Below are 228,261 nucleotides of genomic sequence, written 5' to 3' on the forward strand. Positions count from 1 at the left end.
AAATAGCCGGCCGGTAGCCTCAAAGGTCGCCGCTGGCGTCCTTCGATGCGCGCGCGTTGATCCGCGCCCAGACCGCCTTGTGTTCGGCCTTCGCGTAGAGCGCAGCCCGTTGGCGGGGCGGTGCGGCTGCGAGAGTAGTCGGCAGGTCGGGGAAAGTCGCCAGGACGAGCCGCAACCGCGCCTCGCGCTCACGTCGCATCGTCGGCGTGATCGACGGGGGCGAAATGTTCGTGCGCGGCGTCCAGCCGGGATTTCCGGGAAACGGCGCGCTGGTACCTATTAAGCCGCTGGGGCCAGGAACGCCAAGTTGCGCAGAAGCGGCCGCAGAACAGCCAATCAGTCCGACAGCGAGCAGGATAGTCTTCATGGAACACCTCCGATGAAGACTAAACTGACACCATCAGGCAAGGTTGCAAGCCTAAACCTGTGGAGCGAAGCGGCGCGACCTTGGCCTTTGGGTCGCGCAGCCGAGCAGATCAGGCGACTTGCGCTTCGACCATCTCGTCGGGTTCGCGCAGGACATAGCCGCGGCCCCAGACGGTCTCGATGTAATTCTCGCCGTCGCACGCCAGGCTGAGCTTCTTGCGCAGCTTGCAGATGAAGACGTCGATGATCTTGAGTTCAGGCTCGTCCATCCCGCCATAGAGGTGGTTGAGGAACATTTCCTTGGTCAGCGTGGTGCCCTTGCGCAGCGAGAGCAGCTCGAGCATCGCATATTCCTTGCCGGTCAGGTGGACGCGGCTGCCATCGACTTCGACCGTCTTGGCATCGAGGTTCACGGCGAGCTTGCCGGTGCGGATGACCGACTGCGAATGGCCCTTCGAACGGCGCACGACGGCGTGAATCCGCGCGACGAGTTCCTCACGGTGGAACGGCTTGGTGACGTAATCGTCGGCGCCGAACCCGAAGCTGCGAACCTTGGAGTCCATTTCGTTGACGCCCGACAGGATCAACACCGGCGTCGCAACACGCGCAACACGAAGACGCTTCAGGACATCATAGCCGTGCATGTCAGGCAAGTTCAGATCGAGCAGGATGATGTCGTAATCATACAGCTTGCCAAGATCGAGGCCCTCTTCGCCCAGATCGGTGATGTACACGTTGAAGCCCTCGGTCGTGAGCATAAGCTCAATGGCCTTGGCGGTGGTAGGCTCATCCTCGATCAGCAGCACGCGCATGGGTTGTCCCCCGTTTAGCGAAAACGCCAGCCCCTGCTAAGCGATCCGCCGTTGATTCATTAACCAAAGAACATCTGAAAGCAAAAGGTTAATTCCGTCTTAAATGAGAGCGTTATACGAACTCTTGGTACGGAACCGACCAAAACTCCGTGATCAGAGCCCGGCAACCGAGTCGCGGCGCGAGCTCACGTCTTTGCCGGGTCGAGCGTGTGCCAGGCAAACCCGTCGCGCGCGAGCAGTTCGTCTGCCGCCGCCGGTCCGGTCGTACCCGCAGCGTAAGTGTCGGGTGCGCCTTCGCTTGCCCATGCGTCGAGAAACGGCTGGACCGCGGCCCATCCCGCCTCGATCGCGTCGGCGCGCTGGAACAGCGTCTGGTCGCCAGCGAACAGATCGTGGATCAGCGACTCATACCCGGTCATCGCGCCGATATCGAACGAATCGGCGTAGCGGAAATCCAGCGCGATCGGCGCGGTGTCGACCTCGAGCCCGGGGCGCTTGATATTGATATCCATGCTGAGCCCCTCGTCGGGCTGAATCTGGATGATCAGGCGGTTCGGCGGCAGCTTCTCGGCGGCGGTCGCGTGAAACTGGGCGAACGGCACGGGCTTGAAGGTGATCACGACCTCGGTATCGCGAATCTCCATCGCCTTGCCGGTGCGAAGGTAGAAGGGCACGCCCGCCCAGCGCCACGTGTCGACCATCAGCTTCAATGCGACATAGGTCTCGGTGGTGCTGTCGGGGGCAATGTCGGGCGATGCCGTGAAGGCGGGGACGGCGCGCTCGCCGATCGCCCCCGCACCATAGGCGCCGCGGACGCCGTTGCGGCGTGCCTTGGCGGGCGAATAAGCCCGAACGGCTTTCAGCACCTTGCCCTTTTCGTTGCGGATGGCCTCCGCGTCGAAACTCGCAGGGGGCTCCATCGCGACCATCGCCAGCAACTGGAACAGATGGTTCGGGACCATGTCGCGCAACGCACCCGTCGCGTCGTAGAACGCACCGCGCGTGCCGACGTCGACGGTCTCGGCGGCGGTGATCTGGACATGCGCGATACAGTCGGCATTCCAGACCCGCTCGATCATCATGTTCGCAAAGCGCGCAGTCATGATGTTCTGGACGGTTTCCTTGCCGAGGAAATGGTCGATCCGGTAGATCTGCGTCTCGGCGACGTGCGACAGGATGCGCGCGTTCAGCGCCTGCGCGGAAGCGAGGTCGTGGCCGAACGGCTTCTCGATCGCGATCCGGCGAAACGCGGATTTGCTTTCATGCGTCAGCCCGTTGGCCGCGAGCCGATCGACGATGTCGCCGAAGAATCGCGCGGGTACGGCAAGATAGAAGGCGGCGTTGCCCGATAGCCGGTCGCTCAGCCGTGCATAGACGTCGTCCTGCGTGAAATCGCCCTGCAGATACTGGACGCGCGCCTGCAACCGGTCCCAGGCGGCCTCCTGCTCGGGCGAGGCATGCGCCGTGGAAGCGCTGGCGCGAAAGGTGGCGAGCGCGGTGCGCAGCGTGTCGTCGTCGCCGGGTTCGATACCGATCCCGAGAACCGAGAAATCGTCACCGATCATGCCGAGCCGGGTCATGTTGGTCAGCGCCGGCATCAGCAACCGGCGGGTCAGGTCGCCCATCGCACCGAAGATGACGAGCGTAGTGGGCGGGGCGGGATGGATCGCGCCGGTCATGCGCGGCGGGTCCGGGGCGCGGTCTGGTAGGGGGGCATCGACATCCTTCCGTGGTGACGCACAGCAATAGCCTGGCGACGGGCATTGTTCCGTGGGGGTTCCGTAGGGGGTTCCGTAGGGGGTTCCGTCGGGGTCCAGCCGGCGCGGTTCAGCCGGGGTCGCGAAGCCGCGCGCCGAGGAACGCGATGAGCGCCTCGACCCGGGCCGGGCGGAGCGGGCTGGGCGGGGTCAGCAGGTGGAGGCCGATCGGTGCGGGCGCCCAGTCATCGAGCAGCGTCACCAGCGCACCCGACGCGAGCTGCGCCTCGATGATGAAGTGCGGCAGCCGCGCGATGCCGAGACCGGCGACGAGCGCCGGGACGACCGCCTCGCCGCTATTGGCGGTGAGCTGACCCTGCAGCCGTACCGAAACGTCGCTTTCGCCGGGGCGCTGAAACCGCCAGGGACCGACGACGTTCGAATAGCCGATCAGGCGGTGCTCGCCGAGCTGCGCGGGATGAGTCGGCGTCCCGTGCGCCGCCAGATAGGCAGGCGCGGCAACGGTGTGCGCCTGGATGCTGCACAGCCGTCGCGCGCGCAGCGAGCTGTCGGGCAGCTCGGCGATCCGCAACGCCACGTCGAATCCTTCCGCGACGATGTCGACCCGCGCGTCGGACAGATGCAGGTCGATCTCGATGCCGGGATGCGCGGCCAGGAACTCGGCCAGCAGCGGCGCGACATTGGTGATGCCGAAGCTCATCGGCGCCGCCAGCCGTACGCGCCCCGTCGGTGCGCTTGCGGCATCATTCGCCGACTCCTCTGCGAGGCGCGCTTCGCCCAGGATCCGCGCGGCGTGCTCGGCGAGCGGTTTGCCCGCCTCGGTCAGCGCGAGCCGGCGCGAGGTGCGATGAAACAGCGACTGGCCGAGATGCGCCTCGAGCCGCGTGATCGCCTTCGATACGGTCGCCTTGCTCAGTCCGATCGCGTCGGCGGCGGCGCTGAACGAGCGATGTTCGACGACGCTGGCAAAGATCGCCCAGGCTTCGAGGTCGGGAAGGCGCATCATTCACTCTCCGCAGCGGTCACGTTTGCTAGCAATCGAAACGATCGGTTTCCAGCGTTTCTATTTACGGTGCGATGCCAGTGTCTATCTTGGTGGCAACAAGTGGAGACCTCTCATGACGACCACGACTCTCAACACCGTAGACCGCCGCCCCTTCGACAGCCTGGGCCATGCCGATCATGGCTGGCTGAATGCGCGGCATCATTTTTCGTTCGCGAGCTATTATGACCCTGCGCGGATGGGCTGGGGCGCGATCCGCGTTTGGAACGACGACCAGATCGCCGCCAATTCGGGTTTCCCGCCGCATCCCCACCAGGACATGGAGATCATCACCTATGTCCGCAGCGGCGCGATCACGCATCAGGACTCGCTCGGCAACAAGGGCCGCACCGAGGCTGGCGACGTTCAGGTGATGAGCGCCGGTTCGGGCGTCCGCCATGCCGAGTATAATCTGGAGCCCGAGACGACGACGATCTTCCAGATCTGGATCGAGCCCAGCCGCAAGGGTGGTTCGCCGAGCTGGGGTGCAAAGCCGTTCCCCAAGGGCGAGCGCTCGGGGCAGTTCGTGACGCTGGCAAGCGGCTTTGCCGATGACGGCGACGCGCTGCCGATTCGGGCGAACGCCCGGGTGCTGGCCGCGACGTTGAAGGCGGGCGACAGCGTCGACTATGCGGTGGGCGAGGGGCGTCACGCCTATCTCGTCCCGGCAACCGGCGCGATCACGATCGACGACGAGACCATCAACACACGCGACGGTGCGGCACTTTCGGGCGGCCGGACGGTGCGGATCACGGCACTCGACGAGGCCGAGATCGTTCTGGTGGACTCCGAGTAATTTTACCGATCATCCTGTGACCATTCCGGCCTGTGCCGGGATGGTCTGCCTTTGAGGAGACTGACATGACCAAGGTTCTGGTTCTCTATTATTCGTCCTACGGCCATATCGAGCAGATGGCGGACGCCGTTGCCGAAGGCGCGCGCGCGGGCGGCGCGGAAGTCGACATCCGCCGGGTCGCCGAGACCGCACCGCAGTCGGTCGTCGAGTCGGCGCATTTCAAGACCGACAGCGCGCATGCCGAGATCGAGGGCCCCGATGCACTGAAGGACTATGACGCGATCATCGTCGGTGCGCCGACCCGGTTCGGGCGGATGCCTGCGCAGATGGCGTCCTTCTGGGACACGACCGGCGGCCTGTGGTTCTCCGGCGCGCTGGTCGGCAAGGTCGGCGGTGCGTTCACCTCGACCGCGAGCCAGCATGGCGGGCAGGAGACGACGCTGTTCTCGATCCTGACCAACCTGCTCCATCACGGCATGACGATCGTCGGTCTGGACTATGGCTTCCAGGGGCAGATGGGCGTCGACGCGGTCAAGGGCGGCTCGCCCTACGGCGCGACGACGATCTCCGATGGCGATGGCAGCCGGATGCCGAGCAGCGTCGAACTCGACGGTGCGCGCTACCAGGGTAAGCGGATCGCCGAGACGGCCGCGAAGCTGAAGTAAGCGCGAACGATCCCTCCGGGCGACCGGGGGGATCAGCGCTTGCGGCGTTTGCCCTTTTCGGACGGAAGCGCCGGGACGGGTGCGGCCGGCACCGCGGGTGCGACGGCGGGCGGGGGCGCGGGCGGCAGGATCGCCGGGTCGGCGGGATAGAGCCGCCGCGCCTTGGCGAACACGAACCGCGCCTTTGCCGCGCCAGGCGCATCGGCGGTCACGCCGACCCAGCGCCAGTGCCAGGGCTCCCATTTGACGTTCTGCTTGTTCCCGCCGGGGAAGGATTGTTCGAATCCGAACCGCGTCGCGTTCGCACGCAGCCAGCGCGCGGCGGGGGTCGCTGCCATGCACGCCTCGGCATCGCGACAGCCATTGGCGGGACGAATGGCGAAGTCGACGACATAGCCGGTCGAATGTTCGCTATAGCCTGGCGGCGCGACCGAGATTGCGCGTTCGGCCGCCGATGTTTCCGACTCGCGGCAGAACACGCTGCGCTGCTGCGCGATCGAACGCTGGCACGACAGGCCGCGCAACTCGCCCATCACCGCCGGGTCCGATTTGGCCGCAGCGAGCAGGCGGAGAAGGTCGGGCAGCATGTCGCGGCGGACCACGCAGGTCTGGCGGACGCCGAAGTCCGACGGGGCGGCGACCAGCTCGGACGGGGCGGCGTCGCCGTAAGGCAGATGCCCGAACGCGCGACCATCGGCGGCGATCGCCGCGCTCTGTCCGGCACAGAGTTGCGCATTGGCGGCGGCCGGGATCAGCAGCAACGAAAGAACTAGGGGGCTACGCAACATCGTGCGGGCTCTGGCATGCGGGCGCAGATGCTGGCAAGGGCGGCAAATGCATGGTGAACGCGTACTTTTCCTCGACGGCGAGGCCCTGATCATCGACAAGCCCGCTGGGTTGCCGGTCGATCCCCCTCGTGACGGCTCGCTGAGCCTCGAGAATCATCTCGAAAGTCTCAAATTCGGATTCCAGCGCTGGCCGATGCCGGTGCACCGTCTCGATCGCGACACGAGCGGCTGCCTGCTGCTGTCGCGCAATCCCAAGGCGCATGCGCGGTTGCAGCAGGCGTTCGAGCAGGGCCTGGTCTCGAAGCGCTACCTCGCGGTGCTCGACGGTGTCCCGGCCGAGGAAACTGGAACGATCGACATGCCGCTCGGCAAGATCAGCAGCGCCGAAGAGGGCTGGCGGATGGTCGAGGACGCCAAGGGCAAGGCGGCGCGCACCGGGTGGCGCGTGCTTGCGACGCGCGACGGACGCTCGCTGGTCGAATTCATCCCCCAGACCGGGCGGACGCATCAGATCCGTGTCCATGCCGCGCTGGGCCTCGGCGCAGCGGTCGTCGGTGATCCGGTTTATGGCCAGAAGGATCGCCTGGGGATGATGCTCCACGCGCAGCGGCTGGTCGTGCCGCGGCCGGGCAAGGCCGATGTCGTCGGTATCGCGCCGCTGCCCGAACGGTTCGCGACCGCGGGCTTCGGCGAGGAACCGGGCGTCGAGGCGACGCCGTCCCCGCATGAGGCACCCGCGCCGGATCCGCGTCCCGAACCCGATAATGGCTGACGTGATCGACGCCTCCCTGCTTGAGGGGGCGATCGAGGAGAAGTTCCTCGCGGCCTCCGGGCCGGGCGGGCAGAACGTCAACAAGGTGGCGACCGCGTGTCAGTTGCGCGTCGACATATTCGCGCTGGGCCTGCACCCCGAAACCTATCGCCGGCTGAAGCTGGTCGCGGGCAGCCGGATGACCGCGGCGGGGGTGCTGGTCATCACCGCGCGCCGGTTTCGCACGCAGGAGGCCAACCGTGCCGATGCGCGCGACCGCGTGCTCGAACTGATCGCGCAGGCGCAGCACCGCGACGCTCACCGGGTCAAGACCAAGCCCTCCCGCGCCGCCAAGGCACGGCGGGTGGATACGAAGAAGGTCCGCAGTTCGGTCAAGGCCGGGCGCGGGCGGGTTCGCGAAGACTAACCGCAGACACGAGGCGATGATGTACCAGTTCGATATTTCCGGCGGTTCGAAGGCCGATCTGTACCGCGACCTACTCGCGGCGCTCGACGCGCTGACCGTGGACGAGCGCGATCCGATCGCGAACATGGCGAATGCGGCTGCGCTGGTCTGGGAATATCTGCCCGATCTCAACTGGGCGGGCTTCTACCGTGCGGTCGAGGGCGAGCTTGTCCTGGGGCCGTTCCAGGGCAAGGTCGCCTGTATCCGGATCGCGATGGGCAAGGGCGTGTGCGGCACCGCGGCGGCGGAGCGGACGACCCAGCTGGTCGAGGACGTCCATGCGTTTCCCGGACATATCGCCTGCGACGCGGCGAGCCGGTCCGAACTCGTCGTGCCGGTCGTCAGCGACGGGCGGTTGATCGGCGTGCTCGATCTCGACAGCCCCGAGCCGGCACGGTTCGATGCCGAGGATGCAGCCGGGTGCGAAGCGCTGGTCGCGTTGCTGGCGTCGCGGATCAGCTGACGCCCGGACCTGACGCCTGCTCCGAATCGGGACCGGGTTGCGGCTGGCCGTGCCAGAGCGGCTTTGGTACGCACTGCGTCAGCATAGGACGCGGCCCTGAAGCGTACGGTGCGTCAGGGGAGAAGATGTCATGCGCATGAAGGTGATCGTCGGTCTCGCACTGATCATGGCGGTGGCGGGCACGACGGCCGAGGCGCAGCGGCGTCCGGACGGGGCATTGCGGCCCGGTGCGACTTATCCCGTTCCTGCCCGCAGCGCGGTCAGCGTAAGCCCGGAGCCCGCCGCGTCCAGCGACGCGCGCCGGGGCAGCAGCGTCGATGGTGGCTGGTCGGCTGGGGCGAACGCGCCGGGCGGCTGGAGCGGCTATCGTCGGCCGTACCGCGGCTGGGCGCTGCCGGCCTATTGGGTCGCGCCGCGGTTCGGGATTGTCGACTGGCGCGGCTATGGGTTAGCACCGCCGCCGGCGGGCTATCGCTGGACGCGCTATTATGACGATGCCGTTCTGATCGATGCGCGGGGATCGATCTTCGATACGCGTGCCGGGGTCGAATGGGACGGCGCCAATGGAGGCGATGCCGCCCCGCGCTATGACGTGCAAAGCTTCGACGGGCGGGCGGACGACCGGGTCTATGCCCGCCGCCAGCCGCGGCCGGTAACGCGGCGGACCTATGTGACGACCCGCGTTGAAGCGGCGCCGGACTTTGCGGGGGCCGCCTATCGCGACCAGCCATTGCCGCCCGTCCAGCAGCGTGGCGGGACATGGGTGTCACCCGACGGGATGACCACCGTGACGACGACCGGCGGCGGCTATCCCGGCGGCACAGCCTATGCCGGCGACGGGACGACGACGGTCACCGTCCAGTCGGTGCCGGTCACGACGACCACGACGACGACCGAATATATCACCGAACCCGTGACCTACCGGCGGACGACCCCGCGTCGCGGACCGGGCCGGACGCGGGGCCGGACGCGGGGCGGCACCCTAGGGTCGGCGCGATAGCGCTCAGCGGCGGCGTTCGCGACCCGCGAAACTGACGACACTCTCGCTGCCATCCGCGCCGAGTGCGGACACGCCGACGAAATGGTCGTCGACGGGGGTCTGGGTGAGCAGCGTCTCGGTGCCGGTGACGTCGCGCACGTCCTTCCAGTCCTGCGTGTCGTTGCGCCGCCAGCGGACGCGGTAGCCCGCAGCACCCGGAACCGCAGCCCATTTGACCTGAGTGTCGCGCGACAGGGCACCGGCGATCGACACGTCGCCCGGTGCCGCGGGCGCGGCGGCGAGGCGGGCGAGCGTGGCGATGTTGATCGCGGTCACCTTGGCCAGATAGGGGAAGTCCATCCCGGCGATCGTGTCGCCATAGTCGACGCCGTTTTCGGTGCGCAGGTCCTGGTGCTGGCGATCCCAGTTCTCCGCCGCGACCGAGAAGCGGACCGCGGGATAGCCGAGCTTCAGAAAGGGTTCGTGATCGCCGCCGCGGCCGAACCGGTCAGGGCGACGGTCGAGCATCACGTCGAGCCCGCCGGGGATCGTGCCCGCGACGCCGTCGATCGTCTTGGCGAGCGCGCGGCTGGGGCCATCGTCCTCGCCACCCTCCGCGCGACGACCGATCTGCGCGGCAAGGTCTTCGGATGCGCGAATGCCTTCGGAAAAGACGCGGACGCTCGACGCCATGCGGACGCCGCCCTGGCCGATCGTGTTGCCGACAATGTCGTTGTTGAGCATCGCGGTGACGGTCCAGCCGCGCGCCTTGGCGGTGTCGGCGAGCAGCTCCGCGCCCCACAGGCCCTGTTCCTCACCCGAAAACACCGCATAGACGATGGTCGCGTCGAACTGCCGCTTAGACAGCGCGCGGGCGGCTTCGAGCACCAGCGCAACGCCCGATGCATTGTCGTTCGCGCCCGGCGCGTCGCTCGTCACGTTCATGACGTCGGTCACACGGCTGTCGATATGCGCGCCGACGATCACGACGCGATTCGGGTCGCGCCCCTTCTGGATGCCCAGCACGTCCTCGACATAGACGCCGGTCGGTGCGCGCGGACCCGACACGGTGCGGCCGATCCGCTCGACGGTGACGCAGCCACCACAGGCGCGGCCGATCTCGGTGAAGCGCGCCGCGGCCCAGCTGCGTGCGGCACCGATGCCGCGCTTCGGATCGGTGGTGGTCGATGCGGTGTGGCGCGTGCCGAACCCGACCATCGCGGTCACATCGGCCTTGAGGCGGGTGGCGGAGGGCGCGGGAAGCGCGGCGGCGGCTGCGGCGAGCAGCGGAAGGGCGAGGATCGGCATCGGCGTCACCGTGGCGGCTTCGGCCGGGGAGCTCAAGCGGGGAGTGTTGGATTCGCTCGGTTTAGCCCGTCATCCCCGTCATTCCCAGCCGACGTCATCACCCACCTCCGTCATCCTGACGAAAGTCAGGATCCAGGGTTCCGAGGGCGGCGCCTGTGGCTCTGGATCCTGACTTTCGTCAGGATGACGGGGGGCGGCAAGACGGCCGCCGTCAGCTCAGCCGGTCGATCGCCTCGCTGGTCAGCGACCCCGGGATGATCATGACCGGCACGGGCAGCGCTCCGGCGTCGGTGCCCGAGAAATGGGTGATGAGATCGCCCGGCGCACCGCTCGCCGCGGCGCCGAGCACCAGCGCTGCAATATCGGGGTTGGCGGCGATCATTTCGCGGATGATCTTGGGGCCTTCGCCTTCGCGCACGGTGATCGACGGGCGCAGATCCGATTCCTCGATCAGCGTGCCGGCCGCAGCCGCGACGAGGCCCTCGGCATGCAGCCGCGCCTCCTCCTCGATCGTCGCCTGGACACCGCCGAACGCGATGAATTCCTGCGGCGGGATCAGCGTGAGGATCTCGACGCCGCCGCCGGTCTTCACCGCGCGCCGCGCCGCAAAGCGCAACGCGATACCCGCCTCGGGCGACTCGTCGATGACCACCAGATAGACACGCATCATATTCCCCTGTTTATCGGGCTTAGGTGCCGTGCAGATGCGGTTCGCGCAAGGGGAAGGCGGCTTCGCGGGGTTGACCCGGGCGGGCGAGGGCGCGAGTAGGCATGCCGTTACGTAACGCCCTGGGGACCTCCATGTCGATCGAGATCAAAATGCCTGCCCTGTCGCCGACCATGGAGGAGGGCACCCTCGCCAAATGGTTGGTGAAGGAAGGCGATACGGTGAAGTCCGGTGACATCATGGCCGAGATCGAGACCGACAAGGCGACGATGGAATTCGAAGCGGTCGACGAAGGCGTGATCGCCAAGATCCTGGTGGCCGAGGCGACCGACAATGTGAAGGTCGGCACCGTCATCGCGATCCTGGCCGAGGAAGGCGAGGATGCCTCCTCGGTGTCCGCGCCGACCAAGAGCGAGACGCCCGTCCCCGCGGCCAAGGAATCGGAGGCCAAGCCCGATCCCAAGGATCCCAACGACACCGGCAGCGAGGCCAAGCCCGTCGCCCGGACCGAGACGTCGGCCGAGGATCATGGTCGTCCCGCCGATGCGGGCGCCGCATCCGAGTCCAAGCCCGAGTCGAAGCCCGCCAGCGGTGACCGTGTGAAGGCGAGCCCGCTCGCCCGCCGCCTCGCCGCCGACAAGGGGATCGACCTTGGTTCGGTGTCGGGTTCGGGGCCTAAGGGTCGCATCGTCAAGGCCGATGTCGACAGCGCGAAGCCCGGGGCAGCACCTGCCGCCGCGCCCGAAGCCGCTGCACCGGCCGCCTCCGCTGCCGCGCCAGCACCCGCCGCCAAGCCCGCGGTCGTGCCGGATATCCCGCACGAGTCGACCAAGCTCAGCAACGTGCGCAAGACGATCGCGCGCCGCCTGACCGAATCGAAGCAGACCGTTCCGCACATCTACCTGACCGTGGACGTGCGTCTCGACGCACTGCTCAAGCTGCGCGGCGAGCTGAACAAGAGCCTCGAAGCGCGCGGCGTGAAGCTGTCGGTCAACGATCTGCTGATCAAGGCGCAGGCCGTCGCGCTGATGCAGGTCCCGACCTGCAACGTGATGTTCACGCCCGACCAGCTGATCAGCTTCCAGCGCGCCGACATCTCGGTTGCGGTCAGCACGCCGTCGGGTCTGATCACGCCGATCATCGTCGGTGCGGACACCGCCTCGCTGTCGTCGATCTCGACGCAGATGAAGGACCTTGCCGCCCGCGCACGCGACGGCAAGCTGAAGCCCGAGGAATATCAGGGCGGCACCGCCTCGATCAGCAACATGGGCATGTTCGGCATCACGCAGTTCGACGCGGTCATCAACCCTCCCCAGGCGATGATCCTCGCGATCGGTGCGGGCGAGAAGCGTCCCTATGTGATCGGCGACGAGCTCACCGTGGCGACCGTGATGTCGGCGACCGGCAGCTTCGATCACCGCGCGATCGACGGCGCGGACGGTGCGCAGTTCATGAAGGCGTTCAAGCAGCTCGTCGAAAACCCGCTGGGCATGCTGGCGTAAGACCGTGACCGCTATGGTCCCTCTCCCGTTCGCCCTGAGCGAAGTCGAAGGGCATGAGTCCCATGTGCCTCGACTTCGCTCGGCACGAACGGGGTCGGGCCGGCGCGCGTCATGACCAAGACGACGATCGAGATCCTGCATATCCTCGTCGGGCTCGGCGTCGCGGTCGCGATCACCTGGGCGGCGGCCTGGTCCTATCCGCTCGGGCAGGACGTGATCTGGTGGTGCGGGGCGGCGGCGATGGTCGTGACCGTGATCATGGGAATCGGACCGCTGCGGCAGGCCCGGATCCTCGACCGACAGACCAGCAGGAGCCACGCGTGACCGACCTGCCCCCCGACAAGGCGCCGACGATCCGCGTCACCGCGATGCCTGCCGATGCCAACCCTTACGGCGACATCTTCGGCGGATGGCTGATGGGGCAGATGGATCTGGCCGCCGGTTCGGTCGCCTCGCGTCGCAGCGGCGGGCGTGCGGTGACCATTGCGGCGGACGCCATGAAATTCCACATGCCCGTCGTCGTCGGCGACGAGGTGTCGGTCTATGCCGAGCTGATCGCGGTCGGTCGCACCTCAATGACGATCGAGGTCGAGGCATGGCGCCGAGCGCGGCACAGCAACGACAGCTGCAAGGTGACACAGGCGCGCTTCATCTTCGTCGCGGTCGGCGACGATCGCAAACCGCGGCCCGTGCCGCCCGCTTCCAACTGATTCACTTGAAGGACTCTCCACGTGGCTGACACCTATGATCTGGTCATCCTTGGTTCGGGCCCCGGCGGCTATGTCGCGGCAATCCGCGCGAGCCAGCTCGGCCTCAAGGTCGCGATCGTCGAGCGCGAGCGCCTGGGCGGCATCTGCCTCAACTGGGGCTGCATCCCGACCAAGGCGCTGCTGCGCACGTCGGAAATCTATCACTACATGCAGAACGCCGAGAGCTATGGTCTGAAGGCGGACAATGTCGGCTTCGACCTCGCCAAGGTCGTCGACCGCAGCCGCAAGGTCGCGGGCCAGCTGAACGCGGGCGTGAAGGGCCTGATGAAAAAGAATAAGGTAACCGTCGTCGAAGGCGTCGGCACCGTGACCGCAAAGGGCAAGCTGAGCGTCAAGCAGGCCGACAAGACCGTCGAGTTCGAAGCCAAGAACATCATCGTCGCCACCGGCGCGCGCGCACGCGACCTGCCGTTCGCCAAGGCCGACGGGAAGACGATCTGGACCTATCGTCACGCGATGGTGCCGACCGAGATGCCGACCAAGCTGCTGGTCATCGGATCGGGCGCAATCGGCGTCGAGTTCGCCAGCTTCTACAACGACATGGGCGCCGACGTGACGATCGTCGAGATGCTCCCGCGGATCCTGCCGGTCGAGGATGAGGAAGTCTCCGCGTTCATGGACAAGGCGCTGACCAAGCAGGGCATCAAGCTCCTGACCGGCACCGGCCTCGAAGGCCTGGCGCCATCGGGCAGCGGCGTCACCGCGAAGATCAAGCACAAGGACGGCAAGGTCGTCGAGGAGACGTTCAGCCACGCGATCGTCGCGATCGGCATCGTCCCCAACACCGAGAATATTGGGCTGGAAGCGCTCGGCGTCGAAACCGACCGCGGGCACATCAAGACCGATGGCTATGGCCGCACCAATGTCGACGGCATCTGGGCGATCGGCGACGTCACCGGCGCGCCGTGGCTCGCGCACAAGGCCAGCCATGAGGGCATCATCGCGGTCGAGAAGATCGCGGGCGGGTCGCCGCACCAGATGGACAAGGCCAACATCCCAGGCTGCACCTATTCGCGCCCGCAGGTCGCGAGCGTCGGCATGACCGAGGCGAAGGCCAAGGAAGCCGGGTACGAGCTGAAGGTCGGCAAATTCCCGTTCATCGGCAACGGCAAGGCGATCGCGCTCGGCGAGGCCGAGGGCTTCGTGAAGACGGTGTTCGACGCGAAGACCGGGGAGCTGCTCGGTGCGCACATGGTCGGCGCGGAAGTCACCGAGCTGATCCAGGGCTATGTCGTCGCACGCCAGCTCGAGACGACCGAGGCCGAGCTGATGGAGACGGTGTTCGCGCATCCGACGCTCAGCGAGATGATGCACGAGAGCGTGCTGGGCGCCTACGGCCGCTCGATCCACTACTGAGCCCGACCGCGTGACGTCACCCGCGCTTCGGCGCGGCGGGTGGCGGCACCGTTTACGATGCGGCGCGCGATCAGACCGATCGTGCGCCGTTTTGCCGTCGCCAACGCGGCGATGAGCGTCCCGACCAAAATGGACCAATGAATCGACTTGCCGTTTATCGATAGGGCCCATATCGTTTTGCAATATGCAGGCGGGGGCGGCGATGAACAGGGATCGGGTTCTTTGGGGGGCGACGGGGCTGCTTCGGCTGATGCTCGTCCTCAATATCGTCTGCGCCGCGGTGTTTGCGCTGGCGTTGCTGCTGTCCTGGCCGATGCAGGGCATGCTGAGCGCGCGGCTGACGCATAAATACGGTGCGCTGCTCGATCTGGACCAGGCGGTGCTGGCGATCCGCATGATGCTGTTCGTCGGCATCGCCGGCGGCGTCGCGCTGCATCCGATCTTCTCGAACCTGCTCCGCATCGTCGCGACGGTCGAGGCGGGGGATCCGTTCGTCGACGACAATGCCACGCGGCTCGCGCGGATTGGCTGGGCGCTGCTGGCGCTGCAATGCCTCGATCTCGCCTTTGGCGGGGTCGTCCGCTGGATCTCGCTGCTCAAGCTCGACGTGACCGGATGGACGCCGTCGCTGGGCGGGTGGATCGCGGTCGTGATGATCTTCGTGCTCGCGCGCGTCTTCCGGATCGGCGCGCGGATGCGCGACGACCTGGCGATGACGGTCTGATGCCGGTCGCGGTCAGCCTGGACGCCATGCTGCATGCGCGGCGGATGACGCTGACCGAGTTGTCGGAGGCGGTCGGCATCACGCTCGCCAATCTGTCGATCCTGAAGACGGGCAAGGCCAAGGCGATCCGCTTCACGACGCTGGAGGCGATCTGCCGCGTGCTCGACTGCCAGCCGGGCGATCTGCTGCGGGTCGTCGACGAGCATGAACGGGGCGAAGACGGAATTTAAACGGGGGGATGGTCCGATGGACGCACTGGTTCTGGACGGGGTGACGAAACGGTTCGGGGAGCGGACCGCGGTCGACGCGCTGAGTTTTGCGGTACGGCCGGGGGAGATATTCGGCTTTCTCGGCGGGAATGGCGCGGGCAAGACGACGTCGCTGCGCATGGTGCTCGACATCGTGCGTCCGACGGCGGGGCGGATCTCGGTACTCGGCTGTCCGCCGGGCCGTGAAAATGCCGCCGATCTGGGCTTCATGCCCGAGGAGCGCGGACTGTACCGCGGGATGACCGCGATCGACACCGTCACCTATTTCGGGCGGCTGAAGGGCATGTCGGCGGCCGCGGCGCGCGCGAAGGGCCATGCGCTGCTCGACCGGTTCGGCCTTGCGGCATCGGCCAAGATGCAGATCGACAAGCTGTCCAAGGGTATGGCGCAGAAGGTCCAGCTTGCCGCGACGCTGGTCAACGGCCCGAAACTGCTGCTGCTCGACGAACCCTTTTCGGGTCTCGACCCGGTGAACCAGGGGCTGCTCGAACATGAGATCCTGGAGGCCGCACGGGGCGGGGCGACCGTGGTGTTCTCGACGCATGTGATGCAGCATGCCGAGCGGCTGTGCGACCGGCTGTTGCTGCTCTCGCAAGGGCGCAAGGTGTTCGAGGGCACGCAGGCGGAGGCCCGCGGGCGATTGCCGGCACGGCTGACGATCGTCGCGCGCGATACGCCGATGCGGTGTCCCGGCGTCGAGCGCGCGGAGCCCGGCGCGGCCGACGCGCAGGGCTGGCGCGACTATGACGTGACGCTGGCCGAGGGGATCGATCCTGCCGACGTGCTGCAATGCCTGACCGAGCAAGGCGTGACGCTGCGGCGGTTCGACCAGCACCGCGTCAGCCTGCACGACGTCTTTCTCCATCTTGTCGGCACCCCTCCAGCCGGGCCTGCCGACCCGGCTATGGGGGAGCATGCAGCATGACCCACAATATCCTTCTCGTCGCGATGCGCGAGTTCCGGCAGATCACGGGCATGCGCAGCTTCTGGCTGACGCTGCTGATCCTGCCGCTGGCACTGGCGGTCGGGCCGATCGCGAGCCGCCTGACACAGTCCGAAAAGACCCAGCGCGTCATGCTGATCGATGCCGATGGCCGTGCCGCGGCGGCGATCCGCGCGCGGCTCGATACCGATCACCAGCGGCGGGTGCTGACCGCGCTGTCGCGTTACGCGCAGCGCTACGGGCTCGATCGCGCCGATCCGGGCGCGCTGTGGGCGCAGCATGACCGGCTGTTCGGTGATGCCGACGTCGCGACGTTCGCCAAGGCCGGCGGCCTGCCTGCCGCGCTGGCGGGGATGCGGCCGGCGACGACCTCGGAAACGCCGAAGTTCGACGCGCCCGACGCCGATTTCGTGGTCCTGCCGACGCCGCCCGCCATCGCGCGCGCGGCGCCCGGCGCGCTCGACGCGCAGCTCAAGCCGCTGCTCCAGCCGGGCGAGTTCGGCGACAAGACGGTCAAGCCGCTCGACTATGCAGTCTATATCCCGCGCGGCTTCGGCGTGCAGACCGCGGATGTGCGACTGTGGTCGAGCGAGCAGCCCGGCGCGAATTTCGTCCAGCCCTTGCAGACCGTGCTCACGCAAGACCTGCGCACCGCCTATCTCGAGTCGACCGGGCTCGCGCGCGATCAGGCGCGCACCGCGACCAGTCTGGTCCCGGCGATCGCGGTCTCGACCCCGGCGCCGGGGGGCGGGCGCGAACGGATGCTGGTGCGATCGGTGGTGCCGTTGCTCAGCGCCTATATCTTGCTGATGTCGCTGCTGTTGTCGGGCAACTGGATCCTGCAGGGGCTGGTCGAGGAGCGGTCGAACAAGCTGATCGAGACGGTGCTCGCCTGCATCAGCCCCGACGAGCTGCTCTATGGCAAGCTCGCGGGGACGGTCGCGGTCGGGCTGACGATGGTCCTGGTCTGGGGGCTTTGCGCGACCGGTGCCGCGGTGGCGACGCAAGGGGCGGTGGGCGCGTTCCTGCACGTCGCACTCGCGCCGCTCGCCTCGCCCTGGATCATCCTGGTGATGCTGTATTTCTTCCTCGCAGGCTATCTGATGGTGTCGATGATCCTGCTGGCGATCGGCGCGATGAGCGATTCGATGCGTGATGCGCAGAGCTATCTGACGCCCGTGCTGCTGGTCATCGCGATGCCGTTCACGGTCGTCGCGCAAGGCGTCCTGTCGAACAGCGGCGCGACCGCGATCAAGGTGCTGACCTGGATCCCGATCTACACGCCGTTCACGATGCTCGCGCGGCTCGGCAGCGGGGTTTCGACCATGGAGATCGTCGGCAGCGGCGCGCTGCTGGCGGTGTTCATCGGCATCGAGTTCGTCTTGCTCGCGCGTGTGTTTCGCGCCAGCCTGCTCAATGCGGGGCAGAAGCCCAACCTCGCCGCACTGGCCCGGTTGATGCAGCGTACGCCCGCCTGACGCATGCGTACCGTTCATATCATTTCGGGGATCCAACCCCGGTTTTCTGGAGGAGCTATGATGTCGTTCAATCGTATTTCGCGTCTGTCGCTGGGGGTGGCGCTGCTTGCCCTGTCCGCACCTGGGCTGGCCCAGACGGGCGCGCCGGGCGGCGCGCGCTATGGCAGCTTCGGGATTGACCTGACCGCTGCCGACAAGGCGGTGAAGCCGGGTGACGATTTCTGGACGCACGCCAATGGCGCCTGGGACAAGCGTACGGCGATCGCACCGGATCGCACGTCCGCGGGCGGCAGCGTGATCCTGGCGGATCAGGCCGAGCAGCAGGTCCGCACGATCCTCGACGATGCTGCGCGCGATCCCGCCGCGGTCGGCGCCGGGGCCAAGCAGTTCGGCGATCTCTATGCGAGCTTCATGGACGAGGCCGCGATCGAACGCGCCGGCGCCGCACCGCTCAAGCCCTATTTCGCGAAGATCGACGCCGCGACCGACAAGCAGAAGCTCCAGACCTTGTTCTCGACGGTCGGCTATGCGTCGCCGGTCGAGGTCGGTCAGCTGCCCGATCCCGCCGATCCGAAGCGCTACGCGGTGGCGGCGGGGCAGGGGTCGCTCGGCATGGGCGGCCGCGACTATTATCTCGAGCAGGGCGCCAAATACGACACCTTCCGCACGGCGTATCGCGCCTATGTCGAGAAGATGCTGACGCTGTCCGGGGTGACGGATGCGTCGGCCAGGGCGGACCGGATCGTCGCGCTCGAAACCGCGATGGCCAAGGTGCAGTGGTCGCCGGTCCAGTCGCGCGACCTGCAGGCGATGCTGAAGCCGATGGATGCGGCGGGCCGCAAGGCGCTGGCGCCCGATTTCGACTGGCCGCTGTTGCTGTCGACTGCGGGCTACGCGCAATTCCCGGTCGTCTACATGACCAACTCGACCGCGCTGACCGAGCTTGGCAAGATCTTTGCCGCGACGCCCGTGTCGACGTGGCAGGACTGGATGAAGTTTCGCCTCGCCTCCGCAAGCGCCGGTGCGCTGCCCAAGGCGTTCGATCAGGCGACGTTCGATTTCTACGGCAAGACGCTGGCCGACCAGCCGGAACAGCGTGCGCGGTGGAAGCGCGGCATCGCGCTGGTTAACGGCACGATGGGTGAGGCCGTCGGCGAAGTCTATGTGAAGCGGCATTACCCGCCCGAGAGCGAAGCGAAGATGGGCGAGCTGATCGCCAACCTGCGCGCGGCGTACAAGGAGCGCATCACCGCGAACAGCTGGATGGATGGCGCGACCAAGACCCAGGCGCTGGCCAAGCTCGCCGCGTTCGATCCGCGGATCGGTCATCCGGTCAAATATATCGACTATTCATCGCTCAACGTCGTCCGGGGCGATCCGGTCGGCAATGCGATGCGCGCGGGCGAATTTCAGCATCAGCTCGACCTCTCGCGGCTCGGCAAGCCCGTTGATCGTACGCTCTGGGGCATGACGCCGCAGACGGTGAACGCCTATTACGACCCGCTCAACAACCAGATCACCTTCCCCGCGGCGATCCTGCAGCCACCCTATTTCGATCCCAAGGCGGATGCGGCGGTCAATTACGGCGCGATCGGCGCGATCATCGGGCATGAGATGGGGCATGGTTTCGACGACCAGGGCAGCCAGTTCAGCGCGACGGGCAAGTTCGAGAACTGGTGGACGCCGGCGGCTCGCACCGCCTTCACGCAGCGCACCGCTGCGCTGTCGAAGCAGTTTGACGCCTATGAACCGATCCCGGGTGTCCGCGTGAAGGGTGCGTTGACGCTGGGCGAAAATATCGGCGATCTGGGCGGCGTCGAGACCGCTTATGCCGCGTATCAGAAGTACCAGGCGGAGCATGGCAAGGCGCCTGTGACCGGCGGGCTGACCGGCGACCAGCGCTTCTTCCTCGCTTACGCGCAGGCATGGCAGGCAAAGTTGCGTGAGGGCGCAGCGCGCGCGCGGCTGCTCACCGATCCGCACTCGCCACCCTTCTACCGCGTCAACGGGATCGTCCGTAACGTCGATGCCTGGTATACGGCGTTCGGGGTCAAGCCCGGTGATGCGCTGTATCTGGCGCCTGGCGACCGCGTCCATATCTGGTAACATCTCGCGGGGCGTGTGGCCGTTCACACGCCCCGATTTTCTTGTGCGCACCACGCGCGACCCGGCTGTGATATCGCTATCCGAGATGGCGGCCGACTGAGACCCGAAGGCCGTTGCGCCCGACGAGGCCAGTGGATACGGGACCGGGACAGCCTGACGGGCCGGCGGGCGCTCAGCAACAAAGGTAAGCAGTCGTGCCACAAAACTCGGCTCGCAGCTGCCGGTTTGCTTCGTTTTAACAAAATCAATTTATGATTTGATTGCTTTCGTTTAAGTCTCACATCCTCGCTTTGTCTCTATTGTCTTCTAAATCAGATCAGCCTAACGGCGGTAGCGGTAGCATTCGTTTACAGATGCGCCGTTGCTGATGTGGTGCGTCTGATGCGCTGCGGCATGGGGAGGGGTTATGAAGGCGTTCGTTCTGAATTCGGGGCCACGTGGGCGTGTGGCGATCGCGATGCGGGTCGGTGTGTCGCTTGCGGCGCTGCTGGCAGCAGGCGCGGGCAGCGCTGCATGGGCGCAGGCGGAAACGCAGACCGTGTCGCCCGACACGACCCAGGCCGCGACGCCGGGACAGGAGGTCGGTCAACCCGCCGCCGATGCGACCGGGGACGGTGATATTGTCATCACCGGCCGTCGCGCCGCGCTCGAGGCAGCGGACGAGCGCAAGCGTCGCAGCGAGACGATCGTCGACTCGGTCGTCGCCGATGATGCCGGCAAGTTGCCCGACAACTCGATCACCGAAGTCCTGCAGCGCGTCTCGGGCGTCTCGATCGTCCGCTTTGCCGCGCTCGGCGATCCCGACCATTATTCGGTGCAGGGCTCGGGTGTTCAGGTCCGTGGCCTGACGGGCGTCGCGTCGCGGCTGAACGGCCGCGAGATCTTCAGCGCGAACAACGGCCGCGCAATCCTGTGGAGCGATGTCACGCCCGAACTGATGGCGGCGGTCGACGTCTACAAGGCATCGACGGCCGACCTGATCGAGGGCGGCACCGGCGGCCAGATCGATCTGCGCACCAAGATGCCGTTCGACTTCAACGGCAAGTTCCACATTGCGGGCACCGGCGAACTCGCGCTCGGCGACATGGCGAACAAGGCGGATCCGTCTGGGTCGGTGCTGATCACCGATTCGTTCGATACGCCGATCGGCCGGATCGGCCTGCTCGGCGACGTCGCGTTCAGCCAGTTCAGCTCGCTGTCGCAGTTCATCCGCGTCAGCCCGTATTTCAAGACTAAGCTCAGCGATGGCAACGAGCGGTACGTCCCCAGCGGCTTCGCCTATGGCGACGAGGCGTTCCAGTACAAGCGCTACGGCATCTATGGCGCGGCGCAGTGGCAGCCGGCTGAATCGCTGACCTTCACCGGCAGCTTCTTCCAGTCGCGCTACAAGAGCCAGTCGAGCGATTACGGCACGCAGCTGGATTCGCAGACTCTGGCGGTCGATCCGGCGAGCAGCTCGTTCGACAGCAACGGCCTGCTCACCAAGACGAGCGCGCTCTTCAACCGCGACACGGCGACGTTTGCCCCGACGGGTGGGTCGGTCAACAGCAGCGGCAACAAGGGGTTCGTCGAGAGCAACACGCGGACGCGCGATTATTCGCTGTCGTTCGTCTGGGCGCCCACAGACAGCCATGTGTCGCTGAAGGGATCGCTGCAGCGCGTCGATTCGCGGCAGGTCTATGATCGTCTCGACATCTTCCGCGACGTCGGCTTTGGCCAGAGCTTCGGCATGGACCTGACGGGCGACCTGCCGCAGATCACCGTCAGTCCTGCGACGCAGGCGTCGTTCGCCGATCCGGCCAATTATTTCTGGACGGCGTCGATGCCGCACAACGAACGGAACAAGGGGCGGCTCGATTCAGGGCAGCTCGATGCCGAATATACGTTCGACAACAGCTTCTTCCGGTCGGTCAAGGTCGGCGGCCGCTATGCCAAGCGGACCGAGCGCGATCTGTCGAACGGCTATAACTGGACCGCGCTGGGTCGCGGCTGGAACGGCGATCCGCAGCTGACCTATGCCAATGCAGCGTCGGGCGACGTCGCCAGCCACGCATTCAAGGACTTCTTCCGCGGCAACACGACGCTGCCGGGCAATCTGATGTTCGAATCGGAGGATCTGGCGTCGCGCTTCAATGAAAACCGTACCGGTTTGGTGACGGCACCGCCTGCCGGCTTCTGCACCGGCAATGAATTCAACTGCTCGGTTGCGGGGCAGCTCCCGGTCACCGGCTATGGCGGCCAGTTTAACCCCGACGGCACGCTGGCGATCCGCCCTGTCGGGTTCGTCCTGCCGGGCGATCAGGTGAATAACCGGACCGAGAATATCGCGGGCTATGCATTGCTCCGCTTTGGACCCGAGGAAGGCGCACGCGGCATTTCCGGTAACGTCGGCGTGCGTGTCGTGCATATCGAGAATGAAGGCAGCGGGTTCATCCAGCAGAATGGCGGGACCGTCTTTATCCGCAACGGCGCGCAGGTGACGCTGGCAAACACGTTCCTCGCCCGCGGCGGCAAGGCGGACTTCACGCGCGTGCTGCCGTCGATCAATCTCGAATATTCGCCCACCGACCGGATCAAGGTTCGCGGCGGGTACAACATTACGATGGATCTGCCGAGCTTCAACGCGCTGCGTGCGTCGGGTTCGATCGGCGTGGCGACGACCCCCAGCCAGACACCCGGCGGGATCGGCACGTTCAACAACTTCACCGCGGACACGGGCAATCCGTTGCTCAAGCCGACGCTGTCGAACAATGTCGACCTCTCGCTCGAATATTACGGGCGAGCGGGCACGTCGTTCCATCTGGCCCCGTTCTACAAGCGGCTGACCAACCTGCCGATCTATGCGCTGACCAGCCGGCAGGTCACGATCCAGTTCACTGACGGGACGACCGAGAATGTGGCGGCGTCGGCCACCGACTATGTCAACTCGACCAAGGCCGCGACCGTCAAGGGCGTCGAGGCCGGTGGCCGCTTCTTCCTCGACATGCTGCCCGGTGCGCTTGCCGGGATCGGGTTCGAGGGCAATTACACCTTCATCAAGAGCAGCAATCCGGGCGATGTCTATCGCGACATCACCGGCGCCGCTCGCAACGACGCGCCGCTGGTCGGGTTGTCGAAGCATAATCTGAACGCGACGCTGCTGTACGAGCGCAACCCGATCTCGCTGCGCGTCGCCTATTCCTGGCGCTCGCGCTATCTGTTGTCGACGAACAGCAACGGCACGAACGGCACCTATACCTATTACAGCGCGCCGGGCGTCGTGACCAACCAGGATGGGGGCCAAGATGCGTCGACACAGATCGCGTTGCCGATCTATGGCGGCAATTATGGCTCGGTCGATGCGGGTGTGCGGTTCAAGGTGAACGACCAGTTCTCGTTCGGCGTGCAGGGGACCAACCTGACCGCCGCGACGCAGCGGACGCTGATGGGTGGGTATCCCGGCGGCAAGCTGGTCGGGCGCAGCTGGTTCCAGGCCGATCGCCGTATCAGCACTGGCATAAACCTCGCCTTCTGACGATGATGCGTCCCCTGCCGACGCGCTGTCGGCAGGGGACGGAGCGGAGCGCGTGATGCGGAAGAGGATCCTGATCGTTGGCGGCGGGACCGCCGGCTGGCTGACCGCGGGCTATCTCGCGAAACGGCTCGGCGCCGATCTGGCGGGCGGGGTCTCGATCACGCTGGTCGAATCCAAGGACATCGGCATCCTCGGCGTGGGGGAAGGGACCTTCCCGACGATCCGGCGGACCCTGGCGACGATCGGCATCGACGAGGCCGAGCTGATCCGGCGATGCGGCGCGACGTTCAAGCAGGGGGCGAAGTTCGTCCACTGGCGCCACGCCCCCGGGCAGGGCCGCACCGATCATTATTCGCACCCGTTCCAGGTCGCCGATGCGAGCGACGGCCTGGACCTGCTGCCCTATTGGCTGCTGGGGCATGGCGGCGCGGAGAATTGGGACGAGGTTTCCAATCCGCAGAAAAAGGCGGCGGATGCGATGCGCGCGCCCAAGCTGGCGACCAACCCCGATTATGTCGGCCCGCTCAACTATGCGTTTCACTTCGATGCGGTGGCGCTCGCCGGGCTGTTGCGCGAACATGCTGTCAGGAACGGTGTCCGGCATCTGACCGACACCGTGTCCGAGGTGCTGCTTGCGGAAGATGGCGCGATCGGCGGGGTGCGCACCGAGCGGAACGGGATGCTCGATGCCGATCTCTATATCGACTGCACGGGCTTTCGTGCCGAACTGATCGGCAAGGCGATGCAGGTGCCGTTCCGGTCGTGCCGTGACGTGCTGTTCTGCAACCGCGCGATCGCTGCGCAGCGGCCCTATGCAAAGCCCGGCGATCCGATCGCGTCCTATACGATTTCGACTGCGCAGGAGTCCGGTTGGATCTGGGACATCGGGCTCGATCGCAGGCGTGGCATCGGGCACGTCTACTCGTCAGACCATAGCGACGACGAGACCGCTGAACGCGTGCTCCGCGGCTATCTGGGCGCGGGCGGCGACGAGGCCGAGGTGCGCCATTTCAAGTTCGATGCGGGGTACCGCGAGGTCAACTGGGTCAAGAATTGCGTCGCGGTCGGGCTATCGAGCGGGTTTTTCGAGCCGCTCGAGGCGACGGGGATCGCGTTTGCCGAAGTCTCGGCGGGGATGATCGCGAACCTGTTCCCCTGGGGCGGCGACTACGAGACGTCGGCGCGCCAGTTCAACGCCAACATGCTGCGCCGCTACGAGCGCGCGCTCGATTTCATCAAGCTGCACTACTGCATTTCGGAACGGCGCGACACGGCGTTCTGGCGCGACAACGTGGCCGACGCCTCGATCCCCGACAGCCTGCTCGAGCTGCTCGACCGGTGGCGGTTCCGGCCACCCAACGAGCTCGACATCGACGGGCAGGTCGACATCTTCACCGACGCCAGCTGGCAATATGTCCTGTACGGCATGGGCTGGAAAACCGACCTGAGCGCAAAGGCCGGCGCGCTGCGCTATGCCGAGGATGCGCGGCGTGCGTTTGCCGAGGTCCGGCGTCAAGCCGACTATGCGGTCCGCAACCTGCCGTCGAACCGCGATCTGGTCGCCTATGCGCAGCACCATCATTTCGGTGCGCGAGCGGCGGCGTGACGGATCCCGGCCCGGCCCGCATCACCCGGATCGTCATCGTCGGCGGGGGAACGGCGGGATGGATGACCGCCGCCGCGATGGCGCGGCTGGTCGAGAGCGGCGTCGCGGTGACGCTGGTTGAATCCGAGGAGATCGGCACGGTCGGGGTGGGCGAGGCGACGATCCCCTCGCTGCTCGACTATAACCGGATGCTCGGCATCGACGAGGACGAGTTCGTCCGCGCGACGGGGGCGACGTTCAAGCTGGGGATCGAGTTTCGGGACTGGGGGCGGCTGGGCGACGCGTATTTCCATCCGTTCGGGACGCACGGCCGCGACGTCGAGGGGGTGGCCTTCCACCAGCTCTGGCTGCGTCAGGCGGGCCTCGCACAACCCAGGATGCCGGGGGCTATCGGCGACTATTGCCTGTCCACGGTCGCGGCGCGCAACGGGCGTTTCACGCGACCTTCGGCCAATCCGCAATCGGTCCTGTCGACGCTGTCCTATGCCTTCCACTTCGATGCCGCGCTCTATGCCCAATATCTGCGCAACCTTGCCGAGGCGGCGGGGGTGGTGCGGATCGAGGGGCGCGTGGTCGCGGTCGATCGGCATGCCGGGACCGGCTTCATCGAGGCGGTCCGGCTTGCGGACGGGCGTGCGATTAACGGGGACCTGTTCATCGATTGCAGCGGGTTCCGATCGCTGCTGCTCGGCGACGCGATGGACGTCGGGTTTACGAGCTGGCAGCACTGGCTACCTTGCGATCGCGCTTGGGCGGTGCCGAGTGCACCCCGCGATGCGCCGGCCCCGCATACACGCGCGACCGCCGAAGCCGCCGGCTGGCGCTGGCGGATCCCGCTTCAGCACCGCGTCGGCAACGGCCATGTCTATGCCAGCGACCATGTCGACGACGAGACCGCGCTGCGCGTGCTGCTGGGCGGGCTGGATGGCCCGCCGCTCGCCGATCCGCGCCAGTTGCGGATCGTCGCGGGGCGGCGCGACCGGCTGTGGGACCGGAATTGCGTCGCGATCGGGCTGGCCGGCGGCTTTCTCGAACCGCTCGAATCGACGAGCATTCATCTGATCCAGTCGGGCATCGCGCGGCTGATGAGCCTGTTCCCCGATACGGGTTTCAGCGCGGTCGAGATCGCCGAATATAACCGGCAGATGCTCAGGGAGTATGATCAGGTCCGCGACTTCATCGTCCTTCACTACCATGCGACGACGCGGACGGATTCGGCGTTCTGGCGGTATTGCCAGAGCATGACGCTGCCGCCGTCGCTGCAGGCCAAGCTCGATCTCTGGGCGGGCCGGGCGCGGATCTTTCGCGAACAGGGCGAATTGTTCACGCCCGACAGCTGGATCGCGGTCCTGCTCGGGCAGGGTATCTGGCCGGCCTCGGTCGATCCGCTGACCGCGGGGCTGCCGGTGGCGGAGAGCGTCCTGTTCCTCGACCATGTGCGGGATATGGTCGCCAAGACCGCCGAGGCGATGCCGCGCCACGCCGACTTCATCGCCCGACATTGTGCGGCACCGCTGCGGACCGCGGCATGACGCGATCCGCACGCATCGGCGCCGGCTAAAAAGCTTATTTGTCGGACAAAGCTTGCCCTTCCGCCTGATCGCGCTACCATCAAGGCAATTCGTATAAGAACGGGAGCGGGTATGCGGTGGGCGTCGAGCGCGGGAATGGCTGCGTCAATAGTCGTAGCGTTGGTCACTCTCCCGGCCGCAGCGGCCCCCGCTGCCCGTGGGGGCGAACGCCGCGTCGTCATCGATGCCGCCAAGGCCGCAGGCCCGGTCGATCGATCTTTCGACCTGTCGATCGGATCGGATTTCCCGGGCACGCTGATCCGCAGCGACAGCCAGGCGCAGCTCAAGACCGCGGTCGACGAACTCGGCTTCCGCTACATCCGCTTCCACGACATCTTCCACGACGTCCTCGGCACGGTGCGCAAGACCGATGCGGGGATCGTCTATGACTGGACGAAGATCGACCAGCTCTATGATGCGCTGCTGGCGAAGAAGATCCGGCCCTTCGTCGAGCTCGGTTTCACGCCCAATGCGATGCGGACGTCGGAGCAGACGATCTTCTACTGGAAGGGCAATACCTCGCATCCCGATCCGGCGCTGTGGCGCGGGCTGATCGATGCCTATGTCCGCCATGTGCGGCAGCGTTATGGCGCCGACGAGGTGCGTCGCTGGTATTTCGAGGTCTGGAACGAGCCCAATCTCGACGGCTTCTGGGAAAAGGCCGATCAGAAGGCCTATTTCGATCTCTATGCGGACACCGCGCGGACGATCAAGGCGATCGATCCGGCGTTGCGGGTCGGTGGGCCATCGACCGCGGGCGCGGCCTGGGTGCCCGAGCTCCTTGCCTTTACGAAGCGGAACGCCGTGCCGATCGATTTCGTGACGACACACACCTATGGCGTCGAGGGCGGATTCCTCGACGAGGAGGGCAAGCAGGACACCAAGCTGTCGGCGTCGCCCGACGCGGTGGTCGGCGACGTGCGCCGCGTTCGCGAGCAGATCGAGGCGTCGGCCTATCCGGGGCTGCCGCTCTACTTCACCGAATGGAGCACGAGCTACACGCCGCGCGACTTCGTCCACGACAGCTATATCAGCGCGCCGTACATCCTGACCAAGCTGAAGCAGTCGCGGGCCTATGCGCAGGGCATGAGCTACTGGACCTATACCGACCTGTTCGAGGAGCCGGGGCCGCCCCCGACGCCCTTTCATGGCGGGTTCGGGTTGATGAACCGCGAAGGTATCCGCAAGCCGGCCTGGTTCGCGTATAAATATCTGAACGCGTTGAAGGGCCGCGCGATACCCGTGGCGGACGACACGGTGCTTGCCGCCGCCGATGGCGCGCGGATCGCGGCCGTGGTCTGGGACTGGCAACAGCCGGTCCAGACGCTGAGCAACAAGCCCTTCTACACCCGGCAGGTGCCCGCGGTCGCGGCCCGACCGATCGCCCTGACCTTCGATCACGTGCCCGCGGGGACGTACCGGCTGACCATCCGCCGGACCGGCTATCGCCGGAACGACCCGCTCTCGCTCTATATCGACATGGGCATGCCCGCGTCGCTCGATGCCGCGCAGCGCAAGGGGCTCGAGCAGGCCACGCAGGACCTGCCCGAACAGGCGCGGACCGTCCGCGTCGGTCGCAACGGATCGACGCGCGTCACGGTGCCGATGCGCAGCAATGACATCGCGCTCGTCACGCTGGAACCGGCAGGCAGCGCCGGCATCGAACAATAATCGGGCAAAAGGGGAGAAGACATGGCGGGATTTAGCAAGCGCGACGTGCTGACCGCACCGCTGCTCGGCGCCCTCGGGGTCGGCGCGGCGCGGCTGGGGGCTGCGGCGGCTCCGGCAGGCGCAGCACGCGGCAGCCCGGCAATCCCCGCGGGACGGTTCGATGCGTCGGTCGCCTCGCTGAAGACCTATCAGACGCCCGACTGGTTTCGCGACGCGAAGTTCGGGATCTGGGCGCATTGGGGCCCGCAGGCGTTGCCCCGTCAGGGCGACTGGTACGCGCGCTTCATGTATGTCCCCGGCCACCCGCATTACGAGCATCATCTCAAGACCTACGGCCATCCGTCGGAGCACGGCTACAAGGACCTGCTGCCGTTATGGACCGCGGACCGGTTCGATCCGGACGCGCTGATGGACAAATATGCCGCCGCGGGCGCCAAATACTTCGTCTCGATGGCGGTGCATCACGACAATTTCGACCTCTGGCGTTCCAAGCATCAGCGCTGGAATGCGGTGGCGATGGGGCCGAAGCGCGACGTGGTGGGGGAATGGAAGGCCGCGGCCACGCGGCGCGGGCTCCGCTTCGGCGTGTCCGAACATCTCGCCGCGAGCTATACCTGGTGGTATCCGAACCAGATGTACGATCAGTTCTGGCCGAAGCTGGGGCTGGACTATGACGGTGCCGATCCCGCCAACGCCGATCTCTATCACGGCAATCGCGACGAGCCCTACCGCAACACGCCGGCCTCCTGGTACACCACGAACGCCGCCTATCAGCGGCACTGGTTCGACCGGATCGTCGATCTGGTCGACAGCTATCAGCCCGACCTGCTCTATTCGGATGGTGGGCTGCCGTTCGGGCCCGTAGGCCGCGCCCTCGTCGCGCATCTCTACAATGGCAGCATCGCGCGGCGCGGCCGGCTCGAGGCGGTCTATACCTGCAAGAATTCGGGGTCGGGGGAGTTCCACCGCGAGGCGTCGGTCGAGGATGTCGAGCGCGGGGTGCTCAAGGGCATCAATGCGCTGCCGTGGCAGACCGATACGTCGAATGGCGACTGGTTCTTCAACGACCGCCACCCCTACAAGACGACCAGCCAGATCGTCACGATGCTCGCCGATATCGTGAGCAAGAACGGCAACATGCTGCTCAACGTCGTGATGTACCCCGATGGCAGCCTGCCGCCGGAGTCGGAGACGTTGCTCGCCGAACTGGCGCCGTGGATGGCGGTCAACGCGCCGGCGATCCATGGCACGCGGCCCTGGAAGATCTTCGGCGAGGGGCCGACCGAAACCGCCGCGGGCATGTTCTCGGAAAAAGCGGATTACACGCCGCGCGATATCCGGTTCACGACCAAGAAGGATCAGCTGTTCGCGATCACGCTCGGCGAGCCTGCCGGGACCGTGGCGATCGCCGCGTTGGCGCTTGGCAACCCGCACGAGCCGCGCGCGGTGCGGGCGGTCCGCCTGCTCGGCCATCGCGGGCCGATCCGCTTTCGTCAGACCGGGCAGGCGCTGGTGATCGACGTGCCCGCGACACTCCCGTCCCGCCACGCCAGCGCGTTCCGGATCGACTTTGCCTGAGCGTCAGGTCCCCGCGTCACCGATCCCCCCATTCGCCAGCTTGGCGCAGTACCAGCGCCCCCCGACGGGGGCCACCGTTTCGATAAGGACGACCATCTCCATGTTACGCCGCCGCGCGCAATCCATTGCCCTGATGTTGACCCTTGCAACGGCGGCGCCGGCGCTGCTCGCGACCCCTGCCGGCGCGCAGAGCGCCGCCGGCCATCCCGGCTGGCCCGGCAAGGGGCAGCTGTTTGTCGGCACCTGTTATCAGCCCGTCGACCGCAGCCCGGCGCAGATCACCAGCGATATCGCGGTCATGAAGGCGGCCGGGTTCAACATGGTCCGGATGGGGGATCTGGCCTGGGACTATTTCGAACCCGAAGAGGGGCGGTTCACCTTCGAGCGCTTCGACGATGTGCTGCGTCAGATGCAGGCGGCGGGCATCCGGGTCATCGTCGACATTCCGGGCCAGCCGGCACCGATCTGGCTGCACAAGCGCTATCCCGGTGTCGACATCGTTACGCAGGACGGGGTGCGGGTCAATGCCGCCTCGCGCTACTGGGACAATATCAGCGACCCCGATTATCGCCGCCTCGCCGGTCGGCTCGCCGAGCGGATGATGCAGCGTTATGCCAAGCATCCCGCGGTGATCGCGCTGGGCTATGACAATGAGATCGGCAATGGCCAGATGTCCTATTCGGCGGCGGACCGGGATCGGTTCGTCGTTTGGCTGAAGCAGAAATACGGGACGGTCGATGCGCTCAACACCGCATGGGCGACGCAGCGCTGGTCGCGCCGGATCGGCGACTGGGATCAGGTCGACCTGCCCTATGGCCGGGGTCCGGGACCCAATGAGCGCTATCTCGACCTGCGCCGCTTCTGGTCGGACGACACGATCGGCGCGCTGAAGGACCTCGAATCGATCCGCAAGCGCTTTGCCCCGAACCTGCCAGTCGCGTCGAACTTCTGGCCGACCGCAGGGACCAAGGGGTTTGATTATCTCCGCTCCTGGGAAGATGTCTCGACCTATGGTGCGCAGGGATTCTACCCCGGCGACCCGCTCGGTGCGGGGTTCGAGGTCATGATGAACCGGGCCGGGCATCAGACGCCGGTCTGGTTCAACGAGTTCACTGCCGGAGGCGGGGGCTATTACGGCACGCCCGGGCGGTCGCGGATGTGGGCGTATTTCGGGCTGCTGCATTATGCGCAGACGGTGCTCGCCTGGACCTTCAATTCGCATCTCGGCGGAGAGGAGCAGGCCTTGTTCGGACTGGTCGACCATGACGACCGGCCGTCGTGGAAGGTGGGCGAATTCGCGCAGATCGCGCGCGAGTTCCGCCAGCTCCAGACGATGGGTTTCCCCCGCTACGACCCGCCACAGGTCGCGGTGCATTATTCGTTCGACACGATGTGGCTGACCAGCCCGCCGCCGGGGCCGAACACCACACCCGAATATTTCAAGACCGACTACACGACGGCAGTGAAGGCGGCGTTTGCGCCGCTCTACCGCGATAATATCGATGCGGCGGTGATCGACATCGGCCACGACCCGATCGACAGCTACAAGCTCGTCATCGTGTCGAGCGCGTATCTGATCGATGCGAAGATCGCGGCGGCGCTACGGGGTTACGTCGAGCGGGGCGGCACGGTCGTCATGACGGGCTATTCGGCGAAGGTGGACGCGACCGGGAAATGGTTCGGCACGCCCCTGCCGGGCGGCATGACCGACGTGTTCGGGTTGCGGACCAACGCCTTCTACCGATCCGAACAGCCGCTGCGCGTCCGCTTCGAGGGCCGCGAACTCAGCGGCACGGACCCCTATTACGAGGTGCTCGAGCCGAGCACGGCAAAGGTCCTCGCGCGGTTCGAGAACACGCCCGACAAGAGCCCGGCGATCACCGTCAACACATTCGGCAAGGGGCAGGCGATCTATCTGGCGACCGCGGCGCAACCGGGGTTGATCGATCCGCTGATCCGGTCGCTCTACGCCCGGCTGAAGATCCGGACGGGGCCGGCAACTCCCGAAGGGGTGGTCGCGCGGACGGTCGAAGGGCGGACGCTCTACGTCAATACCACGCCCGGTGCGCTGAGCGTGGCAATCCCCGGTGCAAAGTCTGGTACGGCTCGCGACGTTCTGACGGGACGCAAGCTGCCCGGCGCCCTCGACCTCGCGGGCTATGGCGTCGCCTTGATCGAGTGAGAATCGTGGTGGCCTGGGAACTCAAGGCTGACGCTTCGAAATACCAGGCCATCACGATGACCGTCAGGCGGGCTGGCCATTGCCGCCGGTCGACCCGAAGATCTGCCCGGTCGAATAGCTGAGCGACGGATCGGCCGCTGCGACATAGAGCGCGGCGATTTCGGCCGGCTGGCCCGCGCGCGCCATCGGCGAATCGCCGCCGAAGCTGCGCAGCTTTTCAGGCGTCGCGCCGCCGCTGACCTGCAACGGCGTCCAGAACGGGCCCGGCGCGATCGCATTGACGCGGATACCGCGGCTGGCGACCTGCTTTGCCATGCTCTTGGTGAAGTTCAGCACCGCCGCGCGGGTGAGTGCATAATCGACGATGTCGGGCGACGGGTTGCCCGCCTGCTCCGACGAGGTGTTCACGATCACCGCGCCTGCACCCATCCGCTCGAGCGCGGCCTTGGTCAGCCAGAATGGCGCATAGACGTTGGTCTTCATCGTATCGTCGAAATCCTGGCTCGAGATATCGGCGATGCCAGGGCGGGTCTGCTGGCGCGCGGCATTGTTGACGAGGATGTCGAGCCCGCCAAGCTGTTCGGCGGCCTGCTGCACCAGCTTGCGGCAGAAGCGCTCGTCGCGCAGGTCGCCGGGGATGGCGACGGCCTTGCGTCCCTCGGCCCGGATCAGCGCAACGACCTCGCGCGCGTCGGGTTCTTCGGCCGGCAGGTAGTTGATCGCGACGTCCGCGCCCTCGCGTGCATAGGCGATCGCCGCGGCACGCCCGATCCCGCTATCGCCGCCGGTGATCAGCGCCCGCTTGCCGGTCAGCTTTCCCGACCCCTTGTAGCTCGTCTCGCCATGATCGGGCCGCGGCGTCATCTTCGACGCGAGACCCGGCCAGGGCTGACGCTGGACGGGATAGGGCGGCTTTGGATAGGCCGCAGCGGCCGGCGTCGGTGCAGCGGCGGGCTTGCCGCCACCCTGCGCCGCGGCGTTAACGGTGGTCGCGGCGAGCGCGCCAGCAGTGACGGCGGCGCCCGACACGAAGGTGCGGCGTGTTGGGTCGGTCATGGTTCAGCTCCCGGGATGCGTGACATCCAAAGCGCCAAGTGACTGTGTCTGTTCCGGATCCTACCGAGATTGTTTCAGGGCGCGCACCGCGGTGCTTTGCGCAACCCTCAAGTAGGTATCGCCGAGTGAAACACGCCGACGACCAGCAGGACAAGCACCAGCGAGACGACGCTCGAGAGTGCGACAAGGACGGCCGCGGCCTTGCGGTTCGTGTCGAGGAGGGTCGCGAACAGCGTGACGTTGCTCGCGATCGGGAACAGCGCGATCAGCCCGACGATGACGCGGTCGCGGGGTGCGAGGATGCCGATGAACGCGGCTTCGAGCGCAAGTGCGGTGGCGATCAGCACGAGTCCGCTGGCCTGCCTGACGCCGAGGATCCGCGTCATCAGGCGGGGCCGCCAGTCGTCGCGACCGGTCTCGGCGAGATTGAGGCCGATGACCGCCATGCCGAGAACCGACACCAGCGTACCGGCGACCGACAGGATCGGCGACGCCGCCTCGGGCATCGTGACACCCAACGACTTCGCGATGATCGCGCCGATGATCACATAGACGACGGGCACGCGCAGCGCCTTGGTCGCGGCCTTGCGCGTACCCTCCTTGGTCCGCGCGATCAGGAAATAGCCGATCGTGTCGCCGTACAGCGCGCTGCCGATATAGGCGCAGATCACCGTCGAGACGCCGACCTCGCCGAACAGCGCTTGGCTGACGGGCACGCCGAAGAACGCGACGTTGAAGAACGAGAAGGAGGCCGACAGGAGTTTGGGATCGAAATCGTCGCCAAGCCGGTTGGCCAACCGGTGGGCAGGGATGCTCATCAGCGCGGCGACCGCGAACATCAGCGGGGGGATCACGAGCAACTGCTGCGTTTCCGCGCCGAGCACCTTGTCGATGACCAGCAACGGGATGAGGCCGAAGACGAGGATGGTCGAGAACAGCTTCGCCGCCCAGGGCACACGCGCCCCGACGCCCCAGGCGAGCAGGATCACGCCATAAAGCGGCAGCAGTGCCGCCGCGATGTTGCCCAGCGCGCTCATTGCTGGCGCAGGATATCGTCGATGGCGCGGCCTGCGCACTCGACGTTGAACCAGACCGCGTTGGTGTCGCGCAACTCGCCGTTGAGCAACTGGCCGAGTGCGTAGATGCGTGGTGCGTCACGCGAGGCCGATATGATCCGGCAGGTCGCGCGGTGGGCGATGGCACCGCCGACGGGGTGTGGTTGCAGCCAGTCCTTGGCGAGCAGATCCTTGACGAGCGTTTCCTTCATCTCGGCGAGGGTGGTCGCCTGGCCGGTGGCGTTGACGACGACCGGCGTCTCGAGCGTGTCGCCCGTCGTGAACCGGACGATGAAGCCGGTGCCAGTCGGGTTGGCAATGGTTTCATCGACTCGTCCACGGATGCTGAGCTGCCCGCGCGTCATCGCATCGGCGAGGCGCCGCGCGTTCACCATCGGTGTGACGAACCGTGCCGCGGCGAAATGCGGTGCGAGCCATTGCCCGAACCGTTTCTGGTCGACGGGTCGCAACAGGTTCCAGATCGCGGTCGAATCATGGCGGGCGGCGGTCAATATGCGCTGGAACGGCTCGTCGCCGGCGTCCGCCGCGGCGATGTCGTGCAGCAGCGCGGCTCGGGCGTCACCGTCGGCGCGATCCTCGGCCTGCCAGTCGATCGCGCGTCCCGCGGCGGTCTCGGCCTCGATGCGGAAGAGGCGGAACAGGTCCACGACCGAGAAGGCGGCGCCGCGTTCGCGGATATGCCGGTGGACGTTTTCAAGCGTGAGATGCTGACGGTCATACCCCGTCTCGGGCGCGGGAATCTCGACCCGCGGCAGCAGGCCTTCCTTCGAAATCAGGTGGATATGTCCGCGGTGCCCTTCGTCGAGCAGCGTCATCACCGCGTCGATCGCGCTGAGGCCGCTTCCGAGGATGACGACGGACTGATCGCTGTCGATCCCCCTGGTCATGCGGTCCGCGGGGTAGGGCGAATCGAAATAGCCGGGCTTGCCGTTCAGGGGGCCGAACCGGTCGGGATCGGGCGTGCCGATCGTCAGTAGCACGACGTCCGTCGCAATCGTCGATCCGTCCGAGAACGCGACGGTCGCCGCATCATGGTCGCCCTCGATGCTGACCGCCTCCTGATGGTGGATACGAACGTCGATCCTCGCGCGCCGGGCCTGGTCGAGCGCCCGGTCTAGGACCTCCTGCATGTAGAGGCGATATTCCCGGCGCTCGGGATATTCGACGCCATCGGGATCGAGCGGCGTCCCGGCTGCCGCGCGCCGCGCCTCGAGCCAGGTCCGGAAATGACCCGGCTCGCGGTCATAGAGCCCCATGAGACGGGATTCGGTGTTCAGGCGATGCCCCGGCTGTTCCGTGCCGAAGGCCAGACCGCGCGCAAGCTCGTCGTCCCGCTCGACCAGATGGAGGATCCATCCGTCGCCCGGATCATAGCATAATCGCGTGACGGCTTCGGCGAAGGCGGCAACGCCGCAGGCGCCCATGCCGATAATAGTCAATGTTTTCGGCATGATATCCCATTCTCTGACGAACGGCGACAACGCGCGGGCGCTATATGGTGCCACGGCCGAGATGAAAATTTTGTCATGTCGGCGGCAGCTCGCTCCGGCGGCGGTTCGGTAGCTTCGCGGTGGTGACCGGGGGGCGTTGCCGAGGAAAGCGGTCGCGACATCGCCAAATTAATCCGCGGCGCTGGTAGCCTCATGGATATCGTTGATTGTGAGAGGGTTGCACTCTTGTCATGTTCCGGGAGACATTATGAGGACGATCCTTGCCGCCGTCAGCGGATTGGGTTTGGCAGCTGGCGCGATGGCCCAGACCCCACCGCCGGTGCTGGGTTTGAAGACGCAGGCCGAGCCCTATGCGACTGCGTCCGTGGTCAACCATCCCAAGACGATCGGCTGGCCCGACGGGCGCAAACCCGTGGCGCCGCGAGGGTATGAGGTCATCAAGTTTGCGGGCGGTCTGGACTATCCGCGTCAGGCGCTGCTGCTGCCCAACGGCGACATGCTGGTCGCGGAGGCGCGCACGAAGCCCAAACTGGATGCCGAACCCGACGTCGAGCGTGGCCAGGCGCTGTCGAAGACTACGGGCTTCAGCGCCAACCGTATCACCCTGTTGCGCGACGCGAACCGCGACGGAGTCGCGGAACAGCGTTTCGTGCTGATCGACGGGCTTAATCAGCCGTTCGGGATGCAATATGCGAACGGGCGGCTCTACGTCGCCAATACCGACGGCGTCGTCAGCGTTCCGTTTTCGCCCGGCCAGACGCGCGTGACCGCAACCCCGCAGCCGCTCGTGTCGCTGCCCGCGGGGGGCTACAACAATCACTGGACGCGCAACCTGTTGCTGAGCCCCGATGCGCGGACGCTGTACGTATCGGTCGGCTCCGCCTCGAATGTCGGCGAGCATGGCATGGACGAGGAGAAACGACGAGCGGCCATCCTCGCGATCGATCTGCGTACCGGACGCGAGCGTCTCTACGCGTCGGGGCTTCGCAACCCGGTCGGCATGGCCTGGGCGCCCGGCACGAACACTTTATGGGCTGCGGTCAACGAACGCGACCAGCTCGGCGATGATATCGCGCCCGACTATCTAGTCGGCGTGCGCGATGGTGGGTTCTATGGATGGCCCTACAGCTATTATGGCAAGCAGGATCCGCGTCACGCCAATACCAAGCGCGAGTTGCTGACGACGACGTTGCTTCCCGATGTTGCCGTGGGGCCCCATGCCGCGGCGCTGGGCGTGGCGTTCGCCAAGGGAACGTCCGCATCGCAACAGGTCGCCTATGTCGCGCGGCACGGTTCTTGGAACCGGTCCGCGTTCATCGGCTATGACGTCCTCGCGGTCCCCTTTGCCAATGGCAGGCCGACCGCCGCGCCGCAGCCGTTCCTGACGGGGTTCGTCGCGAACGAAAAGTCGGGCGAAGTCTATGGTCGGCCGGTCAGCGTGCAGACGCGCGATGATGGCGCGATCTTCGTCGTCGACGATGCCGGGGATACCGTCTGGCTGGTGCGACGCACCGCGTGACCGCCAAGGCGCTGATCGTTCTGGCGGCGATGTGTGGGTGTTTCGACGCGTCCCGGGTGTCGGCGCAGACCGTGCCGTTCATCGATACCGAAGACGCGACGCTGTCGGAGGTCGATGTCGGCGACGGGACGGTCCATCCGATCGTCACGGTCGACGTCCGCAACGGCGATTATGCGCGCGGCGCCTATGACGACGATGATGCCGGCCTCGCCAGGGTCCCGGTCCATCTCTCGGTCGGTGGTGCCGCCGTGCTGACGCGCCGCGCGGACGGGCAGGGGACCTTGTTTCTGGTTGGGCAAAGTTCGAACGGCTTTCACGCACCGCGCGCCGATGAGCGGTCGCGCCCGCGCAGTTGGTATGAAAGCAACACGATCGTCGCTCTTGCATGGCGGCCTGTCGATGGGCTCTCCGCCGCGGCGGCCTATGCCATTAAGGCCAGCCCCAACGGGGTGGCGAACACGACTCACGAGGCCAGCCTGACGATCCTCTACACCGGCGATAACGCAGTGGGATTTCTCGCGCCGCGTTTCGCCGCGACGAAGCGGACCAAAGGCGAGGGGGGGTTTTACACGATCGCCGGCATCGCCCCCGCCTTTGCGCTGACACGGGGAAAGGATGGCCCGACGCTTACGGTGCCGGTCTCGGCCGGCGTCGGCTGGCGCGGCTTCTATGCGGCGGACAGCGGCGACAGGGTATATGGCAGCGCCGGGGTAACGGTCGCGCAGCCCGTCAAGATCGCTGGTGCAGCGGCATCGTTGCAGGGCGAAATCCTCGCCGTGGTCCGTGACCATCAGCTGGCCCGGCTTGACGCTCCCGGTGGCACGACCGCCGATGTCGTGCCGTTGGCGACACTGTCGATCACCATGGCCTGGTGACTTCCGCGCGCAAGCGGTTGCCGCCTCCCATTTTGGCGGCGAGGCTAGGGCGCCCTGTTCACGGGTGAAGGCTCTGAGAGCGTCAGTGCATCATCATACGCGCAGCAAATTGAAATTTACAATTTGCGGTTAATGCACTTTAAACCGCTTGCAGTCGCAATTACGAAATGAATTTGCTGCATATGTCTCCTTGTCGAAAGACAGACACTTTTTCAATGAGGGGGATTCACATGCGCTACTGGCCAATCGGCAAGCCCATCAGGGGCTAAACAGTCAACAGCCTGTGCTTTTATATTCCTTAATTAACGCATCCTGCACGGCATAATGCAATGTGTTACTAGAGAAATAGTAAGGCGTACAGGAGTGATGACTGGCAAATATTGTCATGAATAAAATCATGAGCCAATTTGCGATATTGGAATACCGTGAAGCCCTATAACGGCTGAACTCGAAAATGCCCGGCTTTCCAAGCCGGGCATTTTTTTGCCATCAAGACCTGGCCATAGCCTTTACCGGCATCTCAAAGGTGAAGGCCCGAGGAACAAGCCCAAGTACTTTTACAGCCTTTTGCATGGCTTCGTTATGCGTCGATATCGTGAAGTGGATTTCGGTGAACCAACCGTTCAGATGAGTTTTCCGAAATCGCGATAGCACGGCAGCAAAGGCTGCGGGAGCGGTAGGCGAACCCCACGCGAACGTGATCGTGAGCGTTCGATCATCATGGTCCTCGCCCCAATTGATACCGCCAACGCACGTTCCGCTTTCGTCAAAAGCCAGAATTGCGGGATGATCCCATTTGCATGGGGGATATCTCAGCCAGCCATTCTGCTGATGATCAACACCCGCGGCGTAGGCCGCTCTCAGGCCTTCTTTGCTGTGCGCAAGTTTGGTAACATGCTCCAACCGTAAACTCATGTTACAGCTCTCCGCCTGTACTTGAGGATCTAGAGATCGCAGAACTGCGCACACGGGTGCTCATTGCCACTCGCAGCCGCCTACCTGGCTGGGAGCGGTTGTCGACCGATGGGTGCCGATACCAGGCCTTGTGCTTAGTAACTGGCGGCATCCATTCAGGCGCGTTCGCGATCTCGGGGTTTGTGCCTTTGGGCGCAGCATGGACCATCCCGCCTGCCCAAGTATCGGTCAACGGCGCTGGTCGCGCCGCATGGATCCTTTCGTCGACCCGTCCGCGCCGTAGACTAAACAAAAACAGCCGCCAACCTCGAAAGGTTGACGGCTGCCTTCACACAGATGGGCGCTGGGACCAGCTGTGAAATGCGCTTAGGCGAATGCGATCTTCGCCTGGCGACGACGAACGCGCATCGATGCGCCGATGCCGCCGATACCGAACAGCATGATTGCCCAGGTACCAGCCTCGGGAACTGCCGAAGGCTCAAAGGTTGCGGTGCCGGCATAGGAGCCGTTGCCACGCGACATGCCGTTCACGACAATCTTGTTCGTCGCACCCGATGTGATCGCGACGTTGTTGATCTCGAAGAACTCGGCGTTGCCGACGATGGTCTTCGTGGCTGCGAAGCCATTGATGAACACCGACAGGATGTCGAGATCGGTCGAGCTCGTCAGGCGCGTGGTGTTCGTGCTCAGCGTGCCGCTGGCCAGACCAGTCTGATCGATGATGAAGTTGAAGGTATCCGTGAACATGCCCGACGCAATGCCCGAACGACCGAAGTCTGCCGAAACAGTACCGTCCGTGATGTCACCGCTTACGGTGAACTCGGGGTTGCCCGGAACGAAATCCGCTGCGTGAGCTGCAGGGGCCATCGCGAAAGCCGATGCGAATGCCATGGTCGAGAGTAGTAGACGCTTCATGATGGTTCCCTCTATTTGATACTTAACAAGCTGTTACCGGGGGGCATGGCGATTCGCAAACCGATATAACGCTGAGATTTCCCCATGATCTCAATAATGTCCAAGTTTGGGACAATCGGCCTTCCTTCGTCGCAGACGGGGCCGGAAGGCACGTTCCGCTTCGAGCACCGCTAGGCCTTATGCTCTCCTGGGGGCGGCCCCCAGGCAGCCGGAAAGCGCGGTTTCGGCGCATGGGCGCGCGCTGCTTGATAGGGGTGGTATGGCCTCGCCTTGTCCCGGGGCGATACGGGTGGCCTATCAATGGTGCGGGCGATGGCATTCTCGGCGATCGTGGGGATGGCTTTGAATATTGGGTAAAAGACGCTAGCTTTGCCGCTCATAAGTCGTCGGGAGAAATGCGTGATACGGGTAGAGGCGCGGCCGCAGCCAAGCGGGTCGTGGACTGACGTCGGTAGCGGCCTGGCGCGCTGGACAGCGCGGTGGTGGCCGCTTCTGATAGGATTGGCGTGCCTCATCCTGCCGACGCTGAGCCGGCTGGCGACCGTCAGCTGGTCCACCGAACAGGGCGCGCACGGGCCCATTATCTTCATTTCCGCGCTGTGGCTGATCTGGCGTGCGCGGCCGTGGGAGGTCGCCAAGCGCCAATCCTTCCTTCCTGTCGGCTTGCTGCTGGTCCCCGCGTTGCTCCTCTATTCCGTAGGGCGAATTACCAGCATCTTGGCGATTGAGGCCCTGTCCCTCTACACCGTGATCGTAGTATTATTATGGACTTATCTCGGTAAGGAGGCGCTCAAGAGGCTGTGGTTCCCCTTGGTGTACCTGCTGTTCATCATCACGCCGCCGGAGAACTGGGTTTTCGTCGCTACGCGTCCCATCAAGGACTTGATCTCCGATGCTTCCGTAAACTTGCTGGCCGCATTTGGTCTTCCCATCGGGAGTACCGGAACGGTTATTCAGATTGGTGGATATCAGTTGCTGGTCGCGACGGCTTGTTCCGGGATAAACTCCCTGATCGGCATTTGTGCGTTAGGCGTTTTCTATGTCTATCTGCGGCATGGCAATGCGCCGCGCTACGCGCTCTTGCTGATATCGCTGATGATACCATTGGCTATAGCGGCAAACTTTCTGCGTATCATCATCTTGGTGCTAATGACCTATTACATCTCGGAAGAGGCCGCGCAGGGCCTGGCGCATGAGCTGGTCGGCATGGGCATGTTTATCCTGGCATTGCTTATGCTGCTGGGACTGGATGCGGTGCTGCATCCTATTGTTTCACGTTGGGGCCGAAAGTAACGACATGACCATCGCTCGATTTACCCGACGAGAAGCTGCCTTGGGTCTCGCGTTCGGCATAACCGCAGGTGTCACCTATGCTCGACGCCCTACCGAGCTCGTCGTTGCCATTCCTTCCGGAAACCTGAACGACGCCATTCCAAAGCAAGCAGCGCCTTGGGCGATGGTGCCGGATGTCAGCTTTGTTCTACCCCCCGAGGATGAAGCAAAAGCGGCAGCCGTCTATGAGAAGCAGTTGATGCGCAGTTACGGTGCCGAGGGCGCTCCGCCCATCATGCTTTTGATCGCCTATGCGTATCGGCAGAGCGGCATGTTGATGGTGCATCGTCCTGAGTCCTGCTACCCGGGATCCGGTTTTACGATCACCGATATACGAGACGTGGATATTCCACTGGGCAATGGCATCAGTGCACCAGGGCGCTTCCTAACGACAGTGCGCGATACCCGTACAGAGCAGGTTCTTTATTGGACTCGCCTGGGGAATCGTTTTCCGGTGTCGTGGGACGATCAGCGACGGTCCATCGCAATGCAGAACCTGGCCGGCCTCGTCCCAGATGGGGCCTTGATACGATTTTCGATCATCGATCCCGATGCCAAGGCTGCAGAGGCAACCATGATGGGCTTTGCGAAAACATTGTTCGAGTCCTGCGGCCCCTCTGGCCGCGCACTTCTCGCTGGCCCGATCAACGCATAGGCGATGAGGGTCGCAAGGCACCGAATATATCGTCAAGTCTCGCCGCGACCATAATATGGTGGGAGCGGCAGCGCCCTCATTGTCACGTCACTTGCTCAGCGCGCACAGCAAATAGCACCACACCGTATCAACCGGCTTTTCATCCATCGATCGCCGCAGGTATAAAACGCGCAAGCCCTGCAAAAATCACGACGCTTAACCAGTTCTATACGGTTCCCATCTCGTTTCCTTCTGCATTATGTCTAAGGTAATTGCTTATGTCAGCATCCTCCAGGTTCCTCATCACCAAGCGGCAAACTCTGTCTGCCGCAGCACTCGCACTCACGCTGGCGGCAGCGGCCTGTAATAAGGCCGGACCGAGCGGTCAGACGGTTGCTACGGTCAATGGCGAAGCCATCACGCAAAGCGAACTCAATTTCGAGCTGGGGTTGAGCGGGGCCAACGCGCAAAACTCGAAAGACCTTCAGCCAAAGGCCCTGCAGGCCCTTATCGATCGAAAGCTGGTCATCCAGGCCGGCGAGCGTGATGGTCTTTACAAGAAGCCGAACGCTGTTCTTGCCGTGGAGCGTGCCAAAAATATCGTGATGGCGAACCTTGCGCTGCAATCGGTCGCAGCAGGTGTGCCTCAACCGGTCACGACGCGCGACGTCGAGACGTATCTGGCGAAGCATCCCGAACTGAGTAGGGAGCGCCGGACACTGTCGGTGGAACAGATTCGTTTTCCAGCACCAAATAACCCGAGCCTGATCGCGGCTATGAAGCCGGCAAAGACACTGGCGGAATTGACAGCAGTTCTGGATAGCCGGGGCGTGAGCTATCAGCGGGCAACGGTGGAGCTCGACAGCGCAAGTCTGGATCGTAACGCACTCGGTCGATTGATGACGACGGTGAACGGTGAGCCTCTGGTTATTCTCGAAGGTGCAACGGCGATCGCCAATCATGTTATAAGCGTCCGTCCAGCCGAAGCGAGCTCCGCTGCTATCAATGAACTCGCCAAGCAGGGGATCGCACGTGATCGCATCCAGGCAGGCATCGTTCAGCATCAGGCGGCGCTGCGGAACGCGGCGAAGATCGAGTATGCCAAACCCCTCGATCCCAAGGCGAAGGCTTCTCAGTAATTCCGATTGAAGGCTCTTTCGATCGGCGCCCGTTGGCGCGGAGTGCGTCAGCCTCCGCTACAACGGGCAAGGACGTGCCGCTGACGTCCGCGACAGAGGGGACTCTGCGGATCTGACATGCCGCTGGGTGAAGTTTCGTCTGAGGGCGGCAGCGTCGCGGACGCATGCGGGCGCGGCCGCGATGATGCCGTGTCGACTCTATGTCAGGCAAGCGTCGCCGGCTTAGATAGGACCGGCAGATGTATCGCGGGTTGCACCGTTTGCCAGCGGACGTCCCGGTGCGATCAGGCCGTCGTTCACGCCGCCGCACCGACCCGCGGCGCGATCGTAATGCGTACCATGATGACTGGGTATCGCCCAAGGTCTGGTGAACTGACCGCTTTACGCTCAGTAAGGTCGCGCCGGTGCGGACCAGGCCTGCCTCGCCACGCTTGTGTACGAGGTTGCCTACGCGCTGGAATGCAGTGGAGACTTGTTCTCGGTGCGTCTCGAGCTGTGTTCAAGTGCGGCGTTTACGCTGTCCAGCAGCGTCAGCCACCTGACAGCATCTGCGATTATCATTGGGTGAAGGGCCCTAAAGAGAGCCATCGGCGCCGGCATTCGGCGCTAAATTACTACCGGTTACTGCGCAATGTGGGCAGCAGGAGGTAAAGATGATTTAGATTATGGTCGGCACAGCATGTTTCATGCCTGGCGCCAACATCTTCGGTATGATCATAGCAACTTTAAGGCGGCTGAAAACCGTCAGACAGGCTATTCCGATCCAAAAGTCATCCGGGATAAGAACTCAGAAGCCGTCGCTTGTCGCAAGAATGAACATTTTCCAGTCGATTCACCATAACGTAAAAAAACTGTAACAATTTTATCAATGCGGTAGCATGCAAAAACAAAGGACGACCCACTATCAGATAGCGAGTCGTCCTTTATGTTCGACTTAACCCTTGAAAGGCTTGCCGTTCTGCCAATAACGCATAAAATTTCCTTTGAGTTAAATGGATTATGCTGCCGCCCCGCGGCAAGACCGTCCTGCCCGGTCGTGGTTAATATGGCAATCTACTAAAACCGAGTCGGGATCCAATATTCGTTGAACAGAGCGTTTTGGCCGACGAATCGGTGGAACTCCCGTTACTAGGGTGACGACTCGTTAATCAGTGTTACACGAGGCCCAAGGTGGTGAGGGCGATTGCGGAGAGGGACGGGCTTCGGCCATCGATCGTTGCGACTGACGCCGCCGCGCCCGTTCGTCAAACGACCGAACATGGCCTCGATACGGCTCCGGCTTCGGCAGCAGCGCCAGTGATATCTCGGCCTGAAGGTTATAGGGCTTGGTCCAAGGCAAGGCCGCTCTTAGGCATCAGCAATGCGGCTAGCTACATTTCCGATCCGTGCCCTCACAGGCGTATTGATGCTCGTAACTGGGCTCAGCATCATCGAGTCCAACGAATGGTGGATCAGGATCTGGGACTTTCCCCGGGTTCAGATACTCGGCCTTCTGCTTTTGGGCGGAGGCCTGGCGCTGTGGCTGGATCGGCAGGCAGGACGATGGATCGCGTTGGGGTGCGCCGTCGCAGCCGGGTGGCAACTCTATCGCATCTACCCGTATACACCGCTTGCCAAGACGGAGCTGGCCTTTGCGGATGATGCCGCAACCGCGCAGAGCCGGTGTTTCGGCGTCCTTTCGCTGAATGTGTTGGAGTCCAATCGAGACTATGGGCGAACGGCGCGGCTGATCGACCGGGTTCGGCCCGATATCCTGCTATTGATGGAAACCGACCAGCGCTGGGCCGATGCATTGGCCAAGCAGCTTGCGCGCTATTCACACCGGCTCGAACAACCGATCGGCAATACCTACGGCATGATCTTCGCCACGCGGCTGCCGATGCACGATGGGCGGATCGAAACGATCGCCCAAAAGGATACGCCGTCGGTCCATGCCGAGCTGACGGCCGGTGATCGATTTCGCGTGATAGCACTTCACCCGCGCCCGCCCGTTCCCGGGCAGGATACCGAGGCACGCGACGCCGAGATCGCGATCGCGGCAAGTCGCGCCGCCCGCGCGAAGCTACCGGTATTGGCGATCGGCGACTTCAACGATGTCGCATGGTCGCACACCTCGCAGCTGTTCAAACGCGTCGGAGGCTATCTCGACGCTCGGATCGGTCGGGGCACGTTCGCAACCTTCCCCGCGCGCACGCCGCTGCTCGGTTGGCCGCTCGACCACATGTTCGTCACACCCGAGTTCAAGGTGCATAGCCTCGAGGTGCTGGAAGATGTGGGTTCAGACCATCTCCCGATACATTCGCGTCTTTGCCTGACCGGCCGGTCAGGCGCCAACAAGGCGCCTGATGCAGTGTCGAACGAAGACCGCAAGGACGTGAAGGAGGTCCTTCAGGAGTATCACGAGGACTAGCGCGAGCGGTAAGCCAAGCTCACCGATTTGACGTACATGATTGGGGCAGAGCCGTTGTAGGACGACCAGCTCAAGACACTGGTATCTGGCGAACGGCGTTGGCATCGCATGACAGGGTAGGGGGCACAGAGATGGTGCCGGGCAACTCGCCCGTGCTTCGCGCTGCTTCACCAGCGATCCCTTGCCCGGAATGGCGCAAACGGCACGGCGGTAACGCGCATGACGTACAAGGGCTGACCGGGGTGCCAAGTCCGTTTAACAGGGATCCGGCGACCAGACGGGAATGACGCTGGGATTGTCGGGTGACCGACGCCGACGAGATGGCATTGGAGAACCGGTTGGAACATGATGCCTGGTGGCAGACCTATCTGGATCAATGGACGGCGCTGCCGTTTCATGACCTGATCGCGGCTGTCGCGATCCTGAGCACGGCCCTTCTGCTGGGTATCGTTGCAGCGCGCCTTGCCTGTAGATACCTCCTGCCGGCCTTGGCGCCGCGCCACGCCGACGTGGTCGCGCCGCGCCTGATGGCGATTACCCGCGCCGGCGTGACGGCGCTGGTCCTGACGGCGTTTCTTGGCGTTCGGGGGCTTAACCCCGGCGCCGATCTTCTGCTTGCGGCGGGTCTCGGCATCGCGGTCGCGGCGCTGGCCTATCAGTTCGGCCGTGCGCTCGGTCTTCGGAGCCGACCGGCGTCGCTGATTGCCGCCACCCTGTTTCTCATCGTGCTGGCAAGTCGACTGGGCGGCCTGACCCCGTTGATCGCGGGGCTGGATCGCGCGAGCATGGGGGTCGGCAGCCGCCGCATCTCGCTGCTCGACATCGTCAACGCGGTCGGCTTGTCGCTCCTGCTGTTCCTTGCCGCGCGTGCGCTGCTCGGGCTGATCCTGCGCTGGATCGGGCAGGCGCGGCTGCTCGACGCGGCGCAACGCGTGCTGTTCCAGAAACTCGCTCAGATTGCGGTCGTCACCGTCGCGATCTTCGTCGGTATCGATCTCCTCGGCATCGATCTCACGGCGCTGGCCGTGTTCTCCGGCGCGTTCGGGCTCGCGATCGGTTTCGGCTTGCAGAAGACGCTCGGCAATCTGATCGCCGGCCTCATCCTGCTGCTCGACCGATCGATCAAGCCCGGCGACGTCATCGCGGTCGGCGACACCTTCGGCTGGGTCAACAAGATCGGCGTTCGTGCGGTCTCGGTCCTGACCCGCGATGGCAAAGAGCATCTGATCCCGAACGAACGGCTGATGACCGACGAAGTCGAAAACTGGTCCTTCTCAAGCCGGGACGTCAGGGTTCATGTCGGGTTTCGGGTGTCGTTCGATTGCGATCTGCGACTGGCGCAAAGGCTTGCCGTCGAGGCCGCGTCCGTCTCGCCCCGTGTGCTGACCGAACCCGCCCCTGTCTGCTGGATCAAGGAATTCGGCGACAATGGGGTGGAATTCGACCTGCGGATCTGGATCGACAGCCCCGAGGCGGGGGTTGGGAACGTCACAAGCGACGTGTTCTTTCGCATCTGGGACCTGTTCAAGGAACACGGCGTCACCATCCCGGTGCCTCAGCGCGATCTCCGTTTTCATTCTCCATCGGGCGAGCAAACGCCCCCGGCCTAGGCCACCGCCGCAGTGATCAGGGCGCCCGTTCGATAAAGCGGGGCACTGCTCCGCGGCGTACGGCCCGGATCCTGCTCGGGATCCTCATGTCGATCCACCGTAAGCGATTGCAGACAGGCGCTATCGAGGGTTTGTATCCTCCCCAAATGCCAACCAATCAAGCGGATCACCGAAAGACTTCACAGTGGCACTGCGGATGGGCAAGAGACGGCATGCACACTGACGATGCAGACACGGTGCACTATCGCCTGCGCCGCCAGAGCCGAACCCCGGCGTGGCTGGCCCTGTCCTGGCGGGCGCTGGTCGCGTTGGCGCTGATCGGCATCGCGCTCGCGGTGCACTGGTTCGATCGCGAGGGCCTGCGGCAGAACTCGGGCGAGCCCGTGACCTTCGCCGACATCCTGTATTTCACCATGATTACCGTGACGACCGTCGGCTACGGCGACATCGTGCCCGTGACGCAGCAGGCGCGGATGTTCGATACCTTCGTCGTGACGCCGATCCGGCTCTTCGTATGGCTCATCTTTCTAGGTACCGCGTATGATTTTCTGCTCAAGGGCGTCTGGGAGAAATGGCGTATGTCGGTAATCCAGCGACACCTCGAAGACCATGTCGTGGTCGCCGGTTTCGGTACGAGCGGGTCTGAGGCCGTCAGCGAACTCATCCGTCGCGGCGCCGATCCGGGCATGATCGTGGTCGTCGACGAGCGCGCCGCGGCGTTACGCACGGCGGAGAGTTGCGGCACGACGGTGATGGAGGGAAACGCCACGCGCAACGCCGCGCTGGAGGCCGCCCGTCTCTCCAAGGCCCGCGCGCTCATCGTCTCCGCCGGTCGCGACGATACCTCGATCCTTATCGTGCTGACAGCGCGGCGGATCGCGCCCGATCTGCCGATCAGCGTGGTGATCCGGTCGGAGGACAATGAAGCGATTGCGCATCAGGCGGGCGCAAACGTGGTCATCAACCCGGCCAGCTTCGCCGGCCTTTTGCTCGCTGGGTCCACGCACGGCGCTCACACTGCCGAATACATGGCCGATCTTGCCGCGTCGGGCGGGCGTGTAGTCCTGCGGGAACGCGAGGTCGCTGCAGAAGAGGTCGGCAAACCGCTTGCCGCCATCGCCACCGGACTCGGCCACCGCATCTATCGTGGGCATCAGGACTTTTGCTTCTGGGAACCCGAGGCCGCCCGTCTGGAAGCGGGTGATATTATCGTTGAGGTTGTCCCCCGGCGCTAATTTACCACCAAATGTCCGGCCAGCGCCGTTTTTTGCGGGGGCACCTCGTCTACCGGATCCATGGCGTTCTTCATCAAGATAGGGCGAGGCCTCGTTTCGATCGCCTGACGGCCGAACCTAAATCGTCGCCGGTCGGGTGGAAAGTAGCGGATTGGCCGTTCGGATCCGGCATGATGATCGCGATGTCGTTGCCCCCTCGGACGTCGGTTTGCGGCCAGAGGGCGATGCGTACGGCCTCATGATCATCGAAGGCTCAGAGGCTATTGCGTCGGCCAACGACGATGAAGCGCGACACGGGGAATTGCTGGTCAGGGGGCGTGAACTCAATGGCGGTAAATGGGCACTCCCGCTGCGCCTGAGGGCCTATGATCAGGGCGCAGCGTTCAGGCTCGAGATTCCTGCCGAGCCAAGACAGGGAGAAATACGGCTTTCGTCCGAGACGACCGCGCTTCGCTTCCCGCTCGATTACGCATGCCGAGGGCGAGACGTATCGATAATAGGTTCCCGACACCGTCCATCGCTTGTCGAGCTCGATCGACGCACCGGCATAGAGGTCGGTTTCGTACCAGCCCGGCAGGGCGCCATCGTTCGGCTGGCCGAGCCCGGGCTTCGACCCCTGGATACTGTTCCATGTTCCGGCAAGCACACTGGCCTTCTTCTCGGCCGGCAAAATCGTCTCGGTCAGACGCTCATCGCTTTGCTTAACCGGGCGTCCTGCGCTGTTGCCGCCGACGACAGCACCACCGACAGGGCGAGGCCGCAAGCGAGACCTGGTCAATCGTTTCCGCATCGTAACACTCGTTCGCAACTGACAAGGCTCAGCGTCGTTCCATTCACTGGACAGGAAATTAACCATGAATAGGGGGTACATTGACCGAGCCGGTACCGAGTGACGCGCCACAGCCAGCCGCGGGACGCAAGGCGGAGATCAATCCGCCTGTATTCTTCGTTTCGGCAGGCCTGATCCTGGCCTTCGCCCTCTTCGGCGCGCTCGCCCCGGAGACTGCGAACCGGGTATTCACGACCGTGCAGGCGCTGATCGTCGCGGATTTCGGCTGGTTCTACATCGCCGCGGTCGCGGGGTTCCTGATCTTCGCCATCTTCCTGATGTTCAGTCGCTATGGCGATGTGAAGCTCGGGCCCGACGACAGCGAACCGGATTACAGCTACCTGTCCTGGTTCGCGATGCTGTTCAGTGCGGGGATGGGCATCGGCCTGATCTTCTTCGGCGTGGCCGAGCCGATCCAGCATTATGCATCGCCGCCCGTGGGTGAGGGGAAGACGATCGCGGCCGCGCGCGAAGCGATGGTCCTCACCTTCTTCCACTGGGGCCTGCACGCTTGGGCGATCTACATCGTGGTCGGGCTGGCGCTTGCCTATTTCGCGTTTCGCCGTGGACTACCGCTCACCATCCGCTCGGCACTCTACCCGCTGATTGGCAAGCGGATCTATGGCCCGATCGGCCACGCTGTCGACATCTTCGCGGTGCTGGGCACGATGTTCGGCGTTGCGACGTCGCTTGGTCTCGGCGTGCTGCAGGTGAATGCCGGGTTCAATTACCTGTTCGGCCTGCCGACGAGCATCCCCGTTCAGCTCGTCCTGATCGCCGCCATCACCGGCATGGCCACGCTGTCGGTCGTTGCCGGGCTGGACAAGGGCGTGAAGCGCCTGTCCGAACTCAACATCATCCTGGCCGGACTGCTGCTCGCCTTCGTCCTCGTCACCGGGTCGACGGTGTTCCTGCTCCAGGCCTTTGTGCAGAACATCGGCACCTATCTTGGCGAAGTCGTGCCGCGCACCTTCCGCCTCTACGCCTATGAACCCAACCCGTGGCTGGGCAATTGGACCTTGTTCTATTGGGGTTGGTGGATCGCATGGTCGCCCTTCGTTGGCATGTTCATCGCCCGCATCTCGCGTGGGCGCACGATCCGCGAATTCATCGGCGGCGTGCTGCTGGTGCCGACCCTTTTCACCTTCCTCTGGATGACGGTGTTCGGCAACACCGCGATCGCGCTGGACATGGCTGGTACGACCGCCATCGCCGACACCGTCGCCAACAATCTGCCGGTGGCGTTGTTCGAGACACTGGAGCAGCTACCCTTCGCAACGATCGTCTCGGGTATCGCGACACTCTTGATCATCACCTTCTTCGTCACGTCGGCGGATTCCGGGGCATTGGTCATCGACATGATCACGTCGGGCGCGGCGGAGAACCCGCCGGTGTGGCAGCGTGTGTTCTGGGCGGTATCTGCGGGCGGCGTCGGTGCTGTGCTGCTGGTCGCCGGGGGGCTCCAGGCCCTTCAGACGGCCGCGATCGCCAGTGCACTGCCATTCGCGGTGGTTATGGTGTTCATCTGCTATGGGCTGCTGCGCGCCTTGCAGACCGAGGGTCAGGAAGCGATGGACCTGTCGGACGCGGGTTCCGCTCCGATCGCCGAAACGCCGTTGAGCTGGCAGCAACGCCTCGCGACCATCACGCGCTTCCACGACAAGCGTGAGGTTGCGGCGTTCCTCACCGATACGGCAAGCCCGGCGCTCGACGCAGTAGCGGAACAGATGCGCGACAGCGGCCTTTCGCCAACCCTCGTTCAGGACGAAAACCAGGTCGAGCTTTGCATCCCGCACGGCGAGCGTGGCGAGTTCCGCTACGGGGTTCGGGCACGCGGCTTCCGCCAGGCGAGCTTCGCCTGGGCGGCATCGCGCAAGGCGAACGAACAGGAGCGTCTCCACTACCGGGCGGTGGCGCATTCCTCGGAGGGAGAGCCGGCGCATGATGTGACCGGCCTGAGCGACGAGCAGCTGATCAACGATCTCCTCAATCGGTATGCGCGGTTCCGCCACGCTCGGCGGATGACCTGAGCAGGGGCTGTTCGCCGACCAGGAGCCGCCGCCGCCGAGAATGACATGCCGAATAGAGAAAAGGTCACGGACAGTGCCAATGAGCGCGCCATCGGCGAGCCGATTGCCGGCACCCCGCAAGGCCGCCCCGATGGCGCGCTCTCGCCTGGCGAGGACCTGCCGGAGGAGCCAAGCGACGAGGACGTTGCGTGGGTTGCGGCCAAGCTCGGTGCGCCTGACCAAACCAATAATTTCCTAGGTCTGCGATAGGCCTGGTTTTTCCGGGTCAATCGGCGTGACTTCGTCGGCAGGTTCGAAGCGCAGGGTCCACCGGGGGTAGCCTTCCGGTGAAATCTCGATGTCGGGCAGGCCGACCGGGTCCGAGCCGGTTTCTACCCATCCAGCGCCATGGCACCGATCGCAGGCAGTGCGCTTGCAGCGGAAGCTTACGAGATCAATCTCGGTATTCCATTGGCCCCGGCCTTTGCAGAATGGGCACATTGCATCCAAGCTCCCCTTACGGGGCTGGATCGGAACGATGTCGAAGGCGTGGGGGCTGTCTGGACCGTCGCAATAGACGATGTTGCTGGCGTGAGGCATGGGCCGCAGTCGCGGAACAGCCGTCTCAATGCAATACGGCCTTGGTGCGCTCAGCGACCATTTGTCTGGCGGTGATCCCGTCTCGCGCTGCCTGATCTCGGCAGGCATCCGATAACCAGCACGGCGCGCTTCCTACGCGCCAGGAACGGGTCGGTTGTTCTCAGACACCCTGTCCACGCCGGATTGCCGATGACCCCTCGGACACCCTCCGCAACCATCATTCGAAACTGCGAGAAACGCGATCTGCCGCGCTTGATGGACCGCGTGATGCGACGCCCATCTGTAGCACTGGGCGTCTCACGAGACATTGATTCTATTGATATTTCGCCAATCTCAACCGCGTGGCGATGAGATGGTGACCCCTACGGGAATCGAACCCGTGCTTCAGCCGTGAAAGGGCCGCGTCCTAACCGCTAGACGAAGGGGCCTGCGTGGTTGGAGGCGCCTAAGGCCAAGTGGCTGGCCCGTCAACCCTTCAATCGGCCCAAGCGGCATCTTCGACGTGCAACTCCGCTGCGGGGCGCGATGCCCAGTCGTCGATCTTGGCGCGACCGGCGAGCCAGAGCTTGCGGTGCGGGGCCGCGCCGAGCAGCGCCTGGCCGAGCGGCGTCTCGGCGGCGCGGAACGCCATCGCCTTGACGCTGCGGCCGTCGTCACCCGCCACGATCGTGCGGACATGGCCATTGCCCACCACATCCGCCTTGATCACGCGGACCGGCCCCATCGCGACGCGCGGTGCGGGCCAGCCCATCCCATAGGGGCCACCTGCGTCCATCGATTCGACCAGCGCAGGATTGACCCCGCCCGCGGCAAGGACCGCATCGAGCAGCAGCGCGCGGCCGTCATTCGACTGCGCCACCGCCGCGGCGAGCCGGTTCTCGAGGAAATCGGCAAAGGCCGGGATCGCCGCTTCGGTGATCGTCAGTCCGGCCGCCATCGCGTGGCCGCCCCCTGACACGAGCAGGCCCTGCTCGCGCGCCGCCATCACCGCCGCGCCGAGATCGACGCCCGGGATCGACCGGCCCGATCCCTTGCCGATGCCGTGTTCGTCGACCGCGATGACGATCGCGGGCCGGCCGAGCTTTTCCTTCAGGCGACCCGCGACGATGCCGATGACGCCGGGATGCCAGCCATGTCCGGCGACGACCGAGACGCTGCGCTCGCGGCTGGCGAGAAGGTCGGCGGCCTCCTGCACCGCGGTCTCGATCGCGCGGCGTTCCTCGTTGAGACGGTCGAGCTCCTCGGCGATCCCGCGCGCCTCGTCGGGGTCCTGCGTCGTCAGCAGGCGGACGCCGAGATCGGCGCGGCCGACGCGCCCGCCAGCGTTGATCCGCGGGCCGAGCGCGAAGCCGAGATCGGTGCAGGTCGGGTTGCGCGTCAGCCGCGACGCCGCGATCAACGCCGCGACGCCGATGTTGCGGCGCGCGCCCATGACCTTCAGCCCCTGCGCGACGAACGCACGGTTGAGCCCGCGCAACTGCGCGACGTCGGCGACGGTGCCCAGCGCGACGATGTCGAGCAGGTCGATGAGCTTGGGCTCGGCGCGATCCGCGAAATAGCCGCGCGTGCGCAGCGTGCGGACGAGCGCGGCAGCAGCGAGGAAGCACATGCCGACTGCGGCGAGATGGCCATGCGCGGCGCCCTCATCCTCGTCGAGCCGGTTGGGATTGACGAGCGCCAGCGCGTGCGGGAGTGCGGTCGAGCATTTGTGATGGTCGATCACGATCACGTCGACCTTCGCATCGCGCGCGGCATCGAGCGCGTCGAACGCCTGCGCGCCGCAGTCTACCGTGACGATCAGCGAGGCGCCTTCTCCCGCGAGCCGGACCATGGCCTCGCCCGACGGGCCATAGCCTTCGAGCAGGCGGTCGGGGATATAGGCGCGCGCCTCGATCCCCAGATCGCGCAGCACGAGGATCATCAGCGCGGCGGAGGTCGCGCCGTCGACGTCGTAATCGCCGAAGATCGCGACCTGTTCGCCCGTCTGCACCGCATCGGCGAGCCGATCGGCCGCGCGGTCCATGTCGCGGAAGATCGACGGGTCGGGCATGAACGCGCGGATCGACGGCGTGCGGTGCGCGTCGAGCGCCTCGCGCGGGCAGCCGCGTGCGAGAAGGAGCTGGGTCACCAGATCGTCGCCGCCGAACCCGTCGCGCGCGTCCGCGGCGAGCGAGCGCCAGCGCCAGGGCTGACCGAGGATCGAGGAGGTTACGCCGAGAACTGTCATGCGCCGGAGGTAGTGGCTGCGGGGGGATTGTCGAGCGGGTTCACCGACGCGGGCAGGCGATCCTCCGCCGACGGGGGAGGGGCGTCACTTGATCCAGGGGCGTTCGCGAAACCATTTCGTGACGATGTATTTGACGCCCTCGACCACCGGCATGCCTTCGTGGAGCGTCAGGCCATTGGGGCTGCCGTCGGGGCTCATGTTGTTCCACGCGAGCAGCAGCCCGCGCTTGGGCGCGACCTTGACGCCTGCCTGTGGGAACCAGGTGGCGCCGCCCTCGGGCACGTCGTTCAGATAGACCATCGCGGTCCAGGTGCGCTGGCCGCCCTGTTCCTGCATCTTGTCCCAATAGCTTTCGCTCGCATGGAAATAATCGTGATGCGCGCGAAATTGCTGGCCGGGGGCGTAACGCTGCCCCTGCATCGTCTCGCCATGCGGCAGGTCGATGCCGAGCAGAGCGGCGATCGCCTCGTCGGTGGGTTGGACATCGGGGGACCAGCGATCCATGTCGCAGCTCTCCGACGTGCGGAAACTGCTGTTCGGGCGGTCGGACAGCAGCGTCGACGGTCGCCGCTTCGAATCGATCAGCGCGATGAGCGCACGACAGGTCGCGGCGTCGAGGAAGTTGGCGTGGTGATAGAATTGCACGCCGTCGATTGCGACCCGCTGGACCTTCGGATTGGCGTCGAGCCGCGCGGCGACGCTGGCGCCCGCCGCCTGCCGTGTCGGCGCCATCGGATCCTGCGGTTTGGCTTTGGTGAATAAACCCATGGATCCGAATTTGCGCAGCCGTCCGCGAAACGCAAGGGGGGCGCAACTGGGACGGCACGACGGGCGGGGTCGCTCGTCGTGCCGCGATGCGCCTACCAGAAGATGTCGTAGACCGTGTCGACGACCCGCCCGCTGTCGAGATCGACGAGCAGCGCATCATTGTAATAGCGGACCCAGCGATACGGGCCATAGGCCTCGGGCAGGCGATAGGTGTAGGGATCCTGGATCCAGTAATTCTGGTTGTACAGGATGCTGTTCAGCGAAAAGCCGATGCCGAAGCGGCGATAGCCCGAGCCCCAGCCGTTCGGCGCATAATAGCGCGGCAGGCGGTAGGCGCCGCGGTTGCTCGCGCGATAGTCGCTCCAGCCATAGCGAGTGTCACTGCGCCAGCCGCGGTTCCACGCTCCGCGCTGGCCATATCCGCCGCGACCATAGCCCTGGACGGTGCCGTAGCCGCCGAAATGTTGGCCGTTGCGATAGCCGCCCCGATCCCGATCCCGATCGCCGTCGCGCCCGCGCCAGTCGTCGCGGCCGCGGGGGTCCGGGCGGCCGCGCCAGTCGGCGCGCCCGCGTGGATCGTCGCGATAGCCGCGGTCCTCGCCGGGGCGGCCGTCGAAGCGGGCGCGGTCGGGCTGACCGCGGCGATCGTTTGTGACGTCCTGGCGGGCATCACGCTGCGCGTTACCGCGAACCCAGTTCTCGCGAACCTGGTCGGCCTGTCGGTCCGACGCCACGCGCGCATTCCAGTCCTGGCGGGGGCCGTCCGGTCGGCCGTTGCGCCCATAGCCGCCGTCACCGCGTGCCTGGCTCTGCACGACCGCGCCCTGGTCCGCACGTTGCGGACGATCGCCTCGATCGCCTCGATCGCCTCGATCGCCTCGATCGCCTCGATCGCCCCGATCACCACGCATCTCGCCATTCCCCGGCGCCTCGGCACCGAACCGCTGCGCCTGTGCGGCAACCGGCACCAGTGCGGATGCCACGAGCAAGATCTTCAGGAAACTCCGCGTCATTGCCGTCGTCCTCGACTGCCGGCGCACGAGCCGGCTCCTATGGTGCACCCCGTCTAGCCTTACCGGCGTGAGGCGACGCTGAATGGCTTGGTCAGCGATCCGACAGGATTCGTGCGCGGGCGGCCTAGCGCGCGGGCGGCGGGACGAGCGCGGGGACGAGCCGTGCGGAATCCGCCGGGTCGATTTCGGGGCGGGGGCCGGCGGGCAGGACCTCCTCGCCGCGGGTCGCGCGGCCCGCGCGCTGGATCGCCTCGACGACGCGCGGATAGACGCCGCAGCGGCACAGATTGGTGATCTGTTCGCGGATCAGCGCCTCGCTGGGGTCAGCATCGCGTTTCAGCAGCGCGGCGGCGGCCATGATCATGCCGGGGATGCAGAAGCCGCATTGCGGCACCGCTTCGGCGATGAAGGCGAGCTGCAGCGGGTGGTTGCGTTCGTGCGACAGCCCCTCGATCGTGGTGACATAGCGCCCCTCGATCGACCCGATCGGCACACGGCAGCTGCGCACCGCACGGCCGTCGATATCGACCGTGCAGGCGCCGCAATGGCCGGTGCCGCAGCCATATTTCGTCCCCGTCAGGTTCGACGCATCGCGCAGCGCCCAGAGCAGCGGCGTCGCGGGATCAAGCCGATATTCGATCGCCTGGTTGTTGACGGTGAAGCGGGTCATCCCCGCGCGCTAGCCGATCCCCCGGGCGGAGGGGAGGGGGCTATTGCCGCCAGCTCGTGTCGCGCTTGTCGACCAGCCGGACCATCGCCTCGAAATCCGCCTTGCCCGCGCCACCGGGCAGCGAGACCTTGCCGAGATCGCGCTGGTGGACCTTGACGACATCGTCGGGGATCAGGATCGGCGTGCCCATCGACGCCGTCGCGACCTGGATCTCGCAGGCGCGCTGCAGCGACCAGTGCTTGATGAACGCCTCGGGCAGCGTCCGGCCCATGACCAGAATGCCGTGATTGCGCAGCAGCATCACGCGCTTGTCGCCGAGATGCTCGATCAGCCGTTCGCCCTCTTCCGACCGGACGGTGACGCCCTCGAAATCATGATAGGCGATCTGGCCGATAAAATTGCAGGCATAGAAATTCGTCGGCTGCAGCCCGCCCTCGACCGCGCTGACCGCCATGCCCGCGGTCGTATGCGTGTGCATGATGCAATGCGCGTCGGGCAGGTGCTTGTGGAACAGCGCGTGCTGCGTGAAGCCCGCGAGATTGACCGGATAGGGGTTCTGGTCGAGCTTGTTGCCGTCGATGTCGATCTTGACGAGGCTCGACGCGGTCACCTCGCTGAAATGCAGCCCGAACGGGTTGATCAGGAACGCGCCGTCCTCACCGGGGATCTTCAACGTGATGTGGTTGTAGATCATCTCGGACCAGCCGAGCATGTCGAACACGCGGTAGCAGGCGGCAAGCTGCTGGCGGGCCTCCCATTCCGCGGGTGAAACCGTCGAATTGCGCAGCGCTGCGGTCGCCATCTCATGCTCTCCCTTGTCGCGTTTGCAAACGGCATACCCGATGCCCGAAAGCGCGGCAATCGACGGGTGGCACGCCGCAGCCGGGCGCGCGAACGCGCCTCTGCCATTGCCACGCGCGGTCGCCCCGGCTTATGCCGCCGCCCAACAAGACCGCGAGAGGGCGCAATTTATCATGCATGTCGACACCCATCACACCGCCGCCGCGGGAGGCGCCGCCGCAGAGGGCGATGCCAATCACGGTTACGACGCCCCCGACCTGCGCGTCTTCGTCTTCGGCCTGTTCTTCATCTTCGGCGGCATCACCTCGCTGAACGACATCATCATCCCCAAGATGAAGGAGCTGTTCACGCTCGACCATGCGACCGCGATGCTGGTCCAGTCGGCCTTCTTCCTCGCCTATGCGCTGTTCTCGATCCCCGCCGCGGCGATCGTGCGCAAGGCCGGCTATATGCGCACCGCCTCGATCGGGCTGGTGACGATGACCGTCGGGTGCCTGTTGTTCATCCCGGCGGCGGGCAAGGCCAGCTTCGAGATGTTCCTGTTCGCGCTGTTCGTGCTGGGCGCGGGCATCACCGTCGTCCAGGTCGTCGCCAACCCGCTGATCTCGGCGCTCGGCGCGCCGAAATCGGCATCGAGCCGGCTGACCTTCGCGCAGGCGTTCAACTCGCTCGGCACGACGATCTTCCCCTATGTCGGCTCCGCGGTCATCCTCGGTGGTCTCGCGACGGTGGATTCCTCGACGCTGACCGGCGCCGCGCTTGACGCCTACCGGACCGAATCGTCGCGGACCGTCGTCCACACCTATATCGGCCTTGCCATCGCGCTGCTGATCGTCGCCGCCGTCGTCTGGACCAGGCGCAACCGGCTGAACGAGGAGCAGGAGCAGACGGGCAGCATCCTCCACGCCTTCACACTGCTCAAGCGCCCGCGCTTCGCGATGGGGACGGCGTGCATCTTCCTGTATGTCGGTGCCGAGGTCGCGGTCGGCTCGCTGATCGTCAACTACCTGATGCAGCCGAGCGTGATGGGCCTGAGCGATGTCGCCGCCGGCCAGCATGTGCCCTTCTACTGGGGCGGCGCGCTGATCGGGCGGTTCATCGGGGCCTATGTCCTCAACAAGGTGTCGCCGGGCAAGGTTCTGGCCGGTGTTGCGACGGGAACGCTGGCGCTGATCCTGATCTCGGCGAATACCGAGGGTGCCGTGTCGGGTTGGGCCTTGCTGTCGATCGGGCTGATGAATTCGGTGATGTTCCCGACGATCTTCGCCTTGGCATCCGAAGGCCTTGGCAAGCGTGCGGCCGAGGGGTCGGGCGTGATCGCCACGGCGATCGTCGGCGGCGCGATCATTCCCTATTTCACGGGCGTGCTCGCGGACTCGTCGGGCAGCCTGCACTTCGCGCTGCTGCTCCCGGCAATCTGCTACGCGCTGATCCTTGCTTATGGAGTCTATGCGCGCAAGCCGGTGACGGCCGCCGCCTAACCTCCGTATGCCTCCGTCGTCCTGACCTTCGTCAGGATGACGGAGGCGGGAGCATCGGTGCCGCCCGGCCGGTCGCAAGATCGGCATCCGAGAAGCGGATCGGCGCGCGCAAACCCGGTACGCTCGATCCATCCGGACGCACGACGTCGATCGCCATGCCGCGCGCGATCACCTGTGGATCGTCGAACGCCTGCGCGACGGTGTTGATCGGCCCGGCGGGGACGCCGACCGCCTCCAGCCGCGCGAGCAGATCGAGCTTCGGCACCAGCGAGGTCGCCGCCTCGATCCCCGCGAACAGGATATCCTTGAAGGCAAGCCGCCCGGCGTTGGTCGCGAACCGCGGATCGTCGCGCATTTCGGCCAGGCCCATCGCGTCGCAGAACCGCCGGAACTGGCCGTCATTGCCGACCGCGAGGATGAACCACCCGTCGCTCGTCGGGAAGACGGCATAGGGGCATACGTTCATGTGCGCGTTGCCGACCCGCGTCGGCGAGACGCCGCTCGCAAACCAGTTCATCGCCTGATTGGCGAGCACCCCGGTCATTGTGTCGAGCAGCGCCATGTCGATTTGCTGCCCCCGGTCGGTCCGCTCGCGCATCGCCAGCGCCGCCTGGATCGCGATCACCGAATACAGCCCGGTCATGATGTCGGCAAAGGCCACGCCGATCTTTTGCGGCGCCCCATCGGGCTCGCCGGTGAGATCCATGATCCCGCTCATGCCCTGGACGATGAAGTCATAGCCCGCGCGCGGTGCGTAGGGTCCGTCCTGTCCAAAGCCGGTGATCGAGCAATAGACGAGCCGCGGATTGATTGCGGCGAGCGTCGGATAGTCGAGCCCGTATCTGGCAAGCCCGCCGACCTTGAAATTCTCGATCACGACATCGGCGTCGGCGATCAGCGCACGAACCGCAGCCTGTCCCTCGGGCGTCGTGAAGTCCGCGACGACCGAGCGCTTGCCGCGGTTGGCGGCGTGGAAATAGGCCGCGTCGCGGGTGCCGTCGGGGTTGTCGATGAACGGCGGGCCCCAGGTCCGGGTGTCGTCGCCGGCGGGGCTCTCGACCTTGGTCACGTCGGCACCGAGATCGGCGAGCACCTGGCCAGCCCAGGGGCCGGCGAGGATGCGGGCGAGTTCGACGACCTTTAGGCCGGCGAGGGGTGTAGGTTTGCCTTCCACGATTAAATCACCACCCCGGCGGAGGCCGGGGCCCAGTTGGAAAGGTTGTAGTAACGACACGCAGCATCAGCCAAGGCGCGTTCCCCAACTGGGCCCCGGCCTTCGCCGGGGTGGCAAGCAAGCACGTGGCCTATCACTAGAACGCTGCAATACCCGTGATCGCGCGGCCGAGGATCAGCGCGTGGACGTCGTGTGCGCCCTCATAGGTGTTGACCGTCTCGAGGTTCATCATGTGACGCATTACCTGATATTCCCCCGAAATGCCGTTGCCGCCGTGCATGTCCCGACTCATCCGCGCGATGTCGAGCGCCTTGCCGACATTGTTGCGCTTGACGATCGAGACCATCTCGGGCGCGAACCGCCCCTCGTCCATCAGCCGCCCGACGCGCAGTGACGCCTGGAGCCCGAGCGCGATCTCGGTCTCCATGTCGGCGAGCTTTTTCTGATAGAGCTGCCGCCCGGCGAGCGGGGTGCCGAACTGGTTGCGATCGAGGCCATATTGCCGCGCGGCGTGGAAGCAGAATTCGGCGGCACCGAGCGCACCCCACGAGATCCCGTAGCGCGCGCGGTTGAGACAGCCGAACGGCCCCTTCAGCCCCTGGACGTCGGGGAGCAACGCGTCCTCGCCGACCTCGACCTCGTCCATCAGGATCATGCCGGTGATCGACGCCCGCAGCGACAGCTTGCCCTCGATCTTGGGCGTCTCGAGCCCCTTCATCCCGCGTTCCAGGATGAAGCCGCGGATGCCACCGCCATGCTCGTCGGACTTGGCCCAGACCACGAACACGTCGGCGATCGGCGAGTTGGAGATCCAGGTCTTGGCGCCCGAGATGACATAGCCGTTCGCGGTCTTCTTCGCGCGCGTCGTCATGCCGCCGGGGTCCGACCCCGCATCGGGCTCGGTCAGTCCGAAGCAACCAATGAACTCGCCAGTCGCGAGCTTCGGCAGATATTTGCGCTTCTGTGCCTCGGAACCGAACGCATTGATCGGGTACATCACCAGGCTCGACTGGACCGACATCATCGAGCGATAGCCCGAGTCGATCCGCTCGACCTCGCGCGCGACCAGGCCGTACGCGACATAGGAGGCGCCGACGCCGCCATATTCCTCTGGGATCGTCGGCCCGAGCAGGCCGAGATCGCCCATTTCGCGGAAAATCGCGGGATCGGTATGTTCGTGCTGGAACGCGTCAATGATCCGCGGCGCGAGCTTGTCCTCGGCATAGGCGCGCGCGGTATCGCGGATCATGCGTTCGTCTTCGCTCAGCTGGTCGTCGAGCAGGAACGGATCCGCCCATTCGAACTTGCCCATTCCGGCGCCGGTGCCTGCCATCGTCATCTCCTTCATTGGCCGCCGACTTCGTGTTTCCAAGGCGGAAAGTCCAGCCCCAAGGCATGGCTATGCGTCGATCAGCGTCAACGCCGCGATGGTGACACGCAGCCGCGACCCGACCTGCTCCACCGCGTCGATCGCGAGATCGGCGAGGATGTGCCCCCGCAGTGGCAGCTCGGCATCGGGCAGGGTGGCAAGCCAGGATCGAAAACCGGGTATGGGATCCGCCAGGATGACCAGATGGTGTTGCTCGCCCGAGAAGGTCGCGCTCGCCCATGGGCGTGAAACCGTCTCGATCACCTCAACTGACGTGCCAGATGCTGCGGCACTGGCGTGAAGTGCGCGGATCAACCGCGTCGCGACATCGGGGCCGCGCAGGGGGTCCATCCTCACGACCGGCCGCGCCCGGACGTGTTCGCGATGAACGCCTCGATCCGCGCGACCAGGCCCGCGCGTGGTTGGCGACCGCGTCTGAGATCTGCGACGAGCCGGGAATCATTCACTGCACGCCGTCCGAAGGTCGCCGCCCCCATGTCGGTCTGCCGCAGATATCGGTTGATCTTGACCAGTACGGACATCGTTTGCTCCTTGTGATTCCCTCTGTCTGTTCACGATCTGTTCCTTGAAGTCCAACTTGTCTAGGATTTTTCCTGCGCTATGGTTTCACCATGTCCGATCCCGATCCCCGAGCAGCGCTGGCACGGTTTGCGGCTGCGCGCGGGGACAGTCTGGCGGCCCTGTCGGCGATGCTGGGACGCAATGCGGCCTATCTGCAGCAATATGTGAAGCGCGGGTCGCCACGACGACTGGCGGAGGACGATCGCCGGCTGCTCGCGCAGTATCTCGGCGTCGAGGATCATGTTCTCGGTGGGAGCGGGGGAAAGACGGGGGCGAGCCGCACCGGGTTTCGGATCGCCCGCCTCGCGGTGCAGGCGTCGGCCGGGCCGGGCGCGCTGGTCGATGATGAGGTGCTGCTGGGCACCGACGTGATCGACCCGGCGCTGGCGCGGCGGCTGGGGCTGCGCGACGGGCAGGCGGCGATCATCCGGGTCCGGGGGACTTCGATGGAGCCCGGACTGCAGGATGGCGATCACATCATCGTCGATATGGCGACCACGGTGCCGGGCGCGCGTGGACGGCTTCACGTCATCCGGGTCGATGGCCTGACGATGGTCAAGCGGGTCGCGCTGCGGGACGGGACGCTCAGCGTGTCGAGCGACAATCCTGCCGCGCCGCCTGTACCCGACGGCCCGGTCGACATTGTCGGCCGCGTCGTCTGGCAGATGCGCGAACCCGCCTAGCGGCGGTCGCGAATCCAGACGAGGAGCGCGGCGGCGACGCCGATCGCGGTGCCGATCAGGAGGCCGGGCGTGGCCTGGCCGATCGCAAATCCGACCCCGGCACCGCCAAGGATGCCGAGTGCGATCAGGAAGCCGCCAGCAGCGGTCGGACGTTTATCAGCCATGATCCGCACCTGCCACGTCGCGCGCACGGACGCCAGTGCCGGACGTCGACGCGGACGATGCACCGTGCAACGCGCTGATTGTCCGGCAGGATATTTCGATGTCATGACGAAACGTGGCGAAAATGCGTCACGAACGACTGTCGCGGGGGGCCAAGCCCGGCTAGGAGGCGAGCATGGTGTACCGCTTCGGGTGGGTCGGGATCGGTACGGCCACCGCCGTCCTTGTCGTGCCGATGCTGACGGCGCCCCCGTGCGCCGCCGCCCAGACACGCGTGTCCACGCCGCAGGAGGGCGCTGCGGCCGCAGACGCGCCGGTGTCGCTCGATCCCATGTCGCCGCTCGCGCCGCTGCCCGATATCGGCGTCGCCTGGCCCGATCTTGCCGCCGCCACCGATGATCCGGTCACCGTCGCGACCAACACCGATGCGACGACCGAGACGCGCTATTCGTGGCGGATCGAGGGAATCGACTCGATCGAGAACGCGCTGCTGAAACAGCGGTTCGACCAGCTCTCGACGCTCAACGCGAACGACGGCGAGGTCGCCAATGCAGCGCAGCTCGATCGCCGTGCGCGCGAGGACGGCGACCTGCTCAACAGCCTGTTGCGCGCCGAGGGCTATTATGACGCGCGCGTCACCACCCGGGTCGAGCCCGGGCAGAAGCCGCTGGTGATCGTCTCGGCCGATCCGGGCACGCGCTATACCTTCACGGGCGTGACGATCGATGGTCTGGCGGCGGCGGGGGACAAGGCGCCCGCGCTGGCCCAGGCCTTCGGCATCAAGCCTGCCGACCCGGTCAACTCGGATGCGATCGTCGCGGGCGAGGCCAAGCTGACGACTCAGATCGGGCGCGAGGGCTTTCCGTTCGCCAAGGTCGGCGATCCGGCGATCGTGGTGGACCATGCGACGCGCACCGCGACGCTCGACCTGTCGATCGTCCCGGGCGGCCAGAAGCGCTTTGGCCGGATCGTCGCGCTGCCCGGCAACCGCGTGTTCGATGCGGAGCATGTGCAGGAGATCGCGCGGTTCACGCCCGGTCAGCCCTATGATGCGGGCGAGCTGGACGATCTGCGCCGGGCGCTCGTCCAGACCAGCCTGGTGTCGTCGGTCGAGGTCAGGCCGATCCCGGGCAGCACCGCCGACAGCGTCGATATCGGTGTGAAGCTCGACCGCGCGCCGCCGCGCACGGTCGCGGGCGAGCTTGGGTATGGCACGGGCGAGGGCGCACGCGCCGAGGTCAGCTGGACGCATCGCAACCTGTTTCCGCCCGAGGGCGCGCTCACGCTGCGCAGCGTTATCGGGACGCAGGAGCAGCTCGGCGCGATCGTCTATCGCCGCAACAACTTTCATGCGCGCGACCGCGTGCTGACCGCGCAGGTCTCCGCGGTGCATATCAACCGCGATGCGTATGAGGCCAAGACCTTCACGCTGGCCGGCAGCATCGAACGCCAGACGAACATCTTCTTCCAGAAGACCTGGACCTGGTCGCTCGGCGCGGAGCTGATCGCGTCGGACGAACGCGACGTGATCGTGTCGACCGGCGATCCTCGACGCCGGACCTTCTTCATCGGCGCGCTGCCGACCACGCTGAATTATGACGGATCGGACGACCTGCTCAACCCGACGCGCGGGTTCCGGCTCGGCGGGCGGCTGAGCCCGGAGGCATCGTTCCAGGGATCGGTGTTCGGCTACGCCCGGACGCAGATCGACGCGAGTGTGTACCGGACGGTCAGCGACGGGATCGTGCTGGCGGGGCGGACCCGGCTCGGCACGATCGTCGGCGCGCCGCGCGATCAGGTGGCACCGTCGCGGCGTTTCTATGCCGGCGGCGGCGCGTCGATACGCGGCTATGGCTATCAGTCGATCGGTCCGCGCGATCCGAACAACGACCCGATCGGCGGCCGCAGCCTGACCGAATTCTCGATCGAGGCGCGGATCAAGGCGTTCGGCAATTTCGGGGTCGTGCCGTTCCTCGATGCGGGCAACATCTACACGTCGCCGCTGCCCAAATTCACCGGCCTGCAATATGGCACGGGGATCGGGGTGCGCTATTATTCGAACTTCGGCCCGATCCGCTTCGATGTCGGGACGCCGATCAACCCGCAACCGGGGGACAGCCGGATCGCGGTCTATGTATCGCTGGGACAGGCGTTTTGACCGACGCCGCGACCGACGCGACAGAGCCGGGCCGGCCTGTGCCACGGCGCCGCTGGTGGCGCTGGCTTGCGGCGGCATTCCTGGCCCTGGTGGCGATCGTCGGCGCCGCGCTGCTGATCGTCGATACCGATATCGGCCACCGCTATGTCGCCAATCGGGTCGGCGCGATCCGCGCGGCCAACGGGCTGCGTTTCACGATCGGGCGAATCGACGGGTCTCTCTATGGTGATACGCAGCTGACCGATCTGCGCGTCTATGATCTCGACGGGCTCGTGTTCCAGGCACCGCGCGTCGCGCTCGACTGGTCGCCCGTCCGCTGGTTTTCGAACCGACTCGAGATCCGGCGGCTCGCGATCGAGCGCGCGACGCTGTTCCACGTCCCGCGCACGCGACCGTCGAAGAGGCGCACGCCGATCCTGCCGGATTTCGACATCCGAATCGGGCGGCTCACGGTCGGACGCCTGCTGCTCGACACCCGCGTGCTCGGCACCGCCCGCGTCGCGCGGCTCGACGGCCGAGCCGATATCCGCTCGGGACGCGCGCTCGTCGATGTGAACGCGCTGGTCGCGGGCAGCGACCGGCTCAAGCTGCGGATCGATGCGGAGCCCGCGCGCGACCGGTTCGATCTGGACGTCGCGGCGCGCGGGGCGGCGAACGGGGTGCTCGCGCGGATGGTCGGTGCCCGGAGCAACGTCGCGCTCGTCGTCACCGGTGACGGCCGCTGGGCGCGCTGGACGGGCCGCGCACAGGGTAATGTCGGCGCGTCGCGCGCGGTCGATCTCGCGCTCTCACAGGCGAGCGGACGCTATACGCTGTCGGGAACGCTCGCCCCCTCGGGGCTGCTCAGCGGACGGCTCGCAGCGCTCACGACGCCGCGGGTGCTGGTCAATGGCGCCGCGACGTTCGTCGAACGCCGGCTCGACGGGCGGCTGTCGCTGCGGTCGCCGGCGCTCTCGCTCGACACAACGGGTATCGTCGATCTCGGCGCGAACGCGTTTCGTGATCTTCGCGTGAAGGCGCGGCTGCTGCGGCCGACGGCGCTGATCGGGACGATGGGGGGCAGCGGCATCGAACTGCGCGCCATTCTCGACGGTGCCTTCGCGACCGCAAGCTTCGACTACCGCCTCGACGCGGCACGACTGACCTTCGACAAGACCGGCTTCGATCGCGTGCGGATCGCCGGCAAGGGGCGTCTGTCGGCGGCGCCGGTCACCGTCCCGATCCGCGTCACCGCCGCCCGCGTGACCGGGGTCGGCGATGTCGCCGGGGGGATCCTGCGCAACCTGTCGGTCGATGGGCGGCTGCGGATCACGCCTGCGCTGTTGACCGGTGACGACCTCGTGCTGCGCTCCGACAAGCTCAACGGACGGATCGGCATCCGGGTCGATCTGCGCACCGGGCGGTTCGACGTCGGGGTGAATGGCCGGCTCGGTCGCTATCTGATCCCGGGGCTGGGGATCGTCGACGTCACGTCGACGCTGCGCGTCGTTCCGGGGCCGAACGGCAAGGGGACGCGCGTGATCGGGCAGGGCGCGGCACAGGTGCTGCGACTCGACAACGCCTTCTTCCGCAGTCTCGCAGGCGGTCTGCCGCGGCTCACCGCCAATCTCGAACGAACGACGGACGGAGTCCTGCATTTCAGCAACCTCGTCCTTGTCGCGCCGCAGATCCGGTTGAGCGGCAACGGCTACAGACGGCGCGACGGCAGCTTCCGGTTCGAGGGCGGTGGCCGTCAGCAGAACTACGGGCCGGTCACGCTGACGCTGGACGGCAGGATCGAGCGGCCGACGCTCGACCTCGTCCTTGCCAGCCCCAGTCCGGCCTTGGGGCTGACCAACGTGCGGGCGCATCTCGATCCGACCGCGCAGGGCTATGCCTTTGCCGCTGCGGGTGGCTCGCGGCTTGGCCCCTTTACCGCGACCGGAACGCTGCTCCTGCCGCGCGGCGCGGGTGCCACGATCGCGATCGCCGCGCTGGACGTCAGCGGGACCCGCGCGACGGGGACGCTCGCGATCGTCGATGGCGGCTTCAACGGGCGGCTCGCGGTGGCGGGCGGCGGTCTAGCGGGTGAACTGCTCTTCCGGCCGGTCGGCGAGAATCAGCGCGTCGAGGCGCACCTCGATGCGCGCGCGGGGACGCTTGCCGGCTGGACGTTGCGGCGTGGCCATATGGACCTCGTCACGATTCTCGACCCCGCGGGAACCTCGATCGAGGCGACCGCGACCGGCGCAGGCTTGCAACGCGGCGCGCTCAGCATCGGGCGGCTGGCTGGCAGCGCGTCGCTGCGCGGCGGAGTGGGGCAGATCAAGGCGTCGATCGCCGGGTCGCGTGGACGGGCGTTCGATATCGAGAGCGTGACCGACGTGACCGCCGACAGCTATCGCATCGCGGCGCAAGGGACGCTCGACCGGCGGCCGCTGCGCCTGCTGAGCCCCGCAATCGTGACCCGCGACGGCGATGGCTGGCGCCTCGCACCGACGCGTCTGAGCTTTTCGGGGGGCGAGGCGCAGATCGGCGGACGCTTCACCGGATCGACCAGCGCGATCGATGCGAGCATGACGCGGATGCCGCTGGCCATCCTCGATATCGGCTATCCGGGACTCGGTCTTGGCGGTCTGGCATCGGGTACGTTCAGCGTCGCGACGAGCGGCGGCAACCCGCCGACGGGCAAGGCGGACGTGACGATCCGTGGCCTCAGCCGTGCGGGGCTCGTGCTGTCGTCGCGGCCGATCGACGTCGGGGTCGCGGCGCTTCTGTCGCCCGACAAGCTCGGCCTGCGTGCGGTGATCGCCTCGGGCGGCAAGACGATCGGTCGCGCACAGGCGCAGCTTGCGCCGCTTGGTGAGGGCGACCTCGCCACGCGGATCGCACGCGCGCGGCTATTCGGACAGCTTCGCTACAGCGGGCCCGCGGACACGCTGTGGCGACTGACGGGGGTCGAGCTGTTCGACCTGTCGGGGCCGGTAGCGATCGGTGCGGACGTCGCCGGTACGCTCGAGGCGCCGGTGATCCGCGGCGTCGTCCGTGCGACCAACGCCCGCATCGAAAGCGGCACGACGGGGACGATCCTGTCGAACGTCCAGGCCAGCGGCCGGTTCGGCGGCTCGCGCCTGGTGATCGACCGTTTCGCGGCGGACGCGGGCAAGGGCGGCCGGGTGACGGGGGTCGGCCAGTTTGATTTCGCAGGCAAGAACGGGCTTGGCATCGACCTGCGGCTCCAGACTGCAAGCGCGGTGATGATCAATCGCGACGATATCGGCGCGACCGTGACGGGGCCGCTGACGTTCACGTCGGACGGGATAGGCGGCGTGATCGCGGGCGACGTGGTGATGAACAAGAGCCGCTACCGGCTAGGCCAGGCGACCGCGGCGAGCGCGGTGCCGCAGCTCAACATCCGGGAAATCAACCTGCCCGAGGGCGGCGAGGAAAAGGCCGCGCCGACGCGCCCCTGGACGCTGGCGATCAAGGCCCGCGCACCGAACCAGGTCATGGTCAGCGGGCTGGGGCTGACGAGCGAATGGTCCGCCAATCTCCAGATCGCCGGTGAGCCGCAGAACCCCGCGATCACGGGCCGTGCGACGCTGATCCGCGGCGATTACGAATTTGCCGGCCGCGAATTCGAGCTGGCACGCGGCGTCATCCGGTTCGATGGCGGCGTGCCTGCGAACCCGGCGCTCGACATCGAAGCGAACGCCGATTCGACAGGGCTCAACGCATCGATCCGCGTCACGGGCTATGCGCTCAAGCCCGAGATCGGGTTTACCAGCACGCCCGCGCTGCCACAGGATGAACTGCTGTCGCGTTTGCTGTTCGGGACGTCGATCACCAACCTGTCCGCGCCCGAAGCCCTGCAGCTCGCGGCGGCGGTGGCGGCGTTGCAGGACGGCGGCAACGGGATCAACCCGATCAACGCAGTGCGGCGTGCAGCAGGTCTCGACCGGCTGCGCATCCTGCCTGCCGACCCGCAGACGGGGCAGGGCACGTCGATCGCCGCGGGCAAATATGTGACGCGGCGGCTCTATGCGGAGATCGTCACCGACGGCCAGGGCTATAGCGCGACGCAGGTCGAGTTCCAGGTCACGCGCTGGCTGTCGCTGCTGTCGAGCATCTCCACGCTTGGCAGGCAGAGTGCGAACGTCCGCATTTCCAAAGACTATTGAGCCGGCGGCAAACGCTAGAGGACCCCTTGTCGTGGGAACCAGGCCTGTCGGGCATGGTTGATCGGCCGTTACATATCGAGGCCAGATGACCCTTCCCCAATCTCTTTCGATCGCCACGCTCATCGGCATGATGATGCTCTTCATCTGGGGACGGTTTCGCTACGACGTCACAGCTATCCTGGCGTTGCTAGCGAGTATCGCGCTCGGGATCGTCAGTCCGAAGGACGCTTTCAAGGGCTTTTCCGACGACATCGTGATCATCGTCGGTTCGGCGCTCGTCATCTCGGCGGCGGTCCAGCGCTCGGGGGTGATCGAACTGGCGCTGGCGAAGCTTGCAAAGCGGGTCACGCGGGTGCGGTCGCAGCTTGTCGTGCTGACCGCGTCGGTGGGGTTCTCGTCCGCGCTGGTCAAGAATATCGGCGCGCTGGCGATGCTGATGCCCGCCGCGTTCCAGATGGCGAAGAAGAACAACACCTCGCCATCGGTGTTCCTTATGCCGATGGCGACCGCGTCGCTGCTCGGCGGTCTCATCACGCTTGTCGGTACCTCGCCCAACATCATCGTCAGCCGCGTCCGCGAGCAGATGACCGGACATCCCTTCGGCATGTTCGACTATGCGCCGGTCGGGCTCGGGCTGACGGTGATGGGGCTGATCTATCTGCGCTTCGCCTATCGCCTGCTGCCGCGCGACCGGCGGGCTGCGCCAACGATGGGTGAGGCGCTCGACATCAAGGGGTATATCACCGAAGCCGCGATCCCCGAGACGTCCCCTGCGGTCGACGAGTCGGTCGAGGACTTTCTCGCACGGCACGACGGCGAGGTGTCGATCACGCGGATCTTGCGCGCGGGCATGCGCAGCGCGCCGAACGAGCATACGCACCTGAGGGCGGGCGACGTACTGATCCTCGGCGGCGAACCCGATGCGCTCGAACGCGTGATCGCGCGCGACCGGCTGAAGCTCGAAGGCGAGGACCGCGAAAAGGCGGATCAGGCGGACGACGATGAAGTCGGCGTGATCGAGGCGGTCGTCAATGTCGGTTCGCCGCTGGCGGGCAGGACCGCGGCGCGGCTTGCGCTGCAGGCGCGGTTCGGGGTCAATCTGATCGCGATCTCGCGACAGGGCGAGCATCTGTCGCGCAGGCTGGCGAATATCGAGCTGCGCGCGGGCGACGTGCTGGTGCTGCAGGGGCCGCTTGAGCAGCTACCCGGCAAGCTGCGCGACCTCGGCTGCCTGCCGCTGGCACAGCGCGAAATGCGGCTTGGCGTGTCGAAGCGAAGCTGGCTGCCGATCGGTATCCTCGGCGTCGCGATGGGGGCGACGGCGATGGGGTTCGTGCCCGTGGCGGTGGCGTTCTTCGCCGCAGCGGGGCTGATCATGGCGACCGGCGTGCTGCCGGTGCGCGAGGCCTATGACCATGTCGAATGGCCGATCCTGATCATGCTCGGCGCGTTAATTCCGGTCAGCGATTCGCTTCGCACCACCGGCGCATCTGACGTCATCGCGACATGGCTGTCCGCGACCGCATCGACGCTGCCGCCCTGGGGCGCGGTCGCGCTGATCCTGGCGGCCGCGATGGCGGTCACGCCGTTCCTGAACAATGCCGCGACCGTGCTGGTGATGGCGCCGATCGCGGCGACCTTTGCAGGCGATCTCGGCTATCGGCCCGAGGCGTTCCTGATGGCGACCGCGGTCGGGGCGGGGTGCGACTTCCTCACGCCGATCGGCCATCAGTGCAACACGCTGGTGATGGGGCCGGGCGGCTACAAGTTCAGCGATTACGCCCGGCTCGGCGCGCCCTTGTCGCTGCTGGTGCTGCTGGTCGGCACGCCGCTGATCGTCGCGGTCTGGCCGATGCACTGAGCCCCCTCCCGCAGGGGAGGGGGCGTCGGCGGGGTCAGCCGGGCAGGCCTACCACGGTCTTCACCTCCATGAAGTCCGTTAGCCCGTAACGGCCATTCTCGCGGCCATTGCCCGATTGCTTGTAGCCGCCGAACGGTGCGCCGATGTCGGGGCTCCACGAATTGATCGTGACCAGCCCCGCCCGCAGCTTAGGCGCGACCTTCGCGGCGGCGGCGGGGTCACCGGAGATCGTCGCAGACAGCCCATATTCGGTCGCGTTGGCGATGCGGATGCCCTCGTCCTGGTCGGCATAGGCGGTGATCGTCGCGACCGGGCCGAACGTCTCCTCCTGCGCGATCCGCATGTCGGGGCGGACATCGGTGAACAAGGTCGGCTGAATGTAATAGCCCGCGTTGCGTCCGTCGGGACGGCCGACGCCGCCGGTGACCAGCGTCGCACCCTCGTCGATCGCCGACTGGATCAGCCCCTGGATCTTGTCGAACTGCGCCTTGTTGACGACGGGGCCGATATGCTGGCCCATTTCGGCAGGGTCGCCCACTTTGGTCTGCTCCATCATCGTTTTGACGATCGCAGTGGCCTCGGCAACCTGACTGGCATGGACCAGCAGCCGGGTCGGCGCGATGCAGCTCTGCCCCGAATTGGCGAGCACGCCCGCCACCGTCGGCGGCAGGACTTTGGCAAGGTCTGCGCCTTCGAGCACCAGGTTCGCCGCCTTGCCGCCAAGTTCCTGATGGACGCGCTTGACGGTCGGAGCGGCGGCCTGCGCGACTGCGATGCCCGCGCGGGTCGACCCGGTGAAGCTGACCATGTCGACGTCGCGGTGGCTCGACAGCGCCACGCCGACGCCGGGGCCGTCGCCGTTGACGAGGTTGAACACTCCTGCCGGGACGCCCGCGGCATCCATGATCTCGGCGAGGATGATTGCACAGGAGGGCGCCTCCTCGGACGGCTTCAGGATCATCGTGTCGCCTGCCGCCAGCGCGGGGGCGACCTTCGCGCAGATCTGGTTGAGCGGCCAGTTCCACGGCGTGATCATCGCGACGACGCCGAGCGGTTCGTGCACGACGGTCGCCTTGCCGATGACTTCGGAGAATTCGAACGCTGCCAGCGCCTTGGCGGTCGCGGAGAAATGGGCGAGGCCGGTCGGGGCCTGCGCCATCGATGCGAGCGCCATCGGTGCGCCCATTTCCTGCGACATCGCCTTGGCCAGATCGGGCATGCGCGCCTTGTACTCGGTCATGATCCGACCGAGCACGTCGAGCCGCTCCTGCACGCTCGTCTGGCTCCAGCTTTCGAACGCCGCGCGGGCGGCGGTGACCGCCTTGTCGACATCGGCCGCGGTGCCGAGCGTGATCTCGGTACAGGGCTGTTCGGTCGAGGGGTCGATGACCTGGTGGATTCGGCCGCCGTCTCTGTCGACCCAGGCGCCGTTGATATACTGCTTCAGATAGCTCTTCATCATGCCTCTCCGCATCGTGTTTTGCAAAGGAATGGGCGTCGGGCGGATCGGTTGCAACCCGAAACGCGGAGCCTAGTTAGGGTCATGATCAACAGGAGACGGGCATGGCACGCATAGCGACTATCAGCACGACCGGTGGCCCCGAGGTGATCCAGTGGGACGACGTCGACCTGCCCGCGCCGGGCAAGGGCGAGGTGTGGATGCGCAACACCGCGGTCGGGCTGAACTATATCGACACCTATCACCGCAGCGGTGTCTATCCGGTAGCGTTGCCCTCCGGGCTCGGCAGCGAGGCGGTCGGCGTGGTGATGGCGGTGGGCGAGGGGGTCACGGGCTTTGCCCCGGGCGACCGCGTCGGCACCTTCGGCCCGACCCGCGGGGCCTACGCCACCGAGCGCAACGTGCCCGCGGGCGAGCTCTTCCATTTGCCCGACACGCTCGACGACCGCACCGCCGCGGCGATCCTGCTGAAGGGCTGCACCGCGGAGTTTCTCATCGAACGCTGCGCGCGCGTCGAGGCGGGGCAGACGGTGCTTGTCCATGCCGCCGCGGGCGGGGTCGGGCATATCCTGGTCGGCTGGCTGAAGGCGATCGGCGCGACCGTGATCGCGAGCGTCGGCAGCGAGGCAAAGGCCGAGCGGACGCGCAAGGCGGGGGCCGATCACGTCATTCTCCACCGGTCCGAGGATATCGCCGCCCGAGTGCGCGAGATCACCGGCGGGAAGGGCGTGCCCGTGGTGCTCGACGGTGTCGGCGGCGCAACGTGGGCGGCGTCGCTCGACAGCGCGGCGAAGCGCGGGCTGATCGTCAGCTATGGCAATGCAGGGGGCGTGGTCGATGGCGTCAATCTTGGCGTGCTCGCGGCCAAGGGGTCGCTGTTCGTGACGCGCCCGACGCTGTTCGATTATGCCGAGCACCGGCAGGCGATGGTCGACCGGGTGTTCGCGATGCTCGCGCAGGGCGCGTTCAAGCCCGAGATCGGCCAGACCTTCGCGCTGGAGGATGCGGCGGATGCGCACCGGGCGCTCGAGGCAGGAGAGACGTTCGGGAGCAGCGTGCTGCTGGCCTGAGCGCGCTGTAATCCTGTTCTCCCGCGAAGGCGGGAGCCCAGACTGTGTCCCCGCCTTCGCGGGGACACAGGGGCATAGAGCAGAACCCAATTTGATCTTCCCGTGCAGGGCAGAAGTAGCGGGATGCTCGAACGAAGAAAGGGCGCCCGGATTGCTCCGGACGCCCTTTCTCTGTCAGCGCCGTGGCGAAGCCACGTCGTCGGTCGTCGCCATAGGCGACNGCTCAGCCGCTGTAGTACATGTCATACTCGACCGGGCTCGGCGTCATTTCCCAACGCGCGACTTCGGCACGCTTGATCTCGACATAGCTCTCGATCTGATCCTTCGAGAACACGTCACCCTTGAGCAGGAAGTCGTGATCCGCGAGCAGGCAGTCGAGCGCCTCGCGGAGCGAACCCGCGACGGTCGGGACCTGGGCGAGTTCTGCGGGCGGCAGGTCGTACAGGTTCTTGTCCATCGCTTCGCCCGGATGGATCTTGTTCAGGATGCCGTCCATGCCCGCCATCATCAGCGCCGCATAAGCGAGATACGGGTTGGCGAGCGCGTCAGGGAAGCGCACTTCGACGCGCTTCGCCTTGGGGCCGGTGCCGTACGGAATGCGGCACGAGGCCGAGCGGTTGCGCGCCGAATAGGCGAGCAGCACGGGCGCTTCGTAGCCGGGGACGAGGCGCTTGTAGCTGTTGGTCGTCGGGTTGGTGAACGCGTTGACCGCCTTGGCATGCTTGATGATGCCGCCGATGAAATACAGGCACATGTCGCTGAGGCCCGCATAGCCGTTGCCGGCGAACAGCGGGGTCTTGCCATCCCAGATCGAGAAGTGCGTGTGCATCCCCGAACCGTTATCTTCCTTGATCGGCTTGGGCATGAACGTCGCCGTCTTGCCGTATGCGTGCGCGACCTGGTGGACGACGTACTTGTAAATCTGCATGCGATCCGCGGTCTGCGTCAGCGTGCCGAAGGTCAGGCCCAGCTCATGCTGCGCGGCCGCGACCTCGTGGTGATGCTTGTCGCAGGGCAGGCCCATCTCGATCATCGTCGAGACCATCTCGCCGCGGATGTCGACGGCGCTGTCGACCGGCGCGACCGGGAAATAGCCGCCCTTGGCACGCGGACGGTGGCCGAGGTTGCCGCCCTCATATTCGCGGCCCGAATTGCCCGGCAGCTCGATGTCGTCGATCTTGTAATAGCTGGTCGAATAGCTGTTCTCGAAGCGGACGTCGTCGAACATGAAGAATTCGGCTTCGGGGCCGACATAGACGGTGTCGCCGACGCCGGTGGTCAGCAGATACGCCTCGGCGCGCTTGGCGGTCGAGCGCGGATCGCGGGCGTAGAGCTCGCCGGTCGACGGATCGGCGATGTCGCAGATCAGGATCATCATCGGCGTCGCCGAGAACGGATCGACATAGACCGCGTCGAGATCGGGCTTGAGCGTCATGTCGCTCTCGTTGATCGCCTTCCAGCCCTCGATCGACGAGCCGTCGAACATCAGGCCGTCGGTCAGTTCGTCTTCACCGATCAGGCTGGCGACCATAGTGAGATGCTGCCACTTTCCCTTGGGATCGGTGAAGCGCAGATCGACCCACTCGATCTCCTGGTCCTTGATCATCTTCAGGACGTCGTTGGCCGAATTTGCCATGATGCTAAGCCCTCTTTGCTCGATAGGTCGGCAGATATGCCGGAAATGATAGTGCGGCGCAGCGCGCTAATTCCACAGATTGTTGCGCCGCGTCAAATGAAGTCGGTGTCAGTAAAGCCGTTAAATCGCGTCGTCGTCGCGCTCGCCGGTGCGGATACGCAGCGCGCTTTCGACGGGAATGACGAAGATCTTGCCGTCGCCGATCCGGCCGGTCTGCGCGGCTGCGGCAATCGCCTCGACGACGCGCTGTGCCAGACCATCCGCGACGACGACCTCGAGTTTCACCTTGGGCAGGAAGTCGACGACATATTCGGCGCCACGATACAGCTCGGTATGGCCCTTCTGCCGGCCAAAGCCCTTGGCCTCGGTCACGGTGATGCCGCTTACGCCGATCTCGTGCAGCGCTTCCTTCACCTCATCAAGCTTGAACGGCTTGATGATGGCTTCGATCTTTTTCACAGGTACGCCCCCGATTGTCGTTGAAACCAACGCCCTACAGGGCGCCTTGCACCAAACGTGCCAGTTGTCGCCACTTCGGGCAACGGCCGATTCACCCGTAAACCCTGCCCGAAAATACAGCATCCGGAACGGATGTGCACGATGCGGGGGCAGCGATCACAGAATTTCGTGCAGCCGCGCGATGGGCCGTCCGAGGCGGACGCCCTTGTCGGTCTCGACCAGTGGGCGTTCGATCAGCAGCGGATCGATCATCATCGCGTCGAGGATCGCTTCGGCGTCGCCATGCTTGACCGCCTTCGCGCCGTCCTCTGCCATGCGCAGGCCCTGGCGCGGCGTCATGCCTGCGCGGTCGTAGAGACGGACGAGTTCGGCGCGCGACGGGGGAGTCTTCAGATATTCGACGATCGTGACGTCCGCACCGGCCTCTTGCAACAGCGCGAGCGCCTCGCGAGACTTGGAGCATTTCGGATTGTGGTAGATCGTCGCCTTCACGAATGCTCCGTCGTCATTGGACTGACCTCGGCCAGACCATGTGTCCCGCCCGGTTCTTGTTCTCCCGCCTTCGCGGGAGAACATTCTAAGTGGCAGGAGCGCTTACGCCCCCTGCTTGGCGAGCCACTCTTCCAGCCACTTGATCGTGTACGCGCCCTCCTGGAATTCAGGATCGTCGAGCAGTGCACGATGCAGGGGAATCGTCGTCGTGACGCCCTCGATCACCATCTCCTCGAGCGCACGCCGCAACCGTCGCAGCGCGCCCTGACGCGTCGCGCCGTAGACGATCAGCTTGGCGACCATCGAGTCGTAATAAGGCGGCACACGGTAGCCGGCATAGAGTCCGCTATCGACACGGACATGCATTCCGCCGGGCGCATGATAGAGCTTCACCAGCCCCGGCGACGGCGCGAAGGTGCGCGGATCCTCGGCATTGATGCGACATTCGATCGCATGGCCGCGGAACTGCACATCTTCCTGGCGCAGCGTCAGCGGATGCCCCTCGGCGATGCGGATCTGTTCGCGCACCAGGTCGAGGCCGGTGATCATCTCGGTCACCGGATGCTCGACCTGAAGCCGGGTGTTCATCTCGATAAAGTAGAACTCACCCGCTTCCCACAGGAACTCGATCGTCCCCGCGCCACGATAGCCCATGTCGGCCATCGCCTTGGCGACGATGCCGCCCATCCGCTCGCGCTCTTCCGCGGTGATGATCGGCGAGGGGGCTTCCTCGAGCACCTTCTGGTGGCGGCGCTGGAGCGAGCAGTCGCGCTCGCCGAGATGGATCGCGTTGCCCTCGCCGTCACCGAAGATCTGGAATTCAATATGCCGCGGATTGCCGAGGTATTTTTCCATGTAGACGGTGGCGTCGCCAAACGCGGCCTTCGCCTCGCTGCCGGCTTGCTGCATCTGCGTTTCGAGGTCTTCGGCGTCGGTGACGACCTTCATCCCGCGACCGCCGCCGCCAGAGGCCGCCTTGATGATCACCGGATAACCGATCTCGTCGGCGATCCGCTTGGCCTCGGCGATGTCGCTGATCGCGCCGTCCGAGCCGGGGACGAGCGGCAGCCCGAGCGCGCCTGCGGTGCGCTTGGCCTGGACCTTGTCGCCCATCGTGCGGATGTGCTCGGGCTTCGGGCCGACGAACAGGATGTTGTGCAGCTCGACGATCTCGGCGAACTGGGCATTCTCGCTGAGAAAGCCGTAGCCCGGATGGATCGCGTCCGCGCCGCTGATCTCGGCGGCGGAGATGATGTTGGGGATGTTCAGATAGCTGTCGGTGGCCGACGGCGGTCCGATGCAGATCGCCTCGTCCGCAAGCCTTACGTGCATCGCGTCGGCGTCGGCGGTCGAATGGACCGCCACCGTCTTGATGCCCATCTCATGGCAGGCACGGTGGATCCGCAGCGCGATCTCGCCGCGGTTCGCAATGAGCAGCTTCTTGATTTGCTTCATTATTCGACCACGACCAGCGGCTGGTCGAATTCGACCGGCTGGCCGTTCTCGACGAGGATCGCGGTGACGGTACCGGCCGAGGGCGCGACGATCGTGTTCATCACCTTCATCGCCTCGATGATCAGCAGCGTGTCACCCGCATTGACCTTCTGGCCGACGGTCGAGAACGGTTTCGCTTCGGGGTTGGCGGCCAGATAGACCGTGCCGACCATCGGCGACTTGACGGCGCTCGCGCTGATCGCCGGGGCGGACGCGCCGACCTCAGCCTGCGGGATCGCCAGCGGTGCGGAGACGGCGGGCGCCGCAGGGGCGGGGGCATAGTGCGCGACGGGCGCGGCCTGCGCCGCCTTGCGTGCGACGCGGATGCGGCGCGAGCCGTCCTCGACTTCGATCTCGGTCAGCTGCGTGGTGTCGAGCAGTTCGGCGAGCTGGCGCACCAGGGTCACATCGACCTGCATTGCGCCTGTTGTTTCTGGTGTATCGGTCATGGCGGGGCCTCCTGTCAGAACCGTGCGACGGCTTCAAGCGCGAGCAGATACGAAAGCGCGCCGAAACCCGCGATCGTTCCCTTCGCCGCCTGTCCGACCAGGCTGACGTGCCTGAACGATTCGCGGGCGTGGGGATTGGAAAGATGGACCTCGATCACCGGTGTCTTCACGCCCTTGATCGCGTCATGGACCGCGACCGAGGTATGCGTGAATGCGCCGGCGTTGAGGATCACCGCCTTCGCGCCGCGCGCCTGCGCCTCCTGGATCCAGTCGACGAGGTGCCCTTCGTGATTCGACTGGCGCATGTCGATCGTCAGGTCGAGTTCGCACGCGCGATCCTCAAGCTGGCCGGCGATGTCGTCGAGCGTCTCGTCGCCGTAAATCTCCGGCTCTCGCGTCCCCAGAAGGTTGAGGTTGGGGCCGTTCAGGACGAAGATTGTCGCAGGGACGGTGGCAGGGACTGTCGCGGGCAAAGGCTGCTCCTGGTTGCAGGGGCGGCAAACCACCCTCTATATGCACCCCCCTTACCCGTTCGTGTCGAGCGAAGTCGAGACATGAGACCGGCAGCGGACGGGTGGTTTCCTGACTTCGGTCGAAACGAACGGAAAACTCTGCATGCCCCACTCCGACGGCACCGTCTCGATCACCGTGAACGGCGAGCACAAGCGTGTTTCCACCGGCCTCAGCCTTGCGGGGCTCGCGACCGAGCTGGGCCTCATCCCTGAAAAGATCGCGGTCGAACGCAATATGGAGGTGGTGCCGCGTTCGACGCTGGCGGACGTGATGGTCGAGGATGGCGACGACCTCGAGATCGTGCACTTCGTCGGCGGCGGCGATCATGCCGCGGCGATCGACACCGACAGCTGGACGGTCGCCGGCCGCACCTTCCGCTCGCGACTGATCGTCGGCACCGGCAAGTACAAGGACTTCGCGCAGAACGCCGCCGCGGTCGAGGCCTCGGGGGCAGAGATCGTCACCGTCGCGGTGCGCCGCGTCAACGTGTCGGATCGCAATGCGCCGATGCTGACCGACTTCATCGACCCGAAAAAGATCACCTACCTACCCAACACCGCGGGCTGTTTCGATGCCGAATCGGCGATCCGGACGCTGCGGCTGGCACGCGAGGCGGGCGGCTGGGAGCTGGTGAAGCTCGAGGTGCTCGGCGAGGCGAAGACGCTTTATCCCGACATGGTCGAAACGCTGCGCGCGACCGAGATCCTGGCGAACGAGGGCTTCAAGCCGATGGTCTATTGCGTCGATGATCCGATCGCTACCAAGCGGCTTGAGAATGCGGGCGCGGTCGCGATCATGCCGCTGGGCGCGCCGATCGGCTCGGGTCTGGGTATCCAGAACCGCGTGACGATCCGGCTGATCGTCGAGGGGGCAGGGGTGCCCGTGCTTGTCGATGCGGGCGTCGGCACGGCATCGGATGCGGCGGTGGCGATGGAGCTTGGCTGCGACGGCGTGCTGATGAACACCGCGATCGCCGAGGCGAAGGATCCGCTGATGATGGCGGCGGCGATGAAATCCGCAGTCGAATCGGGGCGGCTTGCCTATCGCGCGGGGCGGATGGGGCAGCGGCGTTATGCCGATCCCTCGAGCCCGCTTGCCGGCCTGATCTGACACCATGACGCAAACGTCACGGAACCCTCGATAAAGACGGCCGTTATAGTCTCACAAGTTCAGAGCGGTACGATTGGCGTATCGCACAACATAGTGGAGGCTCTCATGGGCGAATTCACCGATAAGGTCGCGGCCGCAGGCAACAAAGTCGCAGGCAACGTCAAGGAAGCCGTGGGCAAGGCAACCGACAACGACCGTATGGTCGCAGAAGGCGAAGCACAGCAGGCCAAGGGTACTGCGCAGAACGTCAAGGGCAGCGTCAAGGGCGCACTCGGCGACGACATCTAAGCTTAGGCTTGATGACAGAAATATGGCCGCTTCGGGAAACCGAGGCGGCCTTTTCTTTGGCGTCGCCGTCGCGCGCCGCGCGGGACCTGGTAATGGTGTCGCTGCACATCAGGACAGCCAAATGATCAAGCGAGATACTCCATGACCCTGCCGACCCGCAGCTACGCCGCCTTCCTGTTCGACATGGACGGAACGATCCTGACGTCGATCGCATCTGCCGAGCGGACCTGGACGGCATGGGCGATCGCGCACGGCCTGGATGTCGCGACCTTCCTGCCGACGATTCACGGCGTTCAATCGGTCGAGACGGTTCGGCGGCTGGGTCTGCCCGGCGTCGACCCGGTCGTCGAAGCGGCTGCGATCACTGCCGCCGAGATGGAGGATGTCGGGGACATTACCCCGATCCGTGGTGCGGCTGATTTCCTCGCGACACTGCCGGCTGGGCGCTGGACGATCGTGACCTCGGCACCGCGCGCGCTGGCCGAGCGGCGTCTTGCTGCCGCGGGTCTGGCGATCCCGGCGCAGTTCATCGCGGCCGAGGACGTCGCGAACGGCAAGCCCGCGCCCGACTGTTTCCTGCTGGCCGCCGAGCGTCTGGGTGTACCAGCATCCGACTGTCTTGTCTTCGAGGATGCACCGGCAGGTATTGCGGCAGCCGATGCCGCGGGATCCGATGTCGTCGTCATCACGGCAACGCATGGCCGCGACCACCGCGTGGACGCAGCGCGGCATGCGATTGTGGATTATGACGGTGTTGAGCTTACGGCCGACGGTCTTGGTCGCTGGCGGCTTGGCCGCGAATAAGGGCTGGATCATGACATCGTCGGTCCGGCCGCATGACGGGTAACTATCCGAGATTGATCTGTTTTCGACGCATTATGGATATACACTGGTAATGAGTTGAGCGCAGGATCGGCGGATGGAATTTCCGGTGCGACCAGCCAAGCTCGAACGCTTCATGGACGACCAGGCCGTACTCGCGCGCATCGCACCGAACCCCGCGGTCGCGCAGATGCACCGCGACCTCGAACGATATTATCGCGAGCAACTGGATCAGGCGCTGCGCCTGATCTGATCGCAGGGGCCGTAACCGGCCCGGGCCTGGATCAGAATAACTCCCCCTGCGGCCCCTGTGGCGCGCGGAACAGGTCACACCGCAGTCCGACCCGTTCCGCGTTCAGCCCGTGCTTGCGCACGGCGATGTCGAACCTGGTCTTCAGCAAGTCCGCCCAGGGCCCTTGCCCCTTCATCCGGCTGCCGAATCCCGGATCATTGTCGCGTCCGCCGCGGATCGACTGGATCGTCGCCATGACCTTGCTGGCGCGATCGGGAAAATGCGCGTCCAGCCATGCCCGGAACAGCGGCGCGACTTCCCAGGGCAGGCGGACCGGGATGAAGAACGCAAAACGCGCACCGGCCTGTGCGGCGCGCGCGATCAGATGTTCGATCTCGTGATCGGTGATCGCGGGGATCACCGGCGCGATCGAGACATAGACCGGCACGCCCGCCGCCGCGAGCGCGCTGACCGCCGCAAGCCGTCGCTCGGGATGCGGCGCGCGGGGTTCGAGCGTTGCCGCGATCTTAGGATCGAGCGAGGTGATCGACATGGCGACCGCGGCCAGACCCTTTGCCGCCATCGGGGCGAGCAGATCGAGATCGCGGATGACGCGATCCGACTTGGTCGTGATCGTCAGCGGGTGGTTGGTCTCCGCCAGCACCTCGATGATGCCGCGTGTGATCCGCCAGTCGGCTTCGATCGGCTGATAGGGATCGGTGTTGGTTCCTAGCGCCATCGGCCGCGCGCTGTACCCCGGTTTCGCCAGTTCGGCCCGGAGCAGCGCGGCGGCGTCGGGTTTGGCGAACAGCCGGCTTTCGAAATCGAGGCCGGGCGACAGATCGTGAAACGCGTGGCTCGGCCTGGCAAAGCAATAGATGCAGCCATGCTCGCAGCCGCGGTAGGGATTGATCGAACGGTCGAAGGGGATGTCAGGCGATGCATTGCGACTGATGATCGTCCTGGCCCGCTCGACCGTGACGGTCGTCCGCAGCCGGGGTGCCGCGCCGTCGATCGCATCGCGCGCATCAAGCCAGTCGCCGTCCGCCTCGGTCTGCGGAAGGTTGAAGCGCGTGCTTTCGCCGTTCAGCGTCGCGCCGCGTACCGGGCGGGGTCTGGTCATGCCCGATCCTAGCATCGGGCGAGGAACGAAGAAAGAACAAACGGGCAGCGTCCCCGACGCCGCCCGGTGTCGTCATGCGCGTTCAGAACCTGACGCCGAACCCCGCGATGGCCTGGTGGCGGCTGAAATCGAGGCTGGTCTTGGTCGTGCCGTCGACCACTTCATAGCCGTTATAATCGGTGTAGACATATTCGAGCTTGCCGTAGAAGCGCGACGAAAACGCGATCTGGATACCGGCCCCCGCGTGGAAGCCGCTGAGCGAGTCGGACCCCGCGACGTTGTTTTCTTCAACCGTCGCGTTGCGGTTGCTCAGGCGCAACCGGCCGCTCGAAAAGCCACCCTTCACATACAGAAGCGTCGCCGGGGACAGGAGATAGCCGCCGCGGGCGCCGACGGTGATGTTGCGGTTCGCGGCGATGCAGGTGCGATCGCCCACGCTCACGATGTCGTTCTCGCACTCCTTCGCGCTCGACCCTTCGAGGCCGGCATAGACGCCGAGCACCGCGCTGACATTGACCTGCGCGTCATAGCCGACCTCGCCGCCATAGGTGACGCCGCTCTTGCCGACGCGGACGCTCGCCGAATCGCTCCCCGCGTCGATGTTCAGTTCGGAAATGACGCGTTCATAGCCGATCCGCGGTTCGACCCGCAGCCCCGAGACCTGGCTCGCAGGATTGCCGCGCGAATCGCGGTCGAATCGGTCATAGGCGCGACCGTCATAGGTCCGGCCGTCGGACGACTGCGCCACGACCGGCGTGGCGGCGGTCCCGGCTGCGACGAGCGCGAGCAGGTAGATTTTACGCATACTGATACTTCCCCCTTGCCGTCCGTCGTCGTCGACGGGCCGGTACCTGCCTGGTATCGCGCGGGAATGCTGACAGGACGTTAACCGGAAGCGCGGCAGGCCGGGTAAGGCGCCGCGGATGGTCGCGCGGCGGTTTTGCGCGTAGAACGGGTCATGGCAGAGAATCTGACGACGGTGGAGCGGGCCTTCGAACTTGCGCGGTCCGGCGAGTGCGATTCGGTCAACGGTCTGCGCCAGCGATTGCGCCGCGAGGGGTATGACGCGGTGCATCTCCACCTCCACGGCGCGGCGATCAACAAGCAGCTTGTCGATCTGATCCACGCCGCGAGAGGCTGAACGCCACACTCATTTCTGGGCGAGGATCAACTCCTTCGGCATGTCGAGGCCCGACGCGGCCCAGGCGGATGCGGTGCGGCAGGTGATCCGGTCGATGCGGGTGCCGGTAACCGCGGGTTCGGTCAGGCAATATTTGCGCGACTTCGCATCATATTTCAGCGTCGTCATCTGGGCCTGTGTCGCGCTTCCCCGCGGTGCGGCGTTCGCGATCGTCGGGCTGGCGGCCGTGGCGATGGCGATCGTGATGAGGGTGACGGTGCGGCCGAGCGTGCGCGTGGTTGGCAAAGCGGGCATGACGGTGTGTCCTTCCAGAAGATGAGGTCGAGCCGCCCGGGGGCGGCATGAAGACCAATGCATCTGGCGTGCCAGTTACCTACTACACTAAGACACTTCGCTTCTGCGCTCTAAAACCTCGTTTTTTTGCCCGCAGCGGCGATCAGCGCGAACTACGCCCAGCGGAAATCGCGCCATCAGTTGGGAAACGATGCCGAAACATGGCCCGTCGACGTGCGCGGTCAGCGCTCGAGCAAGCGCGGCATCAGTTCGACGAAGTTGCAGGGCCGATGCCGACTGTCGAGCTGATCGCGCAGGATCCCATCCCACCCGTCCTTCACCGCGCCGGTCGAACCCGGCAGCGCGAAGATATAGGTGCCGTGCGCGACACAGGCACAGGCCCGCGACTGCACCGTCGACGTGCCGATCGTCTTGTAGCTGAGCATCCGGAACAGCTCCCCGAACCCGGGGATCATCTTTTCGGCGACGCGCTCGACCGCCTCGGGCGTCACGTCGCGGCCGGTGACGCCGGTGCCGCCCGTGGTGATGACGCAGTCGACCGCCGGATCATCGATCCAGGCGTGGAGGCGGGCGACGATCGTCTCGACGTCATCCTTCTCGATCCGGCGGTCGGCGAGCACATGCCCTGCCTCTGCCAGCCGCGCGACGAGCGTATCGCCCGAGCGATCCTCGGCCAGCCCGCGCGTATCGGACACCGTCAGCACGGCGATCCGGACCGGCAGGAAGGTCCGGCTTTCGTCGATTGGCATAAAAGATCAGTCCGCGCGTGTGACGGTGGAGGATTGCGCACCGACGCTGGCGTTGACCGCGATCATCGGCTGATGCGCGGTGAGGCTCGCGCTCGCGCGCGCATTCGGCCGGGCGTTCATGCGGATCGCGGTCGCGCCGGGCAGGCCGGGGAAACGCGGCCACATGCCCTGTGCCAGTGCGTTGCGGCTGGTCGAGGCCTTCCGCCCACCCTGCGCCTCGTACATCCAGTAGTTGCGCAGCACGGTGGTGACGTAGCCGCGCGTCTCCCAATAAGGGATGCTTTCGATATACAGCAGCGGATCGCCATTATCGTGGACGATCGCGTTCCAGTCGCCGACCGGGCGCGGGCCCGCATTATAGGCTGCGATCACCTTGGGCAGCAGCCCGCCGGTAACGCCGGCCATGTCGCGCAGCCGTTCGAGATGCCGCTGGCCGATGTCCATGTTGGTCGACGGCTTGGTCAGCGCCTTGAGGTCGATCGACGTGCCACGTTCACGCGCGAAATCGGTCGCCGCCGCGGGCATGATCTGCATCAGACCATAAGCGCCCGCGGGGCTGCGTACCGTGTTGCGGAAGCGCGATTCCTCGAGCGTGTGCGCGTAGACCAGCGCCTTGTCGATGTGCCACCCGCTGTCAGGCGTCCAGTTCGGCGTCGGATAGCGCGCCTCGGCCGCGGTGGTGATCCCTTGCGGACAGTTGTGCGCGAGCCAGACGGTCGTCGCGGGCAGGCTGAGCGCCTCTGCGACCCGGACGAGATTGCGGAATTCGCGGGGATCGCCGATCTTCGCCTGCTGGCGGATGACGGTATCGGCCAGCTCGGTCTCGCCGACCTCGACGAGCGCAGCTGCGACGCTGACATTGGGGCGCTTCTCGACGACCTTCCAGTCGCGCGCGACGACGCCGCCAGGACCGCTGCCGCCGACCCGCGCGGGATCGGCCATGGCGAGCTGCTGGCGTGCGAGCTGGCCGTAGAAGCTTTCGCCGAACTGCGCCGCGGCCTTCAGCCGGCCCTGGATCTTGTCGGGACGTGCGCAGACCATGTCGGCGCGCGACGCCCAGTAGAGCGCCGCCGCGCGCAGGTCGACATCGCCCGCGCGTGCCGCGACGCCTTCGAACCCGGTGCCGGCGTTGGCACAATCATTCTGTCGCCACGCAGCCAGCGCGCCGACCCAGCGGGCCTGCACCGCCCATTCACCGACACCGTCTTGGCCCTTGGCGGCCATCACGCGCGCATTGGCGTCGTCACCCTGGAGGAAATAGATCCAGGCGATCTTCTGCTGCCATTCGGTCAGCGTCTCGGGCGTGAGACCGGGCGTGCTGTCGAGCAGCGACTGTGCCTCGCGGCCCATGTCGGCCTTGACGTAAGGCTGCATCTTCAGCGCGAGGTCGGCGGCGATCATATCGCCTTTGAGGCTCTTCGCGCGCACCCGACGCGGTGCGCCGTCCTGCCAGATCAAACGCTGCGCGACGGGCAGGGGGGGCAGATCGACCGCACCGCGGACCGTGGCGAGGCGTGCGATCTGTTCCGCCTCCGGCAGCTCGGGGGCCTCGTTCAGCAGCGCGACGAGCGGCGCCATCTCGATCCTTGGCGATCCCTTGGCGATGTACATCTCGGCGCGGGCGATCGCATGGAGCGGGCCGGGCTTCATGGTATCGAGCTGGATCTGCGCATCGGTCCATTTGCCGTCGCGGATCGCGCCGAAGACCGCGCGATAGGCGTCACGCTGCGCCGGATCGAGTTGATCGGGAATCTGTTCGGCGGTCGGTGCACCGGTGACGAGTCGGGCATCGCCCGTACCGCTGTCGGCGATCGGTGCCGCCAGAGCGGGCAGCGGCAATGCCGCGCAACCGAGCAGGATTGCGAGCGTGCGGGTCATGCCCGCGTCTCCTGAGACATCTGGCCCCCCATCAACATCTGCAAATCCTTCCAGGCTTCTGCCTTGGCCGCCGGCTTCTCGATCAGAAAGCGCGGGTGAAAGCTGGCGACCACGCCTGCTTCTCCGACCTTATGGCTAATTCCATGTAAACGTCCCCGCGCGGCCTGCAATTCCATCCCGAGGATGGCACGGCTCGCCGCATTGCCGAGCAGAAGCAAGCGCTTGGGCGCAACAAGTTCGATGTGATGCTTGGCGATCTCCGCCAGCCGGTCCTCGACCTCGCGCTGGATGCGACCCGCGGTCGGGCGCTTGGCGCAGACCGCCGCGACATGGACCTCCGACCGGGTCAGCCCGATCGCGGCGAGCATGCGGTCGAGCAGGCGACCCGATGCGCCGCTCAGCAATTGTCCGGCGCCGCCATTGTCCGTGCCGTCGTCGCGATCGGGGCAGTCGGCAAGCACCATGACCGTAGCGTCAGCGGGCCCCTCGGCCGCCAGCGAAATGCCGTTCCAGCCCGCCTCGGGCACATCCGCGCCGGTGCGCCAGGCCAGGAATTCGGTCAGCGACAGCGGCATCGTGGCGACCGCCACCGGCGGTGCGACGGGCACGCCGGCGGGCGCCGGCGGCGCGATAACCAGCGGTTCGGGTGCCGCGAACCAGTCGCGCGGGGCGTCGTCGACGAGCATGTCGACACCGGCATCGTGCCACCAGTCGAGCACGCTGACCGCGGCGTTGCGCCAGTCGATGGTCTGATCCGCCCCCATATGTCTCCTATGCTGCGTGGTTGACGTGGCGGTCAACTCGCGCAATCGCCTAAATAGACGCGACACGGACAAGACGGTGCCGGCCCGAGCCCGAACGAACGGGAGGGGCGGGAAGCCGGGCAGACAGGGACCATCCCCCGGGAGACGATGATGACGACACGTGAATCGATGCCCTACGACGTAGTGATCGTCGGCGCAGGTCCGGCGGGGCTTTCGGCAGCGATCCGGCTGAAACAGCTGGCGGCCGAGAAGGACGCGGACATCTCGGTCTGCGTGCTCGAAAAGGGATCCGAGGTCGGCGCGCACATCCTGTCGGGCGCGGTCATCGATCCCAAGAGCCTCGACGAGCTGCTGCCCGACTGGCGCGAGGATGGCTGTCCGCTGGCCGAGGTGCCGGTGACGGAGAACCATCACTGGATCCTCAGCAAGACGAAGAAGAGCGAGATGCCGCACTTCGTCACGCCATCGTTCATGCACAACAAGGGCACCTATACCGGCAGCCTCGGCAATCTGTGCCGCTGGATGGCGGGCAAGGCGGAGGAGCTCGGCGTCGAGATCTTCCCCGGCTTCGCGGCCGCCGAGATCCTATTCAACGACGACGGGTCGGTGAAGGGCGTCGCGACCGGCGACATGGGCGTCGCGCGCGACGGCACGCACAAGGGCGATTATACCCCGGGGCTCGAACTCCACGCCAAATACACCTTCTTTTCCGAAGGCTGCCGCGGTCACCTGACCAAGCAGCTGATCGCCAAGTTCGATCTCGCCAAGGACAGCGACCCGCAGGTCTACGGCCTGGGCATCAAGGAATTGTGGGACATCGATCCCGCGCTCCATTCGCCCGGCCGCGTCATCCATACGCAGGGCTGGCCGCTCAGCGAAACCGACGGGTCGAACGGCGGCGGCTGGATCTATCACCAGGCCAATGGCCAGGTCTCGATCGGCTTCGTCACCTGGCTGAACTACACCAACCCGCATCTGTCGCCGTTCCACGAGATGCAGCGCTGGAAGACGCATCCCGAGATCGCGGCGCTGCTGAAGGGCGCCAAGCGTGTCAGCTATGGCGCACGCGCGATCAGCGACGGCGGGCTGCAGTCGATTCCGAAGCTGGTGATGCCGGGTGCCGCACTGATCGGCGACAGCGCCGGCTTCCTCAACGTGCCGCGGATCAAGGGCACGCACACCGCGATGAAGTCGGGCATGATGGCGGCCGAGGCCGCGGTCGAGGCGATCGTGTCGCAGCGCGGGCATGACGAACTCGCCGCCTATCCGGAGGCGTTCGAGCGCAGCTGGGTGAAGAAGGAGCTGTCGGTCGTCCGCAACGTCGTGCCGCTGGTCAAGAAGTTCGGCGACATGCTCGGGTCCGGGCTTGCCGGCATCACGATGTGGCTGGAACATTGGGGTCTGAAGGTGCCGTTCACGATGCACCATCATCCCGATCACGAAAGCCTGTGGCGCAAGGATCTGGTCAAGCCGATCGTCTATCCCAAGGCGGACGGCGTGCTGACGTTCGACCGGCTGTCGTCGGTGTTCATCTCGAACACCAATCACGAGGAGGACCAGCCGGTCCACCTGACGCTGAAGGACCCGGCGGTGCCGATCGCCTACAACCTGCCGATGTACGACGAGCCCGCGCAACGCTATTGCCCGGCTGGCGTTTACGAGGTGGTGGGCGAAGAGACGGGCGATCCGAAGTTCGTGATCAACGCGCAGAACTGCGTCCACTGCAAGACCTGCGACATCAAGGACCCGACGCAGAACATCAACTGGGTCGTGCCCGAGGGCGGTGGAGGCCCCAACTATCCCAACATGTAAGTCTGTCCTGCTGGCGATCGGCCTGCTGACCGCCCCGACGGCGGCGCTGGCCGACACCGGCGGTCTCTCCGCCTATCTCAAGGCGCGCGCCGCGGATGCGGACGGGCGGGTGACGATTGCCGCGGACCAGTATGCTCGGGCACTTGCGGCGGCACCCGACGATCCGGTGATTGCGATCCGCGCCTACCGGGAGGGAATCGAGGCGGGCGACATGCCGCTCGTCGCGCGCGCGGCGGCGGTGCTGGCGAAAGCCGGAGTCGCGCCCGCGGACGCCGCACTGTTCCCGCTCGCCGCCGCCGCGCGCAAGGGCGACACCCGGGCGACCCGGACGGCGATCGCCACGCTCGGCAAGGGCCCGCTGGTGGTGCTCGCACCATCGCTGAACGCGTGGGTGGCGCGTGCCGAGCATCGTGACCCGGGCGCGGCGCTGGCGACCGCGGGCGAGGATCCGGTCGCGCGCCGCTTCGCTGCCGAGACGCGTAAGCGCATCGCCGCCGCCCCCGCGCGCCAGCCACTCGGCCTTGCCGTCGCACAGACACTCGCGGGTTTGGCGGGGGACCTTATCGCAGGGGCGCCGTCGCCGCTGGCAATCGCGCTCGCCCAGGCTGCGGTGGAAGCCGATCCGGATTATGCCCCCGCGCGAATCGTCCTTGCCGACGCGCTTGCGCATAGCGGCCGGGTCGACCGCGCGCTGGCGGTGCTCGACACGGTCGATGGCGGGGGTCCGTCCGCTGAGGCGGCGATCGCTAAGCGTCTCGAAATCCTGTCCGTGGCGGGTCGCGACGACGCTGCGCTGCGCATCGCGGGGACGCGGGCCGAGCGACCGGAGGCGGTCGCCGGCGACTGGCAGCGTTACGCCGACCTGTTGCTGACGACCGGCGATGCGGCGGCGGCGGCGCAGTGGTATGGCCGGGTTCTGGCGGCGGACCGCAGCGCGCCGGCGGCCGCGCGCGGAAGCTGGGGGGCGTGGCTGCAATATGGCGGGGCGCTTGATCAGGCGGGCCGCTGGCCCGAGGCCCGCGTCGCGCTCCGCAAGGCGGTTGCCCTCGCCCCGACGCAACCGCTCGCGCTCAATTATCTGGGATTCGCGCAGGTCGAGCATGGCGACGACATCGCGGGTTCGATTCGCCTGCTCGAGCGGGCCAGCCGGCTCGATCCCGCCAATCCGTCCGTCACCGACTCGCTCGGCTGGGCCTATCACCGCGCCGGCGATACGCGGCGCGCGCTGCCGTTGCTCGAGCGTGCCGCGCAGGCGGAGCCGACCAATGCCGAAATCGGCGATCATCTCGGTGATGCCTATTGGAGCATGGGCCGACGCTACGAGGCGCGCTATGCGTGGCAGGCCGCGATCGTCACCGGCGATGCCGAGGAGCGCGCGCGCATCGCCGCGAAGATCGACACCGGCCTGCCGATCGCTGCGCGCCGCTGACCCCTGATCCCGAGACCCCGATGCCGACGACGACCGAAACCGCACCTGCCAAGATCAATCTCGCGCTGCATGTGCGTCACCGCCGCGCGGACGGCTATCACGAGCTCGAGACGCTGTTTGCCTTTGCCGCGCATGGCGACGTCGTCACGGTGCGCACGGCGGACGCGGACAGCTTTGCCATCATCGGACCGTTCGCCGCGGCATTGCGCCCGGCGGCGGGGGGCACCGACGCTGCGCCATGGGACGGCAACCTGGTGACGGCCGCGGCGGACGCGTTCGTCGCGACGTTCGGGATCGACGCGCATCACGCGATCACGCTCGACAAGCGGCTGCCGATCGCATCGGGGATCGGTGGCGGCTCCGCCGATGCCGCGGCGACGCTGCGCGCGCTGGCGCGGTTGCACGGCGTCGCGGTGCAGGATCCGGCTCTCCACGACATTGCCGCCCGACTGGGTGCGGACGTGCCTGCGTGCCTCGTCAACCGGACGACGTTCGGGACCGGGCGCGGCGACACGCTCGTCGAGGTCGATGGGCTGGCGGGAACGCCGTTGCTGTGCGTCAATCCGGGCGTGACGGTGTCGACCGCGGCGGTATTTGGCGCGTGGGACGGGATCGACCGCGGGCCGATTGGCGAGGGGCCGCTGCTCGAACGCGCGATCGCCGGGCGGAACGACCTCGAGGCGCCGGCCTGCGTGATCGCGCCGGAGATTGGCCGCGTCCGCGCGCTGCTGGAAGCGGCGTCGGGCGTGTTGCTCGCGCGCATGTCGGGGTCGGGGGCGACCTGCTTTGCGCTGTTCGACAGCATCGCGGCCCGCGATTCCGCGGCGACGGATGCCGCTGCGCAGGGCTGGTGGACGCTGGCGTGCGCGCTGCGCTGAACGCAGGTCAAATGCCGCGTTGAAACTGTTCGGCTTTGGGACTCCGGACGCTGTAAAATCGATTGCATCGCACCAGTCGGAAGCGTCAAATCGGGATGTCCACTACCGGATCGGCGCCACGGTTTGCCGACCGGCCCAAGGTTTCTCCCAAGACGCCGAAGCGGACCAATGATGGGAGGGCGGTCACCGAAAGGCGGCCGCCCTTTTTCACATTCCCCGATGTTCCGCACTTGTTCCGTGAGAACAAAAGCAATACATGGCGTTTGACGCGTTGAATGGCACGCGCGCTTGCTTTAGCGATGGGAGCTTATCGATGGCCGCTAATCTGAAAGTGATCGACACCGGCATGGCAACAGCAACCAACGACCGGCAAAAGGCGCTCGATGCCGCACTCGCGCAGATCGACCGCGCGTTCGGCAAGGGCTCGGCGATGCGTCTGGGCTCGAAGGAGACGATGCAGGTCGAGGTGATCTCGACCGGCTCGCTCGGTCTCGACATCGCGCTCGGCGTCGGCGGCCTGCCGCGTGGCCGCGTGATCGAGATCTACGGCCCCGAAAGCTCGGGCAAGACCACGCTCGCGCTCCACGTCATTGCCGAAGCGCAGAAGAATGGCGGCACCGCCGCGTTCGTCGACGCCGAGCATGCACTCGACCCGGTCTATGCCAAGAAGCTTGGCGTCAACATCGACGAGCTGATCGTATCGCAGCCGGACACCGGCGAGCAGGCGCTCGAGATCGTCGACACGCTGGTCCGCTCGAACGCGATCGACGTGCTCGTCGTTGATTCGGTCGCAGCACTCGTGCCGCGCGCCGAAATCGAGGGCGAGATGGGCGATAGCCATGTCGGGCTTCAGGCGCGTCTGATGTCGCAGAGCCTTCGCAAGCTGACCGGTTCGATCAGCCGGTCGCGCTGCATGGTGATCTTCATCAACCAGCTGCGCATGAAGATCGGCGTCATGTACGGCAACCCGGAGACGACGACGGGCGGCAACGCGCTGAAGTTCTACGCCTCGGTCCGTCTGGACATTCGCCGCATCGGTGCGGTCAAGGCGGGCGACGAGGTCACCGGCAACCAGACGCGCGTGAAGGTCGTCAAGAACAAGGTCGCGCCGCCGTTCAAGCAGGTCGAATTCGACATCATGTACGGGCAGGGCGTCTCGAAGCTCGGCGAGATCCTCGATCTCGGCGTGAAGGCCGGGCTGGTCGAGAAATCGGGTGCGTGGTTCAGCTATGACAGCGTCCGGCTCGGTCAGGGTCGCGAGAATTCGAAGACCTTCCTCAAGGACAATCCCGAGACTGCCGATCGTCTCGAAAAGCAGATCCGCGCGCGCACCGACAAGGTCGCCGAGGAAATGATGGTCGGTCCCGACGCCGAAGACGACGCCTGAGTGAGAGTCGGAGCCCTTTTCCTCGCGGGGAAGGGCTCCGCTTCCTGCGACAGGGCGAGGCAGCGTCCAGGGCTGATGGGTCGGGCGAGTCTCGTCTCGCCTGGTTAAGCTGATAGGCCGCAGCGGGACGCGTGTTGGGCGATCGTCCGGAAATCCAGCGAGCCTTGGCGGGCATATGCTTCACGACTTGCGTCAAACGCGCCACAAGAGCTGATCTTGTGCGCTCAGACGGGAGTTCGACCATGCGATACGGCGGATCATGACCAGTGATCGAGACTGGACCGGACGTGTCGGCGACATCTGGGCCACGGAATGGCGCCGTACCGACCGCAGCTTCGAGGGGCTTGCGCCCGTACTGAACGCCGCGATCCTTGCGGCGGCAGGCCCGCAGACCCGCACTATCGTCGATATCGGTTGCGGCGCCGGCGCCACGTCGCTGGCCAGCGCGGAGGCGCTGCCGGACGGGCAGGTGATCGGCATCGATCTTTCGCCGAGGCTGATCGCAGTGGCGAACCACCGCGCCGGGCACCTGACCAATGTCGTGTTCCGCTGCGCCGACGTCGCGGCGAGCGTCGAGACGCATGCGCCGATCGACCTCTATGTCTCGCGGCATGGGGTCATGTTTTTCGCCGATCCGGTGGCCGCCTTTGCCCGGCTCGTTGAGGCCGCCGCCCCCGGCGCCGCGCTCGTCTTCTCGTGCTTTGCCGAGCGTGCAGCCAATCGCTGGGCGGTGGAAACCGTCGCGGGTGCGGATGACGCATCCGGACCGACGGGGGCCATGACCGCGCCGGGGCCCTTTGCCTTTGCCGATCCCGCCTATGTCGCGGAGATGCTGAAGCAGGCCGGGTGGCGCGCGACGACACTACAGCGTGTCGAATTCGCTTATCGCGCGGGAGGCGGCGCGGATCCGGTGGCGGACGCGGTCGACTACCTCAGCCGGATCGGCCCCGCGGCGTCGCGGATCCGCGACTCGCACGACGCGGAACGCGAACAGGCGCTGGCGCGTCTGACCAGCGCCTGTGTCGATCGTCTGGCCGGGGATGCGGTCGAATTTCCGGCCGCTGCCTGGATATGGACGGCGCACGCAGCGCGCGACAGCCAAGGGAGCCTGCCATGATCACCGTCCACCATCTCGAAAACTCGCGGTCGCAGCGGATCCTGTGGATGCTCGAGGAACTTGGGTTGTCCTATGAGATCAAGCGCTATGCGCGCGATCCAAAGACGATGCTCGCACCCCCGGAACTGAAGGCGGTCCATCCGCTCGGCAAGTCGCCGGTGATCGAGGACCGCGACGTCGAGGGAGGCCGGGTCGTGGCGGAGACCGGCGCTATCGTCGAGTATCTCGTCGACAAGGCGGACGGGCGGCTCGGGGCCCCCGCCAAGCGCGCGGATGCGCTGCGCTATCGGTTCTGGCTGCATTATGCCGAAGGCTCGATGATGCCGCCGCTGCTGCTCAAGCTGGTGCTCGCGAAGATTCCGGTGATGGGGAAGATCGCGCTGAAGCGCATCCAGCCGATGATCGATGTCCATCTCGATTACGTCGAGGCAGAGCTCTCGCAACGCCCCTGGTTTGCCGGCGATCAGATGACCGCGGCGGACATCATGATGAGCTTTCCGCTCGAGGCGGCGCGCAGCCGTGCGGGATTAGACGAGTCGCGCCCCGCGACGATCGCCTGGCTCGGCAAGGTTCATGCGCGACCGGCCTATCAGGCGGGCCTGCAAAAGGGCGGCCCCTATGCCTATGCCTGACCCGGGCACACGCCAAGAAGCGGGCGGGCCGACCGCCTCCTGACGGCCCGTGCCGCTCAGGCCTGGCCGGGCTTGATCTTCTCATAGCTGTCGACATTCACCTTCGGGCCATGCCCGGTCGGTGCGTGCGGCGGATCGCGGTCGGCGGGTTCACGCTCGTCGAGCCCGCCCTCCCATTTTGCGACCACGGTCGCGGCGACCGCATTGCCGATGACGTTGGTCGCCGATCGGCCCATGTCGAGGAAGTGATCGACTGCGAGGATGAGCAGGATGCCGGCCTCCGGGATCTTGAACATCGACAGCGTCCCGGCGATCACCACCAGCGAGGCACGCGGCACGCCGGCAATGCCCTTCGACGTGACCATCAGGACGAGCAGCATGGCGATCTGCTGCCCGATCGGCATGTCGATGCCGTAGGCCTGGGCGATGAACAGCGACGCGAACGTCATGTACATCATCGACCCGTCGAGATTGAACGAATAGCCGAGCGGCAACACGAAGCTGGCGATCCGCGGCGGCACGCCGAACCGGTCGAGCGCCTCGAGCGTGCGCGGATAGGCCGCCTCCGATGACGCGGCCGAGAAGGCGAGGATCAGCGGGTCGCGAATATAGCGCACCAGCAGCCGCGTCCGCGGACCGATGAGCAGGAAGGCGATGCCGATCAGCATCAGCCAGAGCAGCGCCAGCCCGAGATAGAAGGTCAGCATGAAGTAGCCGAGATCGCCGAGGATGCTCGGGCCCCGTTCGGCGAGCGTCGCGGTCACCGCGGCGAACACCGCGAACGGCGCGAATCGCATCACATAGTTGGTGATCTGCAGCATCACCGCGACGAGCGCCTCGATCGCCTTGACGAGCGGGGCGGCCTTCTCGCCGACCGCGGTGATCGCGACGCCGACGAACACCGAGAAGACGACGATCTGAAGAATCTCGTTGCTCGCCATCGCAGAGATCATCGAGTCGGGAACGATATGGGTGATGAACTTGGCGAGATCGAAGGCGGCTCGGTCGACGCCGCTCGACGCGGTCGCCGGCGGGATGGCGAGCGCGAGGCCGACGCCTGGCTGCAGCACGTTCACCAGGATCATGCCGAGCGTCAGCGACAACAGGCTCGCGCAGATGAACCAGCCGAGACTGCGCAGGCCGACGCGACCGAGCGCCCCGGTGTCGCCCATATGCGCGATGCCGACGACCAGCGTCGAGAAGACCAAGGGCGCGATGATCATCTTGATCAGCCGCAGGAACAGCGACGTGACGATCGAGAAATAGCCGGCAATGTCCTTCAGCCGCGCGGCGGATTGCGCACTGCCGTCGTCGATCGACGCGTTGAGGATCCAGCCGACGGCCATGCCGGCGACCAGCCCGAACAGGATATAATAGGTTAGCCGCTTGGCCATTAAACGCTCCCGAAACTCGCGCAGGAGGGAAGGGGATTGCGGCGCCCGGGTCAAGGACCCTATCGTCCCGGCATGGCAATCTCTCCCGAATTACCCACCAGGCGCATGCTCCTCGGTGCCGCCGCCGCGCTCCCGCTGCTGTCGATCGGCGCGGTGCTGCGCGCGGCAGAACCCGACCTGTCGGCGCTGTCCGATCTCACGGGGGGTGCCAAACCGATCGATGCGGACGAGCGCGCCGCCCGGCTGATGCGCGCCCAGGCGCTGATGAAGGCGGCGGGGATCGGCGCGGTTCTGATCGAGCCGGGATCGTCGATGCTTTATTTCACCGGGGTCCGTTGGAGCCGGAGCGAGCGGCTGACCGCCGCGATCCTGCCGGTCGAGGGGCAGCCCTGTATCGTCACGCCGTTCTTCGAGGAGCCGTCGGTGCGCGAGACGCTCGCGGTACCGGCGGAGGTCCGCGTCTGGCAGGAGGATCAGAACCCGCTCGCGGTGGTGGCGGGCTTCCTGCGCGATCGCCGGTTGATCGCGCAGCCGATCGCGATCGAGGAGACGATGCGATTCTTCGCCGTCGACGCGCTGCGTCGGCTGGTACCGGAGGCGCGGATCGTATCCGCCAACCCGGTCGTGCGCGGCTGTCGGATGATCAAGACGCCCGCCGAGATCGCGCTGATGCAGATGGCGACGGACGTCACGCTCGCCGCCTATCGCTGGACACATGCGCGGGTCGAGACCGGCATGACCGGTCCCGAGATCGGCGCGCTGATGACGGCCGCGACCCGGAAGCTCGGCGGGGCGCCCGAATTCTCGATGGCGCTGGTCGGCGAAGCCTCGGCCTATCCGCATGGCAGCCGCGAGATCCACCGCGTCGCGAACGGGCAGGTCGTGCTGATGGATTGCGGGTGCACCGTGCAGGGCTATCAGTCCGACGTCTCGCGCACCTGGGTTCACGGATCGGCTACCGCCGACCAGCGCAAGACCTGGGACCAGGCGATGCGCGGTCAGCAGATCGCGTTTGCCGCCGCGCGGATCGGCGCGACCGCGGGCAGCGTCGACGATGCGGTGCGGGAGCATTACCAAGCGCTGGGCTATGGTCCGGGCTATAAGCTGCCCGGGCTGTCGCACCGGACGGGGCACGGGATTGGCATGGACGGGCACGAGCCGGTCAATCTGGTACGGGGCGAGACGACGAAACTCGCGGCGGGCATGTGTTTCAGCGACGAGCCCGGCATCTACATCCCCGGGCGCTATGGCATCCGGATCGAGGATTGCTTCCACATGACCGAAGCGGGGCCGAACTGGTTCAGCGTGCCCCCCACGTCGCTCGACCGTCCGCTGGGCTGACGAGCCTGGGGGCTGCTCAGGCGGCCTGGCTCATCCAGCGTTCGGCATGTGCGAGGGCGGCTGCGTCGTCGACGTCGATCCAGTCGATGTCGCTGCAGTCGACGGTCTCGGCACGGTTCTCCGCGGCGAGCATGCGCACGCCTTCGGTCAGCGAGGGACTCGCCAGCGTGGCGAGCGCGGCGCCGAGGCGCGGCGAGATCGCGAAAACGCCCGTGTCATAGGCGTCATGCGGTTCGAGACCCTTGCCGATCGCCACAATCGCCGACCCGTCGGTCGCGACACACGTGACGTCTTCGGGGTCGACCCAGGAATGGCCGAGCCGGCGGTCGATGCCGAGCCGAAGCCCGTTACCCGATCCGGCGGTGGCCATGCGGCGATACAGCGCGGGGAGGACGAGGTGGTCGCACATCGCGAGAACCGCGTCCTGCCCGGCCAGCGCCTCGGTCGCGGCAAGCACCGATACGCCATTGGGCTCGCGGTGGTCCGCAAGGACGGTTTCGACATGGAGCGGCCAGGCGCGGCTGGCGAGATAGGCCTCGATCGCGTCACGGCCGTAACTCAGCGTGACGATCGCACGCTTGAGGCCGGCCTCCGCAAGACCCTCGAGCGCATGCGCGATGAGGGGGCGGCCGGCGACCGGGCAGAGTGGCTTGTAGGGCGCCGAGGCGCGAAGACGGCTGCCCTCCCCGGCGGCGAGGATGACAGCCGTCTCGATCATGTCAGGCGGCCTTGATGAACCGCTCGACCTCGATCTGCGCGAGATCGTCGGTCATCTGCGTGCGGGGATGCTTGCAGAAATAGGCCGAGGCAGGGTCGATCACGCCGGCGATGCCGCGATCCTTGGCGATCTTGGCGCAGCGGATCATGTCGATCGCGACACCCGCCGAGTTGGGCGAATCCTCAACCGAAAGACGCAGCTCGAGGTTCATCGGCACGCCGCCGAACAGCTGGCCTTCCATGCGCAGGAAGCAGACCTTGTTGTCGTTCTGCCAGGGGACATAGTCCGACGGGCCGATATGGACGTTGTCGTCATCCATCCGCTCGGCCGCGACCGACTGGACGGCTTCGGTCTTCGAGATCTTCTTCGACTCCAGACGGCGATGGTTCGACATGTTGAGGAAGTCGGTGTTGCCGCCGGTGTTGAGCTGGTAGGTGCGATCCAGCTTCACGCCGCGCTTGGCGAACAGGTCGGTCAGCACGCGGTGGACGATCGTCGCGCCGAGCTGTGCCTTGATGTCGTCGCCGATGATCGCGACGCCGGCGTCTTCGAACTTCTTCGCCCAGACGGGGTTCGATGCGATGAAGACGGGGATGTTGTTGACGAACGCCACGCCCGCTTCGATCGCGCAGTCGGCATAGAATTCGGTCGCTTCCTGCGAACCGACCGGCAGGTAGTTCATCAGCACGTCGGCGCCCGACGCCTTCAGATCCGCGATGACCTGCTCACGCGTCGGCTCTGCGGCGTCGGCGAGGAGGAAGGTGCGGTCGTCCTTGAAGTCGGACATGTGATCGGCGACGCCGTCGAGCGTCTTGCCCATCTTCACGATGGTGCCGGTGTTGCCGACATTGGGGGCGAACACCGCGGTGCAGTTGGGCTTGGCGAAGATCGCCTCGGCGACGTCCTTGCCGACCTTGCGCCGATCGACGTCCCACGCCGCGACGACCTTGATGTCGCTCGGCTTGTAGCCACCCATGTCGAAATGCATCAGGCCGACCTGGTCGTTTGCCCCCTCGCGATAATGCTCGAGTCCCTGGACGAGCGAGCTCGCGCAGTTGCCGATGCCGACCACGGCGATCCGAATGCTATTCATTACTGACCCTGTTCCTTACGAAAGATGCATGCGCGACGCGGTCTTCGATCGCGGCGGTGTGGTATTACGGACGAAAGCCCGTTCGACACGACGGTGCCAGACGAGCCCGACGATGGCGACGAGCGTCAGAGGGACGATCTCGAACCACCAGAAGATGCGCGGGTTGCCCGCAAAGCAGGCGACGAAGATCGCCCATACTCTGACATTCGCGGTTAGCAAGGCCATGAAGCGCAATGGCGCCACTGCGCGCGCGGCATAGCTCTGGCCAAGCGCGACAGGATCGCTGGCCTGACCGAGCGTGCGTTCGAACGGCATCGCGATCCGGTCGATGCTGCCGGCCACCCCGTCATAGAAGCGGACGAGCGCGTTGCCGGTCGGCACCGGCGGCGCGTCGAGTGCGACACCGCGGATCCGGCGATGGAAGCGCGAGCGCTCACCCTCGTACATGTTCGACTGCACCGCGTGCGCGGCGCCCGCCGCCACCGCGAGGATCCAGGCCTCTGGCGTGTCGATGGTGAGGGCCAGCGAGATATAGATCAGCGCGAACACGCCGTGATCGCATAGACCATCCAGCATCCGCCCGAGCGGACTCGCGGTCTTGGTCGCGCGGGCGACCATGCCGTCGAGGCCATCGGCGATCAGCCACCCGATCGACAGGGCCAGGCCGACCAGCGCCAAAGCGGGATTGCCCCAATGCGTATAGGCCAGCGCAGCGGCGCCCCCCAGGAACAGTCCTGCCACCGACACCGTGTTCGCCGAGATGCGACGCGCGAGTGCGAGGGGCAAAAGCGCGCGGCCTGCCGGGTGAATCAGCCAAAGGTTAGATGGGATCTCGATCCGGCGATCGCGCGATCCATCCGGTGGAGCCACTGTCATAGGATTTTCATAATGCGCGCGGCACGCGATTTATGCAAGGTCGCCCGGCTCGGCCTGCGGAACGGCTGAGCGCAATTCGTCGATCCAGACCCGCGCGGTTCCATCCGACGGTGCGCGCCAGTCGCCGCGCGGCGACAATGCGCCGCCCGCGGAGACCTTTGGCCCGTTCGGCAGCGCAGAGCGCTTGAACTGGCTCGTCGCGAAAAAGCGCTGAAGAAACCTTTCGAGCCATGCGGTTATCGTCGGCAGGTCATAGGCGACGCGCGCAGTCGCCGGCAGGTCCGCGGGCCATGCCCCGCTCTCCGCATCGCGCCAGGCATGCCAGGCGAGAAACGCGATCTTCGACGGCGCGAGGCCATAGCGGATCACGTAATGCGCGAAGAAATCGTTCAGCGCATAAGGCCCGATCATCGATTCGGTGCTTTGCAGCGCGCCGTCCGCCCCCGCGGGGACGAGTTCGGGAGAGATTTCCTGCGCGACGATCGTCGACAGGATCGCATCGGTCGCCGCGTCATACTGGCCGGTCCGAATGCACCAGCGGATCAGGAACTGGATCAACGTCTTGGGCACGCCCGCGTTGACCGCATAATGACTCATCTGGTCGCCGACGCCGTAGGTGCACCAGCCCAGCGCCATCTCGCTCAGGTCGCCCGTGCCGACCACGATCCCGCCGCGCTGGTTGGCGAGGCGGAACAGATAATCGGTCCGCAACCCCGCCTGGACGTTCTCGAAGGTGATGTCATAGGTCGGCTCGCCATCGGCAAAGGGATGCCGCATATCCTCAAGCATCCGCCGCGCCGCGGGGCGGATGTCGATTTCCTCCGCGGTGATGCCCAGCGCGCGCATCAGCGCCCAGGCATTCGCCTTCGTGCCCTCGCCCGTCGCGAAGCCGGGCATGGTGAAGCCGAGAATGTCGGCACGCGGGCGACCGAGCCGGTCCATCGCCTTGGCCGCGACGATCAGCGCATGCGTCGAATCGAGCCCGCCCGACACGCCGATCACCAGCGTTCGCGCCCGCGCCGCCTCGAGCCGCTTCGCCAGCGCTTCCACCTGGATATTGAATGCTTCGTAACAATCCTCGTCGCGGCGGGCGGGATCATTGGGGACGAACGGGAAGCGGGGGACGACGCGTTCGAGCCCGACGTCCGCGACGGCAGGATCGGCCAGGTGATCGAACGCGATCCGCCGGATCCGCGTCTCGGGATGTCCCGCAAACGCCGCCGCGTCGTTGAACGTGCCGGTCCGCAGCCGCTCCTGCGCGATCCGCTCGCAATCGACGTCCGCGACGACCAGATCCGGCTCGGTCGCGAAGCGCCGCGATTGCGCGAGCTGTTCGCCGAGCTCGTGGATCAGTCCCTGGCCGTCCCATGCGACCTCGGTCGTGCTCTCACCCGGGCCCGCCGCGGAATAGACATAGGCGCATACCGCGCGCGCCGACTGCGCCGCCGCCAGCATCTCGCGCTCGCGCGCCTTGCCGATGACGATGTTCGATGCGGACAGGTTGCAACAGATCAGCGCGCCGGCCAGCGCGCCCGCGGTCGATGGCGGGGTAGGGGCCCAATAGTCCTCGCAGATCTCCGCATGGAGCACGAATCCCGGCAGGTCGCTCGCCGCAAAGATCAGGTCAGTGCCGAACGGCACGGGCTCGCCGCCGAGATCGATCGACAGCCCCGTCAGTCCCGCGCCGCTCGCAAACCAGCGCTTTTCGTAGAATTCGCGGTAGTTGGGCAGGAAGGTCTTCGGCACGACCCCGAGCACGCGACCGCGCGCGATCGCCACCGCGCAATTATACAGCCGCCCCGCGCGCACCAGCGCCGCGCCCACCAGCAGCACCGGCCGGAGCGTCACACTCGCCGCGACGACGCTATCGATCGCCGCCAGCGTCGCACGCTGCTGCGCGGTCTGCAGATGCAGATCGTCGAGCGCATAAGAGGTGAGGTTGAGTTCGGGAAAGACGACGAGGTCGACATGCTGCGCATCCGCCCGCGTAGCCAGTGCGATCGTCGCCGCGGCATTGGCGGCGGTATCCCCGACCGATGCCCGCGGGGTCGCTGCGGCAACCCGGATCAGGCCGTGCGTGTGGATCGCGTAGAATGGATGCGTCATGCCCCCATCGTTAAACGCGCGGGGCAGTTCATGCTACCGGCTTCACCGGCCGGATATGCGGAGGCTGCTGTCAGGGGGCGCTCTGCGCAGACGTGGAGGCGATGACCCCCTGCACGGCACGGGCGCGCCGGCGTTCGAGCTTCTGCCGTTCGGAGATCTGGTAGGTCTTCGCAATCCGGTACCGCTGCTGCTTCGTCTTCGCGTCGACACTGCCCAGCGCGAGTATGCCGCCAAATGCGAGGATCGCGAATAAGAGGGTGAGGAGGTTCAGTTGTCGCGCTTCTGCAGCCTTGTCCGTCATCATCCCGCTCCCATCGCCTGCCGTCATCGGACCCGACAGGTCTTTCACGGCATCCCGCCGAAAAACCTTCTATGTCCGCAACTTGTCTTGGTCATTCCGTACATCGTACAGCCATTTCGCGGCGCCGAGGTTCCACCGTCCATGGCAAAAATCCGCACTGCGGCTGTTGCGCGATCGGCAGGCAGATCTGCTATCGGGACTGACAGGCGATGGCGCGCGGGATGCGTGGCAGGGTGTTTTATGGGGAAGCGATTTTGACGATCACGCTGTTCGGGATCAGGAATTGCGACACGATGAAGAAGGCGCGCGCGTGGCTCGAAGCGCATGACGTCGCCTATGTGTTTCATGACTACAAGACCGCCGGAATCGAGGACGCACGGCTGCGCGACTGGATCGGCCGGGTCGGGTGGGAGCCATTGCTCAACCGCGCCGGCACCACGTTCCGGAAATTGCCCGAGTCTGACCGCGCCGATCTGGACGCGGACAAGGCGGTCGCGCTGATGCTGGCGCAGCCGTCGATGATCAAGCGCCCAGTGCTCGATACCGGTGCGACGCTGCTGGTCGGCTTCAGCGCCGAGCGGTATGAGGCGGCGGGGCTGGGGAACGCCTGAAGGAGACGAGCATGCCTGTCGCTACATGGAACGGCCAAGAGATCGCCCGGTCCGACGATACCGTCGTCGTCGAGGGCAATCACTATTTCCCCGCGGACAGCGTCGATCCGGCGCTGCTCGAAGACAGCGCGACGCAGTCGAACTGTCCGTGGAAGGGCACCGCGCGCTACAAGACGCTGGTCGTCGACGGCAAGCGCAACGTCGATGCGGTCTGGTACTATCCCGATCCCAAATCCGCCGCGGCCGAGATCAAGGACCGCTATGCATTCTGGAAGGGCGTGACGGTCGGCTGAACCTCGCGGGGGGCCAGGGCGGGCTCGGGCGGGCGCGACGGGACGGGCTGGGCGAGCGGCATCGGCTTCGCTAGAACGCGCGCCCATGTCCACGACCTACACGCTCGACACCGCGACGAGTCGCGCCAACCCGACGCCCGCCCCGCTCAAGCGGCTGACGATCCCCGCGATCCGCCGGCAGAAGGGGCAGGTGCCGCTCGTCATGCTCACCGCCTATACGGTGCGCAACGCGCAGCTGCTCGATCCGCATTGCGACATGCTGCTGGTCGGCGACAGCCTGGGGCAGGTGATCTACGGCCTGCCCTCGACCGTGCCGGTCACGCTCGAGATGATGGCGGCGCACGGCGCGGCGGTGGTGCGCGGCAGCTATCATGCGGTGGTGGTCATCGACATGCCGTTTGGCAGCTATGAGGCATCGCCCGAAAAGGCGTTCGAAAGCGCCGCGTGGCTGCTGAAGCAGACCGGCGCGGCGGCGGTGAAGCTCGAGGGCGGCACCGCGATGGCGCCGACCGTACGGTTCCTGGTCGAGCGCGGGATTCCGGTGATGGGACATGTCGGCCTCACCCCGCAGGCGGTCAACGTCCTGGGCGGCTATGGCGCGCGCGGCCGTACGCCCGAGGAGGCGGCGAAGATCGTCGCGGATGCCAAGGCGGTCGCTGAGGCGGGCGCATTCGCGCTGGTGATCGAGGGCGTGGTCGAGCCGATCGCGATCGAGATCACGCGCGCGGTCGCCTGTCCGACGATCGGCATCGGCGCATCGGTCGAGTGCGACGGCCAAGTGCTTGTTGCCGAGGACATGCTCGGCCTGTTCGACCGTACCGCCAAGTTCGTGAAGCGGTTCGAGGATCTCGCCGCCAAGATCTCGGGCGCGGCGGAGACCTATGCCGACGAGGTTCGCAGTCGTGCCTTTCCGGGACCCGATCAGAGCTATGCGCCGCGCGCCGGCACGGTGGATTGATCCGGCTTTTGTTTCGGACGCGTGGCGGCTAAGGTCCGCGCCATTCCACCATCCCCCGATTTCCTTTCCTCCCTTTGTCTCCGGAGTCACCCTTGGCCCTGCCGCCGAAAACCGATGAAGCGTTCCTCCGCGAGGTCGACGAAGAACTGCGCCGCGATCAGCTCGCGGGTTTCTGGACGACCTGGGGCAAATGGGTCGCGCTCGGGGTGGTCGCAGCACTCGTCGCGCTGGCCGGATTCCTCTATTATCAGCATCGCACCGAAACCCAGGCGGGTGTCGAGGGCGAGCAGCTCCAGGCCGCCTATGACGCGCTCGCCGCGGACAAGGTCGCCGAGGCGAACACGACGCTGACCAAGCTCGCCGCGTCCGACCGCGCCGGGTACAGCGCGCTCGCGCGGTTCACGGAAGCGGATATCCTTCTCCAGAAAGAGGATATGAAGGGCGCTGCGGCCAAGCTGGCGGCGATCGCCGCTGACACGTCGGTCGCCAAGCCGTTCCGCGACCTGGCGCTGGTCCGGCAGACGTCGGCGGAATATGACACGCTCAAGCCGCAGGTCGTGGTTGAGCGGCTGCGTCCGCTCGCGGTCACGGGCAATCCCTGGCTCGGCAGCGCGGGCGAGATGGTCGCGGTCGCCTATGTCCGGATGAACCAGACCAAGCAGGCGGGGACGCTTTTCGGCCAGATCGCGGCTGATCCCGGCGTGCCCGAGACGATTCGTCAACGCGCTGTTCAGATGGCCGGTGTACTGGGCGTCGACGCCGTTGCCAGCACCGGGACGGCCGGGACCGCCGCTGCTGCTGCATCAAACGAGGATACCAACGCGCAATGACGAAGTCTTATCGGGTGACGGTCGCGGTGGCTGCGCTCATGGCCTTGAGCGGCTGCGGCATCTTCAAGGGTGGCGTCAAGAAGACCCCGACGGTCGGGAACCGGGTATCGATCCTGACCTCCGAAAACGGGGTCGAGACCGACGCGACGATCGCCGATGTCCAGGTCCTCCTGCCGGCCCCCTCGGTCAACGACGCCTGGGCACAGCCGGGCGGCAATCCCGCCAAGTCGATGGGCCAGCTTGCGCTCGCCGCGCAGCCCACCAAGGCATGGCAGGCCTCGATCGACGGTGGCTCCAACCGCGAACGCATGGCCGCGCCGCCTGTCGTCGGTGAGAACAAGCTGTTCGTGATGGACGTCCACGGCGTCGCGCATGCGTTCAAGTCCGACACCGGCGGGGCGTTGTGGACCACGCCGATCACCGAGGGCAAGATCAACCAGTCTGCGCGGTTCGGCGGCGGCGTGAGCTATGACGACGGCAAGGTCTATGCGACCGACGGCGTCGGCGACGTGGTCGCGATGAACGCGTCGGATGGCGCGATCCTGTGGCGGGCCAAGCCCGGCGGCCCGCTGCGTGGCTCGCCGACCGTGTCGAACGGTGCGGTCTATGTCCTGACGCAGGACAACCAGATCTTCTCGCTCAACCAGGGTGACGGCAAGGTCCAGTGGGTGCAGTCGGGCACGCTCGAGACGCAGGGCGTGTTCGGCGTCGCGGCACCCGCGGTCAGCCAGGGTACCGTCGTGTCGGGCTTCTCGAGCGGCGAGCTCAGCGCCTATCGCTACGAGAATGGCCGTATCCTGTGGCAGGACGCGTTGTCGCGCACGTCGATCACCACATCGGTGTCGAGCCTGTCGGATATCGACGCCGCCCCGGTCATCGATGGCGGCCGTGTCTACGCCGTCGGGCAGGGCGGGCGCATGGTCGCGCTCGAACTCTCGACCGGCCAGCGTCTGTGGGAACAGAATTTCGCGGGCATCTCGACCCCCTGGATCGCGGGCGAATGGCTGTTCGTGGTCACCGACGATGCGCGGCTGGTCTGCCTTTCGCGGTCGAACGGCAAGGCACGCTGGATCGCGCAGCTGCAGCGGTTCGATAACGAGAAGAAGAAGAAGGGGCCGGTGACCTGGTATGGCCCGATCCTGGCGGGCGGACGCCTGATCCTGACCAATTCGCGCGGTGAGATCGTTTCGGTCAATCCGGGCGATGGCGCGGTCGGCAGCACGATCGAGACCAAGACGCCGTTCACGCTGCCGCCGATCGTCGCAAACTCGACGCTCTACACGCTCGACCAGAAGGGCAAGATCACCGCCTATCGGTGAGCCATCACCCCTCTCCCGGTGGGAGAGGGGTAACAGGTGACGACGGAGCGTTCCCGCGCTAAGGGCACGGCATGTCCAAACTCCCTGTGGTCGCAATCGTCGGCCGCCCCAATGTCGGCAAGTCGACCCTGTTCAACCGCCTCGTCGGCAAGAAGCTTGCGCTGGTCGACGACCGGCCCGGCGTCACGCGCGATCGCCGCGAGGGCGATGCGTCGCTGATCGGGCTCGATTTCCGCATCATCGATACCGCCGGATATGAGGATCACGACGCGCAGACGCTGCCCGGGCGGATGCGTCAGCAGACCGAGGCTGCGGTCGGCCAGGCCGATGTCGCATTGTTCCTGTTCGACGCACGCGCCGGCATCGTGCCGCTCGACGAGGAGATCGCCCGCTGGCTGCGCACCGCCGACGTGCCGGTCGTGCTCGTCGCCAACAAGGCCGAGGGCCGCGCGGGCAATGACGGCGTGCTCGAGTCGTTGGCGCTCGGCTTCGGCGATCCGGTCGAACTGTCCGCCGAGCATGGCGAGGGCATGGGCGACCTGTTCGAGGCGCTGCTCCCGCTGCTCGAAGGCAAGGACGAGGTTCCGGAGGAACAGCCCGATAATGAATATGAGGGGCCGCTGAAGCTCGCGATCGTCGGACGGCCGAACGCGGGCAAGTCGACGCTGGTCAACCGCATCCTCGGCGAAGACCGGATGATCACCGGTCCCGAGGCCGGCATCACGCGCGATTCGATCAGCGTCGATTACGACTGGCATCCGACCGGCGGCGAATCGCGCAAGGTCCGGCTGATCGATACGGCGGGCATGCGCAAGCGTGCGAAGGTGCAGGACAAGCTCGAGAAGATGTCGGTCGAGGACGCGCTCCACGCGGTCGACTTCGCCGAGGTCGTCGTGCTGCTGCTCGACGCGACGCTGGGGCTCGAGGCGCAGGATCTGCGGATTGCCGACAAGGTGCTGCAGGAGGGCCGTGCGCTCGTCATCGCACTGAACAAATGGGACATCGCCGAGAGCGCGTCGTCGCTGTTCAACGGCGTCAAGCGCGCGCTGGAGGACGGGCTGAGCCAGGTCAAGGGCGTGACGGTGATGACCGTGTCGGGCGCGACCGGCAAGGGCATCGACCAGCTGCTCCAGGCCTGTTTCGACACGCGGGATGCCTGGTCGAAGCGCGTCGGCACGGGCGAGCTCAACCGCTGGTTCGAACGCGCGATCGAGGCGACGCCGCCGCCGGCGCCGGGCGGCAAGCGGATCAAGATGCGCTATGTCACGCAGGTCAAGACGCGTCCGCCGAGCTTCGTGATTTTCGGCACGCGCGTCGACCAGCTGCCGGCGAGCTACGAGCGCTATCTGGTCAATTCGATGCGCAAGGATCTGGGCTTCGGCGCGGTGCCGGTCCGGCTGATGTTCCGCGCGCCGAAGAACCCGTACGACGATAATCGCGGTGGCGGCGGCGGCTACTAGACGGTGGCGTCCGGGGTGGTCCGCATCGACGCGCGGGGCATGCGGTGCCCCTGGCCCGCGATGCGGCTGGCCAGAACGCTGCGTCAGGCGGGCGAGGGATCAGGCTCGGATGGGATGTCAGCCAGTGTTCGGATCGAGGTCCGCGCCGATGATCCACTTGCGCCTGCCGAGCTGGCGGCGGTCGCTGCGGCGGCGGGCGCGGACATGGCGATCATTTCCGATCCAGTCGCGCCAATATTTGTCGTGACACGCGGGTCCGACAGCAACAATGTCTTTACGGAATAGCGATAGGCTGACCGTCGACGTTCATGGCGGGCCGGCCAAACGGGAGTAGGCGTCAGTGTCATTCGAAGGAAACACCCTGGTCGACTGGCCGGCGTTTCAACAGGCCCGCAGCGAGCTGGGCGGCGGGTTCATCCGCATCCTCGGCTATTTCCGCGAAGACGGCGTGAAGTCGGTCGCGACGATCGAAGCGGCGATGCGCGCCGGCAGCGCGGCGGCGCTGATCATTCCAGCCCACACCCTTAAGGGCGAGGCGCGCCAATTCGGCGCCGAGCCGCTGGCCGATCTTGCGGAAACGATCGAGACGATCGCGCGCGATTGTGTCGAGCTTCACGATACCCCGGATGCCGCGCTCGAGCATGTCGCGCGGTTGCGGCCGCTGTTTGGCGAAACGCTGACGCTGCTCGAGCGCGAGGCCAATCCGCTGGTCCCTCGCCGTCCCGCGGCGGGCGGGTTCGGGCGGCGTGCCGTCCCATCGGGGTTTGGCGCCGAATAAGCACACTGCCGGCGCGCGTTGCCGGTCGCCGCGGACGACGACCGGCAGACGGGCTCAGCCCTTCAGATAGGGTGCTGCACCGGCCTTCGGCGAATCGTGCTCGGAGATCGAGTTGAGCTGGATGTAGTTGTGGATGCCCATCCGCGCGATCATCTCGAACTGGCGTTCGATCGTGTCGACATGCTCTTCCTCGCTGGCAAGGATGCGCGCGAACAGGTCGCGGCTGATATAGTCCTTCACCTCTTCGCAATAGGCGATCGCGCTCTTCAGCTGAATCGTCGCCTCGACCTCAAGCGCGAGGTCGGATTTCAGAACTTCCTCGACGGTCTCGCCGATGCGCAGGCGGCCGAGCAGCTGGAAATTGGGCAGGCCATCGAGAAACAGGATGCGCTCCGACAACCAGTCGGCATGCTTCATCTCGTCGATCGACTCCATGCGCTCATACTGGGCGAGCTTGTAGACGCCCCAATGCTCGAGCATCCGATAATGGAGCCAATATTGGTTGACCGCGGTCAACTCGTTCTTGAGCGCCTCGTTCAGGAAATCAATTACCGTGGGATCGCCGCGCATTGCCATAACTCCGTCACCTCTGAGCGGCATGTAGCGGTTTTACGTTCGTGGCGGCAAGGGCGACGGGATCGCGCCATGTGGTGCCGCGCCAGGTCAGGCTGCGGCGCGTTCCTCGTTGATGATCGCCCGGGCGACCGACGTGCACTGACCGCATTTCGGCTGGCGACCCAGCGAACGGAACGCTTGGCAGGGCGTCGTGCACCCGCCCCGCGCGCAGCTGCGGACGTCGGATTCTCGAATGGCATTGCAGACGCAGACGACCATGGAAGCTCCCTCGTGAGAGCTTCCAATTAGCGATAATGCGAACCAGTCGCAAGCGCTTTTGCGTCTGATTCGCAACTAATGCCGCGTTGGCGTTCAGGCCAGCGCGGCGTCTGCCCCCATCAAATTCGGGAAGAAGCCCTCATGCGCGGCGCGCAGCGTGTCGAGCGCGATCACGTCGTCGCGGTCGGGGCGTTCGAAGATCAGGCGCTTGCCGCCGGTGCGGCCCAGTGGTTCGGCCTCGACATCGGCCGCATGCGCGGCGCCGAGGAAGTCGAGCAGCGCGTGATCCTCGACGGTGACGATATAGACGCCCTGGTCCTCCGCGAAGAAAGCGCGTGCGCAGTCGAAGGGCTGCTTGCGGTCGATCATCGCACCGATGCCGCCCGCGAGCGCCATTTCGGCCAGGGTCACGGCGATGCCGCCATCCGAGACGTCATGGACCGCCGACAGCTGGCCCTCGGCGATCGCGTTGCGGATGAGGTCGCCGACGCGACGCTCCGCCGCCAGATCAACCGCGGGCGGGGGGCCTTCCTCGCGGCCATGGCATTCGCGCAGCCACAGCGACTGGCCGAGATGGCCGTGTCGCGTGCCGACCGCTAGGATGATGTCGCCCGAGCCCTTGAAGGCGATCGTCGCATTCTTCTGCCAGTCGGCGAGCAGGCCGATCGCACCGATCGCAGGCGTCGGCAGAATCGCCGAGCCGCCGCCGGTCGCCTTGGATTCATTGTAGAGCGAGACGTTGCCCGAGACGATCGGGAAGTCGAGCGCGATGCACGCGTCGCTCATCCCCTCGAGGCAGCCGACGATCTGGCCCATGATTTCGGGCCGCTGCGGGTTGGCGAAGTTGAGGCAGTTGGTGACTGCAAGCGGTAGCGCGCCGACCGCGGTGAGGTTGCGCCATGCCTCGGCGACCGCCTGCTTGCCGCCCTCGACAGGATCCGCAAAGCAATAGCGCGGCGTGCAGTCGGTGGTCATCGCCAGCGCCTTTTGCGTGCCGTGGACGCGGACGACCGCGGCATCGCCACCGGGGCGCTGGACGGTGTCGGCGCCGACCATGTGATCATACTGCTCCCAGATCCAGCGGCGCGAAGCGATGTCGGGCGAGCCCATCAGCGTCACCAGATCGGCAGCAATGTCGCTGCTGTGCGGCACGTTTTCGAGCGGTGCGGGCTTGGGCGTCGGCACGTGCGGGCGATCGTAGAGCGGTGCCTCGTCGGCGAGTGGTCCGAGCGGAATGTCGCAGACCGTCTCGCCCTTGAACGTCAGCACCATGCGGCCGGTGTCGGTGACGCGGCCAATCACCGCGAAGTCGAGCTCCCACTTCTTGAAGATCGCCTCGGCCTCGGCCTCGCGGCCGGGCTTCAGCACCATGAGCATCCGCTCCTGGCTTTCACTCAGCATCATCTCGTACGGCGTCATGCCCGTTTCGCGCTGCGGCACGTCGTCCATGACGAGTTCGATACCGACCCCGCCCTTCGACGCCATCTCGACCGACGAGGAGGTGAGGCCGGCGGCGCCCATGTCCTGGATCGCGACGATGACGTCGGTCGCCATCAGTTCGAGGCAGGCCTCGATCAGCAGCTTTTCGGTAAAGGGATCGCCGACCTGGACGGTCGGGCGCTTGGCATCCGAGTCCTCACCGAAGTCCGCGCTCGCCATCGTCGCGCCGTGGATGCCGTCGCGACCGGTCTTGGAGCCGACATAGACGATCGGATTGCCGATGCCGCTGGCGGCCGAATAGAAGATCTTGTCCTGATCGGCGATCCCGACGGTCATCGCGTTGACCAGGATGTTGCCGTCATACGCCGCGTGAAAGTTCACCTCGCCGCCGACCGTCGGCACGCCGACGCAATTGCCATAGCCGCCGATGCCGTGAACAACGCCCGAGATCAGGTGGCGCATCTTGGGGTGATCGGGCCGGCCGAAGCGCAGCGCGTTCATGTTGGCGATCGGCCGCGCGCCCATCGTGAAGACGTCGCGCAGGATGCCGCCGACGCCGGTCGCCGCGCCCTGATAGGGTTCGATATAGGACGGGTGGTTGTGGCTCTCCATCTTGAAGATCGCCGCCTGGTTGTCGCCGATATCGACGACGCCGGCATTCTCGCCCGGGCCGCAGATGACGCGCTCGCCCTTGGTGGGCAGCTTCATCAGGTGGATCTTGCTCGACTTGTAGCTGCAATGCTCGGACCACATCACCGAGAAGATGCCAAGCTCGACGAGATTGGGCTCGCGGCCGATCGCGTGGAGCACGCGCTCATATTCTTCGGGGGACAGGCCGTGGTCGGCGACGATCTGCGGTGTGATCTCGGTCATGGGGCGGGCTTTAGCGGGGTGGGGGGCGACTTGCCAGCGTCGATCCTGCTCGAAGCGCGAGCGACTGGCGACGTGCAATTGCCATGTCATCAAACGGCGTCAGACTTCCCGTCGATACCGCCCGGTATATGGCAGGGCGGTCGTCATTCGGGGGGGGTGTAAATGAAGATCGCGTCGATACTGGCGATTGCGGCGCTGGGGAGCACGGCGACGCAACTGCCCGCGCAGGCACCGGCGAGTTTCTGCGAGCGGCTTGCTCCCAAACTCAACATGAAACAGGCCGGATCGAAGCCCGCGCGGGCCACCGAATGGCGCGTCAATACGATGGGTCTTGGATCGCATCTGTTTGGCGGGTCGTCGATGGTGTCGTTCATGGTCCGGCCGTCGGGCGAGCAGACCCAGGCGGCCTATGACAAGGCGACGAAGGCCTGCAGCCAGTCGCCCAAGGGTATCCTGTGCCGGATCGAGGGGCCGGCCGAGCTGACGGTGCAGACCAAGGGTGGCGAAGCGAAGGGCGATGCGGCCGCCGGTGAAAGCGCCGAGGTGGAGTTGCGGAAGGCTGCGATCCTCTGCCGCGACCTGTAGTCGTCATCCCACTTTGCGTCGTCATCCTGACGGACGTCAGGATCTAGGGTAACGAGGTACGCGCCTTGCGGCTCTGGATCCTGACTTTCGTCAGGATGACGGGAGGGGGCGATTGCCCGCGCCCCCGGTCTAATCAGCCGTACGGCGGCTGCGTGTAGCCCTTGGGGCTGAGCGTGAAGATGTCACAGCCTGTCTCGGTGATGCCGATCGAGTGCTCGAACTGCGCCGACAGCGAACGGTCGCGCGTCACCGCGGTCCAGCCGTCGTCGAGCAGCTTAACGTCGGGGCGGCCGATGTTGATCATCGGTTCGATCGTGAAGATCATGCCGGGACGCAGTTCGGGGCCGGTGCCGGGCTTGCCGACATGGACGACCTCGGGCGCATCGTGGAACAGCCGGCCGACGCCGTGCCCGCAGAAATCGCGGACCACGCCGTAGCGGTGCTTTTCCGCATGGCGCTGGATCGCGTGGGCGACGTCGCCCATGCGGTTGCCGGGCTTTGCCTGCTCGATGCCGAGCATCAGGCATTCATAGGTCACCTCGACGAGGCGCCGCGCCTTGATCGGCACGTCGCCGATCAGGTACATCCGGCTCGTGTCGCCGTGCCAGCCGTCGAGCAGCGGCGTGACGTCGACATTGACGATATCGCCCGACTTCAGCGCCTTCTCACTCGGGATGCCGTGGCAGACGACATGGTTGATCGAGATGCAGACGCTATGCGTATAGCCACGATACCCGAGCGTCGCCGGCACTGCGCCCGCCGCGGTGATGAAGTCGTAGATCAGCCGGTCGATCTCGGCGGTGGTCACGCCCGGCACCATGTGCGGGACGATCATGTCGAGCGTTTCGGCGGCGAGCCGCCCGGCCTTCATCATGCCTGCGAAGGCGGCGGGGCCGTGGAGCTTGATGGCGCCGGTGCGCGCGTCCGGCGCGTCGGACGTGACGGTTACATATTCGGTCATGGCGAGCGATATAGCGTGGCGGCGCAACTTTTGCGAGGCTATGCGAAGGGCCATGACACAGGAACGCATCTGGACGGCCGCACTGACGATCATCGGCGACGAGATCCTGTCAGGCCGCACGCAGGACAAGAACGTCGCGCAGATCGCGGCCTGGCTCAATGTGCAGGGCATCCGGCTGGCCGAAGTGCGCGTCGTCGCCGACCGGACCGAGGCGATCGTCGAGGCGGTGAACACCCTGCGCGCACGCAACGACTATCTGTTCACCACGGGCGGCATCGGCCCGACGCATGACGACATCACCGTCGATTCGATCGCCGAGGCGCTGGGCGTCGCGGTGGAGCATCATCCGCGGGCGATGGCGGTGCTGGAGGCCTATTATGCGACCCGCGGCGGGCTGACCGAAGCGCGTGCGCGGATGGCGCGCGTGCCGGTCGGTGCCGACCTGATCGACAACAAGGTGTCGGGCGCGCCGGGGATCCGGATCGGTAACATCTTCATCATGGCCGGGGTGCCGCACATCACCGCCGGCATGCTCGATGCGCTGACCGGCACGCTCGAGGGCGGACGCCCGGTCGTGTCGAAGACGATCGGCTGCTGGGTGGCGGAGAGCGAAGTCGCCGACCTGCTGCGCGATGCCGAAAAGGCGCATGACGGCGTCGCGGTCGGCAGCTACCCGTTTTTCCGCGACGGCCGGACGGGCGCGAATTTCGTCGTGCGCAGTGCGGATGCCGCGCTGGTCGATCGCTGCATCGCCGATCTGGTCAGCGCGCTCGAGGCGACCGGGCGCGTGGTGACACCCGAAGGCATCTGACGCCGCGGGCGTACTCCAGGTTGGTGGACGGCCCGCTGGGCCAAGCCGCTTGCAAAGCACGGCAATACCCGTCAGCCTTCGTAAAAATACGAAGGAGAGGCTGGATGACTGCAAGCAATCTGATGCTGATGATCGTGGGCTGTATGGCGGTGTTGCCACTAGTGGCACTCGCCTTCGTGATGTGGCGGCCGGTGACCAAGCCCCTCGACTGAGGGGCGTTGCGCCGCGTGCACGTCGGTCGTGCGCGCGGCTCGCTCCGTCTGCCAAGTCCGGTGCCGATGCCAAGCGCGATTGACAGCCGCGGTCGGAAAGCTACCCCGGTGGCATGGTTACCCGACAGACCCGCAACCCGGTGCTCGCGTCCGAACTCGACCGCTTCATCGATGCCCAGGTAAGTACCGGCACCGGCACCAGCGCCGATGCGGTTGCCGCTGAGACCCTGACGCTGCTGCGCGACCGGCTGGGGCGATCCGTCGCCGCCACCCCGGTGGCCTGGCCGATCGCCGGCGGGGCGTGTGGCGCAGCGATACGAGCGCATGACTGGAGCGCGACGCCGCTCGGCGCGATCGACACCTGGTCCCCGCAGCTTCGCTCGACCGTCAATACGGTGGTCAACTCGCCCGTCGCCAAGGTGCTGATGTGGGGCGCTGACGGCCTGATGCTATATAATGACGGCTATGCCAGGATCGCGGGCGGCAAGCATCCGGCCGCGATCGGTGCGCGCGCCGTCGACGTCTGGCCCGAGCAGGCGGACTTCAACCGCCACGTGCTGGGCGTGGTGATGCGCGGCGAGGTCATGCTCTTTCGCGATCAGCCGATGACTCTCCACCATGACGGCGCGGCGCACGCGGTGACGCTCGACCTCTTCTACACTCCGGTGCATGATTTCGACGGCAGCGTCGGCGGCGTGCTGGGCACCGTGATCGACAATAGCGAGCGGGTAGCGGCGGAACGGCAGCTGGCGCGGAGCGAATCGGAGCTGCGGATCGTCACCGACGCGCTGCCCGTGCTGATTTCCTATATCGATCGTGACTATGTCTATCGTTTCGCCAACAGCTTTTACGAGGACTGGGTCGGGCTGACACCCGCCCAGGTCGTCGGACGGCATGTCCGCGACGTCATCGGTAAGCCCGCTTTTGCCGTACGCCAGCCGATGATGGACCGGGCTCTGGCTGGCGAGACGGTAACCGCCGATGCGCGGCTGCCGCACCGCGACGGCGGCGACCGCGCGTCCGAGCTGCGCTATATCCCGCGGATCGAACCCGATGGGGCGATCAACGGCTTCTACGTGCTGGTCTTCGACGTCGAGGAGCGCGTCAATCGCACGCTGCAGCTCGAACGACAGATCAGCCACCGTGAACGCGCCGAGCGTCAGCTGCGCGTTCTCAACGAGACGCTCGAGGCGCGCGTCATCCGCGAGATCGAGGAGCGTCGGCTTGCCGAAGCGGGGCTCGCCCAGGCGCAGAAGATGGAGACGATCGGCAAGCTGACCGGCGGTGTCGCGCACGACTTCAACAATTTGCTTCAGGTCGTCTCGGGCAATCTGCAGCTGCTCGGCAAGGACATCGCCGGGAACGCGCGTGCCGAGCGCCGGGTCAGCAACGCGATGGCGGGGATCGAACGCGGCGCCAAGCTTGCGGCGCAGTTGCTCGCCTTCGGCCGACGTCAGGCGCTCGAACCCAAGGTGGTCAACGTCACGCGGTTCGTACGCGGGATGGACGACATGCTGCGGCGTGCGATCGGCGAGGCGATCGAAGTGGAGACGGTCGTCGGTGGTGGGCTGTGGAACACGTTCATCGACCCGACGCAGATCGAGAACGCGTTGCTCAACCTCGCGATCAATGCGCGCGACGCGATGGAGGGGCGCGGCAAGCTGACGATCGAACTCGGCAATGCGAGCCTCGACGACGCCTATGCACGCGGCCATCTGGAGGTCGCGGCGGGGCAATATGTCATGCTGGCGGTCACCGACACGGGCAGCGGCATGGCGCCCGACATCATCGACAAGGTGTTCGAGCCGTTCTTCTCGACCAAGAGCGAGGGCAAGGGATCCGGGCTCGGGCTGTCGATGGTCTATGGCTTCGTCAAGCAATCGGGCGGCCATGTGAAGATCTACAGCGAGGTCGGCGAAGGCACGACGATCAAGCTCTATTTGCCGCGCGCGATGGGCCCCGAAGACGTCGAGGTCGCGACCAGCGGTGGGCCGATCATCGGCGGGACCGAAACCGTGCTGGTGGTCGAGGACGACGACGAAGTCCGTGCGACCGTCGTCGAGATGCTCGGCGACCTCGGCTATGGCGTGCTGAAAGCGGTCGACGCGGGCAGTGCGCTGAACGTCATCGAAAGCGGCGTGCCGATCGACATGCTGTTCACCGACGTGGTGATGCCGGGGACGCTGAAGAGCCCCGAACTCGCCCGTCGTGCGCGCGAGCGGATCCCCGATCTCGCGGTGCTGTTCACGTCGGGCTATACGGAGAATTCGATCGTGCATGGCGGCCGGCTCGACGTCGGTGTCGAGCTGTTGTCCAAGCCCTATACACGCGAGGCACTCGCCCGGAAGTTCGAACAGGTTCTCGCCGGCCAGCGCGCGCGGCGGCGCGCGGCGGAGGGTCGCGAGGATGCGCCGCGGTCGGAAGGAGACGTCCCGATCCGCGTCCTGCTCGTCGAGGATGACGCGGCGATCCGTGCGGGTGCCGCCGAGATGCTGCGCGATCTGGGCATGGCGGTGATCGAGGCGGTCAGCGCCGAAGCGGCGCTCACGACGCTGCAGGCCCGCCCGGTCGATGTGCTGGTCAGCGACGTCAACCTGCCGGGGCTGTCGGGCCCTGAGCTTGCCGAAGCGGTCCGCATGCGTCGGCCGGGCATCGGGGTCGTGTTCGCAACCGGCGACAGCGAGGTCGCGCTCGTGCCGTGGGATCCCGAGGCGATCCTGCTGCCGAAGCCCTATGGCGTCGAGGCACTGCGCTCGGCTGTCGTCAGGGCGGCGTCGAGGGCGGCGATCGACAGGCCAGCGCCGGCTAATACTGCGGCCGAGGGACCTGTGCTGATGCAGATCGCGTCAGACGGACGTAACAGAGGGTAATCCTGACCGGCAGCGACCGTGCCGGGGGGAGGGGAGCGCGCGATCGAGGCGTGCGTGCCCCGGCGCCTAGCGCGTCGGCCAGACCATCATGCAGGTGTCGACAAGCTGATTGAGCTCGCCACAGGTGGCGCCCGATCCGCCCTGGATCGCCAGCCCCTGCATGACCGCGAACAGATAGCGCGCGAGAGCGGGCGACTCGAGACCGTCGGGGAACTCGCCCGCAGCCTTGGCCTCGTCGAACCGGCGGATCAGCGCAGCCTGCGACGACTCGCGGCGTTTGGCGACCTCGGCCTTGATCGGTTCGGCCTCGACGCCGCAGGCAACGCTGCTGATGATGCTTAGGCACCCCTTGGGATCGCAGGTGCTCGTCTGCATCTGGAGCGCCCCGCGCAGCAGCCGCTCGGCCACGGCCTTGGCGGTCGGCGCATCGAGTGCGGAGGTCATATAAGCGAGCTTTTCGCGTTCGTAGAGGTCGAGCGCCTTGTGAAACAAGGCTTCCTTGTTGCCGAACGCGGCATAGAGGCTCGGCTTGGTGATCTTCATCTCGGCCGTGAGTTCGGCCATCGACGCCGCCTCATACCCGTTTCGCCAGAAAACGCGCAGCGCGGCCGCAAGCGCCTCCTCGAGATCGAACTCGCGGGGGCGGCCCTTGGGGGCGGTGAGCGTGCACAAGCTATTCATACCAGTCGGTATATAGGCACAAGTGGAAAAACGTCCAGTATCCCGGACGTTCCGGGACTGATCGACCGGATCGCGCGCGTCGAACATCCGCGCCGCCCGCGCGTTGGGCGGGGCAGGACCGGCGGGTGATCCTGCTGCGGTCGGACAAGGTATTATGATCATGAGAATCGGGTTTATCGGTCTGGGCCAGATGGGGCATGCGATGGCCACCAATCTGGTCGAGGCGGGTCATGAGGTGACGGTGTGGAACCGCTCGCCGGACAAGGCCGATGCGCTGGTCGAACGTGGCGCGACTCGGGCCGCGACGCCCGCCGAAGCGGCGCAGGGCGACGTGGTGATGACGATGCTGGCGGACGATGCCGCGCTGGAGGCGGTGGTCTACGGCAATGACGGGATCCTCGGTGCGCCGGCGGTCCATGTATCGCACAGCACGATCAGCGTCGCGCTGGCGGAGCGGCTGACGGCGGACCAGAACGAGGCCGGTGGCTATGTCGCGGCCCCGGTCTTCGGTCGTCCGCCCGCGGCGGCGGCGGCAATGCTGTTCGTCGTTGCGGCGGGACGCGACGATCTGATCGCCCGGTGCGAGCCCGCACTAAATGCGATCAGCCAGCGTGTGTTCCGTGTCGGCGAGACGCCGTCCGCCGCCAATCTGGTGAAGCTCAGCGGCAATTTCATGATCATGGCGGCGGTCGAGGCGATGGCCGAGGCGATGACGCTGGCTGAAAAGGGCGGGGTCGAACCGGCGCTGCTGCTCGAGGTGCTGACGGGTACGCTGTTCAACGCCCCGGTCTACAAGACGTATGGCGAGATGCTGGTCGAACAGCGGTTCACGCCCGCAGGTTTTGCCGCGCCGCTGGGGCTGAAGGACATGAACCTCGTCGACACCGCGGCGGGACGACTGCGGACGCCGATGCCGCTGCTCGGCGTTGTGCGCGATCATCTGCGCGCCGCGATCGCGCAGGAGGGGGAGGACGTCGACTGGTCGGCGGTGGGCGCCGCCGTCCGGCGCAACGCCGGGCTTTAACGCCGCCGCTCGCCCGCCTGTCTGCCGCGCAGTGCGGCCTGCAGGCGGGGTCGGACCACAAGGAAGCCGAGATAGGCGCGCTCGAGCAGGCGGAGCGCCATGCCATTACGCGCGAGCAGGCCGAGTGGCCGCAGGACCGGGATTGCGCGCCACATTGCGGCGAACGCCGCGGCGCCCGACAGCATCGTCCCGTCCTCACACGCATGAAACCGCGCGAGCAGGTCCCGGCGGTCGATCGGGCAACTCGCATCGGGATCGGTGGCATCGACGAAGGTGATCGCGCCGCGCCGGTCGAGCCGTCGCATCAGCGCGATCTCGCGCCGGCATAGCGGGCAGTAGCCGTCATGCCAGACGACCAGATCGGTCACCGGGCGTCCGCCGCGTCGGACTCGGGGTTGCGTGCGCTGATGCGCGTGGCGAGCAACGTCGCAAAGCCGAGCCAGCCCACGAACGGCACGCCCAGCAGCGCCGCGGGACGATCGACCTTCGCCGCCGCCGCAACATACGCGCCGCCGGTTGCGACCATCGTGCCTGCGACGACCGCGCCGGATCGCAGCGCCCGCTTGCGAAAGAAGATCTCGGTCCAGCCGCCGACCATCGCGGTGTTAAGCAGCCACAACCCGACCGCACTCGTGCGACGTGGCCCGGCGGGCTGGCGGAGGAGACGATATCCACCGACGGCGAGCCCGGTCTCGAGCACCGGCCACACCGCGCCGAACACGGCGTCGGGCGGCGTATAACTGGGCTTGTCGAGCCGCTTGTACCAGCGGCGGGTCCGCGGGTGGGAGGGGTCGGGCGCATTGCGGCGACCGATCGCGGCGCTGACGCCGAGGACCGACACGACGATCAGCGCGGCAGCGGTCCGCGACGGTGCTGGTGGGGCAAGCGGCGGAACCGGCAATGCGACCGAATGGTGATCAGGATGGGCCATCGTTCAGCGCTCTGCTAGATAGCGTTCGAGATCGTCGCAGCCACCGATCGTCTCGCCATCGATGACGATCAACGGGGTCGTCGCGATGCCGTGCTCCGTCTTGAACGCCTCGACCGTGTCCCGATCGCGGAGGATCTGGTCGTCGACGTCATAGCCTTCGGCCTGAAGCAGCTGCTTGGCGCGGACGCCGAACGGGCAGGTGTGATCGGGCAGCACCATCCGGTGCAGCGTCGCGGTACGGGTCTGGGTCATCATCGTCCTCGGATCTGCGGCCTTTCGATACGCCGATCGATGCCAGATCCTATAGCGCGGGATGGCCCCAGACGTTCCCTCCGGACGTCGCGGGCTAGCGGCGCAGGGCGCGGCGCACGGCCGTCCAGCTGACGAACTTGAAGTTCTGCGTGTCGGGGGCATTGTCGCCGTCCTGCGCGACGAACAGGCCGCCCGGATAGGCCGGGCCGAAATCGCCGAGCATCAGGTCGATGCCGTCGGTGTCGCTGGTCCCGTCGATCGCCCCGCCGCCGATCCGGAACCGCCCCGCATAGGTGACGCCGGGCAGGCGGTAGAGCGTATAGGCGTTGTCGCCCTGGCTCGACACGACCAGATAGCCGCCGCGGCGGCCCGAGGGCGCGAGCGCGAGGCCTTCCGCATCGGCGACGAGCGTCCTGCCGTCCACCTGCGCGATCGGCGTCGCGGTCCCCGGTGCGGCCGGATCCGCGTCGAACCGCCAGAGCCCGACATCTTCCTCCGCGACGTAGAGCAGCCCGGTCCGGTCGTCGACGACGCAGCCCTCGGCCTGGCTCGCGAGCTTCATCGAGCGGACTGTCGTGACCTTGGGGACCGTGCCCGAGACGTCGATCGCGAGCTGATCGATCCGCCCGTCCTTCAGCACGACGAAGCCGAACAGCGCGTGATCGCGCGCGCGCGTCCACAGGCACATGCCGTAAGCCTCGCCCGGGCCGACCGGGAAGCGGCCGAGCGGCACGAGCCTCGCCGCCGCGGTGTCGAGCGTGAACAGCGACACATGCGCGGTGTCGACATCGGCGCGGTCGCTCGCCGCCGCGATCACGCGCGTGCCGACGGTGCGAAGGTCGACATTGTTCAGCCGGTCGGCGGGCGTGAAGCTCAGCCGCTTGCCGGCCAGGCTGTAGACGTGGATGCCCGCCTTCTTGTCCGTCCCGATGACCAGGCTCTTCGCCGGGTCGGCGGGGTTGCGCCAGATGGCGGGATCGTCCGCCGCATCCGCCGCGGTATCGACCGGATCGGTTTCCGCGGTCGCCGCGACTAGCGGCGCGGTGGCCGTCTGGGGCACGCTCGTGGTCGCGCACCCGGCGAGGATCAGCGCGACGAGCGGCAGTCCGCGCATCAGAAGGTCACCCGCACGCCGCCGGTATAGCGCCGCCCGAACGTTTCATGCTCGATCGTATAGGCAGACGAGCCGGCATAGCGGCGGCCCGGGCCGTTCAGCAGATTGGCAAAATCGCCATAGATTTCGACATTGTTGTTGATCGCGTACCGCACGCTGGCGTCGAGCTCATTGTCCTTCGCCCAGTAGAAGTCGCCGCCATCGATCCCGCGGACGACGCCACCGATCGTGTCGGTGCCGCCGATCGCATCGAGCCATGCCGAGCGGTTCTGGTAGGATACCCGCGCCGAAAAGCCGTATTTCTCGTAATAGGCGATCAGATTGTAGATCGCGTCCGACGCGCCGGGCAGCGGCACCTTGCGCGAGGGCAGGGCGGCGGTTCCCGGCGTCTCGGCGCGGCTCTTGTTGATCGTCGCGTTGAGCTGGACGCCGAAGCCACCCATCCATTCGGGCAGCCCGAGATCGGCGGTGAAGGGCTCAAGCTGCTGCTGGATCGCACCCTCGATGCCCATGATATAGCCGCTGCCGCCGTTGACGATCGTCGAATAGAGATAGCCCGAGCGATCGACGCTGCCGGTGTTCAGCGTCGTCCGCCCGAACGTCTGCGTGGAATCGAACAGGACGTCGGTGACGTCCTTGTAATAGGCACCGATCGACAGGAAACCGCGCGGCATCGTGTAATATTCGACGTAGAGATCGACGCCCTTCGCCTTTTCGGGTTTCGCATCGGGATTGCCGCCGGAGATGGTGGCGTTCGCGTCGTTATAGCTGAGATTGGGGCGCAGCTGATCGTAATCGGGACGTGCGGCGCCGGTGTTGAACGACAGCCGTGCCTTCATCCGGTCATCGACGTCCCAGTTGAGGTGGAGGCTGGGATAGACCAGCGTCTGGCTCGACTTCACGTCGATCGGCGTGGTGACCGTCGTCGCCGCGGCGCCGGTCCCGACCGTGCCGATCGAGAAGGCGCGTGCGTCGTTGCGGATATGCTCGACGCGGGCGCCGCCGATGATGCTGCCCCAGCCGGTCGTCGCGGTCGCCATCGCATAGGCCGAATAGACCTTTTCGCCGACGTCGTAGTAATTGGCGTCGCTGCGCACATAGCTGCCGACCGCCTTGGCCTGATCGACCAGTCCGAGAACCTTGTCGCGGTCGAAATACTGGAAGGTGTAGCCGAGCGGGATCTCGCCCTGGAACCCGCCGGGCTTGGCGATCGCCGAATAGTTCGTCGCGATACCCGCCGCGGCGAACTGCGCGGGCGTAGACAGATCGAGCAGATATTCGTTCGACGTCTTGGTGCGGTCGTCATAGCGCACGCCGGCGGCGAGGATCGTCGAGGCGCCGAACACCGACGCCTCGCGGCTGATGTCGAGCTTGGCGGTGTAGGCCTCGGTCACGTCCTGCGCCTTGAGCGAGCGCAGGCGCGACAGGGTGCGCGGGAAATCCTCGATCGCCGTGACCCGGTCGCCGCGCGAGAAGCTGCCATCGGCATTGCGGATCGTCCGGTACAGCTGCACCTTGGCGAGCTGCGGATCGGTCAGGTCATAGCCGACGGTCAGGCGGTTGGCGGCATTCGCGCCATTGGTGCCGAACGAGGGGCTGTCATAGTTGAGCTGCGCAGGCTGCGACCGGTCGTCGATCGAGCGGGTGTAGTTGCCGCGCCACGCGACCTTCCAGTCGCCGAGTTCGTGATCGCCGCCGAGCGTGTTGGTGAACACCGACTGCTTGTACTTGCGCACCGTGAAGTTCGAATTGAGATCGATCCCGTACACCGTGCCGAGCAGGGGCGTATTGCCGGTACAGACATCGGCATAGCCCGTGGTGCCCGAGGCGGGTCGCGCATTGACCGCGCACGCTGCGGTGCCGTTCGGGGTGCGCGACTGCTGGTCGTCGAGATCGAAGATATAGTTGTTGCGCTGCTCGTCATCCTCGAACGCGGAGTAGATCGTCTCCGCGAACAGCTTGTGGCCGGGGGCGGGGCGCCAGTCGAGCCGGCTCGACAGCGAATAGTTCTTCCGCGTCAGCCGGTAGAGCTTGTTCTCGGTCTCGCGCGCCCAGTTGCGCGTCTCGTACCCGGGGCGCAGGTCGCGGTCGACCGCTTCGAAATCGGTCTCGAAATTGTCGGTGACCATGCCGCGGCGATAGAGGCTGGCGGACGAGACGATGCCGAATTCGCCGATCCCCGTGTCGAACCGGTCGGACACGACGAGCGAGCCTTCATATTCGGTCTTCTTGCCGAGCTCGACATGGCCGAGGCCGCCCTTGGCCTGAACCTTCAGCCCCGGATAGTCGAACGCCGAGCGGGTGATGATGTCGACATTGCCCGCGATCGTCTCGCCGGTCATGTCGGGGGTCACCGCTTTCCGCACGATGATCTGCGACGCGATCGCCGAGGGGATCGAATCGAACCGTGCGTCGCGCCCCTCCGGGCTGACCACGTTGATCCCGTCGAACGACAGCGTCGTCCAGTTGATCGGGCTGCCGCGCAGCGTGATGTAGCGCGCCTGGCCCTGGTCGCGCTGGACGCCGACGCCGGGCAGGCGGCTGACCGCCTGCGCGACATTCTGGTCGGGCAGGCGCCCGATCGAATCCGACGCGATCACCGAGACGAGCGAGGGGCTGGTCCGCTGGATCTGCAGCGCCGCCGCTTCGGACTCGGCGATCGGGCGCGATCCCGAAACGACGATCTCGTCGCCGCCCGCGTTGGTCTCGATCGTCATCGCGACATCGAGCACGACCGCCGCGCCGGTGACCGTGACGCTGCGTCGGGCATCGGGAAAGCCGACATAGCGGACGACGACGTCATGCGTCCCGGCGGGGATCCCGGCCAGCGTGAACCGGCCCGCGCGATCCGCTGCGGTGGCGAGGCCGAGAGCGGGAATCGACACCGACGCGCCGTCGAGATAGTCGCCACTGCCCGCCTGCGAGATCGTGCCGGTGATGCTGGCATTGCCACGCGGGGCGGCGGCTGCGGCTGCGGCGGGGCCATCGACCGGCTCGGCGCGGGCGATCCCGATCGCAAGCGGGATCATCGCGCTGCCGATGAGAAGCGCGCGCAAGACAGCAGGACCGCGTGCGCGGTGTGACAGGCCGATGATCATGATGGTTCCCCGATTGGTCCAGCTATGGGCTGGCTTGCCGGGGTGCCTATTGCAGACCAATGGCAGCGTGGTGACACGGGGGTGACAGTTTCGTTACGTCGTGCCCTGCGTCCCTTGAGACAGCATGCCATTCGCCGTCGAGAAGCATCTTGCGTCGCCAACGCCGAGCCGATAGACGCTCGCCATCGCATCGCGACCGCCGGCGCTCATCCGCCGCACGGACGCGCGGTCGATATGCGGGTGTAGCTCAATGGTAGAGCTTTTGCTTCCCAAGCAAGTGACGAGGGTTCGATTCCCTTCACCCGCTCCACGCCGATACCGTCGGTGCCAGCGCAAATCCCATTCCACGCCGACCACCGGGTCGCGATCGCCTGTCCGGCGATGCGACCGCGGTGTCGCGTTCGGTCACTTGATCAGAATGACCGCCTTCGACAGCGTCATGTAGATCCCCCAGAGGATCGGCACACCCACTGCCAGCCAGGCGAGGATGACGGTCGACCGCGATCCACCGCCATGCTGTGCGCTGGTGGCGGCCGTCGTGGCGTCAACGGCAGTCGTCGAGGCCACGCCCTCGGTAACCGGCATGTGGAAGCGGCTTGCCACCGGCTTCACGAACAGGTTCGCGACGAAGCCGACCACGAGCATCGCTGCGAGCATCAGGAAGATCGGCTGATAGACCTGATCGCGCGGGATCCCTGCGGCGATCCGCCCGTCGCGCATGTTGGCGACGAGCAGCGGCCCGACAACGCCCGCGGTCGACCAGGCGGTCAGCAGCCGGCCGTGGATCGCACCGACGAACTTTGTCCCGAATATGTCCGCCAGATAGGCCGGCACGGTCGCGAAGCCGCCGCCATAGGTCGAGGCGAGGATGCAGAAGACGAGGATGAAGAGACCGAGGCTGGTGCCGGCGAGTGCCGGGGCGGCGATACCGTAGAGCACTGCGCTGATCGCCAGGATCACCGCGTAGAGCGGCTTGCGCCCCAGGCGGTCGGAGAACCACGCCCAGAAGAAGCGGCCGCCGATGTTGAACAGGCTGATCGCGCCGACGAACCCGGCGCCGACCGCCGCCGCGGCGACCTTCTGACTGTCGCTGAATGCGGTGAAGAGCACGCCCGGCGCATCGATCAGGCGACCGCCGAAGATCTCCTGGAGCATCGGCGAGGCGACACCGATGATGCCGATCGACGCGGACACGTTGAGCAGCAGGACGATCCAGATGAGCCAGAATTGCGGCGTCTTGTGCGCATCCTTCAGATCGACGTTGAACCGGCTGATCGCTGCCTTCGCATCGGTCGGCGGGGTCCAGCCGGCGGGCTTCCAGCCCTCGGCGGGGACGCGGTAGCCGAGCGCGCCGGCCATCATGAACACGAAATAGATGACCGCGAGGACGAGGAACGTCTGCCAGACGCCGACGCCGGTCGGGCCGGAGAAGTGCTTCATCAGAGAATTGGCGAGGGGGCTGCCGATCATCGCGCCGCCGCCAAAGCCCATGATCGCCATGCCCGTCGCCATGCCGCGCCGGTCGGGAAACCATTTGATCAGCGTCGAGACGGGCGAGATATAGCCGAGACCCAGACCGATGCCGCCGATCACGCCCGAACCGAGCCAGATCAGCCACAACTGGTGCATCGACACGCCGATCGCGCCGATCCCCATCCCGCCGCACCAGCAGAAGGCGGCGACGACGCCGGCCTTGCGCGGACCGGCGCGTTCGAGCCAGCCGCCCCAGATCGCGGCCGCGGCGCCGAGGACGACGAAGAAGAGGGTGTAGGTCCAGACGAGGTCGCTGACCCGCCAGTCGCAGCTGGTGGTCGTCAGCGCCTGGGCCAGCGTCATGCTTTCGCAGACCACCGGATCGGTGATCCCGATCGCGCGCGACAGCGGCAGCCAGAACACGCTGAAGCCATAGGCCATGCCGATGCACAGATGGATGGCGAGCGCGCAGGGCGGCACCAGCCAACGATCAAAGCCCGGCCCTGCTACCGTCCGTGCCCGGTCGAGCAGCCCGCCGGTTGATCCATCCGCCATCATCATCCCCTTCTTATGAAGGGGATGCATGCGGGCGGATGGAGACAAAGGGAAGCCGACTAAGGTCGGGGACGCTGAGTTTTATACAAAAACATCACCCCTGCACGCCGGTCAGGCGTCGAACAGGACCTCGAGCGGCTCGAGATCGGTGATCGTCGCGCGGACCGGTACCCCGGGCAGGATCGGCCCGACGCCCGCGGGGGTGCCGGTGAAGATCAGATCGCCGGGTGCGAGTTCGACCTGACGCGACAGCGCAGCGATGACTTCGGCGATGGACCAGATCATCATCGACAGGTCGCCCGACTGGCGCGGTTCGCCGTCGATCGTCAGCCCGATCGCACCTGTCGCAGGCGGCGCGCCGGGGGTGAGCGCGCCGATCGGGGCGGACCGGTCGAACCCCTTGGCCATGTCCCATGGCCGCCCGGCCGCCTTGGCCGCCGCCTGCAGGTCGCGCCGCGTCAGGTCGATACCGACCGCATGACCGAAGATCTTCGCCGTCGCCTCCGTCGCATCGATGTCCCGCCCGCCCGCGCCCAGCGCGACGACCAGTTCGACCTCGTGATGCAGATCCTGCGTCATGCTCGGATAGGGCAGGGTGCCGCCACCGGGCACGACGGCATCGGCGGGCTTGGAGAAGAAGAAGGGCTGCTGCCGATCGGGATCCGACCCCATTTCGCGCGCGTGGTCGGCGTAATTCTGCCCGACACAGAAGATCCTGCGGACCGGAAACCGTGCCGCGGATCCGACGATCGCGATCGTGGGGGCGGTGACGACGGGAATCTGCATCGGTTTCTCCTTCGATGGGCGCCGACCGCGTGGACCGGGGCGCGGCGCTTTGCAACAGCGTGCGGGATCGTACCGATCGCCCGTGCAGCGGGAACGTCGCGGAGTTCGGCGGGTTTGGATCGGAAACGACAGGAGATCCGCATGTCCACCCAGCCCGTACGATTCGCCCCCTCGGTCGAGACCATCGCCGACGATGAGGCTGAGACGCTGGCGTCGCTCAAGGACAGCTTTCGCGAGATCCTAGAGACCACGTCGCAGGACTATGCGCATGCCGTGCGCGCGGTTCATGCCAAGGCACATGGCATCGCGCGCGGCACGCTGACGATCGCCGACGGCCTGCCCGAAACACTCGCGCAGGGCATTTTCTCACACCCGGGGCGTCATGAGGCGGTGCTGCGCATATCGACGAACGCGGGCGACATTCTCGACGACAGTGTCAGCCTGCCGCGCGGTGTCGCGCTGAAGATCCTCGACGTGCAGGGCGATCGCCTGCCGGGCTCTGAAGGCGAGACGACGCAGGACTTCATCATGGTCAACGCGCCGGTCTTTGCGGCACCCGATCCCAAGGCCTTTTCGAAGAACCTCAAGCTGCTCGCCAAGACGACCGACCGGTTCGACGGTGTGAAGAAGGCGATGTCGGCGACGTTCCGCGTCGTCGAATCCGCGCTGGAAGCGGTCGGGGCGGAGTCTGCGACGCTGAAGACGCTCGGCGGTGCGAAACCCGTTCACCCGCTTGGCGAGACCTATTTCTCGCAGACGCCGCTGCGCTACGGCGACTATATCGCCAAGGTCGCGCTGTTCCCGGTCTCACCCGCGCTGACGCGACTGACCGGCGACACGGTCGACATCACCGCGCGCCCCGATGCGCTGCGCGAGGTCGTGCGCGAGGAGCTGATCGAGCATGGTGGTGTCTGGGAGCTGCGCGTCCAGTTGAACACCGATCTCGACGCGATGCCGATCGAGGACGCGACCGTCGAATGGGATCAGCAGGCGAGCCCGTTCGTCACGGTCGCCACGCTCGAGGTGGCGCCGCAAATCTCCTGGGAACATGGCGTCACCGATCATACCGACGATGCGCTGTCCTACAGCGTGTGGCACGGCGTGGTCGAGCATCAGCCGCTGGGCGGCGTCAATCGCGTCCGCAAGGAGACCTATGAGCTCTCGGCGGGATTCCGCGGGACGTTCAACGGGTGTCCGATGCACCAGCCCAAGACGCTGGCCGAACTTGCCTGACATGGCAGATGTTTCAGGACCTTCGCACACGCTGTTTCACGTCAGCGACGTTCATTTCGGGGCGGAGGATCCGGCAGCGCTCGCCTGGTTCTCCGCCTGTGTCGCGGCGGAGCGGCCCGACGCGGTGATCATGACCGGCGATCTGACGATGCGCGCCACGAAGGAGGAGTTCCAGCGTGGCGGCGACTGGTTGCGCAGCCTCGGCGTGCCCGTCACGCTCGAGGTCGGCAATCACGATATCCCCTATTACTGGGACCCGTTCCGCCGGTTCTTCTCGCCCTATCAGCGTTATGCCGCGGTCGAATCGATGATCGAGAAACCCCTGGAACTGCCCGGGATCACGATCGTCCCGCTCAAGACGACGGCCCGCGCGCAGTGGCGCTGGAACTGGTCGAAAGGGCGTGTCAGCCCGGGGTCGCTGTCGCGCGCGCTGGCGATGATCAAGGATGTGCCGAAGGATCACCTGGTCTTCGTTGCCGCGCACCATCCGCTGATCGAAGGCGGCACGACCGGGACAGCAAAGACCCGCCATGGCGACAGCGCATTGACCGCGCTCGCCGATGCGGGAGCGCATGCCGTGCTGTCAGGTCATGTCCACGACCCCTTCGACATTCCCGTCGAACGCAGCGGCCGGGAGATCCGCATGATCGGTGCCGGCACCCTGTCCAAGCGGACGCGCGGCAGTCCGCCCGCGTTCAACGAGCTGCGGGTCACCGGCCAGCAGCTCCGGACGATCCCGCGAACCATGGGCGAAGCCGCCGGCTGACCCGCCAGGGCGGACGGTTCGACCCGTCCGCCCCGCCAGTCGCCTGAAACGACAAAGGCCGCCGCCCGGATATCCGGACGGCGGCCTTTTCACTGGCGTCTGATTCGCCCCATTACTCCGGCTTGTTCAGATACTCGCCGGCATCCGCATCGGTGCCGGTGCCCGAGGTCACGACTTCGCCAAGCGCGTCGTCCCCCGTGCCGCCGGAGTCGCGCGGCGAGCGGGCGAGTTCGGCGTCATGCTCTTCCTTCGCCGACTTCGGCGCGATGATCGAGGCTTCGGCCATCTTGCGCTGGGCGACGCGCATCGAGGCATCGCGGCTGTTCGCCACGACCCGCAGGCGGTTGAGGCCTGCGCCGGTGCCTGCCGGGATGAGCCGGCCGACGATCACGTTCTCCTTCAGACCCATCAGCATGTCCTGCTTACCCTGAACCGCGGCCTCGGTGAGAACGCGGGTGGTCTCCTGGAACGATGCCGCCGAGATGAAGCTGCGGGTCTGCAGCGACGCCTTGGTGATACCGAGCAGGATGGGCTTGCCCTGTGCACGGGTCTGCTTCTTGTCGAGCTTCTCGTTCGTCGCGTCCATTTCCTCGCGATCGACCTGCTCGCCCTTCAGCAGCGTGGTGTCGCCGCCATCGGTGATCTCGACCTTCTGCAGCATCTGACGAACGATCGTCTCGATGTGCTTGTCGTTGATCTTCACGCCCTGGAGACGATAGACCTCCTGGATTTCCGACACGAGATACTCGGCGAGGGGCTCGATACCCATCGTCTCGAGGATGTCGTGCGGATCGGGCGAGCCGCCGATCAGGTTGTCGCCGCGCTTGACGTAATCGCCTTCCTGCACGTCGATGACCTTCGACTTGGGCACCAGATACTCGACGACGTCGCCGCCATCCTCGGGCTGGATGCCGATCTTGCGCTTCGCCTTGTAATCCTTGCCGAACACGACGCGGCCCGAGATCTTGGCGATGATCGCCGAGTCCTTGGGAATACGCGCCTCGAACAGCTCGGCAACGCGCGGCAGACCACCCGTGATGTCGCGCGTCTTGGCGCTCTCGCGGCTGACGCGGGCCACGACGTCGCCGCCGAACACCTGTGCGCCATCCTCGACCGACAGGGTCGCACCGATTGCCAGCATGTAGCGGCCGGTCTCGCCCGACGTCTCGTCGAGCAGGGTCATGCGCGGACGCAGATCCTCCTTCGACTTGGTCGCCGCACGATATTCGATCACGACGCGCTGGGCGATGCCCGTGGCTTCGTCGGTCTGCTCGGTGAGCGTCTTGCCCTCGATCAGGTCGACATACTTGATCGTGCCCGGGTTCTCCGTGATCACCGGCATGGTGAACGGATCCCACTCGGCCATCCGGTCGCCGCGCGACACGATGTGGCCATCGTCGAACAGCACATATGCGCCGTACGGGATACGATCGACCGAGAGCTCGCGGCCGTCCATGTCGACAATCGCGATTTCACCCGAGCGGCTGAGCACCACGCGACGGCCACGCTGGTCGACGATGATACGCAGATCGCGGAACTGCACCGTACCGTCGGCATGCGCCTCGAGGTTCGACGTTTCGTTGAGCTGCGCTGCACCACCGATGTGGAACGTACGCATGGTCAGCTGCGTGCCCGGCTCACCGATCGACTGCGCGGCGATGACGCCGACAGCTTCACCGATGTTCACCGGCGTACCGCGGGCGAGATCGCGCCCGTAGCACTTGCCGCAGACGCCGATCTTCGACTCGCAGACCAGCGGACTGCGGATCTTGCACGACTGCGTGCCGAGGCCTTCGATCGTCGTGATCATCGGCTCGTCGAGCAGCGTGCCCGACGGGATGATGACCTTGCCGGTCTTCGGATCGGTGATGTCCTCCGCGGTCGTACGACCGAGGATGCGCTCGCCGAGGCTTGCGATCGTCGAACCACCCTGAAGGATCGCCTTCATTTCGAGTGCGCGCGTCGTGCCGCAATCCGGTTCGATGATGACGCAGTCCTGCGACACGTCGACCAGACGACGCGTGAGGTACCCCGAGTTCGCCGTCTTCAACGCCGTATCCGCGAGGCCCTTACGAGCGCCGTGGGTCGAGTTGAAGTATTCAAGGACGGTCAGGCCTTCCTTGAAGTTCGAGATGATCGGCGTCTCGATGATCTCGCCCGACGGCTTGGCCATAAGGCCACGCATACCGGCAAGCTGCTTGATCTGCGCCTGCGAACCACGAGCACCCGAGTGGGCCATCATGTAGATCGAGTTGATCGGCTTTTCACGGCCGGTCTCCGTATCGACCTTCACCGCACGGATCTCGTCCATCATGGCGTTCGCGACCTGGTCACCGCAACGGCTCCAGGCGTCGATCACCTTGTTGTACTTCTCCTGCTGCGTGATCAGACCGTCCTGATACTGCTGCTCGAAGTCCTTCACGAGCGCCTTGGTATCATCGACCAGACCGACCTTCGCGTCCGGAATGATCATGTCGTCCTTGCCGAACGAGATGCCGGCGCGGAACGCGTGGCGGAAGCCGAGCGTCATGATCGCATCGGCGAACAGCACGGTCTCCTTCTGGCCGGTGTGACGATAGACCTCGTCGATCACGTCGCCCACGTCCTTCTTGGTGAGCAGGCGGTTGACGGTGTCGAACGGCACCTTGTGGCTGTGCGGCAGGCACTCGCCGAGCAGCATGCGGCCCGGCGTCGTCTCGTAGCGCTTGAGATACTGCTTGCCGTTCTCATCGGTTTGCGGAACGCGGCTGATGATCTTGCTGTGCAGCGTCACGGCCTGGGCGTTCAGTGCCTGATGCACTTCGGCCATGTCGCCGAGCAGCATGCCCTGGCCCGGCTCGTTCTCCTTCATCATCGACAGATAATAGAGACCCAGCACCATGTCCTGCGACGGCACGATGATCGGCTTGCCGTTGGCGGGCGACAGGATGTTGTTCGTCGACATCATCAGGACGCGCGCTTCGAGCTGCGCTTCGAGCGACAGCGGGACGTGCACGGCCATCTGATCGCCGTCGAAATCGGCGTTGAACGCGGAGCAGACCAGCGGGTGAAGCTGGATCGCCTTGCCCTCGATCAGCACTGGCTCGAACGCCTGGATGCCAAGACGGTGAAGCGTCGGCGCACGGTTGAGCATGACCGGATGCTCGCGGATCACCTCGTCCAGGATGTCCCAGACTTCCTTGCGCTCTTTCTCGACCCACTTCTTCGCCTGCTTCAGGGTCATCGACAGACCCTTCGCGTCGAGACGCGCGTAGATGAACGGCTTGAACAGCTCGAGCGCCATCTTCTTCGGCAGGCCGCACTGGTGCAGCTTGAGCTCAGGCCCGGTCACGATGACCGAACGACCCGAGTAATCGACGCGCTTGCCGAGAAGATTCTGGCGGAAGCGGCCCTGCTTGCCCTTGAGCATGTCGGACAGCGACTTGAGCGGACGCTTGTTGGCGCCCGTGATCGTGCGACCGCGGCGACCATTGTCGAACAGTGCGTCGACGGCCTCCTGCAGCATGCGCTTCTCGTTGCGGACGATGATGTCCGGCGCGCGGAGCTCCATCAGGCGCTTCAAGCGGTTGTTGCGGTTGATCACGCGGCGATACAGATCGTTCAGATCCGACGTCGCGAAACGACCACCGTCCAGAGGCACCAGCGGGCGCAGTTCGGGCGGGATGACCGGCACGACCTCGAGGATCATCCATTCGGGGCGGTTGCCCGAATCGATGAAGCTCTCGACGACCTTCAGCCGCTTGATGATCTTCTTGGGCTTGAGCTCAGACTTGGTGACCGCGAGCTCTTCGAGCAGCGTGGTACGCTCACCCTCGAGATCGAGCGACTCCAGCATGATGCGGACCGCCTCGGCACCGATACCGGCCGAGAACGCGTCCTCGCCATACTGGTCCTGCGCGTCGAGGAGCTCGTCCTCGGTCATCAGCTGATACTTCTCGAGCGGGGTCAGGCCCGGCTCGATGACGATGTACGCCTCGAAGTACAGCACGCGCTCGAGCTGCTTGAGCTGCATGTCGAGCAGCAGGCCGATGCGCGACGGCAGCGACTTCAGGAACCAGATGTGCGCGACCGGGGCGGCGAGCTCGATATGGCCCATGCGCTCGCGGCGGACCTTCGAGACGGTAACCTCGACGCCGCACTTCTCGCAGACGATGCCCTTGTACTTCATGCGCTTGTACTTGCCGCACAGGCACTCGTAATCCTTGATCGGACCGAAGATGCGCGCGCAGAACAGGCCGTCACGCTCGGGCTTGAACGTGCGATAGTTGATGGTCTCGGGCTTCTTGATCTCGCCGAACGACCAGCTGCGGATCTTGTCCGGCGATGCGATGCCGATCTGGATCTGGTCGAACGTCTCGGCCTTGGCGACCGGATTGGCGAAGGGGGTCATTTCGTTCATATATTGATCCTTCCAACTCCCCTCCCGCGAGCGGGAGGGGAAGGGGCCCAAGCTCTTGCTTGGGAAGGGGTGGGCACCCGGTTCGATCTTGGCGCTCCATCACCGGCCGGGAGCCCACCCCCGGCCCCTCCCGGAAGGGCCCCATCAAAGTGCTACTTTGATGGGAACCCGTCGCGGGAGGGGAGCTAGTTCAACCGCGTTACTCCGCCGCGATCTGGATGCCGTCGCTGTCGAAGCCGGGCTCCGACTGCTTCAGGTCCACATTCAGGCCCAGCGAGCGCATTTCCTTGACGAGCACGTTGAAGCTCTCCGGAATGCCCGCCTCGAATGTGTCGTCACCCTTGACGATCGCCTCGTAGACCTTGGTGCGGCCGACCACGTCGTCCGACTTCACCGTGAGCATTTCCTGCAAGGTGTACGCCGCCCCGTAGGCCTGGAGTGCCCAGACCTCCATCTCGCCGAAGCGCTGACCACCGAACTGCGCCTTACCACCCAGCGGCTGCTGCGTGACGAGCGAGTATGGCCCGATCGACCGTGCGTGGATCTTGTCGTCGACCAGATGGTGGAGCTTGAGCATGTAAATGTACCCAACCGTCACCTTGCGATCGAACTTGTCGCCGGTACGTCCGTCGAACAGGTCCGACTGGCCCGACGGGTCGAGACCCGCCAGTTCCAGCATCGCCGACACGTCCGCCTCGCGTGCACCATCGAACACCGGCGTCGCCATCGGCACGCCGCCCTTCAGGTTCTTGGCCAGCTCGATGATCTCGTCACCCGAACGGGCGTCGATCTCTTCGTGATACTGCTCGCCATAGACCGTCTTGAGACGATCGCGGACCGCCTCCGGCATCGCACCGGCCTTGGCCTCCGGATTCTCCTCGCGCCAGGTTTCGAGCGCGTGGGTGATCTGCTGACCCAGACCGCGTGCGGCCCAGCCCAGATGCGTCTCGAAGATCTGCCCGACGTTCATGCGCGACGGCACGCCCAGCGGGTTGAGCACGATATCGACCGGCGTCCCGTCGGCGAGGAACGGCATGTCCTCCGCCGGCAGAATGCGGCTGATGACGCCCTTGTTCCCGTGACGGCCGGCCATCTTGTCGCCCGGCTGCAGCTTGCGCTTCACCGCGACGAACACCTTTACCATCTTCAGCACGCCCGGCGACAGCTCGTCACCACGCTCCAGCTTCTCGCGACGATCGTGGAACTTGTCCGTGATCAGCTTGGCGGCATCGTCATACTGGATCTTGACCGCTTCCAGATCGCTCTGGATCTTGTCGTCGGCGACCGCGAACTTCCACCACTCGTGGCGGTCGACGCTGTCGAGCAGATCCATGTCGATCACGACGCCCTTCTTGACGCCCTTGGGCGCCGAAGTGGCCGTCTGGTCGAGCAGCATCTCGCGAAGACGCGACCAGGTCGCACGGTTCAGGATCGAACGCTCGTCGTCCGAATCCTTCTTCAAGCGCTCGATCTCCTCGCGCTCGATCGCCATCGCGCGCTCGTCCTTGTCGATGCCGTGACGGTTGAAGACGCGAACGTCGACGACCGTACCCGACACGCCCGGCGGCAGGCGAAGCGAGGTGTCGCGCACGTCGCTGGCCTTCTCGCCGAAGATCGCGCGGAGAAGCTTCTCCTCCGGCGTCATCGGCGATTCACCCTTCGGCGTGATCTTGCCCGCGAGAATGTCGCCTGGCTCGACCTCTGCACCGATGTAGACGATGCCCGCTTCGTCGAGGTTGCGAAGCGCTTCCTCGCCGACGTTCGGGATGTCACGCGTGATGTCCTCAGGCCCGAGCTTCGTGTCGCGGGCCATCACCTCGAACTCGTCGATATGGATCGACGTGAACACGTCGTCCTTCACGATCCGCTCGGAGATCAGGATCGAATCCTCGTAGTTGTAGCCGTTCCACGGCATGAACGCGACGAGGCTGTTGCGACCCAGCGCCAGCTCGCCGAACTCGGTCGACGGGCCGTCGGCAAGCACGTCGCCGGCACGGACCACATCGCCCACCTTCACCAGCGGACGCTGGTTGATGCAGGTCGACTGGTTCGAGCGCTGGAACTTCATCAGCGTGTAGATGTCGACGCCCGACTTGCCGGCATCGATCTCGCCGGTTGCACGGATCACGATACGCGCCGCGTCGACCTGATCGACGATGCCCGCACGCTTTGCCGAGATGGCGGCGCCAGAGTCACGCGCGACCGTCTCTTCCATGCCGGTGCCGACGAACGGCGCCTCGGCCTGGACGAGCGGCACGGCCTGACGCTGCATGTTCGAGCCCATCAGCGCGCGGTTGGCGTCATCGTTTTCCAGGAACGGAATGAGCGATGCGGCGACCGAGACGAGCTGCTTCGGGCTGACGTCCATCAAAGTGATGTTGTCGGGCAGCGCCATCAGGAATTCGCCCGCCTGACGCGACGAGACGAGCTCCTCGGTAAAGCCGCCGTCGCCGGTCAGATCGGCGTTGGCCTGCGCGATCGTGTGCTTGGCCTCTTCCATCGCCGACAGGTACACGACGTCGTCGGTCACCTTGTGGTCGACGACCTTGCGGTACGGGGTCTCGATGAAGCCGTACTTATTCACCCGCGAGAAGCTGGCAAGCGAGTTGATCAGACCAATGTTCGGGCCTTCCGGCGTCTCGATCGGGCAGATGCGGCCATAGTGCGTCGGGTGAACGTCGCGGACTTCGAAGCCGGCGCGCTCGCGCGTCAGACCACCCGGTCCAAGGGCCGACACGCGACGCTTGTGGGTGACTTCCGACAGCGGGTTGGTCTGATCCATGAACTGCGACAGCTGCGACGAGCCGAAGAATTCGCGGACCGCGGCAACCGCAGGCTTCGCGTTGATCAGGTCGTTCGGCATGACGGTCGAGACGTCGACCGACGACATGCGCTCCTTCACGGCGCGCTCCATGCGGAGCAGGCCGACGCGATACTGGTTCTCGAGCAGCTCGCCGACCGAACGGACACGACGGTTACCGAGGTTGTCGATATCGTCGATCTCGCCCTTGCCGTCCTTGAGGTTCACGAGCGTCTTGATGACCTCGAGAATGTCCTCGGTGCGCAGCGTCGTGACGGTGTCCTCGACGTCGAGGTCGAGACGCATGTTGAGCTTCACACGGCCCACGGCCGACAGGTCGTAGCGATCCGGATCGAAGAACAGACCCGAGAACAGCGCCTCGGCCGTCTCCAGCGTCGGCGGCTCGCCGGGGCGCATCACGCGGTAGATGTCGGACAGCGCCTGCTCGCGCTCTTCGGCCTTGTCGACCTTGAGCGTGTTGCGGATCCAAGGACCCGTTGCGACGTGATCGATGTCGAGCAGGTCGAGACGCTCGATCCCTGCCTGGTCGAGCAGCTCGAGGTTCTCGGCGGTCACTTCGTCACCGGCTTCGATGTAGATGCGGCCGGTCGACTCGTCGATCAGGTCGTATGCCGAATAGCGGCCGAAGATTTCCTCGGTCGGGATCAGCAGGTCGGTCAGACCGTCCTTGAACGCCTTGTTCGCAGCGCGGGGGCTGATCTTCTGGCCGTTCGGGAACACGACTTCGCCGGTCTTCGCATCGACGATGTCGAACATCGGCTTCTGGCCACGCCAGTTCTCGACCTGGAACGGAACGATCCAGCCACCCTGGCCGCGGACGAACGTCACGCGGTTGTAGAAATAGTTGAGGATCTCTTCCGACGTCATGCCGAGCGCGTAGAGCAGCGCCGTGACGGGCAGCTTGCGCTTGCGATCGATGCGGACGTTGACGATGTCCTTCGCGTCGAACTCGAAATCGAGCCACGAGCCGCGATACGGAATGACGCGGGCAGCGAACAGATACTTGCCCGATGCGTGCGTCTTGCCGCGATCGTGGTCGAACAGGACGCCCGGCGAACGGTGCATCTGGCTGACGATGACGCGCTCGGTGCCGTTGATGAAGAACGTGCCGTTCTCGGTCATGAGCGGCATGTCGCCCATGTACACGTCCTGCTCCTTGATATCGATGACCGACTTGGCCTCGGTATCGGGATCGACCTCGAACGCGGTCAGACGCAGCGTGACGCGCATTGGCGCGGCATAGGTGATCCCGCGCTGGCGGCATTCCTCGACGTCGAATTTCGGCGGCTCAAGAACGTAATCGTCGAAATCGAGATAGGCCGTGCCGGCGAAATCCTGGATCGGGAACACGCTGCGCAGCGTCTTCTCGAGACCCGAGACATGGCCGATCGACTTGTCGGAGCGCAGGAACTGCTCGTAGCTCTCGCGCTGGACTTCGATCAGGTTCGGCATCTGCACGACTTCGTGGATGTTGCCGAAGACCTTGCGGATGCGACGCTTTGCGGTGCCGCCGTCGCGACGCTGCTTGGCAGCGCCCTCGTTGATCGCCTTGGAAGCCATAGGTTATTTGCCCTCAATAAACTGACGGGTCAGCCGTAAATTCGTGCCCGGGAACCCCCGGACGGGGCGTGCAGTAACGCAAAAAGGCCGCGCGCAATCACATGCGGCGGCTTTCGGCGAATGAAACCCCGGCATCCAATACGATCGACATGCTGCGCGACGGCCTGTCATTTCCCGGATGCTGTGGTGAGTGGCTCATATAGGGCGGTGGTCGGCGCTTGTCAAAGCGGTCCGGTCTCGCGCGGAAAATGTCGAAGACGGGATGCCCTCGCGGCCAGGCGAGCGCGGCGCAGCGGCCCGTGGAAAAATAGTTGTAATAAAATCACAATGCCACGCAACGGCTTATTGGGCGATGAGCGACCTGCTGCGGATGCGGCGCTGTTCGCGGGGATGACAGTCCTGACCAGGATTAGTAGATACCAATTGGCTACCGGGATTGAATCCGCCGCACGGCGGGGCCTTGCCGGTGTCGTTCAGCCGTCATTCGTCAGCGTCCACCCTATTGCCGAGTTCACGCCCATGTCGATAGCCGCCCGGTCGGACCCGTCCGCGTGAGCGCCGATCCCAGTCTGGCGCCCCCACCGGGTGCGACGGCCGGTTTCGGCCCGGGGCTGGCAAGCCCGGCCTCTGCTTGTCTGCCTGTGGCGGGCGCTTGTCTGCCTGTGGCGGGGGAGGCACGCGCGGTTCTGCCGCGACTGCTGTTCGTCCATGCCGCCGACGCGGCATCGTGCCAGGCGCATGCCGAGCTTCGGTCGCGGGGCTACTCCGTCGCCTGGATCGGCCATGCGGCGGAGATCGCGGCGGGAACGGCGTTCGCGCCCGACGTCGTGATTGCCGACGCGCAATCGCGGGGCGACGATCTGATCACCGTGCTCGATCAGATCGGGCACGACGGCCGGATCTGCCCGGTGATCGAGTTGCGGCCGCCGGGCGAATATCCGTCCGCCGTCCTCGGCGAGGCGATGATCGGCGAGCATCCGCTCGTCGGGTCGCTCGAGCGGACCTACAAGATCGGCGCACTCACCGCGATCCTCGCGTCGCTCGCGACCGGAACGGGCCGGTCGGAAGACGCTGCGGGCGACCGGCGCATGATCGCGGCGCTGCTTGCAGGATCGCGGCTGCTGCCCAACCTGCATTACGAGTTCCTGCCCAAAATTGACCTGACCACCGATCAGGTTGTTGGCTATGAAGCGCTCGCCCGGCTGCGCAACATCCCGGGTGTGAACCCCGAATGGCTGTTCGCCGCGATGACCGATGCGGGGATCGAGGCGGCAGCGACGATGAAGGCGGTCACCGCCGCGCTCGACCTCTGGCTTGCGCTGAGCGTCGAGCAACGGTCCGCGCCGGTTGCGATCAATTGCAGCCAGGCGGTGCTGGCCGATCCGCTGTTCCAGGCGGCGCTGGGCGATGAACTGCGCCGGCGCGGCGTCGCGTCGAACGGACCGGGACGGGGCGTCCTGATCATCGAGATCACCGAGGATGCCCGGCCGGTCGATACCCAGCGGCTGGTCCGCGACATGAACGGGTTGCGCGATCTGGGCGTGGTGTTCTCGCTCGACGATTTCGGCAAGGGGGCGACGAATTTCGATCGCGTCTTCACTTTGCCGATCGCCGAGCTGAAGATCGACAAGGACTTTTTCGGCCATTGCGCACGCCACGTGCACGAACTCGGCATCCTGCGCGAGGTCGTCCGGTCCTGCCACGCGCGGGGGCTGAGCACGGTCGTCGAGGGGGTCGAGACCGAAGAGCATCTCGCGATCGCACGCGACCTGGGCGCTCGCTGTGCGCAGGGCTTCTACTGGGGCCGGCCGATGGCGGCGGGGAGCTTCGCGCACGTCCGCGTGATCTGAAGGCCAGCAGTTCGCGATGCGGACGTTCATCTGGTCGCCCTCGCGGCGCGGCTCATCGCATGGCGGCTTGCCGCCGCGACCCGTTCGGCCTCCCCGCGCTAGCGTTGCAGGAGGGAATTTTCGACGATGAGCATACAATGGCGCCGCGCGCTTCTGATCGTGCCGGCCGGCCTGGCGCTGGCGCCGCCCGCGGTCGCGCAGGAGGCGGGCCAGACGTCGGACGCCGCGTCGCAGCAGTCGACCCCACCGGCGCCCGCCGGGACGGTTCGCGGGCTCGAGCCGCTACAGGCCCGCGACACGGGGACGGCAGCGGTTCCCGTACCCGATACGCCGCGACTGGTTCTGCCGGCTCCGACGACCGCGGACGCACTGCCGCGCAGCCGCACCCCCGCGCGGGCGCCGGCGACACGCAGTGCAGAGCCGGATACGCCGCGAGCCGGGCGGGTCGATGCCGCGACGACGTCCAGGCGCGCAGCGGAGCCCCTGCCGGCCGCCGCACCGCGCGACGCGGCGGACGTTCGGACGGATCCGGCGCCCGCATCGACCGCCACCACGGCGCCGACGACTCCGGCACCAGCCGTTCCGGCAACCACCGCGAGCCCCGAAGTCGCACCCGCCGCCGCGTCGTCCTCCGCCCCTGTCGAACGCACGATCGCCGCGCCGGAGCAGGGCAGGGCGATGCCGTTCTGGCTCTGGCTGGCGGTCATCCCGATCGTCGTCATCGCACTGTGGTTGCTGCGCAGGGGGCCGCGTAAACGGCATGATCGGCTGGACTATCACGAGCCCGAACCGCTGATTGAAGCCGAGGCACCGCCAGCAAGGCCGCTTCCCCCGCTACCCACGCCGGCGCCGGTCCCGCCGAGCCCCGCGCGGGTGGTGACGCCGACCCCGGCAATCGTACCGCCGTCAGCGCCTGAGCCCGCGACGTCGGCAACCCCGCAATTTCTCGACCGGCGCGCGCGCGAGCCGGAGCGGGCGCGTCTGTCGGTCGAGCTGCGCCCGCTTCGTGCTGGGTTGAACCTGCTCAGCGCGACGGCCGAGTGTGAGCTCGTGGTGACGAATGTCGGCGCGGGCATCGCGGAGGCGATACGCATCCAGGCGGTCCTGCTGAGCGCGCATGCCGGTCAGGACGCCGATCTGACGGCCGTGAATGCGGGTCAGGTCCCGCGTCCGGCGACCGCGCCGTTCACGCTCGCGCCGGGCGAGTCACGCACGATCCGGACGGTCTCGGCCATGTCGCGCGAGGCGATCCACAGCATGACCGCGGCCGACCGGCCGATGTTCGTGCCGATCGTCGCGGTCAACATCCGCTATGCCAGCGGGGCGATCGCCGGTCAGACCGCGCGCGCGTGGGCGATCGGTGTCGAGCGCGTCGATTCGGCCAAGCTTGCGCCGTTCTGGCTCGATATCCCCGCGCGCATGTATGACGGGATCGCCGCGCGGCCCCATGCGCCCGCGATCATGGTCTAGCCGCTCAGACGACAGGCCGGGTTGCATCGATCCGGCCCGGTTGCGTTCTATCAGGCACAAAAAAAAGGCGACCCCATCGCTGGGGCCGCCCTTTTTTTAGCTGCGGCCAGCAGGGGCAAAGCCCCTGCTTCGTCGGTCGGCATGAATGCCGCCGGCCGGCCTTGCGGGGAGTGCGCTTCAGCGTGGCTGAAGCGTCTCTCCCGCTGCGGCTTACTTGACCTCGACGGTCGCGCCAGCTGCTTCGAGCTGTGCCTTGATCTTGGCGGCTTCGTCCTTCGACACGCCTTCCTTGACGGCCTTGGGAGCCGACTCGACCAGCGTCTTTGCTTCGGTCAGGCCGAGCGACGTGATCGCGCGGACTTCCTTGATGACGTTGATCTTCTTGCCACCGTCGCCGGTCAGGATGACGTCGAATTCGGTCTGCTCTTCAGCGGCCGGTGCGGCTGCGCCGCCGCCAGCTGCCGGTGCTGCAACCGCTGCTGCGGCCGAAACGCCCCACTTCTCTTCGAGCAGCTTCGAAAGCTCAGCTGCTTCGAGAACGGTCAGTTCGCTCAGGCTCTCAACGAGCGCGTTCAGGTCTGCCATGATAAATCTCCATCTCGGGGCATGTGCCCCATCAGTTCAAAAAGTAACGAAAGAGCCTGCAAGATCAGGCGGCTTCCTTCTCCGCGTAGGCGGAAAGCACGCGCGCGAGCTGCGCTGCCGGAGCCTGCGTGATCGTCGCCAGCTTCGTGGCAGGTGCCACGATGAGGCCGAGGATCTTGGCACGCAGTTCATCCAGCGAGGGCAGCGTTGCGAGCGCCTTCACACCGTCGACGTCGAGGGTCGTCGCGCCCATCGCCCCACCCACGATTTCGAACTTGTCGTTCGTCTTCGCGAATTCCACGGCCACCTTGGCGGCCGCGACGGGATCGATGGAGCTGGCCAGACCGACCGGACCCGTGAGCATGTCGCCCAGCGAGCTGTAGTCGGTGCCGTCCATTGCGATCTTGGCAAGCTTGTTCTTCGAGACCTTGTAGGTCGCGCCGGCGTCGCGCATCTTGTTCCGCAGCACAGTGGACTGTGCGACGGTCAGGCCGAGGTTGCGCGTCACAACGACGACGCCGACCTCGGAGAAGGTGCGGTTCAGCTCGGCTACGGCCGCGGTCTTTTGATCACGATCCATGCCATTCTCCACGTTTTCAGGTTCACCATTTGCACGGTGGACCCGGTTACTAACCGGAGGCGCAGACAAGCCCGCGCTTCCGGGTGTCTCGTCGATGGGGCATGGGAGAGGGCAGGCGCCGGAAGCGCTCCGCAAAATCTCATTCCCCGTCTAGGTGGGAGATTAAGCGCCGGCAAACCCGGCGCACCCACTGTCTCGGACGGAGTTCGGCAGGCGGACCCGCCGAACGAAGCCGCCGCATAGCCGAATCGGCCGCGAAGTCAATCGCCCAGATGCGGTCCGGTGGGTGTCGCGGAACCGTCACGCGACTGACGCGGAGGTGTCTCCGTTCCTTCACCGCACTGCCGCTTTACCCGGCCAAAGCTCCCCGCAGCGGTCAGATCGGCCGATCCGGGGGGACGTATGAAAATTCCGACGAACATGACGATGGCCTATCACGATGGCGATATCGACACGAACACCAGCGCCAATCCGCATCTGAACGATCTGATCGCGGTGCGCTATTCGCGTCGCCAGACACTGATGGGTGGCCTGTCCGCCGCGACCGCCGCGGTGTTCGGCGGCATGCTGCTCGCGGGTTGCGACGAGGATGATCCGCGGCGTGCGGTCACCGTGCAGGCCGGTGCATCGGGCGCGACCTCGGCAGGCAAGACGGTCACGCTGACGGGCACGGTAGCGTCGGGCAGCGCGACGGGTGTCGCCTGGGCCCAGACCGGCGGCCCGGCCGTGACGCTCGCCAACGCGAACACCGCAACCGCGACCTTCACCGCACCCAGCGTCGCTGCCGACACCACGCTCACCTTCACCTTCACCGGCACCAGCACCGACGGCATCCGCAGCGAGACCTCGACCAGCGTCACGGTCAGCCCGGCGCGGCTCGACTTCACCGCGGTCCCCAAGAGCCTTGCCGACGTCGTCGCGGTGCCGGCCGGCTACAGCGTCACCGTGCTCTATCGCCTGGGCGATCCGATCGCGAGCGGCGTCGGCGCCTATGCCAATGACGGCAGTGACACGAACTTCGCACGCCGTGCGGGCGACCATCATGACGGCATGAGCTATTTCGGGCTGGCCGCGACCGGCAGCACCCCAGACGCCAACGGCAACACGCGCGGCCTGCTCGTGCTCAACCATGAGAATATCACCCAGGCCTATCTGCACCCCAACGGCGCGACCAGCACTGGCGGCGCGATCGGTGCGGGCGGTGTCCGCCCCGAGTCCGAGGCGCTGAAGGAAATGGAATGCCACGGCGTCTCGGTGATCGAGATCAGCCGCTCGGCCACCGCCTGGAGCTATGTCCCCGCCTCGGCGCTCAACCGCCGTATCACGCCGCTGACGCCGATGAGCTTCAGTGGTCCGGTCCGCGGCAATGCGCTGCTCAGGACGCGCTATTCGACCGACGGCACGGCGGGTCGCGGGACGATCAACAACTGCGCGAACGGCACGATGCCGTGGCACACCTATCTGACCAACGAGGAGAATTGGGCGGGCTATTTCCGTCGCCAGTTCGGTGACGTCGCCGCGCGCGGCGGGTCGACCGCCAAGCAGAATGTCTCGCTCGCCCGCTATGGTATCCGCGAGACGGCCAACGCCACCACGTTCAACGGCAATTACGGCTGGGCCTCGGTCGTGCCGGCCGATTCCGCCAACACGCTCTATGCGCGCTGGAACGTCACCACGACCGCCGCGACCGATGCCACCGGCGATTTCCGCAACGAGGCGTTCCAATATGGCTGGGTGGTCGAGATCGATCCGTTCGATCCCGCATCTACCCCGCGCAAGCGCACCGCGCTCGGCCGCATGAACCATGAGGGTTGCGAGATCGGCCGGACGATCGCGGGCGTCAAGCCGGCCTTCTACATGGGCGACGATGCGCAGAACGAATATATCTACAAGTTCGTGTCCGCCACGCCCTGGTCGGCTGCAGACGCGACCGCGACCAACCGGCTCGCGATCGGCGACAAATATCTCGACTCGGGCACGCTCTATGTCGCCAAGCTGAACGCCGACGGTTCGGGCCAGTGGCTGCCGCTGGTGTTCGGTCAGGGGCCGCTGACCAGCGCCAACACGACCTATCCGTTTGCGGATCAGGCCGATGTGCTGATCAATGCGCGTCTGGCGGGCGACGTGCTGGGCGCGACCAAGATGGATCGTCCCGAATGGACCGCGGTGAACCCGGCGACGGGCGAGATGTACTGCACGCTGACCAACAACTCGTCGCGCACCGCGGCGAATGTCGATGCCTCGAACCCGCGGGCCTATACCGATCCCAAGACCACCGGTGGCCAGACCACGGGCAACGCCAACGGCCATGTCATCCGTCTGCGCGAGACCGGCGACACGTCGGAGGCGACCGCCTTTACGTGGGACATCTACGCATTCGGTGCGGGCAGCGATCTCGATGCGACCAACATCAACCTGTCGGGGCTCGACGCGACGAACGACTTCTCGTCGCCCGATGGCCTGTGGTTCGGCCTGCCGAGCAATCCGACCGGCAACGTCACCCCGGTGATGTGGATCGAGACCGATGACGGCGCCTATACCGACGTCACCAACTGCATGCTGCTCGCGGCAATTCCGGGCCGTGTCGGCGACGGCGGCACGCGCGCCGTGACGAGCACGCTCGGCGGGACCAGCAACACGGTCACGACGCGGATCGGCAAGGCGCCGGCCACGACGCTGCGCCGCTTCCTGGTCGGACCGAAGGAATGCGAGATCACCGGCATCCACTCGACCCCGGATGGCCGCTCGCTGTTCGTCAACATCCAGCATCCCGGCGAGAATGGTGGTCCCACCAACATCACCAGCAGCTGGCCCGCGAACCAGGCCGGCGCGGTCGCGACCCCGTCGCGTCCGCGTTCGTCGACGATCGTCATCACCAAGAACGATGGCGGTATCATCGGGCTGTAAACAGGGCAGGGGGCGGGTCGCATAACGGACCCGTCCCCGGCTTTCGGCGTTACCTCCTGCGAACGCATATCCAGCGTATCCGGAAAGGTTCGTCCATGACTCTCCCCGCATCGCCCGTCTGGTTCATCACGGGCTGCTCCACCGGCTTCGGCCGCGATCTCGCGAGGCTGGTGCTCGATCGCGGGTGGCGCGCCGTCGTCACCGCGCGCGATGCAGACCGGGTCGCCGACCTTGTCGAGGGCCATGACGACATCGCGCTCGCCCTCGCGCTCGACGTCAACGATCAGGCGCAGGTCGAGGCGGCGGTCGCAGCGGCCAAGGCCAAGTTCGGCCAGATCGACGTGCTCGTGAACAATGCGGGCTATGGCTATCAGGCGACCGCCGAAGAGGGGGACGAGGCCGAGATCCGTGCCCAGTTCGACACCAATGTGTTCGGGCTGTTCGCGATCACCCGCGCGGTCCTGCCGATCATGCGCGCACAGGGCAGCGGCAACATCGTCAACTTCACCTCGGTCGCCGGGCTCATCGGGTTTCCGGGATCGGGCTATTATGCGGCATCGAAGCATGCGGTCGAGGGCTGGTCCGACGCGCTGCTTGCCGAGGTCGGGCCACTCGGCATCGGCGTGACCTGTGTCGAGCCGGGGCCGTTCCGCACCGACTGGGCGGGGCGATCACTCCGCCAGACGCCGAGCCAGATTGCCGATTATGCCGATACCGCGGGCGCGCGGATGGCGGGGACGAAGGACGTCAGCGGGACGCAGGCCGGGGATCCGGTCCGGGCGGGCGAGGCGATCATCGCCGCGGTCGGCGAGGACGTGCCGCCGCGCCATCTGGTGCTCGGCGCATTCGGCTATGAAGCCGTGACCGCAAAGCTGCGCGAACGGCTGGCCGCGATTGAGGCGGCGCGCGACATCAGCCTGGGTGCGGACTTTCCAGCCGATGCGACCTGAGCGCACCAGGCGGCCCTGATGCAAAAAGGGCCGGGAGATCGCTCTCCCGGCCCTTTTCCTAACACTCGAAAGCGCGAACGCCGATCAGGCGCCGGCGACTTCCGTCGTGTCGACCTTGATCCCGGCACCCATGGTGCTCGAAACCGCGATCTTGCGGACATACTTGCCCTTCGCGCCCGACGGCTTGGCCTTGACCACGGCGTCAACCAGCGCGTCGAAGTTCGCGCGCAGGTCTTCTGCCGGGAACGACGCCTTGCCGATGCCCGAATGGATGATGCCGGCCTTCTCGACGCGGTATTCGATCTGGCCGCCCTTGGCGTCCTTGACCGCCTGCGCGACGTTCATCGTCACCGTGCCGAGCTTCGGGTTCGGCATCAGGCCCTTGGGGCCCAGCACCTTACCGAGACGACCGACGATGCCCATCATGTCCGGGGTCGCGATGCAGCGATCGAAATCGATCGTGCCACCCTGGATGGTTTCCATCAGGTCTTCCGCGCCGACGACGTCTGCGCCTGCGGCGAGAGCCTCTTCAGCCTTCGCGCCGCGGGCGAACACGCCGACGCGAACGGTCTTGCCGGTGCCCTTGGGCAGCGTCACCACGCCGCGGACCATCTGGTCTGCGTGACGCGGATCGACGCCCAGGTTCAGCGCGACTTCGATCGTCTCGTCGAATTTCGACGTGGCGCCCGAGCGTGCGAGGGCGATCGCCTCGTCGATTGCGTGCAGCTTGACGGTGTCGACCGTGACGGCCTTCTGCTTCTTGGTCAGCTTTGCCATGATATCAGCCCTCCACCACTTCGAGGCCCATTGCGCGGGCGCTGCCTTCGATGATCTTCGTCGCAGCGTCGATATCGTTGGCGTTGAGGTCCTTCATCTTCGTCGTGGCGATCTCGCTCAGCTGCGAGCGCTTGATCTTGCCAGCGACGACCTTGCCCGGCTCCTTCGAACCTGACTTGAGACCAGCGGCCTCCTTGATCAGGTACGATGCCGGCGGGGTCTTCGTCTCGAACGAGAACGAGCGATCCGCATAGACCGTGATGACGGTCGGGATCGGCATGCCCTTCTTCAGTTCGCTCGTGCCGGCGTTGAACGCCTTGCAGAACTCCATGATGTTCACGCCGCGCTGACCCAGCGCAGGCCCGATCGGCGGCGCGGGCTTTGCCTCGCCTGCAGGGACCTGCAGCTTAATGTATCCGGTAATCTTTTTAGCCATGTCACTCTCTTGATAGGGGCCGCCCGCATAAGCGCGTACAGCCCGGTTTCGAGTCTAGCGGTACGAACGACGCACGCTCGACGCGCGTCTCCCGCAGGTTCCATCATCAGATGTTGGAAGTTGGCGCGCATAGCCGAGGCGTGCCGCTCGTGCAAGCCCATGCACCGACCAGTGGCTATTGCTGCGCAGGCGCCCGCCATCCCCAGGCGTCGGGACTACCCAGGCGGTCACAGCAACGACCGACGCCGAGTATGCAACCGATTGCAGTCCGAAAGTCTTCACCTTCACCGCAATGATCCAGATCAGCAAATTTCAAGTTATTCGTACAAGATGATCTAAATCATGAGCGAAAACACAGTAAATGTGGCAAGCCCTGCACGAGGAGAGATTAGGACAGCCATGAGAGCGGCCTTTGATCATGACAGCGGAACATTGAGATTCCTTACAATAGCGCTCGGGCTAGCGCTTGGTTTAATGATCCCGCTTGGATTCATATTGGCATGCTCGCTTATACTTGATCGGCCGGTGACGATACTTATCGTCGGAATTATCGTTGGAATATCCGCAACCTATGCCCTCTCGGTGATCCTGATGCGGCCGTCGAAGCATGACGAGGAGCATGTCGGGGACGCCGTTCCCAAGGTTTCGCTTGCCATGATTTGCCTGGCAACGGCGCTGATCGTCTGCGGGTTCAGCATCTATGTGTCCGACCGGCCGCATTATCTTCTCTACCGGGACATGCCGCATATCGCCGCGGCGATGCTGTTCCTCCCCGGCATGCTCATCGGGTCTGGCTGTATCCTCTGCATGATCGCCGGGCGCGCCGTGCCGCACTAGGCCGCACGGTTCGTCGCCCGGACCGCGCCAAAAAAGCGCCGACACGCCCGGGACCCCATGGTGCCGGCCTATAATGGAGGCCGGACGTGTCGTTGCACGCCCGTCACTCCGAGAGTTTCGGCATGGATACGAAGATCAACGTCGCGGACGGCGGCGGCAGATGGGATATGGCGAACGCCCCGTTCGTCGTCGACGCGCTGGCACGTTCGATCCCGACGGTGCAATTCTCGATGGAAGGCGAGGTGCTGGCGGTCAATGATCGCTATCTGCGCATCTTCGGTCGCGAGGCGCAGGACCTGATCGGCGGCCATCACAGCAGCTTCGTCCGGCTGACCGCGGCGGGGACGGCGGACTATGCGACCGTCTGGAACACGCTGCGCAAGGGGCGTCTGATCCAGACCGAGTTCGGCAGCGTCGCCAAGGATGGTCGCGAAGTCTGGTTGCAGGCGACCTATATGCCCGTGCTGGACAGCAACGGCGTCCCGCAGCGCGTGTTCAAGCTCGCCAACGATATCACGCATGAGCATCAGCACGCCGCGGACAAAATCAAGATGCTCGAGGCGATCTCGCGATCGACCGCGATGATCGAATTCGCGCTCGACGGGACGATCCTGTCCGCCAATCCGCTCTATCTCGCAATTACCGGCTATACCGAGACCGACATTCGCGGTCGGCATCACCGCATGTTCGTGTCCCCCGAGGACGCCTGCGATCCCAGCTATGAGCGATTCTGGGAACGGCTGCGCGAGGGGGAATTCATACGCTCCGAATTCCGCCGGATCGGGCGGGACGGGCGGCCGATCTGGCTGCAGGCGAGCTACAACCCCATCCTTGACGCGTGCGGCAAGCCTACACGGATCGTCAAGATCGCGACCGACATCACCGAATCGGTCGAGCTGCGCCTCGAAAACGCGCATCACGCGTTCAGCGACGCGCTGACCCAGCTTGCCAATCGGCGACGGTTCAACCGGACGCTGGCGGAGGAGGTCCGCCGCGCGATCCGGTCGGGTGACGACCTGTCGCTGATCCTCATCGACATCGATCATTTCAAGCGGTTCAACGATAATCATGGTCATCAGCAGGGCGATGCGTGCCTGCGGATCGTCGCGACCGCCATTCGGTCAGCGGTGCGGCGCGCCAATGATCTGGTCGCGCGTTTCGGCGGCGAGGAATTCGCGGTGCTGCTGCCCAGTGCCGGTGCCGATGTTGCGGCGACCGCGGCGGAAACGATCCGTGCGGCGGTCGAGACGTTGCGCGTCGACCATCAGGACGGGACACGCCCGGTGCTGACCGTCAGCGTGGGTCACGCATCGCTCAGCCGGGATCACCGCAGCGCCGACGTCCTCGCCGATGATCTCGTCGAGCGCGCGGACCGTGCGCTCTACCGGGCCAAGGAAGCCGGCCGCAACACCGTGTGCGACGACCGCGCCATCCACCCGAGGGGCTCCGTGACGCCGCCGTTCCGCGCGCCATTTTCCCGCTCGATCTCTCCCAAAGGATAACCCGAATGCTATGGTTCAAAGCCGACGCGCCTATCCGCCTGAAACTGCTGATCGCCTTTTCCAGCTTCGTCGTTCTGGTCGCCTGCACCGCAATTGCGGGATTGGTCCTTAAGGGCACCGCGCTGATCGGCGCGGGCGTTGCGGCAACGCTGATCGCGGTTGGGCTCGGCTATACCTATCGCGAGATGATCGCAGTGCCCTATGTCACCACCGTCGTTCGTATGGAGGCGCTGGCCGCGGGTGATCTCGAAAGCCCGATCGAGTTCACGAACTTTCGCGACTGCGTCGGCCGCATGACCAAGGCGATGGGAACGTTCCAGGAGAACGCGCGGGTGCAGATTGCGCTGAACGTCGAGGCGTCACGTAACGCCGATGTGGTCAACCGCATGGCGCAGAATTTCAAGCAGGTGGCCGAGGGCAATCTGACTGTCGACATCACCGAGGACTATCCGGCGATCTACGAGGACCTGAAAGCGAACTTCAATATCGCGCTTGCCAGCTTGCGCGACCTGATCCGCTCGGTCGCGCAGGGCGCCTCCAGGATCCAGATCGGCTCGGGCGAGATTGCGCAGGCGTCCGAGGATCTGGCGCGGCGAACCGAGAGCACCGCGGCGAGCCTGGAGGAGACGTCGGCGGCGATCCATCAGATGGACAATCGGCTGAAGGATACCGCGCAGGGCGCGACGCGGTCGGTGGCGACGTCCGAGCAGGCGCTGAGCGCGCTCGATCATGGACGCCACAAGACCGACACGGCGGTCCAGGCGATGGAGCGCGTCAGCGATAGCGCAAAGGGGATCGACAGCGTCATCGAGGGACTCGACAAGATCGCGTTCCAGACCCGCGTCCTGGCGATGAACGCGGCGGTCGAGGCGGGACGCGCGGGCGATGCCGGACGTGGCTTTGCGGTGGTCGCCGATCTGGTGTCCGCGCTGGCGATGCGCGCGGAGGAAGAGGCCAAGCGCGCGCGTAACCAGCTGACCGTGACGCAGGTCGATATCGGTGCGGCGGTCGACGCGGTGCAATTGGTCGATCAGGCGCTGTCGGGGATCGTCGCCTCGGGGCGTGAAGCGGCGGATATTTCGCGGCAGATCGCGACCGACAACCAGGCGCAGGCGCTTGCTATCACCGAGGTGAGCGCCGCGGTCGGCAGCATGGACCAGGCGACGCAGAAGAACGCGGCGATGGTTGAGCAGACGTCCGCCGCAGCGCGGCAGCTCGCGCAGGAGGTCCAGCTGCTCGCACAGCACGCGCAACGCTTCGTCGTCGATGGCGGCGGGGCCCGGCAGGCGGCACCGGCCTCGGCGGCGCAGCCGGCAACGGGCGGACGCGACCATTATACGCTGGCGAGCGATACCCGGCGGCTGCCCGCCTCCGCGATCACCGCGCTGACCCGGCCGAGCTGGTAGGATCGACCAGCCGGGTCGGGGGCGGGTCCCGGTCTAGAAGCGGGCGCGCATGCCGACCCGGTAGATACGGCCGAGCGTGTCGTAGAGCGCGGGGTTCACGTCGAGGCCGGTATTGGTCTGCGGCGCGGGTTCGGGATCGTGATCGAACATGTTGTCGACCTTGAAGAACAGGCTGACCTGCTTGGACAGGTTCACCGACCCGCCGAGATCGACGTAGAAGGCGCCCTTCATCGTGTTGTAATCGATCGTCGGGTTATTGGCGGTCGAAGCGGGGCAGGCGGTCGTGCACACGACATACTGGTTGCCGAAATTGCCGTCGGAGAACCAGCGTTCCTGCAACGTCAGACTGAAGAGATCATTGTCGTAGCTCTGCGTGGCGAGCCATTTCCAGTCGGGTGTCGCCCCATTGTTGGCGCCCGCCTGGTCGACCGTCGCGACACCGGCGATGCCCGCCTTCACGAGGAACTCGCGGACATTGGTGCCGAGCGCGCGGAGGGTGAAATTGCCCGGCAGGCCGAGCGGCCGCTTCCACTGGTAGCTCGCCTCGATGTCGAACCCGCTGGTCTTCCACGAGGCGAGGTTGAATGGCTGGACGTTGATGAAGTTGCCGCCCTGGGTCGGGCTGTTCAGGACGAAGCCGCCGCAGAACGCCTGATTGCCCTCGAAGCAGAAGCGCACGATCTGGTCCGCCGACAGCGTCGAGATAACGCCGTCGAGCTTGATGCTGTAATAGTCGAACGACAGGCCGAGCCCAGGCAGCCAGGACGGGTGCGACAAGACGATGCCGGCTTCGGTGTTGCGCGCGATCTCGGGCTTCAGGTCCGGATTGCCGATGGTGTTCTGGAACGCCTGGACGCCGCCGCCGGGGGGGAAGGGGTTGGTGAAGTTGGGCAAGGTCGTGACCGTCGGTGCGGCAAACAGTTCGGACAAATTGGGTGCGCGGACGTCGCGCGACGTCACCGCGCGCAGGCGGATGCCGTCGAGCGGCGTCTCCCAGGTGCCGCCGATCTTCCACGCCCAGATCGTCCCCGACGTGCTGTAATGCGTGACGCGGCCCGCGCCGTTCAGGTTCGCGCGGCCGATTGCATCGCCCTTGAACAGCGGCAGGTTCAGCTCGAGAAAGCCTTCATAGACCTCGTATTTGCCGCCACCGTTCTTGTAGTTGCCCGCCGCCCAGTTGCTGCCCAGCGTCGAGTTGAGCAGCGGGTCCGCGGGATAGTCGGCGCTGTTGGGGCTGAGCGCAGTGACGCCGGCGCCATAGGGATCGCCGTGGACGCGGTAATATTCCCGCCGATATTCGCCGCCGAACGCGACCGCGAGCGGCCCCGCCCACAGGCCGAGCGGCTCGCCTGAAAAGTTCAGGCTGGCGACGTCCTGCGTCAGCTTGGTCCGCTGCATCGGTCCGTTGACCGGCGTGACATAGGCGAGCGCTGCGGCGGAGGGCGGCGACCCGCCGAAGATGTTGATCGGCTGACACCCGGCAGCGCGAGCGGCGGCGTCGGCGCAGACGATCGCGCCGTTCAGCGTGATCGCGTTGGCAGCCGCGACATAGCGGTTCTGCAACACGGTGTTCTCGACATCGATATGCGCGATCGTGATGCCATGTTCGTAATAGCCGTCATAATTCCAGTCGGTGCCGGCCAGATCGAACCGCCCCTTAAGCCCGCCCACGAACCGGTATTGGCGGCGGTCGGTCTGCACCAGCGGATCGGGGAAATTGCCGTTGCTCGTGCCGAAGCCGAACTGCGTGATCCCGGCAGTCGCACACCGATCGCGGATCAGCTGCGGCAGATACGGATTGGCGCACTGCACGGTCAGACTGGGGCGGTTATAGCCCGGGCTCGGCTGGTTGCTCGTCTTCACCTGCGCGAGGTTGACGGTGACATAGGCTTCGTTGTTCTCGGCAAAGTCGAAGCCGACGCGGGTAAAGCCATTGAGGCGTTCGAGCGAGGATTTGAGCGATGCGCCCGAGCCGGGTGCACCCGACAGGTCGCCGCCGACGCAGAAGCTGTTGCCGGGGAAGCAGCCGGTCACGCCACCCGTCCCGGTCGGGCGCCCGTTCGATCCATAGTTGAAGTTGAACGGCGCGCCATTCTGGTCGAACGCGATCCCCTGTAGCGGGCCGTTGTTGATCAGCCCGAACCGCGCATATTGATAGGGCTGGGCATAGTCGCGATAGTTGAACTGCGGCAGGCCGTTGTTCGCCTGGCCGGTATTGACCAAAGTCGTCGCGCGGTACCAGTCGCGCCCCTTGGCGAGATCGGTGCCGAAATCGCCGGGCCCGACGCCGTCCTCATGATCATATTCGGCGCTGACGATCAGGTGCAGCCGGTCGCCCAGCAGCGATTTGCCGAACGCCGCCTGGACCAGCGCCTGCTGATCGTCGCCGTAATTGGTGATGCCGCCCTGGATATTGCCCTTGAACCCGGTGAACCGCGTGTCGGTGATGAAGTTGACCACGCCGCCGACCGCGTCCGAGCCGTAAGAAGCGGACGCACCGCCCGTGACGACGTCGACGCGCTTGACGAGCAATTGCGGGAACATGCTGATGTCCGGAACGCCCGTCACGTTCGCGCCGACGACGCGTTGCCCGTCGAGCAGGGTCAGCGTCCGGATCGGCCCGAGGCCCCGCAGCGAAAACGAGCTGAGCCCCTGCGTGCCGCTCGACGTGCTGAACGTGCCGGTCGCCGCGCCGGTCGAGCCTTGCAGCGACGGCAATTGCGCGATCGCGTTGAAGATGTTCGGCTGGGCATTTTTGAGGATCTGTTCCTCGCCGATCACGGTCGTCGGCGTCGGCGCGTTGAACCCGCTGGTGGTGATGCGCGTGCCGGTGACGACGATGTCGGCCGCGGACGCCGGCGGCGGGCTGTCCTCGGCAAGCGGCGTCGCCGGCGTCACGGTCGGGGGCGGGGCCGGGGGGGCGGTCTGGGCGAGAACGGGTGTCCCGATCAGCGCGATCGCCGACACCATCATCCCGGTCGCGGTGCCGCTGATGCGTGCGGCAAAATCTCGGTCGTGCCTGGCCTTCGCCATGATCCCATCCCCTTTCGGTCATGGCCCAGGCCGTCTGTCCGGTCCGGGTCCGCAATCCGTTATGCGGCGATCCTATCGTGGACCGGCGGGGGGAACATCTACGACCATCGTCGCAACGTTCGGGGTGCAATCAGGGCATGAGACGCTTGCGGCCCTGCGACAAATGCCAGCGCATCGCCAGCGCGGCGCCGTCGGCGTCCTGCGCCCGGATCGCCTCGACGATCGCGTCATGCTCGTCCATCATCGCGCCGATCACCTCCGGCGCGCGCGATCGCGATATGTCCACACCGGCGCGCAGGATCCGCATCACGGCATCCTGGAGATGCTCGAACACCGGCAGGAACGCCGCGTTGGCGGTCGCCTCGACGATCGCGCGGTGGAGCAGCCAGTCCTCGTCATGCGCCGGCGCATTCGACAGCAATGCCGCGCGCAACGCCTCCAGCGCTTGCTCGATCGCCGCAAGCTGTTCGTCCGAGCGTCGCTGCGCCGCGAGCCGTGCCGCCTCCGCCTCGAGCACGAAGCGGACCTCATATGTGCCGAGCGTCGCGGCGAGCGCGTCCATCGGCATATGCGTGCCGAGCCGCGCGGACGGCCGCCGCTTGACATAGGAGCCCGCGCCGAGCCGCGCCTGGGTAATGCCGTCCGAGGCGAGCCGGGCCAGCGCCTCGCGAACGATCGTCCGCGACATGCCGAACATCGCCGCGAGCTTCGCCTCCGATGGCAGCCGGTCGCCGATCGCGAGTTCGTCATCGGTGATGATCCGCACGATCGCGGTATAGGCGCGATCCGCCAGCCGCCCCTCGCTCACGGGCACCCGCCCTCTCTCGTCACCGCATCCTGTCCCATCTCAGACGACATAGCTCAGCGCCAGGACGAGGACGAGGCCGACCACCGAGATCGCAGTCTCGAGCAGCGACCAGGTGCGGAAGGTGTCGGCAGTGCTCGTGCCGACATAGCTCTTGACCAGCCAGAAGCCGGGATCGTTGACATGGCTGAAGAAGACCGAGCCCGCGCCGATCGCGAGCACGACGAGTTCGGGGGAGACGCCCGAGTTCGCGACGACGCCGGGCATGATCCCGACCGCAGTGATTGTCGCGACCGTCGCCGACCCCGCCGCGAGCCGGATCGCGACCGCGACGAGCCAGCCCAGCAGCAGCGGGGAGATCGCGTACATCAGCACCGTCCGGGCGAGCAGGTCGGACAGCCCGGCGGTCACCAGCACCTGTTTCAGTGCGCCGCCGGCGCCGATCGCCAGCAGGATCGCCCCCGCCGCGCCCATCGTTTCATGCCACACCGCGTCCTGGATCGCCGCCTCGCGCAGCCGTCGCCCGAACAGCAGCGGCAGCGCGACGAGGTTGGTCAGCAGCAGCGCAACGACCGGGTTGCTCGCCGCGACGAGCCAGCCCGCCCCCTTCAGCGCGGGCATCATCTGCCCCAGCTCACCGGTCGCGATCATCAGCACCGGCAGCAGCACGATCAGCAGCGACCAGAGCTGCGGCGGCGGTGTGATGGCGAGCCCGGCATCGGTCGCAACCGGTGACGCAAGCCTGACGCCGCGCGTCGTGATCTTCGCCAGCAGCGGACCCGCGATCACCGCGGTGGGGATCGCGATCAGGATGCCGTACAGCATCGTCCGCCCCAGATCCGCGCCCAGCGCCTCGACCGCGAGCAACGGGCCGGGATGCGGCGGGACGAGCGCATGGACGACGCCGAGCCCGGCCAGCGCGGGCATGATCAGCCGCAGCTTGGCGGCATCCCGTACCGGGCCGTCCTCGCCCGTCATTTCCTCCGCGGCGGCGACGACGATCGGCAGCAAAAGGACGAGCCCGGTTTCGAAGAACAGCGGCAGGCCGACGACGATCGCGATGCCCAGCGTTGCCCAGGGGGCGGCGCGTGCGCCGGTCATCTGCAGCGCGCCGCGGGCGAGCGACGCCGCGGCCCCCGACAAATGCAGCATCGCGCCAAGCGACAGGCCGAGCGCGACGACGAGCCCGGTCCCGCCGATGATGTCGCCGACCCCCTTCTGCACCGCCTTGGCGACGTCGGGCAGCGGCAGGCCGGCCAGCAGCCCGACGGTAAACGCGCCGCACAACAGGCCGATAAAGGGATGCAACCGGCCGCGGACGATCATCACGACGGCCAGGGCGATGCCCGCCAGCGCCGCGATTACGAGCCTCAGGTCGCCGCCGATCACGGATGGGTGCCGTTCGTTCGCATGCGACCGCGCTGTGACTGCATCATCGACATCACTCCCAATGATCCGACGACGCGTTCGCCTGCCGGTTTGATAACAGCTGTAGGACAGGTTTCTGTATGACGACACCGAAAAGGCTTGATCACCGCGAAAATGCGGAGGCATAGTGAAGACCTGTCCAACCGACTCCGCAAGAGAGATGGATGGGCCGGCACTGAGAAGCCTTTGACCGCGGCGATCGACCGGGGCGTGAAAAGCCGACAGCAGAGGAGGATGACCATGGACGGGACTGCCCAGACCGCACGGCAAATCCAGCACGCCCCCACGACCTCGAACGCGATCTCGAACGCGACCACGAACGCGGGCCAGGCGCTGGCGATGCGCGCGCCGCTGCCGCGGCTGACGCCGACGCAGATCAAGGTCCTGCGCGGGGTGCATTCGGGATTGCTCAACAAGCAGATCGCCTTCGATCTCGGCATCGCGGAAGCGACGGTGAAGGCGCACATGACAGCGTTGATGCGCAAGCTCAACGTGCGCAACCGCACGCAGGTCGCGGTGCTCGCGCATACGCTCATGCTGCAGGCGGCCTGACCCGGCTACGACCTTTGTCGCGCCTGAAGCGATCAGCGGCCTGCATTAGGCCGGCATCCGGGCGGCACTCACGGAGAGATGAATGATGGACGTGAAATGGCTGGCGGGCACGGCGCTGCTGCTGCTCGCGACCCCGGCGGTGGCCGGGACGACGTCGGTCTATCGCACCGCGCCGGCCGATCCGCGGGCGATCACGGTCCGCGGCGTCGGCGATGGTCGCGCCGATGACAGCGCCGCGATCCAGCAGGCGATCGACGCGGCGGCGGCGGGCGGCAAGGGCGGCGTCGTCTTCCTGCCATCGGGGCGGTACCGGATCAGCCGGACGATCTTCGTCCGCTCGGCGGTCCGCCTGTTCGGGGTGGGACCGACCCGGCCCGAGATCCTGCTCGCCGATAACAGTGCGGGCTTCGCATCCGGGGTGGCCGCGATGGTCAGCTTCACCGGCGAGGATCAATACCGGGTCGGCAAGGCACCAGTCCCGCCGCGGACCAGCGTGCCGTTCGATCCGAGCATCTTCGACGCGACGTCGAGCACCTTCTACTCGGCGCTGTCGAACATCGACTTCCGGATCGGCGCGGGCAATGCGGGCGCGGTCGCGGTGCGCTTCCGCGTCGCGCAGCATGGCTATCTGCGGCATGCCGACTTTCACATCGGATCGGGCCTGGCGGGCGTCTATCAGGCGGGCAATGCCTTCGAGAATCTGCGCTTCTTCGGTGGACGCTATGGCATAATGTCGGAAAAGACGTCGCCCGCATGGCAGTTCACGCTGCTCGACTCCGAGTTTTCCGGGCAGCGCGATGCCGCGATCCGCGAGCATGAGGTCGATCTGACTCTGGTCAACGTCGTCATCCGCGACACGCCGGTCGGTATCGAGATCGATCGCGGCTATTCGGATTCGCTGTGGGGGAAGGACGTCCGGTTCGAGAAGGTCACGCGCGCCGGCGTCGTCGTTTCGAACGAGGGCAGCGTCTTCACGCAGATCGGGTTCGACAATGCGGTGGCGGTCGACACCCCGGTCTTCGTGCGGTTTCGCGACAGCGGCAAGACGGTGGCGGGATCGGGCGCGCGCTACCGGGTCAGCGATTTCTCCTATGGCCTGAAGCTGCCGGCGCTGGGTGTGATCGGCGACTATGCGACCGATGTCGCGATGACGCCGCTCGCTCGCTCGCCCGCTCGGCCCGCGCGCGCAATCCGGGCCATGCCGCCGGTTCAGGACTGGGCCAATGTCCATGATCTCGGCGTCAAAGGCGACGACGAGACCGACGATACCGCCGCGTTGCAGCGCGCGGTCGACACGCACCGCGTGCTGTATTTCCCGACCGGGCGCTACCGCGTCACCGACACGATCCGCCTCCGGCCCGACACCGTGCTGATCGCGCTGCATCCCGGGCTCACGCATCTCTATCTGGCCGATTCGACCCCGGCCTTCATGGGGGTCGGGGGCCCCAAGGCGCTGATCGAAAGCGCCAAGGGGGGCGATGCGATCGTGTCCGGGCTGGGGCTGTGGACTGGCGGCGTCAACCCGCGCGCGACCGCATTGCTGTGGAAGGCGGGCGAGGCGTCGATGGTCAACGACGTCAAGATCCAGGGCGGCGGCGGCACCGCGCTGACCAAGGGAAGCCCGATCGGCTTCGGCGACCCGCGTGCGCGCTTCGACGGGCAATATCCCAGCATCTGGGTGACGGACGGCGGCGGCGGCACCTTTGCCGCCTTGTGGTCCCCCAACACGCTGGCATCGGCGGGGTTTCACGTGTCGAACACCAGCACGCCGGGCCATGTCTACCAGCTGTCGGCCGAGCATCATTATCGCGCCGAAATCGTTCTCGATCATGTCGCGAACTGGGAATTCCTCGCACCACAGACCGAGCAGGAGGTTCGCGACGGCGTCGACGCGATCTCGACCGAGATCCGCCATTCGCGCAACATCCTGTTCGCCAATTATCACGGCTACCGCGTCACTCGCTCGATCAAGCCTATGGATGCGGCGATCAAGCTCTACGAGTCGGGCGATATCCGCTTCCGCAACGTCCATGTGAACGCGGAGAGCGGGTTTGCGAGCTGCGATGCCAAGGGCTGCGGCACCTTCCTGCGGGCGAGCAAATATCCCTTCGAGAACGCGATCAAGGACATCACCGGCGGGCAGGAGGTCCGCGAGCGTCAGTTCGCCCGGCTTGACGTGCCCGCGGTTCCCGCGCCCAGGGTTCCGGCTCCGGCGGCGGTCGAGAAGCTCGCCGACGGCTTTTATTCGATCGCTGGCGGTGCAGTCGACGCGAACGGCAAACTCTACTTCATCGACCGCCATTTCCAGCGCATTCACAGCTGGTCGAAGCGCGAAGGTCTGTCGATCGTCGCGGAGGCACCACTCGATCCGGTCAATCTGATGATCGATCGATCGGGGCGGCTGCTGGTCCTGTCGTCGGCAGGACGCGATGCCACGGTCTATAGCATCGATCCGGCAAAGCCCGCCGACGTCCGGGTTATCGCGCCGATCGCGATCGCCGAGTCCGGCCCGGCGAACAAGGATGCCGCCATCGTGCTGCCGGTCAACGTCTGGGAAAACGGTGAATTCGCGGACCGGATCGATCCCGTCAGCTATCAGTATCCGACGATGGCGGACCTGTTCGCGGCGAAAATGGGCGAGGCCAAGGCGGCGCAATATGTGTCGCCCGACGGTTCGCTCGCGCTGCCCGCCTTTCGCGTGTGGAATCAGGGGCCGGACGATCATCAGGGATGGCGCTGGTCGGATACGCTGAACGCGAACGGCTTCGTCGCCGCGCGGCCCGGCGAGCGCGTCGTCCTGACCAACGCGTCGGAGAATCGCACCTATAGCGGTCTGGTCGGGGCGCAGGGCAGGGTCACCGACCTGAAGCCGGTGGCCGATCGCGGCGGGGAAAGCGTCGCGCGCGATGCCGCGGGCCGGCTCTACGTCGCCAATGGGCAGGTGTTCGTCTATGATGCCGGGGGGGCGCTGGTCCGGCGGATCGACGTGCCCGACCGTCCGCTGCAGCTGGTGATCGGCGGCCCCGACAACCACACGCTCTTCATCCTCACCCACCATGCGCTGTACGCCACCGCGATCTGAGGACGTGCGCGGTGGTGCGGTCGGGTGGAGGAGTGGTGCCGGTTGCAGGAATCGAACCCGCGACATCCAGTTTACAAAACTGGCGCTCTACCAACTGAGCTAAACCGGCAGCGGGCGCCTCATGCGTCAGGTGACGCCGAACGTCCAGCCTTCGGTTGCAGCAATAAGCGAAGTCATCGCCCGAGGACACCAGAAATCGGCGTTCTTCGCATTGGCGCGGAGCCAGGCCGCGGTCAGGATCGCGTCGGTCGCATGGTCGTCATAGCGCGCGAGGGGGTGGTGCGGTGCGGAGCCGAGCGCTGCGAGCGCGTCGTCGAGCGTCGCGCCGTCGCGCATCTTGCTGCGGCCGACGGGGCGCCCCGCGGCGCGTGCGGCGACGCTGGTATAGATTTCGACGATCGCGGCGCCCGATCGCGGCGGGGCATCGAACGGCCAGACCGGGATCCGCCCGTCGAGACGGTGCAGCAGGCGCATCCCGGCAAAGCTCGCCTTGGCGACCTGCGCCGCGCCGATCGCGTCATACACGGTCGAGGGTTTGCGGCTGCCGTCGTCCGGCATCTCGCACCGACGCCAGTGCAGGAAATCGGCCTTGGCCCCGTCCGCCGCGCCGAGATAGAAATGCGTGCCCCGGCGGCGCTCGATGAACGACGCGGCGCCGAGATCGGGATCGTCGCTCTGCGCGTCGACCATCGCCCACAGCGCGCGGGCATCGGCGGTCGGCGGTTCACCGGGCAGATGCGCACCACGGGTCACGAAGGGGGCGGAAAAGCTGAAGTCGAACCCGGCAAGCAACGGCAGGTCGCGGCGGGCGACCAGCCAGTCGAGCACCGCCTGGCGTGACCAGATCCCGTCCGGTGCGAGGACAAGCGTCGGGGCGGCGTGATCACGGCCACAGATCGCAACGGCGATCCCCTTGTGCCGCTGTCCTTTCGCGCCGGACCAGTCGATCGCGACGAACTCCGCGAAGTGATCGGGGGTCATCGAAGACACAAACAGGGCGCATCGACCCTGCGGGGCGCGGGGGATCCGATCGTCTCGCAGGCGTTCATGCGGAGCTAGGCGTCCTTGGCCTGGCGGCGCTCGTCCCACCAGGCGAGGCGCTCGGCAATACGCTTTTCGAACCCGCGGTCGGTCGGCGCGTAGAAGGTCTGCGGCGTCATCTCGTCGGGCCAATAGTCCGACCCCGAAAAGGCGTTCTCGGCGTCATGGTCATAGGCATAGCCCTTGCCATAGCCGATATCGCGCATGAGCTTGGTGGGGGCGTTGCGGATCGCGGCGGGCGGCATCAGCGACCCCGTCTCGCGCGCCGATTTCCAGGCCGCCTTCTGCGCCTTGTAGACCGCGTTCGATTTGGGCGCGGTGGCGAGATAGACGCAGGCCTGGGCGATCGCGAGTTCGCCTTCCGGACTGCCAAGGAAATCATAGGTGTCCTTGGCGGCGATGCACTGGACGAGCGCCTGAGGGTCGGCGAGACCGATATCCTCGACCGCGGCGCGCGTCAGGCGGCGCAGCAGGAACAGCGGTTCCTCGCCCGCGGTAAGCATACGTCCGAGATAATAGAGCGCCGCCTGCGGATCGCTGCCGCGGATCGATTTGTGTAGCGCGCTGATGAGGTTGTAATGCCCTTCGCGATCCTTGTCGTACACCGCGACGCGGCGCTGGAGGAAGTTCGACAGCCCCGCCGGATCGAGCGGTTCAGGCAGGTCGACCGAGAATAGCGTCTCGGCCTGGTTGAGCAGGAACCGTCCATCGCCATCGGCACTGGCGATCAGCGCATCGGTCGCCTCGGGCGTGAGCGGGAGCGGGCGGTCCATCAGCGTCGCGGCGCGGGTCAGCAGCAGCTCGAGCGCGCCGCGGCCCAGTCGCTCGAGGATCAGGACCTGCGCACGGCTGAGCAGTGCTGCATTGAGCTCGAAGGACGGGTTCTCCGTCGTCGCGCCGACCAGCGTCACAGTGCCGTCTTCCACATAGGGAAGAAACCCGTCCTGCTGCGCGCGATTGAAGCGGTGGATCTCGTCGACGAACAACAGCGTACGCTTGCCCAGCCGCGCATGGTCGCGGGCTTCGGCAAACGCCTTTTTCAGATCGGCCACGCCCGAGAACACCGCGGAGATCGCGACGAACCGCAGATCAACCGCGTCGGCGAGCAGGCGCGCGATCGTCGTCTTGCCGGTGCCGGGCGGTCCCCAGAGGATGATCGACGACAGTCGTCCCGCCGCCACCATGCGCCCGATCGCGCCGCCTGCGCCGGTGATGTGATCCTGCCCGACAACCTCGTCGAGCGTCCGCGGACGCAGGCGATCGGCGAGCGGTGCGTTTTCGGGATGCGCGTCGGTTGGGGGGGCGGGTTCGAAACCCGCAAAAAGGTCGGCCATGCTCGCAATGTAGTCGATACGCCCGACTCTGCCACCCTGGGCCTAGCCTCGCGTTCCGCTGTCTGATGACGCGTCTCCTGCCCAAGACATGCAAAAGATATATCTTGAGAGATCTTGCGAAGCGCAGCTGAAGATATATCTTGCACGTATCGGGATGCGCTCGACAGGAGATTCGAATGTTCATGCACATGCACGGCCGCGGATGCGGTCATCGTGACGGACACCATGCCGCGATGGGCGGCGGCTATGGCGGCGGTCGGGGCGGCGGGCGCTTCGCCTTCGCCTGGGGGCCGGGTGAGGGTGAGCGGCCGGGTGGCGGGCGGCAGCGGCGGATGTTCGACGGGGGTGAACTGCGCCTCGTCCTGCTCAGGCTGATCGCCGACTCACCGCGCCACGGCTATGACCTGATCCGCGCGATCGAGGAGTTGACCGGGGGCGCCTATGCGCCGAGTCCGGGCGTGGTCTATCCGACGATCACGCTGCTCGACGAGATGGCGTTAATCGAGGAGCAGCAGTCCGAAGGCGCCAAGAAGCGCTTTGCGATCACGCCGGCCGGCACCACGCATCTCGACGAGAATGCAGAGCAGGTCGCGGCGTTGATGGCGCGGCTGGCCGCGGTCGGCGAGCACCGCGAACGCGCGGATCGGGCCCCCATCCGGCGCGCGATGGGCAATCTGCGCCATGCGGTGCAGGACCGGCTGCTCGGCGACGGCTTTTCGGAAGAGGCGGCGCACCAGGTGGCGGCGCTGATCGATGAGGTCGTGCAAAAGATCGAGCGCGTGAAGTGAGCGTGTCGGTCGCACGCGTGCCGACGCAATCGGCCAGCCGGTACCTTCAGCAGCTCGCCAAGCACTGGAGCCACAAGATGGAGGTGCGCTTCACCGAACAGGAGGGGCGTATCGCGTTTCCGGGTGGCGCGGTGCTCGATATGCGTGCGGACAGCCAGACGCTCGACGTCGCGCTGTCGGTGCCCGAGGGCGGGGATGTCGAACGGATGCGCGATGTGGTGTCGAGTCATCTCGACCGGTTCGCGTTTCGCGAGGCGCCGCTGACGTTCGACTGGGTGGACGCATAACCGGACGGTCGCGCGTCGCATTCAATCACCGGTGCCGGCGCGCCGTCACCGCGAGATAGGTGTCGAGTACCGTCTGGTTGATCGTGTCCCAGCGATAGCCCGCGGCCTTGGCGTGCCCGGCTTCGCCCATCGACTGCCGGAGCGCGGGATCCGACACGATCCGACCGATCGCATCCGCATAGGCGGCGATATCGGTGGGCGGTACGAGGAAGCCGGTCGTGCCGTCCTCGATCAGGTCGACCGCGCCGGTCGCGCGCGCGGCGACCACGGGCACGCCCGCCGCCATCGCCTCGAGCGTCACGTTGCCGAAGGTCTCGGTGATGCTCGGGTTGAAGAACACGTCCATCGACGCGACTGCGCGTCCGAGCGCGTCGCCCGACTGGAAGCCGGCGAACACGGCTTCAGGGACATGGCCCGCGAACCAGTCGCGCGCAGGACCCTGGCCGACGACGACGACACGGTGCGGCACGCCGCGGCGGCGCAATTCGGTGACCACGTCCGCAAAGACGTCGAGCCCCTTTTCCTTCACCAGCCGGCCGAGAAACCCGACCACCATCTCGTCGTCCGCGATGCCGAGCGATCGGCGCCAGGCCGTGTCGCGCCGCGCCGGGTCGAACCGCGCGTGATCGATACCGCGCGACCAGATACCGATCGACGACTTCACGCCCCAGCCGCGGAGCAGCTCGGCCATGCTGGGGCCGGGCACCAGGACCTCTTCCACACGGTTGTAGAAGCGCGTCAGCCGCTTCTTCGCGATCGGCTCGAGGAAGCCGAGCCGGTAATAGCGGAAATAGGTCTCGAACCGGGTGTGGAAGGAGGCGACGGTCGCGATGTCGCGTTTGCGCGCATAGGCGACCGCGGCATGGCCGAGAAACTCGGGCGCCGAGACATGGACGATATTGGGAGCGAACGCGTCGATGTCGCGGCGGACGCGCGGCGTGATCCCGAGTGCGGCGCGATATTCGCCGCGTCCGCCGACCAGCGGGATCGCGGGCACGTCGACCAGATCGCCGATCGCGGGGAAGGCGGGCTCCGCAACCGTCGGCGAATAGACCCGCACTTTCACGCCGCGCGACAGCAAATGGCCGACGAGCAGGTTCAGCGACTGGTTCGCACCATCGCGGACGTAATTATAGTTGCCGCTAAACAGGGCCACGCGGAGGTCGGTCGGCTGCATCGCTCGGGCGGATAGCGTTGCCCGTCGGTTAGCGCCAGACAATCCTCTGTCGCCGAGGCGGTGGCGTTTCGCCGCGCGGGTGATCGCTGTTCCCTTATCGTTCCTATCTGGCTACACCGCGGCGATGGCGAAAATTCAGAAACGGTATGTGTGTCAGGCGTGCGGTTCGGTCGCATCGCGCTGGGCCGGGCAATGCGCCGACTGCCACGAGTGGAACACGCTGGTTGAGGAGGCTAATACCGCCGCGACGCCGTTTCATTCGAAGCACAATCTCCAGACCGGCGGCCGCGCGATCCAGCTCGTCGGGCTGGATGCGGAGATCAAGCTGCCTGACCGGATGGCGACCGGCATCGCCGAGCTCGACCGTGCGCTGGGCGGGGGCTTCGTCGAGGGGTCGGCGACGCTGATCGGCGGCGATCCCGGGATCGGCAAGTCGACCTTGCTGTTGCAGGCGGCAGCGAAGATGGCGCTTGCCGGCCAGTCGGTGGCCTATGTCTCGGGCGAGGAGGCGGCGGACCAGGTCCGGCTGCGCGCGCGGCGTCTCGGGCTCGGCAACGCGCCGGTGCAGCTCGCGGCGGCGACCTCGACGCGCGACATCCTGACGACGCTGCAGACAAGACCGCCGGCGATGCTGGTGATCGATTCGATCCAGACGATGCATTCCGACCTGATCGAAGGCGCACCCGGCACGGTCAGCCAGGTACGGGCATCGGCGCAGGAGCTGATCCGGTTCGCCAAGGCGCGCGGGACCGCGGTCGTGCTGGTCGGCCATGTGACGAAGGACGGCAGCATCGCGGGGCCGCGCGTGCTCGAACACATGGTCGACACGGTGCTGAGCTTCGAAGGCGAGCGCAGTCATCAGTACCGGATCCTGCGCGCGATCAAGAACCGCTTCGGCGGCACCGACGAGATCGGCGTCTTCTCGATGCAGACCGAGGGGCTGGCGGAGGTCGGCAACCCGTCGTCGCTGTTCCTGACGACGCGCGACGACGCGATGACCGGCGCGACGGTGTTCCCGGCGCTGGAGGGGACGCGACCGGTGCTGGTCGAGATCCAGGCGTTGACGGTGCGGCTGGCGAGCGGCGCGACGCCGAGGCGCGCGGTCGTCGGATGGGATTCGGGGCGGCTGGCGATGATCCTCGCGGTGCTCGAGGCGCGGTGCGGGCTGAGCTTCTCGTCGGCCGAGGTCTATCTGAACATTGCCGGCGGGTACCGCGTGCAGGATCCGGCCGCCGATCTCGCGGTAGCCGCGGCGCTGATATCGGCGATGGCGGAGCGTCCCGTACCGGTCGACGCGGTCGCGTTCGGCGAGGTCGCCTTGTCGGGCGAGATCCGGCCGGTCGCGCACGGTCCGCTGCGTCTGAAGGAAGCGAGCAAGCTGGGGTTCGAGCGCGCGCTGGTCCCCGCGTCGATGAGCGACGAGAAGAGCGGCATGCGGCTGTCGGGGTTCAAGACGCTCGCCGCGTTCGTGGACCACATGCTCGGGCGGGGATGAGTCGGGCCGAGGCGTCCGGCGTCGGGGCCGGCGACCACGGGGTGGCGATGAACGGGCGGTTCGCGCGGCTGCACTAGCGGTTCGCGGCACTCGTCCCTATTCCAGACATCATGAACCTCACCGCCCTCGATGTCATCGTCCTGCTCGCGGTTGCCGGCGCCGCCGTGCTCGGCCTGATTCGCGGATTCGTGACCGAGGTGCTCTCGATGTTCGCCTGGGTCGCGATGGTCGCGATGCTCAAGTTGTTTCACATCCCCGTCGCGGCGGCGCTGACGCCGGTCATCGGGACCGTCAGCGGTGCGGCCGTGCTCGCCTTCGCGCTCATCACCGGGCTTACCTATATCGGCGGGCGGCTCGTCGCCAACGCGATCGGTGCGCGGACGCGGACGTCGATCCTGGGACCGGTCGACCGCGCGCTCGGATTCGGGTTCGGGGCGCTGAAGGGACTGATCCTCGCAAGCCTCGTCTTCCTGCTGGCGACGCTGGTGATCGACACGATGAGCGGCGGTGCGGCGCGGCGGCCCGAATGGATGACCCGCTCGCGCACCTATCCGCTGCTCAATGCGACAAGCGCGAGCATCGCCGATTTCGTCGATCGCCGCCGCCGCGGCAAACCGGTGTTCGGCACGAAGCCGAACGTTTCCCGATCCGATACCGCAAGTGAGCCGACCCCATGAACGCCCCCCTCTACAATGCCGAGATCCTGCGTCTTGCCGCGTCGATTCCGTATCATGAGCGCCTGACCGCGCCGATGGCGACTGCGGAACGCCGCTCGCCGATCTGCGGCAGCCGCGTGACGGTGGACGTCGATATGGGCGCGGATGGGCGCGTCGCCGCGGTTGGGCTGCTGGTGCGCGCCTGTGCGCTGGGTCAGGCGTCCTCGTCGTTGCTCGCCTCGAGCATCGTCGGGCGGACGCCTGCGGAGCTGGCGGCGGCACGCGATGCGATCACCGCCTGGCTCGCGCGCACCGGCGATGCGCCCGACTGGCCCGGGATGGATGTCTTCGCACCCGCACTCGACTATACCGCGCGGCATCCGTCGATCCGCCTCGCCTTCGAAGCGGCGGCGGAGGCGGCCGAGGCCGCGGCGAACACTGCGTCGGGTCATGCGGAGGTGTCGGTCACGGCCCCCGCGAGCGCATCTGCCGGGACCGATGTCTGATGCATGACGGCACGCCGACGTCGCTGTTGCGGGACGGGGTGGTCCTGCTCGGCTTCGGGCTGGTGTTCGTACTGCTGTTCCGAAGGATCGGCCTCGGCGCGACGCTGGGCTATCTCGTCGCAGGGGCGGTCGTCGGGCCGCATGTCCTGGGGCTGGTGGGTGACGCGGAGGCCAAGCTCGGCTTTGCCGAACTCGGTATCACGTTGCTGCTGTTCATCGTCGGGCTCGAGCTCAACCCGAGCCGGCTGTGGCGGATGAAGCATGAGATCTTCGGGCTGGGCCTGATGCAGGTGGTTGCCTGCGGTCTCGCGATCACCGCGATCGTGTGGCTCGGCGCGCGCTTCTCGCTGCCCGCCGCGCTCGCCTTGGGGCTGCCGCTCGCGCTGTCGTCGACCGCGCAGGTGTTGCCGATGCTGCAATCCTCGGGGCGGATGCGGACGCCCTTTGGCGAGCGCGCCTTCTCGATCCTGCTGTTCCAGGATCTGTCGATCGTCCCGCTGATCACGATCGTCGCGGCGATGAGCCGTAATCCCGCCGATGCGAATGCGCCGCCGGGATGGCTGCTCGCGCTCTACACGGTCGCCGCGGTCGTCGGGCTGATCATCGCCGGGCGGTTTCTCTTGCGGCCGTTCTTCCGGCTGATCGGAAATATGGGCGAGCGCGAGATGTTCGTGTTCGCCGGGCTGTTCACGGTCATCGCCAGCGCCGCGGTGATGGAATGGCTCGGCCTGTCGACCGCGCTCGGTGCGTTCATCGCCGGCGTGATGCTCGCGGACAGTCCGTATCGGCATGAGCTGGAGGCCGATGTCGAGCCGTTCCGGTCGATCCTGCTCGGGCTGTTCTTCCTCGCGGTCGGCATGCTGCTCGATCTCGGCGCGATCGCCGAGCGGCCGCTGTTCGTGCTGGCGATGGCCGCGGCGCTGATCGCGACGAAGACCGGCGTGATCATGGCGATCGGCATGGCGTTCAAGATGACCTGGCGGCAGGCCTTCGCGCTCGGCCTGTTGCTGAGCCAGGGCGGCGAATTCGGGTTCGTGCTGTTCGCGCAGGCGCAGGCGGGGCTGCTGATCGATCCGGAAGCGGCGAGCCTGTTCGGCGCGATCATCACGCTGTCGATGGCGACGACGCCGTTCCTGATGGGGATCACCCGCCGGTTCCGGACCGAGCCGATTGCCCCGGGCACCGATCGCGAGGGCCCGGTCGCCGACGGCGCCAATGCGATCATCGTCGGCTATGGTCGGTTCGGGCAGACGGTCGGTCAGATGCTGCTGGCACAGGGCATCCCGGTCACGCTGATCGATACCGATATCGAGATGATCGACATTGCAGGCGAGTTCGGGGCCAAGGTCTATTACGGCGACGGCACCCGGCTCGACCTGTTGCGCCAGGCGGGGGCGGCGGACGCCGAACTCATCTGCATGTGCATCGACGGCGATCAGATAGAACCCGAGACGATCGCGGCGATCCACGAGGCGTTTCCCAAGGCGGAGATCTATGTCCGCGCGTTCGATCGCCGCACGCTGGTCAAGCTGAAGAACGGCCCGGCGACCTATGTCGTTCGCGAAGTTCTCGAATCGGCGGTGAAGATGGCGCGGCTGGCACTGCGCGGGCTCGGCGTTGCGCCGGCCGAGATCGATCGCGCGGAGGAAGCGTATCGGGCGCGCGACAAGGAGCGGTTGCGCATCCAGATCGCCGCCGGCGACATTCGCGCGGCGCGCACCGAAACCGCGCAGCGTTTTCCATGGGGGAATGATCCACAATGATGCTCGTCGTTCTGGCAGCGCTGTCGGGCGCCATCGCGGTCGCGGCGGGGGCGTTCGGTGCGCATGGCGCAAGCGGTGCTGCTGTGGAGTGGTTGAAGACGGGCGCGCAGTATCAGCTGATCCATGTCGTCGCGGCGCTGGTCGCGGTGCGGATGGAGGCGCGGGGGCCGGCATGGCTGTTCGTCATCGGCGCAGCGATCTTTGCGCTGACGCTCTACGCCATGGCGCTGGGGGCGCCGCGCTGGTTGGGTGCGATCACGCCGATCGGCGGCGCGTTGCTGATTGGCGGCTGGCTGTGGCTGGCGTGGAGCGCAGCGCGCAGCTGACGGTGCTGCTGCGCTAGCGTTTCTTGCGGCAGGCATCCGAGCAGTAGATCACCGAATCCCAGTCTCGCGCCCATTTTTTGCGCCAGGTGAAGGGCCGTTCGCAGGCGGGGCAAATCTTCGTCGGCAGGTTCTGCTTGGCAACGCCATTGGGCATCAGCGGGGCTCCGCGTCGAGGAAGGCGGCGACATCGGCGAGATCGACGGTCGTGTCGAGATAGGTCCGGCCGATCCCGCGGGCGAGCAGGAAGGGCAGGGTGCCCGCCGCCATCTTCTTGTCGTGGCGCATGTGATCGACGAGCGTCGCGCCATCCGCGGCGACATGCGCGCCGGCCAGTCCGTCGGGGAGCTGAACCGCGCGCCAGTGCGCCGCCACCCGGTCGGCCTCGTCGCGCGGGCACAGTCCGTGGGCCGCCGAATAGCGGAACGCCAGCGCACAGCCCGCGGCGACGCCCTCACCGTGGATCAGCGTCTGCGAGAAGCCCGTCTCGGCCTCGAGCGCATGGCCGAAGGTGTGGCCCAGATTGAGCAGCGCGCGCGTGCCGGTCGTCTCATGCTCGTCCGCCGCGACGATGCGGGCCTTTGCCGAGACGCTGTGGATGATGGCGTATTCGCGCAGCGCGATGTCGCCGGCGAGCAACGCCGCGCCGTTCGCCTCGCACCAGGCGAAGAAGGCGGGGTCGTCGATCAGCCCGTATTTCACCACCTCGGCATAGCCCGCGCGCAGCTCGCGGATCGGCAGCGTGTCGAGCACCTGCGGATCGATCAGGACCATCGCCGGCTGGTGGAAGGCGCCGATCAGGTTCTTGCCCACACGCGTGTTGATCGCGGTCTTGCCGCCGACCGAACTGTCGACCTGCGCGAGCAACGTGGTCGGGATCTGGACGAAGCGGCAGCCCCGCTTGAGGATGGCGCAGGCAAAGCCGACGAGATCGCCGATCACCCCGCCGCCGAGCGCGACGACGTGATCGCCGCGCTCGATGCCGATGTCGAGCAGTCGGTCGCACAGCCGCTCCAGCGTCGCCCAGCTCTTCGATCCCTCGCCGGGCGAAAGAACGATCGCCTCGCTCGCGACGCCGTGCGCCGTGAGTGACGCCTGCAGTGTCGCCAGATGGCCGCTCAGATTTTCGTCGGTGACGATCGCCATCGTCCGACCACGCGCGAGCGGCGCCAGATGATCGCCGGCATCCTCGAGCAGGCCGGCCCGGATATGGATCGGATAGGTCCGTGCGCCCAGATTCACGGTGATGACGGTCATAGGCCGATGGCTTTCAGGATGGAGGCGACGGTCGCCTCGTGCGGCGCCTTGTTGCTGGCGATATGGATATGCGCCTTGGCGTAGATCGGGTTGCGGACGCGCGCGAGCTCGGCAAGCACCTGGCCCGCGTCGCGGTTGCGCAGCAGGGGGCGGGTGTTGCGACGCCCGACGCGCTCGACGAGGATCTCGGGCGGTGCGCTGAGCCAGATCGCGGTGGCTTCGGCGAGGATCAGGCTGCGCGTCTCGTCGTTGATGAACGCGCCGCCGCCGGTCGCGATGACCTTCGGCGTGCCGTCAATCAGCCGCGCGATCACGCGGCGCTCGCCGTCGCGGAAATAGGCCTCGCCATATTTGGCGAAGATCTCGCTCACGCTCATGCCGGACGCCGCCTCGATCTCGTGATCGGCGTCGACGAAGGGCAGCCGCAAGCGGTGCGCGAGGCGGCGGCCGACGGTGGTCTTGCCCACGCCCATAAGGCCGACGAGCACGATCGGGGGGCCGCTCCAGGGGGCAATCGGGTTGTGGCTTTGCAACATCGCGGTCCGCGCTATACAGCGGCACTGCGCGGGGGGAAACGGCATCCGCATGCCTATTCGCATCCGTCAGCAATGTCCTATCAGTCATTACAAGGTTTTGCGTATGTCCCGCCTGATAGTCTCGGTCGTCGTTATCCTGGTCGTCGTCGTCGGTGGGTTGTTCCTGCTCGCCGGTCGCGCCACGGAGCGCCCGCAGACGCAAGTCGAGAAGGCCGTGACGCTTGCGAACCTGTCCTAAGGTCACGCTGGCGGCGCTCGCCGCCGCCTGCAGCCTTGCCGCGCTCGCGCCGGCGATCGGGCAGGACCGACCGGAATCACTCCTGCCGCCTGGTTTCGGTGACACGACGCCAGCCCCTGCGCCGCGCCGGACTCCGCCGGCCCCCAGCCCGGCGCAATCGCAGCCCAACGGGTCGGCGCCAGCGCGGTCTGCACCGTCGACCCCGTCTTCGGGCCCGACCGCGTCCCCCGGCGCTCCCGTTCCGGCGCCGCCGGCCGGGATGGCGACGATCCAGCCGCTGCCCGCACCCGATGGCAGCATTGCGCCGCTGACGACGACGCCTGCCGCTGACACGCCGCCACCGATCGATCCGGCGGTGCTCGCGCAATATGAGATGCCGGCCTCGGCCCGCCGTTCGCTCGACCGTGTGGGGCCGATCGGTCCCGGCGAGGGCGGCCTTGCGGCCGACGCGTTCGGCGATGCCGAGGGCCCCTATCTCGAAACGCTGATGCGGCGGTTGAGTGCGCCGCTCCCGTCGCGCTGGATGTCGATCCTGTTGCGGCGAGCGCTCGTGTCGCGGGTCGAGACCCCGGTCGGCGTCAACGGCGCGGATTTCGCCGCCGAGCGCGCCTGGCTGTTGCTGCGCATGGGCGAGTCCGTCGCCGCGCGTGCGGTGGTGCAGGGCGTCGATACCGGCAATTACACACCCAAACTCTATCAGGTGGCGATGAATGCCGGTCTCGCCGCGGGCGATCCGGGGGCGTTGTGCCCGCTCGTCGAGGGCGCGATGCTACGCGCGCCGGCACGCGGCTGGACGATGGCGCAGGCGATGTGCGCGGGGCTGTCGGGATCGCCGACCCAGGCCGGCACGCTGATCACCGCGGCACGGCGCCGCAACGTCGCGTCGGGCGTCGACATGCTGCTCGCGCAGAAGGTCGTCGGCGCGGGCGGGCAGGGGCGTCAGGCGGTCACGATCGAATGGGATTCGGTCGACCAGCTGACTTCGTGGCGGTTCGGCCTGGCGATGGCGACCGGCGTCGCCGTTCCCGATGCGCTGTACCGGACCGTCGGCGTGCAGGCGACCTATTGGCGGGCGCTGTCGCCTGCGATGACGATCGCCGACCGCCTGCCCGCCGCGGACGCCGCCGCGGCGCAAGGCGTTCTGTCGAGCGCGGCGCTGGTCGATCTCTATGCCGCGGCGGAGGCGGACGACAGCGTGCAGAGCGCGGCGTCCGCGATCGTGCAGGACCTGCGGACCGCCTATGCCGACCGCAATGCCGAAACCCGGATGACCGCGCTGCGATCGATCTGGGGCAAGGCGGAGGACGCGTGGCCGTCCTATGCCCGGATGGTGCTGACCGCGCGGGCGGCGGCACGGATCCCGCCCGCAAATGGCGAACGCGATGCGGACCGGATGGTCGCCGCGATGCTGTCCGCGGGGCTCGACCGGACGGCGGCGCGCTGGCGTGGCACGGTCGCCAAGGGGGGCGATGGCTGGGCGATGATCGCGCTGGCGGATCCCGATGCGACCGGTCGCCTGAGCTATGGCGATTTGGCGGCCTATAGCGGCGGCCGTGGCGATTCAGCCCTGAAGCAGCGTCTGCTGTTCGCCGGACTGGCCGGTCTCGGGCGTCTGAGCGCGGGCGATATCGAACGGGCCGCGCAGGCGCTGGCGGTTCCGATCGGCACCGAGAATGGCTGGACGCGTGCGCTCGACAAGGCAGCGCGAGCGGGCCAGCCGGGGACGGTCGCGCTGCTCGCGGCGACGGGCATGCAGACCGCCAGCTGGCACGGCATGCCGCCCGAGGCCTTGTACCGGATCGTGGCGGCCCTGCGCGCCGTGGGTCTCGAGGGCGAAGCGCGGATGATCGCGGCCGAGGCGATCGCGCGCGCGTGACGCGGTCGCGATCATGACCGATGCGGTCGCCGGGGCCAATCCGGTCGAGCGCGCGCCGCTGCCAGCGAGCGACCGGGCGCTGATCGAGCGGTTCCTCGAGATGATGGCGGCGGAATCGGGCGCTGCGGCGAACACGATCGCGGCGTATCGCAGCGATCTCATGCTCGCATCACGCGTTGCGGAGGGCGGGCTGGCCCGCGCGGATGGCGATGCGCTGGGGCGGCTGGCGGACAGCTGGAGCAGCCTGTCGCGCGCGACGGTCGGCCGCAAGTCTGCAGCCTTGCGCCGGTTCTTCGGATTTCTCGCCGACGAAGGGCATCGCAGTGACGATCCGGGCAAGGCGCTGCCGCGGCCGGGCACGGCACGGCCCTTGCCGAAGATCCTCAGCCATGCCGATGTCGACCGGTTGTTCGCCGCGATCGTCGAGCGCGTCGCGCGCGATCCGATGGATCCGGCCGACCTGCGGCTCTCCGCGCTGATCGAACTGCTTTACGGATCGGGGTTGCGTGCGACCGAGCTCGTCAGCCTGCCACGCGCCGCGGTGCATCCCGACCGGCCGTTCCTGATCCTGCGCGGCAAGGGCGGGCGCGAGCGGCTCGTGCCGATTTCCGACCGGGCGCGTGCCGCCGTCGCGCTGTGGCGCACGCATGTCGCGGCGGATCAGCCGTGGCTGTTCCCTTCCGGCAAGGGGCATTTGTCACGGATTCGCCTGTACCAGATCGTCAAGGCGCTGGCCGCAGAGGCGGGGGTGCCCCCCGACCGCGTCAGCCCGCATGTCCTGCGCCACGCCTTCGCGACGCATCTGCTCGCGGGTGGCGCCGATCTGAGGGCGTTGCAGGCGATGCTCGGGCATGCCGATATCGCGACCACGGAGATCTATACGCATGTCGAGGCGAGCAAACTGATCGAGCTCGTCAACACCCGCCACCCCCTGACCGATCCGGAGCACGCGACCTCACGTTGACGTTCCGGCGCGCGCCCCGTAACCGACGCGGATGCCAAGCTTCCTCGACTTTGAGAAACCCATCGCCGAACTGCAGGGGCGGATCGACGAACTTCGTGAGACCGCCAGCGATGGCAATCTCGATCTGTCCGCCGATATCATGCGGTTGCAGGCGAAATCCGACAAGCTGCTGAAGGACACCTTCGCCCGGTTGACGCCGTGGCAGAAGACGCAGGTCGCGCGCCATCCCGAGCGGCCGCACTTCAAGGATTATGCGGCCGCGCTGTTCGAGGAATTCGTGCCGCTCGCCGGTGACCGGGCGTTCGGCGACGACCAGGCGATCCTGGGAGGCTTTGCGACGTTCCGCGGCCGCAAGATCATGGTGCTCGGCCATGAGAAGGGCGACGATACCGCGAGCCGGTTGCGGCACAATTTCGGCATGGGCAAGCCCGAGGGCTATCGCAAGGCGATCCGCCTCGTTGAACTCGCCGACCGTTTCGGCCTGCCGATCGTGACGCTAGTCGATACGTCGGGGGCGTTTCCCGGCATCCAGGCGGAAGAGCGCGGACAGGCGGAGGCGATCGCCCGGTCGACCGAAGCCTGCCTGAACGCAGGCGTGCCAATCGTCTCGGCGATCGTCGGCGAGGGCGGATCAGGTGGCGCGGTCGCGCTGGCGGCGGGCAATCGCGTGCTCATGTTCGAACATGCCATCTACTCGGTGATCAGCCCCGAAGGCTGCGCGTCGATCCTGTGGCGTACCGCGGACAAGGCGGCCGAGGCGGCGGAGGCGATGCGCATCACCGCGCAGGATTTGAAGGCGTTCGGCGTGATCGACACGATCGTCCCCGAACCGCTGGGTGGCGCGCACCGTGACCGCGCGGTGGCGATTGACGCGTTGGGCGACGCGCTGACGGATGCACTAGACTCGCTTGTTCCGTTGTCGCCGGTCGAGCTGCGCAAGGAACGCCAGGCCAAGTTCCTCAAGATGGGTCGTCTCTGACCCCCATAGCAAAAGGGCGGCGAACCCGGAGGTTCGCCGCCCTATGCCGACCGTTTCGATCCGAGGATCGTCGAGATCAGCTCGATGCGTTCAGCTTGGTCGAGACGTTGTTGAACGTCTTGTTCAGGCTGCCACCCAGGCCCTGCATTGCGGCGATGGCTGCGACGGCGATCAGCGCGGCGATCAGGCCGTACTCGATTGCGGTTGCGCCCTTGGTGTTCTTGAAAATTTTCCGAAGCGTCTGCATTCCGGTCTCCATCGTTAAAAGCATCAGTCACCCGGCCGCCCGGGGCTACACCGGATCAGCAATTCCGTGACTAGACGTGACCCATTGAGAAAAGCTTAAACGGGCGGATTTTTGCTATGGTTAGCGCGCGTTAGCTACTCGGTTGTGCAGCATGCTCCAGAGCGCCGTAGTGCCATCAGCAAGATAGACGAGTCCGGCAATCATGCCGAGAACGACGAGCGCAAGAATAAGGCCGTATTCGACTGCGGTAGCGCCGCGCCGGTCGGTGATGAGCGCGGCCGCAGCGGCGCGGATCTTGCGACGCATGGTCTTTACGACGATCAGCTTCGGCTTCATGGCATGCCCTATACAGCGCGGAGATTAACGAATGACCAAAGTCGCTTACTTGTTGCCGGTCGTCGCCGCCGCGCTGGTCGATGCGGACGGCCGCGTCCTGCTACAGCAGCGCCCCGAGGGCCGCTCGCTTGCAGGTCTGTGGGAGTTTCCGGGCGGCAAGGTCGAGCCAGGCGAAACGCCCGAAGCCGCCTTGATCCGCGAGTTGGAAGAGGAACTGGCGATCACCGTGCCGCAGGCCTGCCTTGCCCCCGCCGCCTTCGCCAGTGCGCCGCTCGACGACCGGCATCTGCTCCTGCTTCTCTATATCACGCGCAAATGGACCGGCGTGCCGCGCGCGCTCGAGGCATCCGCGTTGCGCTGGGTCCGCCCGGCGGACATGCACGACCTGCCGATGCCACCTGCCGACCGGCCGTTGATCGGACTGCTCGACGCCTTGTTGTGAGCTCACCTCCGGCGTTTCGGCGCCAAAGGGCAGACGGCGTCAGTCGATCCGGTACTGGATCGGTTTGAACGCACCGCCATTGGACTGGAGCGCGGAACAGGCGGTCAAGCCGATGATCAGGTCCATCTCTGCGCGGAACGTGACGGTGTCGCCGGCGCGGCTGAGCGGTGGTTCGACCGTGAACGCCCCCGTCGTGCCATCGATCGGCACGTTCATGAAGCAGTTGAACGCGACCGGGATCGCATCCGGCTCGATACCATAAGGCGCGAGCGCCGCCGCGAGATTGCCGAAGCAGCCCCGGTGCGGATCGGTGTCGCCGTAGATGATCGCGAAGGTTTCCTTCGAACACGGCGTCAGCAGGAAATCATGCCGGCCGACATCGTCGGCGATGATGTCGAGCATCACGGTGCTGCGGTTCGAATAGAGCCGGTCGCCCGTGGTGAGATACAGCCGGCTGGCATAGTCCAGCGTCCGCCCGGACGAAATCACTTCGCGCGTGTCGGCGCGGCTATAAGCCAGAAGATCGGCGACCTGCCGGCCCTCGGGATCGATCACGGTCAGCGTCTGGCCGCGATCGAGCGTGAAGGCGGTCCCCGACCGGGGACTGATCGTCTCAACCATGTGCACTGCTCCGCTTGAACGGGCATTTCCAAGAATCGTCGACGGCCCGCCCGCTATACTGGCGTGCCTCGCTCGATTCGCCGTGCCGCGCAAGCATCGGGTTCATCGACCCCGCCAGCTCGAGATCGCGCGCCAGGATCGACGTGCGCAACTTATCGTAGCGCTGTTGCGTCCGCAGCACCTCGAACTGATCGTGGAGGTTGAACACCATCGCCGGCGCCTCGAAACGACGCGCGGGGCGGCTGGCCTGCGGATGCAGGCCGACGACGAAAAACGCCTCGCCGGAAAAGCTCAGCGAAAAATGCGGATCGTCGGGATCGGCGCTGACCGAGGGATCGGGACGATGGCCTAGCCACGCGTCCTTGTCGCTCAGCGACTGGGCCCGCGCCCAGAGGTGCGCTTCGAATTCCTCTTCGCTCAGGTGCGTGGCACTGTCGGCCGGACCTTCGAACAGCACCACGAGCGTCCGGAAAATCGCGCGGTCCTCATGATATTTGCGGACCGTGTCGCCCAGCATCGGCAGGATGCGTAGATCGTCCCATGCCGATCGAAGGTCGCGCGCGACGATGATGTCCATCTGCCCCTTCGCCAGCGCCGACTTGGCGCCGACACATGGAAAAGCAGTGTCCTTGATCGTCGCGATGAACGCGCGTGCGAGCGGATGGTCGTTTTGGGATTGCGGCTGATACATGGTCGACGAGGAACAGATGGCCGGCGGCTTTGTTTCGCCTTCGACGCGATTGACTCATCTCGATCAATATGAATCCGCTGATGAGCGCGTCACGTGCGCGGTATTGCGGTGGGGAAACAGGCATGCTGACGGAAAAATTTTTGCTGGGCCGAGGCCGCGAGGACCTGAGCGCACAGGAAAAGCAGATCCTGGAGGACAGCGTCGCCGAGGTAAGGTCGCTGCCGCCGCGCCATCGCCTCGTGCGTGCCGGCCAGCCCGTCCAGACGAGCACGCTGCTGCTCGAAGGGTTCATCTGCCGTTACATGGATGATCGGGATGGTCTGCGGCAGCTCGTCGCCGTCCATATCCCGGGGGATTTTGTCGATCTTCACGCCTTCCCGATGAAGCGGCTGGATCATGACGTCGCCACATTGGGGCCGGTAAAGGTCGCGACGTTCGAACATGAGACGCTGAAGACGATCACCGAACGGCATCCGCATCTGACGCAGCGGCTCTGGTTCAGCACGCTGCTCGATGCGGCGATGCACCGCGAATGGATTTTCCGGATGGGGCGGCTCGGCGCCGAGGGCCGCGTGGCGCATCTGTTCTGCGAGATCTACGCACGACTGGCGATGGTCGGCTTGGCGAAGGACGGCTGCTACGCGCTGCCGATGACCCAGCCCGATCTGGCGGAGGCCTGCGGCATCACCGGCGTCCACGTCAATCGCGTGCTGCGCTTGCTGCGAGAGCGCAAGCTGGTGACATTCCGGGCAAATACCGTCGAGATCATGGATCCAGCCGGGCTGGCGAGTGTTGGTGAATTTCAGCCCGACTATCTTTACGGGACGAGCGCCACCCCCGCCGGAGCCTTTGCATGAACGACAGGTTGAAGCCGGAGGACGAGCCGGGCGTGGCGGCGGCCGAGCAGGGGCAGGTAACGCTCGATGGTCCCAATGGCCTGGCGATCGCGATGACGCCCGCGGCGGCGGCCGAAACGGGCCGCCGGCTGATCGAGGCGGCACGTCTGGCTGAACAGCAGTCCCCGCCTTCAAACGCTATGGATCGGCATTCAGAGGCGTCTGACGACGTCTAGTCCCGGGCAGCCTGACCGGTCCTTTGGCGCCCTGGACACGGCCTGCCGGCGCGGGTCGGGGGGGGGCGCCGCGGCACGCGGGGTTCCGCATCTGCACATTGTCTCTATGATGGCGTCAACATCGTCCGGGAGAACCATGTGCATTTTCTACCCCTCGCAATCAGTGCAGCCGCATTGATGGCGTCAGCATCTACCATGGCGCAGACCGCGGTCGCGCCCTCCGCCAATCCGCTGCTTGCCGACTGGACCGGCCCCGCCGGCGGGGTACCGCCCTGGGACAAGGTCCGCCCCGAACTGTTCCCGCAGGCGTTCCAGACGACGCTGGCGGAGCGCACCGCCGAATATCGCAAGATCGCCGACAACCCGGCCAAGCCGACCTTCGCGAACACGATCGTGCCGATCCAGCTTGCGGGCAAGCGCTACGGGCAGGTGATGACGCTGTTCGGCGTGATGACGGGCAACATGAACACGCCCGCCTATCAGAAGCTCGACCGCGAATGGTCGCCAAAATTCTCCGCCGCGTCGGATGCGATCACGTTCGACAAGCCGTTGTTTGCGCGGATCCAGGCGGTCTACGACGCGCGCAATTCGAGCGGGCTGGACGCGCAGCAGATCCGGCTCGTGACGCGGATCTATGACAGCTATGTGCGCCAGGGCGCGAAACTGAACGATGCCCAGAAGGCGCAGCTTTCTCAGTATAACCAGCAGCTCGCGACGCAGTTCTCGACCTTTGGCGAGAAGTTGCTCGCCGACGAGAGCAAGGCGATCTCGGTCACCGACGAAGCGCAGCTGGCCGGGCTTCCCGACAGCGTGAAGGCGGTCGCCAAGGCCGCGGCGGCCGAGCGCAAGCTGCCGGGCTTCGCGATCGTCAACACGCGCAGCGCGGTCGATCCGGTGCTGACCTACGCGACCGACCGCGCCCTGCGTGAGAAGGTGTGGCGCGCGTTCGTCAATCGCGGCGATAACGGCGATGCCAACGACACGAACGCGACGATCGCGCAGATCGTCAAGCTGCGTGCCGACCGCGCGCATCTGCTCGGGTTCAAGACGCATGCCGACTGGCGGATGCAGGACACGATGGCCAAGACGCCCGCCGCGGCGATGGACCTGATGATGCGCGTCTGGCCCGCCGCCAAGGGGCGCGTCGCCGAAGAGGTCGCCGACATGCAGAAGATCGCCGGCGCGTCGCTGACGATCGAGCCCTGGGATTACCGCTTCTATCAGGAGAAGGTCCGCAAGAGCCGCTACGATCTCGACCAGGCGCAGCTCAAGCCGTATTTCGAGCTCGGCAACATCATCCAGGGATCGCTCTACGCCGCCAACCGGCTGTACGGGCTGAACTTCAAGGAGATCACCGGCACGGTGCCGGTGTTCGAGCCGAACATGCGTGTGTGGAGCGTGACGGACAAGGCCGGCAAGGATGTCGGGCTGTTCTACCGCGACGATTTCGCGCGGACCGGCAAGCGCTCGGGCGCCTGGGCGAACACCTATCGCGGGCAGCGCGGGCTTGCCCCGGCGCAGCTGGTGCTGTCGTCGAACAACAATAACTTCGCCAAGGGCGCACCCGGCGAGCCGATCCTGATCAGCCTCGACGATGCGCAGACGCTGTTCCACGAATTCGGCCATGCGATCCACGCGATGCTGCAGAACGTCCAGTATCCGGGCCTTGCAGGGACGCCGCGCGACTTCGTCGAATATCCGAGCCAGGTGAACGAGCATTGGCTGCTCACCCGCGACGTGCTCGACAAATATGCGCGGCATTACCAGACCAAGGCGGCGATGCCGCAGGATCTGCTCGACAAGATCGAGAAGTCACGGACGTTCAACCAGGGTTTCGCCACCGCGGAATATCTGTCGTCGGCAATCGTCGACATGAAGATCCACACCGTGGCCAATGGCGTGATCGACCCGGACAAGTTCGAGGCGGCGACGCTCGCCGAAATCGGCATGCCGAAGCAGCTGGTGATGCGTCACCGCGTGCCGCAGTTCCAGCATCTGTTCTCGTCCGACAGCTATTCGGCGGGCTATTACAGCTATCTCTGGTCCGAGACGATGGACGCGGACACGTTCGCTGCGTTCGAGGAGGCGGGCAGCCCCTGGGACAAGCCGACCGCGGACAAGTTCGCCAGGCTCCTTCTGTCGACGGGTAACGAGACCGATCGTGCCGAGGCGTATCGCGCCTTTCGCGGTCGCGACCCGGATGTGAACGCGTTGCTCAAGAAGCGCGGCTTTGCCCCAACTCAAGCCGCACAGGACGCGAAATAATGGCCCCCGATCAGAAGACACGCCTGAAAGCGATCATCGGCGGATCGACCGGCAATCTCGTCGAGTGGTTCGACTGGTACGTCTATTCCGCCTTCACGCTCTACTTCGCACCGCATTTCTTCCCGTCGACGGATCGCACCGCGCAGCTGCTTAGTGCGGCGGCGATCTTTGCCGTCGGCTTCCTGATGCGGCCGATCGGCGCGTGGATCATGGGAGTCTATTCGGATCGCCACGGCCGCAAGGCGGGGCTGACGGTCGCGGTGACGCTGATGTGCGCAGGCTCGCTGATCATCGCATGCACGCCGGGATACGAGACGATTGGCGTGTTCGCGCCGATCATGCTGGTGATCGCACGCCTGATGCAGGGGCTGTCGGTCGGCGGTGAATATGGCGCGTCGGCGACGTATCTGACCGAAATGGCAGGCAAGGATCGCCGCGGCTTCTTCTCGTCGTTCCAGTATGTCACGCTGATCTCGGGCCAACTGCTCGCGATCTGCGTCCTGCTGGTGCTGCAGTCGACGATGAGCGAGGCGGCACTCGATTCTTGGGGCTGGCGCATTCCGTTCGCGATCGGTGCGGTCCTCGCCGTGGTCGTGTTCTACATTCGTCGCGGGCTGGCCGAGACGCAGAGCTTCGAGAATGCCAAGTCCGAGGCGGGCGACGGCAAGCCCAAGTCGGGCTTCCTCCAGCTGATCACCAAGCATCCCCGTGAGACGATGACGGTGATGCTGCTGACCGCAGGCGGTACGCTCGCCTTCTATGCCTACTCGATCTACATGCAGAAGTTCCTGGTGAACACGAGCGGCTTCAGCCGCGAGGTCGCGAGCCAGATCAATGCCGCGACGCTGTTCGTGTTCATGCTGCTCCAGCCGATCGCGGGCGGGCTGTCGGATCGGGTCGGCCGCAAGCCGCTGATGATCGCGTTCGGCATTGCAGGCGTGCTGTTCACCTATCCGATCTTCACCGCGCTCGAGACCGCGACCAACCCGATCTATGCCGGGTTGCTCGTCATGGCGGCGCTGCTGATCGTGACGGGCTACACCTCGATTAACGCGGTCGTGAAGGCCGAGCTGTTCCCCGCACACATCCGGGCGCTGGGCGTGGCCTTGCCCTACGCGCTCGCCAACACGCTGTTCGGCGGGACCGCCGAATATGTCGCGCTCAAGTTCAAGGATTCCGGGTTCGAGCGCGGCTTCTACTGGTATGTGACCGGGATGATCGCGGTGTCGCTGATCGTGTATCTGCGGATGAAGGATACGCGGACCAACAGCCAGATCGTCGAGGACTAGGCGAGCATTGTCCCCCTCTCCGGTGGGGAGGGGGAAGACCGGTCAGCGCGGGAGTTCGATGATCGCGTCCAGGCCGCCGCCCGTGCGGTTGACGAGGCGGATCTCGCCGCCGGCCTCGCGGATGATGGCGCGGGCGAGCGCAAGGCCCAGTCCGATACCACCGGTTTCGCGATTGCGTGACGTTTCAAGCCGGGTGAACGCGTCGAAGACGTCGCCCATGCGATCCTCGGGGATCCCGGGTCCCTGATCGGCGACGATGATCGCGACGCGACGCGCGTCCGCCTCGACGCGGACCTCCGCCGACACGCCATATTTGACCGCATTCTCGATCAGATTGCGAACCGCACGCCGGATCAGCGAGGGCCGCAGGTGCATCCGCAGTCGGCCCGCCTCGACGAACGTCACGTTGTCACCGATATCGCGGAAATCCTCGACCACCGCGTCGACCAGCGCCGCCAGATCGACATCGGTCGGTGGCTCGCTCGGGCGGCCGAGCCGGGCGAGCGAAAGGATGTCGTCGAGCGTGCGGTTCATCTCGGCAATCGTGTCTGCCATCCGGGTGCGATCGGTGTCGTCCTCGACAGACTCGATGCGGACACGCAGTGCTGCCAGCGGCGTGCGCAGGTCATGGCCGATCGCACCGAGCATCCGATCCTTCTCGTCGAGCATCGCGGTGACGCGCAGCCGCAGCGCGTTGAATGCGGCGACCAGCGCGGCGACGTCGTCGGGGCCGCGAACCGACAGCGCGATGCCCGGCTCACCCGGCCGGAACGCCTCCGCCGCAGCGCGCAGATCGCGCAACGGGCGCGACATCCGCCGGACGATCCACAGCACTGGCAATAGCACGATGACGTACAGGATTGCGGTCTGGCTCAACAGTGCGAACAGCAGCCGCCAGCCCGGCTGCGGCCACGGCGCGGTGATCGCCAGCCACCCGCGGCCCGGCTGTTCGACCGCGATCACCAGCGTTCCGCCCTGCCGGTCGCCCTGTCGATCACCCTGCCGGTTGGTGTTGCGAAGACCCTTCCGCCGCCGGGGCTCTGCATCGTCGTCGGAAACCGGGCGCAGACCGGTATCGATCCGGCCCACCGTCAGCCCTTGGTCGGCAAGCTGGCGACGGAGTTCCGCCGCGACCTCCGGATGCCGTTGATAGGCGAACGGGGCGATCGGGTTGGTCGCCAGTCGACGGACCCGGCCGCGGTCGGCGGTCAGCGGTCGCCCGGCATGCGCCTCGCGTTCGAGCGCATCGGCAATCCGCGTCGCCACCGGTCGCGTCGCCTGGGCGAGACGAAATTCGGTCCTGTCGCGAAGGATGAGCCCGAAATTGATCGCCTGCGCGACGAACAGAGCGAGTGCGATCAGCAGCGCCATCTGCCCTGCCAGACTGCGCGGCCAGGGTCGGGACGCCGTCACGGGTGCGTGATCACAGGCGGATGACCTCTGCCGCCAGCGTATAGCCGCCGCCCCAGACCGTCTTGATCAGTTCGGGCGTCTTCGCATCCGCCTCGATCTTGCGCCGCAGCCGGCTGACCTGATTGTCGATCGCGCGATCGAACGCGGCGGCCTCGCGCCCCTGGGTCAGATCGAGCAGCTGGTCGCGGGTCAGGACCTGGCGCGGTCGCGTGACGAGCGCGAGCAGCAGGTTGTACTCGCCGGTCGACAACGGCACCGACACGCCTTCACGGTCGACCAGCGCGCGTTCGCCCGATTTCAGCACCCAGCCGGCAAAGGCGTAGGAATTGGCCTCGGGCGCATGCTGACGTGCGCCGCCCGCGGTGGCGCGGCGCAGGACGACCTTCACGCGCGTCGCGAGTTCGCGCGGCGAGAAGGGCTTCACGACATAGTCGTCCGCGCCCATTTCCAGCCCGACGATCCGGTCGGTTTCCTCGGCGCGCGCGGTCAGCAGGATGACCGGCACGTCGCTGGTCGCGGCGATGTGGCGGCACAGGCTCAGCCCGTCCTCGCCCGGCATCATGATGTCGAGAATGACGAGGTCAATCGCATAGGCGGTCAGCCGCGTCCGCGCGGCCTCCGCGTCGCCCGCCTGCGTGACGCGAAATCCCTGCTTGGTCAGATAGGCGGCCAGCGGCTCGCGGATCGAACGCTCGTCATCGACGAGCAACAGATGCGGCATGTCTCCCATGGGGGCGACGTCTAGCATGGTGCGTGTCCAAAGGAAGCGCCGGACGATCGCAGACCGTCCGGCACGCAGGGGCAGGGGGGCGGATTACTGATCGGTATCGCCGCCCGGCCGGTCCATCCGGTGCCCGCGACCATGGCGCATCGCACGGCGATCCGGCCGCTCGCTCGCGTCGAGCCGTCCGTCACGATTGGCGTCCATCCGGTCGAAACGCTGCCCGGCACGGTCGATGAATTCGGCCCGCGTGAGCACGCCGTCACCGCCGCCGCGCTTGCCGCGCATCATCTGGCCCTTCCTGCCGTCCGCCATGCCGGCACGCTCGGGCGGGAGCGTCTTGCCGCGTGCCGCCATCCGGGCCTCGCGACGGTCGCGCATCGCTTCGCGTGCCGCCTGACGTTCGGCCGCGGTCACGATGCCGTCGCCGTCGGCGTCCAATCGGGCGAACTGGGCCTCTGCCTGCGCGACGACTTCGGCGCGGGTGAGGACGCCGTCGCGATCGGTGTCAGCCTGCATCATAGGCCCGCCGCGCATCCGGCCTGCGTGCCGCGGGCCGGGACCGCGGGGGGCAGCTTCGGGCGCCGCCTGCGTCTGGCCGGCTATGGTCGTCTGCAGCGCGGCGCGATTGGCGGCGCTGGTGGCGGCGGCGTCGGCGCGGTCGGCGGGGGCGGACTGTGCGCCGCATGCCGTGGCGGCAAAGCTGCTGGCGGTCAGCGCCAGCGTGAGCAGGGTCTTGCGCATCGCGTATCTCCGGTCGGACGGGGCTGATCCCCATCGAATGTCCCGGTTATGACGGTCGGCTGTCACGACGCTTTGTCAGGTGAGGGATAAACTGTCGCAATCTGTATCGTGCAGGTCACATTCGCGCGCGGCCGACCTGACGTGGCCGTCAGGCGAAGATCGCGACGCTCTGCATCTGTTCGGCGATCGGCAGGCCTTGCGCGTTCCAGATCGCCATCGACTGGCTCGAACTGCCGTCGCGGACATAGTCGGTCGTCGCGCGCAGCAGCCACCAGCCATCCTGCGTCACCGGCTGCGGGCCGAGAATGTTGAGCAGCCAGGTCATCGAGCTGAGCGGTGCCGGCCCGCCGAGCAGCTTGAGCGCGGAGGGTGGCAGGCAGTCCGCGACCGCGATCAGCTCGACCATCGAATCGAGCCCCTCGCGATCCGCCAGCCGGACCCAGCGCAACCATTCGGCGGGGCCGACGCTGTCGTCGCGCCGGTCGAGCAGATCGAAATTGCGCGAGAAGGCGACCGCGCTGTGGCCGCGATAGGTCGCGGTGTCGGCGTCGGGTACCGCGAAGGCGGGCGCGGTGCCGGTGTGGTGGTCGACGCGCGAGGCGATCGGCCCCATGAAGACGAAGGTGGCGCGCAGCCCGAGCCCTGCCGCGCTTTCGACGTCCGCCTGGACGAACGCGGCATTGCGGCCGCGTCTTAGCCGCGTCGCGCGGATGACGATGTCGCCTGACAGCGGCCCGATGAACGAGACTTGCGCCGACCGGAGCGGTGGCAGGTCGGTGTCCGACATTTGCGCGGCATGCAGCGCGAGCGCGGCCGAGAACCCGCCATAGGCGGTGCGCCCCTGCAGCCAGTTCTCCGGAACGGTCCCACGCCAGCCGTCCTCGGTCGGTTGCAGCGCGTCGATCGCCTGTCGGAGACTGATCATGCCGGCGTGCCCGTCAGGGAATCGCGCAGCTCGCGTTTGAGCACCTTGCCGATCACGCTCCGGGGGAGTTCGCTGGTCGGATGGATGCTTGACAGGCGCTGGGTCTTGCCGAGCTGCGCGTTTGTCCACGCGAGGATTTCCGCCGGGTTCGCCGCTGGGGAGCGAGGGACGATGACCGCGACCGGCGTCTCGCCCCACGCCTCGGACGGCATGCCAATGACCGCGCAGTCGGCGACGTCGGGATGTGTGCCAAGCACCGCCTCGAGGTCGGAGGGGTAGATGTTGAACCCGCCCGAGATGATCAGGTCCTTCTTGCGATCCATCAGGATAAGAAAGCCGTCCTCGTCGAACCGACCGACATCGCCGTGGCGAATATAGCGGTTGCCCTCGGCATCATACCACTCGGCGTCGCGCGTCGCGTCGCTACGGCCGTGATAGCCATTCATCATCGCGGGCGAGCGGCCGACGACCTCGCCCATTTCGCCCGGCGGCACCTCGACACCGTCGTCGTCGATCAGGCGGATCTCGTGCCCCGGCATCGGCTGACCCACGCTATGCAGCTTGGTCGGATGCGCGGTCGCGTTGAGCGCGCAGCTCGCCCCGCCTTCGGTCATGCCGTAGAACTCGACGAGCAACCCTGGCCAGCGTGCGACAACGTCGGCCTTCAGCACGGCGGAGAAGGGCGCGCTTGTGCTCGTCTTAAAGCGGAAGGCCGACAGGTCGAACGCGTCGAAATCGGGGAGTGCCATGATCCGCTGATACTGGACCGGGACGAGCATCGTGTGCGTCGCGCGGTAGCGCTCGGCGAGCGTCAGATAGCCGCGCGCGTCGAACTTGCCCATCAGTACGACGCTGCCGCCCCAGCCGAGCGTCGGCAGGACACTGACGAGCGTGGTGTTCGAATAAAGCGGGGTCGCGATCATCGTGACCGCGGTGTCGAACCCTGCGGCGCTGTTGCGCGCGATATGCGCCCAGCGCATCGCATGGCTCTGGACGATCCCCTTGGGCGTGCCGGTCGTGCCCGACGAGTAAATGATGTTGAAGGCATCGCCATGCGCGATCGCCACGGGCGTGGGGCGCGCACCATCGGGCGCGAGCCAGCGCTCCAACAGCTCGGCGTCGCCGGACCCCTCGGGCGGCAGGGAGGCGTCCGACAGGAGCAGGATCCGCGCGGTGACGCGTTCGTTCGCCAGAGCCTGCGCCATGGCCTCGTCCAGGACGACGATCGGTGCGCCGCTGTCCGCGATCATCGCCGCGATCGCTGCGGGAGTCGCCGACGGCGCGATTGGCGTCGCGACACAGCCGGCCCGTACCGCGCCAAGGAAAACAGAAAGATAGCTGGTCGACGGCGCGGCGACGATCGCGATCGCCTGTCCCGCGGCGATGCCGTCGCGTTGCAGGGCCGCCGCGACGCGGTCCATCGTCCGGTCGAGCGTCGCATAGTCGATACTGCCCTGCGAATCCGCAATGGCGGTCGAGGATCCGCGTTCGCGGGCGTGTGCGCGGATCAGATCCGGCAGGGTCGCGAAGTCGGTAGCGAGCAAATCGGAGGCGATCGTCATATCCGCGTGGCTAGGCGAAGTGCGCGTCGAATGCCATACGCGATATTCGAAAAGACGACTCGCGAAAGGATTAGCCGATGTTGTTCTACGACAGTGCCTCGCCGGCGCCCAACCCGCGCCGCGTCCGGATCTTCCTCGCCGAAAAGCAGGTGCGCATCCCGATGGTGCACGTGTCGATACCCAAGGCGGAGCACAAGGCGGCGCAGTTCCTCGCGGTGAACCCCTATGGCCAGACGCCTGCGCTGGCGTTCGACGATGGTCGCGTGCTGACCGAGAGCGTCGCGATCTGTCGATATTTCGAGGCGCTGCATCCGGACCCGCCGCTGTTCGGGCACGGCGCGCACAATGTCGCGGAGGTGGACATGTGGACGCGACGGGTCGAGCTGCGGCTGATGACGCCGCTGTCGTTGGTGTGGCAGCATACGCATCCCTGGACGGCGCGGATCGTGAAGCCGCAATATACCGAATTCGGCGAAACCCAGCGGCCGCGTGTCCGGTCGGCCATGGCCGAGTTCGACGCTGCGCTGGCGGGCGTCGAATGGCTCGACGGAGTGCGCTATACCATTGCCGACATCGTCCTGCTGACGACGATCGATTTCGCCGCGTTCGTCGGCATTCCCATCCCGGACGAGCTGGAGCATCTCAGGGCCTGGCACGACCGTGCGTCAGGCCGCCCCAGCGCGCAGGCCTAGCGCCGCTGGCGTCCCAAGTCCTAGCCCCGGCCTTGTGCTCCGGACCGGCTGGATGCAATCGCAGGGCTCTCGGGCCGGGATCCCCGACTTTAGTCCGGCATCCGCGAGGGCGCCCGAACTTCCCTTTGCATCCCCCGGCGAATCATGCCAAGAGCTGCCCATACCTGATGTTCAGTTTCGGAAAGAGACGGACTTAGGGTGGTTGAGCCTTGCAGCACTCTCGCAGTGCTCGGCATCAACAGGCAGGCAGTCCAACAGGTCGCCGCCTTGACGAGTTTGGAGAGGGGATAAGGCGGAAGGACGGCAAGGCCGTACCTTCCGCCGTCCTTCCTGAAACCCCAGCATCAGCGAGCATTGTGCGACCTGGCCTGACGTCGCATGCGCTGGCCCGTTTTGCGTCATCATCTGGCGTGATCTGATTGCGGCGCTTGAAGGCCGGCGGCGGCTGGTTTCCTTAGGGTCGGACCGCTGCGGCAAAGGCCCTCTCCCCGGGGCCACATTATCGCAAGATCGAAAAATGGTTCTGGCCGATCCGGAACTGGCGAAAGCCGTCTACATGACAGTATTGGCAGGGATTAGTAGCAATATGCTACGATTTTCCCGCTTGACGCGTAAGGCGTAGAAGAATCTATTCGATGATGCGGTACGGGCCAAAGTGCTTCGGCCGAACAGGGGAGAGTGATGTGGCCAAGCAGCGCTATTTCGTCGCGTCCGCGTTTTTCGTACTTGCATGGGCCCTTGCCGTTCCGGCGGCAGCGCAAATCGGGGGTGATCCACAACCATTGGGAACGACGGGAGCGGGGCAGGTCACGGCGAACCCCGCGCAGGCCGCCGCCGCCCAGTCCGAAAATGCCGACATCATCGTCACCGGCTCGCTGATCCGCGGGTCGTCCGAGGATGCCGCCGCACCCGTCGACGTGATTTCGGGTGACGAACTCGCGAAGCAGGGCGCGCCGACCGCGGTCGAGCTGCTCAAGAACCTGCCGACCTCAAACGGCGTGACCGGGGATGCGAACCAGTTCGACAGCCGCAGTCAGGGCAATGAAGGCGTCGCGTCGGTCAATCTGCGCGGGCTGGGGCCGCAACGTACGCTGGTGCTGCTCAACGGCAAGCGGCTGGTGCCGGTCGGCGGCGGTATTCCCATCGTCGACATCAACCTGATCCCCTCGGCCGCGATCGGCCGTGTCGAGGTGCTCAAGGACGGCGCCGCCGCCACCTATGGTTCGGACGCGATCGCGGGCGTGGTCAATTTCATCACGCGTACCGATCAGCAAGGCTTCCTGGTCTCGGGCGACTACCGTTATATCGACGGGTCGAAGGGCGATTACGGCACGGCCATGAGCTATGGTCACAGCGGCAACGGCGTGCGGATGCTGGCGTCGTTCGGCTATCAGCATCGGTCGGAGCTCCGTACGACCGATCGGGACTTCACCATCCAGCCCTACGCCAACAATCCCCAGGGCGGGTGGACCGGCGGCGGCAACCCCGGCAACCTCGATTTCAACGCGACCGTTCCGTTTCTCGACCCGGTGAGCGGGCGTCTGTTCACCGGCTATGGCGCGAACGGCGTGTCGAACGGGGTGAACTTCGTTCGTGACCTGGGGTGTGAATCGCTTGGCGGATTCCGCAGCGTCGCGGGCTCGACGACACCGACGCCGACCGCGGTCGGGACGATCGCGGTGCCGACCGATCGATGCTTCAACAATTACGGCCAGTTCGGCAATCTCGTCGAGCCGGAGGACCGGTATCAGGCCTATGCCGAGGTCGCGATCGACCTCACCAGTTCGCTGCAATTCACCGCGACCGCGCTTTATGGAGCGACCTCGACGCGGATCACGACGTCGCCGACCTATCTGCCGACGCTGCCGCCATCGGCGAATGCGGCGGGCGGCGGTGCGGGCTTCTTCCAGGTGCCGACCTATGCGCCGGCACTACGCGACTATTGCCAGGTCTATGGTACGGCGGCGGGCTGCCTGACCGCGAACGGCACGCCGCTCGCACCCGCGCTCGCCTTCCCCGTGCTCTTCCGTCCGGCACTGCTCGGTGGCAATCCGGTCATGCGGGGCGGGGACAATGACCGCGGATCGGCATTTTCCAAGCGCCAGTCCGAGGAAATGCGCTTTACCGCGGACCTGTCGTGGGAGGTCACCGACCGGATCAACCTGACCGCGAGCGGGACCTATTCGCAATATGTCCGCGAGAATGAGGGGACCGACACGTTCGGTGACCTGCTGCAGAATGCGATCGCGGGCTTTGGCGGCCCCAATTGCGCCTATGCGACCACCGCGTCGCGGGCCGGGCTGACCGCCGCGCAGATCGCTTCGCTTGCCGGAACGAATGGCTGCACCTTCTTCAATCCGTTCTCGACCGCGGTGGCGGCCAATCCGGTCACGGGTCAGGTGAACCCCAATTACGCCGGGTCGCGAAGCACCAACGGGCTCAGCACCGCGCCCGGCGCGGGGTTGGTCAACGACATTGCGACGGTCGACAATTTCTTCCGGACGACGCGCACCGTCTACAACACGCAATTGTTCGTCGGCGACCTCGTGCTTGGCGGGCGGACCGGGCTGCGACTGCCCGGTGGCGATGTCGGTTTTGCGATCGGCGGCCAGTATCGGCGCAATTATTATGCCGTGAACTATAATGCCGACAGCAATCTGGCGGTGAATCCCTGCCCGGGGACACCGCTCAATCCGCGTGCGACCTGTACGCCGCAGACGGGTGCGCTGGGCTTCCTCGGCACCAACCGGAACGCGTCCTCGGTGGGCGACGTGAAGGCGCTGTTCGCCGAGCTGCAATTGCCGATCCTCGAGGCGATCAATGCCCAGCTGTCCGCGCGGTATGAGGATTATGGCGGCAATGTCGGGTCAACCTTCAATCCGCAGGGGCGGTTGCGCATCCAGGTGGCGCCGTGGCTGGCGCTTCGCGGCGGGGCCGGAACGACGTTTCGTGGACCGCCCGCGCAGCAGCTCGAAGGCAATCTGACTGCGCTGCAGATCATCGGCACCTCGTTCCGTGCGGTCGACATCAACGGCAATCCGGATCTCGAGCCTGAAAAGGCGACGACCTATAGCGGCGGCGTGATCCTCGACGCGGGCGGGTTCAATGCGAGCGTCGACTATTTCCGGTACGACCTGAAGGGGCCGATCGAGCAGGAGCCGACACAGGGCATCGTCAACGCATTGTTCGGCGCGAGCGGCGCGGCGAATTGCGGCAATGCCGCCTTTGCCGCGCTCCAGCAGCGCTTCACCTTCACCGGTGCGGGCTGCGGCGTCGGCAATGTCCAGCGGTTGCGCACCATCTATGTCAACAGCGCCAATGTCACGACCTCCGGTCTCGACGTCCAGGCAAGCTTCCGCGGCGAGCTCGGGCTGGCGACCGTCACGGTGGGCGCGACCGGCACCTATGTCATCGACTACAAGACCAAGGACGTGACGGTCGAGGGGATCGTCGTGCAGCCCGCATTCGACGGTGTCGGCCTGCTCAACTACCAGACGACGGCCTATCCGGTGCCCGAGATCAAGGGCAACTGGTATGTGCAGGGTGACTACGACGTCGCCAGCCTGCGCGTGCAGTTCAACTATATCGATGGCTATACCGATCAGCGCGGCGCGGCGATCTTCGGGCCGAACTTCGGTGCGCTGGCCGGCGGATCGGTGACGGGCGGCAAGGAGATCGGCGCGTTCAAGACGATGGATGCCACGCTGAGGATCGCGTTGCCGACCGGATCGACGGTGTCGCTGTCCGCGCTTAACATCTTCGACCGCGCACCGCCCTTCGCGCGGCTGGACCAGAATTACGATCCGTTCACCGCCTCGCCGCTCGGGTTCACCGCAAAACTCGGTTTGTCGCAAAAATTCTGATTGCTCTCGGCGCTGGCCTTGCTTTCAACGATTGGGTACGGTCCCAACAGGGTCGCAAGGCCAGCAACGATACGAGAGGATGACCATGGCGACAGCGTTGAAGACGCATTCCGACATCGCCGATTCCCTGGCCATGAAGCGCCGCGGCCTGACGCTCACCCTGCTCACGCTCACCTATTTCTTCAGCTATATGGATCGGCAAATCCTCGCGATCCTGCTCGAACGCATCAAGGCGGACCTTGTGCTGACCGACACGCAGCTCGGGTTGCTTTCGGGACTCGTGTTCGCGATCTTCTACGCCACGCTCGGCATCCCGGTCGCGCGACTGGCCGACCGGACGAGCCGCCGCAACATCATCGCGGTGAGCCTGACGATCTGGAGCGCGATGACCGCGATGTGCGGTCTGGCGCAAAACTTCACGCAACTCATGCTGTTCCGCATCGGCGTCGGGATTGGCGAGGCCGGGTCGAGCCCGCCCAGCCATTCGATCATCGCCGATCTCTATCCCCCCGAAAAGCGCGCGGGCGCGATGGCAGTCTATTCGCTCGGCGTGGTGCTGGGGGCGGGATTCGGGACGCTGATCGGCGGCGTCGTTGCGCACAGCTATGGCTGGCGGGTGGCGATGATGACCGTCGGACTGCCCGGTATCGCGCTGGCGGTGCTCGTCCGGCTGTTCATGGTCGAGCCGCGTCGCGGCCTTTCGGACGCCGGTCCGGTCGCCGCGCCGGCGCCGATGCCGAGCGTCGCGCAGGGCTTTGCCTCGATGTGGGCGAGCGCGCCCGCGCGGCATCTCGTCGTCGGCGTGACCCTGACCTCGATGATCGGGTATGCGCTGACGGGGTGGGGGCCGAGCTTCATGCAGCGCTCGCTGGGCATCTCGATGCTCGACGTGTCGCGCTACATCGCGCTGCCGGGTGCCCTGTTCGGGGCAATCTCGGCGCTTGCCGGCGGCAAGATTGCCGACGTTCTGGCGAGGCGCCACGGCCTTCACGTCCAGAGCTGGGTCGTGTTCGTCATGAAGGGGCTGTCGCTGCCCTTCGCGCTGGCCTTCTACCTGATCGACGTGCCGGCAATCGCGATCGGCAGCTATTTCGTCTACCTGATCTTCGCCAATTCGTACCTGGGGCCGAGCTTCGCGCTCATCCAGCATCTCGCGCCGCTGAAGACCCGTGCGATGTGGGCGGCGATCACGTTGCTGGTCATCAACCTGGTCGGCCTCGGCCTCGGCCCGACGATGGTCGGCTGGCTGAGCGACCTGTTGAAGCCGACCTTTGGCGAGGAATCACTACGCTATGCGCTGGTGATCATCGTGATGATGACGCCCTGGGCGCTCTATCATTATTGGCGTGCGGGCGTGCTGCTCAAGCGTGCCGAAGATCAGGCCGCGCTCGCGACGGCCTGAGACATCGGGGCGGGGACCGGCGCGGCAGTCAGCCTGCGCCGGTCCCCGCCGCCCCTCTGCCGCTCAATCGTCGAACAGGCCGTACATCAGTGTCGAGGCGTACATCGCCACAGCCCGCTCGCGCGGCATGGTCGACGCCCATTTGCGCATGTCGAAGGCGGCATTCTGGACCGCCATCAGCGCCTGTGCGGCGATCAGCGCATCGACCGCGCGGATCGAGCCCTCGCCGATCCCGTCCATCATCATCCCCGCATAGCGCCGCGCGATCCCGTTCGACCGCTCGACCATCGCGTCGCGGACGCTGGGCGGCAGGCCGCTGAGCGCGGTCGTGCGGAGCAGCGGACCGCGCTCGGCGAACTGGACGTCGAGCAAAGTCGCGACGGTGCTCGACAGCTTGTGCCAATAGCTGCCGCCCTCGGCCTCACCGCGGCCCTGCGCATCGGCGATCGTGTCGAAGCTGCGGCGATAGCAGGCGATGACCAGATCGTCCTTGGCATCGAGATGGTGGTAGAAGCTGCCCTTGGTGACGTTCAGTTCGGACGCGATCTTCTGCACCGATGCGCCGCGATAGCCGAGTTCGTTGATCAGCCGCGTCGCCGCCAGCAGGAACGCCTCGCGCCCCGGTTCGGCATCGTCATGGCTGAGATCGAGCAGCGTCGGTGCCCAGCGCGCACCGGGTCCTGCGATGCCGTGCGCGAACACGTCCATCAACCGCGCCTCGACACGGGCATATTGGTCAGGCTCGTAGCGCGTCAGCCAGATCGGCAACCAGAAGGTATTTTCGAGCAGGACGTGCGCGCGCGCGCTCTGAATGTCGGTCTGTGCGCGGCCGGTCGACGGGCCCCAGAGGAGGCGGGTGCGGCGGAACACTTCGCGCCAGCCGTTCATCAGCCGGCTGCGGATCGGGTCTTCGGTGGCGCGCAGATCGGAGAGGACCGCGAACGCCTTTTCCTCGCCGCGCTGGATCCGTCCGAGCCGCGCCATGTTGAGCGCGAGATAGCGGGCGACGCGCGCCTGCGGGGTCTGTTCGACCATCGCCTCGTCGAGCATCCGCAGCAGATAATCGAGCGTATTCTCGAACGCGGCGGCGGCAAGGTCTTCCTTGCGCTTGAAATAGTAAGTAACGCTCGTCGTGTTGAGCCCGACCCGCCGCGCGACGTCCGCGAAGGTCATGCCCTTGGCGCTTTGCTCGTTGATCGCCTCTGCGGCTGCGGCGAGGATGGCGTCACGCTTGGCACGGAAGCGCTTCGTTCCCTGTTCGCCGTCTTCGATCGCCTCTGCCGGAACCTTCATCAAAATACCCTAACAGCTTCGATTTGAAGTTACAGTGCTTTTTAGGCGCTTTCGTGGCCGAGCGGAAAACCGGCTTTCGGCACGCTCCGGGATGCTTTACCGAATACGCGGTATGGTCTAATCGACCGCCAGACCGTGGACCGATGGAGAGCCCGCATGGATTTCAGCTTCAGCGACCGAGAGACCTATTTCCGAGATCGCGTGCGCGACTTCATCGACCAGAATATCCGCCCGCGTCAGGCCGATTACGACGCGCAGGCCCACCATGGCGAGCGCTGGAAGGTGATTCCGGTGATTGAGGAGATGAAGGAAAAGGCCAAGGCCGCTGGGCTGTGGAATTTCTTCATGCCCCCCCATTCTGGGCAGACTCACGTCGATGACAGCTTCGTGTTCGAGGGGACGCAGCTGACCAATCTTGAATATGCGTTATGCGCCGAGGAGATGGGCAAGGTCAGCTGGGCGAGCGAATGTTTCAACTGCTCGGCGCCCGATACAGGCAATATGGAGGTATTCCACCGCTATGGCACGCGCGAGCAGAAGGAAACGTGGCTCGGTCCACTGATGCGCGGTGAGGTCCGGTCCGCCTTTTTGATGACCGAGCCTGCGGTGGCGTCGTCGGATGCGACCAATATCGAGACGTCGATGGTCCGCGACGGCGATCATTATGTGATCAACGGGACGAAATGGTGGTCGTCGGGGGTCGGCGATCCGCGCTGCAAGATCGCGATCGTCATGGGCAAGACGAGCTTCGAGGGATCGCGGCATCAGCAGCAGAGCCAGATCCTGGTGCCGATGGACACGCCCGGCGTGACGATCAAGCGGATGCTGTCCGTCTATGGCTATGACCACGCGCCGCACGGGCATGGCGAGGTCGTGCTCGAGAATGTCCGCGTGCCGGTCGAGAACGTGCTGCTGGGCGAAGGGCGCGGGTTCGAGATCGCGCAGGGGCGGCTCGGGCCGGGCCGCATCCACCATTGCATGCGGACGATCGGCGTCGCGGAGACCGCGATCGAAGCAATGGCGAAGCGGCTGCTGAGCCGTGTCGCGTTCGGCAAGCGGATCGCCGACTTCTCGGTCTGGGAGGAGCGGATCGCGACCGCGCGGATCGATATCGAGATGACGCGGCTGCTGTGCCTGAAGGCCGCGGACATGATGGACAAGGCCGGCAACAAATCCGCGCAGATCGAGATCTCGATGATCAAGGTCGCCGCGCCGAACATGGCGCTGAGGATCCTCGACGATGCGATACAGGCGCATGGCGGCGGCGGCGTGTCGGACGACTTCCGGCTCGCGCACGACTGGGCGGCAATGCGGACGCTGCGCTTCGCCGATGGTCCCGACGAGGTCCACAATCGGTCGATCGCACGCAACGAGTTCGGCAAATACGGGGACTTTCGCAAAGGCGGCGTGTCGAGCGGGGATGTCGGGGTGAGCCGCTGACCCTGTCCCGTTCGTCCTGAGCGCAGTCGAAGGACATGCCCCGAACGAGTCAGTCCTTCGACTTCGCTCGGGACGAACGGCATTTTTGATTGCGCGCCCGCCAAATCTGGAGCCAGACCACCCATGAAAGCCGCAGTCCTTTTTGAAGCCAATACGCCGCTCAGCATCGAGGACGTCACCGTCTCGAAGCCGGGTCCGCGTGAGGTGTTGATCCGTACCGTCGCGGTCGGGGTGTGTCGCTCCGACCTGCACTTCGTCGACGGCGCCTATCCGCATGCGATGCCGACCATTCCGGGGCACGAGGCGTGCGGCGTGGTCGAGGCGGTCGGTGACGAGGTCGCCATGGTCAAGGTGGGCGACCATGTCGTCACCTGCCTGTCGGCGTTTTGCGGCCACTGTGAGTTCTGCGTGACCGGCCGCATGGCGCTCTGCGTCGACAGCTCGGTGCGACGTCCCAAGGGTGCGCCGCCGCGGCTGATTCTGGGTGACCGACCGATCGCGCAGATGCTCAACCTGAGCGCCTATGCCGAGATGATGCTGGTGCACGAACATGCCTGTGTCGCGATCGACCGCGACATGCCGATGGACCGTGCGGCGCTGCTCGGCTGTGCAATCACGACCGGGGCGGGCGCGGTGTTCAACACGACCGACGTGACGCCGGGCGAGACGGTGTGCGTGGTCGGGTGCGGCGGGATCGGGCTGGCAGCGGTGAATGCCGCGAAGATCGCGGGTGCGGGAAAGATCATCGCGCTCGATCCGGTGCCGGAGAAGCGCGCGATGGCGGAGAAGCTTGGCGCCACGCACAGCTTCGACGCGCTGTCCGAGACCGCCACGGACGAAATTGTCGCGCTGACCAGGGGCGGCGTCCACCATGCGATCGAGGCGGTCGGCCGGACGCAGTCGGCGGCGACCGCGGTCAAGGTGCTGCGGCGCGGCGGGACCGCGACGATCCTGGGGATGATGCCGCTGGGCGAGAAGGTCGGGCTGTCGGCGATGGACCTGTTGTCGGGCAAGCGGCTGCAGGGCGGGTTCATGGGGTCGAACCGGTTCCCGGTCGACATCCCGCGGCTCGTCGATTTCTACATGCGCGGGCTGCTCGATCTCGACACGATCATCGCGGACCGGATGCCGCTTGAACGGATCAACGATGCGTTCGACGAATTGCGCCGCGGCGACACGACGCGCAGCGTGATCACCTTCGCATGAGCGGCGATGCAGCCAGCACGATGGTCGGTACGATCCCGGTCAGCGATAAGGACCGGCTCGATCTCGACCGTTTGACGGCATGGATGACGGAGTCGGTCGAAGGCTTTGCCGGGCCGCTGCGCTACGCCAAGTTCGCCGGCGGCCAGTCGAACCCGACCTATCGGCTCGACACGCCGGCGCGCGCCTATGTCCTGCGACGCAAGCCGTTCGGGCCGATCCTGCCCTCGGCGCATGCGGTCGAGCGCGAATATGCGGTGATCGCCGGGCTTCATCCGACAGGCTTTCCGGTGCCCCGGCCGTACGGGCTATGCGAGGATCCCGACGTCATCGGCGCGCCATTCTATGTGATGGAAATGGTCGAGGGTCGGACGATCTGGGACGGCGCGATGCCTGGTGCGACGCCCGCCGAGCGCCGCGCGCATTATGACACGATGATCGACGCGCTCGCCGCGCTTCACAACACCGATTACGCGGCGGCGGGGCTCGCATCCTATGGCAAGCCCGGCAATTATTTCGAGCGGCAGGTGGGGCGCTGGACCAGGCAATATCGCGCGGCGGAGACCGAGCGGATGGAGTCGGTCGAGCGGCTGACCGACTGGTTGCCACGGACCTTGCCCGACCAGACGCGGACGTCGATCGTCCACGGCGACTATCGCATCGACAACATGATCTTCGCTCATGCGACGGACGGCGCGGGGGCGAAGGTCATCGCGGTGCTCGACTGGGAGCTGTCGACGCTCGGCGATCCGCTTGCCGATTTTTCCTACATGCTAATGAGCTGGGTGACCGAACCCGAAGGCCGGTCGGGGGTGCTCGGCCTGACCGGTTCGGAGACCGGGATTCCGACGATCGAGCAGGTCGTCGCGCGCTATTGCGCTGCGACCGGGCGGGACGGCGTCCCCGATCTCAACTGGTATTTCGCCTATAACCTCTTCCGGCTCACCGGGATCGTCCAGGGGATCAAGAAGCGGATCATCGACGGCACCGCGTCGAGCGCGCAGGCCGAAGCGACGGTGGCCAAGGTCCACGCGCTGGCGGATGCGGCATGGGGCTTTGCAGTGAAGGCGGGCGCATGACGCACGTCCCGAATGCGGAAGGGGAGAGGCAGGGCATGACGCAGTTCGACCTGAGCGGGAAGGTCGCGATCATCACCGGATCGTCGCGCGGGATCGGCAAGGCAAGTGCTTTCGAGCTGGCGGCACATGGCGCGAGGGTGGTGATCTCCAGCCGGAAACAGGAGGCGTGCGATGCCGTCGCGGCGGACATCAACGCGCGCTACGGCGAGGGCCGCGCGATTGCGGTCGCGGCGAACATCGCCGACAGGGCGGCGCTCCAGCATCTCGTCGACACGACCCGCAGTGCGTTCGGCCGCATCGACGTGCTGGTCTGCAACGCCGCCTCCAACCCCTATTACGGACCCCAGGCGGGGATCGGCGACGACCAGTTCCGCAAGATCCTCGACAACAACATCGTCTCCAACCACTGGCTGATCCAGATGGTCGCCCCCGGCATGACGGAGCAGCAGGACGGCAGCATCATCATCATCTCCTCGATCGGCGGGCTTCGCGGATCGCCGGTCATCGGCGCCTATTGCATCAGCAAGGCCGCCGACATGCAGCTGGCACGCAATCTCGCAGTCGAGTTCGGCCCGTCGGGCGTCCGCGTGAACTGTATCGCGCCCGGACTGATCCGCACCGATTTCGCGCGCGTGCTGTGGGAGGATCCCGAGCGGATCGCGGCGGCGAATACCCGCGTGCCGCTGCGACGCATCGGCGAACCCGAGGAAATCGCGGGCGGGGTGGTGTTTCTCGCTGCATCCGCGAGCCGTTTCGTGACCGGGCAGACGCTGGTCATCGACGGCGGCGTCACGATCTAAAGGGGAGGGCATCATGCGGTTCGAGAACAGGTCGATCATCGTCACCGGCGCAGGATCCGGCATCGGCCGCGCGGCGGCATTGCTGTTCGCGGCGGAGGGCGGCCGTGTCGTCGTCGCGGACCGTACCGAGGGTGCGGACGAGACCGCGCATCTGATCAGCCAGGCCGGCGGCATCGCCACCCCGATCCGTGTCGACGCGGGGGAGGAGGAGGACGTGATCCGCATGGTCGCGCTCGCCTGCGATACATATGGCGGGCTCGACGTGCTGTTCGCCAATGCCGGCATCTCGGGCGGCATGGCCAATCTCTTCGACACCGACGTCGCGCTGATCACCGAAGTGCTGCGGGTCAATCTGATCGGTCCGTTCCTCGCCATCAAGCACGCGGCACCACGGATCGTCGCGCACGCGGCCGAGATGGGCAGGGGCGGCGCGATTGTCCTGACCGCGAGTGTCGCCGGGTTACGGTCGGGCGCGGGCTCGCCGGCCTATTCCGCGTCCAAGGCGGGAGTGATCAACCTCGCGGCGGTGTCGGCGCAGCAGCTGTCGGGTGCGAACGTCCGGGTCAATGCGATCTGCCCAGGGCTGACCGAGACGGGGATGACCAAGCCGGTGTTCGACTATGCGCGCGAGGCCAACAAGATGGACCGCGTCGGCCGTCTCAACCCGCTCCACCGCGGCGCGCAGCCCGAGGAGCTTGCCCGGGTCGCGGTGTTCCTCGCCTCCGATGACGCAAGCTACGTCAACGGTCAGGCGATCGTGGTCGATGGCGGATTGTCGTCGAGCCATCCCGTGACGCGACAGGATTATGGCAAAACCGCAGCCTGATGCAGTCCGCTCAGGCGGCTGAGAGATGCAGGTCGGCGAAACCGGTGAAATAGCCGCGTAGCGTCGGGTCCTCTATCGGTGCGATCAGGGCCGCGATCGTGGCGGCGGGCGACGTCGCGCCACCACCAAGCGCAGCGCCGCTGGCAAATCCCATCGCCCAGCTGCCGAAGCTGCGCTTGGTGATCGTCTGTTTCGCGAGCTGCACCATCGCGAAATGCCGGTCGTCGCGCTGGATGCGATCGAAGGTGCGCGACACGGCGAGATCGTCACCCTCGAGCACCTGGAGGAACCTGTTGCCGCCGGCAATGAGCAGACCGGTCACGCCCGCGGCGGCATTGTTGCGACGCGAGACCCGCAGGATCTCGTCGATGACCGGCTGTGTCACACGGCTACGCGACGTGCTGATATAGAGAAGGCGCTGCATGCCGATGATCCCGGAGAATGATCGCGCGGGACTAACCGGAAGTTACGAAGACCGGGTTAACCCGCGTAAACCAAGGCTATTTTCGCATCCGGATCAGCCCCTCCTGCGCGACGCTCGCGACCAGCCGTCCGTCGCGGGAGAAGATTTTGCCGCGGTTGAAGCCGCGCGCATGGCCCGACCAGGGGGCATCGCAGGCATAGAGCAGCCAGTCGTCCGCGCGGAAATCCTCGTGCAGCCATAGCGAATGATCGAGGCTGGCGGTCTGCAGACCCGGCGTGATCCAGTTGATCCCGTGCGGCAGCAGCGCGGTTCCGAGCAGGGCCATGTCGGAGGCATAGGACAGGACCGCGCGGTGCATCGCGGGGTCATCGCCGATCGGCGCGACGATCCGAAACCAGTTGGCATGGCTCGGCGCCTGCGCGGGCGGATCGATCCAGCTGCGCGGGTTGACCGGGCGGACCTCGATCGGGCGCCAGCGCAGCATGTGCGCACGAAACTTCTCGGGAATGCCGTCGATATTCTCCAGCCGCAGGTCGCGATCGGAACGCAGCTCCTCGGGCGGCGCGACGTCGGGCATCGCGTCCTGATGGTGAAGACCATCCTCGGGGGTCTGAAACGACGCCGCCATGTTGAGGATCGGCTGGCCCTTCTGCATCGCGATGACCCGGCGCGTGGCAAAGCTGCGGCCCTCGAAATCGCGGACGACGCGGTAGACGATCGGGTAATCCTCGTTGCCTGGCCGCATGAAATAGGCGTGAAGCGAATGCGCCGCCTTGGGCGCCTCGGTCGAGCGCTGCGCGGCCTGGAGCGCCTGCGCGATCACCTGGCCGCCGAACACGCGACCGACGCCGCCGGGCTGGCGCTTGCCGACATAGAGGTCGGTGTCCACCTCGTCGATCTCGAGCAGGTCGACGAGGCCCTGGGCGAGGGCTTGGGGTGTTACTTCGGCAGTATCGTCAGGCATTTGACCTCCTTGGTCTCCCGCGACGGCGGGAGCCCAGTCTGAGCCCCCGCCTTCGCGGGGGTACAAGTTCGGGTCAATAGCCCGCGGCGATGGCCAGCCGGTCGGCGTGGAAGTTGGCGTCGCCGAACAGCTCGGCCAGCACGCGCGCGCGCTTCATGTAGAAGCCGATGTCATATTCGTCGGTCATGCCGATGCCGCCGTGCATCTGGACGCTTTCCTGCACGCTGAGCGTCGTCGCGAGCGCGGTCATCGCCTTGGCGACCGAAACGGCCTCGTCGGCCTTGTCGTGGCCCAGATCGAGCAGCTGCTGGGCCTTGAGCACCGCGGCGCGCGCGACCTCCATCTCCGAATAGAGATGCGCCGCGCGGTGCTGGAGCGCCTGGAAGCTGCCGATCAGCGTGCCGAACTGCTTGCGCTGCTTCATATAGCCGATCGTCATGTCCATCGCGCCGCCGCCGACGCCGAGCAGCTCGGCGGACGCGCCGGTGCGGCCCGCGCGGAGCAGGCGGTCGAGCGGGGCGCGGCCGGCATCGACCTCGCCGATCACCGCATCGGCATCGACCTCCACCCCGTCGAAGTCGAGCCGTGCCGCGAGGCTCGCATCGGCGAGGCGTTCGGCGTTCGCGCTGAGCCCGGCGGCGTCCTTCGGCACCGCGAACAGGGTGATGCCGTCGGCATCGTCCGCGCCGCCTGCGGTACGCGCGGCGACGATGATCAGGTCGGCGGTGTGGCCGTGCGCGACGAAGCGCTTGGCGCCGGTCAGTTTGAAGCCGTTACCCGCGCGTTCGGCGGTCATCGCGATGCTGTCGCGATGCTTGGCGGCCTCGTCGATCGCGAGCGCTGCTACCGTTTCGCCGGCGATGATGCCGGGGAACCAGCGTTCGGCCTGGCCGGTGCCCTTGAGCGCTTCGACCGCGGCGACGGCGGTGGTCAGGAAGGGGGAGGGCGACAGGTTGCGACCGATCTGTTCGAGCACGACACCCGCCTCGACATGGCCAAGGCCGAGCCCGCCCTGATCCTCGCCGATCAGAATGCCGGTGAAGCCCATCTCGGCGAACTGCTTCCACAGGTCGCGCGAAAAACCGGTGGCGTCATCGGCGTCGCGAAGCGCGCGCATGTGGCTGACGGGCGCGTGTTCCGCCACGAAGTCGCGGATCGTGTCCTGAAGGACGGTCTGGTCGTCGTCGAGATAGAGTGGCATTTATGTTCCCCCGCGAAGGCGGGGGCCCAGGAGCCCCGCGCGCAGCGTTCGTGATTCTGGGCTCCCGCTTCCGCGGGAGAACGGTAGAGCTCAGGCCGGCAGTTCGAGAATCCGCTTGGCGATGATGTTGAGCTGGATCTCGCTCGTCCCGCCCTCGATCGAGTTCGCCTTGGTGCGGAGCCACGAGCGCGGGATCGCACCGCCGCGCGAGCGGTCGCTGTCCCATTCGAGCGCGTCCGAGCCGCCCGCCGCCATCATCAGTTCGTAGCGCGACTTGTTCAGCTCGGTGCCGTAATATTTCATCATGCTCGGCTGCGCGGGGTGGGCCTTGCCCGCCTTGAGTTCATCGATGAAGCGTTCGGACATCGCCCCGAACGCCTTGGCGCGCACCTCGAACAGCGCGATCGACGCGCGGAGCAGCGGGTCGGCGAGGCGGCCGTCATGGCCGAGCCCGACGGTGGCGATCGCACCGTCGATCAGCGGGTTGCCGCCCGACGAGGCGAGACCCATGCCCGAGATCATCTCGCGTTCGTGGCCGAGCAGATATTTGGCGACGTCCCAGCCCTTGTTCTCCTCGTACACGCGGTTGACCTTGGGGACCTCGACATTGTCGAAGAAGGTCTCACAGAACGGGGAATTGCCGCTGATCAGAAGGATCGGCTTGGTCGAGACGCCGGGGGTGGCCATGTCGAACAGCACGAAGCTGATCCCGCCCTGCTTCGAGGTCTTGTCGGTGCGGACGAGGCAGAAGATCCAGTCCGCCTTGTCGGCATAGGACGTCCAGACCTTCTGGCCGTTGACGAGATAATGGTCGCCCTTGTCCTCCGCCGAGGTGGCGAGGCCGGCGAGATCGGAGCCCGCATTGGGTTCGGAATAGCCCTGGCACCAGCGGATCTCGCCGCGTGCGATCTTGGTCAGGTGATCGAGCTTCTGCTCCTCGGTGCCATATTTGAGCAGCGCCGGCCCGAGCATCGAGATGCCGAAGCTGTTGAGCGGGTTGCGCGCCTTGATCGCCGCCATTTCCTCGCGGAGGATCTTGGTTTCGGCGGGCGACAGGCCACCGCCGCCGTACGCCTTGGGCCAGTCGGGGACGGTCCATCCCCTGGCGGCCATCCGGTCGAGCCAGTCCTTCTGCGCGGGGCTCGATGGCTTGAACTGGCGACCGCCCCAGCAGACATCGTCCTCCGAGCGGACGGGCTTGCGCATCTCGGGCGGGCAGTTTTCCGCAAGCCAGGCGCGGGTTTCGGTGCGGAAGGTGTCGAGGTCGGTCATCGTGTCTTCCTTTCTCCCTCTCCCCCGAGGGGAGAGAGTGGGGTGAGGGGCTGCCAGGGGCGGAGCACGGCTTGGCTGCCCCTCACCCCGGCCCTCTCCCCCGAGGGGAGAGGGCGTAGAATTTACTTGATCTTTCCACCGCTCGCGGCGGCATCCTTCAGCGACTTGGCAACCGGGAAGCCGTATTTCTCGAGCCCGGCTACGACCTTTGGCAAGCCTTCCGACTGCGCCCAGAACATCGGGCCGCCGCGATAGACCGGCCAGCCGTAACCGTAGATCCACACCACATCGACGTCGGACGCACGCTGCGCCTTGCCCTCTTCGAGGATCAGCGCGCCTTCGTTGACCATCGTGTAGAGCGTGCGCGCGACGATCTCCTCGTCGCTGATCTCGCGCGGGGTGACGCCCGACTTGGCGCGGAAATCGTCGATGATCTCGGCGACGCGGGGGGAGTTCGACGGCGTGCGCTTCTCGTCATAATCGTAGAAGCCCGCCTTGGTCTTCTGGCCCCAGCGGTTTTCCGCCGCCAACGCATCGCGGATATTCTCGATCCGGCTCGGGTCGCGGTGCCAGCCGATGTCGACGCCCGCGAGGTCGCTCATCTGGAACGGGCCCATCGGCATGCCGAACGCGACGTGGACGCGGTCGATCTGCTCGGGGCTCGCGCCTTCGAGCAGCAGCTTGGTCGCCTCGACCTGGCGCGGCATCAGCATGCGGTTGCCGATGAAGCCATAGGTGACGCCCGCGACGACCGCGACCTTCCTGATTTTCTTGGCGAGCGCCATGACGGTCGCGAGCACATCATCAGCTGTCTTGTCGCCGCGGACCACCTCGAGCAGCTTCATGACGTTGGCGGGCGAGAAGAAGTGCATGCCCACGACATCCTCGGGACGCTTCGTGCACGCGGCGATCTCGTCGATGTTCAGATAGGAGGTGTTCGAGGCGAGGATCGCGCCGGGCTTGGCGATCGCGTCGAGCTTGGTGAAGATGTCCTTCTTCACCTCCATCGTCTCGTACACCGCCTCAATGATCAGGTCGCATTCGGCGAGATCGGTAAAGTCGAGCGTGGGCTTCAGCGCGCCCATCGCCTGTTCGACCTGTTCGGGCTTCATCCGGCCCTTGGCGGCGGTCGCCTCGTAGTTCTTGCGGACGACGCCGGTGCCGCGGTCGAGCGCCTCCTGCTGCATCTCGACGATCGTGACGGGGATGCCGGCGGACAGGAAGTTCATCGCGATGCCGCCGCCCATCGTGCCCGCGCCGATCACGCCGACGCGTTTGATCTCGCGCAGTTTCGTGTCCGCGGGGACGTCGTCGATCTTGGCGGCCTGGCGCTCGGCGAAGAAGATGTGGCGCTGCGCGGCGGACTGGACGCCCATCATGAGCGCCATGAACTGTTCGCGCTCGAACGCGATGCCGTCGGCGAAGCTCGACCCGTCGGCGGCCTTTTCGACGCAGGCGATGTTGGCGGCGGGCGCGTCGAAATTGCGGAAGCGGCGCGCGTTCTCCTTCTTGAATGCGGCGACCGCGTCGGGATCGGCCTGCGCGGTCTTCTCGGACGCGCGGGGCAGGGGGCGCTTCGCCGCGATCTCGCGCGCGAAGGCGATCGCGTCGGCTTCCAGGCTGTCCTCGCCGACGATCTTGTCGATCAGGCCGGCGTCGAGCGCCTTCTTCGCAGAGATCGGATCGCCCTTGGCGGTCATCTCGAGCGCAAGCTTGACGCCGGCGATGCGCGGGATGCGCTGCGTGCCGCCCGCGCCGGGGAGGAGGCCGAGCTTGACCTCGGGCGTACCGATCTTGGCCGAGGGAACGGCGACGCGGTAATGGCAGCCGAGCGTGACTTCGCAGCCGCCGCCTAGCGCGGTGCCGTGGATCGCGGCGACGACGGGCTTGGACGACGCCTCGATCATGTCGACGACGGTCGGCAGGCCGGGCTCGACCATCGGCTTGCCGAATTCGGTGATGTCGGCGCCCGCGAAGAAGGTGCGGCCGTCGCAGCGGATCACCATCGCGGTGATGCTCGCGTCGGCGACGCCGTCCTTGATCGCGGCTTCGAGCCCCTGGCGGACTGCCGCGCCGAGTGCGTTGACCGGCGGGTTGTTCGAGATGATGACGAGAACGTCGTCATGGCGTTCGGTGCGGATCGGGGTGGTCATTATTCTCTCCTGGTGACGGCCGCTGACGGGTCAGGTCATGGCGGCGTAGATCATCGTCTTGAGCTCGCGGCGGATGGGGTAGAGGCTGCTGGGCGAGACCTGGGTCATGAAGACCATCGACAGGCGCTCGACCGGATCGATGAAGAAGGCGGTCGAGAACATCCCGCCCCAGTAATATTCGCCCTTCGACCCCGGCATCATCGATCGGACGGGATCGATGGTCACCGCGAAGCCGAGACCGAAACCGGTGCCGGCATTGGTCGCCTCGCTGAACATCGACCGGGACATCGTCGTCAGGTCGGCGCCGCCGGGCAGATGGTTCTGCGTCATGAGTTCGAGCGTCTTGCGGCCAAGGATCCGCGCACCGTCGAGTTCGCCGCCGTTGAGGCACATCTGGCAGAAGCGCTGATAGTCGAGCGCGGTCGAGACGAGCCCGCCCCCACCCGACAACAGCGTCGGCGGACGGCTCCACGCGCTTTTCTCGCCGCGATCGAGCATCGTGCGCCCCTTGCCCGGCGCGACCGTGTAGCAATCGGTCAGGCGATCCGTCTTGTCGGCAGGAACCTGGAATCCCGTATCGTCCATCTTGAGCGGCACGAAGATGCGTGTCGTGAAGAAGGTGTCGAGCGTGACGCCCGACACGCGCTCGACGATCGCGCCGAGCACGTCGGTTGCCACGGAATAATTCCACGCGGTCCCCGGCGAGAATTCGAGCGGCAGCGCGCCCAGCGCGGCGACGAACCCGTCGAGATCGAGATTGCCGTGCCAGTTCTCGATCTTGCCTTCGCGATAGGCGGCGTCGACGTTCGACCGGTTCTGGAAGCCGTAGGTCAGCCCCGAAGTGTGGCGGAGCAGGTCGATCATCCGCATCGGCTCGGCGGTCGGTTTCACCGCAAAGGGGACCCCCGCACCGCCGCCATTATAGACGCCGATCCCCTTGAACGCGGGCAGGACGTGATGGACCGGCGTGTCGAGCGCGACGAGGCCCTGTTCGACCAGCATCATGAACGCGACCGAGGTGATCGGTTTGGTCATCGACGCGATCCGGAACAGCGACGTTTCGTCGATCGGCGCGCCGCCCTCGCGGGCGAGGCCCTGATGCGAGAAATGCACGATCTCGCCGTCGCGCGCGATCAGCAGCTGCGCATTGGGGAGCTTGCCGGTGACGATATAGCGGTCTTTCAACAGCCTATCGATCGCGGCGAGCCGTGCCGGATCGAAGCCATGCCGTTCAGCCGCCCCAGCGAACGCGGCGGTCATCGCCAGCTTCCCCGCATGCACCATACCCCCGGTTCGAACATGAGCACTCCTATTGCCTTGAGTGGCGTGCAAATCAACTCTAAACGTGCATCTGGTTGGCGGATAAGCCAAACCCGAAATTCATATTTGGAGTAGGCTGGCCTTGGCTCATGAACCAATCATCGCCCTGGACCCCAACTGGCCGGTCATGTCGATGGCGGAAACCGAACGGCGTCTGACTGCGCCCGGCGGCAAGTTCGAGATGGAGACCGTGACGATCGGCGGGGTTGCGACGCGGGTGTGGAAGAATGCGCCGCCGTCGCTGCGTTACCTGATCGAGGCCGCGCGCGGACATGGCGAGCGCGTCTTCACCATCTATGAAGACGAGCGCGTGACCTATGAGGCGACGTGGCGCGCGGTGACGACGCTGGCGGCGCATCTGCGGGCGCTCGGCATCGGGCCGGGCGACCGCGTCGCGCTGGCGATGCGCAACCTGCCCGAATGGCCGGTCGCGTTCTTCGCAGCGACGGCGATCGGGGCGGTGATGGTGCCGTTGAACGCGTGGTGGACGGGGGCGGAGATGGCCTATGGTCTCGCCGACTCGGGTGCCCGGGTCCTGATCACCGACGATGAACGCCATCACCGGCTCGAGGATATCTACGCGACGATCCCGTCGCTGGAGCAGGTGCTGGTCAGCCGCGCGGTCGCGCCGCTGACGGGTATCGCAGCGCCGCTGGAGGGCGTGATCGGGACGTCCTCGCACTGGGCGGCGCTGCCCGATCAGCCGCTGCCCGACGCGGTGATCGCGCCCGACGACGATGCGACAATCTTCTATACCAGCGGCACGACCGGTGCCCCCAAGGGGGCGCTGGGGACGCATCGCAACATGATGTCGAACATCCTGACCGGTGGCTATTCGGGCGCGCGTTCGGCCCTGCGGCGCGGCGAGATGCCGCCCGAGCCGACCCCGCGCGTGACGCTGACGGTCATCCCGCTCTTCCACGTCACCGCCTGCTCGGCGGGCATGATGGGCGTGATCGCGACGGGGAGCACGATGATCTTCATGCGCAAGTGGGACACCGTCCGCGCGATGGAGATCATCGAACGCGAAAAAGTGAACGTGACCGGCGGCGTGCCGACGATCGCGTGGCAGCTGATCGAGCATCCCGACCGCGGCAACTATGATCTCTCGTCGCTCGAATCGATCGCCTATGGCGGCGCGCCGTCTGCCCCCGAGCTGGTCAGGCGCATCCATAGCGAGCTCGGCGCGCTGCCCGGCAATGGCTGGGGCATGACCGAGACGATGGCGACGGTCACGCATCACGGCGCGGAGGATTATCTCAACCGACCGAGCAGCGCGGGGCCACCCGCGCCGGTCGTTGACCTGAAGATCGTCGCGGAGGACGGCGTCACCGAGCTTCCGATCGGCGAGGTCGGCGAGCTATGGGCGCGCGGGCCGATGATCGTGAAGGGCTATTGGAATAAGCCGGAGGCGACCGCGACGACGTTCATCGACGGCTGGGTGCGGACGGGCGATCTCGCGCGGCTCGACGAGGAGGGGTTCTGCTACATCGTCGACCGAGCCAAGGACATGATCATCCGGGGCGGCGAGAACATCTATTCGTCGGAGGTCGAGAACGTCCTTTACGCGCATCCCGCGGTCACCGACTGCGCGCTGATCGGACTGCCGCACCGCACGCTGGGCGAGGAGCCGGTCGCGGTCGTCCACCTCGCTCCCGGTGCGCAGGCGAGCGAGGTGGAGCTGCAGGCTTGGGTGCGCGAACGGCTCGCCGCGTTCAAGACGCCCGTCGCCATCCGCTTCGTGCCCGAGACCTTGCCCCGCAACGCGAACGGCAAGATCCTGAAAAAGGACCTGCAATCGCTTTTTGCGGATCGGATTCCGGCCACGGCATCATAGTTCAGGGCGATTCGTCCTGCATCGCGCAGGCGGAGTGTCAACACCGCTTGAATGCCGCCCCGATTGTGACAAGGGGAAGGGCAAGCGAGGGGTAACGGCATGGCGAACGACGATTATACGGCCCAGGCGGGTACGGCGGACGTCCATGAGGGAGGGCCGCCGCCCGCTAGGGGCGGGGCAACCACGGAAACCAGCGCGGAAGGGGTGTTCGAACCCCCGATCGGCGTTGGTGTCGAGGATGCGATGCGGATCGCGCAGCGACGCGATCGCCTGCTCGCCGCGCTGACGCTGACCGCCGGAATCGGGCTGGTCATCGCGTTGCCGTTCGCTTTGAAGGCAGGGGCGGAGTTCTTCCTGCCGCTGACGACCGCGCTGGTGATCGCCGTCGCACTGATTCCAGTGCTCGAATGGCTCGAACGGCGGGGTGTGCCGTCGCCGATCGCGGCGCTCGCGTGCATTCTGGTGTTCCTGGTCGCGGCCAATGTCGCGATCGCCGCGATCCTCGTGCCGGCAACCGACTTTTTCCGGCTGCTGCCGACACGGCTCGATCGGATCCAGAGCAATCTGGCGCCGCTGCTCGATCTCTATTCGAGCCTCGAGAAATATGTGAACAAGACGCTGCGGCAGGTCGCGTCGACGCCGATCAAGCAGCCTGCAACCGCGGGCGTCGCGGCGCCAAGTTCGATCCTGGAATTCGCCGCGACATCCGCGCCGGCGGTGATCGTCCAGCTGCTGTTCGGGATCCTGATCGTGTTCTTCTTCCTGTCCGGCTGGACGGGCATGCGACGGCAGACGATCACGGGCCGCACGAGCTTCGACGGGGCGATGGCGACCGCACGCGTGATTCAGGACGTGGTCGACGACGTCTCGGCCTATCTCGGCACGATCACGGTCATCAATGTCCTGCTCGGGATCGTGACCGGCACCGCCTTGTGGGCGATCGGCATGCCCTATCCGGCGATGTGGGGCGGGATCGTCGCCCTGCTGAACTACATCCCCTATTTCGGACCCGTGATCGGCGCGTTCCTGCTCGGGCTGGGCGGGTTGATGACCTTTTCGGATATCTGGATGGCGCTGCTTCCTCCGGCGTTGATGTACGGGCTGCATCTGGTCGAGGCTAATGCGATCACGCCGTTCATCGTCGGCCACCGGCTGACGATCAGCCCGCTGCTGATCCTGATCTCTCTGAGCTTCTGGGGCTGGGTCTGGGGCACGCTCGGCGCGTTGCTGGCGGTGCCGCTGCTGATCATCATCCAGACCGTGCTGGGCGCGGCGGGCAAGCCCGATATCGCGGGGTTTCTGTTCGAGCACGGCACGCTCGTCCAGCAGAAAAGCGGGCGGAATCGCCGTCGGGGGGACGCGTCCGACGACCAACGTGAAACAGGCGGCTGAATGGGGGTTGACGCTATCCCAACCCTCGCCTAGTTGCCGCCTCCACGCTGTTTCAGCGGGTGTAGCTCAGTTGGTTAGAGCGCCGGCCTGTCACGCCGGAGGTCGCGGGTTCGAGTCCCGTCACTCGCGCCATCGTTCGTCGATGGTGTGAGATAGTGTCTACGACGGTGACGACGGCCAGACCCGTTTGCGGGTGCTGTGCAGGGTCGTCATTGGGAATGCGGGTGTAGCTCAGTTGGTTAGAGCGCCGGCCTGTCACGCCGGAGGTCGCGGGTTCGAGTCCCGTCACTCGCGCCACCCTAAGGGGTGGCCGAGTCCCCCTTTAAAATATCAGCCGCCCCCAGATGCCGTCCGGATAGCGACCGGGATCAGCGCCCCGTCTCCATCCAGCGCAGCACGGGTTTCAGCGGCGCTATCCAGATCAACCCTGTGACGAGATAGAACGCCAGCTGGCCCAGCCAGTGCCAGCTGCCGACGATCGTCGACAGGCTGACGATCGCGACGCACCACAGGGTGATCAGCAACAGGATGCCGAGCATCCCGGCGGGTTTGCGCCAGCTAGGTGTCATGGGGTGATCCAATCCTTGTCTGTGGCGATGGCGTGAAGCGGCACGTCCCAGGCGTCGGGCGTCAGAGCGTCGACCTCCTGGATCGCCAGCGCGATGCCGATTCGCCATGCGTCGGGATGCGCGAGAAATGCGCGGTCGTAATAGCCTGCGCCTTGGCCGATGCGATTGCCGTGGCGATCGAACCCCACCAGCGGGGTCAGGATGATGTCGGGGGCGAGCGCGGCGGCATCGGCCGGGGGCTGGTGAAGCCCGAAGGGGCCGGCGATCAGCGCCGCCTCGGTCTCCCAGGCGAGAAACCGCATCGGTTGGTCGCGGCGCACGACGTGCGGCAGCGCGATGACGCACCCTGCTTCAATCGCGGCGCGTGCGAAGGGGGAGGGATCCGCCTCGCCAGCCATCGGAACATAGGAGGCGACAGTCAGGCCGGACGAAAGCCGGGCCCGGAACGCGTCCGGGACGCGGATCTCGACCGGCGCGGCGGCCGCACGGGCGGCCCGCAATGCGGTGCGGAGCGCGGCCTTGTCGCTCAAGGGTGCGGATCGATCATGCGGGTATCGTCCGATGACGGGATTGGTGATGTGGCGGGCCCACCATGGCCGTGTGCCGGGTTATCCACTGACGCACGGTACGTCAGGTGGGGACCATATGCTTCGGACCAGGGTCCTAACAGGGACAGCCCCCTATGGATGATGAATAGCCTCAGGGATAATAAAGGCTCGTACCGGGCAGAACCCGCCAAGGCCAATCTAGGCGCTCGGCGGGCTTTGCTCAAGGGCCTGCGCGAGTCCTTCGAGACGATCGGCGATGCGCGTCAGGGCGATCTCGCTGACCGCCGATCCTTCGGGCGGCCGATGCGCGGCTTCGTCGAGATCGTCGGCGAGCATGAGCGCTACGAACAGCATCGCGCGTTCGGCGCTCAGCCCCCCGGCGGCGCGGTCCGCGACCGGCCAGCGTTCGGCGAGCATCGCGCCGAGCAGGCGGACGCGCGATTCCTCACCGTCGCGACACGCGACCGCATGCGGGCGGCCACCGATATCGAGCATGACCTGTGCCATCAGTTGGGGCTCCCGCGGGTGATGACGTCGTCGAGCGCAGCCACCGCCTCCGCCATGCGCGCCTTGAGCGCGGCATGCCGCCTGGCGAGTGCGTCGCCGCTTTCGGCGCGTGCGTGGATCGCGGCTTCGATCCGGCCGATAGCGGCGTCGATCCTGTCGACCGCGGTTGGACCGTCGGGAGGCCTGTCGACGGCCGTCGGCGCGTCGGGAAGAGTATCTGGCATAGATTGCGAGATAGCATGGCCGGGGGGCGCGGCAAGCGGCTTTCGCCCGTGCCGTACACCGTCCATGGTGTTGACAGGGCGCCCCACCGCCCCGCAAAGGCAGCGCGCCCGGAACGGACTCACGGGCGTAGCGGAGATACAGCAATGACGGTCAAGGTTGCGATCAACGGTTTCGGGCGGATCGGCCGGCTCGTTGCCCGCGCGGTTCTCGAGCAGTCGAACGGCGCACTCGAACTCGTCGCGATCAACGATCTCGGCGACGCCAAGTCGAACGCCTGGCTGTTCAAGCGCGACAGCGTTCACGGCAAATATCCGGGCGACGTGTCGGCCGAGGGCAATGAACTCGTCGTCGACGGCAAGCGCATCCGCGTCACCGCCGAGCGCGACCCCGCGAACCTGCCGCACGCCGAACTGGGCGTCGACATCGTGCTCGAATGCACCGGCTTCTTCACCGACAAGGCAAGCTGCCAGAAGCATCTCGACGCCGGCGCCAAGAAGGTGCTGATCTCGGCACCGGGCAAGAATGTCGACCTGACGGTCGTCTATGGCGTCAACCACGACAAGCTGACGGCCGAGCACACGATCGTGTCGAACGCGTCGTGCACGACCAACTGCCTGGCTCCCGTCGCCAAGGTGCTGAACGACGCGATCGGAATCGAGCGCGGGCTGATGACGACGATCCATGCCTATACCAACGACCAGAAGATCCTGGACCAGATCCACCCGGACCTGCGTCGCGCACGCGCTGCGGCGATGTCGATGATCCCGACCACGACGGGCGCCGCGCGCGCCGTGTCCGAAGTGCTGCCCGAACTGAAGGGCAAGCTCGACGGGTCGGCAATCCGCGTGCCCGTGCCGGACGTCTCGCTGATCGACCTGACCTTCACCCCGTCGCGCGACACGACGCGCGAAGAAGTGAACGCGGTGCTGAAGGCGGCATCCGAGAGCGGCCCGCTGGTCGGCGTGCTCGACTGGTCGGACGAGCCGCTCGTCTCGATCGATCTCCAGCATACCCCGGCCTCGTCGACGATCGACAGCCTGGAGACCGCAGTGATCGACGGCAAGCTGGTCCGCGTCGTCAGCTGGTACGACAATGAATGGGGCTTCTCGAACCGCATGGTCGACACGGCCACGGCGATGGCGAAGTTCATCTGAACTTGCGATCCATGTACCCCCTCTTCCGTTCGCTTCGAGCGCAGTCGAGAAGCCGCTTCGCGTGACAGATGGTGTCTCGACTGCGCTCGACACGAACGGGCAGGGGGCGGTGGCCTCGACCTTGAATAGGGCAGGCACGATCGCCGGCATCGCGCGTCACGCCCGCGCGAAAGCCCCGATGGAGGTCATCGACCATGTCGAGATCACCATCGAGGCCGGGCTGCATGGTGACTTTCGCGGCTATGTGAAGCCCGGCGGCAGGGGGCGGCGTCAGGTCACGTTGCTCGAACGCGGCGACTGGGATGCCGCGATGGCCGAGGTCGGCTGTGATATTCCCTGGTACGAACGCCGCGCGAACCTTCTCGTCGACGGCTTCGACCTTCCCCAGATACCCGGCACGCGGCTTCGCATCGGCGCGGACGTCGTGCTGGAGGTGACGCGCCACACCGATCCGTGCGAACGCATGGAGGCCCTGGCGCCAGGATTGTTCGCCGCGCTCACGCCCGACTGGCGGGGCGGGGCGTGTACCCGCGTTTTGATGGGCGGCAGAATCGCCGTCGGTGACGAGATCAGGATCGAAGAATCATGAGCAAGCCATTCAAGACACTCGACGACATGGGCGATGTGCAGGGCAAGCGCGTGCTTGTCCGCGAAGACCTCAACGTGCCGATGGCCGAAGGGGCCGTCACCGACGACACGCGCTTGCGGGCGACCGTCGCGACGGTCGGCGAGCTGGCCGACAAGGGCGCGATCGTCCTGATCCTCGCCCATTTCGGCCGCCCCAAGGGCAATCCGAGCCCGGAATTCTCGCTCTCGCAGGTCGTCCGGCCGTATAGCGACGTGCTGGGCCGCGAGGTTCGCTATGTCGACTGGGAGGGCGCGGACGACGCGGTCGCGATGCTCGAACCCGGCAATATCGCGGTTCTCGAGAACACCCGCTTCTTCGGCGGCGAGGAGACGAACGATCCGGCGGTGGTCGCGCGTTTCGCGAGCCTGGGCGATCTCTACGTCAACGACGCCTTCTCCGCCGCGCACCGCGCGCACGCGTCGACCGAGGGGCTGGCGCATGTCCTGCCCGCCTTTGCCGGCCGCGCGATGGAGGCCGAACTCGACGCGCTCCAGAAGGCGCTGGGTGCGCCGGAGCATCCCGTGGCAGCAGTCGTTGGCGGCGCGAAGGTATCGTCGAAGCTCGACGTGCTGCGGCACCTGGTCACGCGCGTCGATCACCTGATCATCGGCGGCGGTATGGCCAACACCTTCCTCGCGGCGCGCGGCGTCGATGTCGGCAAGAGCCTGTGCGAGCATGAACTCGCTGCGACCTGCGAACAGATCATGGAGGCTGCCGACAAGGCGAACTGCACCGTCCATCTGCCCTATGACGTCGTCGTTGCGAAGGAGTTCAAGCCGAACCCCGCCACGCGCACGATCAACGTGCACGAGGTCGCAGCGGACGAGATGATCCTCGACGTCGGCCCGGCTGCGGTCGAATCGCTTGGCGACGTCCTGAAGAATTGCCGGACCCTGGTCTGGAACGGTCCGCTCGGCGCGTTCGAGACGCCGCCGTTCGACACCGCCACGGTCGCGCTCGCCAGGACCGCGGCGGCACTCACCGAGGGTGGTTCGTTGGTCTCGGTCGCAGGCGGTGGCGATACGGTCGCGGCGCTCAACCATGCCGGGGTCGCGGATGCGTTCACCTTCGTATCGACCGCCGGCGGTGCGTTCCTGGAATGGATGGAGGGCAAGGACCTGCCCGGCGTCGCCGCGCTGACGCGTTAAGGCGTCGGCGCCGGCTCGTTGAGCAGGGGCACGAGCAGCGTGTTCAGGTCGGCCAGGTCGAACGCGCCGGGTTTCGCATAGCGGACGACCCCGGCGCGATCGATGATGTAGTTGGTCGGCAGCGCGCCCATGACGCCGAACGCGCCCTTGATCCGCCGGGCCGATGGTATCGCCAGCGCCGCGAAGACCGGTTTCAGTTTGTATGCCGGGAGCGAATCTTCGGTTGCGACCGCGAAGACGCGCAGGCCATTGTCCTTGCGCAGCCGGTAATAGGTATCGAGCAGCGGCAATTCTGCCTTGCACGGCCCGCACCATGTCGCCCAGAAATTGAGGATGACGACCTGTCCATGCAGGTCGGTGCTGCTGATCCTGCTGCCGTCGATCAGCGTCATCTCGAATTTCGGCGTCCGGTCGCCGATCTTGATCGTCGCCGTGGCGTGAGACGGCGTCATCGCGATCGCCAGCGCCATTGCGCTCGCGACTACTCCCTTTGCCGAAACCGTCATCGCCCGCTCTCCCCCCGGAGGTTTTCCCCTCGTCATCCTCAGTGTCCGGGGATGGTGCGTCAATCCGTCCCGCGCGCGCGTTCGAGTGCGGTCGGGCAGGGGTTGATCCGGCGCTGTCCCCTGTCTATGTTTAACATGTTAAACGGAGACTCGGATGCTCGGCGTCAGACTCGATAGCGACCTCGAAGAACGACTCGCGGCGGTTGCCCGCACGCAAGGACGCAGCAAGAGCGATATCGCACGCGAAGCCGTGCGCCGCTACGTCGAACGCCACGATGAAGCGTTCCTTGCGGAGGCAAAGCGGCAATCGCTCCTCGCTGCCGCACATGATCGACACGCGACGGACGAAGACTGGGGTGCCATGTTCGCGGAGTCCCTGACGTGAAAATTACACGGGGCATGGTCGTGATCGGGGCTGGCAAAGGGGAGTCTTCCCGGAAGCCACGACCGTTCCTCGTCGTTCAGTCAGACCTGTTCGCTGATCATGGCACGGTCTCGCTGTGCCCACTCACCAGCGTCATCACCGGCACCAGCCTCTTTCGCGTGTCGCTCGAGGCGTCGCCCGAGACGGGTCTTCTCTGCGACAGCGAGATTCAGGTCGACAGGCTCGACACGCTCGACCGCAACGCCATCGTCAAGATTATCGGTACGATACCCATCACCACCATGACCCGGGTCGACGACGCGCTGCGCCGCTGGCTCGAACTCTAAGATAGGAATGACCATGACCTCGACCATCACACCGCACGTCAAATCCATCCTCGACAAGTATGAGGCCACGAGTTCGGCCGTGAAGGCGAACCTTGCGCGCATCCTGATGCAGGGCAAGCTCGGCGGTACCGGCAAGCTGGTGATCCTGCCCGTCGACCAGGGTTTCGAGCACGGCCCGGCGCGCAGCTTCTCGGTCAATCCGGCGGCCTATGACCCACACTATCATTATCAGCTCGCGATCGACGCCGGGCTCAGCGCCTATGCAGCGCCGCTCGGCATGCTCGAGGCCGGCGCGGACACGTTCGCCGGGCAGATCCCGACGATCCTGAAGTGCAACAGCTCGAACAGCTGGGCGACGTCGATCGACCAGGCGGTGACCGCGACCGTGGCGGACGCCGTGCGGCTCGGCTCGGCGGCAATCGGCTTTACCATCTATCCGGGCGCGGACCAGTTCTTCGACCTGGTCGAGGAAATTCGCGAGCTGAGCGAAGAGGCCAAGTCGGTCGGCATCGCAACCGTGATCTGGTCCTATCCGCGCGGCGGCGAGCTGACCAAGGACGGCGAGCTCGCACTCGACGTCGGCGCCTATGCCGCGCACATGGCCGCGTTGCTCGGCGCGCACATCATCAAGACCAAGTTGCCGACCGATCATATCGAGCAGAAGGAAGCCAAGCCGCTCTATGCCGGCACCGACTGGTCCAAGCAGGCCGATCGCGTCCGCCACGTCGTCCAGTCGAGCTTTGCCGGGCGTCGCATCAACGTGTTCTCGGGCGGCGCGTCCAAGGGTGCCGATGCGGTCTTCCAGGATGCACGCGATATTCGTGACGGCGGTGGCAACGGCTCGATCATCGGCCGCAACACCTTCCAGCGTCCGCGCGACGAGGCACTGGCGATGCTCGACCGGATCATCCGGATCTACAAGAACGAGGAATAAGCGCGGCTTCGCCCGTCCGTCATCCCGGCTCTGCGCCGGGGTGACGGGCGCGGCGCGACCCGCTAGGGGCGGGGAATGACCGAAGAAGATCCGCTGGGCCCGCTCGACCCGACATTCGCCGAGAATTTCCGTCGCGACATGCGGCGGCCGCCATGTCAGCTCTATCTCGTCTCGCCGCTCGACGTCGGCGGCGACTTTCCCGAACGACTGGCACGCGCGCTCGACGCCGGGCCGGTGGCGGCGTTCCAGTTTCGCGTGAAGGACATCGACCAGCACGCCGCTGCGGCGCTCGGCGCCCCGCTGCGCGCGATCTGCGCCGAGCGCGACGTCGCGTTCATCGTCAACGACGATATCGGGCTGGCAAAGCGGCTCGATGCGGACGGCGTGCATCTCGGGCAGAGCGATGGCGATCCGCGCGAGGCGCGCGCGCAGCTCGGCCCCAATGCGCAGATCGGCGTGACCTGTCACGGCAGCCGGCATCTGGCGATGGAAGCGGGCGAGGCCGGCGCGGACTACGTCGCGTTCGGGGCCTTTCATCCGACCACGACCAAGACCGTCGAGCATCTGGCCGAGCCCGTGCTTCTGTCCTGGTGGTCGACGCTGTTCGAAATGCCGTGTGTCGCGATCGGCGGGATCACGCCGGACAATGCCGCGGCGCTGGCGGCGGCGGGGGCCGATTTCATCGCGGTGTCGGGCGCCGTCTGGAATGGCGACGAGGTCGCTGCGGTCAAGGCATTCGGCGAGGTGCTCGCCAAGCGCTGAGCCGGATGCGGGACTGGTGTTACACGGACTGCACTTCCAGCCTGTGACGGTGCTTGCGCCAAGCCGTTGGAAACAACAGACGTCCCGACCGTTTGATCCACAGGCGTAACGGTTTGGGATCACGGCATGACGACAGCATTTCTGACGAAGACCTCGGTTCTGGCCGCCGTTCTGCTCGGTGCGACCACGTCTGCATCCGCACAGTCGACCTCCGTTACCCCCGTGCCGATCGATCGCAACGTCTTGCATGTACAGGTCATTCTCGACCATCTGGGCTTTGGGCCCGGGGTGCTTGACGGTCGCGGCGGGCAATCGCTCGTGGCCGCGCTCAAGGGGTTCCAGGAGGCGAAGGGACTGCCGATCACGGGCAAGCCCGACACGCAGACGATGCGCGCGCTGTATCCCTATCGTGCGGCACGGCCGACCGTCACGGTCGCGCTGACGCCCGAGATGCTCGCGGGGCCGTTCGTCAACCCGCTACCCAAGGACCCGGCGAAGCAGGCCGAGCTTCAGACGATCGGCTACCGGACGGTCATGGAGAAGCTGGGTGAGATGTTCCACACCACGCCGGCGGTGATCATGGCCCTCAACTCGCCGTCGACCAAATTGTCGGCGGGGACAAAGGTGGTGTTCCCCAACGCTCTGCCGACGTCGCGCGACTATGATCCCAAGTTCCGTCCCGACTGGCGCGCGACGCTCAACATGCTGAACGTCGATGCGAAGCAGCCTCAGGCGGATCACGTCGTCGTCGACAAGTCCGATGGCGTGCTACGGGTGCTCGACGCGAACGACAAGCTGATCGCGCAGTTCTCCGCGACGATGGGGTCGAGCCACGACCCGCTGCCGCTGGGGACGTGGACGATCAAGGGCTCCGACTATAACCCCAAATTCCACTTCAACCCGGCGCTGTTCTGGGATGCTAAGAAGGGACAGAAGAAGGAGATGCTGCCGCCGGGGCCGAACGGTCCGGTCGGCGTTGTCTGGATGGACCTGTCGAAGGACCATTACGGCATTCACGGCACCCCCAACCCCGAGACGATCGGGCGCGCCGAAAGCCATGGCTGTATCCGCCTGACGAACTGGGATGCGGCGCGACTGTCGATGATGATCAAGCCGGGGACCAAGGCGGTCTTCCAGGCCTGATCTCATGACGCGGACGTTCTGGGTTATTCTCGCGCTGATCGTCCTGGTGGTCGGCGCGTTCGCTTCGATGCTGTCGTTCGGCGACGGTGGGCGGCAGGCGGTGGCGTGGCGCACACCGTCGCCAGCCTCTCCGAAGGCTGAGGCAGAGGTCCAGAATGCTGGTGCGCCGCGAGCATTGACGATGCCGGTGCTCGGCGTGAAGCGCACCGCGGTCGGCAACAGCTGGAACGATCCGCGCGGCGGCGGGCTGCGCGGGCATCATGGCACCGACATCATGGCGGCGGGCGGCACGCCGGTCGTCGCGGCGGCGCCAGGACGAATCGAGAAGCTGTTCCAGAGCGCGCTTGGCGGGATCACCGTCTATGTCCGGTCACCCGACCGGCGCTGGACCTATTATTATGCGCACCTCGCGGGCTATGCGCCGGGCGTGCGCGAAGGGATGGCGGTCGCGGCGGGGGACCGCCTTGGCTATGTCGGCGATACCGGTGACGCGGGCGCGGGCAATTATCACCTGCATTTCGGGGTGAGCCGGATGCAGCCGGGCCAGCGCTGGTGGCAGGGCGAGGAGGTCAATCCCTACCCGCTGCTTGCCCGCGCGCGGCCATCCCGCTAAAGCGCGCGGCTTCGGGTTTCCGCACGGCCTTGCCTGGCGGACGGCCCCTAGCTCTTTCCAGCAGGAATCGGTCATGAAGATCAACGCGGTCGAGATTCGTCCCGGCAACATCCTTGAATATGAAGGCGGCATCTGGCGCGCCGTGAAGATTCAGCACACCCAGCCCGGCAAGGGCGGCGCCTATATGCAGGTCGAGATGAAGAACCTCATCGACGGCCGCAAGAGCAACACGCGCTTCCGCTCCGCCGAGAGCGTCGAGAAGGTGCGGCTCGACACCGTCGACTTCCAGTATCTGTTCCGCGACGGCGACGCGCTGACCTTCATGGACAAGATCAATTACGAGCAGATCACGCTCGATGCCGACATCCTGGGCGACGCCGCGGCGTTCCTGCAGGACGGCATGGATGTCGTGATGGAGCTCTGGGAAGAGCGGCCAATCTCGGTCCAGCTGCCCGACACGATCGAGGCGCTGATCGTCGAGGCGGATGCGGTTGTGAAGGGGCAGACCGCCTCGTCGTCGTACAAGCCCGCGGTGCTCGAGAACGGCGTGCGCGTGATGGTGCCGCCGCACATCGGTGCCGGCACGCGGATCGTGGTCGATGTCTATGAGCAGACCTATGTAAGGCGTGCTGATTGAACGACTCCCCCTCCCGCAAGCGGGAGGGGGCTGGGGGGTGGGCGCCCGCCCTCCACGGCACGCACCGATAGTGGCGTGATCGACTGACGTTGCGCGACGACGATAGCGCGCGCCCACCCCCGGCCCCTCCCGCATGCGGGAGGGGGGAGATAGAAGACAATGCCCAGCCATTCCGGCATCATGACCGTCATCGAGCGCGCCGCCCGCAAAGCCGCGCCGCGCCTGCGCCGCGATTTCAACGAGGTCCAGCAGCTGCAGGTCAGCCGCAAGGGTCCCGCCGACTTCGTCAGCCAGGCCGACCAGCGCGCCGAGCAGACGATCTTCGAAGAGCTGAGCCACGCACGCCCCGACTGGGGCATGTTGATGGAGGAGCGCGGCGAGGTCGCGGGCGATCCCAACAAGCCGCGCTTCATCGTCGACCCGCTCGATGGCACGTCGAACTTCCTCCACGGCATCCCGCATTTCTGCATCTCGATCGCGGTCGAGGAGCCGATGCCGAACGGCAAGCGCGAGGTCACGACTGCGCTCGTGTATCAGCCGCTCACCGACGAGAGCTTCTGGGCCGAGCGAGGCCGCGGCGCGTGGCTGACCGACCAGCGCCTGCGCGTGTCGTCGCGGCGCGATCTAGCCGATTCGCTGATCGCGACGGGTATTCCGTTCCTCGGTCATGGCGATTTCGCGCAGTGGAGCCGCATCTTCGGTGCGGTCGCACCCGAGGTGGCGGGGATCCGCCGTCTCGGCGCGGCGGCGCTCGATCTCGCCTGGCTGGCAGCGGGGCGGTTCGACGGCTTCTGGGAATCGAACCTGAAGCCATGGGACGTCGCGGCCGGGATGCTGCTGGTCAAGGAAGCGGGCGGCTACGTGACCGACTTCCGCGGTGGCGACCGCGCGATGGAGCGCAACGAGTTCCTCGCGGCGAATGATGCGCTGCATTCGCGGCTGCATAAGCTGGTGGCCGGCGCGCTGCGCTAATGCATCTTGGTCGGTAGACCGGGCCGGCCTGCCAAATGTCCGTCACCCCAGTATTTGCTGGGGTGACGGTATTGCTGGGGGCTACGACCGGCGCCCGGCGGTTGCCGCTGCTTGCACAACCATGCAGGTAACGCAGGTTTCCCACGGGGCTCATACAGCTCTTGCGAGTGATTCTCACGGGCCGCCAGCCTTGCCCCACGGGGCCCATCGGCCTAAAGGCTCCCCATCTGTTCGCATCTGCGAGAAGCCATTTGGTCGACCTGTCGCACTATCTTCCGATCCTCCTGTTCCTCGGGGTCGCCATCGCATTGTCGAGCACGTTCGTGTTCCTGCCGATGGCTGTCTCCAGGCTCACCGGGTCGCACAAGCCTACGCCCGAGAAGCTGAGCGAATATGAGTGCGGCTTCCCCGCATTCGAGGATCCGCGCAGCCAGTTCGACGTGCGCTTCTACCTGATCGCCATCCTCTTCATCATCTTCGATCTCGAGGCGGCGTTTCTGTTTCCCTGGGCCGTCTCGGTCTTCACGCTTGGCTGGACCGCGTGGATCTCGATGATGATCTTTATCGGCGAACTGGCCCTCGGCCTCGCCTATGCATGGAAGAAGGGAGCACTCGATTGGGAGTAGAGCTCACATCGCAGCCCGGTTCCGGTCTGCTGGCACCCGCCGGCGGTGGCGCGATCGTGCCGCCCGACCAGGGCTTTTTCGACGGCCTGAACGGTGAACTGACCGACAAGGGTTTCCTGGTCACCTCGACCGAGGAGCTGTTCCAGTGGGCCCGTACCGGCTCGCTGTGGTGGATGACGTTCGGGCTCGCCTGCTGCGCGGTCGAGATGATCCACGTCAACATGCCGCGCTACGATCTGGAGCGCTTCGGTGCCGCACCGCGCGCGTCGCCGCGTCAGTCGGACGTGATGATCGTTGCCGGCACGCTGTGCAACAAGATGGCGCCCGCACTTCGCAAGGTCTACGACCAGATGTCGGAGCCGAAATACGTGATCTCGATGGGATCGTGCGCGAACGGCGGCGGCTATTATCATTATAGCTACAGCGTCGTGCGCGGTTGCGACCGGATTGTCCCCGTCGACATCTATGTCCCCGGGTGCCCGCCGACTGCGGAAGCGCTGTTGTACGGTATCATGCAGTTGCAGCGGAAGATCCGGCGGTCCGGGAGCATCGAACGGTGAGGGCGCCCGCACCAGCCTATGCCGCCAATGACGGCACGATCGACGCGGCCCGCGCCGCACTCGGCGGCATGCTGCTCGACGCGGTCGACAAGGTCGGCGAGGTCGCTCTGCACGTCCGTCGTGAAGATCTGTACGACGCGATGATCGCGCTACGTGATACGCCGGGGCTTGCCTATCAGCAGCTCATGGAGATCGCCGGCGTCGACTATCCCGATCGTGCCGAGCGGTTCGAGGTCGTCTATTGCATGCTGTCGCTGACGCGGAACCACCGCCTGCGCGTCCATGTCGCGACCGACGAAGACAAGCCGGTGCCGTCGGTGACCGACATCTGGCCGGTCGCCGGCTGGCTCGAGCGCGAAGTGTACGACATGTACGGCGTGCTGTTCAGCGGCAACCCGGACCTGCGGCGCATCCTGACCGATTACGGCTTTCGCGGCCATCCGCAGCGCAAGGACTTTCCGCTGACGGGGTATGTCGAGCTGCGCTATTCGGAAGAGGCGAAGCGCGTCGTGTACGAACCGGTGCAGCTCGCGCAGGATTTCCGCACGTTTGACTTCATGAGCCCGTGGGAGGGCGCCGAATACGTCCTTCCAGGTGACGAAAAGGGCGCACTGCCGCAGGCCAAGGGGGCGCAGACCCCGCTGTCGGCCGATACGATCGTCAAGGCGGATGCGGCACAGAGCGCGACCAAGGCGCCCGACGCGCCGAGCGAGCCCTATGCGAAGAAGGATGTCCAGAACACCACGCAGAGCGGTGCGGGCGAGCCCGATCCGGGCAACCAGAAGCAGGACAAGCCCGTGGAGTCGGACGTGATCCCGACCAAGGGCGGAGGACAGAACCAGTGAGTCTCTATGTAGAGGAGCTTCTGGGCGAGGGCGATGCGGCCGATCCCACGACCGGCGACGTCACGATCCAGAACTACACGATCAACTTCGGTCCGCAGCATCCGGCGGCGCACGGCGTGCTCCGTCTGGTCATGGAACTCGACGGCGAGATCGTCGAGCGCGTCGATCCGCATGTCGGGCTGCTTCACCGCGGCACCGAGAAGCTGATCGAGTACAAGACCTACACGCAGGCGCTCCCGTATTTCGATCGTCTCGATTACTGTTCGCCGCTGTGCATGGAGCATAGCTGGGTGCTCGCGGTCGAGAAGCTGCTCGACCTCGAAGTCCCTGAGCGGGCGCAGTATCTGCGCGTGTTCTTCGCCGAGCTGACGCGCATCTCGAACCACATGCTCAACCTCGGCAGCCACGTCATGGACGTCGGCGCGATGACGCCGAACCTGTGGCTGTTCGAGATCCGCGAAGACTGCATGAACTTCTTTGAGCGCGTCAGCGGCGCGCGCATGCATTCCAACTATTTCCGTCCGGGTGGCGTGCATCAGGATGCACCGCTCAAGCTGCTCGCCGATATCGGCGACTGGCTCGACACGCGCCTGCCGCGGCTGTTCGAGGATGCGATCTCGCTCGTCGCGGACAACCGCATCTTCAAGCAGCGCAATGTCGACATTGCGATCGTCAGCCGTGACGATGCGATCAAATGGGGCTTTTCGGGCCCGATGATCCGCGGCTCGGGCATTGCCTGGGATCTGCGCAAGTCGCAGCCCTATGACGTCTATGCCAAGATGGACTTCGACGTGCCGGTCGGCACGCGTGGCGACTGCTATGACCGGTTCATGGTGCGCGTCGAGGAAGTGCGTCAGTCGGCACGGATCATGAAGCAGTGCCTGCGCGACATGCCCGAGGGTCCGATCGCGTCGCTCGACCGCAAGGTCGTGCCGCCCAAGCGCGCTGAGATGAAGCAGTCGATGGAAGCGCTGATCCATCACTTCAAGCTTTATACCGAGGGCTTCCATGTGCCCGCCGGCGACGTCTATGTCGCGACCGAAAGCCCCAAGGGCGAATTCGGCGTGTATCTGGTCGCCGACGGCAGCAACAAGCCGTACCGCTGCAAGATCCGCCCGACCGCGTTTTCGCATCTCCAGGCCTTCGACTTCATGGCGAAGGGTCACATGCTGGCGGATACGACCGCGATCCTCGGCGCGATGGATATCGTTTTTGGTGAATGTGACCGCTGATGGCTGAAGCTCCGAAAATTCCCGACGAGGCAGAGACCCGCGCACGCTGGGGCTCGTTCGCCTGGACGGACGAGAACCAGGTGAAGGCGAACGAGATCCTCGGGCGCTACCCGAAGGGCCGCGAGCAGTCGGCGTCGATCCCGTTCCTCGATCTTGCCCAGCGCCAGGTTGGTGCGGAAACGCAGACCCAGGGCTGGTTGCCGGTTCCGGTGATCGAGTTCGTCGCGCGCCAGATCGGCGTGCCGTACATGCGTGTCTATGAGGTCGTGACCTTCTACACGATGTTCAACCTCGCGCCGGTCGGCCGCTATCACGTGCAGGTGTGCGGCACGACGCCGTGCATGCTGCGCGGGTCGGACGACGTGCTGGCTGCGTGCAAGAACCGTGGCCTCGTCAAGGGCGGCACGACGCCGGACGGCATGTTCACGCTGACCGAGGTCGAGTGCCTGGGCACCTGCGCGAACGCACCGATGGTCCAGATCAACGACGATAACTTCGAAGATCTCGACTACGACAAGACGACCGAGATCCTCGAGGCGCTTGCTAGTGGCGGCACGCCGACGCCGGGGCCGCAATTCGGTCGCCGCGCGAGCTGCCCCGAAGGCGGCCCGACCTCGCTCAAGGCGATGGTCGACGCGAACCACGATTACCGGGGGGAGTGGGCCTGATGCTCGCCGACAAGGATCGCATCTTCACCAACGTCTACGGTTTTCAGCCGTGGAATATCGACGCGGCGATCATGCGCGGCGATTGGGACAATACCAAGGACCTGATGGCGCTCGGCCAGGACGCGATCATCGACGTGATGAAGGCGAGCGGGTTGCGTGGCCGCGGCGGGGCAGGGTTCCCGACCGGCACCAAATGGTCGTTCATGCCCAAGGAGCCGAAGCCCGACCGGCCGAACTTCCTCGTCATCAACGCCGATGAATCCGAGCCGGGCAGCTGCAAGGATCGCGAGATCATCCGCCACGATCCGCACAAGCTGATCGAGGGCGCGCTGATCGCCGGCTTCGCGATGCGTGCGCGTGCCGCGTACATCTACATCCGCGGCGAATATATCCGCGAGGCGGAGACGCTGTTCGCGGCCGTTGCCGAGGCCTATGATCGCGGTTTCATCGGCAAGAATGCGTGCGGGTCGGGCTACGACTTCGACGTGTTCGTCCATCGCGGCGCCGGCGCCTACATCTGCGGCGAAGAGACCGCGATGCTCGAGAGCCTCGAGGGCAAGAAGGGCCAGCCGCGCCTCAAGCCGCCATTCCCGGCAGGCGCAGGCCTCTATGGCTGCCCGACGACCGTCAACAACGTCGAATCGATCGCGGTTGCACCGACGATCCTTCGGCGCGGTGCGGCCTGGTTCTCGAGCTTCGGCGCAGAGAACAACCGCGGTACCAAGCTGTTCCAGATCAGCGGCCATGTGAACAAGCCCTGCGTCGTCGAGGAAGAGATGAGCATCTCGTTCCGCGACCTGATCGAGACGCATTGCGGCGGTATTCGTGGCGGCTGGGACAATCTGCTCGCGGTGATCCCGGGCGGCTCCTCTGTGCCGCTGGTGCCCGCCGCGCAGATCATGGACTGCGCGATGGACTTCGATGGCCTGAAGGCAGTCGGTTCGGGCCTCGGCACCGCGGCGATCATCGTCATGGACAAGTCGACCGACATCGTCCGCGCGATCAGCCGCATCTCCTACTTCTACAAGCATGAGAGCTGCGGCCAGTGCACGCCGTGCCGCGAAGGCACCGGCTGGATGTGGCGTGTGATGGAGCGGATGCGCACCGGCGACGCCGAGCTGTCCGAGATCGACATGTTGCAGCAGGTCACCAAGCAGGTCGAGGGTCACTCGATCTGTGCGCTCGGCGACGCCGCAGCCTGGCCGATCCAGGGCCTGATCAAGCATTTCCGCCCAGAGATGGAACGCCGTATCCGCGAACGTGGTGGTGACACCGCGCCGATGATGGAAGCCGCAGAGTAATGCCCTTAGTCAAAGTCGATGGCGTAGAGATTGAGGTGCCGCAGGGCGCCACCGTGCTGCAGGCGTGCGAGCTTGCCGGCAAGGAGATCCCGCGTTTCTGTTACCACGAGCGCCTGAGCATCGCCGGCAATTGCCGGATGTGCCTGGTCGAGGTGAAGCCGGGTCCGCCCAAGCCACAGGCGTCGTGCGCGCTGCCGGCGGCGGACAAGCAGGAGATCTTCACCAACTCGCCGATGGTCAAGAATGCCCGCGAGGGCATCATGGAATTCCTGCTGATCAACCATCCGCTCGATTGCCCGATCTGCGATCAGGGTGGCGAGTGCGATCTGCAGGACCAGTCGGTCGCCTATGGCCGCGGCCATTCGCGCTATGACGAGAACAAGCGCGCGGTCACCGAGAAGTATATGGGGCCGATCGTGAAGACGGTCATGACCCGCTGCATCCAGTGCACGCGCTGCATCCGCTTTGCCGAGGAAGTGTCCGGAGTTGAGGAGATCGGTGCGATCTTCCGCGGCGAGGACATGCAGATCACCTCGTATCTTGAGAATGCGGTCAAGAGCGAGCTGTCGGGCAACGTCGTCGATCTGTGCCCGGTGGGCGCGCTGACGTCGAAGCCCTACGCGTTCGAGGCGCGTCCGTGGGAACTCCGCAAGACGCTGACGATCGACGTTATGGACGCGGTCGGCACCAACATCCGGCTCGACAGCCGCGGTCGCCAGGTGTTGCGCTGCGTGCCGCGGATCAACGAGGACGTGAACGAGGAGTGGGCGACCGACAAGACGCGCCACGCGATCGACGGTCTCGTGCGTCGTCGTCTCGACAAGCCCTATGTCCGCGTGAACGGCAAGCTGGTTCCTGCGACATGGGACGAGGCCTTTGCAGCGATCAAGGCGGTTGATGCCGGGTCGAGCGTGGCCGCGGTCGCAGGTGACCTGGTCGACTGCGAGACGATGTACGCCGCCAAGGCGCTGCTCGCGAAGATGGGCTCGACGATGCTCGAGGGCCGTCAGACCGGCATGGCCTATGACGCGTCGAACATCGCCGCGGTCAATTTCAACACGACGATCGCCGGTACCGAGCGTGCTGACGCGATCCTGCTGGTTGGCACCAACCTGCGCTGGGAAGCGCCGCTGGTGAACACGCGGGTTCGCAAGGCGATCAAGAAGGGCGCGAAGGTCTTCGCGATCGGGCCCGAGACCGAGCTGACCTACAAGGTCGAGTGGCTCGGCGACGATCTGGCGCTGCTCGGCAATCTGCCCGACGCGGTGACCGAGGCGTTCGGCAAGGCCGAGCGCCCGATGGTGATCGTCGGTGGCGCGGCGCTGAAGGGTGGCCATGGCGCCGCACTGAAGCTCGTCGACACGCTGGGCCTCGTCAAGGACGGCTGGAACGGCTTCAACGTGGTCCATATGGCGGCGTCGCGGATGGGCGGGCTGATGCTCGGCTATGCGCAGACGGGCGGCATCGCCGACGTGATGGGGGCGAAGCTCGGCTTCTTCCTCGGCGCGGACGAGGTCGATTTCGGCCAGTTCGCGGGTTTCAAGGTGTTCGTTGGTCATCACGGCGACAAGGGTGCGGCGGCTGCCGACGTCATCCTGCCGGGCGTGACCTATGCCGAGAAGTCGGGAACCTGGGTCAACCTCGAGGGTCGCGTCCAGCGCGGCGAGCGTGCG

The 228,261-nt window shown here is 66.1% G+C and carries 206 protein-coding genes and 5 tRNA genes (2 of these 211 cut by a window edge); 120 read left to right on the forward strand and 91 right to left on the reverse strand.

What is annotated here, in order from left to right; all coding sequences use genetic code 11:
• On the forward strand, positions 1 to 6 hold the 3' portion of the coding sequence (locus IFT71_RS13880; protein WP_192141585.1) for an amidohydrolase family protein. 1,680 nt of this gene lie to the left of the window's left edge; only the last 6 of its 1,686 coding nucleotides appear in the window; its start codon lies beyond the left edge, outside the window; the stop codon is at positions 4 to 6.
• Between the two features lie 13 nt (positions 7 to 19).
• Here IFT71_RS13880 and IFT71_RS13885 read toward each other — a convergent pair whose 3' ends face one another.
• The 4 genes from IFT71_RS13885 to IFT71_RS13900 form a co-directional block, all read right to left on the reverse strand.
• Positions 20 to 367: a hypothetical protein gene (locus tag IFT71_RS13885; RefSeq protein WP_192141587.1), complete on the reverse strand. Its 348-nt coding sequence runs from the start codon at positions 365 to 367 to the stop codon at positions 20 to 22.
• A gap of 109 nt (positions 368 to 476) precedes the next feature.
• Entirely contained in the window at positions 477 to 1,178 is a 702-nt protein-coding gene (ctrA, locus tag IFT71_RS13890) for a response regulator transcription factor CtrA (protein WP_031396653.1), read from the reverse strand.
• Positions 1,179 to 1,363: 185 nt separating this feature from the next.
• Positions 1,364 to 2,857, reverse strand: coding sequence for a glucose-6-phosphate dehydrogenase (gene zwf, locus IFT71_RS13895; protein WP_192141589.1), 1,494 nt, complete (start codon positions 2,855 to 2,857; stop codon positions 1,364 to 1,366).
• A 148-nt stretch (positions 2,858 to 3,005) separates the two neighbouring features.
• Positions 3,006 to 3,899, reverse strand: coding sequence for a LysR family transcriptional regulator (locus IFT71_RS13900; protein ID WP_031396651.1), 894 nt, complete (start codon positions 3,897 to 3,899; stop codon positions 3,006 to 3,008).
• 115 nt (positions 3,900 to 4,014) lie between these two features.
• Between IFT71_RS13900 and IFT71_RS13905 the strand changes: the two genes are divergently transcribed.
• A complete protein-coding gene (locus IFT71_RS13905; RefSeq protein WP_031439462.1) occupies positions 4,015 to 4,734 on the forward strand; it encodes a pirin family protein in 720 nt (239 codons plus the stop codon).
• A 65-nt stretch (positions 4,735 to 4,799) separates the two neighbouring features.
• The gene (gene wrbA, locus IFT71_RS13910) at positions 4,800 to 5,399 is read left to right on the forward strand and encodes an NAD(P)H:quinone oxidoreductase (protein ID WP_107929982.1); all 600 of its coding nucleotides are present in this window, start codon (positions 4,800 to 4,802) and stop codon (positions 5,397 to 5,399) included.
• Positions 5,400 to 5,431: 32 nt separating this feature from the next.
• Here the strand turns inward: wrbA and IFT71_RS13915 are convergent, their stop codons facing one another.
• Positions 5,432 to 6,187: a M15 family metallopeptidase gene (locus IFT71_RS13915; RefSeq protein ID WP_192141591.1), complete on the reverse strand. Its 756-nt coding sequence runs from the start codon at positions 6,185 to 6,187 to the stop codon at positions 5,432 to 5,434.
• A gap of 46 nt (positions 6,188 to 6,233) precedes the next feature.
• Between IFT71_RS13915 and IFT71_RS13920 the strand changes: the two genes are divergently transcribed.
• From IFT71_RS13920 to IFT71_RS13935, 4 genes are all read left to right on the forward strand, one after another.
• Positions 6,234 to 6,959, forward strand: coding sequence for an RluA family pseudouridine synthase (locus tag IFT71_RS13920; RefSeq protein WP_192070640.1), 726 nt, complete (start codon positions 6,234 to 6,236; stop codon positions 6,957 to 6,959).
• Positions 6,952 to 7,365, forward strand: a complete 414-nt coding sequence (arfB, locus tag IFT71_RS13925; protein ID WP_031394492.1) for an alternative ribosome rescue aminoacyl-tRNA hydrolase ArfB — start codon at positions 6,952 to 6,954, stop codon at positions 7,363 to 7,365. The genes IFT71_RS13920 and arfB overlap by 8 nt, the downstream gene beginning before the upstream one ends.
• Before the next feature lie 19 nt (positions 7,366 to 7,384).
• Entirely contained in the window at positions 7,385 to 7,867 is a 483-nt protein-coding gene (locus IFT71_RS13930) for a GAF domain-containing protein (RefSeq protein WP_159511245.1), read from the forward strand.
• 130 nt (positions 7,868 to 7,997) lie between these two features.
• A complete protein-coding gene (locus tag IFT71_RS13935) occupies positions 7,998 to 8,867 on the forward strand; it encodes an RcnB family protein (protein WP_192141593.1) in 870 nt (289 codons plus the stop codon).
• A 3-nt stretch (positions 8,868 to 8,870) separates the two neighbouring features.
• Here IFT71_RS13935 and IFT71_RS13940 read toward each other — a convergent pair whose 3' ends face one another.
• Both IFT71_RS13940 and IFT71_RS13945 read right to left on the reverse strand, forming a co-directional pair.
• On the reverse strand, positions 8,871 to 10,154 hold the full coding sequence (locus tag IFT71_RS13940) for a M20/M25/M40 family metallo-hydrolase (protein WP_192142058.1): 1,284 nt from the start codon (positions 10,152 to 10,154) through the stop codon (positions 8,871 to 8,873).
• Between the two features lie 211 nt (positions 10,155 to 10,365).
• Complete coding sequence (locus IFT71_RS13945) at positions 10,366 to 10,821, reverse strand: universal stress protein (protein ID WP_192141595.1); 456 nt, start codon at positions 10,819 to 10,821, stop codon at positions 10,366 to 10,368.
• A gap of 134 nt (positions 10,822 to 10,955) precedes the next feature.
• Between IFT71_RS13945 and IFT71_RS13950 the strand changes: the two genes are divergently transcribed.
• The 15 genes from IFT71_RS13950 to IFT71_RS14020 all read left to right on the forward strand — a co-directional run bounded on the left by IFT71_RS13950 (position 10,956) and on the right by IFT71_RS14020 (position 32,091).
• The gene (locus tag IFT71_RS13950) at positions 10,956 to 12,323 is read left to right on the forward strand and encodes a pyruvate dehydrogenase complex dihydrolipoamide acetyltransferase (RefSeq protein ID WP_192141597.1); all 1,368 of its coding nucleotides are present in this window, start codon (positions 10,956 to 10,958) and stop codon (positions 12,321 to 12,323) included.
• A gap of 111 nt (positions 12,324 to 12,434) precedes the next feature.
• Positions 12,435 to 12,647, forward strand: a complete 213-nt coding sequence (locus IFT71_RS13955; RefSeq protein WP_192141599.1) for a hypothetical protein — start codon at positions 12,435 to 12,437, stop codon at positions 12,645 to 12,647.
• A gap of 44 nt (positions 12,648 to 12,691) precedes the next feature.
• The gene (locus tag IFT71_RS13960) at positions 12,692 to 13,033 is read left to right on the forward strand and encodes an acyl-CoA thioesterase (protein WP_042466532.1); all 342 of its coding nucleotides are present in this window, start codon (positions 12,692 to 12,694) and stop codon (positions 13,031 to 13,033) included.
• 21 nt (positions 13,034 to 13,054) lie between these two features.
• The gene (gene lpdA, locus IFT71_RS13965; protein WP_192141601.1) at positions 13,055 to 14,449 is read left to right on the forward strand and encodes a dihydrolipoyl dehydrogenase; all 1,395 of its coding nucleotides are present in this window, start codon (positions 13,055 to 13,057) and stop codon (positions 14,447 to 14,449) included.
• A 202-nt stretch (positions 14,450 to 14,651) separates the two neighbouring features.
• Positions 14,652 to 15,173 (forward strand): DUF2975 domain-containing protein, encoded by a 522-nt coding sequence (locus IFT71_RS13970; protein WP_192141603.1) that lies wholly within the window; start codon positions 14,652 to 14,654, stop codon positions 15,171 to 15,173.
• The gene (locus IFT71_RS13975) at positions 15,173 to 15,403 is read left to right on the forward strand and encodes a helix-turn-helix domain-containing protein (RefSeq protein ID WP_192141605.1); all 231 of its coding nucleotides are present in this window, start codon (positions 15,173 to 15,175) and stop codon (positions 15,401 to 15,403) included. Before IFT71_RS13970 ends, IFT71_RS13975 begins: the two co-directional genes overlap by 1 nt.
• A 16-nt stretch (positions 15,404 to 15,419) precedes the next feature.
• Positions 15,420 to 16,367 carry an ABC transporter ATP-binding protein gene (locus IFT71_RS13980; protein WP_192141607.1) on the forward strand — a complete coding sequence of 316 codons (948 nt, stop codon included), beginning with the start codon at positions 15,420 to 15,422 and terminating at the stop codon, positions 16,365 to 16,367.
• Entirely contained in the window at positions 16,364 to 17,863 is a 1,500-nt protein-coding gene (locus IFT71_RS13985) for an ABC transporter permease (protein ID WP_192141609.1), read from the forward strand. Before IFT71_RS13980 ends, IFT71_RS13985 begins: the two co-directional genes overlap by 4 nt.
• 60 nt (positions 17,864 to 17,923) lie before the next feature.
• On the forward strand, positions 17,924 to 19,969 hold the full coding sequence (locus tag IFT71_RS13990; RefSeq protein WP_192141611.1) for a M13 family metallopeptidase: 2,046 nt from the start codon (positions 17,924 to 17,926) through the stop codon (positions 19,967 to 19,969).
• Between the two features lie 406 nt (positions 19,970 to 20,375).
• Entirely contained in the window at positions 20,376 to 23,483 is a 3,108-nt protein-coding gene (locus IFT71_RS13995) for a TonB-dependent receptor (protein WP_192141613.1), read from the forward strand.
• A 55-nt stretch (positions 23,484 to 23,538) separates the two neighbouring features.
• Complete coding sequence (locus tag IFT71_RS14000; protein ID WP_192141615.1) at positions 23,539 to 25,089, forward strand: tryptophan halogenase family protein; 1,551 nt, start codon at positions 23,539 to 23,541, stop codon at positions 25,087 to 25,089.
• Complete coding sequence (locus tag IFT71_RS14005; protein ID WP_342212662.1) at positions 25,086 to 26,621, forward strand: tryptophan halogenase family protein; 1,536 nt, start codon at positions 25,086 to 25,088, stop codon at positions 26,619 to 26,621. Before IFT71_RS14000 ends, IFT71_RS14005 begins: the two co-directional genes overlap by 4 nt.
• Before the next feature lie 159 nt (positions 26,622 to 26,780).
• Positions 26,781 to 28,331 carry a GH39 family glycosyl hydrolase gene (locus tag IFT71_RS14010; RefSeq protein ID WP_342212663.1) on the forward strand — a complete coding sequence of 517 codons (1,551 nt, stop codon included), beginning with the start codon at positions 26,781 to 26,783 and terminating at the stop codon, positions 28,329 to 28,331.
• 21 nt (positions 28,332 to 28,352) lie between these two features.
• On the forward strand, positions 28,353 to 29,909 hold the full coding sequence (locus IFT71_RS14015) for an alpha-L-fucosidase (protein WP_192141619.1): 1,557 nt from the start codon (positions 28,353 to 28,355) through the stop codon (positions 29,907 to 29,909).
• A gap of 133 nt (positions 29,910 to 30,042) precedes the next feature.
• Complete coding sequence (locus IFT71_RS14020) at positions 30,043 to 32,091, forward strand: beta-galactosidase (protein ID WP_244654935.1); 2,049 nt, start codon at positions 30,043 to 30,045, stop codon at positions 32,089 to 32,091.
• Between the two features lie 63 nt (positions 32,092 to 32,154).
• On the opposite strand, the gene IFT71_RS14025 is transcribed toward IFT71_RS14020, so the two are convergent.
• From IFT71_RS14025 to IFT71_RS14035, 3 genes are all read right to left on the reverse strand, one after another.
• Complete coding sequence (locus tag IFT71_RS14025) at positions 32,155 to 33,147, reverse strand: SDR family oxidoreductase (protein WP_192141623.1); 993 nt, start codon at positions 33,145 to 33,147, stop codon at positions 32,155 to 32,157.
• 107 nt (positions 33,148 to 33,254) lie between these two features.
• Positions 33,255 to 34,184, reverse strand: coding sequence for an AEC family transporter (locus IFT71_RS14030; protein WP_192141625.1), 930 nt, complete (start codon positions 34,182 to 34,184; stop codon positions 33,255 to 33,257).
• Positions 34,181 to 35,674, reverse strand: coding sequence for an FAD/NAD(P)-binding protein (locus IFT71_RS14035; RefSeq protein WP_192141627.1), 1,494 nt, complete (start codon positions 35,672 to 35,674; stop codon positions 34,181 to 34,183). The genes IFT71_RS14030 and IFT71_RS14035 overlap by 4 nt, the downstream gene beginning before the upstream one ends.
• Positions 35,675 to 35,972: 298 nt before the next feature.
• Here IFT71_RS14035 and IFT71_RS14040 point away from each other — a divergent pair, with 298 nt between their 5' ends.
• On the forward strand, positions 35,973 to 37,193 hold the full coding sequence (locus tag IFT71_RS14040; protein ID WP_244654936.1) for a PQQ-dependent sugar dehydrogenase: 1,221 nt from the start codon (positions 35,973 to 35,975) through the stop codon (positions 37,191 to 37,193).
• The gene (locus IFT71_RS14045; RefSeq protein WP_192141631.1) at positions 37,190 to 38,068 is read left to right on the forward strand and encodes a hypothetical protein; all 879 of its coding nucleotides are present in this window, start codon (positions 37,190 to 37,192) and stop codon (positions 38,066 to 38,068) included. Before IFT71_RS14040 ends, IFT71_RS14045 begins: the two co-directional genes overlap by 4 nt.
• Positions 38,069 to 38,557: 489 nt before the next feature.
• Here the strand turns inward: IFT71_RS14045 and IFT71_RS14050 are convergent, their stop codons facing one another.
• Positions 38,558 to 38,983: a hypothetical protein gene (locus IFT71_RS14050; protein ID WP_128082073.1), complete on the reverse strand. Its 426-nt coding sequence runs from the start codon at positions 38,981 to 38,983 to the stop codon at positions 38,558 to 38,560.
• A 366-nt stretch (positions 38,984 to 39,349) separates the two neighbouring features.
• On the reverse strand, positions 39,350 to 39,874 hold the full coding sequence (locus IFT71_RS14055; protein WP_167396671.1) for an FxDxF family PEP-CTERM protein: 525 nt from the start codon (positions 39,872 to 39,874) through the stop codon (positions 39,350 to 39,352).
• A gap of 423 nt (positions 39,875 to 40,297) precedes the next feature.
• On the opposite strand from IFT71_RS14055, the gene xrtV reads away from it, so the two are divergent.
• The 8 genes from xrtV (at position 40,298) to IFT71_RS14095 (ending at position 51,117) form a co-directional block, all read left to right on the forward strand.
• Positions 40,298 to 41,191 carry an exosortase V gene (gene xrtV / locus IFT71_RS14060; protein WP_192141633.1) on the forward strand — a complete coding sequence of 298 codons (894 nt, stop codon included), beginning with the start codon at positions 40,298 to 40,300 and terminating at the stop codon, positions 41,189 to 41,191.
• Between the two features lie 4 nt (positions 41,192 to 41,195).
• The gene (gene epsI / locus IFT71_RS14065) at positions 41,196 to 41,885 is read left to right on the forward strand and encodes an exosortase-associated protein EpsI, V-type (RefSeq protein WP_192141635.1); all 690 of its coding nucleotides are present in this window, start codon (positions 41,196 to 41,198) and stop codon (positions 41,883 to 41,885) included.
• Between the two features lie 257 nt (positions 41,886 to 42,142).
• On the forward strand, positions 42,143 to 43,003 hold the full coding sequence (locus IFT71_RS14070; protein WP_031438869.1) for a hypothetical protein: 861 nt from the start codon (positions 42,143 to 42,145) through the stop codon (positions 43,001 to 43,003).
• A gap of 1,405 nt (positions 43,004 to 44,408) precedes the next feature.
• On the forward strand, positions 44,409 to 45,413 hold the full coding sequence (locus IFT71_RS14075) for an endonuclease/exonuclease/phosphatase family protein (protein ID WP_192141637.1): 1,005 nt from the start codon (positions 44,409 to 44,411) through the stop codon (positions 45,411 to 45,413).
• Positions 45,414 to 45,715: 302 nt separating this feature from the next.
• A complete protein-coding gene (locus IFT71_RS21875; RefSeq protein WP_192141639.1) occupies positions 45,716 to 47,023 on the forward strand; it encodes a mechanosensitive ion channel domain-containing protein in 1,308 nt (435 codons plus the stop codon).
• A 212-nt stretch (positions 47,024 to 47,235) separates the two neighbouring features.
• Positions 47,236 to 48,258 carry a potassium channel family protein gene (locus IFT71_RS14085; protein ID WP_192141641.1) on the forward strand — a complete coding sequence of 341 codons (1,023 nt, stop codon included), beginning with the start codon at positions 47,236 to 47,238 and terminating at the stop codon, positions 48,256 to 48,258.
• A 136-nt stretch (positions 48,259 to 48,394) separates the two neighbouring features.
• Positions 48,395 to 49,120: a glycoside hydrolase family 97 N-terminal domain-containing protein gene (locus tag IFT71_RS21990; protein ID WP_446740764.1), complete on the forward strand. Its 726-nt coding sequence runs from the start codon at positions 48,395 to 48,397 to the stop codon at positions 49,118 to 49,120.
• Positions 49,121 to 49,128: 8 nt separating this feature from the next.
• On the forward strand, positions 49,129 to 51,117 hold the full coding sequence (locus IFT71_RS14095; RefSeq protein WP_192141645.1) for a BCCT family transporter: 1,989 nt from the start codon (positions 49,129 to 49,131) through the stop codon (positions 51,115 to 51,117).
• A gap of 932 nt (positions 51,118 to 52,049) precedes the next feature.
• Here IFT71_RS14095 and IFT71_RS14100 read toward each other — a convergent pair.
• The 6 genes from IFT71_RS14100 to IFT71_RS14125 form a co-directional block, all read right to left on the reverse strand.
• Positions 52,050 to 52,124 (reverse strand) — tRNA-Glu (locus IFT71_RS14100).
• A gap of 47 nt (positions 52,125 to 52,171) precedes the next feature.
• A complete protein-coding gene (gene recJ, locus IFT71_RS14105) occupies positions 52,172 to 53,923 on the reverse strand; it encodes a single-stranded-DNA-specific exonuclease RecJ (RefSeq protein ID WP_192141647.1) in 1,752 nt (583 codons plus the stop codon).
• An 84-nt stretch (positions 53,924 to 54,007) separates the two neighbouring features.
• Positions 54,008 to 54,691 carry a prolyl hydroxylase family protein gene (locus IFT71_RS14110; protein WP_056406126.1) on the reverse strand — a complete coding sequence of 228 codons (684 nt, stop codon included), beginning with the start codon at positions 54,689 to 54,691 and terminating at the stop codon, positions 54,008 to 54,010.
• Between the two features lie 92 nt (positions 54,692 to 54,783).
• Entirely contained in the window at positions 54,784 to 55,704 is a 921-nt protein-coding gene (locus IFT71_RS14115) for an RcnB family protein (RefSeq protein WP_192141649.1), read from the reverse strand.
• 124 nt (positions 55,705 to 55,828) lie between these two features.
• Positions 55,829 to 56,374 (reverse strand): (2Fe-2S)-binding protein, encoded by a 546-nt coding sequence (locus IFT71_RS14120; protein WP_192141651.1) that lies wholly within the window; start codon positions 56,372 to 56,374, stop codon positions 55,829 to 55,831.
• 40 nt (positions 56,375 to 56,414) lie between these two features.
• Complete coding sequence (locus IFT71_RS14125) at positions 56,415 to 57,176, reverse strand: class II aldolase/adducin family protein (protein WP_031438880.1); 762 nt, start codon at positions 57,174 to 57,176, stop codon at positions 56,415 to 56,417.
• 172 nt (positions 57,177 to 57,348) lie between these two features.
• Here IFT71_RS14125 and IFT71_RS14130 point away from each other — a divergent pair, with 172 nt between their 5' ends.
• A complete protein-coding gene (locus IFT71_RS14130) occupies positions 57,349 to 58,656 on the forward strand; it encodes a sugar MFS transporter (RefSeq protein ID WP_192141653.1) in 1,308 nt (435 codons plus the stop codon).
• Positions 58,657 to 58,687: 31 nt separating this feature from the next.
• Here the strand turns inward: IFT71_RS14130 and IFT71_RS14135 are convergent, their stop codons facing one another.
• The 4 genes from IFT71_RS14135 to IFT71_RS14150 all read right to left on the reverse strand — a co-directional run bounded on the left by IFT71_RS14135 (position 58,688) and on the right by IFT71_RS14150 (position 61,741).
• Positions 58,688 to 59,830, reverse strand: coding sequence for a CoA transferase (locus IFT71_RS14135; RefSeq protein ID WP_192141655.1), 1,143 nt, complete (start codon positions 59,828 to 59,830; stop codon positions 58,688 to 58,690).
• A 136-nt stretch (positions 59,831 to 59,966) separates the two neighbouring features.
• Positions 59,967 to 61,163 (reverse strand): acyl-CoA dehydrogenase, encoded by a 1,197-nt coding sequence (locus tag IFT71_RS14140; protein WP_031438883.1) that lies wholly within the window; start codon positions 61,161 to 61,163, stop codon positions 59,967 to 59,969.
• A 66-nt stretch (positions 61,164 to 61,229) separates the two neighbouring features.
• On the reverse strand, positions 61,230 to 61,556 hold the full coding sequence (locus IFT71_RS14145; protein WP_166746094.1) for a hypothetical protein: 327 nt from the start codon (positions 61,554 to 61,556) through the stop codon (positions 61,230 to 61,232).
• A complete protein-coding gene (locus tag IFT71_RS14150) occupies positions 61,553 to 61,741 on the reverse strand; it encodes a hypothetical protein (RefSeq protein WP_031438885.1) in 189 nt (62 codons plus the stop codon). The genes IFT71_RS14145 and IFT71_RS14150 overlap by 4 nt, the downstream gene beginning before the upstream one ends.
• 90 nt (positions 61,742 to 61,831) lie before the next feature.
• On the opposite strand from IFT71_RS14150, the gene IFT71_RS14155 reads away from it, so the two are divergent.
• A complete protein-coding gene (locus IFT71_RS14155; RefSeq protein WP_192141657.1) occupies positions 61,832 to 62,464 on the forward strand; it encodes a S24 family peptidase in 633 nt (210 codons plus the stop codon).
• Here the strand turns inward: IFT71_RS14155 and IFT71_RS14160 are convergent.
• Positions 62,461 to 62,628, reverse strand: a complete 168-nt coding sequence (locus tag IFT71_RS14160) for a hypothetical protein (protein WP_167396669.1) — start codon at positions 62,626 to 62,628, stop codon at positions 62,461 to 62,463. The two genes, IFT71_RS14155 and IFT71_RS14160, sit on opposite strands and share 4 nt — an antisense overlap.
• Positions 62,629 to 62,801: 173 nt before the next feature.
• Between IFT71_RS14160 and IFT71_RS14165 the strand changes: the two genes are divergently transcribed.
• The 3 genes from IFT71_RS14165 to IFT71_RS14175 all read left to right on the forward strand — a co-directional run bounded on the left by IFT71_RS14165 (position 62,802) and on the right by IFT71_RS14175 (position 70,805).
• Positions 62,802 to 64,784: an autotransporter assembly complex protein TamA gene (locus IFT71_RS14165; RefSeq protein WP_192141659.1), complete on the forward strand. Its 1,983-nt coding sequence runs from the start codon at positions 62,802 to 62,804 to the stop codon at positions 64,782 to 64,784.
• The gene (locus tag IFT71_RS14170) at positions 64,781 to 68,944 is read left to right on the forward strand and encodes a translocation/assembly module TamB domain-containing protein (protein WP_192141661.1); all 4,164 of its coding nucleotides are present in this window, start codon (positions 64,781 to 64,783) and stop codon (positions 68,942 to 68,944) included. Before IFT71_RS14165 ends, IFT71_RS14170 begins: the two co-directional genes overlap by 4 nt.
• A gap of 85 nt (positions 68,945 to 69,029) precedes the next feature.
• Positions 69,030 to 70,805 (forward strand): SLC13 family permease, encoded by a 1,776-nt coding sequence (locus tag IFT71_RS14175; protein WP_056406135.1) that lies wholly within the window; start codon positions 69,030 to 69,032, stop codon positions 70,803 to 70,805.
• A 34-nt stretch (positions 70,806 to 70,839) separates the two neighbouring features.
• Here the strand turns inward: IFT71_RS14175 and IFT71_RS14180 are convergent, their stop codons facing one another.
• Positions 70,840 to 72,264, reverse strand: coding sequence for an aldehyde dehydrogenase family protein (locus IFT71_RS14180; protein ID WP_192141663.1), 1,425 nt, complete (start codon positions 72,262 to 72,264; stop codon positions 70,840 to 70,842).
• Positions 72,265 to 72,368: 104 nt separating this feature from the next.
• Between IFT71_RS14180 and IFT71_RS14185 the strand changes: the two genes are divergently transcribed.
• Entirely contained in the window at positions 72,369 to 73,334 is a 966-nt protein-coding gene (locus tag IFT71_RS14185; protein WP_192141665.1) for a quinone oxidoreductase family protein, read from the forward strand.
• 223 nt (positions 73,335 to 73,557) lie between these two features.
• On the opposite strand, the gene glnA is transcribed toward IFT71_RS14185, so the two are convergent.
• From glnA to aroQ, 6 genes are all read right to left on the reverse strand, one after another.
• A complete protein-coding gene (glnA, locus tag IFT71_RS14190; protein ID WP_031394506.1) occupies positions 73,558 to 74,970 on the reverse strand; it encodes a type I glutamate--ammonia ligase in 1,413 nt (470 codons plus the stop codon).
• 120 nt (positions 74,971 to 75,090) lie between these two features.
• Entirely contained in the window at positions 75,091 to 75,429 is a 339-nt protein-coding gene (locus IFT71_RS14195) for a P-II family nitrogen regulator (RefSeq protein ID WP_031394505.1), read from the reverse strand.
• 156 nt (positions 75,430 to 75,585) lie between these two features.
• Positions 75,586 to 75,921, reverse strand: coding sequence for an arsenate reductase family protein (locus IFT71_RS14200; RefSeq protein ID WP_056674604.1), 336 nt, complete (start codon positions 75,919 to 75,921; stop codon positions 75,586 to 75,588).
• 102 nt (positions 75,922 to 76,023) lie between these two features.
• Positions 76,024 to 77,376, reverse strand: a complete 1,353-nt coding sequence (gene accC / locus IFT71_RS14205) for an acetyl-CoA carboxylase biotin carboxylase subunit (RefSeq protein WP_031438893.1) — start codon at positions 77,374 to 77,376, stop codon at positions 76,024 to 76,026.
• Complete coding sequence (gene accB / locus IFT71_RS14210) at positions 77,376 to 77,864, reverse strand: acetyl-CoA carboxylase biotin carboxyl carrier protein (protein WP_037527677.1); 489 nt, start codon at positions 77,862 to 77,864, stop codon at positions 77,376 to 77,378. Before accB ends, accC begins: the two co-directional genes overlap by 1 nt.
• Before the next feature lie 14 nt (positions 77,865 to 77,878).
• Complete coding sequence (gene aroQ, locus IFT71_RS14215; RefSeq protein WP_192141667.1) at positions 77,879 to 78,337, reverse strand: type II 3-dehydroquinate dehydratase; 459 nt, start codon at positions 78,335 to 78,337, stop codon at positions 77,879 to 77,881.
• 142 nt (positions 78,338 to 78,479) lie between these two features.
• On the opposite strand from aroQ, the gene thiS reads away from it, so the two are divergent.
• From thiS to IFT71_RS14235, 4 genes are all read left to right on the forward strand, one after another.
• On the forward strand, positions 78,480 to 79,487 hold the full coding sequence (gene thiS, locus IFT71_RS14220) for a sulfur carrier protein ThiS (protein ID WP_082451236.1): 1,008 nt from the start codon (positions 78,480 to 78,482) through the stop codon (positions 79,485 to 79,487).
• A gap of 105 nt (positions 79,488 to 79,592) precedes the next feature.
• Positions 79,593 to 79,775 (forward strand): CsbD family protein, encoded by a 183-nt coding sequence (locus IFT71_RS14225; protein ID WP_031394577.1) that lies wholly within the window; start codon positions 79,593 to 79,595, stop codon positions 79,773 to 79,775.
• A gap of 141 nt (positions 79,776 to 79,916) precedes the next feature.
• The gene (locus tag IFT71_RS14230; protein WP_037527683.1) at positions 79,917 to 80,579 is read left to right on the forward strand and encodes an HAD-IA family hydrolase; all 663 of its coding nucleotides are present in this window, start codon (positions 79,917 to 79,919) and stop codon (positions 80,577 to 80,579) included.
• A gap of 115 nt (positions 80,580 to 80,694) precedes the next feature.
• On the forward strand, positions 80,695 to 80,850 hold the full coding sequence (locus IFT71_RS14235; protein WP_156360324.1) for a hypothetical protein: 156 nt from the start codon (positions 80,695 to 80,697) through the stop codon (positions 80,848 to 80,850).
• Positions 80,851 to 80,881: 31 nt separating this feature from the next.
• On the opposite strand, the gene IFT71_RS14240 is transcribed toward IFT71_RS14235, so the two are convergent.
• Together IFT71_RS14240 and IFT71_RS14245 are read right to left on the reverse strand one after the other, a co-directional pair.
• Positions 80,882 to 81,952 carry a PA0069 family radical SAM protein gene (locus IFT71_RS14240; protein WP_192141669.1) on the reverse strand — a complete coding sequence of 357 codons (1,071 nt, stop codon included), beginning with the start codon at positions 81,950 to 81,952 and terminating at the stop codon, positions 80,882 to 80,884.
• 82 nt (positions 81,953 to 82,034) lie between these two features.
• Entirely contained in the window at positions 82,035 to 82,757 is a 723-nt protein-coding gene (locus IFT71_RS14245) for an outer membrane protein (RefSeq protein ID WP_192141671.1), read from the reverse strand.
• Between the two features lie 153 nt (positions 82,758 to 82,910).
• On the opposite strand from IFT71_RS14245, the gene IFT71_RS14250 reads away from it, so the two are divergent.
• Positions 82,911 to 83,093 carry a hypothetical protein gene (locus IFT71_RS14250; RefSeq protein WP_031394581.1) on the forward strand — a complete coding sequence of 61 codons (183 nt, stop codon included), beginning with the start codon at positions 82,911 to 82,913 and terminating at the stop codon, positions 83,091 to 83,093.
• A gap of 9 nt (positions 83,094 to 83,102) precedes the next feature.
• On the opposite strand, the gene IFT71_RS14255 is transcribed toward IFT71_RS14250, so the two are convergent.
• From IFT71_RS14255 to IFT71_RS14270, 4 genes are all read right to left on the reverse strand, one after another.
• Entirely contained in the window at positions 83,103 to 83,387 is a 285-nt protein-coding gene (locus IFT71_RS14255) for a hypothetical protein (RefSeq protein ID WP_192097663.1), read from the reverse strand.
• A 221-nt stretch (positions 83,388 to 83,608) separates the two neighbouring features.
• Complete coding sequence (gene moaB, locus IFT71_RS14260) at positions 83,609 to 84,136, reverse strand: molybdenum cofactor biosynthesis protein B (protein WP_107929887.1); 528 nt, start codon at positions 84,134 to 84,136, stop codon at positions 83,609 to 83,611.
• 6 nt (positions 84,137 to 84,142) lie between these two features.
• Positions 84,143 to 86,014 carry a lytic transglycosylase domain-containing protein gene (locus tag IFT71_RS14265; protein ID WP_192141673.1) on the reverse strand — a complete coding sequence of 624 codons (1,872 nt, stop codon included), beginning with the start codon at positions 86,012 to 86,014 and terminating at the stop codon, positions 84,143 to 84,145.
• On the reverse strand, positions 86,011 to 86,778 hold the full coding sequence (locus IFT71_RS14270) for a uracil-DNA glycosylase (RefSeq protein WP_031394585.1): 768 nt from the start codon (positions 86,776 to 86,778) through the stop codon (positions 86,011 to 86,013). Before IFT71_RS14270 ends, IFT71_RS14265 begins: the two co-directional genes overlap by 4 nt.
• A gap of 150 nt (positions 86,779 to 86,928) precedes the next feature.
• On the opposite strand from IFT71_RS14270, the gene IFT71_RS14275 reads away from it, so the two are divergent.
• The 6 genes from IFT71_RS14275 (at position 86,929) to IFT71_RS14300 (ending at position 94,033) form a co-directional block, all read left to right on the forward strand.
• Complete coding sequence (locus IFT71_RS14275) at positions 86,929 to 88,590, forward strand: electron transfer flavoprotein-ubiquinone oxidoreductase (RefSeq protein ID WP_031394586.1); 1,662 nt, start codon at positions 86,929 to 86,931, stop codon at positions 88,588 to 88,590.
• Positions 88,562 to 90,019: a tetratricopeptide repeat protein gene (locus IFT71_RS14280; RefSeq protein ID WP_342212664.1), complete on the forward strand. Its 1,458-nt coding sequence runs from the start codon at positions 88,562 to 88,564 to the stop codon at positions 90,017 to 90,019. Before IFT71_RS14275 ends, IFT71_RS14280 begins: the two co-directional genes overlap by 29 nt.
• 20 nt (positions 90,020 to 90,039) lie before the next feature.
• Positions 90,040 to 90,897: a 4-(cytidine 5'-diphospho)-2-C-methyl-D-erythritol kinase gene (locus IFT71_RS14285; protein ID WP_192141675.1), complete on the forward strand. Its 858-nt coding sequence runs from the start codon at positions 90,040 to 90,042 to the stop codon at positions 90,895 to 90,897.
• Positions 90,898 to 91,210: 313 nt separating this feature from the next.
• Positions 91,211 to 92,284 carry a recombinase RecA gene (gene recA, locus IFT71_RS14290; protein WP_031396669.1) on the forward strand — a complete coding sequence of 358 codons (1,074 nt, stop codon included), beginning with the start codon at positions 91,211 to 91,213 and terminating at the stop codon, positions 92,282 to 92,284.
• A 259-nt stretch (positions 92,285 to 92,543) separates the two neighbouring features.
• Positions 92,544 to 93,401 (forward strand): class I SAM-dependent methyltransferase, encoded by an 858-nt coding sequence (locus IFT71_RS14295; RefSeq protein ID WP_192141677.1) that lies wholly within the window; start codon positions 92,544 to 92,546, stop codon positions 93,399 to 93,401.
• Complete coding sequence (locus IFT71_RS14300; protein WP_159511197.1) at positions 93,398 to 94,033, forward strand: glutathione S-transferase family protein; 636 nt, start codon at positions 93,398 to 93,400, stop codon at positions 94,031 to 94,033. The genes IFT71_RS14295 and IFT71_RS14300 overlap by 4 nt, the downstream gene beginning before the upstream one ends.
• A gap of 56 nt (positions 94,034 to 94,089) precedes the next feature.
• Here the strand turns inward: IFT71_RS14300 and IFT71_RS14305 are convergent, their stop codons facing one another.
• Positions 94,090 to 95,427 carry a dicarboxylate/amino acid:cation symporter gene (locus tag IFT71_RS14305; protein ID WP_192141679.1) on the reverse strand — a complete coding sequence of 446 codons (1,338 nt, stop codon included), beginning with the start codon at positions 95,425 to 95,427 and terminating at the stop codon, positions 94,090 to 94,092.
• Positions 95,428 to 95,532: 105 nt separating this feature from the next.
• On the opposite strand from IFT71_RS14305, the gene IFT71_RS14310 reads away from it, so the two are divergent.
• The gene (locus tag IFT71_RS14310) at positions 95,533 to 96,768 is read left to right on the forward strand and encodes a M24 family metallopeptidase (RefSeq protein ID WP_244654939.1); all 1,236 of its coding nucleotides are present in this window, start codon (positions 95,533 to 95,535) and stop codon (positions 96,766 to 96,768) included.
• A gap of 16 nt (positions 96,769 to 96,784) precedes the next feature.
• Here IFT71_RS14310 and IFT71_RS14315 read toward each other — a convergent pair whose 3' ends face one another.
• From IFT71_RS14315 to IFT71_RS14335, 5 genes are all read right to left on the reverse strand, one after another.
• Positions 96,785 to 97,486 carry a phosphocholine cytidylyltransferase family protein gene (locus IFT71_RS14315; protein WP_192141683.1) on the reverse strand — a complete coding sequence of 234 codons (702 nt, stop codon included), beginning with the start codon at positions 97,484 to 97,486 and terminating at the stop codon, positions 96,785 to 96,787.
• Position 97,487: 1 nt separating this feature from the next.
• A complete protein-coding gene (locus IFT71_RS14320) occupies positions 97,488 to 98,579 on the reverse strand; it encodes an inositol-3-phosphate synthase (RefSeq protein WP_031396675.1) in 1,092 nt (363 codons plus the stop codon).
• A 15-nt stretch (positions 98,580 to 98,594) separates the two neighbouring features.
• Positions 98,595 to 99,365 carry a CDP-alcohol phosphatidyltransferase family protein gene (locus IFT71_RS14325; protein WP_244654940.1) on the reverse strand — a complete coding sequence of 257 codons (771 nt, stop codon included), beginning with the start codon at positions 99,363 to 99,365 and terminating at the stop codon, positions 98,595 to 98,597.
• A 120-nt stretch (positions 99,366 to 99,485) separates the two neighbouring features.
• A complete protein-coding gene (locus IFT71_RS14330; protein WP_192141687.1) occupies positions 99,486 to 101,561 on the reverse strand; it encodes an NAD(+) synthase in 2,076 nt (691 codons plus the stop codon).
• Positions 101,562 to 101,631: 70 nt separating this feature from the next.
• Positions 101,632 to 101,862: a hypothetical protein gene (locus IFT71_RS14335; protein WP_192141689.1), complete on the reverse strand. Its 231-nt coding sequence runs from the start codon at positions 101,860 to 101,862 to the stop codon at positions 101,632 to 101,634.
• A 254-nt stretch (positions 101,863 to 102,116) separates the two neighbouring features.
• Between IFT71_RS14335 and IFT71_RS14340 the strand changes: the two genes are divergently transcribed.
• From IFT71_RS14340 to IFT71_RS14375, 8 genes are all read left to right on the forward strand, one after another.
• Positions 102,117 to 102,473, forward strand: coding sequence for an ArsC family reductase (locus IFT71_RS14340; RefSeq protein WP_192141692.1), 357 nt, complete (start codon positions 102,117 to 102,119; stop codon positions 102,471 to 102,473).
• An 11-nt stretch (positions 102,474 to 102,484) separates the two neighbouring features.
• Positions 102,485 to 102,766, forward strand: a complete 282-nt coding sequence (locus tag IFT71_RS14345) for a DUF427 domain-containing protein (protein ID WP_031441739.1) — start codon at positions 102,485 to 102,487, stop codon at positions 102,764 to 102,766.
• 85 nt (positions 102,767 to 102,851) lie between these two features.
• Positions 102,852 to 103,724 (forward strand): 3-methyl-2-oxobutanoate hydroxymethyltransferase, encoded by an 873-nt coding sequence (panB, locus tag IFT71_RS14350; RefSeq protein WP_192141694.1) that lies wholly within the window; start codon positions 102,852 to 102,854, stop codon positions 103,722 to 103,724.
• A 92-nt stretch (positions 103,725 to 103,816) separates the two neighbouring features.
• Positions 103,817 to 104,554: a tetratricopeptide repeat protein gene (locus IFT71_RS14355; RefSeq protein ID WP_031441741.1), complete on the forward strand. Its 738-nt coding sequence runs from the start codon at positions 103,817 to 103,819 to the stop codon at positions 104,552 to 104,554.
• On the forward strand, positions 104,551 to 105,873 hold the full coding sequence (locus IFT71_RS14360) for an outer membrane protein assembly factor BamB family protein (protein WP_056406153.1): 1,323 nt from the start codon (positions 104,551 to 104,553) through the stop codon (positions 105,871 to 105,873). The genes IFT71_RS14355 and IFT71_RS14360 overlap by 4 nt, the downstream gene beginning before the upstream one ends.
• A gap of 71 nt (positions 105,874 to 105,944) precedes the next feature.
• Entirely contained in the window at positions 105,945 to 107,333 is a 1,389-nt protein-coding gene (der, locus tag IFT71_RS14365; protein WP_031395626.1) for a ribosome biogenesis GTPase Der, read from the forward strand.
• A gap of 15 nt (positions 107,334 to 107,348) precedes the next feature.
• On the forward strand, positions 107,349 to 107,618 hold the full coding sequence (locus IFT71_RS14370) for a sulfurtransferase TusA family protein (RefSeq protein WP_342212665.1): 270 nt from the start codon (positions 107,349 to 107,351) through the stop codon (positions 107,616 to 107,618).
• 55 nt (positions 107,619 to 107,673) lie between these two features.
• A complete protein-coding gene (locus IFT71_RS14375) occupies positions 107,674 to 108,111 on the forward strand; it encodes an Hpt domain-containing protein (RefSeq protein ID WP_031395627.1) in 438 nt (145 codons plus the stop codon).
• 54 nt (positions 108,112 to 108,165) lie between these two features.
• Here IFT71_RS14375 and bfr read toward each other — a convergent pair whose 3' ends face one another.
• From bfr to purL, 3 genes are all read right to left on the reverse strand, one after another.
• Positions 108,166 to 108,681, reverse strand: a complete 516-nt coding sequence (gene bfr / locus IFT71_RS14380) for a bacterioferritin (RefSeq protein WP_042467738.1) — start codon at positions 108,679 to 108,681, stop codon at positions 108,166 to 108,168.
• A gap of 93 nt (positions 108,682 to 108,774) precedes the next feature.
• Complete coding sequence (locus IFT71_RS21535; RefSeq protein ID WP_037527780.1) at positions 108,775 to 108,945, reverse strand: (2Fe-2S)-binding protein; 171 nt, start codon at positions 108,943 to 108,945, stop codon at positions 108,775 to 108,777.
• A 93-nt stretch (positions 108,946 to 109,038) separates the two neighbouring features.
• Complete coding sequence (gene purL / locus IFT71_RS14385) at positions 109,039 to 111,258, reverse strand: phosphoribosylformylglycinamidine synthase subunit PurL (RefSeq protein ID WP_192141697.1); 2,220 nt, start codon at positions 111,256 to 111,258, stop codon at positions 109,039 to 109,041.
• Between the two features lie 162 nt (positions 111,259 to 111,420).
• Here purL and IFT71_RS14390 point away from each other — a divergent pair, with 162 nt between their 5' ends.
• On the forward strand, positions 111,421 to 111,843 hold the full coding sequence (locus IFT71_RS14390; RefSeq protein ID WP_192141699.1) for a hypothetical protein: 423 nt from the start codon (positions 111,421 to 111,423) through the stop codon (positions 111,841 to 111,843).
• A gap of 133 nt (positions 111,844 to 111,976) precedes the next feature.
• Here the strand turns inward: IFT71_RS14390 and map are convergent, their stop codons facing one another.
• A complete protein-coding gene (map, locus tag IFT71_RS14395; protein WP_192141701.1) occupies positions 111,977 to 112,804 on the reverse strand; it encodes a type I methionyl aminopeptidase in 828 nt (275 codons plus the stop codon).
• A 52-nt stretch (positions 112,805 to 112,856) separates the two neighbouring features.
• Between map and IFT71_RS14400 the strand changes: the two genes are divergently transcribed.
• Together IFT71_RS14400 and IFT71_RS14405 are read left to right on the forward strand one after the other, a co-directional pair.
• Complete coding sequence (locus IFT71_RS14400; protein ID WP_037527778.1) at positions 112,857 to 113,615, forward strand: competence/damage-inducible protein A; 759 nt, start codon at positions 112,857 to 112,859, stop codon at positions 113,613 to 113,615.
• Between the two features lie 325 nt (positions 113,616 to 113,940).
• Positions 113,941 to 116,697, forward strand: coding sequence for a response regulator (locus IFT71_RS14405; RefSeq protein WP_192141703.1), 2,757 nt, complete (start codon positions 113,941 to 113,943; stop codon positions 116,695 to 116,697).
• Between the two features lie 66 nt (positions 116,698 to 116,763).
• On the opposite strand, the gene IFT71_RS14410 is transcribed toward IFT71_RS14405, so the two are convergent.
• Positions 116,764 to 117,378 (reverse strand): TetR/AcrR family transcriptional regulator, encoded by a 615-nt coding sequence (locus tag IFT71_RS14410; RefSeq protein ID WP_031441750.1) that lies wholly within the window; start codon positions 117,376 to 117,378, stop codon positions 116,764 to 116,766.
• Positions 117,379 to 117,481: 103 nt separating this feature from the next.
• Between IFT71_RS14410 and IFT71_RS14415 the strand changes: the two genes are divergently transcribed.
• Positions 117,482 to 118,402, forward strand: a complete 921-nt coding sequence (locus tag IFT71_RS14415; protein ID WP_342212666.1) for an NAD(P)-dependent oxidoreductase — start codon at positions 117,482 to 117,484, stop codon at positions 118,400 to 118,402.
• Here the strand turns inward: IFT71_RS14415 and IFT71_RS14420 are convergent.
• The 5 genes from IFT71_RS14420 to IFT71_RS14440 all read right to left on the reverse strand — a co-directional run bounded on the left by IFT71_RS14420 (position 118,399) and on the right by IFT71_RS14440 (position 123,797).
• Positions 118,399 to 118,770 (reverse strand): DCC1-like thiol-disulfide oxidoreductase family protein, encoded by a 372-nt coding sequence (locus IFT71_RS14420; RefSeq protein WP_192141707.1) that lies wholly within the window; start codon positions 118,768 to 118,770, stop codon positions 118,399 to 118,401. The genes IFT71_RS14415 and IFT71_RS14420 overlap by 4 nt on opposite strands.
• Entirely contained in the window at positions 118,767 to 119,333 is a 567-nt protein-coding gene (locus IFT71_RS14425) for a TspO/MBR family protein (protein ID WP_192141709.1), read from the reverse strand. Before IFT71_RS14425 ends, IFT71_RS14420 begins: the two co-directional genes overlap by 4 nt.
• A 3-nt stretch (positions 119,334 to 119,336) precedes the next feature.
• Complete coding sequence (locus IFT71_RS14430) at positions 119,337 to 119,585, reverse strand: glutaredoxin domain-containing protein (RefSeq protein ID WP_031394956.1); 249 nt, start codon at positions 119,583 to 119,585, stop codon at positions 119,337 to 119,339.
• 94 nt (positions 119,586 to 119,679) lie between these two features.
• Positions 119,680 to 120,699 (reverse strand): phytase, encoded by a 1,020-nt coding sequence (locus IFT71_RS14435; protein WP_192141711.1) that lies wholly within the window; start codon positions 120,697 to 120,699, stop codon positions 119,680 to 119,682.
• Positions 120,699 to 123,797, reverse strand: a complete 3,099-nt coding sequence (locus IFT71_RS14440) for a TonB-dependent receptor (protein ID WP_192141713.1) — start codon at positions 123,795 to 123,797, stop codon at positions 120,699 to 120,701. Before IFT71_RS14440 ends, IFT71_RS14435 begins: the two co-directional genes overlap by 1 nt.
• A gap of 236 nt (positions 123,798 to 124,033) precedes the next feature.
• Here IFT71_RS14440 and IFT71_RS14445 point away from each other — a divergent pair.
• Positions 124,034 to 124,107, forward strand: a tRNA-Gly gene (locus tag IFT71_RS14445).
• Positions 124,108 to 124,202: 95 nt separating this feature from the next.
• Here IFT71_RS14445 and IFT71_RS14450 read toward each other — a convergent pair.
• Positions 124,203 to 125,825, reverse strand: coding sequence for an OFA family MFS transporter (locus IFT71_RS14450; protein ID WP_197976158.1), 1,623 nt, complete (start codon positions 125,823 to 125,825; stop codon positions 124,203 to 124,205).
• Between the two features lie 111 nt (positions 125,826 to 125,936).
• A complete protein-coding gene (locus IFT71_RS14455; protein ID WP_192141715.1) occupies positions 125,937 to 126,611 on the reverse strand; it encodes a fumarylacetoacetate hydrolase family protein in 675 nt (224 codons plus the stop codon).
• Between the two features lie 141 nt (positions 126,612 to 126,752).
• On the opposite strand from IFT71_RS14455, the gene IFT71_RS14460 reads away from it, so the two are divergent.
• Together IFT71_RS14460 and IFT71_RS14465 are read left to right on the forward strand one after the other, a co-directional pair.
• Positions 126,753 to 127,844 carry a catalase family protein gene (locus IFT71_RS14460; protein WP_192141717.1) on the forward strand — a complete coding sequence of 364 codons (1,092 nt, stop codon included), beginning with the start codon at positions 126,753 to 126,755 and terminating at the stop codon, positions 127,842 to 127,844.
• Position 127,845: 1 nt separating this feature from the next.
• Positions 127,846 to 128,610, forward strand: coding sequence for a metallophosphoesterase family protein (locus IFT71_RS14465; RefSeq protein WP_192141719.1), 765 nt, complete (start codon positions 127,846 to 127,848; stop codon positions 128,608 to 128,610).
• 112 nt (positions 128,611 to 128,722) lie between these two features.
• Here the strand turns inward: IFT71_RS14465 and rpoC are convergent, their stop codons facing one another.
• Positions 128,723 to 133,009 carry a DNA-directed RNA polymerase subunit beta' gene (rpoC, locus tag IFT71_RS14470; protein ID WP_031393739.1) on the reverse strand — a complete coding sequence of 1,429 codons (4,287 nt, stop codon included), beginning with the start codon at positions 133,007 to 133,009 and terminating at the stop codon, positions 128,723 to 128,725.
• 199 nt (positions 133,010 to 133,208) lie between these two features.
• The gene (rpoB, locus tag IFT71_RS14475; RefSeq protein WP_031393738.1) at positions 133,209 to 137,390 is read right to left on the reverse strand and encodes a DNA-directed RNA polymerase subunit beta; all 4,182 of its coding nucleotides are present in this window, start codon (positions 137,388 to 137,390) and stop codon (positions 133,209 to 133,211) included.
• Between the two features lie 662 nt (positions 137,391 to 138,052).
• On the opposite strand from rpoB, the gene IFT71_RS21880 reads away from it, so the two are divergent.
• Both IFT71_RS21880 and IFT71_RS14485 read left to right on the forward strand, forming a co-directional pair.
• Positions 138,053 to 139,240 carry an EAL domain-containing protein gene (locus IFT71_RS21880; RefSeq protein WP_192141721.1) on the forward strand — a complete coding sequence of 396 codons (1,188 nt, stop codon included), beginning with the start codon at positions 138,053 to 138,055 and terminating at the stop codon, positions 139,238 to 139,240.
• Positions 139,241 to 139,366: 126 nt separating this feature from the next.
• Complete coding sequence (locus IFT71_RS14485) at positions 139,367 to 140,710, forward strand: hypothetical protein (protein ID WP_192141723.1); 1,344 nt, start codon at positions 139,367 to 139,369, stop codon at positions 140,708 to 140,710.
• Between the two features lie 210 nt (positions 140,711 to 140,920).
• Here the strand turns inward: IFT71_RS14485 and rplL are convergent, their stop codons facing one another.
• Together rplL and rplJ are read right to left on the reverse strand one after the other, a co-directional pair.
• Complete coding sequence (rplL, locus tag IFT71_RS14490) at positions 140,921 to 141,295, reverse strand: 50S ribosomal protein L7/L12 (RefSeq protein WP_031392842.1); 375 nt, start codon at positions 141,293 to 141,295, stop codon at positions 140,921 to 140,923.
• Positions 141,296 to 141,359: 64 nt separating this feature from the next.
• Positions 141,360 to 141,875: a 50S ribosomal protein L10 gene (gene rplJ, locus IFT71_RS14495; RefSeq protein ID WP_031392843.1), complete on the reverse strand. Its 516-nt coding sequence runs from the start codon at positions 141,873 to 141,875 to the stop codon at positions 141,360 to 141,362.
• A 402-nt stretch (positions 141,876 to 142,277) separates the two neighbouring features.
• Between rplJ and IFT71_RS14500 the strand changes: the two genes are divergently transcribed.
• On the forward strand, positions 142,278 to 144,782 hold the full coding sequence (locus IFT71_RS14500; RefSeq protein WP_192141725.1) for a PhoX family protein: 2,505 nt from the start codon (positions 142,278 to 142,280) through the stop codon (positions 144,780 to 144,782).
• A 95-nt stretch (positions 144,783 to 144,877) separates the two neighbouring features.
• Positions 144,878 to 145,732, forward strand: coding sequence for an oxidoreductase (locus IFT71_RS14505; RefSeq protein ID WP_192141727.1), 855 nt, complete (start codon positions 144,878 to 144,880; stop codon positions 145,730 to 145,732).
• Between the two features lie 84 nt (positions 145,733 to 145,816).
• On the opposite strand, the gene rplA is transcribed toward IFT71_RS14505, so the two are convergent.
• The gene (gene rplA, locus IFT71_RS14510; RefSeq protein ID WP_031439626.1) at positions 145,817 to 146,509 is read right to left on the reverse strand and encodes a 50S ribosomal protein L1; all 693 of its coding nucleotides are present in this window, start codon (positions 146,507 to 146,509) and stop codon (positions 145,817 to 145,819) included.
• Positions 146,510 to 146,513: 4 nt separating this feature from the next.
• On the reverse strand, positions 146,514 to 146,945 hold the full coding sequence (gene rplK / locus IFT71_RS14515; RefSeq protein WP_031392847.1) for a 50S ribosomal protein L11: 432 nt from the start codon (positions 146,943 to 146,945) through the stop codon (positions 146,514 to 146,516).
• Between the two features lie 525 nt (positions 146,946 to 147,470).
• On the opposite strand from rplK, the gene IFT71_RS14520 reads away from it, so the two are divergent.
• The 3 genes from IFT71_RS14520 (at position 147,471) to IFT71_RS14530 (ending at position 150,690) form a co-directional block, all read left to right on the forward strand.
• Positions 147,471 to 147,782, forward strand: a complete 312-nt coding sequence (locus IFT71_RS14520; protein WP_183936372.1) for a hypothetical protein — start codon at positions 147,471 to 147,473, stop codon at positions 147,780 to 147,782.
• Positions 147,783 to 147,904: 122 nt separating this feature from the next.
• A complete protein-coding gene (locus IFT71_RS14525) occupies positions 147,905 to 149,284 on the forward strand; it encodes a sensor domain-containing diguanylate cyclase (protein WP_192141733.1) in 1,380 nt (459 codons plus the stop codon).
• A 5-nt stretch (positions 149,285 to 149,289) separates the two neighbouring features.
• Complete coding sequence (locus IFT71_RS14530) at positions 149,290 to 150,690, forward strand: methyl-accepting chemotaxis protein (protein ID WP_192141735.1); 1,401 nt, start codon at positions 149,290 to 149,292, stop codon at positions 150,688 to 150,690.
• 33 nt (positions 150,691 to 150,723) lie between these two features.
• Here the strand turns inward: IFT71_RS14530 and IFT71_RS14535 are convergent, their stop codons facing one another.
• The 3 genes from IFT71_RS14535 to IFT71_RS14545 form a co-directional block, all read right to left on the reverse strand.
• A complete protein-coding gene (locus IFT71_RS14535) occupies positions 150,724 to 153,723 on the reverse strand; it encodes a TonB-dependent receptor plug domain-containing protein (RefSeq protein ID WP_244654941.1) in 3,000 nt (999 codons plus the stop codon).
• Between the two features lie 130 nt (positions 153,724 to 153,853).
• The gene (locus IFT71_RS14540) at positions 153,854 to 154,531 is read right to left on the reverse strand and encodes a FadR/GntR family transcriptional regulator (protein ID WP_056406405.1); all 678 of its coding nucleotides are present in this window, start codon (positions 154,529 to 154,531) and stop codon (positions 153,854 to 153,856) included.
• Positions 154,532 to 154,570: 39 nt separating this feature from the next.
• Positions 154,571 to 155,917, reverse strand: a complete 1,347-nt coding sequence (locus IFT71_RS14545) for a GntP family permease (RefSeq protein ID WP_056406171.1) — start codon at positions 155,915 to 155,917, stop codon at positions 154,571 to 154,573.
• Positions 155,918 to 156,295: 378 nt separating this feature from the next.
• Here IFT71_RS14545 and IFT71_RS14550 point away from each other — a divergent pair, with 378 nt between their 5' ends.
• Positions 156,296 to 156,508 (forward strand): helix-turn-helix domain-containing protein, encoded by a 213-nt coding sequence (locus tag IFT71_RS14550; RefSeq protein ID WP_037529849.1) that lies wholly within the window; start codon positions 156,296 to 156,298, stop codon positions 156,506 to 156,508.
• Between the two features lie 85 nt (positions 156,509 to 156,593).
• Complete coding sequence (locus IFT71_RS14555; protein WP_192142065.1) at positions 156,594 to 159,590, forward strand: glycosyl hydrolase family 28-related protein; 2,997 nt, start codon at positions 156,594 to 156,596, stop codon at positions 159,588 to 159,590.
• Between the two features lie 33 nt (positions 159,591 to 159,623).
• Here IFT71_RS14555 and IFT71_RS14560 read toward each other — a convergent pair.
• The 3 genes from IFT71_RS14560 to IFT71_RS14570 form a co-directional block, all read right to left on the reverse strand.
• Positions 159,624 to 159,699, reverse strand: a tRNA-Thr gene (locus IFT71_RS14560).
• Between the two features lie 17 nt (positions 159,700 to 159,716).
• The gene (locus IFT71_RS14565; RefSeq protein ID WP_192141739.1) at positions 159,717 to 160,571 is read right to left on the reverse strand and encodes a hypothetical protein; all 855 of its coding nucleotides are present in this window, start codon (positions 160,569 to 160,571) and stop codon (positions 159,717 to 159,719) included.
• A 74-nt stretch (positions 160,572 to 160,645) separates the two neighbouring features.
• A complete protein-coding gene (locus tag IFT71_RS14570; RefSeq protein ID WP_192141741.1) occupies positions 160,646 to 161,965 on the reverse strand; it encodes a replication-associated recombination protein A in 1,320 nt (439 codons plus the stop codon).
• 176 nt (positions 161,966 to 162,141) lie between these two features.
• Between IFT71_RS14570 and IFT71_RS14575 the strand changes: the two genes are divergently transcribed.
• Both IFT71_RS14575 and IFT71_RS14580 read left to right on the forward strand, forming a co-directional pair.
• The gene (locus IFT71_RS14575; RefSeq protein WP_446740765.1) at positions 162,142 to 162,753 is read left to right on the forward strand and encodes a PadR family transcriptional regulator; all 612 of its coding nucleotides are present in this window, start codon (positions 162,142 to 162,144) and stop codon (positions 162,751 to 162,753) included.
• Entirely contained in the window at positions 162,750 to 163,040 is a 291-nt protein-coding gene (locus IFT71_RS14580; protein ID WP_192141743.1) for a DUF2218 domain-containing protein, read from the forward strand. The genes IFT71_RS14575 and IFT71_RS14580 overlap by 4 nt, the downstream gene beginning before the upstream one ends.
• Positions 163,041 to 163,065: 25 nt before the next feature.
• Here IFT71_RS14580 and IFT71_RS14585 read toward each other — a convergent pair whose 3' ends face one another.
• Positions 163,066 to 164,217 carry a glycosyltransferase family 4 protein gene (locus IFT71_RS14585; RefSeq protein WP_107929808.1) on the reverse strand — a complete coding sequence of 384 codons (1,152 nt, stop codon included), beginning with the start codon at positions 164,215 to 164,217 and terminating at the stop codon, positions 163,066 to 163,068.
• Positions 164,218 to 164,341: 124 nt separating this feature from the next.
• Here IFT71_RS14585 and radA point away from each other — a divergent pair, with 124 nt between their 5' ends.
• The 5 genes from radA (at position 164,342) to IFT71_RS14610 (ending at position 168,963) form a co-directional block, all read left to right on the forward strand.
• Positions 164,342 to 165,712 carry a DNA repair protein RadA gene (gene radA / locus IFT71_RS14590; protein WP_192141745.1) on the forward strand — a complete coding sequence of 457 codons (1,371 nt, stop codon included), beginning with the start codon at positions 164,342 to 164,344 and terminating at the stop codon, positions 165,710 to 165,712.
• 110 nt (positions 165,713 to 165,822) lie between these two features.
• Positions 165,823 to 166,389 carry a CvpA family protein gene (locus IFT71_RS14595; protein ID WP_031439610.1) on the forward strand — a complete coding sequence of 189 codons (567 nt, stop codon included), beginning with the start codon at positions 165,823 to 165,825 and terminating at the stop codon, positions 166,387 to 166,389.
• Complete coding sequence (locus tag IFT71_RS14600) at positions 166,386 to 166,874, forward strand: iron-sulfur cluster assembly scaffold protein (RefSeq protein WP_183936366.1); 489 nt, start codon at positions 166,386 to 166,388, stop codon at positions 166,872 to 166,874. Before IFT71_RS14595 ends, IFT71_RS14600 begins: the two co-directional genes overlap by 4 nt.
• On the forward strand, positions 166,874 to 168,637 hold the full coding sequence (locus IFT71_RS14605; protein WP_031439608.1) for a cation:proton antiporter domain-containing protein: 1,764 nt from the start codon (positions 166,874 to 166,876) through the stop codon (positions 168,635 to 168,637). Before IFT71_RS14600 ends, IFT71_RS14605 begins: the two co-directional genes overlap by 1 nt.
• Positions 168,634 to 168,963, forward strand: a complete 330-nt coding sequence (locus IFT71_RS14610) for a DUF423 domain-containing protein (RefSeq protein WP_192141747.1) — start codon at positions 168,634 to 168,636, stop codon at positions 168,961 to 168,963. Before IFT71_RS14605 ends, IFT71_RS14610 begins: the two co-directional genes overlap by 4 nt.
• 13 nt (positions 168,964 to 168,976) lie before the next feature.
• Here IFT71_RS14610 and IFT71_RS14615 read toward each other — a convergent pair whose 3' ends face one another.
• Genes IFT71_RS14615 through IFT71_RS14625 form a run of 3 tightly spaced genes read right to left on the reverse strand, consistent with a single transcriptional unit; the run spans position 168,977 to position 170,753 of the window.
• Positions 168,977 to 169,117, reverse strand: coding sequence for a DUF2256 domain-containing protein (locus IFT71_RS14615; protein ID WP_081874135.1), 141 nt, complete (start codon positions 169,115 to 169,117; stop codon positions 168,977 to 168,979).
• The gene (gene aroB, locus IFT71_RS14620) at positions 169,117 to 170,217 is read right to left on the reverse strand and encodes a 3-dehydroquinate synthase (protein WP_192141749.1); all 1,101 of its coding nucleotides are present in this window, start codon (positions 170,215 to 170,217) and stop codon (positions 169,117 to 169,119) included. Before aroB ends, IFT71_RS14615 begins: the two co-directional genes overlap by 1 nt.
• A complete protein-coding gene (locus IFT71_RS14625) occupies positions 170,214 to 170,753 on the reverse strand; it encodes a shikimate kinase (RefSeq protein WP_031395245.1) in 540 nt (179 codons plus the stop codon). Before IFT71_RS14625 ends, aroB begins: the two co-directional genes overlap by 4 nt.
• Before the next feature lie 103 nt (positions 170,754 to 170,856).
• On the opposite strand from IFT71_RS14625, the gene IFT71_RS21745 reads away from it, so the two are divergent.
• The 4 genes from IFT71_RS21745 to IFT71_RS14640 are packed head-to-tail and all read left to right on the forward strand — an operon-like array spanning position 170,857 to position 174,810.
• Entirely contained in the window at positions 170,857 to 170,991 is a 135-nt protein-coding gene (locus IFT71_RS21745; RefSeq protein ID WP_260171443.1) for a hypothetical protein, read from the forward strand.
• Positions 170,975 to 172,867 (forward strand): hypothetical protein, encoded by a 1,893-nt coding sequence (locus tag IFT71_RS14630; protein ID WP_192141751.1) that lies wholly within the window; start codon positions 170,975 to 170,977, stop codon positions 172,865 to 172,867. The genes IFT71_RS21745 and IFT71_RS14630 overlap by 17 nt, the downstream gene beginning before the upstream one ends.
• 13 nt (positions 172,868 to 172,880) lie before the next feature.
• Positions 172,881 to 173,831, forward strand: coding sequence for a tyrosine-type recombinase/integrase (locus IFT71_RS14635; protein ID WP_192141753.1), 951 nt, complete (start codon positions 172,881 to 172,883; stop codon positions 173,829 to 173,831).
• Positions 173,832 to 173,862: 31 nt separating this feature from the next.
• Positions 173,863 to 174,810, forward strand: a complete 948-nt coding sequence (locus IFT71_RS14640) for an acetyl-CoA carboxylase carboxyltransferase subunit alpha (protein ID WP_192071274.1) — start codon at positions 173,863 to 173,865, stop codon at positions 174,808 to 174,810.
• 76 nt (positions 174,811 to 174,886) lie between these two features.
• Here the strand turns inward: IFT71_RS14640 and IFT71_RS14645 are convergent, their stop codons facing one another.
• Positions 174,887 to 175,057 carry a Flp family type IVb pilin gene (locus tag IFT71_RS14645; protein WP_183936360.1) on the reverse strand — a complete coding sequence of 57 codons (171 nt, stop codon included), beginning with the start codon at positions 175,055 to 175,057 and terminating at the stop codon, positions 174,887 to 174,889.
• Positions 175,058 to 175,177: 120 nt separating this feature from the next.
• A complete protein-coding gene (locus IFT71_RS14650) occupies positions 175,178 to 175,393 on the reverse strand; it encodes a Flp family type IVb pilin (protein WP_443029542.1) in 216 nt (71 codons plus the stop codon).
• A 31-nt stretch (positions 175,394 to 175,424) separates the two neighbouring features.
• On the opposite strand from IFT71_RS14650, the gene IFT71_RS14655 reads away from it, so the two are divergent.
• Complete coding sequence (locus IFT71_RS14655; RefSeq protein ID WP_037529009.1) at positions 175,425 to 175,835, forward strand: (deoxy)nucleoside triphosphate pyrophosphohydrolase; 411 nt, start codon at positions 175,425 to 175,427, stop codon at positions 175,833 to 175,835.
• A 39-nt stretch (positions 175,836 to 175,874) separates the two neighbouring features.
• Here the strand turns inward: IFT71_RS14655 and IFT71_RS14660 are convergent, their stop codons facing one another.
• Together IFT71_RS14660 and gntA are read right to left on the reverse strand one after the other, a co-directional pair.
• Positions 175,875 to 176,456 (reverse strand): DUF1989 domain-containing protein, encoded by a 582-nt coding sequence (locus tag IFT71_RS14660; RefSeq protein WP_031439601.1) that lies wholly within the window; start codon positions 176,454 to 176,456, stop codon positions 175,875 to 175,877.
• Positions 176,449 to 177,147, reverse strand: a complete 699-nt coding sequence (gene gntA / locus IFT71_RS14665; RefSeq protein ID WP_192141755.1) for a guanitoxin biosynthesis heme-dependent pre-guanitoxin N-hydroxylase GntA — start codon at positions 177,145 to 177,147, stop codon at positions 176,449 to 176,451. The genes IFT71_RS14660 and gntA overlap by 8 nt, the downstream gene beginning before the upstream one ends.
• A gap of 122 nt (positions 177,148 to 177,269) precedes the next feature.
• Between gntA and IFT71_RS14670 the strand changes: the two genes are divergently transcribed.
• The 4 genes from IFT71_RS14670 (at position 177,270) to IFT71_RS14685 (ending at position 181,773) form a co-directional block, all read left to right on the forward strand.
• On the forward strand, positions 177,270 to 178,004 hold the full coding sequence (locus IFT71_RS14670; protein WP_192071272.1) for a Crp/Fnr family transcriptional regulator: 735 nt from the start codon (positions 177,270 to 177,272) through the stop codon (positions 178,002 to 178,004).
• On the forward strand, positions 178,001 to 178,219 hold the full coding sequence (locus IFT71_RS14675) for a hypothetical protein (protein WP_192141757.1): 219 nt from the start codon (positions 178,001 to 178,003) through the stop codon (positions 178,217 to 178,219). Before IFT71_RS14670 ends, IFT71_RS14675 begins: the two co-directional genes overlap by 4 nt.
• Positions 178,220 to 178,414: 195 nt before the next feature.
• Positions 178,415 to 180,484: a M3 family metallopeptidase gene (locus IFT71_RS14680; protein WP_244654942.1), complete on the forward strand. Its 2,070-nt coding sequence runs from the start codon at positions 178,415 to 178,417 to the stop codon at positions 180,482 to 180,484.
• Positions 180,484 to 181,773 (forward strand): MFS transporter, encoded by a 1,290-nt coding sequence (locus IFT71_RS14685; protein WP_056406182.1) that lies wholly within the window; start codon positions 180,484 to 180,486, stop codon positions 181,771 to 181,773. The genes IFT71_RS14680 and IFT71_RS14685 overlap by 1 nt, the downstream gene beginning before the upstream one ends.
• Before the next feature lie 42 nt (positions 181,774 to 181,815).
• Here IFT71_RS14685 and IFT71_RS14690 read toward each other — a convergent pair whose 3' ends face one another.
• The 5 genes from IFT71_RS14690 to IFT71_RS14710 all read right to left on the reverse strand — a co-directional run bounded on the left by IFT71_RS14690 (position 181,816) and on the right by IFT71_RS14710 (position 187,138).
• Positions 181,816 to 183,144, reverse strand: a complete 1,329-nt coding sequence (locus IFT71_RS14690; RefSeq protein WP_192141761.1) for a sensor histidine kinase — start codon at positions 183,142 to 183,144, stop codon at positions 181,816 to 181,818.
• A 52-nt stretch (positions 183,145 to 183,196) separates the two neighbouring features.
• A complete protein-coding gene (locus IFT71_RS14695) occupies positions 183,197 to 183,916 on the reverse strand; it encodes a response regulator (protein ID WP_031395033.1) in 720 nt (239 codons plus the stop codon).
• Positions 183,917 to 184,000: 84 nt separating this feature from the next.
• A complete protein-coding gene (locus IFT71_RS14700) occupies positions 184,001 to 184,651 on the reverse strand; it encodes a hypothetical protein (protein WP_192141763.1) in 651 nt (216 codons plus the stop codon).
• Positions 184,652 to 184,799: 148 nt separating this feature from the next.
• Entirely contained in the window at positions 184,800 to 185,576 is a 777-nt protein-coding gene (locus tag IFT71_RS14705) for a thioesterase family protein (RefSeq protein WP_192141765.1), read from the reverse strand.
• Entirely contained in the window at positions 185,573 to 187,138 is a 1,566-nt protein-coding gene (locus tag IFT71_RS14710; RefSeq protein ID WP_192141767.1) for a class I adenylate-forming enzyme family protein, read from the reverse strand. Before IFT71_RS14710 ends, IFT71_RS14705 begins: the two co-directional genes overlap by 4 nt.
• Positions 187,139 to 187,215: 77 nt before the next feature.
• On the opposite strand from IFT71_RS14710, the gene IFT71_RS14715 reads away from it, so the two are divergent.
• From IFT71_RS14715 to IFT71_RS14725, 3 genes are all read left to right on the forward strand, one after another.
• Positions 187,216 to 187,830, forward strand: coding sequence for a glutathione S-transferase family protein (locus tag IFT71_RS14715; RefSeq protein ID WP_192141769.1), 615 nt, complete (start codon positions 187,216 to 187,218; stop codon positions 187,828 to 187,830).
• Positions 187,831 to 188,513: 683 nt separating this feature from the next.
• Complete coding sequence (locus IFT71_RS14720) at positions 188,514 to 191,693, forward strand: TonB-dependent receptor domain-containing protein (protein ID WP_192141771.1); 3,180 nt, start codon at positions 188,514 to 188,516, stop codon at positions 191,691 to 191,693.
• Positions 191,694 to 191,772: 79 nt separating this feature from the next.
• Positions 191,773 to 193,095, forward strand: a complete 1,323-nt coding sequence (locus tag IFT71_RS14725; RefSeq protein WP_244654943.1) for a spinster family MFS transporter — start codon at positions 191,773 to 191,775, stop codon at positions 193,093 to 193,095.
• Between the two features lie 63 nt (positions 193,096 to 193,158).
• Here IFT71_RS14725 and IFT71_RS14730 read toward each other — a convergent pair whose 3' ends face one another.
• Entirely contained in the window at positions 193,159 to 194,388 is a 1,230-nt protein-coding gene (locus tag IFT71_RS14730; protein WP_192141773.1) for a TetR/AcrR family transcriptional regulator, read from the reverse strand.
• Between the two features lie 156 nt (positions 194,389 to 194,544).
• On the opposite strand from IFT71_RS14730, the gene IFT71_RS14735 reads away from it, so the two are divergent.
• The 5 genes from IFT71_RS14735 to IFT71_RS14755 all read left to right on the forward strand — a co-directional run bounded on the left by IFT71_RS14735 (position 194,545) and on the right by IFT71_RS14755 (position 199,736).
• A complete protein-coding gene (locus IFT71_RS14735) occupies positions 194,545 to 195,828 on the forward strand; it encodes an acyl-CoA dehydrogenase family protein (RefSeq protein WP_192141775.1) in 1,284 nt (427 codons plus the stop codon).
• A gap of 123 nt (positions 195,829 to 195,951) precedes the next feature.
• The gene (locus IFT71_RS14740; RefSeq protein ID WP_192141777.1) at positions 195,952 to 197,034 is read left to right on the forward strand and encodes a Zn-dependent alcohol dehydrogenase; all 1,083 of its coding nucleotides are present in this window, start codon (positions 195,952 to 195,954) and stop codon (positions 197,032 to 197,034) included.
• On the forward strand, positions 197,031 to 198,110 hold the full coding sequence (locus tag IFT71_RS14745) for a phosphotransferase family protein (protein WP_192141779.1): 1,080 nt from the start codon (positions 197,031 to 197,033) through the stop codon (positions 198,108 to 198,110). The genes IFT71_RS14740 and IFT71_RS14745 overlap by 4 nt, the downstream gene beginning before the upstream one ends.
• Before the next feature lie 35 nt (positions 198,111 to 198,145).
• On the forward strand, positions 198,146 to 198,910 hold the full coding sequence (locus tag IFT71_RS14750) for an SDR family NAD(P)-dependent oxidoreductase (RefSeq protein ID WP_192141781.1): 765 nt from the start codon (positions 198,146 to 198,148) through the stop codon (positions 198,908 to 198,910).
• A 13-nt stretch (positions 198,911 to 198,923) separates the two neighbouring features.
• A complete protein-coding gene (locus IFT71_RS14755; protein WP_197976159.1) occupies positions 198,924 to 199,736 on the forward strand; it encodes an SDR family NAD(P)-dependent oxidoreductase in 813 nt (270 codons plus the stop codon).
• A gap of 10 nt (positions 199,737 to 199,746) precedes the next feature.
• On the opposite strand, the gene IFT71_RS14760 is transcribed toward IFT71_RS14755, so the two are convergent.
• From IFT71_RS14760 to IFT71_RS14785, 6 genes are all read right to left on the reverse strand, one after another.
• The gene (locus IFT71_RS14760) at positions 199,747 to 200,160 is read right to left on the reverse strand and encodes a BLUF domain-containing protein (RefSeq protein WP_192141783.1); all 414 of its coding nucleotides are present in this window, start codon (positions 200,158 to 200,160) and stop codon (positions 199,747 to 199,749) included.
• A 76-nt stretch (positions 200,161 to 200,236) separates the two neighbouring features.
• On the reverse strand, positions 200,237 to 201,124 hold the full coding sequence (locus tag IFT71_RS14765; RefSeq protein ID WP_192141785.1) for an acyl-CoA thioesterase: 888 nt from the start codon (positions 201,122 to 201,124) through the stop codon (positions 200,237 to 200,239).
• Positions 201,125 to 201,197: 73 nt separating this feature from the next.
• Positions 201,198 to 202,325, reverse strand: a complete 1,128-nt coding sequence (locus IFT71_RS14770) for an acyl-CoA dehydrogenase family protein (RefSeq protein ID WP_192141786.1) — start codon at positions 202,323 to 202,325, stop codon at positions 201,198 to 201,200.
• A 90-nt stretch (positions 202,326 to 202,415) separates the two neighbouring features.
• Positions 202,416 to 203,597, reverse strand: coding sequence for an acyl-CoA dehydrogenase family protein (locus IFT71_RS14775; RefSeq protein ID WP_166746025.1), 1,182 nt, complete (start codon positions 203,595 to 203,597; stop codon positions 202,416 to 202,418).
• Positions 203,598 to 203,719: 122 nt separating this feature from the next.
• Complete coding sequence (locus IFT71_RS14780; RefSeq protein WP_192141787.1) at positions 203,720 to 205,750, reverse strand: 3-hydroxyacyl-CoA dehydrogenase NAD-binding domain-containing protein; 2,031 nt, start codon at positions 205,748 to 205,750, stop codon at positions 203,720 to 203,722.
• 30 nt (positions 205,751 to 205,780) lie between these two features.
• Complete coding sequence (locus IFT71_RS14785) at positions 205,781 to 207,010, reverse strand: serine hydrolase domain-containing protein (protein WP_192141788.1); 1,230 nt, start codon at positions 207,008 to 207,010, stop codon at positions 205,781 to 205,783.
• A 187-nt stretch (positions 207,011 to 207,197) separates the two neighbouring features.
• Between IFT71_RS14785 and IFT71_RS14790 the strand changes: the two genes are divergently transcribed.
• From IFT71_RS14790 to IFT71_RS14805, 4 genes are all read left to right on the forward strand, one after another.
• A complete protein-coding gene (locus IFT71_RS14790) occupies positions 207,198 to 208,907 on the forward strand; it encodes a class I adenylate-forming enzyme family protein (RefSeq protein ID WP_192142073.1) in 1,710 nt (569 codons plus the stop codon).
• A gap of 243 nt (positions 208,908 to 209,150) precedes the next feature.
• On the forward strand, positions 209,151 to 210,299 hold the full coding sequence (locus tag IFT71_RS14795; protein ID WP_081874318.1) for an AI-2E family transporter: 1,149 nt from the start codon (positions 209,151 to 209,153) through the stop codon (positions 210,297 to 210,299).
• Between the two features lie 55 nt (positions 210,300 to 210,354).
• Positions 210,355 to 210,431: transfer RNA gene (locus IFT71_RS14800), tRNA-Asp, on the forward strand.
• Between the two features lie 88 nt (positions 210,432 to 210,519).
• Positions 210,520 to 210,596, forward strand: a tRNA-Asp gene (locus IFT71_RS14805).
• 71 nt (positions 210,597 to 210,667) lie between these two features.
• Here the strand turns inward: IFT71_RS14805 and IFT71_RS14810 are convergent.
• The 4 genes from IFT71_RS14810 to IFT71_RS14825 all read right to left on the reverse strand — a co-directional run bounded on the left by IFT71_RS14810 (position 210,668) and on the right by IFT71_RS14825 (position 212,147).
• Entirely contained in the window at positions 210,668 to 210,868 is a 201-nt protein-coding gene (locus IFT71_RS14810; RefSeq protein WP_031396564.1) for a DUF2842 domain-containing protein, read from the reverse strand.
• A complete protein-coding gene (locus IFT71_RS14815) occupies positions 210,865 to 211,398 on the reverse strand; it encodes a 5-formyltetrahydrofolate cyclo-ligase (RefSeq protein WP_107929745.1) in 534 nt (177 codons plus the stop codon). The genes IFT71_RS14810 and IFT71_RS14815 overlap by 4 nt, the downstream gene beginning before the upstream one ends.
• 216 nt (positions 211,399 to 211,614) lie before the next feature.
• Entirely contained in the window at positions 211,615 to 211,923 is a 309-nt protein-coding gene (locus IFT71_RS14820; RefSeq protein ID WP_031440961.1) for a cell division protein ZapA, read from the reverse strand.
• Positions 211,923 to 212,147, reverse strand: coding sequence for a hypothetical protein (locus tag IFT71_RS14825; RefSeq protein ID WP_031396567.1), 225 nt, complete (start codon positions 212,145 to 212,147; stop codon positions 211,923 to 211,925). Before IFT71_RS14825 ends, IFT71_RS14820 begins: the two co-directional genes overlap by 1 nt.
• A 144-nt stretch (positions 212,148 to 212,291) precedes the next feature.
• Between IFT71_RS14825 and gap the strand changes: the two genes are divergently transcribed.
• The 3 genes from gap (at position 212,292) to IFT71_RS14840 (ending at position 215,078) form a co-directional block, all read left to right on the forward strand.
• Entirely contained in the window at positions 212,292 to 213,302 is a 1,011-nt protein-coding gene (gene gap, locus IFT71_RS14830; RefSeq protein ID WP_031396568.1) for a type I glyceraldehyde-3-phosphate dehydrogenase, read from the forward strand.
• 178 nt (positions 213,303 to 213,480) lie between these two features.
• Entirely contained in the window at positions 213,481 to 213,891 is a 411-nt protein-coding gene (locus IFT71_RS14835) for an MOSC domain-containing protein (RefSeq protein ID WP_192071252.1), read from the forward strand.
• Positions 213,888 to 215,078 carry a phosphoglycerate kinase gene (locus tag IFT71_RS14840; RefSeq protein WP_192141789.1) on the forward strand — a complete coding sequence of 397 codons (1,191 nt, stop codon included), beginning with the start codon at positions 213,888 to 213,890 and terminating at the stop codon, positions 215,076 to 215,078. Before IFT71_RS14835 ends, IFT71_RS14840 begins: the two co-directional genes overlap by 4 nt.
• Here the strand turns inward: IFT71_RS14840 and IFT71_RS14845 are convergent.
• Positions 215,075 to 215,584, reverse strand: a complete 510-nt coding sequence (locus IFT71_RS14845) for a TlpA family protein disulfide reductase (RefSeq protein ID WP_446740766.1) — start codon at positions 215,582 to 215,584, stop codon at positions 215,075 to 215,077. The genes IFT71_RS14840 and IFT71_RS14845 overlap by 4 nt on opposite strands.
• A gap of 154 nt (positions 215,585 to 215,738) precedes the next feature.
• Between IFT71_RS14845 and relB the strand changes: the two genes are divergently transcribed.
• The 15 genes from relB to nuoG form a co-directional block, all read left to right on the forward strand.
• Entirely contained in the window at positions 215,739 to 215,969 is a 231-nt protein-coding gene (gene relB, locus IFT71_RS14850) for a type II toxin-antitoxin system RelB family antitoxin (protein WP_192141791.1), read from the forward strand.
• A complete protein-coding gene (locus IFT71_RS14855) occupies positions 215,966 to 216,295 on the forward strand; it encodes a type II toxin-antitoxin system PemK/MazF family toxin (protein ID WP_081877811.1) in 330 nt (109 codons plus the stop codon). The genes relB and IFT71_RS14855 overlap by 4 nt, the downstream gene beginning before the upstream one ends.
• Before the next feature lie 13 nt (positions 216,296 to 216,308).
• Positions 216,309 to 217,229 (forward strand): class I fructose-bisphosphate aldolase, encoded by a 921-nt coding sequence (locus IFT71_RS14860; RefSeq protein WP_192071250.1) that lies wholly within the window; start codon positions 216,309 to 216,311, stop codon positions 217,227 to 217,229.
• 75 nt (positions 217,230 to 217,304) lie between these two features.
• The gene (gene thiE, locus IFT71_RS14865) at positions 217,305 to 217,991 is read left to right on the forward strand and encodes a thiamine phosphate synthase (RefSeq protein ID WP_031440955.1); all 687 of its coding nucleotides are present in this window, start codon (positions 217,305 to 217,307) and stop codon (positions 217,989 to 217,991) included.
• Positions 217,992 to 218,117: 126 nt separating this feature from the next.
• Positions 218,118 to 219,134 (forward strand): L,D-transpeptidase family protein, encoded by a 1,017-nt coding sequence (locus IFT71_RS14870; RefSeq protein WP_056674790.1) that lies wholly within the window; start codon positions 218,118 to 218,120, stop codon positions 219,132 to 219,134.
• Positions 219,135 to 219,138: 4 nt separating this feature from the next.
• Entirely contained in the window at positions 219,139 to 219,747 is a 609-nt protein-coding gene (locus IFT71_RS14875) for a M23 family metallopeptidase (RefSeq protein ID WP_192141793.1), read from the forward strand.
• A 73-nt stretch (positions 219,748 to 219,820) separates the two neighbouring features.
• Entirely contained in the window at positions 219,821 to 220,384 is a 564-nt protein-coding gene (efp, locus tag IFT71_RS14880) for an elongation factor P (RefSeq protein WP_183936336.1), read from the forward strand.
• Positions 220,385 to 220,543: 159 nt separating this feature from the next.
• Positions 220,544 to 221,356 carry an inositol monophosphatase family protein gene (locus IFT71_RS14885; protein ID WP_031393846.1) on the forward strand — a complete coding sequence of 271 codons (813 nt, stop codon included), beginning with the start codon at positions 220,544 to 220,546 and terminating at the stop codon, positions 221,354 to 221,356.
• A gap of 251 nt (positions 221,357 to 221,607) precedes the next feature.
• Positions 221,608 to 221,982, forward strand: a complete 375-nt coding sequence (locus IFT71_RS14890; protein WP_031393845.1) for an NADH-quinone oxidoreductase subunit A — start codon at positions 221,608 to 221,610, stop codon at positions 221,980 to 221,982.
• Positions 221,973 to 222,542: a NuoB/complex I 20 kDa subunit family protein gene (locus IFT71_RS14895; RefSeq protein WP_037527518.1), complete on the forward strand. Its 570-nt coding sequence runs from the start codon at positions 221,973 to 221,975 to the stop codon at positions 222,540 to 222,542. Before IFT71_RS14890 ends, IFT71_RS14895 begins: the two co-directional genes overlap by 10 nt.
• Positions 222,539 to 223,387, forward strand: a complete 849-nt coding sequence (locus IFT71_RS14900) for an NADH-quinone oxidoreductase subunit C (RefSeq protein WP_037527520.1) — start codon at positions 222,539 to 222,541, stop codon at positions 223,385 to 223,387. Before IFT71_RS14895 ends, IFT71_RS14900 begins: the two co-directional genes overlap by 4 nt.
• 20 nt (positions 223,388 to 223,407) lie before the next feature.
• Positions 223,408 to 224,619 carry an NADH-quinone oxidoreductase subunit D gene (locus tag IFT71_RS14905; RefSeq protein ID WP_197975229.1) on the forward strand — a complete coding sequence of 404 codons (1,212 nt, stop codon included), beginning with the start codon at positions 223,408 to 223,410 and terminating at the stop codon, positions 224,617 to 224,619.
• Complete coding sequence (locus tag IFT71_RS14910) at positions 224,619 to 225,287, forward strand: complex I 24 kDa subunit family protein (protein WP_031393841.1); 669 nt, start codon at positions 224,619 to 224,621, stop codon at positions 225,285 to 225,287. The genes IFT71_RS14905 and IFT71_RS14910 overlap by 1 nt, the downstream gene beginning before the upstream one ends.
• Positions 225,287 to 226,588 (forward strand): NADH-quinone oxidoreductase subunit NuoF, encoded by a 1,302-nt coding sequence (nuoF, locus tag IFT71_RS14915; protein WP_056050371.1) that lies wholly within the window; start codon positions 225,287 to 225,289, stop codon positions 226,586 to 226,588. Before IFT71_RS14910 ends, nuoF begins: the two co-directional genes overlap by 1 nt.
• A protein-coding gene (gene nuoG, locus IFT71_RS14920; RefSeq protein ID WP_192141795.1) for an NADH-quinone oxidoreductase subunit NuoG crosses the window boundary here: on the forward strand, positions 226,588 to 228,261 show its 5' portion. 321 nt of this gene lie beyond the right edge of the window; 1,674 of the gene's 1,995 nt are visible here — the first part of the coding sequence; its start codon is at positions 226,588 to 226,590; its stop codon lies off the right edge, out of view. The genes nuoF and nuoG overlap by 1 nt, the downstream gene beginning before the upstream one ends.

It is taken from the genome of Sphingomonas sp. CFBP 13733 (assembly GCF_014841795.1).
In the GTDB taxonomy this organism is placed as follows: domain Bacteria; phylum Pseudomonadota; class Alphaproteobacteria; order Sphingomonadales; family Sphingomonadaceae; genus Sphingomonas; species Sphingomonas aerolata.

What these genes read in the sequence shown, in the direction of transcription:
- IFT71_RS14795 (WP_081874318.1), top strand. Translation starts at nt 209,151, where the DNA reads ATGCGGATCGCGCAGCGACGCGATCGCCTGCTCGCCGCGCTGACGCTG.
- IFT71_RS14660 (WP_031439601.1), bottom strand. Translation starts at nt 176,456, where the DNA reads ATGGTTGAGACGATCAGTCCCCGGTCGGGGACCGCCTTCACGCTCGAT.
- IFT71_RS14750 (WP_192141781.1), top strand. Translation starts at nt 198,146, where the DNA reads ATGACGCAGTTCGACCTGAGCGGGAAGGTCGCGATCATCACCGGATCG.
- IFT71_RS13935 (WP_192141593.1), top strand. Translation starts at nt 7,998, where the DNA reads ATGCGCATGAAGGTGATCGTCGGTCTCGCACTGATCATGGCGGTGGCG.
- IFT71_RS13960 (WP_042466532.1), top strand. Translation starts at nt 12,692, where the DNA reads ATGCCTGCCGATGCCAACCCTTACGGCGACATCTTCGGCGGATGGCTG.
- IFT71_RS14655 (WP_037529009.1), top strand. Translation starts at nt 175,425, where the DNA reads ATGACCAAAGTCGCTTACTTGTTGCCGGTCGTCGCCGCCGCGCTGGTC.
- gap (WP_031396568.1), top strand. Translation starts at nt 212,292, where the DNA reads ATGACGGTCAAGGTTGCGATCAACGGTTTCGGGCGGATCGGCCGGCTC.
- IFT71_RS14035 (WP_192141627.1), bottom strand. Translation starts at nt 35,674, where the DNA reads ATGCCGAAAACATTGACTATTATCGGCATGGGCGCCTGCGGCGTTGCC.
- IFT71_RS14460 (WP_192141717.1), top strand. Translation starts at nt 126,753, where the DNA reads ATGTCCACCCAGCCCGTACGATTCGCCCCCTCGGTCGAGACCATCGCC.
- IFT71_RS13940 (WP_192142058.1), bottom strand. Translation starts at nt 10,154, where the DNA reads ATGCCGATCCTCGCCCTTCCGCTGCTCGCCGCAGCCGCCGCCGCGCTT.
- arfB (WP_031394492.1), top strand. Translation starts at nt 6,952, where the DNA reads ATGGCTGACGTGATCGACGCCTCCCTGCTTGAGGGGGCGATCGAGGAG.
- IFT71_RS14605 (WP_031439608.1), top strand. Translation starts at nt 166,874, where the DNA reads ATGCATGACGGCACGCCGACGTCGCTGTTGCGGGACGGGGTGGTCCTG.
- IFT71_RS14535 (WP_244654941.1), bottom strand. Translation starts at nt 153,723, where the DNA reads ATGGCGAAGGCCAGGCACGACCGAGATTTTGCCGCACGCATCAGCGGC.
- glnA (WP_031394506.1), bottom strand. Translation starts at nt 74,970, where the DNA reads ATGGCAAATTCGGCCAACGACGTCCTGAAGATGATCAAGGACCAGGAG.
- IFT71_RS14130 (WP_192141653.1), top strand. Translation starts at nt 57,349, where the DNA reads ATGCATGTCGACACCCATCACACCGCCGCCGCGGGAGGCGCCGCCGCA.
- IFT71_RS14645 (WP_183936360.1), bottom strand. Translation starts at nt 175,057, where the DNA reads ATGCAGACGCTTCGGAAAATTTTCAAGAACACCAAGGGCGCAACCGCA.
- IFT71_RS13885 (WP_192141587.1), bottom strand. Translation starts at nt 367, where the DNA reads ATGAAGACTATCCTGCTCGCTGTCGGACTGATTGGCTGTTCTGCGGCC.
- IFT71_RS14555 (WP_192142065.1), top strand. Translation starts at nt 156,594, where the DNA reads ATGGACGTGAAATGGCTGGCGGGCACGGCGCTGCTGCTGCTCGCGACC.
- thiS (WP_082451236.1), top strand. Translation starts at nt 78,480, where the DNA reads ATGCCCCACTCCGACGGCACCGTCTCGATCACCGTGAACGGCGAGCAC.
- IFT71_RS13905 (WP_031439462.1), top strand. Translation starts at nt 4,015, where the DNA reads ATGACGACCACGACTCTCAACACCGTAGACCGCCGCCCCTTCGACAGC.
- rplK (WP_031392847.1), bottom strand. Translation starts at nt 146,945, where the DNA reads ATGGCTAAAAAGATTACCGGATACATTAAGCTGCAGGTCCCTGCAGGC.
- IFT71_RS14755 (WP_197976159.1), top strand. Translation starts at nt 198,924, where the DNA reads ATGCGGTTCGAGAACAGGTCGATCATCGTCACCGGCGCAGGATCCGGC.
- IFT71_RS21745 (WP_260171443.1), top strand. Translation starts at nt 170,857, where the DNA reads ATGTCCCGCCTGATAGTCTCGGTCGTCGTTATCCTGGTCGTCGTCGTC.
- IFT71_RS14680 (WP_244654942.1), top strand. Translation starts at nt 178,415, where the DNA reads ATGGCGCAGACCGCGGTCGCGCCCTCCGCCAATCCGCTGCTTGCCGAC.
- IFT71_RS14140 (WP_031438883.1), bottom strand. Translation starts at nt 61,163, where the DNA reads ATGGCAGGCACCGGCGCCGGAATGGGCAAGTTCGAATGGGCGGATCCG.
- IFT71_RS14225 (WP_031394577.1), top strand. Translation starts at nt 79,593, where the DNA reads ATGGGCGAATTCACCGATAAGGTCGCGGCCGCAGGCAACAAAGTCGCA.
- aroB (WP_192141749.1), bottom strand. Translation starts at nt 170,217, where the DNA reads ATGACCGTCATCACCGTGAATCTGGGCGCACGGACCTATCCGATCCAT.
- accC (WP_031438893.1), bottom strand. Translation starts at nt 77,376, where the DNA reads ATGAAGCAAATCAAGAAGCTGCTCATTGCGAACCGCGGCGAGATCGCG.
- IFT71_RS14705 (WP_192141765.1), bottom strand. Translation starts at nt 185,576, where the DNA reads ATGATCAGTCTCCGACAGGCGATCGACGCGCTGCAACCGACCGAGGAC.
- IFT71_RS14825 (WP_031396567.1), bottom strand. Translation starts at nt 212,147, where the DNA reads ATGCCAGATACTCTTCCCGACGCGCCGACGGCCGTCGACAGGCCTCCC.
- IFT71_RS14020 (WP_244654935.1), top strand. Translation starts at nt 30,043, where the DNA reads ATGTTGACCCTTGCAACGGCGGCGCCGGCGCTGCTCGCGACCCCTGCC.
- IFT71_RS14485 (WP_192141723.1), top strand. Translation starts at nt 139,367, where the DNA reads ATGAGCATACAATGGCGCCGCGCGCTTCTGATCGTGCCGGCCGGCCTG.
- IFT71_RS14125 (WP_031438880.1), bottom strand. Translation starts at nt 57,176, where the DNA reads ATGGCGACCGCAGCGCTGCGCAATTCGACGGTTTCACCCGCGGAATGG.
- map (WP_192141701.1), bottom strand. Translation starts at nt 112,804, where the DNA reads ATGACCGAATATGTAACCGTCACGTCCGACGCGCCGGACGCGCGCACC.
- ctrA (WP_031396653.1), bottom strand. Translation starts at nt 1,178, where the DNA reads ATGCGCGTGCTGCTGATCGAGGATGAGCCTACCACCGCCAAGGCCATT.
- IFT71_RS14085 (WP_192141641.1), top strand. Translation starts at nt 47,236, where the DNA reads ATGCACACTGACGATGCAGACACGGTGCACTATCGCCTGCGCCGCCAG.
- IFT71_RS14160 (WP_167396669.1), bottom strand. Translation starts at nt 62,628, where the DNA reads ATGGCTGATAAACGTCCGACCGCTGCTGGCGGCTTCCTGATCGCACTC.
- IFT71_RS14075 (WP_192141637.1), top strand. Translation starts at nt 44,409, where the DNA reads ATGCTCGTAACTGGGCTCAGCATCATCGAGTCCAACGAATGGTGGATC.
- IFT71_RS13990 (WP_192141611.1), top strand. Translation starts at nt 17,924, where the DNA reads ATGTCGTTCAATCGTATTTCGCGTCTGTCGCTGGGGGTGGCGCTGCTT.
- IFT71_RS14650 (WP_443029542.1), bottom strand. Translation starts at nt 175,393, where the DNA reads ATGAAGCCGAAGCTGATCGTCGTAAAGACCATGCGTCGCAAGATCCGC.
- IFT71_RS14845 (WP_446740766.1), bottom strand. Translation starts at nt 215,584, where the DNA reads ATGACGGTTTCGGCAAAGGGAGTAGTCGCGAGCGCAATGGCGCTGGCG.
- IFT71_RS14455 (WP_192141715.1), bottom strand. Translation starts at nt 126,611, where the DNA reads ATGCAGATTCCCGTCGTCACCGCCCCCACGATCGCGATCGTCGGATCC.
- IFT71_RS14885 (WP_031393846.1), top strand. Translation starts at nt 220,544, where the DNA reads ATGCCCAGCCATTCCGGCATCATGACCGTCATCGAGCGCGCCGCCCGC.
- IFT71_RS14390 (WP_192141699.1), top strand. Translation starts at nt 111,421, where the DNA reads ATGAAGATCGCGTCGATACTGGCGATTGCGGCGCTGGGGAGCACGGCG.
- IFT71_RS14780 (WP_192141787.1), bottom strand. Translation starts at nt 205,750, where the DNA reads ATGACCACCCCGATCCGCACCGAACGCCATGACGACGTTCTCGTCATC.
- IFT71_RS14690 (WP_192141761.1), bottom strand. Translation starts at nt 183,144, where the DNA reads ATGGCGCTGCTGATCGCACTCGCTCTGTTCGTCGCGCAGGCGATCAAT.
- IFT71_RS14185 (WP_192141665.1), top strand. Translation starts at nt 72,369, where the DNA reads ATGGCACGCATAGCGACTATCAGCACGACCGGTGGCCCCGAGGTGATC.
- IFT71_RS14745 (WP_192141779.1), top strand. Translation starts at nt 197,031, where the DNA reads ATGAGCGGCGATGCAGCCAGCACGATGGTCGGTACGATCCCGGTCAGC.
- IFT71_RS14400 (WP_037527778.1), top strand. Translation starts at nt 112,857, where the DNA reads ATGACACAGGAACGCATCTGGACGGCCGCACTGACGATCATCGGCGAC.
- IFT71_RS14640 (WP_192071274.1), top strand. Translation starts at nt 173,863, where the DNA reads ATGCCAAGCTTCCTCGACTTTGAGAAACCCATCGCCGAACTGCAGGGG.
- IFT71_RS14550 (WP_037529849.1), top strand. Translation starts at nt 156,296, where the DNA reads ATGCGCGCGCCGCTGCCGCGGCTGACGCCGACGCAGATCAAGGTCCTG.
- IFT71_RS14840 (WP_192141789.1), top strand. Translation starts at nt 213,888, where the DNA reads ATGAGCAAGCCATTCAAGACACTCGACGACATGGGCGATGTGCAGGGC.
- IFT71_RS14150 (WP_031438885.1), bottom strand. Translation starts at nt 61,741, where the DNA reads ATGTCCGTACTGGTCAAGATCAACCGATATCTGCGGCAGACCGACATG.
- rpoC (WP_031393739.1), bottom strand. Translation starts at nt 133,009, where the DNA reads ATGAACGAAATGACCCCCTTCGCCAATCCGGTCGCCAAGGCCGAGACG.
- IFT71_RS14585 (WP_107929808.1), bottom strand. Translation starts at nt 164,217, where the DNA reads ATGCAGCCGACCGACCTCCGCGTGGCCCTGTTTAGCGGCAACTATAAT.
- IFT71_RS14055 (WP_167396671.1), bottom strand. Translation starts at nt 39,874, where the DNA reads ATGGCATTCGCATCGGCTTTCGCGATGGCCCCTGCAGCTCACGCAGCG.
- IFT71_RS14310 (WP_244654939.1), top strand. Translation starts at nt 95,533, where the DNA reads ATGCTCCTCGGTGCCGCCGCCGCGCTCCCGCTGCTGTCGATCGGCGCG.
- IFT71_RS14305 (WP_192141679.1), bottom strand. Translation starts at nt 95,427, where the DNA reads ATGGCCAAGCGGCTAACCTATTATATCCTGTTCGGGCTGGTCGCCGGC.
- IFT71_RS14450 (WP_197976158.1), bottom strand. Translation starts at nt 125,825, where the DNA reads ATGGCGGATGGATCAACCGGCGGGCTGCTCGACCGGGCACGGACGGTA.
- IFT71_RS14685 (WP_056406182.1), top strand. Translation starts at nt 180,484, where the DNA reads ATGGCCCCCGATCAGAAGACACGCCTGAAAGCGATCATCGGCGGATCG.
- IFT71_RS13995 (WP_192141613.1), top strand. Translation starts at nt 20,376, where the DNA reads ATGAAGGCGTTCGTTCTGAATTCGGGGCCACGTGGGCGTGTGGCGATC.
- IFT71_RS14670 (WP_192071272.1), top strand. Translation starts at nt 177,270, where the DNA reads ATGCTGACGGAAAAATTTTTGCTGGGCCGAGGCCGCGAGGACCTGAGC.
- IFT71_RS21535 (WP_037527780.1), bottom strand. Translation starts at nt 108,945, where the DNA reads ATGGTCGTCTGCGTCTGCAATGCCATTCGAGAATCCGACGTCCGCAGC.
- IFT71_RS13975 (WP_192141605.1), top strand. Translation starts at nt 15,173, where the DNA reads ATGCCGGTCGCGGTCAGCCTGGACGCCATGCTGCATGCGCGGCGGATG.
- IFT71_RS14270 (WP_031394585.1), bottom strand. Translation starts at nt 86,778, where the DNA reads ATGGGGGCGGATCAGACCATCGACTGGCGCAACGCCGCGGTCAGCGTG.
- IFT71_RS14120 (WP_192141651.1), bottom strand. Translation starts at nt 56,374, where the DNA reads ATGACCCGCTTCACCGTCAACAACCAGGCGATCGAATATCGGCTTGAT.
- IFT71_RS14740 (WP_192141777.1), top strand. Translation starts at nt 195,952, where the DNA reads ATGAAAGCCGCAGTCCTTTTTGAAGCCAATACGCCGCTCAGCATCGAG.
- zwf (WP_192141589.1), bottom strand. Translation starts at nt 2,857, where the DNA reads ATGACCGGCGCGATCCATCCCGCCCCGCCCACTACGCTCGTCATCTTC.
- IFT71_RS14730 (WP_192141773.1), bottom strand. Translation starts at nt 194,388, where the DNA reads ATGAAGGTTCCGGCAGAGGCGATCGAAGACGGCGAACAGGGAACGAAG.
- IFT71_RS14315 (WP_192141683.1), bottom strand. Translation starts at nt 97,486, where the DNA reads ATGATCGAGACGGCTGTCATCCTCGCCGCCGGGGAGGGCAGCCGTCTT.
- IFT71_RS14050 (WP_128082073.1), bottom strand. Translation starts at nt 38,983, where the DNA reads ATGAGTTTACGGTTGGAGCATGTTACCAAACTTGCGCACAGCAAAGAA.
- IFT71_RS14700 (WP_192141763.1), bottom strand. Translation starts at nt 184,651, where the DNA reads ATGCGCAAGACCCTGCTCACGCTGGCGCTGACCGCCAGCAGCTTTGCC.
- IFT71_RS14790 (WP_192142073.1), top strand. Translation starts at nt 207,198, where the DNA reads ATGTCGATGGCGGAAACCGAACGGCGTCTGACTGCGCCCGGCGGCAAG.
- radA (WP_192141745.1), top strand. Translation starts at nt 164,342, where the DNA reads ATGGCGAAAATTCAGAAACGGTATGTGTGTCAGGCGTGCGGTTCGGTC.
- IFT71_RS14335 (WP_192141689.1), bottom strand. Translation starts at nt 101,862, where the DNA reads ATGACGGACAAGGCTGCAGAAGCGCGACAACTGAACCTCCTCACCCTC.
- IFT71_RS14715 (WP_192141769.1), top strand. Translation starts at nt 187,216, where the DNA reads ATGTTGTTCTACGACAGTGCCTCGCCGGCGCCCAACCCGCGCCGCGTC.
- IFT71_RS14695 (WP_031395033.1), bottom strand. Translation starts at nt 183,916, where the DNA reads ATGGGAGACATGCCGCATCTGTTGCTCGTCGATGACGAGCGTTCGATC.
- recJ (WP_192141647.1), bottom strand. Translation starts at nt 53,923, where the DNA reads ATGACAGTTCTCGGCGTAACCTCCTCGATCCTCGGTCAGCCCTGGCGC.
- efp (WP_183936336.1), top strand. Translation starts at nt 219,821, where the DNA reads ATGAAGATCAACGCGGTCGAGATTCGTCCCGGCAACATCCTTGAATAT.
- IFT71_RS14735 (WP_192141775.1), top strand. Translation starts at nt 194,545, where the DNA reads ATGGATTTCAGCTTCAGCGACCGAGAGACCTATTTCCGAGATCGCGTG.
- epsI (WP_192141635.1), top strand. Translation starts at nt 41,196, where the DNA reads ATGACCATCGCTCGATTTACCCGACGAGAAGCTGCCTTGGGTCTCGCG.
- IFT71_RS14775 (WP_166746025.1), bottom strand. Translation starts at nt 203,597, where the DNA reads ATGACCGACCTCGACACCTTCCGCACCGAAACCCGCGCCTGGCTTGCG.
- IFT71_RS14330 (WP_192141687.1), bottom strand. Translation starts at nt 101,561, where the DNA reads ATGACGCATCCATTCTACGCGATCCACACGCACGGCCTGATCCGGGTT.
- IFT71_RS14025 (WP_192141623.1), bottom strand. Translation starts at nt 33,147, where the DNA reads ATGACCGACCCAACACGCCGCACCTTCGTGTCGGGCGCCGCCGTCACT.
- IFT71_RS13985 (WP_192141609.1), top strand. Translation starts at nt 16,364, where the DNA reads ATGACCCACAATATCCTTCTCGTCGCGATGCGCGAGTTCCGGCAGATC.
- IFT71_RS14500 (WP_192141725.1), top strand. Translation starts at nt 142,278, where the DNA reads ATGAAAATTCCGACGAACATGACGATGGCCTATCACGATGGCGATATC.
- IFT71_RS14250 (WP_031394581.1), top strand. Translation starts at nt 82,911, where the DNA reads ATGGCAGAGAATCTGACGACGGTGGAGCGGGCCTTCGAACTTGCGCGG.
- IFT71_RS14615 (WP_081874135.1), bottom strand. Translation starts at nt 169,117, where the DNA reads ATGCCCAATGGCGTTGCCAAGCAGAACCTGCCGACGAAGATTTGCCCC.
- IFT71_RS14820 (WP_031440961.1), bottom strand. Translation starts at nt 211,923, where the DNA reads ATGGCACAGGTCATGCTCGATATCGGTGGCCGCCCGCATGCGGTCGCG.
- relB (WP_192141791.1), top strand. Translation starts at nt 215,739, where the DNA reads ATGCTCGGCGTCAGACTCGATAGCGACCTCGAAGAACGACTCGCGGCG.
- IFT71_RS14610 (WP_192141747.1), top strand. Translation starts at nt 168,634, where the DNA reads ATGATGCTCGTCGTTCTGGCAGCGCTGTCGGGCGCCATCGCGGTCGCG.
- IFT71_RS14110 (WP_056406126.1), bottom strand. Translation starts at nt 54,691, where the DNA reads ATGGGTTTATTCACCAAAGCCAAACCGCAGGATCCGATGGCGCCGACA.
- IFT71_RS14410 (WP_031441750.1), bottom strand. Translation starts at nt 117,378, where the DNA reads ATGAATAGCTTGTGCACGCTCACCGCCCCCAAGGGCCGCCCCCGCGAG.
- rpoB (WP_031393738.1), bottom strand. Translation starts at nt 137,390, where the DNA reads ATGGCTTCCAAGGCGATCAACGAGGGCGCTGCCAAGCAGCGTCGCGAC.
- IFT71_RS14165 (WP_192141659.1), top strand. Translation starts at nt 62,802, where the DNA reads ATGGTGTACCGCTTCGGGTGGGTCGGGATCGGTACGGCCACCGCCGTC.
- IFT71_RS14155 (WP_192141657.1), top strand. Translation starts at nt 61,832, where the DNA reads ATGTCCGATCCCGATCCCCGAGCAGCGCTGGCACGGTTTGCGGCTGCG.
- IFT71_RS14115 (WP_192141649.1), bottom strand. Translation starts at nt 55,704, where the DNA reads ATGACGCGGAGTTTCCTGAAGATCTTGCTCGTGGCATCCGCACTGGTG.
- recA (WP_031396669.1), top strand. Translation starts at nt 91,211, where the DNA reads ATGGCCGCTAATCTGAAAGTGATCGACACCGGCATGGCAACAGCAACC.
- IFT71_RS14275 (WP_031394586.1), top strand. Translation starts at nt 86,929, where the DNA reads ATGACGACACGTGAATCGATGCCCTACGACGTAGTGATCGTCGGCGCA.
- IFT71_RS14770 (WP_192141786.1), bottom strand. Translation starts at nt 202,325, where the DNA reads ATGCCACTCTATCTCGACGACGACCAGACCGTCCTTCAGGACACGATC.
- der (WP_031395626.1), top strand. Translation starts at nt 105,945, where the DNA reads ATGTCCAAACTCCCTGTGGTCGCAATCGTCGGCCGCCCCAATGTCGGC.
- IFT71_RS14570 (WP_192141741.1), bottom strand. Translation starts at nt 161,965, where the DNA reads ATGGCCGACCTTTTTGCGGGTTTCGAACCCGCCCCCCCAACCGACGCG.
- IFT71_RS14345 (WP_031441739.1), top strand. Translation starts at nt 102,485, where the DNA reads ATGCCTGTCGCTACATGGAACGGCCAAGAGATCGCCCGGTCCGACGAT.
- IFT71_RS14530 (WP_192141735.1), top strand. Translation starts at nt 149,290, where the DNA reads ATGCTATGGTTCAAAGCCGACGCGCCTATCCGCCTGAAACTGCTGATC.
- IFT71_RS14000 (WP_192141615.1), top strand. Translation starts at nt 23,539, where the DNA reads ATGCGGAAGAGGATCCTGATCGTTGGCGGCGGGACCGCCGGCTGGCTG.
- IFT71_RS14245 (WP_192141671.1), bottom strand. Translation starts at nt 82,757, where the DNA reads ATGCGTAAAATCTACCTGCTCGCGCTCGTCGCAGCCGGGACCGCCGCC.
- rplL (WP_031392842.1), bottom strand. Translation starts at nt 141,295, where the DNA reads ATGGCAGACCTGAACGCGCTCGTTGAGAGCCTGAGCGAACTGACCGTT.
- IFT71_RS14295 (WP_192141677.1), top strand. Translation starts at nt 92,544, where the DNA reads ATGACCAGTGATCGAGACTGGACCGGACGTGTCGGCGACATCTGGGCC.
- IFT71_RS14785 (WP_192141788.1), bottom strand. Translation starts at nt 207,010, where the DNA reads ATGACCGCCGCGTTCGCTGGGGCGGCTGAACGGCATGGCTTCGATCCG.
- purL (WP_192141697.1), bottom strand. Translation starts at nt 111,258, where the DNA reads ATGACCGAGATCACACCGCAGATCGTCGCCGACCACGGCCTGTCCCCC.
- IFT71_RS14860 (WP_192071250.1), top strand. Translation starts at nt 216,309, where the DNA reads ATGACCTCGACCATCACACCGCACGTCAAATCCATCCTCGACAAGTAT.
- IFT71_RS14015 (WP_192141619.1), top strand. Translation starts at nt 28,353, where the DNA reads ATGGCGGGATTTAGCAAGCGCGACGTGCTGACCGCACCGCTGCTCGGC.
- IFT71_RS14870 (WP_056674790.1), top strand. Translation starts at nt 218,118, where the DNA reads ATGACGACAGCATTTCTGACGAAGACCTCGGTTCTGGCCGCCGTTCTG.
- IFT71_RS14255 (WP_192097663.1), bottom strand. Translation starts at nt 83,387, where the DNA reads ATGCCCGCTTTGCCAACCACGCGCACGCTCGGCCGCACCGTCACCCTC.
- IFT71_RS14565 (WP_192141739.1), bottom strand. Translation starts at nt 160,571, where the DNA reads ATGACCCCCGATCACTTCGCGGAGTTCGTCGCGATCGACTGGTCCGGC.
- IFT71_RS13930 (WP_159511245.1), top strand. Translation starts at nt 7,385, where the DNA reads ATGTACCAGTTCGATATTTCCGGCGGTTCGAAGGCCGATCTGTACCGC.
- IFT71_RS13915 (WP_192141591.1), bottom strand. Translation starts at nt 6,187, where the DNA reads ATGTTGCGTAGCCCCCTAGTTCTTTCGTTGCTGCTGATCCCGGCCGCC.
- IFT71_RS14575 (WP_446740765.1), top strand. Translation starts at nt 162,142, where the DNA reads ATGTTCATGCACATGCACGGCCGCGGATGCGGTCATCGTGACGGACAC.
- IFT71_RS13945 (WP_192141595.1), bottom strand. Translation starts at nt 10,821, where the DNA reads ATGCGTGTCTATCTGGTGGTCATCGACGAGTCGCCCGAGGCGGGTATC.
- IFT71_RS13900 (WP_031396651.1), bottom strand. Translation starts at nt 3,899, where the DNA reads ATGCGCCTTCCCGACCTCGAAGCCTGGGCGATCTTTGCCAGCGTCGTC.
- IFT71_RS14635 (WP_192141753.1), top strand. Translation starts at nt 172,881, where the DNA reads ATGACCGATGCGGTCGCCGGGGCCAATCCGGTCGAGCGCGCGCCGCTG.
- IFT71_RS14235 (WP_156360324.1), top strand. Translation starts at nt 80,695, where the DNA reads ATGGAATTTCCGGTGCGACCAGCCAAGCTCGAACGCTTCATGGACGAC.
- IFT71_RS14710 (WP_192141767.1), bottom strand. Translation starts at nt 187,138, where the DNA reads ATGACGATCGCCTCCGATTTGCTCGCTACCGACTTCGCGACCCTGCCG.
- IFT71_RS14300 (WP_159511197.1), top strand. Translation starts at nt 93,398, where the DNA reads ATGATCACCGTCCACCATCTCGAAAACTCGCGGTCGCAGCGGATCCTG.
- IFT71_RS14240 (WP_192141669.1), bottom strand. Translation starts at nt 81,952, where the DNA reads ATGACCAGACCCCGCCCGGTACGCGGCGCGACGCTGAACGGCGAAAGC.
- IFT71_RS14230 (WP_037527683.1), top strand. Translation starts at nt 79,917, where the DNA reads ATGACCCTGCCGACCCGCAGCTACGCCGCCTTCCTGTTCGACATGGAC.
- IFT71_RS14675 (WP_192141757.1), top strand. Translation starts at nt 178,001, where the DNA reads ATGAACGACAGGTTGAAGCCGGAGGACGAGCCGGGCGTGGCGGCGGCC.
- IFT71_RS14435 (WP_192141711.1), bottom strand. Translation starts at nt 120,699, where the DNA reads ATGCGCGGACTGCCGCTCGTCGCGCTGATCCTCGCCGGGTGCGCGACC.
- IFT71_RS13980 (WP_192141607.1), top strand. Translation starts at nt 15,420, where the DNA reads ATGGACGCACTGGTTCTGGACGGGGTGACGAAACGGTTCGGGGAGCGG.
- IFT71_RS14465 (WP_192141719.1), top strand. Translation starts at nt 127,846, where the DNA reads ATGGCAGATGTTTCAGGACCTTCGCACACGCTGTTTCACGTCAGCGAC.
- nuoF (WP_056050371.1), top strand. Translation starts at nt 225,287, where the DNA reads ATGCTCGCCGACAAGGATCGCATCTTCACCAACGTCTACGGTTTTCAG.
- IFT71_RS14600 (WP_183936366.1), top strand. Translation starts at nt 166,386, where the DNA reads ATGAACGCCCCCCTCTACAATGCCGAGATCCTGCGTCTTGCCGCGTCG.
- IFT71_RS14505 (WP_192141727.1), top strand. Translation starts at nt 144,878, where the DNA reads ATGACTCTCCCCGCATCGCCCGTCTGGTTCATCACGGGCTGCTCCACC.
- IFT71_RS14810 (WP_031396564.1), bottom strand. Translation starts at nt 210,868, where the DNA reads ATGACACCTAGCTGGCGCAAACCCGCCGGGATGCTCGGCATCCTGTTG.
- IFT71_RS14180 (WP_192141663.1), bottom strand. Translation starts at nt 72,264, where the DNA reads ATGAAGAGCTATCTGAAGCAGTATATCAACGGCGCCTGGGTCGACAGA.
- IFT71_RS14765 (WP_192141785.1), bottom strand. Translation starts at nt 201,124, where the DNA reads ATGCCTGACGATACTGCCGAAGTAACACCCCAAGCCCTCGCCCAGGGC.
- IFT71_RS14070 (WP_031438869.1), top strand. Translation starts at nt 42,143, where the DNA reads ATGTCAGCATCCTCCAGGTTCCTCATCACCAAGCGGCAAACTCTGTCT.
- IFT71_RS14430 (WP_031394956.1), bottom strand. Translation starts at nt 119,585, where the DNA reads ATGACCCAGACCCGTACCGCGACGCTGCACCGGATGGTGCTGCCCGAT.
- IFT71_RS14320 (WP_031396675.1), bottom strand. Translation starts at nt 98,579, where the DNA reads ATGAATAGCATTCGGATCGCCGTGGTCGGCATCGGCAACTGCGCGAGC.
- IFT71_RS14625 (WP_031395245.1), bottom strand. Translation starts at nt 170,753, where the DNA reads ATGTTGCAAAGCCACAACCCGATTGCCCCCTGGAGCGGCCCCCCGATC.
- bfr (WP_042467738.1), bottom strand. Translation starts at nt 108,681, where the DNA reads ATGCGCGGCGATCCCACGGTAATTGATTTCCTGAACGAGGCGCTCAAG.
- rplA (WP_031439626.1), bottom strand. Translation starts at nt 146,509, where the DNA reads ATGGCAAAGCTGACCAAGAAGCAGAAGGCCGTCACGGTCGACACCGTC.
- moaB (WP_107929887.1), bottom strand. Translation starts at nt 84,136, where the DNA reads ATGCCAATCGACGAAAGCCGGACCTTCCTGCCGGTCCGGATCGCCGTG.
- IFT71_RS14405 (WP_192141703.1), top strand. Translation starts at nt 113,941, where the DNA reads ATGGTTACCCGACAGACCCGCAACCCGGTGCTCGCGTCCGAACTCGAC.
- IFT71_RS14835 (WP_192071252.1), top strand. Translation starts at nt 213,481, where the DNA reads ATGGAGGTCATCGACCATGTCGAGATCACCATCGAGGCCGGGCTGCAT.
- IFT71_RS14360 (WP_056406153.1), top strand. Translation starts at nt 104,551, where the DNA reads ATGACGAAGTCTTATCGGGTGACGGTCGCGGTGGCTGCGCTCATGGCC.
- rplJ (WP_031392843.1), bottom strand. Translation starts at nt 141,875, where the DNA reads ATGGATCGTGATCAAAAGACCGCGGCCGTAGCCGAGCTGAACCGCACC.
- gntA (WP_192141755.1), bottom strand. Translation starts at nt 177,147, where the DNA reads ATGTATCAGCCGCAATCCCAAAACGACCATCCGCTCGCACGCGCGTTC.
- IFT71_RS14910 (WP_031393841.1), top strand. Translation starts at nt 224,619, where the DNA reads ATGGCTGAAGCTCCGAAAATTCCCGACGAGGCAGAGACCCGCGCACGC.
- IFT71_RS14440 (WP_192141713.1), bottom strand. Translation starts at nt 123,797, where the DNA reads ATGATCATCGGCCTGTCACACCGCGCACGCGGTCCTGCTGTCTTGCGC.
- IFT71_RS13970 (WP_192141603.1), top strand. Translation starts at nt 14,652, where the DNA reads ATGAACAGGGATCGGGTTCTTTGGGGGGCGACGGGGCTGCTTCGGCTG.
- wrbA (WP_107929982.1), top strand. Translation starts at nt 4,800, where the DNA reads ATGACCAAGGTTCTGGTTCTCTATTATTCGTCCTACGGCCATATCGAG.
- panB (WP_192141694.1), top strand. Translation starts at nt 102,852, where the DNA reads ATGTCCACGACCTACACGCTCGACACCGCGACGAGTCGCGCCAACCCG.
- IFT71_RS14760 (WP_192141783.1), bottom strand. Translation starts at nt 200,160, where the DNA reads ATGCAGCGCCTTCTCTATATCAGCACGTCGCGTAGCCGTGTGACACAG.
- IFT71_RS14175 (WP_056406135.1), top strand. Translation starts at nt 69,030, where the DNA reads ATGACCCTTCCCCAATCTCTTTCGATCGCCACGCTCATCGGCATGATG.
- IFT71_RS14595 (WP_031439610.1), top strand. Translation starts at nt 165,823, where the DNA reads ATGAACCTCACCGCCCTCGATGTCATCGTCCTGCTCGCGGTTGCCGGC.
- IFT71_RS14285 (WP_192141675.1), top strand. Translation starts at nt 90,040, where the DNA reads ATGCCGACGACGACCGAAACCGCACCTGCCAAGATCAATCTCGCGCTG.
- accB (WP_037527677.1), bottom strand. Translation starts at nt 77,864, where the DNA reads ATGACCGATACACCAGAAACAACAGGCGCAATGCAGGTCGATGTGACC.
- IFT71_RS14030 (WP_192141625.1), bottom strand. Translation starts at nt 34,184, where the DNA reads ATGAGCGCGCTGGGCAACATCGCGGCGGCACTGCTGCCGCTTTATGGC.
- IFT71_RS14265 (WP_192141673.1), bottom strand. Translation starts at nt 86,014, where the DNA reads ATGACCCGCACGCTCGCAATCCTGCTCGGTTGCGCGGCATTGCCGCTG.
- IFT71_RS14040 (WP_244654936.1), top strand. Translation starts at nt 35,973, where the DNA reads ATGGCCCAGACCCCACCGCCGGTGCTGGGTTTGAAGACGCAGGCCGAG.
- IFT71_RS14525 (WP_192141733.1), top strand. Translation starts at nt 147,905, where the DNA reads ATGGATACGAAGATCAACGTCGCGGACGGCGGCGGCAGATGGGATATG.
- IFT71_RS14725 (WP_244654943.1), top strand. Translation starts at nt 191,773, where the DNA reads ATGACCATGGCGACAGCGTTGAAGACGCATTCCGACATCGCCGATTCC.
- IFT71_RS14425 (WP_192141709.1), bottom strand. Translation starts at nt 119,333, where the DNA reads ATGGCCCATCCTGATCACCATTCGGTCGCATTGCCGGTTCCGCCGCTT.
- IFT71_RS13955 (WP_192141599.1), top strand. Translation starts at nt 12,435, where the DNA reads ATGACCAAGACGACGATCGAGATCCTGCATATCCTCGTCGGGCTCGGC.
- thiE (WP_031440955.1), top strand. Translation starts at nt 217,305, where the DNA reads ATGACCGAAGAAGATCCGCTGGGCCCGCTCGACCCGACATTCGCCGAG.
- IFT71_RS13920 (WP_192070640.1), top strand. Translation starts at nt 6,234, where the DNA reads ATGCATGGTGAACGCGTACTTTTCCTCGACGGCGAGGCCCTGATCATC.
- IFT71_RS14875 (WP_192141793.1), top strand. Translation starts at nt 219,139, where the DNA reads ATGACGCGGACGTTCTGGGTTATTCTCGCGCTGATCGTCCTGGTGGTC.
- IFT71_RS13950 (WP_192141597.1), top strand. Translation starts at nt 10,956, where the DNA reads ATGTCGATCGAGATCAAAATGCCTGCCCTGTCGCCGACCATGGAGGAG.